Here is a 224,854-nt window from a genome sequence, read left to right on the forward strand (position 1 = left end):
CGGAGACCCGCACCACCCTGGCGCCCTTGCCGGCCTTGCCTGACGGCTCCTTGTGGCTGGCCGGCTCGCTGCGCTCGGCCCGCTCGGCGCGGTCCGCGCGTTCGGCCCGCGCCGCGCGCACGGCGCCGGCGCCGCGCACCGGCACCATCAGCACCAGGCTCTGCCCGGCCACCAGCTTGGTGCCGGAGAGCTTGTTCCACGACTGCACCTGCCCCGCCGAGACGCCATAGCGCCGCGCCACGGTTGCCACGGTATCGCGCCGGCTGGCGCGCACCACCACGCGGCGCGCATCCGGCAGGTCGGGCTCCATCGCCAGCATGGCGCTGTCGGCCAGGGTGGCGCTGATGTCCTGGTCATGCCGGCCCGAGCGCGGGATCATCACGGTCGAACCCGCCTTCAGGCGCATGCCCTTGGGGATGCTGTTGATCTCGCGCAGCGTGTCGGCATCGACATTCAGGCGCGCCGCCAGTGACTCGACACGCTCGCGGCTGTCCACCGTCACCGCGGCCCAGCTCGAGAGCCCGCCGCGATAAGTGTTCAGGTTGTACTGGAAGCGCTCGGCGTTATCGAACGGCAGCAGGATCTGCGGGTTCGACGCGCCCAGGATCACCGGCCGGTTGAACGACGGGTTCAGTGCCTTGAATTCCTCCACCGACATGTCCGCCAGCTTGGCCGCGAGGTTCACGTCGATGTCGCGCGAGGTGGTCACCGTGACGAAGTACGGGTGGTCCGGGATCTCGGGCAGCTTGACGCCGTACGCGGCCGGGTTGGCGATGATGTTCTTGACCGCCTGCAGCTTGGGCACGTAGTAGCGCGTCTCGTTGGGCATCGGCAGGCTGGCATAGTCGGTCGGCAGCCCGCGCGCCTGGTTGCGCGCAATCGCCCGCGACACCGCGCCCTCGCCCCAGTTGTACGCCGCCAGCGCCAGGTGCCAGTCGCCGAACATGTCGTAGAGCCGCGCCAGGTAGTCGAGCGCGGCGTCGGTCGAGGCCAGCACGTCGCGGCGCTCGTCGCGGAACATGTTCTGCTTCAGGTTGTACGACTTGCCGGTGCTCGGGATGAACTGCCACATCCCGGCCGCCTTGGCGGTGGACTGCGCCTGCGGGTTGAACGCGCTCTCGACGAACGGCAGCAGCGCCAGCTCGGTCGGCATCTTGCGCTGTTCCAGCTCCTCTACGATGTGATAGAGGTAGCGGCTCGAGCGCCCGACCATCCGTTCCATGTACTCCGGCCGCTGCGCATACCACTGGGTGCGGTCGTCGACCAGCGTGCCCTCCAGGTCCGTCATGGCAAAGCCGCGCCGGATGCGGTCCCAGATATCGTTGGACGGGCCGCGCAGCCAGTCCAGTCCGCCCTGGTCGACATTGATGGTGGAAGTGGAAGAGAGCGCGGACTTGTCGCTGAGGGTGTTGAGCGGGTCCTGGCGCCTGGCAGTCTGGGCGGTCGCGGCACCGTCGGCGCCTTCAGGCGGCGTGGGGGTGCTGGCGCACGCTGCAAGCAGCGCGGCGCACGCGACCACCGCCAGTAATCGACCAATTTTCATTAAGTTCTCAAATCGTGACGCTAAAAGGTTGCGTGATGCTAAAAAAAACCGCGTATCGCGTCAATCAGATTTTCCACATAAGCAGTATCCGGCCGCCGCCTGCGATGCCTTGTGGCGCAAGCCATGGCGGCCCCGTCATGGCTCAGCGGAAATTGTCCTTCCAGCCGCGCAGCGCGCCGAACGCCTGCGCATCGCCCGCGGTGGTGCTGCCGTGCGCCGACACCGCGGCGCGTACCGCCGGCTCGCGCGAGCGCAGGAACGGGTTGACCTGGCGCTCGTGGGCGATGGTGGTCGGCAGCGTCGGCTGGTCCGCGGCGCGCAGCGCCTCGACGCGCCGCTCCCATGCCTCGAGCGCGGCGTTGCCGGGCTCCACCGCGCGCGCGAAGCGCACATTGCTGCGCGTGTATTCGTGCGCGCAATAGACGCGGGTGTCGCCGGGCAGCGCCGCCAGCTTGTCGAGCGAGGCCAGCATCTGCGCCGGCGTGCCCTCGAACAGGCGCCCGCAGCCGCTGGCGAACAGCGTATCGCCGCAGAACACCGCCGGGCCGGCTGCGCCGAGGTCAGCGACGTAAGCGATATGGCCGGCGGTGTGGCCGGGCACGTCCAGCACGCGCAGCGTCAGTGCCGGCGCCTCGAGCGTGGCCACGTCGCCCTCGCGCAGCGCCTGGGTGCGCCCGCCGATACGCTCGCCGGCTGGCCCCAGCACCGGCAGCGGTTCGCCCGAAGGTGCGCGCGGATGCGCCGCCAGCAGCTCGGCCACGCCGCCCTGGTGATCGCCGTGGTGATGGGTGATTACAATAGCGCCCAGAGCCAGACCACTTTGCGCCAGGAAGCGCTCCACCGGCGCGGCCTCGCCAGGATCGACCACGGCGGCGCAGTGCCCGTCATGGATGGCCCAGATATAGTTATCCTGGAACGCCGGGATCGGCTCAACCTTCAACATGCGCATGCTCCTATGTCCAATCGTCCCAATCACCCGATTGTAAGCTGGGAAGACTGGCTGGCCTCGCCGCCCGGCGAGTACATGCTGCGCTGGGAGGCGCAGCATTACGACCGGACCGTGGCCGACATCTTCGGTTATCACGCGGTCCAGCTGGGACTGCCCTATGTCGATACCCTGCGCGAGAACCGGATGCCGTTCTCGGCGCTGGCACTGGACCCGTCCAGCGGCCCGCACGGGCCTCGGGCCGCACATCCGGATGCGCGCCAGCTGCTGTGCCGTTTCGACGAGCTGCCGTTCGACACCCAGAGCATCGACCTGGTCACCCTGCCCCACATCCTGGAGTTCGCCGAAGACCCGCATGAAGTGCTGCGCGAAGTCTCGCGGGTGCTGATGCCCGAGGGCCGCGTGGTGGTCACCTGCTTCAACCCGATGAGCCTGTGGGGGGCACGCCAGAGCATGAACCGGCTCGGCGCCACGCCATTCCTGCCGACCGACGCCCAGCAGATCGGCTTCGTGCGCATCAAGGACTGGCTCAAGCTGCTCGGCTTCGATATCATCCGCGGCCGCTTCGGCTGCTATTGCCCGCCCTACCGCACCGACCGCTGGCTGCAGCGCGCCGCCTTCATGGAAAAGGCCGGCGACCGCTGGTGGCCGATCTTCGGCGCGGTCTATATGATTTCGGCGATCAAGCGCGTGCGCAATATCCGGCTGGTCGGTCCCGCCTGGAAGAGCAAGCCGGCGCTGGCGCCGGTGTCGGCACCGGTGGCCACGCCCACCGGCACGCACGGCAAGGCTCCGGGTAAATAGCACTGACGAAGTCAGGCCGCGCGCTTTATCCGCCCCCTCAATGCGCCGCCCACCGCGGGCGGTCACCACGGAATCACATGCAAGAAGTCACGATCTACTCCGACGGCGCCTGCAAGGGCAATCCCGGCCGCGGCGGCTGGGGCGCAGTGCTGGTCGCCGGCACCAGCGAAAAAGAGCTGTTCGGCGGCGAGCCGAACACCACCAACAACCGCATGGAAATGACCGCCGTGATCGAAGCGCTGCGCGCGCTCAAGCGGCCTTGCGTGGTGCGCGTCTATACCGATTCCCAGTACGTGCAGAAGGGCATCAGCGAATGGCTGCCCGGCTGGAAGGCGCGCGGCTGGAAGACCGCCGACAAGAAGCCGGTCAAGAACGCCGACCTGTGGCAGGCGCTCGACACCCTGGCGCAACCGCACCAGATCTCGTGGCACTGGGTGCGCGGCCACAACGGCCACCCCGGCAACGAGCGCGCCGACGCGCTGGCCAACCGCGGCGTCGAATCGATCGGCCGCTGACCGGATCCCCTCGCCAACAACAAGTGCGGACCGCCCGCCCCGCTCCGCTAGAATGCCCGCCATGCGACAAATCGTTCTCGATACCGAAACCACCGGCCTGAATGCCGCCACCGGCGACCGCCTGATCGAAATCGGCTGCGTCGAGCTGATGAACCGCCGCCTGACGGGACGCCACCTGCACTTCTACGTCAACCCTGAGCGCGATATCGACGAGGGTGCAATCGCGGTCCACGGCATTACCGTCGAGTTCCTCGCCGACAAGCCGCGCTTCGCCGAGGTCGTCCACGATATCCGCGAGTTCGTGCAGGACGCCGAGCTGATCATCCACAACGCGCAGTTCGACCTGGGCTTCCTCGACATGGAATTCCAGCTGCTGGGCCTGCCGCCGTTCCGCCAGCATGTCGGCAGCGTGATCGATACCTTGCGCGAAGCCCGCCAGATGTTCCCGGGCAAGCGCAACTCGCTGGATGCGCTGTGTGAACGCCTCGGCGTCAGCAACGCCCACCGCACGCTGCACGGCGCGCTGCTGGATGCCGAACTGCTGGCCGAGGTCTACCTGGCGATGACGCGCGGCCAGGACTCGCTGGTGATCGACACGCTCGACACTGCCGGCGGCCAGGGCGGCGTGGTCGCCAGCGCCGACCTGTCCCGGCTGGCCCTGCCGGTGCTGCGCGCCACCGACGACGAGCAGCAGGCCCATCTGGCCCTGCTGAAGGGACTGGACAAGGCCAGCGGCGGCAAGACGGTATGGCAGGAAGCCCCTGCCGAAGCGCCCGGAACGCTGGCCGCGTAAGAAAATTCGCAAAAAGGGCTTTACAAGATACAAGAACCTCTGCATAATCTCATTTCTCTGCTGCACGACGGCAACGACGACGCAGACAGGGGTGGTTAGCTCAGCGGTAGAGCACTGCCTTCACACGGCAGGGGTCACAGGTTCAATCCCTGTACCACCCACCAGATTCAGGAAAGCCAGCCTCGCGCTGGCTTTTTTCATTGCCGCGCGGTCGGCCCGCCAACACAAGGCTGTTCGCGCGACCGTGCGCGAAACCGTTCCGCTCTCTGGAACAAGGGTCGCCTCATTTCGGACCACGAGCACGCCCGGCACCCTGAAGCTCCGACCACCGCCGGAGCGCGACTTGCCACTCCCCCGCCCTGCGCCAGCCAGGCTGGAGCCCGTCCTGCCCTGGACCGGCCGCAGCCCGGCCAACCCGGGCTGGTTCGAATTCGCGGGCGCTTTATCGCGCTGGCGCGGCGTGCCGACTGCGCCGGGGCTGGCCTTGCGCCCGTGCGGCCACGCCGTGCCGTGCGTGCGCACATGGCCGGTCGCCGGTTAGCGCCGCCAGGCGCCTGCGTCGGCGACCACCGTGGCGAAGCGGTCGTTCAGCGCGGCCAGCGTGCTGCGGTGCAGTTCCGCCGCGGGCACGGCAGCCCCACCCAGGGGATCGGGCAGGTCGCGCGTGGCGCAGGCTGCGGCAACGACCGTGCTGCGCAACCCGTGGTCGAGCGCCGCACGCACCGTGGCACTGACGCACATATGGGTCTGGAAGCCAGCAACGATCAATTCCTTGCGCCCAAGCCGGGACAACTCATCGGCCAGCGTGGTGCCGGCAAAGCTGTTGGGCAAGCCCTTGGTAACGGTGATTTCTCCGGCCTGCGGTCCCAGCCCTTCGATGAAGGCGGCATAGGGACCGGCCGGATCGAAGGCCAGGCTGCCCGGCCGGCCATGGTGCGCCACGTGGATCACCGGCGTGCCATGGAGGCGCGCCAGCGCCAGCAGTTCCGCGCAGGCTGCCACCGCAGCCGGCATACCCGCCAGTGGCAGGCGGCCATCGACATATTCCCGTTGATGGTCGATCAGGATCAGGACGGAGGACTCCCAGGCGGAGGGGATGCGGCTGGCTCCGGCGAGGTCGAGCAGTGTAGTAGGGGTCGTCATGGGCGTTGGGCCTTGTTGACAGTGGATTCGGCCCGCCTGAAAGCGAGAATGGGGCGGGGCCAGCGAGCATGCTAACGGCTGCCGGGAGTGCGTGCATGTGCAGTGTTGGGCGACCGACCCGAGCGCAGGTGCGCAAACTGCCGCCCCGGTAGCTCAGCCTTCCGTTTTGTTGCAAACAGTTTCGAAGTAAGGCTTGACATCTGCTAACCTTCTTAACACGCCACGGCTTGCGAATACCAGGCCAGCGGACGGGAAAACGGGTCAGTGCGCCATAATAAAGAAGTCAATCATGCAGCACTCTTTGAAGTATCGGATGGCGCTGGCCACGGCGGGAGTGGTGACGCTGATCATCGTGCTGCGCGCGCTCTACGCCCAGTATCACGCCTATGACAGCCTGAAGAACCTGCTGCAGACGCAGCAGGACACGCTGGTCAAGATGGTCGCCGAGCAGCTCGATGAAAAACTGCAGGGGCGCACCGCCGTGCTGCACCGGCTGTCGCGCCAGTTTTCCGTCCTCCATGCCGCCAGGCCGGCGGACTTGCGCCGGGCTGCGGAGGGGCTGGTGGAAATCCCCGAAACCTTCAATGCCGTCTTCCTCGCTGCGCCTGATGGCGAGCTGACGTTCAGCACCGCCGTGCCGGATGGCGTGCGCCTGCGCGTCAGCGACCGCGATTATTTCCGCGATGTGCTGCAGGGCCAGTCGTTCGCGGTGTCGGACCTGATCCAGGGCAAGCAGACCAACGCACCGGGCGTGGTGCTGGCGGTGCCGATGCTGGGGCCCGCCGGCGAACTGCGCGGCGTGGTCGGCGGCGTGCTGAACCTGGCGGACAGCAACTTCCTGCGCGAGCTGTCGCACAGCCGGGTCGGCACCACCGGCAGCTTCTGCCTGGTGTCTGCCGGCGCCAACCCCCGCTATGCGATGCATGCCGACGTGTCGCGCGTGCTGGCGCCGGCGCGCGCCATCGGCGAGGCCTGCGGCGCCGAACAGCCGCCGGCGCTGCTGGAAGCCCTGACGCCGACCCAGCCGATCATCTCCCGCTACCTGCTGGCCGCCAACGGCTGGGAGGTGGTCGCGGTGCTGCCCGCGGCCGAAGCCTATGCGCCGCTGATCACGGTGCGCAAGCGCACCCTGGTGATGGGGGCGATCACCATGGTGATCGCGGCCGGGCTGATGTGGCTGGTGATGTGGCGCCTGCTGGCGCCACTGCAGCGGCTGCATCGCGCGGTGCGCCAGCTCGGCACCAACCCGGCAGCGGTGGCGGACCTGCCGGTCGACCGCGCCGACGAGATCGGCGAGCTGGCGTCGAGCTTCGCCGAGGTCGTGGCCCAGCTGTCGGAGCGCGAGGCCGCGCTGCAGGCCGCCAAGGATCGTGCCGCCGCCAGCGAGAAGCGCATCGAGGCAATTGCCAACCATGTGCCGGACTTTATCTCGTTCATCGACATGCAGCAGCGCTACGTCTTCGTCAACGAGGCGTATGCACGGCGCTACGGCTTGCCGGCGCAGCAGATCGTGGGCCTGTCGCTGCGCGAACTGTGGGGCACGCAGGAATACCTGGCCTGCCAGCCCTACCTCCAGCAAGTCGGCAGCGGCCAGGCCGTGACCTTTACCCGCGAAAGCGGGGACGGCACCGAGTGCATCGAGATTACCTGCCAGCCGGCGTGGAACGATGCCCAGGACACCGTGGTCGGCCTGCACATGTTCGGGCGCAACGTCACGCATGAGCGCGAGAAGCTGCGCAGCCTGGAGGCACAGACCGTCTCCGACTACCTGACCGGGCTGCTCAACCGCAAGGGCTTCGACCGGCGCCTGGCCGAAGCCATGGCACGCACCGGCGCCAGCGCGTGCCCGCTGGCGCTGCTGCTGGTGGACCTGGACGACTTCAAGGCGGTCAACGACAACCATGGCCACCCCATCGGCGACCAGCTGCTGGTGGCGTTTGCGCAGCGCCTGCGCGCCTGCGTGCGCAAGGGCGATGCGGTCGCGCGCATCGGTGGCGACGAATTCGCGGTGATTCTTGACGGCATTGCCGACCGCCATGCCATGGCGTCGGTGGCCAACACCATCGTGCAGGCCGCGCGCATGCCCTTCGTGATCGATGGCCATACGCTGGCGGCGTCGGCCAGCGTCGGCGCGGCGCTGCGCGATGCGCGGCACGCCATGACCGTGAGCGAGCTGTTCCTGCACGCCGACATGGCGCTGTATGAAGCCAAGCGGCATGGCAAGGCGCGCTATGCCTCGCGGGCGGAGGCGGCGCCGGCGCCCGAAAGCTCCGGCGTCGCGACCTAGGATCGGAGCGGGCGCTGGGAGCGTACCGACCCAGCCGGCACGCCCGCAGCGCCTAGGTGCTCAGCGCACCTGCCCCTCCTTCCATGCCTGCAGCAGCTTGTCGTACGGAATGGTCTCGCCCCTGGGCTTCTCGTTGGCCAGCTTCTTCCACGGCGCGTGGTCGGCGGACAGCCACTTGCCCGGGTCGCCCTTGGGATTGAGCTTGGGCGCGCATTGGCTCATGCCGGCGCGCTGCAGCCGCGCCATGACCTGGTCCATCTCTTCGGCCAGCGTGTCCATCGCGGCTTGCGGCGTCTTCTCGCCGGTCACCGCGGTGGCCACGTTCTTCCACCACAGCTGGGCCAGCTTCGGATAATCCGGCACGTTGGTGCCGGTCGGGGTCCACGCCACGCGCGCGGGGCTGCGGTAGAACTCGACCAGGCCGCCATACTTGGCCGCGTTCCTGGTCAGGTAGTCGTGATGGATGTCGCTGTCGCGGATAAAGGTCAGGCCGGTCAGCGACTTTTTCAGCGATACCGTCTTGGAGGTCACGAACTGCGCGTACAGCCAGGCACCGGCCAGCTTGTTGGGATCGGTGTTCTTGAAGAAGGTCCACGACCCCACGTCCTGGTAGCCGTTCTGCATGCCCTGCTTCCAGTACGGGCCATACGGCGACGGCGCCATGCGCCACTTGGGCGAGCCGTCGGCGTTGACGACCGGCAGGCCCTTCTTGGTCATGTCGGCGGTAAAGGCCGTGTACCAGAAGATCTGCTGGGCCACCTGGCCCTGCGCGGGCACCGGGCCGGCTTCGGAGAAGGTCATGCCCATCGCCTGCGGCGGGGCGTACTTCTTCATCCAGTCGATGTACTTGGTCAGCGCGTAGACCGCCGCCGGACTGTTGGTGGCGCCGCCGCGCGCCACCGAGGCGCCGACCGGCGTGCACTTGTCCTCGGCCACGCGGATACCCCACTCGTCCACCGGCATGCCGTTGGGCAGGCCCTTGTCGGCGGTGCCGGCCATCGACAGCCAGGCGTCGGTGAAGCGCCAGCCCAGCGACGGGTCCTTCTTGCCGTAGTCCATGTGGCCGTAGACCTTCTTGCCGTCGATCTCCTTCACGTCATTGGTAAAGAAGCTGGCGATGTCCTCGTAGGCGGACCAGTTGGTCGGCACGCCCAGGTCGTAGCCGTACTTGGCCTTGAACTTGTCCTGCAGGTCCTTGCGCGCGAACCAGTCGGCGCGGAACCAGTACAGGTTGGCGAACTGCTGGTCGGGAAGCTGGTACAGCTTGCCATCCGGCGCGGTGGTGAACTTGGTGCCGATGAAGTCCTTCACATCCAGCCCGGGATTGGTCCACTCCTTGCCGGCGCCGTTCATGTAGTCGGTCAGCGGCAGGATCGAGCCATAGCGGTAGTGCGTGCCGATCAGGTCGGAGTCGGAGATCCAGCCGTCGTAGATCGACTTGCCGGACTGCATCGAGGTCTGCAGCTTCTCGACCACATCGCCTTCCTGGATCAGGTCATGGTTGACCTTGATGCCGGTGATTTCCTCGAACGCCTTGGCCAGGGTCTTGGATTCGTACTCGTGCGTGGTGATGGTCTCGGACACCACGTTGATCTGCGTGACGCCCTTGGCCTTCAGTCTGGCAGCGGCGTCGATGAACCACTGCATTTCCGCCGCCTGCTTGTCCTTGGACAGCGACGAGGGCTGGAACTCGTTGTCGATCCACTTCTTCGCTTCCGCTGCGCCCGCCCAGGCGGACCCGCAAGCCAGCGCGGCCGCGCAGGCAAGGGCTGACATCCCCAACGTCACGTGCACTTTCATCGGTGTCTCCTCAAGAATCCCCTGCCCCGGTCTTGGTCTGGGTGGCGGCCCCGGGGTGGGGACAAGCCGCGTTTCCCGTTGTTGCTGGCAAATGCCCGCTGGCGGTGCGCTAGCCCTTGCGCAGGATCAGCGCCAGCACCAGCATCGATGCCACGAAGCTGATCCACACCGAGGGCTCTTCCGGCAGCGCCAGCCATGCGGCGATCTTCCCGCCCAGCCCGATCCACGCCAGGTTGATCCACGCCGCGCACATCAGCCCGATGAAGAGCCGGTCGCCGCGGGTGGTGGCGATCGGCAGGAAGCCCTTGCGCAGCACCGACGGCGAGCGGATTTCCAGGATCGTCATGCCGATCAGCATCACCACGATGCAGCCAAAGAACACCGCCACCGGTGTGGTCCATACCATCCAGTTCAGCATTGGCGCCGTCTCCTTGCGCAGGCCTGCGTTAAACCCGGCCCATCGCGAAGCCCTTCGCGATGTAGTGCCGCACGAACCAGATCACGATGCCGCCGGGCACGATGGTAAGCACGCCGGCCGCCGCCAGCACGCCCCAGTCCATGCCCGATGCCGACACCGTGCGCGTCATGGTGGCGACGATGGGCTTGGCATTGACCGAGGTCAGCGTGCGCGCCAGCAGCAGCTCGACCCAGCTGAACATGAAGCAGAAGAAGGCGGCCACGCCCACCCCGGCCTTGATCAGCGGCAGGAAGATGGTCAGGAAGAAGCGCGGGAACGAGTAGCCGTCGACATAGGCGGTCTCGTCGATCTCGCGCGGCACGCCCGACATGAAGCCCTCCAGGATCCACACCGCCAGCGGCACGTTGAAGACCAGGTGCGCCAGCGCCACGCCCAGGTGCGTATCCATCAGCCCGATGGTGCTGTAGAGCTGGAAGAACGGCAGCAGGAACACCGCCGGCGGCGTCATGCGGTTGGTCAGCAGCCAGAAGAACACGTGCTTGTCGCCGATGAACTGGTAGCGCGAAAAGGCGTAGGCGGCCGGCAGCGCCACGCCGATCGAGATCACCGTGTTCATCGCCACGTAGATCATCGAGTTGAGGTAGCCCGAATACCACGACGGATCGGTGAAGATGGTCTGGTAGTGCTCGAGCGTGAACTGGCCCGGCCACAGCGACAGCGTCGAGACGATCTCCTCGTTGGTCTTGAACGACATGTTGACCATCCAGTAGATCGGCACGATCGCGAACACCAGGTAGGCCAGCAGGAAGCCGGCGCGCCACCAGGCGGCGCGTCTGGCCTGCGCGGGGATCGCGGCGGGGACCACCGCAGGGACTGCCGAAGATATCTCAGCCATGGGGCATGTCCTCGCTGCCGGCGGTGCCCGCGCGCTGCATCCAGTTGTAGAGGACGAAACACATGAGCAGGATGATCAGGAAGTAGACGATGGAAAACGCCGCCGCCGGACCCAGGTCGAACTGGCCGACCGCCTTCTGCGTCAGGTATTGCGACAGGAAGGTGGTGGCGTTGCCCGGTCCGCCGCCGGTCAGCACAAACGGCTCGGTGTAGATCATGAAGCTGTCCATGAAGCGCAGCAGCACCGCGATCATCAGCACGCCGCGCAGCTTGGGCAGCTGGATATAGCGGAACACCGCCAGGCGCGAGGCGCCGTCGATCTGCGCGGCCTGGTAGTAGGCGTCGGGAATCGCGCGCAGGCCGGCGTAGCACAGCAGCGCCACCAGAGGCGTCCAGTGCCAGACGTCCATCACCAGCACCGTGATCCAGGCGTCGAAGGCGCTGCCGGTGTAGTTGTAGTCGAAGCCGAGCCCCGCCAGCGCGGCGCCGAGCAGGCCGATGTCGGTGCGCCCGAAGATCTGCCAGATGGTGCCGACCACGTTCCACGGGATCAGCAGCGACAGCGCGATGATCACCAGCACCGCCGACGCCTTCCAGCCCCGGTCCGGCATCGACAGCGCCAGCAGGATGCCGAGCGGGATCTCCACCAGCAGCACCGCCAGCGAGAAGCCGAGCTGGCGCAGCAGCGCGTCGTGCAGCTCGCCGTCGCGCAGCACGGTGCGGAACCATTCGGTGCCGACGAACACGCGCCGCTCGGGCGAGATGATGTCCTGGACCGAGTAGTTGACGATGGTCATCAGCGGCAGGATGGCGGAGAACGCCACGCACGCCACCACCGGCAGCACCAGCAGCCAGGCCTTCTGGTTAACGGGTTTCAGGGGCTTCATGACACCAGCTCCTCGTTGACGTAGTAGCAGGTATGCCGGTTGAACACCGACAGCCACGCGGTGTCGCCCGCGCGCAGGCCGGTGGCCTCGGCGCCCAGCCGCGCGCGCAGCGTGCCGGCCTGCGCGCCCGCTTCCTGCACCGCGCCGGTCAGCAGCCAGTAGGTGCCGATGTCCTGCGCGCGCTGCACCTGCACCGGCACCGCCTGCGTGTCGCGCTCGGGCGCCAGTTGCAGGTATTCGGGGCGCACCCCGATGCGGAAGCTGCCGGCCTGCCGCAGCGCCGCTTCCACCGGCGGCGACAGCGGCGGCAGATAGCGCCGCCCGGCCACGTCGATGGCGCCGTCGCGCCATTGCCCGGACAGGAAATTCATGCCCGGCGAGCCGATAAAGTGGCCGACGAAGGTGTGCGCGGGCCGCTCGAACAGCGCATCGGCCGGCCCCACCTGCACCGCCTTGCCGCGCGACATCACCACCACCTGATCGGCGAAGGTCAGCGCCTCGGTCTGGTCGTGGGTGACGTAGATCAGCGTCAGGCGGAATTCGTGGTGGATCTCCTTGAGCTTGCGCCGCAGCTGCCATTTCAGCTGCGGGTCGATCACCGTGAGCGGCTCGTCGAACAGGATCGCCGACACGTCCTGCCGCACCAGCCCGCGCCCGAGCGAGATCTTCTGCTTGGCATCGGCGGCCAGGCCGCTGGCGCGGCGCCCGAGCGTCGCCGACAGGTCCAGCATCTCGGCGACGCGCCCGACCCGCTCGCGTACCTGCGCCTCCGGCACGCCGCGGTTGCGCAGCGGGAAGGCCAGGTTTTCGCCGACGGTCATGGTGTCGTAGATCACCGGGAACTGGAACACCTGGGCGATATTGCGCGCCTGCGGCGTGGCGCCGGTGACGTCGCGGCCGTCGAAGGCGATGGTGCCGTGCGACGGGCGCAGCAGCCCGGAAATGCAGTTCAGCAGCGTGGTCTTGCCGCAGCCGGAGGGGCCCAGCAGCGCATAGGCGCCGCCGTCCTCGAAGGTGAAGCGCAGCGGCAGCAGCGCGTAGTCCTCGTCGGTGCGCGGCTGCGGCACGTACGAGTGCGCCAGGTCCAGGTCGATGCGCGCCATCTCAGCCTCCTGCCGCTGGCGTCGGCGCGCCGCCCGGCACCCCGGCCCCGAGCCCGCCGGGCCGGCGCGGCGCATGGATGCGGCGCCCGTCCGCGTCGAACAGGTAGAGCTGCCCGGGCAGCAGGTGCAGCGTTACCGGCGCGCCCAGCTGCAGGTCGAGCACGCCCGCGAACTGCGCCACCAGGTTGCCGACCGCGGTATCGGCGTGCACGAAGGTGTCCGAGCCCGACAACTCGGCCAGCGCCACGCGGCCCGGCACCGCGACCGCGCCGGCCTCGCCGGCCAGGCGCAGGGCCGAGGCGCGCACGCCCAGCGTTACCGGCCCGTCGTGCGCCGCCACGCCGGGCACCGGCACTTCGATCGCTCCCGGCAGCGCCACTTTGCCGCCCTCAAGCCTGCCCTCGACCAGGTTCATCGGCGGATCGTTGAAGGCGCGCGCCACGCGCAGCGAATCGGGATAGTGGAACACCTGCGGCGTCGGGCCGTACTGCAGCAGCTCGCCCGCATCGAGCACCGCGGTGTGCCCGCCGAGCAGCAGCGCCTCGCCGGGCTCGGTGGTGGCGTAGATCACGGTGGCGTCGCCGTGCGCGAACAACTGGGTCAGCTCTTCGCGCAGCTCCTCGCGCAGCTTGTAGTCCAGGTTGACCAGCGGCTCGTCGAGCAGCATCAGCGGGGCCTCCTTGGCCAGCGCGCGGGCCAGCGCCACGCGCTGTTGCTGGCCGCCGGAGAGCTCGGCCGGATAGCGCTCCAGCAGGTGGTCGATATGCAGCCGCGCCGCCAGCTCGCGCACGCGCGCGGCGATCTCGCCGGCCGCCGCCCTGCGCCGCAGCCGCAGCGGCGAAGCGATGTTGTCGAAGACCCGGAGCGACGGGTAGTTGATGAACTGCTGGTAGACCATCGACACATTGCGCTCGCGCACCGGCATGCCGGTGACGTCGTCGCCGTCGACCAGCACCCGGCCGGCGCTGGGCCGGTCCAGCCCCGCCATGACCCGCATCAGCGAAGTCTTGCCTGCCTGCGTCGCGCCCAGCAGGATGGTGACCGCGCCGGAAACCGGGGCCAGCGTCATCGGATAGAGACACGCCTGCGAACCTGCCTGCTGTGCGACGCCTTCCAAACGTAGCTGCATCCGGTCTCCATGTTCGATATGCTGCCGGCATCACCGCTTGCGTTCGATGCAGGCGCACCAATCTTGGCTTCACGCTCGTTTTAGCAACAAAACGAACATAAAACAATAGTGCATCGCATCATTTTGTTTTCGTTTGTGTTTGAACTAGAATCCCCGCATGACCCTCAATCCCCGCCAGACCGCCCTGCTCGAAGAAGTCCGCACCCAGGGCTTTGCCTCCATCGACGAACTTGCGCGCAAGTTCGGCGTCACGCTCCAGACGGTGCGCCGCGATGTCAACATGCTGGCCGAGAACGGCATGCTGGCGCGCTTCCATGGCGGGGTGCGGGTGGAAGACTCCACCACCGAGAACATCGCCTACCGGCAGCGGCAGGTGCTCAATGCCGAGGGCAAGGCGCGCATCGCGCGCGCGGTGGCGGCGGCCGTGCCCGAGGGCTGCTCGCTGATCCTGAACATCGGCACCACGGTGGAAGAGATCGCGCGCGGGCTGGTGCACCATCGCGGCCTGCGCGTGATCACCAACAACCTGAACGTGGCCAATATCCTGGCCGACAACCCCGATTGCGAAGTCATCGTCGCCGGCGGCGTGCTGCGTTCGCGCGACCGCGGCATCGTCGGCGAGGCCACGGTGGAGTTCATCCGCCAGTTCAAGGTCGATATCGGGCTGATCGGCATCTCCGGCATCGAGGCCGACGGCACGCTGCGCGACTATGACTTCCGCGAGGTCAAGGTGGCGCGGACCATCATCGAGCACGCACGCGAGGTCTGGCTGGCGGCTGACGCCAGCAAGTTCAATCGCCAGGCCATGGTCGAGCTGGCGCATGTGTCGCAGGTGGACCGGCTGTTTACCGACGCGCCGCTGGCAGCGCCGTTCGACCAGATCCTGGCCGACAGTGGGGTGAAGTGTGTGGTGGCGGAGCGGGAGTGAGCGCGCCGGCGATGCGGCCGCTGCTTCTGCACTGGCGGGAGCGGGAGTGGTGTTGATGGCGGGTGGCGGGGCGGTGCCTGCCGCCGCGGCTGCGCGACCGGCCTGCCCTCTCCGCCGGCCCCTCGCCCGCGCGCGGGAGAGGGGAGCAAACCTTCGGGAAATCGAAGGCTTACTTGAAGACGACGGTCTTGTGGCCGTTCAGCAGGATGCGGTGTTCGGCATGCCACTTGACCGCGCGCGCCAGCGCCACGCATTCGACGTCGCGGCCGACGGCGGTGAGCTGATCGGGGTCCATGCTGTGGTCCACGCGCTCGATCTCCTGCTCGATGATCGGGCCTTCGTCCAGGTCGGCGGTGACGTAGTGCGCGGTGGCGCCGATCAGCTTCACGCCGCGGTCGTGCGCCTGGTAGTACGGCTTGGCGCCCTTGAAGCTGGGCAGGAACGAATGGTGGATATTGATCGCGCGGCCGGCCAGCTTGCGGCACAGGTCGTCGGACAGCACCTGCATGTAGCGCGCCAGCACCACCAGGTCGATCTTCTGCTCCTGCACCACGTCGAACACGCGCGCTTCCTGCGCGGCCTTCTGCTCCGCCGACGCGTTCATCAGCGGCAGATGGAAGAACGGCACGTCGTACGACGCCGCCAGCTGGTAGAAGTCGCGGTGGTTCGACACGATGGCCGCGATCTCCACCGGCAGCCCGCCCGCCTTGGCGCGGAACAGCAGGTCGTTCAGGCAATGGCCGATCTTCGACACCATGATCATCACGCGCGGCTTCACCGTGGCATCGTTCAGCTCCCACTGCATGCCGAACTGCCCGCCCACCGGCGCGAACGCGGCCTTCAGCGTGGCGAGGTCGGGACCACCGGCGGCCGGGGTGAAATGCACGCGCATGAAGAAGCGGCCGGCGAACTCGTCCCCGTACTGGTCGGAATCGACGATATTGCAGCCGTGCTGGAACAGCAGGCCCGAGACAGCGTGGACGATGCCCGGCTGGTCAGGGCACGAGAGGGTCAGGATGAATCCGGTGTTGCTCATGGTGTGTGGTTCTGTCGGGGTGGCGCGGCGCAGGGCCGGGGAAGCCAGGGTGGCTCGGTCAGGACCGGCGACGCTGGATCACGCGGCGGCTCAGTCGCGATCGCCGGCATCAAGCCAGCCCCGCCGTCCAAGGGCATCCAGCGTCACCAGTGTCGCATCGACCGTCATGGCGCCGGCCGACATGATAGCAAGCAATGGCGCCACCTCGACGCGCCGGTGCTCGCTGACCTCGCCGTCCTGGTTGTGCGGCATGAAGTCCGGCGGCAGCAGCAGGTCGTAGACGTAGACCTGCTCCCACTGCACGCCTTCGGGCAGGTCGCGCAGCACCTCGATCATGCCGTGCGCCTGCACGCGCCGCGCCAGGCCCGGCGGGATGCCGGACTCTTCCTCGCACTCGCGCACCAGCGTCGCCAGCGGATCGCTGCCGTGGGGCATGCCGCCGGCCACCAGGTTGTCCCACATGCCGGGATCGACGGCCTTGGCCGGGCTGCGGCGCGAGATCCACAGGGCCGGCCGGTCGTCCACAGCGCCATCGACGATGCCGTTCATGTGCGAGGCAAAGGTCAGCAGGCCCAGGAAGCGCGCCGCGGCGCGCTCCACCACCGCGACCGCGGGCGCGTCCAGCGCGGCGGTGACGGCGAACAGCTCGTCGCGCCAGCCGCGCACATGGCCGGCGTCGGCCAGCTGGCGGGCCAGCACCCGCAGCGCGGCACTGCGCGCGTCGAAATCGTCGCAGCCGGGCAGCAAGGCCACCGCCGCGGAGCCGTCGGCCAGCGGCCGCTCCGGGCCCAGCACGGCGCCGATGCCGCGCAGGATGCCGGCATGCGTGCGCGGCAGCCAGCCGACCTGCCGGCCGTCCGCCATCAGCCGCAGCCTGGTGGCGGCGTCGAAGCCGCTGCGCACCGCCAGCGAGGCGGCGATCCGCGCCGTGGCATCGGCCCCGAATCCGGCAGATCCGGCGCCGGGTCCGCCAGCGGAACCTGCGTCCGCATCGGCTGCCGTAAGGAAAGACACTTCGGCCATCACTCATCCATGCACCGGCCGCGCCGGCGCGCCTTGTCATTGTCAGGATCGAACGCATGAACCAGCCAGCCGCGCAGGCGCAGCGCCCTGCCACGTCCCAGCTTCCCACGGAGCCGCAATACGTGCTGGCGCTCGACCAGGGCACCAGCAGCTCGCGCGCCATCCTGTTCGACCATGCCGGCAACGTGGTGCGCCTGGCACAGCGCGAGTTCCGCCAATATTACCCACATCCCGGCCATGTCGAGCACGATCCCTACGAGATCTGGCAGTCGCAGCTGGCGGTGGCGCACACGGTGCTGGCCGACGCCGGCATCGGCGCCTCGCAGGTGCGCGCCATCGGCATCACCAACCAGCGCGAGACCTCCGTGCTGTGGGACCGCAAGACCGGCGAGCCGGTCGGCCGCGCGCTGGTCTGGCAGGACCGCCGCACCGCGCCGATGTGCGAGGCGCTGCAGGCCGCCGGCCACGGCGAGCTGTTCCGCGACAAGACCGGCCTGGTCATCGACGCCTATTTTTCCGGCACCAAGCTGCGCTGGATGCTCGACAACACCGACGGCGCGCGGGCGCGCGCGCAGCGCGGCGAGCTTGCCTTCGGCACCGTCGACAGCTGGCTGATCTGGCAGCTGACCGATGGCGCGCGCCATGTCACCGACGTCTCCAACGCCTCGCGCACGATGCTGTTCAACATCCACAGCTTCGAGTGGGACGACGCGCTGCTGGCGCTGCTCGACATCCCGCACGCGCTGCTGCCCGAGGTGGTGCCCTCCAGCGGCGAGGTCGCGCGCACCTCGGCGCGGCTGTTCGGCATGCCGATCCCGATCGCCGGCATCGCCGGCGACCAGCAGGCCGCCACCTTCGGCCAGGCCTGCCTGGTGCCCGGCATGGCCAAGAACACCTACGGCACCGGCTGTTTCCTGCTGATGAATACCGGGGCGCAGCCGGTCACGTCGCGCAACCGGCTGCTGACCACCATCGGCTGGCAGTACCGCGGCCAGACCCAGTATTGCCTGGAGGGCGGCGTGTTCATGGGCGGCGCCACCATCCAGTGGCTGCGCGATGGCCTCAAGATCATCCAGAGCGCGCCCGAGGCCGAGGCGCTGGCGCGCCAGTGCGACGACAGCGGCGGCGTGGTGCTGGTGCCGGCCTTTGCCGGGCTGGGCGCGCCGCACTGGGACGCCTTTGCGCGCGGCACGCTGGTCGGCATGACGCGCGGCACCGGCCGCCCGCAGATCGCACGGGCGGCGCTGGAATCGATCGCGCTGCAATGCGTGGACGTGCTCGAGGCCATGCAGAAGGACGCCGGCATCGCGCTGGCCGAGTTGCGCGTGGACGGCGGCGCCTCGCGCAGCGACCTGCTGATGCAGATGCAGGCCGACCTGCTCGGCACCCCGGTGGTACGGCCGCGCGTGACCGAGACCACCGCGCTGGGCGCCGCCTACCTGGCGGGCCTGGCCACCGGCTACTGGAGCGACCCCGTGCAGATCGCGCAGCAATGGCAGGTGGAGCGGCGCTTCGAGCCCAACCTGTCGGCCGACGAGCGCGGCCACCGGCTCGCGCGCTGGCGCCGGGCGGTCGGGCGCGCGCGCGACTGGGCGCGCGAGGACGACGCCGGCGGCCACGGCTGAGCGTCGGTCAGACCCGTCCAGCACCACCTCCGGACCACCCGAACATCTTAGCCAGCACCCACCACACACCAGCGTCATGCACAGCCTTCCCACCCCGATCCAGCCCCCCGGCCGCGCCGCCCTGCTCGCCACCCTGGAGCGCGAGCCGCGCTGGGACGTGATCGTCATCGGCGGCGGCGCCACCGGCCTGGGCACCGCGGTCGATGCCGCCTCGCGCGGCTACCGCACGCTGCTGGTCGAAGCCGCCGACTTTGCCAAGGGCACCTCGAGCAAGGCCACCAAGCTGGTGCACGGCGGCGTGCGCTACCTGGCGCAGGGCAATATCAGCCTGGTGCGCGAGGCGCTGCACGAGCGCGGCCTGCTGACGCGCAACGCGCCACACCTGGTGTGGCCGCTGGGCTTCGTGGTACCGGCCTACCAGATGTTCGACCAGCCCTTCTACGGCATCGGCCTCAAGCTCTATGACATGCTGGCCGGCAGCCTCAACCTGTCCGGCAGCCGCTGGCTGAACCACCGCGAAGTGCTGGCCGCCGCGCCCAACCTGGCCGAACACGTCGGCGGGCGACCGCTGCGCGGCGGCAACCTTTACTTCGACGGCCAGTTCGACGATGCGCGGCTGGCGGTGGCGCTGATGCGGACGCTGTTCGATGTCGGCGGCACCGCGCTCAACTACATGCGCGCGACCGGGCTGAGCCAGCAAGGCGGCGTGATCAGCGGCGTGACGGTACAGGACGTGCTCGGTGGCGCCACCTTCCGGCTGCGCGCCGACTGCGTGATCAACGCCACCGGCGTGTGGGTCGATGCCATCCGCCAGATGGAAGACGGGCATGCCCGCACCATGGTCGCGCCCAGCCAGGGCGTGCATCTGACGCTGCCGCGCAGCTTCCTGCCGGGCGACCGCGCCATCCTGATTCCCAAGACCGACGATGGCCGGGTGCTGTTCGTGGTGCCCTGGAACGGCCACACCATCGTCGGCACCACCGACACGCCGCGCCGCGACCTGCCGCTGGAGCCCGACGCCGGCGCCGACGATGTCGATTTCATCCTGGAAACGGCGTCGCGCTACCTGGCCAAGGACCCGACCCGCGCCGACGTCACCAGCGTCTGGGCCGGCCTGCGGCCGCTGGTGCGGGCCACCGGCGAAGCCTCCACCGCGTCGCTGTCTCGCGAGCATACGATCCTGGTGTCCAGGGCCGGGCTGATCACCGTCACCGGGGGCAAATGGACCACCTACCGCAAGATGGCCGAAGACGTGATCGAGACCGCGATCCAGCGCCAGATGGTGCGCGCGGCGCCCTGCGTCACCGCGGAGCTGCCGCTGCATGGCGCCGCCGGGCTGCCGGCCGACCTGCCGCCGCCGGATTCGGGTTCGCCGGACCGCTACTACGGCAACGAGCTGGGCCTGCTGCGCGCGCTGCCGGGACACGAGCGGATGCTCGCCGGGGTATCGGGCCTGACCGAGGCCCATGTGCGCTTTGCCGCCCGGCATGAGCTGGCGCGCCGGGTCGAGGACGTGCTGGCGCGCCGCAACCGCGCGCTGTTCCTGGACGCCCGCGCCGCCGTCGCGGCGGCACCGGCGGTGGCAGCGATCCTGGCCGAAGAGCTCGCCGAGGATGAAGCCTGGCAAGCCCATGAGGTGGAGAGCTTCCGCGCGCTCGCCGCCGGCTACATGCTCGGCTGATCGCCTGGCGCAGCGGCGCTGCCTCGATCCGGCCCCATCCACCCGAACCCCAGGTTTCTAACCGACCACGCCATGTCCAGTCACTTGATCCTGTCGCGGACCCGCACCGTTGCCCTGCTGGCCTTCGTCTGCGCCAGCGCCGCCGCCCACGCCGCCCGCGCGCCGGGCATCGACGGCGTGCGCTTTGCCGAGGTGCGCACCCTGCGCTACCAGTGCGACGGCGGCAAGACGCTGACGGTGCGCTATTTCAACAGCCCGGACAACCAGGCCGCGGTGTTGCGCATCGAAGGCAAGCCGGTGCTGGCGGTCAGCACGGTGGCGGCGTCCGGCGCGCGCTATGTCGGCGGCCGCTACGAATGGTGGACCAAGGGAGAGTCAGGCACGCTGCGCGACCTGATGCAGGCGGAAGGCGCCGCGCCCATGCTGGCCAACTGCCACGCCGCGCCATAACGGGCACAGCCGCGGCACGGCCGCGCCGCGCCACCTTTTGAAGCCGCGGCGTTCCGGGCGATAATGCGGGGATTGAATCAGGAGAACACCATGGACGAGATTGAAGATCTGTCCGATCTGCCGATGCCCCGCTTTATCTGGGGCTTCGCCGTGATCGCGGGCAAGGGCGGCGAGATCATGCACGACGAATTCGAGTACCTGACCCACACCCGCAGCCCGCGCTTCACCTGCCGCGTGGTCGAGCTGGAGGACATGCCGGCCGAGAGCGAAGAAGATGCCATCGACGGCCGCATCGTGCACGATGACGACCCCGGCCGCATGTTCTACATCACCGATGCCGGCATGGCGCTGGTCAATTTCCAGCTGTTCGACAAGATGCCGGACAAGCAGAAGTTCAAGCGCATCTGCGACGAAGCCATCGCCAACTGGATGCTGCGCCGCGAGTTCCTCGACGACGAGGAAGAGGACTGACCCACCCGGGCCAGCGGCGCCCGCGCGCCCCGCGCGGCCGTCAGGCCTGGCCCGGATCCTGCGACAGCGCGCGCGGCAGGACTTCATTGAGCAGCCCGGTCATGCCGCCCGGGTGGTCGGCGGCCAGCGCCTGCAGGCGTTTTACCAGCGCGCCATCCAGTTTGCACGCGAACGGCACCAGGCCCTGCTCCTGGTCCAGCCGGCGCTGCTCGCGCCGGTCCGGGCGCGGCGCGGCGCCAGGAATGCCGCCCCGCCCCGCCGCGGCCTGCTTCAGGCTGTTGGCAATCTTCAGGCCCTTGTTTTTTTCCAGGTCCGTTTTCTTCACGGCAATATCCGAAAGTCTGTAGAGGGCGGTATTGTACGCACCCGCAGCCCCGGCCCGGCCGGCGCTGCGGTGGCGATGCCGGTTGCGGCTTTATGCGTCGCTTATTCGTCCCTTATTCGTCGCTGACTTCGATCAGCTCGGCCGCCACCCGCTGGATTTCCGCATAGACCGCGATCGCGTCCATCGGGCCGGTGCAGCCCACTGCGGTGGCCTGGCTGGCATCGGCGCCAGGCGGCAGGAACACAAAAGCCATGCCCGGCTGCCAGCCGGGATGCTTGCGCAGGCTGTCGTTGAGGATGTCGAGATACTGCGCGCGCGTGAAGACGTGCCTTGCCATCGCTACCTCCGGAATCCGCTGCCGATGCGCCGCGCGGGCGCGTTGTCATGGCGGGGATCGTAGCATGGCAGGGGCGCCCGGCGTCAGCGTGCCACGCCGGGCGGCGGGCTGGTCAGCACTCGCCCTTCTTGGCATGGCCGGGCGGGCAATGGTAGCCCTTGTCCTTGTGGCCCTTGTTCTTGTACCCGCCCTGGTCCCAGCGGCCGGGCACCAGCACCCAGCCGTCGCGCGACTGGATCCAGCGCGGCGACTCATAGACATAGCCAGGGCGCTCACGCTCCCAGCGGCCCTTCTTCCAGGCGTGCTTGCGGTGATGATCGTCCCAGTCCCAGTAACCCGGCATCCAGACGTAGCCGGCGCGCGGCGCGGGCACGACCTCGTAGATCGGGGCGGGCGGCGGCACGCCAATGGCGATGTTGACCGATACCTGGGCCATCGAGGGCGCAGCGAGGGCCAGGCCCGAACCGAGCAACGCGGCCAGCAACAGGGCCCTGGCCGGGCGGAACGCGTGATCCGTCATGGGAGTCCTTTCTTGTGGAGGAACATGCCCATAGTCTAGTGTGCCGTGGCACGCCGGCAAGACAAGAATCGGATCTCGGCGGGCCCCGGATGCCGGCGCGCAACACGCCAGTGCAAGCCCCGCTTGCACTCACGCGTGGCTAGTGATCCTCGGCCATCGCCTTAAGCTGGGCTTCGCCGGCAACGCGCGCGGCATCGGCGGTGGTGAAGGTATCGTCCGACACGATCGCGCGCCTGACCTGCTGCGCGCTGAAATCCACCAGCGCGATGACCCACACATAGCGCCCCGACTGGGGAGCCGTCTGCACGAACGCCTTCAGGTTGTGGCGCGATTCGGTTGCCATGATCCATCTCCGGTTGAGACGTGCCGCAGCACAGGGGTCAGGCAACTCTAGCACAAGGCCGGCAAGCTCACCGGCCGGCGGCCTCGGTAGCGAAAGCGCGCAATTCGCGCACGCGCGCGGCGGTCATCTCCAGCACGCAGGCCGCCCCGGCCACGCGCGCCGCGCTGCCGCCGGCCGGATTGGCGACATAGGCGCAATGAGTTTGGCGGTACTCGAGCCAGGCCCGCTGCGCCACCCGCAACTGCCCGGTGCGCGGCGCCTCCAGCCGCCGCAGCAGCGACTGGTAAGCGTTGTTCAACGCCATATCCTGGACCCGCGACTCCAGCGCGGCGCAGTTGAGCATGTCAGCGGTCGATACGGCCTTGCCCATGCAGCGCTCATAGTCGGCGCTCAAGCCGCCATTTTTTGGCCCCCCATTTTCCGCGGCGGCGGCGGGGATGACCGCCACGGCCAGGCCGACGACGGCAACACATGCGAGGACGCGCATAGCAGGTCTCCGTTTGCGTGGTTGTGACAAGACGAGCCGGCGCGGATCCGCTCAGGCAAGCCAGCGGCCCAACGTCGCCACGGCGATATTGGCCAGCCCCAGCACGAGGTTGGTCCCTACCGCCTGCCGGATGCGGTTCAGGGCGGCGCCTGCGGCTGGCCAGTCCTGCGCATCCACGGCCCGGCCCAGCACGCGGTAGGGGCCGAACCACACGTAGCAGAAGATGCCGGCCATGACGACGCCGATGCCCAGCATCAGGTGCCAGTTGCGTGGTGCGCCTGCCATGCCGGTTGCGGCCATCATCGCGCCACCGCTCAGCACGATCGCCACCACCGACGCCCACACCCACGGGAAGAACCGGGCAAACACGCCGCGCCACAGGCGCAGCCGCGGCGGCGGCTCGAGCAGGCTGCCAGCCACCGGCCGCAGGCACAGGTAGGCGAAGAACATGCCGCCGACCCAGACGGCGACGCCGGTCAGGTGCAGCAAGCGGAGAAGCGGATCGGCAATCATGGCAGCAGGGCGCGAGTTTGGGACGAGTCGGGGCGATGGCCACATTCTAAGTGTTGTGTCCGCCACGGCGAAGCCCTGGCAGGACCCCACAGTTGGCCCGAGGACTTCAGAAAAGCAACACCGCGCCGATAAACATTTTCGTAGCACGCCGCACGCGGAGCCGGTAGTCGCGGAATCCCGTTCGGGGCACCGGTTTTCGCCCGATCCACCGCAAGCCGGCCGCTTGACCGCCCGGAAACCAGCCCCAGACAATAACCCGCGGCCAGACCACAACACCGCGACCGGCCGCTCCGCCCCCTTCGTTCCAGACCATGGCGCCTGCTCCAGCCAGCCCCCCGCCGACCCCGACCGCCGCCCGCGCACGACCGCTGCTGCGCCGCGGCCTGAGAGCGCTGCTGCTGGGCGTAACGCTGGCGGTGCTGCCAGCCATGCTGCCACCGGCGGTCACCGCGCAGCCCGCGCCGCAGCGGGCCGACCTGGTGGCGCGGGTGGTCATCAGCCTGCTCGGGTACGCGCGCTGGCCGGTGGAGCGCGATCCCGTGCGGCTGTGCGTGGATCACGCCAGCCGCTATGCGCCCCGGCTGAAGGAAGGCGGTACGCTCGCCAATGGCCGCACCGTGCAGACCCGCCAGGTCGACGTGCTGGCCGACATGCTGCACCCGGCGTGCGATGCGCTGTACGTGGGCACCATGAACGAACCGCGCCGCAAGCGCCTGTCGGCCGAACTGACCGGCCGCCCGGTGCTGGTAATCGCCGAAGAAGACTTCGAGTGCGAGGTGGGCAGCATGTTCTGCCTCAACATCCGCGACAACCAGGTTTCGTTCCGCGTCAACCTCGATACCCTCGCCCGCAGCGGCGTGCATATGCATCCCGGCGTGCTGCAGCTCGGCCGCCGCAAGGGAGCACCGTCATGAGCCAGCGTCAGCCGCTGCGCGGGCATGGCACGCGCCCCACCCTCTACAGCGTGCTGCGCCGCATCCACCTGGGGGCGTGGCGCTGATCGCGGTATGCACGGCCGGCCTGGCGCTGACCGCGATCGGCGTGACCGCGCTGCGCGTCTATGCCGACCACAACGTGCGGCTGGTGGCGCGCTCGATCGCCTACACGCTGGAAGCGCCGGTGGTGTTCCGCGACCAGGTGGCCACCGCGGAGACGCTGGCCGCGATCGCGGCCTCGGAAGACATTGCCCGCGCCACCGTCTATGACCGCGACCACCACGTGCTGGCGGTATGGCAGCGCTCCGGCCAGGCGCCGCTGACCGGCCTGCGCCACGCGCTGGTCGAATGGCTGGGCACCGATGCCGTCGAGCAGCCGATCCTGCACCAGGCTCAGCCAGTGGGCCTGCTGCGCGTCAGCGGCGATCCGCGCAACCTGCTGCACTTCCTGCTGCAGGGCGCGCTGGGGCTGCTGGCCTGCCTGCTGCTGACCGCGGTCGGCGCGCACTACCTGGCCAGCCGGCTGCTGGTGCAGATCATCGAGCCGCTGCGCAACCTGATGCGGGTGGCGCACGCGGTGCGTTCGCAGCGAGATTTCGCGCAGCGCACGCCGCCGGCCGGCATCGCCGAGCTCAATGCCCTGAGCGAGGACTTCAACGGCCTGCTCGACGAGCTGCAGACCTGGCAGAACCAGATGCAGCACGAAAACCGCTCGCTCGCCCACCGCGCCAACCACGATGCCCTGACCGGGCTGCTGAACCGCGCCGCCTTCGTCGAAGCGCTGGAGCACGCGGTGCGCCACGCCGCCGCCAACGACGAGTATGCCGCGGTGCTGTATCTGGACAGCGACGATTTCAAGCACGTCAACGACCGCCACGGCCATGCCGCCGGCGACGCGGTGCTGATCGCGGTGGCCCAGCGCATCCGCGCCAGCCTGCGCGGCCGCGACACCGTGGCGCGCATCGGCGGCGACGAATTCGCGGTGCTGGCCACCGCGCTGCGCGCGCCGGCCGATGCGATCCGGATCGCCGAGCACATCCTGCAAGCCATGGCCCGCCCCATCGACCTGCCCGACGGCAGCCCGGTGCAAGCCTCGCTCAGCATCGGGCTGGCGGTGTTTCCGGTCCACGCGCAAGGCAGCCAGGCCCTGCTGCACGCCGCCGACGCCGCCATGTACGGCGCCAAGCGGCGCTCCGGCGGCATCTGGCAAAGCGCCGAGCCGCGCCTCGACGTCACGCAGTGAGAACCATCGTCGTTTCGGTGGACTAGCGTGCCCGCTCAGTCGCCGAAGGGATTGGGCGTGCGGTTCTCCAGCGCCTCGTTCAGGTCGAACTCGTCGCGCACCTTGTCGACCACCGCGCGCACACTGGCGGCATAGCCGTGCAGATTGTCGAAGGCCATGTCCCAGTTGCGGCCGCGCGCGTCGCGCGCATGGGGCTGGGGTGCCGGCACCCGGATCCGGGCACCGTCTTCGCCGATTTCATCGATCTGCTGGATACGCCGGCCGACCTCGTCCTGCAAGGCACGCCGGCCGCGCTCACGCTTGGCCATGACTGGACTCCTGGCTGAATCCCAATGCATCCTAGCACGCGTCGACGCAGCCTTGCCGGCACTTACAACGCCGCCTTGGCCGCCTGGTAAGCCGCGTACAGGCGCGCGAACACCGGCCCCGGCACGCCCCTGCCGATAGGGCGGCCATCGATGCTGATCACCGGCAGCAACTCCTTGCTGGCCGACGACAGCAGCACCTCGTCGGCGGCAAATACCTCGTCCCTGCGGATCCGGCGCGACTCCAGTGCAATCCCCATGGCGTCACAGATCTCTTCCATGAAGCCGTAGCGGATGCCCTCCAGGATCAGGTTGTCCTTGGGCGGCGCCGCCACGCGGCCATCGCGCACCACCCATACATTGGACGCCGACGCCTCGGTCAGCCAGCCATCGCGGAACTGGATCGCCTCGGTCACCCCCTGCTCCACCGCGTGCTGCGCCGCCAGCACGTTGCCGAGCAGCGAGGTCGACTTGATCTGGCAATTCAGCCAGCGCCGGTCCTCCATGGTCACGCACGCGACCCCCTGCTCGACCATCTGCGCCGACGGCAGCGCCATCGGGTTGGTCATGATCAGCACTGTCGGCACCACCTCCTGCGGGAACGCATGCGTGCGCCGGGCCACGCCACGGGTCACCTGGATATAGACCAGCTGATCCGACAGGCCATTGGCCTTGACCACCTCGTCAACCCGCTCCAGCCACTGCGCGGCGCTGTACGGGTCGGGAATGCCGATGCCCTCCAGGCTCCGGTGCAGGCGCGCGAGGTGCTGCGCGCCGCGGAACGGCTTGCCGTGGTAGTACGGGATCACCTCATAGATGCCGTCGCCGAAGATAAAGCCGCGGTCCAGCACCGGGATGCGGGCCTCGGAAAGCGGAGTCAGGGTGCCGTTGAGGTGGACGATGGGTTCGGACATGGGATGCATGGGGACAGTTCGAAAGAGATGCCCGATTCTTTCACGGCTGCCCCGGCAAGGTCATGCAATCTACGCATGAATACGGCAGAGCGCCCGTCGCCTGCGCTCAGGCTGGCGCCAGCGCTTTAGACAGCAGCACCGTGGTAAAGCCGCTATCCCAGCTTTCATCGGGATAGAAATCGACCTCCGCATAACCCTGGCGCCGATAGAACGCGCGGCTCTGCTGGTTGAACGTGTCGGTCTCCAGCCTTGCCTCGCGATGCCCGGCACGGGTGATTTCGGCTTCCGCATGCGCCAGCAGCGCCCCGCCCAGTCCCATCCGCTCCCATGCCCGGCCGACATGCAGCGCCCAGATGAAGTTGTTTTCCCAGTCCACCATCGCGGCCGGCACACCGTCCACGCAGGCGACGCGGAATTCCTGCAAACGTGCTGCAACGTAGCTGCGGGTCTTGCCTTGCTGCTCGAAGGCGGCTGCAGCTGCCGGAGTCAACTGCGGCTTCCACGTGCCCAGGTAGGTGTCGGTGAGGATGGCTTCCACGGCTTGCGCGTCAGAGGGCAAGGCGGGGCGGATTTCGAAACGGGTGGTGAGTTTGGTCATGGCGCGAAAGCATAACCGCGACGGATATGAATCGTCAGCCCTTGCCAGACTCGCTCGAAACCGGCTTACCGCAGTTTTCCAGCATTAGTCGCTATGGCTTTTTGCACACAAAGCCAGATGCGTGAGCGCAATTCATTCGGGCGCGACCGTGTGACGTCAAGGGGCTGGGCAGCGGTTTCTTGTTCGGAGCATGCATACCAGTGCGCTCGGACAACTAGACTGGCATATGAAACTGAGGAGCCAATCATGCCGCGCAAGCATGTGCATGTCGTATCCGCCGGGGACCGCTGGGCCGTTGTGGCCGACGGTGGGCACGGCCGCGAAACGTTCCTGACCCTTGAAGACGCTATCACCGACGGAGCCAAGAAGGCGCAGCAAAGGCACGTGGAACTATTGATCCACGGCCGCGACGGCCATATCCGCAAGCGCAGCTCGTTCGGCAGCGATCCACGCAACATCAAGGGGTAACTTCACGCCGACGCGAGCGCTCCAGCCGCTGCGGCGGTTCAATCATCGGCTGGCAAGGTCGCTAGCCGTATCTGGATCAGGTGACGGTGTTCACGCTCGACAGCGACGGAGTCGCGCAGCAGCGCTAGCAGGCGGACCGCCTGCGCAGTGTCGTGCCCGCTAGCGCGCAGGTCGCGCAGCAACGCGACCTGGCGACGGATACGCGCGCGGCCTGCGTCGAGATGTTCGTCGGCCATAGACAGCGCCTGCTGTTCGCGCTCGCGTTGCAGAACGTTCCACTCCCTGTCCCTTGGCATGCCTCACCTTCAACAAGACTTCTTCGACACGCTTCCATACTAGGTCGGTTTTTGAAGCGAAATTCCTGATAAGGATGGGTCACTTGTCGCCTGACTTGACCGTCCGATAGTGAAATCCTGGGGCCATGATCTGTTGCTCGAAGGAGGAACACATGGGAGAGGATCAGGCGCCATATTCAAGCTTCACGATTGATAGCTCGCTGGAGCACTGGGCCAACATTCTCCAGTCAACCAGGGTCACCTTTAGCGCGCATCAAGCTGCTTTTGTCAGCGCATGCCTGCTTGAGCGAATCGGACAATTTGGACCCACTCTAGCTCGGGAAAACGACAGGGTCGGCCAACGGAACCATGACGCCATCGCTGGCCGAGATTCGCCCGATGCAACGTGCAGACGTTGTCGCGCTCCCATTGAGGAACATTGATGGCATCCAGCCGCCCTCTACGATTTTTCCAACATGGACAATGACATCCTGCCTGGACCAACAGAAACCGCAGGGACGACAGCCCGCCGAAAAAGCAAAAACAAGGGATTAAAAACAAAAAAGCCGTCCCATTGGACGGCTTCGGATTGCTTTGGACGGTGTTCTGGCGGAGAGAGGGGGATTCGAACCCCCGATGGGCTATTAACCCATACACGCTTTCCAGGCGTGCGACTTAAACCACTCATCCATCTCTCCGGGAAGTCCGCGATTATAGCAGAGTTGCCCGTCGAATCCAGTACCTTGTCACCGCCCTAGCCCTACCCCTTGCGCAGGTAGGTCACCAGCCGGTCGATCACCGGCGCGTTGCGCGGCGTCAGCAGGCTGACCACGATCGCCACCGCGAAGCCGGCGGGGACGCCGAAGGCGCCGGAGGCGATGGGGTCGACGCCGAACCAGCGGTTGCCGAAGATGCCGGTCATGCGGGTGAAAAAGGGATAGTTGACGAAGATGTAGTACACCGCCACGCCCAGCCCGGCGACCATGCCGGCGACGGCGCCGGCGGCGGTGGTGCGGCGCCAGAAGATGCCGAGGATCAGGACCGGGAAGAAGCTGGAGGCCGCCAGCGAGAAGGCGGCGCCGACCAGGAAGAGGATATTGCCGGGGCGCAGGGATGTGACGTAGGAGGCGAACAGCGCCACCGCCAGCAGCACGATCTTGGCGGTGGTGACGCGCCGCTGGTGGCTCGCCTGGCGGTCGACCATATGATAGAAGACGTCGTGCGAAAGCGCGTTGGCGATGGTCAGCAGCAGCCCGTCGGCGGTCGACAGCGCGGCCGCCAGCGCGCCGGCGGCGATCAGCCCGGAGATGACGTAAGGCAGGCCGGCAATTTCCGGGGCGGCCAGCACGATCATGTCGGGCTGCAGCAGGATTTCGGCCCATTGCACGATGCCATCGCCGTTGACATCGCGGATGCCGAACACCGGTGGATCGACCTTGCGCCATTGCACCACCCACTGCGGCAGTTCGGCATACGGGGTGCCGACCAGGTGCTCGAAGAACTCGTATTTGACCAGCGCCGCGAGCGTGGGTGCCGACACATAAAGCAAGGCGATGCAGAACACGGCCCAGGCCACGGAATTGCGCGTCTCCCGGACCGAAGGCGTGGTGTAGAGCCGCGTCAGGATGTGCGGCAGGCTGGCGGTGCCTACCATCAGGCAGAACACCAGCAGCACGAAATTGAGCCGCTTGGTCTTGCGCTCCTGTTCGGATGCCGCGGGATAAGGTTCGGTGGACGACATCGAATGGCGGCTGCGGGCCAGCGCGTCTTCGCGTTGCTGGTGCCAGTGCTGTTGCGCGGCAGCGGCATCGCGCGGGAATTCGAGTCGTTCGCGCTCGAGCGCCTTGATCTCGCGCAGCGGCGCATTGCGGGTGCGCAGGTCCTGCAGGCGGGCATCCAGCGCGTCGCGCTCCTGCGCGAAGGACTCGGGCAGCCGGGCGATGCGTTCCTGCAGCAGGATGGCCTGCTGCCGGTAGTAGTCGCGCACCGCCTGTTCGGCCGGCTCGCGCTCCAGCTGCCGTTCGCGCGCGTCCAGTTGCGTCAGCAACGTGCCGTAGCTCAGCTGCGGCAGCGGTTCCTGGTGATGTTTCCACGCGATCATCGACACGGTGACCAGGAACGCGACGATCATCATGATGTACTGCGCCACCTGCGTCCACGTGACCGCGCGCATGCCGCCCAGGAAGGAGCAGACCAGGATGCCGGCCAGCCCGAAAAAGATGCCGACGGCAAACTCGACGCCGATGAAGCGCGTCACCACCAGCCCCACGCCCTGGATCTGCGCCACCAGGTAGACGAACGAGCAAAGCGAGGCGGCCAGCACCGCGATCGCACGCACCGGCAGGTTGCCGCCGGGCTTGCCATTGCCGTAGCGCGCGGCGAGGAAGTCGGGGATGGTGTAGCCGCCGTACTTGCGCAGGTATGGCGCGAGCAGGAAGGCCACCAGGCAATAGCCGCCGGTCCACCCCATGACATAGGCCAGCCCTTCGTAGCCCGAGGAAAACAGGATGCCGGCCAGGCCGATGAACGATGCCGCGCTCATCCAGTCGGCGGCAATCGCCATGCCATTGAACATCGCCGGCACGCGCCGCGACGCGACGTAGTATTCGTTGAGGTCCGAGGTGCGGCAGATCAGCCCGATGCAGGCGTAGATCGCGATGGTGATGAACAGGAAGACGTAGCCCAGCCACAGCGCATCGGCATTGGAGCGTTCCAGCAATCCCATCATCCCCACAAAGCCGAACAGCCCCAGCGTGAACAGGCCGTAGTAGAGCAGCAAGCGCCGGCGAAAGCGCGACTGGGCTTCGGGCATGACGGGACAGTCCGTGTCGGTGGGAAGCTATCGTAACAAACCCGCCGGCGCGCGGGTGCGCGGCGGCGGGTTCAGGTTTCGGCTCGGGCTTGCCGGATCCCCGGCGGATTACTGCGCCTGCTTGAGCTGCTCGAGGATCGCCGGGTTCTCCAGCGTCGAGGTGTCCTGCGTAATCTCTTCACCCTTGGCGAGCGACCGCAGCAGGCGCCGCATGATCTTGCCCGAGCGCGTCTTGGGCAGGTTGTCGCCAAAGCGGATGTCCCTGGGCTTGGCGATCGGGCCGATCTCCTTGCCGACCCAGTTGCGCAACTCGGTGGCGAGCTTGACAGCCTCGTCGCCGCTCGGGCGCGCGCGCTTGAGCACGACGAAGGCGCAGATCGCCTCGCCGGTCATGTCGTCGGGGCGCCCCACCACCGCGGCCTCGGCCACCAGCGGGTTGGCCACCAGCGCCGACTCGATCTCCATCGTGCCCATGCGGTGGCCCGACACGTTCAGCACGTCGTCGATGCGGCCCATGATGGTGAAGTAGCCGGTGTCCTTGTCGCGGATCGAGCCATCGCCAGCCAGGTAGAGCTTGCCGCCCAGTTCCTCGGGGAAATAACTCTTTTTAAAGCGCTCCGGATCGCCCCAGATGGTGCGGATCATCGCCGGCCATGGGCGCTTGACCACCAGGATGCCGCCGTTGCCGTTGGGCACGTCATGGCCGGTCTCGTCGACGATGGCGGCCATGATGCCCGGCAGCGGCAGCGTGCACGAGCCCGGCACCAGCGGCGTCGCGCCCGGCAGCGGCGTGATCATGTGGCCGCCGGTCTCGGTCTGCCAGAAGGTGTCGACGATCGGGCAGTTCTCATTGCCGACGTTCTTGTAGTACCACATCCACGCCTCCGGGTTGATCGGCTCGCCCACGGTGCCGAGCAGGCGCAGGCTGGACAGGTCGTACTGCTTCGGATGGATCTTCTCGTCGGCCTCGGCCGCCTTGATCAGCGAGCGGATCGCGGTCGGCGCGGTGTAGAAGATGCTGACCTGGTGGCGCGCGATCATGTCCCAGAAGCGGCCGGCGTTCGGGTAGGTCGGCACGCCCTCGAATACCACCTGGGTGGCGCCGGCGGCCAGCGGGCCGTAGGCGATATAGGTGTGGCCGGTGACCCAGCCGATGTCGGCGGTACACCAGAACAGGTCGTCGGGCTTGATGTCGAAGGTCCACTTCATCGTCATCAGCGCCCACAGCAGGTAGCCGCCGGTGCTGTGCTGCACGCCCTTGGGCTTGCCGGTGGAGCCGGAGGTATAGAGCACGAACAGCGGGTGCTCGGCGCCGACCGGCTCGGCCTCGCAGGTATCGGGCTGGTTGGCGCAGACCTCGTCGAGCCAGAGGTCGCGGCCCTCGGTCCAGCCGACATTGCCGCCGGTGCGGCGGTAGACGATCACGTTCCTGACGGCCTCGCAGCCGCCCAGCGCCAGCGCGTCATCGGCGATGGCCTTCAGCGGCAGCGCCTTGCCGCCGCGCATCTGCTCGTCGGCGGTGATCAGCGCCACCGCGCCCACGTCGACCAGCCGCTCCTGCAGCGACTTGGCCGAGAAGCCGCCGAACACCACCGAGTGCGTGGCGCCCAGGCGCGCGCAGGCCTGCATCGCGACCACGCCCTCGACCGACATCGGCATGTAGATCACCACGCGGTCGCCCTTCTTGATGCCGAGCGTCTTCAGGCCGTTGGCCAGGCGACACACTTTCGCATGCAGCTCGCGGTAGGTAATGCGCGTCACGGTGCCGTCGTCGGCCTCGAACACGATCGCGACCTTGTCGGCGTTGCCGTTTTCAAGGTTGCGGTCCAGGCAATTGTAGGAGGCGTTGAGCTGGCCGTCCTCGAACCACTTGTAGAACGGCGCGTTGCTCTCGTCCAGCACCTTGGTGAAAGGCTTGTTCCAGTGCAGCAGCTCGCGGGCGTGGCGGGCCCAGAAGCCCTCGTAGTCGCGCTCGGCTTCGTCGCACAGGGCGCGGTAGGCGTCCATGCTGGGAATGGCGGCCTGGCTGGCAAAGGCCTCGGGCGGGTTGAACACGCGATGCTCCTGCATCACCGATTCGATGGCGGACATGGACTTGGTCTCCTGATTTTGGACTGGCTTTGGCTGCCACGTTACGCCCGACGGCTTACTTAAACCTGACGATAAATCCCTGCAGCCGGCAGGATCAGGCGCTGCAACGTGTTGCATTGCAGCGGGAAGAACCGGGGGGCGCGCCGCGAAAGTGCAGCCTTCTCCATTAGGCTAGCACAGCTATAATGCCGCGAGCCTGATACCTGAATGCGACGCCGGCCCTTGCCGCGCGGCGCCCACCGGCCAGCCGGACCCTTGCCCCGGGGCACCGTCGGCGTGTCGACCGGAACATCCCAAGGCAAGTTACCCGTGCCCGCCAACGCTCCTGTCTTCGCTCCCGTCTACGTGCTGTGCCTGATCGCCTCGATGGCGCTGGTCGGCAGCAACGTCGGACTCGGCAAGTCCATCATCGCCCATGTGCCGGTGCTGCTGTTCGCGCTGCTGCGCTTTGCCATCGCCGTCGCCTGCCTGGCACCGTGGTACCGGCCCGCGCGCATGCGCCGGGTCTCGCGCGGCGAATGGCTGAACCTGTCCCTGCAGGCGTTCTTCGGCACCTTCCTGTTTACGCTGCTGATGCTCAACGGCGTGCGCCTGACCAGCGCCATGGCGGCCGGCGTGATCACCAGCACCATCCCCGCCACCGTGGCCCTGCTGTCCTGGCTGCTGCTGCGCGAACGGCTGGCGCGGCGCACGCTGGTGTCGGTGCTGCTGGCGGTGGCCGGCATCGCCGTGCTCAACATCGCGCGCGGCGATTCCCACGGCGCCGGAGCAGGCAACCAGGCCTGGCTGGGCAACCTGATGATCATGGGCGCGGTGGTGTGCGAATCGATCTACGTGATCCTGTCGCGCCGGCTGACGCAGACGCTGGCCGCGATCGAGATCTGCGCCTATACGCATCTGATCGGCGGACTGCTGATGCTGCCACTGGGACTGGTGCCGCTGCTGAACCTCGACGCCGCCGCGGTGCCGGCCCAGATCTGGCTGATGGTGCTGTGGTATGCGCTGTCGGCCAGCGTGTTCTCGTTCTGGCTGTGGATGAAGGGCATCCGGCATGTGCCGGCGCAACTGGCGGGGGTCTTCACCTCGGTGCTGCCGGTGGCCGCGGCCACCTACGGCATCGTCTTCCTGGGCGAGCAGCCGGGCTGGCCGCATGGCGTGGCGCTGGCGTGCGTGCTGGCGGGGATCGTGCTGGCCAGCTGGCCGGGCCGGATGGCGCGCGGCGCGTGGCGCGGCAAGGCGGCGGGCAACGAACCGGGCGCGCGGGCCTGAGCGGCCCGGCGTGGCCGCGGTTACCGCTGGTAACACAGCGTTGCCATGGTCGCTTGGTACAATCCCCGCCGATTTTCAACTCCGCCGACCGCCCCGCCATGGCTTCCAACCCGATTCCCGAGCAGCAGCCCCAAACCCTGCGGCCGATCCCAAGCATCATCTTCGCGTCGCGCTGGCTGCAGCTGCCGCTGTACCTGGGCCTGATCGTGGCCCAGGGTGTCTACGTCTACCATTTCCTGATCGAAGTCTGGCATCTGCTCGCCCACGTGACCGAGTTCGACGAGAACAAGATCATGCTGGTGGTGCTGGGGCTGATCGACGTGGTGATGATCTCCAACCTGCTGATCATGGTGATCGTCGGCGGCTACGAGACCTTCGTCTCGCGGCTTGGCATCGACAACCATCCCGACGAGCCGGAGTGGCTCGACCACGTCAATGCGGGCGTGCTGAAGGTCAAATTGTCGATGGCGCTGATCGGGATCTCGTCGATCCACCTGCTCAAGACCTTTATCGACGCCGAGCAGCGCACCACCCATACCATCATGTGGCAGGTGGCGATCCACCTGGCGTTCCTGCTGTCGGCAGTGGCGATGGCGTGGGTCGACCGCATGGTCACCCACCCTGCCGGCGGGCACGCCAGGCATTGATCGCGGCACGCAGGGCCGACCTGCTTGCTTCGTACCGACCGCGGCCATGTGCCGCGGTTTTTGCTTTTGGGCCGGCGCGGTCGCCGGCAGCGGCGTTTGCCGCACATTACCAGCTGTAGACGGCTGTATGCAGACGGGCGGAGCGCCGCCGCTCAGTGTATGATTTCAGGCTGTGTTTCACCGCTGCCCACCCCACAAAATGACCGTCATCAAGCAAGAAGACCTCATCCAGAGCGTCGCCGACTCCCTGCAGTACATCAGCTACTACCACCCGATGGACTACATCACCAGCCTGGGCCGCGCCTATGAGCTGGAGCAGAGCCCGGCGGCCAAGGACGCGATCGCGCAGATCCTGACCAACAGCCGCATGTGCGCGGAAGGCAAGCGCCCGATCTGCCAGGACACCGGCATCGTCACGGTCTTCGTCAAGGTTGGCATGGACGTGCGCTGGGACGGCGCCACCATGGGCCTGACCGACATGATCAACGAGGGTGTGCGCCGCGGTTACACGCACCCGGACAACGTGCTGCGCGCCTCGATCGTCAGCCCGCCCGAAGGCGGCCGCAAGAACACCAAGGACAACACCCCGGCCGTGATCCACTACGAAGTGGTGCCGGGCAACACCGTCGACATCCAGGTCGCGGCCAAGGGCGGCGGCTCGGAGAACAAGTCCAAGTTCGTGATGCTGAACCCGTCGGACTCGATCGTCGACTGGGTGCTGAAGACCGTGCCGACCATGGGCGCCGGCTGGTGCCCGCCGGGCATGCTGGGCATCGGCATCGGCGGCACCGCCGAGAAGGCGATGGTGATGGCCAAGGAATCGCTGATGGAGTCCATCGACATCCAGGACATCATCGCGCGCGGCCCGAAGGACTGGGTCGAGGAGCTGCGCGTCGAGCTGTACGAGAAGGTTAACGCGCTCGGCATCGGCGCACAGGGCCTGGGCGGCCTGGCCACCGTGCTCGACGTCAAGATCATGGCCTGCCCGACGCACGCCGCGTCCAAGCCGGTGGCGATGATCCCCAACTGCGCCGCCACCCGCCACGTGCACTTCACGCTGGACGGCAGCGGTCCGGCCAAGCTGGAAGCGCCGGACCTGTCGCAATGGCCGAAGGTCGAGTGGGCACCCAACACCGAGACCTCCAAGCGCGTCGACCTGGACACGCTGACGCCGGAAGAAGTCGCCTCGTGGAAGCCGGGCCAGACCCTGCTGCTCAACGGCAAGATGCTGACCGGCCGCGACGCCGCGCACAAGCGCATCGCCGACATGCTGGCCAAGGGCGAGAAGCTGCCGGTGGACTTCAAAAATCGCGTGATCTACTACGTCGGGCCGGTCGATCCGGTGCGCGACGAGGCGGTCGGCCCGGCCGGCCCCACCACCGCCACGCGCATGGACAAGTTCACCGAGATGATGCTGGCCGAGACCGGCCTGATCTCGATGATCGGCAAGGCCGAGCGCGGCCCGGCGGCGATCGAGGCGATCAAGAAGCACAAGTCGGCCTACCTGATGGCCGTGGGCGGCGCCGCCTACCTTGTGGCCAAGGCGATCAAGGAAGCCAGGGTGGTCGGCTTCGAAGACCTGGGCATGGAAGCCATCTACGAGTTCGAGGTCAAGGACATGCCGGTGACGGTCGCCGTGGACAGCGAAGGCACCTCGGTGCACAAGACCGGCCCGGCGGAATGGCAGGCCAAGATCGGCAAGATTCCGGTCGCCGCGCTGTAACCGACCGCATTCCCCGACCACAGGCAAGACTCCCCTCTCCCGCTTGCGGGAGAGGGTTGGGGGAGAGGGCAGGCGCGCGGCAAGCACCGTGACGCCTCACTTCGTGGGAACTCCCGCCCTCTCCCCCCTCCCCCTCTCCCATAAATGGGAGAGGGGAGAAAACCATCCCTTCATCCCGCCCAGTGAACCCCGCACCCATCGGCGTCTTCGATTCCGGCCTTGGCGGCCTGTCAGTGCTGCGCGAGATCCGCGCGCTGCTGCCGCACGAGCCGCTGCTGTACCTTGCCGACTCGAAGTACGCGCCCTACGGCGAAAAGCCCGAACGTTTTGTCGAAGCGCGGACGCTGCAGGCCTGCGAGTGGATGATCGGCCAGGGCTGCAAGGCTCTGGTGATCGCCTGCAATACCGCCACGGGCCATGCCGTGGCGTTGCTGCGCGAGCGGCTGCCGGTGCCGATCATCGGCGTCGAGCCCGGCCTGAAGCCCGCCGCCGCGGCCAGCCGCAGCAAGGTGGTCGGCGTGCTGGCGACCGCCAATACGCTCAAGAGCGCGAAATTCGCGCGGCTGCTGGCATCGCTGGACGGCGAAAGCCGCTTCCTGTGCCAGGCCGGGCTGGGGCTGGTGACGCTCATCGAGCAGGGCCAGACCGACGGGCCGGCCGTGCGCGAGCGCCTGCAGGCCTACCTCACGCCGATGCTGGAAGCCGGCGCCGATACCCTGGTGCTGGGCTGCACCCACTACCCCTTCCTGGAAGCTGCGATCCGCGCCGTCGCCGGCGATCGGCTGGCGCTGGTCGATACCGGCAGCGCGGTCGCGCGCCAGCTGGCGCGCAAGCTCGACGAGCATGCGCTGGCCGCGCCGCCCGCTGCCGCGGGGCATGACCGCTTTCTCTCCACCAGGGATGCCGCGCACCTGCGCGCGATGGTGGCCGCGCTGCTGCAGCTGCAAGCCGATGCGCAGACCGTGGTGATCGAGCCGGCGCCGGCGTTCTGACCGGCGCCTGCCATCAGCGCAGGAAGCCCAGCGGGCGGTGCTCGCGCACCTCGGGCTTGATCGCATGTTCCTGGCGCAGCTGCGCCAGGAATTCGTCGGGCGTCAGCGCCTCGCCCAGCAGCACGCACTGGCGCTTGACCGTGGCAAAGTCGCCGGGCGTCAGGCAATCCATCGCATCCAGGTCAGCGCGCATGGCGTCGGTGAGGCCGGCGGCGTTGCCGTCGAGCGCCTCGTCGACGAACATCGCCACGCGCTGCGCGGGCTTGAGCGCCAGGAAGCGGATCTTGAACGAGAAGCGGCGCAGCGCGGCCTCGTCGATGCGGTCGAACAGATTGGTGGTGCAGATGAAGATCCCGTTGAAGCGCTCCATGCCCTGCAGCATCTCGTTGACCTCGGAGATCTCATAGTTGCGCACCGCCTGCTGGCGGCTCTGCATGAAGCTGTCGGCCTCGTCCAGCAGCAGCACCGCGCCATCCTCTTCCGCGCGCGCGAACATCGCTGCGATCTGCTGCTCGGTCTCGCCCACGTACTTGCTCATCAGGTCCGAGGCGCGACGGATCATCAGCGGCAGGTCCAGCTCGGCCGCGATATGCTCTGCCAGGGCGGTCTTGCCGGTACCGGGCGGGCCATAGAAGCACAGCGTGCCGCGCTGGCGCACGCGCAGCGCGTCGACGATCTTGACCACGTCGTAGCGGGTCTCGAGGTGCAGGTTCTCGAGCCGGTAGTGCGTCACCACCGGGCGCGCCTCGGCCTCGGGGCGCAGGCCCATGGCACGGTCGGCGTGTTCGAGCTGGCGCAGGATCAGCGCCTCCACCGGCTCTTCCACGTTCGGCCGCGCCAGCTCGACAAAGCGCGCCGCCGATTGCACCTGCGCCGGCGTCAGGGTCTTGCGCGCGGCCAGGCCGGCGATAAAGGCATCGCTGACATCGAGCCCGCCCAGGTGCTTGCGGATGATGTTCTCGCGCACCAGCGGGGGCGGGATCTTCAGCTCGAGGTGGAACTGGAAGCGGCGCAGGTAGGCCGGGTCGATCTGCCGGATCGAATTGGAAATCCAGATCACCGGCACGGGATTCTGCTCCAGCGTCTGGTTGACCCAGGCCTTGCCGTTGACCGACGCGCGCGTGTCCTCCTGGCCGAACAGGCTCATCAGCTCGCGCGCGCTGCCCGGGAACACGTCTTCGACCTCATCGAACAGCAGCGCGGTATGGGCCCGTCCGCGCAGGAAAGCCTGTGACACCTGCAGCGAGCGGTAGCGGTCCTTGCCCGACAGGCTGTTGCCGTCGCGATCCAGGCAATCGACCTCATACAGCTCGCAACCGGCTTCGCGCGCCAGCAGCCGCGCGAATTCGGTCTTGCCGGTGCCGGGCGGGCCGTAGATCAGCACGTTGACGCCGCTGGCGTGCTGGCGCGTGGCATTGGCCAGCATCGCGCGCAGGTAGCGCGCGTCGGTCTCCACATGCGGATAGTCGGCGGTGGTCAGCGTGGGCGGCGCGGCCGGACGGGTGAAGACCGCCATCATCTCGGCCTCGTTGGCGTAGTTGCCGAGCAGCACGTGCAGCAGCCGGTCCGACAGCCGCATCAGGTCGCCCAGGTCGGTCACGCTGTTTTCGGGCAGCGGCTGCTCGATCAGGTTCAGCGTCTCCAGCCGCGAGCCGGGCCGCAGCGACGCCGCCACGTCGGCCGCGCCGGCGCCGGTCAGGCCGGCCAGGATCTGGAACGCCTCCTGGCTGTGCGCCACCTTGCAGTCGACCATCACCGCGCGCAGGTCGCGCTTGTACTTGGCCAGCGCGGCATACAGCAGCAGCTTGCGCTCGTGGTCGGGCAGGTCCAGCACGTGGCTGAGCATGTCGATATTGCGCACCAGCAGCACGCGCTCGCCCTCGAGCCGTTGGGCGATTGCCGCGGCCGACGCGTCGAACACGGCGAACATGTCCTTGGCGTGGTGCTTGACGTATTCGTCGAGGTAATAGAACAGCGCGCTTTCGTCGAAGGCGCTGTTCCACTGGCCGTGGCGGTCGAGGAATTCTTCCGGGGTCAGGCGCGCGGCGCCCTTCCAGGCGGGCATGTCGGCGCAGCGCGCGGCCAGGAAGCGCTGCACGCGCAGCACCACGCCGTAGGGCCACACCATCTCCTGGGCGCTGACGGTCAGGACATCGTTGATATTGCTGCGCAGGTTGAAGCGCGGTCCCAGCGCGCAGACCACGCGCAAGGCAAACTGCGCGCACATCCAGTCCAGCGCAGAGCTGGACGATGCGCCCGTCATGGAGCGCAGCAGCGTCGATCGGTCATCTTCAGCAAAACGTGTGAAGTCCATGAACGGGTCCCCGAGCGCGCGATGCGCAATGGCGGGCCGCGACAGGCGCACCGCCACGTCTGCAGTGTCTTTCTATGCTAGCGCGCTTTACCGCCCCGCGGGCGCGCCCGTGCGCGGCCGGCGCCGGCCATGGTGGCCTGGGGCACCGAAGCGCGGCGCGGTGCGGTGGCGTGCCAGCGCGCATTGACTCAACCGTATTGCCCCCCTTTCTCCCGATTTGCCGCCGGGACTTGCCGGTATAACGCGCGCCGGCGGAAAATTCCAGTTGCGACGCACAAATCACAACAAATAAGAATCATTATCGTTTATACTCAGCAGCTGACACGCTGCCCCAGAGTGGCGCTCCCCGGCAACCCAGTTGAAGGAGCGTTTATCATGGAATTGCTGCTTAGCCTGCTGGTCGGTTGCGGCATCTCGCTGATCCTGTTCTCCCGCAAGTGACGGCGCACGGCCGCCGCAGTGTCGCCGCCGGCAGACTTTTGTTGTTGACACATGTTCGACCAACGCTTCCTAAAGATTACGCTCGCCGTCCTGCTGTTCCACGCCGGCCTGCTTTACCTGATCCAGAGCGGCCTGGCCCGCAAGCTCACCGAGGCCGTGATCGCGCCGGAAATCATCGCGCGCATCATTCCGCTCGAGCCGCCCAAGCAGGAGGCCCCGCCCGAACCGCCCAAGCCGAAGCCCAAGCAGGAAACCCCGCCCAAGCAGGTCAAGGTGACCACGCCCAAGCCGACCCCGCCGCAGCCCAAGCCGGCGCCGCAGCCGGTCGCCGACCTGCCGCCGACGCCTTCGGCGCCTGAAGCGCCGCCCGCACCGCCGGCGCCTCCGGCACCGCCCGAACCCGCCCCGGCACCGGTGTCGGCCGCGCCGCGTGCCGTCGGCATCGGCGAAATCCAGTGCACGCCGCCGCAACCGAAGTATCCTTCCCAGTCGCGCCGCATGGGCGAGACCGGCAAGACCGTGGTGCGGCTGACCACCGATGAAAGCGGCAAGGTCGTGAAGACTTCCGTGGTGTCGTCGAGCGGCTCGTCGCGGCTCGACCAGGCCGCGGTGGAAGCCGTGCAGGCCATGCGCTGCAAGCCTTATCTGGACAATGGCCGCGCCGTCGCCGTCACCGCGCAGCAGCCGATCGGCTTCGAACTGAACTGACCGCCCCCGATTTCCGATCTCTGATCAGACCTAAACCAAGCGAACTCACCAGGAAACCAACACATGCAGGACCTCGGACTCACCCACCTCTGGTCGCAAGGCGACTTCGTCATGCGTGCGACCGCCATCATTCTGCTGATCATGTCGCTCGCCTCATGGATCGTGATCCTGACCAAGGCGTGGGATCTGGTGCGCCTGAAGAAGATGGCGCAAGGCGCGGAAAAGCGCTTCTGGCACTCGGACGATTTCGACCACGCGCTGGAAACCCTGGGCGCCGGCGACGCCAACCCGTTCCGCACGCTCGCCATCGCCGGCAAGGAAGCCGCCCAGCACCACCGCGCCAGCCAGCCGCAGTTGCACGACGTGATGGATATCTCCGACTGGCTGACGCGCTCGCTGAAGAGCTCCATCGATGAATCGGTGGCGCGCATGCAGTCGGGCCTGGCCGTGCTGGCCTCGGTGGGCTCGACCGCGCCGTTCGTCGGCCTGTTCGGTACCGTGTGGGGCATCTACCACGCGCTGATCGGCATCGGCGCCTCGGGCGTGCCGACCATCGACAAGGTTGCCGGCCCGGTGGGCGAGGCGCTGATCATGACGGCCTTCGGCCTGGCCGTGGCCATCCCGGCCGTGCTGGGCTATAACGCCCTCACCCGCGGCAACAAGTCGGTGATCTCGAAGCTCAACCGCTTTGCCCACGACCTGCACGCCTACTTCGTCACCGGCGCGCGCGTGCGACCCACCGGCGCCCGCGCCGAGGACGGCACCGTGCGCCTGGCCACGGCACAGCGCTAAACCGCTAGCAAGGAAGTCATCATGGCATTCGGCACTCTCGAAGGGGACGACGACGAGGTGATGAGCGAAATCAACATGACGCCGCTGGTCGACGTCATGCTGGTGCTGCTGATCATCTTCATCATCACCATCCCCGTGATCAACCACGCGGTGAAGATCGACCTGCCGCGCGCCACCAACTCGCCGAACGACCCCAAGCCGCAGAACATCAACGTCTCGATCGATGCTAGCGGCAAGGTCTTCTGGAACCAGGTGGAAGTGGACCAGGCCACGCTGGAAAGCAATATCGCGCTGGCCGCGCAGCAGCAGCCGCAGCCCGAGCTGCACCTGCGCGCGGACCGCGAGGTGCGCTACGAGCGCGTGGCCGAGGTCATGGCCGCCGCGCAGCATGGCGGCCTGGGCAAGATCGGCTTCATCACCGAACCCAAGCAGTAAGCCGGCGCCTGCGCGCGCCTTCGAACGACAAAAGGGCACCTTCGGGTGCCCTTTTGTCATTGTGCCGCCAGCTTGGGCATACGTACCCTCTCTCGCGCCAGCAGCGCCGTAGTCGTTGCCTGTACCTTAGCGAGAGGCTATTGTAATGATAACAATTCTCATTTAATATCATTCCATTGACTGCGCCAGGCGCGGCATGGCCGCCCCGGATTGCACTCCCCTTACTCCCCTATCGCAGAACGGAGCCAGATGATGAGCACACTTTCCCTGCCGCTGTCGCAACCCCGTGAGGTCACCCGCCGCCGCCTGTCGCTGCGTCGCGTCGACGTGGCCGCGCAGCCGCGCCGGGATGCCGGCGCGAAGGCCGCCCCGTCGGCAATCGCCTCGGTCAAGTCCGCCGTGGCCGCCCTGCCCGCGCGCCTCGAAGCGCTGGTGCGCGACAGCCTGGGCTCGGCGCCTGCCGGCGAGCCGGTGGCGCTGGACGCGATCATGCGCGGTGCCAACACGCTGCCGATCCTGCACAACGGCGAGGTCTACACGCTGCGCGTGACCCGCTACGGCAAGCTGATCCTGACCAAATGACGCGGCCCCGCGCCGATTGCGCAGGCCGGCAGCCAGCGGGAAGCTATTCGAATTCCGCGCCAGGCGCGGACGCCACGAACGTGGCAGCAAAGACTTTTGTGGGGACCACCTCGGAACGAGGTGTTGGGCAGTAGCCATGTATGCGTGCCGCGGGCGGGAGTCAGACCCCACGCCAGGCCGGCCGTACCCAGCCATGCCCTCTTTTATGCCGCCCCGCAGGCCTGGCCTGCGGGGCTTTTTCATGCACCGGCGCCAGCGCCAGCGCGATCGCCTTACAGGCCCAGCGCGGCGATGCCGGCACGCGCGACCTGCGCGTCCTCGGTCGACTTCACGCCCGACACGCCGACGGCGCCAACCACCTGCTCGTTGCAGACGATGGGCACGCCGCCCTCCAGCATGCCCTGCAGCACGGGCGCCGTCATGAACGAGTAGCGGCCGTTGTTGATCATGTCTTCATAGACCTTCGACTCACGGCGGCCCAGCGCCGAGGTACGGGCCTTCTCGCCGGCGATATAGGCCGAGATCGGCGCGGCGCCGTCCAGGCGTTGCATGGCCAGCAAATGGCCGCCATCGTCGACCACGACGATCGACACGGCCCAGTGATGGTTCTTTGCCTCGGTTTCCGCTGCGGCCATGATCTTCTTCACATCGTCTGCCGTCAGAACCGTCTTTTGCTGCATGCCACTCTCCTGGTCATTGATTTGGATAGAGGCCGAAGTATAGCGCCGCACCTGCGCCACCGTCATGGCAGGCGGGCTGCCGAGTCCTGCCCACTGGGCTCACCACGGCAAAACGGCCCGCGAGCGGGCCATTGGTCATGCGACGGCTGCGGCGGTGCGATCAGGCGCCGTCGGTGAACGCGTCGGGCTTGCCCACCCGGGCGCCGTCGGTATACGGGTCGGTCTTGCCGACACGCGCGCCGTCGGTGAACGGATCCGGCTTGCCGACCTTGGCGCCATCGGTGTACGGGTCGACCGCTCCGATCCTGGCGCCGTCGAGATACGGGTCGACCTTGCCGACGGCGGCGAACGAGGCGGTGGACACAGTGCCCAGGACGGCCAGCGCGGCGGCGGCAATCACGGCTTGTTTGATCTTCATGAGATTCCCCTTGCTTCTTGGTTGGTCACGGCATCGCACGCCAGATGAACCAGCGTCATCGCGATGTCACACAAGCAGTTTAGGGAAAACCCTTATCCGGGTGCAGGTGATGCTTTGAGCAGTCTGTTCAAATATTTTGACCTCGATCAAATTGCGCCACGCAGCCCGGAACCAGCCTGGCGCTGTTATGTCCCTCGCAGCGCCAAAACGAAGGGGCCCGCAATGGGGCCCCTTCAACGGAAAGCTGTATCGAGGACGCGCTCAGTCGCGCCATTTGCCGTGGCCGTGGCCATGTCCATGGCCACGGTGATAGCCCGGGGGGCCGTAGTAGCCGCGATGGCCGCCGTAATACCGCGGCGGGCCGTAATAGCCGGGACCATAGTAAACCGGGCGCGGGCGAACCACCACCGCCGGCGGGCCGTAGTACACCGGAGCCGGCGCCACTACGACCGGCGGCGGGCCATAGTAGGCCGGAGCGGGCGGATAATACGCCGGCGCACCGATCACCACGCCCGGAACGCCGACGGAGACACCGACACTCACATGGGCCATGGCTGCGCCAGACGCCAACCCGGCGGCAATACCGAATGCTGCAAGCCACCAACGTTTCATATCCGCCTCTCAAAGTGGGATGTCTCGTAACCCATATTGTAGGGGTTCGGAATTTTCCAGGTGCAACGGCGCACACGACATTGTTACCAGCCGTAACAGTGTCGTCACTTTTCGCTTGAGACGGGCCTGAGGGTGTCGGCGCGCGCCCTCCCCTTCCGTCTCAGTAGCAGCTTGCATCCGGGATGCGGAGCCACCACAATATCGGGCTTGCCGCGCGCTGCAGCAACCTTGCCTGGTATGTTCCCGGCCGGGAACAGGCAGCGCTCGCGCCCGAGTGGTGAAATCGGTAGACACAAGGGACTTGAACAATTTGAGCCTTCGGGGGGAAACGCCCGAAGTGACGCCCGTCAAATTCGGCGAACGCCCTGGATGCATGGCATCCGAGCCAACGCCGAGCCAAGCCCATCCGCATGGTTGGGAAGGTGTAGAGAGCAGACGGCGGGCACCTACGGCCGCGAGGCTATGGTGAAGGCGTGCTCCAGCCCACGAACAGCGTCCGCGCTGGCGGCGAAAGCCGAAGCGGGAAGAAAATCCCTCGCCGCAAGGCGTGCCGGTTCGATTCCGGCCTCGGGCACCAATCCGCACTTGCCACCCTTTGCATGGCGGCGACACGGGCCGCTGGTCACTGCTGGCGGCGGCCAGAATTACGGCAATACAAAAAGGGGGCCATCGCCCCCCTTTTTTTGCCTGGCTCCGGACCGCGCCGGTCACGCCATCACATAGCACATCAGCGCCCCCACCCCCATCAGGAACACAAACAGCACCCCGGCCAATGCCAGCGGCTTGCGGCCGGCGCGCACCAGGTCGCCGATGCGGGTGTGCAGGCCGATCGCCAGCATCGCGCAGGCCAGCAGCCAGTTGTCGAACGCAATCAGCGGCGCCTTCCAGTCAGCGGGCACGGCACCCGCCGAGTTGACCGCCATCACCGCGACAAAGCCCACCGCGAACCACGGCACCGACTTCATGATGCCGCGCAGGCGGCCAGCACCGGCGCCGGACTGGGCTTGCTGCGAGCCGCCCTGCGGCCACAGCGCCATCACCAGCAGCAGCGGGCCCAGGGCCAGCACGCGCACCATCTTGGCCACCACGGCGGCGTCGGCGGTCGGCTCGCTGATCATCTTGCCGGCCGCGATCACTTGGGCCACCTCGTGCAGCGTCGCGCCGGTGAAGATGCCGAACATGCGCTCGCTCACGGCCCAGTGCCAGTGGCCGGTGGCCAGTTCGTACAGGTAGGGATAGAGCAGCATGCCGACGGTACCGAACAGCACCACCGTCGCCACCGCCACGGCGGTCTGCTTGTCGTCGGTGCGCACCACCGACGACACCGCGATGGCCGCGGCCGCGCCGCAGATGGCACTGCCGGAGCTGACCAGGATCGCCTCGCGGCGGCTCAGGCCGAACCAGGCCGTGCCCACCCAGGTGCCAAACAGCAGCGTGGCGGCCAGCATGGTCAGGGGCACCGCGATACCCGGCAGGCCCAGCGCCACGATCGAGGCGAAGGTTAGGCGCAGGCCGTACAGCGCCACGCCCAGCCGCAGCAGGTGGTGTCGCGCCACCTGCATGCCGGGGGCCAGCGGCGCCAGCCAGTGACGCGGCAGCGTATTGGCCGCGACCATGCCGGCGCACATGGCCAGCGTCAGCGCGCTGAGACCATAGCGCGATACCGCCGGGTGCTCGGCCAGCGCAATCGCCAGCCACGCGATGCCGCCCAGCGGGAGCAGCGTGAGCAAGCGCTGCGACCAGGGCGGCGGCAAGGCCGGCGCGGCGGTTGGAGTGGTGCGGGGGCTTGAGACGGAAGACATGGCAGGCTCGGGTTGTGGGCTCTAGTGGCTCAAGCGTAATGGCCCCCATCTAACCCGTAAAACGGGTAATATCGTTATGCGTTATTGATATTTTCGATATGGACCTTCACTCCAACCCGCCAGCCGCGCCGCGGCCGGAGCAGCGCCCGCTGCGACTGACGCTGCGCCAGTTGTCCGTCTTTGTGGCGGTGGCCCAGCATGGCAGCACCATGGCGGCGGCGCAGGCGCTGGCGATGTCGCAGTCCGCGGTCAGCGCGTCGCTGGCGGAGCTGGAGCGCGCGCTGGACAGCCCGCTGTTCGACCGCATCGCGCGCCGCCTCAGCATCAATGAGACCGGTCGACAATTTTTTCCGCGCGCGCTGTCGCTGCTGGACCAGGCGCAGGAACTGGAGCGTTTTGCCGGCCAGGCCGGGGTCCAGCTGCGCATCGCCGCCAGCAATACCATCGGCAGCTACATGCTGCCGCCGCTGCTGGCCGGCTTCCGCCATTCGCGCAGCGGCCCGTGCACGCTGGACCTGCGCATCGGCAATACCCGCGAGGTGCTGCAGTCGCTGCTTCAGTTCGAGGCCGACATCGGCCTAGTCGAAGGCGCCAGCCACGAACGCGACCTGCGCAGCGTACGCTGGTGCGACGACGAGATGGTGGTGATCGTCGGTCCCTCCCATCCGCTGGCTGCGGCCCCCCAAGACCTGGTGGCACTGCGCGATGCCGAGTGGATCGTGCGCGAGCCCGGCTCGGGCACGCGCGAGGTGATCGAGGAGCGGCTGGTGCCGCTGCTGGGCGAACTGCGCTTTGCGCTGGAACTGGGCAACGCCGAGGCCATCAAGCGGGCGGTGATGAGCGGCTTCGGCGTCAGCTGCCTGTCCCTGCATGTGGTGCGCGACGAACTGGAGCGCGGCACGCTGGTGGCGATCCGCGACGGCCTGCCGCGCATCGTGCGGCCCCTGCAACTGGTGGTGCACCAGGACAAGTTCCCGACCCAGGGGCTGCTGGCGTTCACTGAATACCTGCGCACCATGGCGCCGCGCATCGGCGCCTGAAGCAAGCCGGTCAGGCCGGTTGGGGATCCGCGCCGCGGCTGCGGCGCGCCGTGTACAGGTCGAGCATGTGGAACAGCACGGGATTGAGCATGATCGACAGCAGCGCGCCGGCCAGGATCAGTGCCTGGCCGCGCTCGGGCAGGATCTTCAGATAGACGCCCAGGCTGGCGAGGATGAACGAGAACTCGCCGATCTGCGCCAGGCTGACGGCAATGGTCATGCCGGTCTGCCCCGAATGCCCGAAGGCGCGCACGATGCCCAGCGCCGCCAGCGACTTGCCGACCACGATGATAAACACCGTGGCCAGCACGCCCCAGGGGTCGTTCACCAGCACCATCGGGTCGAACAGCATGCCCACGGAGACGAAGAACAGCACGGCAAAGGCGTCGCGCAGCGGCAGCGATTCCTCGGCCGCGCGATGGCTGAATTCGGATTCGGCCAGCACCATGCCCGCGAAGAATGCGCCCAGCGCGAACGACACGCCGAACAGCGCATAGGCGCCATAGGCCACGCCCAGCGCCGTTGCCAGAACGCCCAGCCGGAACATCTCGCGGTTGCCGGTCCAGACGATGCGCTCGAGCATCCACGGGATAAAGCGGCGACCGATCACCAGCATCACCGCAACGAACGCCGCGACCTTGCCCAGCGTGGCGAAAATCGCCAGCACCACCTCGCCCGTGCCCGGGCCGGCATCGCCGGCAGCCGCGCCCGTGCCGGCGAGCAGGCCCGCCAGCGCCGGCAGCAGCACCAGCGCCAACACCATCGCCAGGTCTTCGACGATGAGCCAGCCGACGGCGATGCGTCCCTGCGGCGATTCCACCAGGTTGCGCTCCTGCAAGGCCTTGAGCAGCACCACGGTGCTGGCCACCGACAGCGCCAGCCCGTACACCAGTCCCTGCCCCCACGACCAGCCGAAGCCCCACGCCACCAGCATGCCCATCAGCGTGGCGATGCCGATCTGCACCACCGCGCCCGGAATGGCGATGCGCTTGACCGCCATCAGGTCCTTGATCGAGAAATGCAGGCCCACGCCGAACATCAGCAGGATCACGCCCAACTCGGCCAGTTCGGGCGCCAGCGCCTGGTCGGCGGTGTAGCCGGGGGTATGCGGCCCCACCACGATGCCCGCGCAGAGGTAGCCGATCAACGGCGGCAGGCGCAGCCGGCTGGCGACCGCGCCAAGGATAAAGGCCAGGACGATACCGCCGACGATGGTGCTGATAAGCGGGGTGGCGTGATGCATGCGTGCGGGATTCCTCGTGTCAGGGGCTGAACGGCTAACCCGCTCCCTTGCCCTGGCAAGTGGCACAGCGCATCCCGCGCGCACCAGCGGTCAGCGCGGGACAGTCGCCGCAACCATCGGCAGCAGCATCGGAACGGGGAAGAAACGGGAAATGCCGCAGCGGCCCCGGACACGCTGGCGGCGCGTCACGGATCGGGGATGGCGATTGACATGCTGCCCCGCGAGCCAAGCCGCGGAGCCCCCCGAAAAGCGTACGACAGGAGTAATGTAACATGCCCGCCACGTCCGGGCGGTTGCAAGCGGTCCGGGAAAACAAAAACGGCGCCAAAAGGCGCCGTTCTGCTTGCAACTGGAGGCGGAGGTCGGAATCGAACCGGCGTACACGGCTTTGCAGGCCGCTGCATAACCACTCTGCCACCCCGCCAGGTGACGTGCTGCTGGATTGTATCCGCAATCAGCCGAGGCTGCCGCAGCGCTTCGACGCGGCATGCCGCTGTGCGGCGATTCAACCCAAACAAAAAGGGAAGCGTTGCTTCCCTCTGGGGATTGGAGCGGGAGACGAGTCTCGAACTCGCGACCTCAACCTTGGCAAGGTTGCGCTCTACCAACTGAGCTACTCCCGCATACAACTTTGACTGCCAGCCCCGCATCGCGATGACCGCGACGCCGGACCTGATTTGACCTGGAGCGGGAGACGAGTCTCGAACTCGCGACCTCAACCTTGGCAAGGTTGCGCTCTACCAACTGAGCTACTCCCGCAGGGCACTACTGAAATCCGATGAAGGTGTTTTATGCTGCAACACGCCGATATCTCACAACATCTTGCGCCAAACCCACCTTATCTCGCTGCTTTCGTTTGCGTCGTCAGCAACGAGAATGAGATTATGCAAAGAACCGCCCTCCCCGTCAACCACTTTTTCGAATTTCTTTTCATTTCGGCGCGCCTGCGCGCGCCACCACGTTGCTGCGTTCGCGGATCTGCGGCCACGCCAGCTTCATGTAGTAGATCATCGACCACAGCGTCAGCACCGCCGCCACGTAGATCATCCAGGTGCCGAGCCGGTGGGCATCGAAGCCGAACAGGCGGTCGCCGAACAGCAGCAGCGGAATCGCAACCATCTGCACGGTGGTCTTGAGCTTGCCGAGGAAATTCACCGCGACACTCTTGGAGGCGCCGATCTGCGCCATCCACTCGCGCAGCGCCGAAATCGTGATTTCGCGCCCGATGATGACCAGCGCGATCAGGTCGGTGACCCGGTCCAGCGCCAGCAGCGACAGCAGTGCCGCGGTCACCATCAGCTTGTCGGCGACCGGGTCCAGGAACGCGCCGAACGACGAAGTCTGGTTCCACCGCCGCGCGAGGAAGCCGTCCAGCCAGTCGGTCACCGCGGCGATGATGAAGAACGCCGCCGCAGTCAGGTTCTTGGTGTGCATCGGCAGCCAAGCGTCGGGCAGGTAGAAGACGCCTACCACCAGTGGAATCATGGCGACGCGAAGCCAGGTCAGCAGGATCGGGATATTGAAGGGCATGGAACTCGGACGGCGGGGGACGGTAACCAATCCTGCGATTGTCGCCGATTTCGGGGCCAATCGAGCATTTCCGGCGACCAGCGTGCCGGCCGCCGCCGGCCGCCGCCGGTCGCGGCGGACGCGGGTCAGTGCAACTGCCGGTAGATTTCCTCGGCAAGCCCGCGCGAAATGCCCTCGACGCTCGCCAGTTCGTCGATGCTCGCGGCCATCACGCCGCGCAGGCCGCCGAAGCGGGTCAACAGCTTCTGGCGCCGGCGCGCGCCGATGCCCTCGATCTCTTCCAGCCGCGAGGTGTTGCGTGTCTTGGCGCGGCGCGCGCGCATGCCGGTGATGGCGAAGCGGTGCGCCTCGTCACGGATCTGCGCCACCAGCATCAGCGCGGCACTGCCCTGGCCCAGTTCCAGCGCCGGGCGGCCATCGGCGAACACCAGCGTTTCCAGGCCGACCTTCCGGCCCTCCCCCTTGGCGACGCCGACCAGCAGGCCGATATCCAGCCCCAGCTCCTCGAACACCTGCCGCGCCACCTCGACCTGGCCCTTGCCGCCATCGATCAGCACGATCTGCGGCACCAGGGCCGCGGCCTCGCTGCCTTCGATGCCGCCGTCTTCCTGGATCTGCTCGACCAGCTTCTGGTAGCGCCGCGTCAGCACCTGCCGCATCGCCGCATAGTCATCACCCGGGATGATGTCCTGGATGTTATAGCGGCGGTATTCGCTGTTCTGCATGTCGTGGTGGTGGTACACCACGCACGACGCCTGCGTGGCCTCGCCGGCGGTATGGCTGATGTCGAAGCACTCGACACGCAGCAGCGCCAGGTCTTCCAGGTCCAGCCCGATGGTTTCCGCCAGCGCGCGCGTGCGCGCTTCCTGGCTGCCCTGCTCGGCCAGGCGGCGCGACAGCGCCAGCGCCGCGCCCTGCTGCGCCATCTCCAGCCAGATCTTGCGCTGGCCCTGCGGCTGGCGCACCAGCGTGACCTTGCGTCCGGCATGCAGCGCCAGCGCCTCGAGCACCGCGCCATCGTCCGGCACATGGCTGACCACGACGATGGGCGGCGCCGGCTGCTCCAGGTAGTGCTGCACCATGAACGCCGACAGCACGCGCGTGGCGATGCGGTCGACGGTCAGCGGCAGCGCCGCGTCCGCGCCGGCGGCCCCGTCGCTGCCATCCTCGGCACGCTCGTCGGCGTCCTCGACGATCATCGCCGCCTCGTCCGCATGCGCCGGGAAGTAGGCCTTGTCGCCCAGGTGGCGCCCGCCGCGCACCATCGCCAGGTTGACGCAGGCGCGGCCACCTTCGACCGCCACGGCCAGCACGTCGATGTCGCGCGCCTGGCCGCCCACCTCTTCCACCGCCTGGCGCTTGAGCACGGTCGACAGCGCCGCGATCTGGTCGCGCACCGCCGCTGCCTGCTCGAATTCAAGGCGCTCGGCGTGCTGCTCCATCTTGCCCTGGAGGCCTTCCAGCACCTCGCTCTGGCGGCCTTGCAGGAAGCGCGCCGCGTTGGCGACATCGCGCGCGTAATCGTCTTCGCTGATGGCGTTGACGCAAGGCCCGGTGCAGCGGTGGATCTGGTGCAGCAGGCACGGTCGCGTGCGGTTGTTGAAGACAGTGTCCTCACAGGTGCGCAGCTGGAACACCTTCTGCAGGATCTGCATGCTCTCGCGCACCGCGTAGGCGCTCGGGAACGGGCCGAAGTACTGGTGCTTGCGGTCGGTGGCACCGCGGTAGTACGCCATGCGCGGAAAGCGGTGCCCGGTCAGCTTCAGGAACGGGTACGACTTGTCGTCGCGGAACAGGATGTTGTAGCGCGGCGCCAGCGCCTTGATCAGGTTGTTCTCGAGCAGCAGCGCCTCGGCCTCGGTGCGCACCACCGTGGTCTCGATGCGCGCGATGCGCGACACCATCATCGCAATGCGCGGCGACAGCTGGGTCTTGTTGAAGTAGCTCGCCACCCGCTTCTTCAGGTCGCGCGCCTTGCCCACGTACAGCACGTTGCCGTTCGCGTCGAAATAGCGGTAGACGCCCGGCAGGCCGGGCAGGCGCGAGATGACCGGGCGGGCATCGAAGGGCTCGGCCGGAGCCTCGGCTGGAGTGCCGGCCGGCGCTTCAGCCGGCGCTTCAGCCGGCGCTTCAGCCGGCGTTTCGGCTGGCGCTTCAGCCGGCGTTTCGGCTGGCGTTTCAGCTGGCGTTGCAGCTGCCATTTCGGCTGGCGCAGCGGAAGGCATCTCGGCGTGCGTCGCGGCCGGTACCTCGCCGGCGGGCTTCTTGGAATCGGGTTGCTGGTCTGACATTTGGGGACGGTGACCGCGGCGGGCCGAGTGCGCGTCAGCGTCGCGCGGCCTCTAAAATCGCAAGTTTAGAGCAATTCAACCGGGCGCCCCGCCAACACATCTCTCATGCCTATCCGTTCCTGGGACATCTTCTGCACCGTGATCGACAACTTCGGCGACATCGGCGTCTGCTGGCGGCTGGCGCGCCAGCTGGCGCAGGAGCACGGACACGCGGTGCGGCTGTGGGTCGATGACCTGGCCAGCTTCGCCCGGCTGGCGCCGGAGCTGGACAGCGCGGCCGCGGTCCAGCACCTCGCCGGCGTGGAAATCCGCCCGTGGCATCCGTCTGCCGCGGCCGGCGAAGCCGACGGCACCGCCGGCGCCATGCCGCACGATGCCGTCATCGAAGCCTTCGCCTGCCACCTGCCGCCGGCGTTCCTCGACCGCATGGCGGCGCGCGCGCCCAAACCCGCGTGGATCAACCTGGAGTACCTGAGCGCCGAAGCGTGGGTGCGCGAGCATCATGCGATGCCGTCGCCCCACCCGCGCCTGCCGCTGGTCAAGCACTTCTTCTTTCCCGGCTTCGAGCCTGGCACGGGCGGCCTGCTGCGCGAGTCGATGCTGGGCGCGCAGCGCGCCTCCTTCCTCGACGGCGCGGCGGCGCAGGCGTCACTGTGGCACCGGCTGGGCGTGACGCCGCTGACCGACGCCCTGCGCGTGAGCCTGTTCGCCTACCGCAACCCCGCGCTGCCGGCGCTGCTGGAGCAATGGCGCGACGGCGCCGAGGCGGTCCATTGCCTGGCGCCCGCCGGCCTGGCGGCCAGCCAGGTGGCGGAGTGGCTCGGCGCACCGCTGGAGCCGGGCCGGCCGCTCGCACGGGGCAGCCTGTGCGTGCAGGCCATTCCGTTCGTGCGCCAGGAACACTATGACGAATTGCTGTGGGCCTGCGACCTCAATTTCGTGCGCGGCGAGGATTCGTTCGTGCGCGCGCAGTGGGCGGCGCGGCCGCTGGTCTGGCACATCTACCCGCAGGACGACGAAGCTCACCGGGTCAAGCTCGATGCCTGGCTGGAACGCTTCGCGCAGAGCGGCGTGGCGCCGGAAGCGGCCGCCGCGCTGGCCGATTTCTGGCACGCCTGGAACGGCTACGGCAACGCCCCCGACTGGCCGCGCCTGCGGGCGCAGTTGCCGGCACTTGCGGCGATGGCGCCGCGCTGGGAGCGGCGCTTGCAGCATCCCGGCGACCTCGCCGCCAACCTGGTGGCGTTTTGCGAAAATCAGGTAAAATAACGGGTTGATCCAAATGGCGACCGGGCCGGAGAACCAGGGTCTTGCCGGGCGTGGGCCACCACGCGATGGCAATGGCCTAAAGCAAGCTGGGCACGGGGTCGCGAGCGCGTGGATCCCGGCTCTCGCGGGCTTACCGCGGGCACGCCGGCAGCGCGCCTTCGCCATTCCAAATTCCTAGACTTTATTTTTCAGGAAATCAGTTCAGATGAAAATCGCACAGGAACTCCGCGTCGGTAACGTGTTCATGATCGGCGGCGATCCGATGGTCGTGCAGAAGGCCGAGTACAACAAGTCGGGCCGCAACGCCGCTGTGGTCAAGATGAAGTACAAGAACCTGCTGACGGAAGCACCGGGCGAGTCAGTGTTCAAGGCCGACGACAAGTTCGAAGTGGTGGTGCTCGAGCGCCGCGAATGCACCTACTCGTACTTCGCTGACCCGATGTACGTGTTCATGGACGCCGACTACAACCAGTACGAAGTCGAGAAGGACAGCATGGGTGACTCGCTGAACTACCTCGAGGACGGCATGAACGTTGAAGTCGTGTTCTACAACGACAAGGCCATCTCGGTCGAAATGCCGACCACGCTGGTCCGCGAGATCGTCTACACCGAGCCGGCCGTCAAGGGCGACACCTCGTCGGGCAAGGTGCTCAAGGGCGCCAAGATCAACACCGGCTTCGAGCTGCAGGTGCCGCTGTTCTGCAACATCGGCGACAAGATCGAAATCGACACCCGCACCGGCGAATACCGCAGCCGCGCCAACTAAGGCGCTGGCTTGCCCCGCGGCAGCGGGGCGATCAACAAGAAATGGCAGCCTTGGCTGCCATTTCTGTTTTGCAGACCCGGTGTCGTTCAGGCGATCAGGTCGTGTTCCTTCAGCGTGCGCAGCGCGGCGCGGTACTCGCCCTCCTGCTGCAGCTTGTTCCAGTCCTGCGGCTTGCGGCGCGCGAACAGCTTGCGGATGCGGCGCTGCGAGGCCTTGTCGATGCCCACATCGAGTTCGTCCAGCAACTGGTCGGCGCGGTCAGGATGGTTGCAGATCAGCACCATGTCGCAGCCCGCGCCAAGCGCGGCGCGCGCGGCCTCGGTGACGGTGCCGGCGACGCTGGCGCCTTCCATGCTCAGGTCGTCGCTGAAGATCACGCCCTCGAAGCCCAGCTGCGCGCGCAGCACGTCCTGCAGCCAGTAGCGCGAGAAGCCGGCGGGGCTGGGATCGACCTTGGGGTAGATCACGTGCGCCGGCATCACCGACGACAGCGACAGGCCCAGCCATTCATACGGGCGCGCGTCCTGTCCCAGGATCTGGTCCGGCGTGCGCTCGTCGACCGGGATCGCCACGTGCGAATCCGCCTCGACGTAGCCGTGGCCGGGAAAGTGCTTGCCGCAGTTGCTCATGCCGGCCAGCAGCAGGCCGTGGTTCAGGTGGCCCGCCAGCATCGACACCACGCGCGGGTCGGGGTGGAAGGCGCGGTCGCCGATCACGGCGCTGCGGCCGTAGTCGAGGTCCAGCACCGGGGTGAAGCTCAGGTCGATATCGCAGGCGCGCAGCTCCGCCGCCAGCACGTAGCCGCAGGCGACCGCCGCCTTGGTCGCGGCCAGCACGTCGCGTTCCCACAGTTGGCCCAGGCGGTGCATCGCCGGCAGGTGGGTAAAGCCGTCGGTCTTGCAGCGCTGCACGCGCCCGCCTTCATGGTCGATGCAGATCAGCACGTCGTCGCGCACCGCGCGGATCGCGCGCGTCAGCGCCAGGAGCTGCGCGCGCGACTCGAAATTGCGCGCGAACAGGATCACGCCGCCGGTGAGCGGATGCGCGATGCGGCGCGCGTCTTCCGCGTCGAGCTGCTTGCCGACGACATCGAGGACCACCGGGCCCGGCCGCTTGCCGGAGTTCTTCTTGGACATTTAAGGGGTTGGATTCACAAGGCTGTAGGTTGAGACGTTGCCGCGCCGCTGCGCTCGGCAATGGCGAAGGCGACTGCGTAATCATGTTCGTCACTGACACTGACCCGCACGACCAGCCCGCGTTCCGCCAGCCACGCAGCCAGTTCGCCATGGCACACCGCGGTGGGCTCGCCGGACGGCAGGTTCATCAGTTCCATCGCGCGCCACGTCATCGGCCAGCGCATGCCCAGGCCGATCGCCTTGGAGAACGCCTCCTTGGCGGCGAAGCGCGTCGCCAGAAACGCCAGGCCACGCTTTTCCGAACGCGCCTTGCGGGCATGGTACTTGGCCAGTTCGTCGGGGCCCAGCACCTTTTCGGCGAAACGGCCGTTGGTGCGCGTCATCACGCCCTGCACGCGGGCGATCTGGATGATGTCGGTGCCGATGCCGAAAATCACGCCGGGGTGCTCGCGACAGGATACTGCGTGCCCAGGCGCGCGGCCACCATGATCGCCTTCATCTCGCGCACCGCGTTCTCCCAGCCTGCGAAGACCGCGTGCGCGACGATGGCGTGGCCGATGTTCAGCTCCTTGATGCCCGGCAGCGCGGCAATCGGCTGCACGTTGGTGTAGTGCAGGCCGTGGCCGGCGTTGACCACGAGTCCGTGTCTCTGGCCGGCATCCGCACCATCAGCGATGCGGCGGAACTCGATCGCCTGCTCGTCAGGCGTATGCGCGTCGGCATAGCGGCCGGTATGCAGCTCGACCACGGGCGCGCCGCAAGCCGCGGCCGCGGCAATCTGGTCGGCGTCCGGATCGATGAACAGCGACACGCGGATGCCCGCACCGGCCAGCTGCGCGCATGCGGCCCTGACCTGCTCGAAGCGGCCGGCCACGTCCAGCCCGCCTTCGGTGGTCACCTCTTCGCGGCGCTCCGGCACCAGGCACACGTCCTGCGGGCGGATCTCGCAGGCGATGTCGAGCATCTCCTGCGTGATCGCGCATTCCAGGTTCATGCGCGTGGCCAGTTGCGAGCGCAGCGCGCGCACGTCGGCATCGCGGATATGGCGGCGGTCTTCGCGCAGGTGCAGCGTGATCAGGTCGGCGCCGGCCTGCTCCGCCAGCAGCGCGGCGCGAATGGGATCTGGGTACACCGTGCCGCGCGCGTTGCGCAGCGTGGCCACGTGGTCGATGTTGACGCCAAGGTCGATGACGCCCGGATTTGCGTGGAAGATCATGCGAGCAGGTGCAGGAGTAAGTCGGTTATTGTCGGTCACAGATACTGCAGGTCGATCAGTATCTGGCGGGTCTTCAGCGGCGCGCCTTGCAGATAATAATGCAGCAAGAAACGCATCAGCGTGCGGCTTTGCGCGGCGGTCTGTGCGCGGCTGTAGTCGTCCTGCGCCATGTCCAGCAGGGTCTGGCCCGACACCACCGGCCACGTCGACGGATCGCTCGCCTGGGCCCGGCGCACGCCGCGCTCGGGCTGGTAGACATAGTCGAGTCCCGGCAGCACCCGTTCGCCGGTGCTCAGGCACTGGTCGAACGCCACCGCGAAACCGGTTTCCTGCAGCAGCACGCGCTCGAAGCTGCGCAGCACCAGGCCGGCCGGCTCGCCATGCGCCAGCCGCGTCAGCGTCGACAGGTAATGTCGGAACAGCACCGGATGCGCGTCCTCGCGCGGGCAGAAGCGCATCAGCAGTTCGTTCAGGTAGAACGCCGACAACAGCGCATCGCCGGCCAGCGGCGGCATGCCGCCCACCCACTCGGCCTTGGTCAGGGTCTTGACCTCGCCGCGGCCGCTCCATGACACCGAGACCGGATGGAAGTGCTGCAGCACCGCGCGCAGCGCCGAATGCGGCCGCTTGGCGCCCTTGGCCACCATCGAGATGCGGCCGTAGTCGCGCGTGAACACGTCCAGGATCAGGCTGGTCTCGCGGTAGGGCCAGGCGTGCAGCACGAAGCCGGGCTGCTCGGCCACGCGCGACTCGGGCCGCGCCGGCACGATGCGCATGGCACGATCCATCATCGCGCGCGCGGCGGCGTCGGCCATGCCGGGCAGCGCGCCGCTGTCGAGCAGTTCGGCGGCCTCGTCGACCACGGGGTCGGCGCGCCGGGCCTTGGGTGCCGGCGCGCGCGCGATGTCAGCGGTCTTGCTCACGGGGCGCTCGCTGGGGGCTCGCTGTCGGATTGGGTGTGGGGATCGTTGCCCGGCTCACTCGTAGCCGTATGCGCGCAGGCCGGCTTCGTTGTCGGCCCAGCCGCTCTTCACCTTGATCCACATTTCCAGGTAGACCTTGCCGTCGAACAGCTTTTCCATGTCCAGGCGCGCCTCGGTCGAGATCTGCTTGAGCTTGCTGCCCTTGTTACCGATGATCATGGCCTTGTGCGCATCGCGCTCGACCAGGATGGTGGCGAAGACGCGGCGCAGGCGGCCTTCGGTCTCGAACTTGTCGATGATCACGGTGCTGGTGTACGGCAGCTCGTCGCCGGTCCAGCGGAACACCTTCTCGCGGATGATTTCCGAAGCCAGGAAGCGCTCGCTGCGGTCGGTCATGGCGTCGGCGTCGTACATCGGCTCGCCTTCCGGCAGGTAAGGCCGGATGATGTCGAACAGCCGCGCGATATGGTCGCGGGTCTTGGCCGACATCGGCACCACTTCGCGGAACGGGAACAGCTGCCCCATCTTTTCCAGGAAGGGCATCATCACTTCCGAGCGATTCTCGCCGATACGGTCGAGCTTGTTGGCCACCAGCAGCACCGGCGTGTTCTTCGGCAACAGCGACAGCACCTTCTCGTCGTCGGCGCCGTAGTAGCCGGCCTCGACCACGAACAGCACCAGGTCCACCGACGACAGCGTCGAGGTGACGGCGCGGTTCAGCGAACGGTTCAGCGCACTGGCGTGGCGGGTCTGGAAGCCCGGCGTGTCGACGAACACATACTGCGCATCATCGGTGGTCTGGATGCCGACGATGCGATGCCGCGTGGTCTGCGCCTTGCGCGAGGTGATGCTGATCTTCTGTCCGACCAGCGCGTTCATCAGCGTGGACTTGCCCACGTTGGGGCGGCCGACGATGGCCACGGTGCCGCAGCGGAACGCCGCGGCCGGGGTATCCGCCGCGTCTTGCTGCGGATGGGTAGATTCGGTCATTCCTTCAACCTGAGAGACAGCTGCGGGTCCTGCGGCTGGGGTTGCTTGCGGGTCTTGCCGGTACGCTCGGCGCGGCTGCGCTTGAGCAGCTGCGGCACCAGCTTCTGGACTTCATCGAGCGCCAGCTTGGCGGCGGCCTGCTCGGCGGCGCGCCGCGACGCGCCGGTGCCGAACACCCGGACTTCCAGTTTAGGCACGGTGCACTCGACTTCAAACTGCTGGCTGTGCGCGGCACCGTGTGTGGCTATTACGTTATATTGCGGCAGGGCGATCTTGTGGCCCTGCAGGTATTCCTGCAGCAGGGTCTTGGCGTCCTTGCCCAGCGTGCGCGGATCGACCTGCTCCAGGATCGGGATATAGAGCTTGCGGATCAGCGCCCGCGCGGCATCGAAGCCGGCGTCGAGGAACACCGCGCCGACGATGGCTTCGAGCGCATCGGCCAGGATCGACGGGCGGCGGAAGCCGCCGCTCTTCAGTTCGCCCTCGCCCAGGCGCAAGGTCTCGGACAATTGCAGCATCTGGGCAATTTCATAGAGCGCCTGCTGCTTGACCAGGTTGGCCCGCACCCGCGACAGGTCGCCCTCGTCGAGCTTGCCGAACATGCCATAGAGCATGTCGGCCACGGCGCAGTTGAGCACCGAGTCGCCGAGGAATTCGAGGCGTTCGTTGTGCTGGGCGCTGTGGCTGCGGTGCGTCAGCGCCTGTTGCAGCAATTCGGGCTTGCTGAATCGGTAGCCGAGTCGTTGCTGCAAGGCGTCGAGGTTCATATCAGTGCTGCGTTCCTGAATAGGTAATCAACAGGCTCAGGGGTCCGTAGACAGGCACCTCGGTGCGGTACGAGAAATCGACCGACCGGATGGTGCCGTTATCGTCTTCCCGGATCAGCAGGTCTTCGCCCTTGACCGCGGTAATCCGGTCGATGGCGGCCTGCTTTTCGAAGAATTCGACCACTTCACGCTTGTTGGCGGCACGCTGCTTGGCATAGCCAGCGGCGCGCTTGACCGAAAAATATTCCACCAGGCTCGGGATCGCACGGAGCGCGGGCAAGGCCACGCCGACCACGAACACCACGATCACCAGCAGCGTCCACACGGAAAATCCGCCGGCACCGCCCCGGCGCCCTGCCGGATGGTTTGCTGCCCCCACCTTCCCAAATCGACCCATCGCGCCTGCCCTCGTTTTGTTGAGTGTTCTTGCGCCGCGGAGATGCTCATTTAAACGATCCCACGCGTCCGAAATTGCCCAGGTTCATCCAGATCACGAACGCCTTGCCGACGATGTTCTGGTCCGGCACGAATCCCCAGTAACGGGAATCGAGGCTGTTGTCGCGGTTGTCACCCATGACGAAATAGTGACCTGCAGGTACCTTGCAAGTCACACCTTGTTGATTGTAGGTGCAGTTGTCCCGGTACGGAAAATCCGGATCCGCGCCGGCCACAAAAGCCGGCCGGTCGGCGTCGTTCAGGATGCCATGATCGACACCATCCGGGAGCTTTTCGCGGAAATGCCGCGAGTAGGCCAGGCGCTCCTCGTCGAGGAAGTCCGGCAGCGCGGTGTACTCGGCCGGCTTGCCGTTGATGGTCAAGCGCTTGTTGGCGTACCGCACCACATCGCCGGGCACGCCGATGACGCGCTTGATGTAGTCGAGCGACGGGTCCTTCGGGTAGCGGAACACCATCACGTCGCCTCGCTGCGGCTCGCCCATGTCCATGATCTTCTTGTTCACCACCGGCAGGCGGATGCCGTACTCGTACTTGTTGACGAGGATGAAGTCGCCGATCAGCAAGGTCGGGATCATCGAGCCGGACGGGATCTTGAACGGCTCGACCACGAACGAGCGCAGCACGAACACCGCCAGGATCACCGGGAAGAAACTGGCCGAATACTCCAGCCACCACGGTTGGCGCAGTTTTTCCTCGGCCAGGCGCTTGCGCGTGGCGTCGGCATCGGCCGTGCCGAAGCTGCCCTGCAGGCGGCCCTGCTGCGAATCGAACTCGGCCAGCGCGAGCCGCGCCGAAGAGCGGCGTTGCCGCTCGAACACGAGCTTGTCGGCCACCCACGCCACGCCCGTGATCACCACCAGCACAAAAAGGATCAGTGCAAAATTCATGACGGCTTCTGGTTCTTGGAAATCCTGGTACAGCCTGTTCTGTCACCACGCCGGCAAGGCTGCCGGGCGTGGCCCTGCCACTGCCCTGCCCGCGGCAATTACTTGTCGTCGACCTGCAGGATGGCCAGGAAGGCCTCTTGCGGAATCTCGACGGTGCCGACCTGCTTCATGCGCTTCTTGCCCGCCTTCTGCTTTTCCAGCAGCTTCTTCTTGCGCGAGATATCGCCGCCGTAGCACTTGGCCAGCACGTTCTTGCGCAGCGCCTTGACGTTTTCGCGGGCGATGATGTTGGAGCCGATCGCGGCCTGGATCGCCACGTCGTACATCTGGCGCGGAATGATCTCGCGCATCTTGGCCGCGACTTCGCGCCCGCGATATTGCGAATTGGATCGGTGCACGATCACCGACAGCGCATCGACCTTGTCGCTGTTGATCAGGATATCGACCTTGACCACGTCGGACGGGCGATATTCCTTGAACTCGTAGTCCATCGACGCGTAGCCGCGCGAGACCGACTTCAGGCGGTCGAAGAAATCGAGCACGATTTCCGCCATCGGGATTTCGTAGGTCAGCTGCACCTGCTTGCCGTGGTAGCTCATGTTGATCTGCGTGCCGCGCTTCTGCGTGCACAGCGTGATCACCGAGCCGACATATTCCTGCGGCATGTACAGGTTGACGGTGACGATCGGCTCCAGGATGGCGTCGATCTTGCTCGGGTCCGGCATCTTGGCCGGATTTTCCACGGTGACGGTGGAGCCGTCGCGCATCTGCACCTGGTAGACCACCGTCGGCGCGGTGGTGATCAGGTCCATGTCGAACTCGCGCTCCAGGCGCTCCTGCACGATCTCCATGTGCAGCAGGCCCAGGAAGCCGCAGCGGAAGCCGAAGCCCAGCGCCTGCGACACTTCGGGCTCGAACATCAGCGAGGCATCGTTGAGACGCAGCTTTTCCAGCGACTCGCGCAGTGCCTCGTACTGATTGGCTTCCACCGGATACAGGCCGGCGAACACCTGCGGCTTGACTTCCTTGAAGCCCGGCAGCGGCGCTTCGGCCTTGCGCTGCACGGTGGTGAGGGTATCGCCAACCTTGGCGGCCTTCAGTTCCTTGATGCCGGCAATGACAAAGCCCACCTGCCCAGCGGTCAGCGCGTCGCGCTGGATCGACTTGGGCGTGAACACGCCCACCTGCTCGACCAGGTGCTGCGCGCCGGTGGCCATCAGCAGCACCTTGTCCTTGGTGCGCAGCGTGCCGTTGACCACGCGCACCAGCATCACCACGCCGACGTAGCTGTCGAACCACGAGTCGATGATCAGCGCCTGCAGCGGTGCATCGGCATCGCCCTTGGGCGGAGGCACCTTGGCGATCAGCGCCTCGATCACGTCCTGCACGCCCTGGCCGGTCTTGGCCGAGCATGGCGTGGCATCCTGCGCGTCGATGCCGATGACATCCTCGATCTCCTGGATCGCGCTGTCCGGGTCCGCCTGCGGCAGGTCGATCTTGTTCAGCACCGGCACCACTTCCACGCCCAGCTCGATCGCGGTGTAGCAGTTGGCCACGGTCTGGGCCTCGACGCCCTGCGAGGCATCGACCACCAGCAGCGCGCCTTCGCAGGCGGACAGCGAGCGGCTGACTTCATAGCTGAAGTCGACGTGTCCGGGGGTGTCGATCAGGTTCAGGTTATAGACCTGGCCGTCGCGCGCCTTGTAGCTCAGCGCGGCGGTCTGCGCCTTGATGGTGATGCCGCGCTCTTTTTCGATATCCATCGAATCGAGAACCTGCGCTTCCATCTCCCGATCCGACAGCCCTCCACAAAGCTGAATGATCCGGTCGGCCAGGGTGGACTTCCCATGGTCGATGTGGGCAATGATCGAGAAATTACGGATATGGTCCATCTAGTGTTCAGGGAAGCGCCGGCTGAAAGCCCGGGCGGCAACAAGCAGTAAAGCGGCCCGTCGCCGCGCGCCGCAAGGCGGGCGCGGGCGTACCGCGGGTTCGGGGGTGCAATTTTTGCGCCAATCCGCAATTTTACCGGATTTTCAACGACTTCCGGGTCGTCATATGGTGGCGTGGCGCGCAGGCCGGCGGCGCTCAGCGGGCGGTGCGCGCCGCGCCATGTGCGGCAAGCCATACCCTCGTCCCCGCTTCATCAAGAAAATAGTGGCAAAGGGGCGCGGCCCCGGCCGGCAAGCCCGCCGGCGTGCCGGGCATCAGCACCGGGACCAGTTCGCCAAAGCGCGCCTCCAGCGCGGCATCGGCGTCGACATCGACTTCATGCAGGGTGAAAGAAAAATCGCGCCGGAGCGGCTCCAGCGCGACTTTCATGTCTTCGCAAAGGTGGCAGTACGCCCGGCCGTACAGCGTCAGCGCGGGCGTGGCGGCCATGGCGGATCAGCGCGCCGAGACGGCGCCCGGTCGCAGCGTCAGCACCTGGGTGGCATCGCCGCGCCGGACGAACACCGCGGCGATCCGGCTCTTGTCCAGGCCTCGCACCAGCTCGTTGAACTGGCGCGCGTTGGTCACGTCGGTGTCGCCCAGGCGCAGGATGATGTCGCCCGGACGAATGCCGGCACGCAACGCCGGGCCGTCGGCCACTTCGACCTCGACGCCGGACTTGAGCTTGAGCTCTTTCAGGCGCGCCTCGGGCAGGTCGCTGACCACCAGGCCCAGCGCATTGGGCTTGCCGGCCTGCGGCGCGCTGTCGTCCTTCGGCGTCGCGCCGCTGCGGGCGCGGGCCTTGCCGTCCGGCTCCAGCTCGGTGACGGTGATGCTGACCTCGCGGGTCGAGCCCTTGCGCCATAGCTGCAGCGGCACACGCGTGCCGGGCTTGGTCTCGCCGACCATGCGCGGCAGGTCCGAGGCGCGCTCGATGTCGCGGCCGTTGAACTTCAGGATGATGTCGCCCGCCTCGATGCCGGCCTTTTCGGCAGGACCACCCGGCTCGACGCTGCCGACCAGCGCACCGCGCGCACGGCCCAGGCCCAGTGAATCGGCGACTTCCTTGGTGACATCGCCGATCGCCACGGCAATGCGGCCGCGCGTCACGCGCCCGGAGGACTTGAGCTGCTCCGACACGCGCATGGCCTCGTCGATCGGGATCGCGAACGAGATCCCCATGTAGCCGCCGCTGCGGCTGTAGATCTGCGAGTTGATGCCGATCACTTCGCCGCGCAGGTTGATCAGAGGCCCGCCGGAGTTGCCCGGGTTGACCGCGACGTCGGTCTGGATGAACGGCAGGTAGTCGCCGGTATCGCGGCCCTTGGCCGAGACGATGCCGGCGGTCACGCTGTTGTCCAGCCCGAACGGCGAGCCGATCGCCAGCACCCACTCACCGGCGCGGACCTTGTTGGAATCACCCAGCGGCAGGCGCGGCAGCCCGCTGGCCTCGACCTTGAGCAGCGCCACGTCGGTGCGCTTGTCGGAGCCGATCAGCTTGGCCTTGAATTCGCGCTTGTCCGGCAGCGTCACGTAGATGGCCTCGGCGTCGGCGACCACGTGCGCGTTGGTCATCACATAGCCGTCCTGGCTGATGATGAAGCCCGAACCCACGCCGCGGCTCTGCTCTTCCTGCTGCGGCGGCTGACCGCGGCGCGGCGGGGTGCCGGGCGCCGGGGCGCCGGGCATCGGCACGCCGAAGAAGCGGCGGAAGAACTCGGCCATCTCGTCGTCGCCGCCCGGCCCGCCGCGCTGGCGCACCAGTTCGGTGGTGCGGATATTGACCACGGCGGGGCTGGCCTTCTCCACCAGGTCAGTGAAGTCGGGCAGGTTGTAATTGGAGGCAGCGGCCTGGGCGTGGCTGACTTCGGCAACGGTCGGGCCGAGCAGCATCATGGCAGCCATGACCACGGCCCGCGCCAGGGCTGGAGATCTGAACATCATCGACAACTCCCGGGATTCAGCGAAAAGAAGAAAAACCGACTGGACGTGATCCCGTGGCGGGGACCCCCTGCGCAGGTTTCATGGAGCCAGCCCCGGACGAAATCCGGGCGCCGGCTGCACCGGCTCACGCTCAGTGTACCGTCTTGGGCGGACGGTATTCTACGGCCGTCGCAAACTGGCGCACGGTGCTCGCCGGCACCTCGCCCACCACGGTGATCCAGAAATCGGCAACCCGGCGCACCACAACCTGGGTCGCGCCGAGCGCGGCCACGCCTTCGCGGCGCACACGTTGCTCGGAAACCGGCTCAATGAAGACCGACAGGCCGGTCAGCCCGTCGCTGTAGACGACCTGCAGCACTTCGAACACCTGCCCGCGGGCATTGCCCGGGGGAGGCGCGCGCAGCTCGCCGAGCGGGCGGCGAACTTCGCGGATCTTCTGAAAGCCCTTGAGCGGCACCGCGATCGACCAGCCCTCGTCGGCGATGTTGGTGGGCTGGTAGGTCACCTCATAGTGGTTCCAGTTGCTGGAATTCTTGATCGCGCCAAGGATGCGCTGCTTCTCGGACGGCACGCCGATCTGCACCTGGGAGAACGCCACCTGCTCCAGCACCTTGCCGCCGTCGCCGATGGTCTGCGCGCGCATCAGCAGGCCGGAGTTCTTCTCCGCCCACAGGCGTACCGCGTAGCGCGCGGCATCATGCGGCTCCAGCGCAAAGACCTCGCACTCCATGCCGGCCACGCGCTCGGCGGACATCTTGCGCATGTCGTACAGGTCCAGCACATCGTTCTTGTTGGTGGCTAGCAGCGCCGGGAAGCGGTCCTTGGCTTCCTGCTTCTCCACCACCACCAGCTTGGCTTCGGGAATCAGGCTGTGCACCACGTCGTTCTGCCGCAGCACTTCGCGCGGCTTGCCGTCGAGGGTTTCCAGCCGCTCGTATTCGTTGTGGACGAGATCGCTGTAATGCTGGATCCGCGAGGCGTGCATGACGCTGCCGCGCTGATAGATCAGCGTGCCGACATAGTTCTCGCGCTGGGCGGCTTTGTGGATCTTGTTGAGCCAGACAGTGGCGTCGCGTCGGTTCAGCGTATTGTCCGCGGGCTGAGCGGTGGCCGCTGCAGCGCTCAGACACAAGGCCAGAAAAAAGGACCTACGCAGGGCCCTAATTCTCTGCGCGCCCGCTACATGGGCGGACGAACCTCCTTTATGCATGTCCGGCATTATTCCTGCGTATTTTCCTGAGTGAAGTTTGCACCGTTGGCAACCGTGCGCATGGTCGGCACGAAAGCATCCGTTGCCACTGAAGTGCGATGCGCACGCAGGTATTCGTCCAGGCGCGGGTCGCGGATCATCTGCGGCGCGTCCGCGGCCACCGTGACGATGCCGGCGGCCTGGCCGGCGGCCGGCTGCTCGGCCCGGGCTACCACGGCGTCAGGCGCTCCGACCGTGGCCGGGCCGCGCATCTGCGGCACCACCACCCAGCTGACCGCGGCCACGGCCGCGGCGATCGCGGTGCCCGGCATCACGCGGCGCACCCACGACGGCCTGACCAGCAGGCGATGGCGGGCGCTGGCCTGCGCCACCGCCGGCACCAGCACGTGCGGCTCGGCTTCCAGGCGCGCGGAGAAACGCGAGAGGAAATCGGCGGTTGAGCCCGCCTGCGTCAGGTCTTCGGAACGCAGCGAGTCACCGATCAACTGGTAGGTGGTCCAGTCGGAAATGCCGGCCTGGCTTTTCGCGAGATCCAGCACGGCATCGACTTCGTGCGGCGCCAGTTCGCCATCCATCAATACGGAGATCTGCTCCGCTGCTTCCACTACATGAACCGACTGCTTATGAGCCTGACCCATTTCCCACCCCAAGACATTCCATTGAACACCGATAATCCCGTTACTGCTGTCGCTTATCGATGCAGGAATAGGCTGCAACGCTGGCCGCACGACATTCTTCTCTACCACCTGGACCGCCACTCACCACCGCTTGCCCTCTGCCGTTCCCAGCAGCGGACGCAACTTCTCGGCAATCGCCTCACGCGCGCGGAAGATCCGCGAGCGCACCGTGCCGATCGGGCATCCCATCGCTTCGGCGATTTCCTCATAGCTGAGGCCCTCGATCTCGCGCAGCGTGATGGCGGTCCGCAATTCTTCCGGAAGTGCTTCCATGGCGCGGTTCACCGTCTCGGCGACTTGCCGCGTGTGAAGCATCGACTCCGGCGTATTGATATCCCTTAGTTGCTCACCGTCCGCAAAAGTTTCAGCCTCTTCCGCATCGATGTCACTGGACGCTTCCGGGCGCCGGCCCTGGGTGGCCAGGTAGTTCTTGGCGGTGTTGACGGCGATCCGGTACAGCCACGTGTAGAAGGCCGACTCCCCGCGGAACTGGGGCAAGGCGCGATATGCCTTGATGAAGGCATCCTGCGCCACATCCTCGACTTCGGCGGGATCCCTGACCAGGCGCGAAATCAGGCGAATGATCTTCCGATGGTATTTGGTCACCAGAAGTTCAAAGGCCCGCTTGTCGCCCTGCTGGACGCGTTCAACTAGGAGCTGATCGGCTTCGCGTTCGCTCACGTATGGCTCACCTGCAGTGTATCTCTTGGTTCGGTCGTCACGACAAACGTTGTATTTTACCTACGATTCTCAGCCCGCCCGGTGAAGCAACGCGCATCCTGTGACCGCAAGCTAACAAAATCGTTCCCTATGCTGGTATCAGGTTGCACCCGAAGTGCAACTCGCGCGGACCGTTGCAGCCATCGCGCCAGTTCGGCACCGGCTGCCTGCCAGGGGAGAAGAATGACGCCGGGCATCGCACGGCCAGCGGGAGCAAGGCACACCACCGTGGCGCCTCCGATCTGCCAGCACTGCTGCACGATAGCCTCGAGCCGCGCACCACCTGGCGCTTCCAGCCAGATACGCGGGGGTCCGTCGGCGTCGGCGTCCTGCACGGCCGTACAGGTCCAGCGCAGGCCCCGCCACCATGCCGGCCATGCCCGGAGTGTCGCCCCGGCGGCCAGCGCGAGGCCAATGCCCGCGGCGAGGTGCCACCACAGGAATCCGGCCTGGCTGCCCGCGATGGCGTCGGCCAGCGTCCGCGCCAGCAGCGCGAGCGCCAGCAATTCGCCGGCACAAAACACGAACAGGGCCCACCCCAGAGGGCGGACCCTGCCATGGCGCAGCCCGATGAGGGCCCGCCTCAACCACGGATCAGGCGCGGCGGAAAACAAGCGTGCCGTTGGTGCCGCCGAAACCGAAGTTGTTCTTCACCGCTACGTCGATCTTCATCTCGCGCGCCGTGTTGGCTACGTAGTCCAGGTCGCACTCGGGATCCTGGTTGTCGAGGTTGATCGTCGGCGGCGAGACCTGGTGGTGCAGCGCCAGCACGGTGAAGACCGATTCCAGGCCACCGGCGCCGCCCAGCAGGTGGCCGGTCATCGACTTGGTCGAGTTCACCACCATCTTGTACGCCTGGTCGCCAAATGCGGCCTTGATCGCATCGGACTCGTTCTTGTCGCCCAGCGGCGTGGAGGTGCCGTGCGCGTTCAGGTAGTGCACCTGGTCAGTATTGATGCCGGCATCCTTGAGCGCATTGACCATGCAGCGGCGCGGGCCGTCCATGTTCGGTGCGGTCATGTGGTAGGCGTCGCCGCTCATGCCGAAGCCGATCAGCTCGGCATAGATGCGGGCACCGCGCGCCTTGGCCGACTCGTACTCTTCCAGCATCATCACGCCGGAGCCCTCGCCCAGCACGAAGCCGTCGCGGTCCTTGTCCCACGGGCGCGAGGCCGCTGCGGGATCATCGTTGCGCGTCGACAGAGCGCGCGCCGCCGCGAAGCCACCGATGCCCAGCGGCGACACGGTCGATTCGGCGCCGCCCGCCAGCATGGCGTCGGCATCGCCGGCCTGGATCAGGCGGGCAGCCAGGCCAATGCTGTGCAGGCCGGTGGTGCACGCCGTCACGGCCGCAAGGTTCGGGCCCTTGATGCCGTGGATGATCGACAGGTGGCCGGCGATCATGTTGATGATCGAGCCAGGCACGAAGAACGGCGAAATCCGGCGGGGACCACGCTCGCTCAGCACAGCATGGGTGTCCTCGATCATCGGCAGGCCGCCGATGCCCGAGCCGACCAGCACGCCGATGCGCTCGGCATTGGCCTCGGTCACTTCGAGGCCGCTGTCCTTGAGCGCTTGCGTCCCGGCCGCGATGCCGTAATGGATAAACGTATCCATGTTGCGGGCTTCCTTGGCCGGGATGTAGTCCTCGGCATTGAAACCCTTGACCTCGCCGGCGAAGTGCACGGACAGCGCGGAGTGATCGAATTTGGTGATGGTGGCGATGCCGGACTTGCCGGCTACCAGGTTGGCCCAGCCTTCGGCAACCGTGTTTCCGACCGGAGACACAAGGCCAAGCCCAGTGACGACGACGCGACGACGGCTCACTATGTTTTCCTACGGGTGCGTGAAACGGGAACGGAACGCGGAGTTAGCCGCCGCCGGGCCCAGCGGGCCGCGCGGCGAAGCTCATTCCATTCTGCTTCTTCGAACAGACGAAAGCCACAGAAAACAGCAAGGCGCAGCCGCAACGGCCCGCCCACCTGCCTTCTGTGGCTCGGAATGCAGAGACGACGGGCTTAGGCCTTGACGTGCGCGGTGGCGTAGTCGATAGCCTGTTGCACGGTCGTGATCTTTTCGGCTTCCTCATCAGGAATTTCCATGCCGAATTCATCTTCCAACGCCATCACGAGTTCAACCGTGTCCAGCGAGTCCGCACCGAGATCGTTCACGAACGAAGATTCGTTCTTGATGTCTGCCTCGGCCACGCCAAGCTGTTCTGCCACGATTTTCTTGACGCGTTGTTCGATATTGTCCATGTAACCCTCCAGGGAAGTTCGACAAAAAGTGGGCGCATTTTAGCAGGTTTGGCACAACAGAAATGCTGCCTGCCAAGCTTTGCAAGAATCGCGCCCGATTGGCTCGGAAAACTACGACTTCCGGCAGCTTCTTCCGGCTTCTTGGCCGAAAAATCACGCCGGACAACCATTAATTCATGTACATCCCGCCGTTCACATGCAGGGTGGTGCCGGTGATGTAGGCGGCTTGCGGACCGGCCAGGAAAGCGACCGCATTGGCGATATCCTCGGGCTGCCCCAGGCGGCCCAGCGGGATCTGCGTCTTGAGCGAAGCATGCTGCTCTTCCGACAGCGCCTTGGTCATGTCGGTATCGATAAATCCCGGCGCGACACAGTTGACGGTCACGTTGCGGCTGCCGATCTCGGCGGCCAGCGAGCGGGTCATGCCGGCCACGCCTGCCTTGGCCGCGGAGTAGTTCATCTGGCCGGGATTGCCGACCGAGCCCACCACCGAGGTGATGTTGATGATGCGGCCCTGGCGCGCCTTCATCATGGGGCGCAGTACCGCGCGCGACAGGCGGAACACCGAAGTCAGGTTGGTCTGGATCACCGCCAGCCAGTCCTCGTCCTTCATGCGCATCGCCAGCTGGTCCTGCGTGATGCCGGCATTGTTGACCAGCACGCCGATGCCGCCATGGCTCTTGACGATCTCGTCGATGAGCGCGTCGCAGGCAGCGGCGTCGTTGACGTTGAGCACGGCACCCCTGCCCTTCAGGCCTTCGGCGCCGAGGTAGTCGGTGATGCCGGCCGCGCCGGCTTCGCTGGTGGCGGTGCCGATCACGGTGGCGCCCTGCCGGGCCAGTTCCAGCGCGATGGCGCGGCCGATGCCACGCGAGGCGCCGGTGACCAGCGCAACCTGGTTGTCGAGAAGTTTGGTCATGCGGTTGTCCTGTTGCTTACTTGAGCAAAGCCAGCGTGTCCTGCAGCGAGGCCGGATCGAAGATCGCGCCGCCGCTCAGGTTGCCGTCGATGCGCTTGGTCATGCCGGCCAGCACCTTGCCCGGACCGCATTCGATCACGTGGGTGATGCCCTCGGCGGCCATCTTCTGCACGCACTCGACCCACCTCACCGGCGCGGCGGCCTGGCGCACCAGCGCATCCTTGATCGACTCCGGATCGTTGACGATGGCGACGTCGACGTTGTTCACCAGCGGAATCGACGGCGCCGCAAAAGCCAGGGCGGCCATGCGCTCGCGCAGGCGGTCGGAAGCCGGCTTGAGCAGCGACGAGTGAAACGGCGCCGACACCGGCAGCGGCAGCGCGCGCTTGGCGCCCTTGGCCTTGGCGATCTCGCAGGCCTTTTCGACCGCGCCCTTGTGGCCGGCGATCACTACCTGCGACGGGGCATTGAAGTTGACGGCCTCGACCACACCCGCGGCCGACGCTTCAGCGCATGCGTCGCGCACGTCGTCATCCGACAGGCCCAGGATCGCGGCCATGCCGCCCTCGCCCACCGGCACGGCTTCCTGCATGGCCTGCGCGCGGAAACGCACCAGCGGCACGGCGTCGGCAAACGGGATCACGCCGGCGGCCACCAGCGCGGAATACTCGCCCAGGCTATGGCCGGCCACCAGCGCCGGCGCCGGGCCACCGGCATCGAGCCAGGCACGGTAGATCGCCACGGCGGCGGTCAGCATCACCGGCTGCGTATTGGTGGTCAGGTTCAGCTCTTCGGCAGGGCCTTCGGCGATCAGGCGACCGAGATCCTGGCCGAGCGCGGCCGAGGCTTCGGCCACGGTGGCGCGCACCACGGCGTTGTCGGCGAAGGCATTGAGCATGCCGACCGACTGTGAACCCTGGCCGGGAAATACGAAAGCGAATTTCATCGGATGGAAACCCTAACAAGAAATCGGGGGGCCGGCGCCGCGGCAGGTCGTGCCTGCGCGGCACGCCGGGGCACCGGCCGCTTATCACATGCGCAGCAGCACCGCGCCCCAGGTGAAGCCGCCGCCCACGCCTTCCATCAGCACGGTGTGGCCCGGGCGGATGCGGCCGTCGCGCACGGCGACGTCGAGCGCCAGCGGGATCGAGGCGGCCGAGGTGTTGCCGTGCTCGTGCACGGTGGCGACCATGCGCTCGGCCGGCAGGCCCAGCTTCTTCGCCGTGCCCTGCATGATGCGGATATTGGCCTGGTGCGGAATCAGCCAGTCGACCTGATCGGGCGATACGCTGGCGCTTTCCATGGCTTCGCGCGCCACCTTGTCCAGCACGTTCACGGCGAGCTTGAACACCGCCTGGCCGTCCATGTGCAGGAAGGGATTGCCAGTGATGTTCCCGCCGGCGACGTTGCCCGGCACGCACAGGATGTCGACTTGGCTGCCGTCCGAGTGCATGGCGCTGGACAGGATGCCCGGCTCGTCGGACGCCGACAGCACCACCGCCCCGGCGCCGTCGCCGAACAGCACGCAGGTGGTGCGGTCGTTGAAGTCGAGGATGCGCGAGAACACTTCGGTGCCGATCACCAGCACATTGCGGTGCGAGCCGCTGCGGATGAACTTGTCGGCGGTGGCCAGCGCGTACACGAAGCCCGAGCACACCGCCTGCAGGTCGAAGGCCGGGCAATGGTTGGTGATGCCGAGCTTTTCCTGCACGATGCAGGCGGTGCTGGGGAACACGAAGTCCGGCGTCGAGGTGGCGACGATGATCAGGTCGATGTCCTGGCGGTCGATGCCGGCGGCCGCGATGGCCTGCTCGGCGGCCTTGACCGCCAGCGTGCTGCTGGTCACATCGGGCTCGGCCCAGTGGCGCGCCGAGATGCCGCTGCGCGAGACGATCCACTCGTCGCTGGTCTCGATGCCCTTCTCGGCAAGCTGCGCGGCCAGCTCGTGGTTGGTCACGCGCCGCGGAGGCAGATAGCTCCCGGTACCGATGATTTTTGCGTACTTGGTCATGTATTGTCGGATCGTATGGCCCGCCGGCACTCTCGACCGGCGCGCGTGGCGCTCAGGCGACGTGGGTGCTGGGATGCGCGCCAGGCGGCGCTGTCTCCGGGGCGGGCTGGGCACCGCCTGCGGCGCTGGATTTATCGGCAAAGGCCCGGGTGATGCGGGCGATCACGCCATTCTTGGCGGCATCATACCCGCGTTTGATGGCCCACTCAAAGGAATGGGCATCGGCCGAGCCGTGGCTCTTGATCACCAGCCCGCGCAGGCCCAGCAGCGACGCGCCGTTGTAGCGCGCCGGGTCGAGCCGCTTGGCCAGGCGCGACAGCACCGGCATGGCGACCGCGGCCAGCAGCTTGGTAAACCACGAGCGGGTGAATTCTTCCTTGATCATGCTGCCGATCATCTTGGCCAGGCCCTCGGTGCTCTTGAGCGCCACATTGCCGACGAAGCCGTCGCAGACCACGATGTCGGTGGTGCCCTTGAAGATGTCGTTGCCTTCCACGTTGCCGTAGAAATTCAGCTCCGAGGCGCGCAGCAGCTCGCCGGCACGCTTGACCACCTCGTTGCCCTTGATGACCTCCTCGCCGATGTTCAGCAGGCCCACCGTGGGGTGTTCCTTGTGATCGACGACGGCCACCATGGCCTCGGCCATGCGCGCAAACTGCAGCAGGTGCTCCGGCTCGCAGTCGGCGTTGGCGCCTAGGTCCAGCACCGTGGTGCCCCAGCCCTGTTGGTTGGGAATGGTGGTGGCGATGGCGGGCCGCTCGATGCCTTCGAGCGTCTTCAGCACGTAGCGCGATACCGCCATCAGCGCGCCGGTGTTGCCAGCGGAGATGCAGGCGCCGGCCAGGCCTTGCTTGACCTGGGTGACGGCGACGCGCATCGAGGAGTCGCGCTTCTTACGCAGTGCCACCTCGACCGGGTCATCCATGGTGATGACCTCGGTGGCCTCGACGATGCTGACGCGCGGATGGTCCAGCGCGTGCAGCTTCTTCAGCTGCACCCGGATGGCGTCGGGCAAGCCGACCAGCACCATCTCGGCATCGTCGTGGCGGGAAAGAAAACTGATCGCCGCGGGCACCGTCACGGACACGCCGTGATCGCCGCCCATGCAGTCGATAGCGATTTTGATCGTCATTGTTCCTGGTACGGATAGCGCGGCGGCGCACGCCACGCCCGGCGGGAATCCCGAGCGCCCAACAAAAAAGCGGCAACGATCTTGCCGCTTTTTTGTGTCTGACCGATTATTGTCCGACCCACAGGCATGCGCGAGCGAGACGCAACGTCACGCCTAGCGAAGCTATCAGTCGTTCTTGGTCTTGATGACCTTGCGGCCACGGTAGTAGCCGTTCGGGCTCACGTGGTGGCGCAGGTGGGTTTCGCCGGTGGTCGGCTCGACTGCCAGCGGCGCGGCCGACAGGTGGTCGTGCGAACGGTGCATGCCGCGCTTGGACGGCGACTTCTTGTTCTGTTGAACAGCCATGATGACTCCTTCGAGAATTTTGCAATATTAACACACGCATCCCGCCCAAGGCGTAGCCGGGGCCCGGCCGGATGCTTCAGATTCACCTGCAAGACCCTGCAGGCCGCGCGCTGGCGGCTTCAGTGCCGGGTCTTCAGGCCGGCCAGCGCCGCGAAGGGCGAAGGCCGCTTTTCTTCCTCAGGCTCAGCTTCAGGCTGGGCCTCGCCGTCCGTTCCGGTCACGAGGCTTTCGTGCACGGTCGGGCAGACGTCATGCTCGGGCGCCACCGGCAACGCCAGCAGCACTTCATCTTCTATCAGTTCCAGCAGCGAGAACCGCTTCGAGCCGGCGATCACGTCGACTTCGTCATCGTCCATCGGCGCGGCATCGGCCGCTTCCTCGCTTTCCACCACCTCGAAACGCGTCGCCGTGTCGATCGGCTGGGCATAGGGCACCAGGCAGCGCTGGCAATCCAGCCACATCCGGCCCCGCACCGTCACGTCGAGGAACAGCCGCTGCGCCACCGGGGCGCCGGGCTCGGCCGCCTCTTCGCGCACGAAGCCGGTAGCCGTATAGGCGAAGTTCTCATCGGGTGCCGAGGCTGGCGCTTGCGCGGCGGTCTCGGCTAAGATGCGCGGCAAATCCCGCACCGCCACGTCGCCGGCCAGGCTTTCACCCTTTCGGCACATGGCGAAGAGGTCAAGCGCGCGCAGGTCGATCGGCTGGGTCATGTGCGTGGCTCCTGTCGCAAATCAATGACGGATTCGCTACATTCCTCACCCGACGGGTTGCGTGGACTACCGGCCGCGCACATTGGCGGCACTGCGCCCGGGTGCGGATGCGGCTAAACGCGCGATTATACAGTGTAAACCTTCCTGAGGTCAAAGGCCTTGCTCCGGAAGCCACACGGCTTCCTGCCCCGATTCTATTACTCATGTCTCCAGACTCCCGCCCCCCGCTGATCCTCGGCTCCGGCTCGCCCTACCGCCGCGAACTGCTCGAGCGGCTGCGCATTCCGTTCCAAGTCGCGGTGCCGGACATCGACGAAACCCCGCTGGCCGGCGAAGCGCCCGAGGCCACGGCGCTGCGGCTGTCGCAGTGCAAGGCCGAGGCCATCGGTGCCCGCCACCCCGGCGCGCTGGTGATCGGCTCCGACCAGGTGCTGACGCTGGACGGCGCCCAGATGGGCAAGCCGGGCACACACGCCAACGCCGTGGCGCAACTGCGCCGCATGCGCGGGCGCACCGCCACCTTCCACTCGGCACTGTGCCTGCTTGACTCCCGCACCGGCACCGCGCAACTGGCCGACGTGCAGACCCGCGTGACCTTGCGCGACCTGACCGACGCCGAAATCGAAACCTACCTGCAGCTTGAGCGTCCCTACGACGTGGCTGGAAGCGCCAAATCCGAGGGACTCGGCATCACGCTGCTGGCGCGGGTCGAATCCGACGATCCCACCGCGCTGGTTGGCCTGCCGCTGATCGTGCTGACCGGCATGCTGCGTCAGGCCGGCTACCCCGTCCTTTCCGCATGAACCGCATCCACCGCACCCACCCACGATGAGCGGCACTCTCTACCTGATCCCCAATACCCTCGGCAAGCGCGACGAAGCCGACCCGCTGGCCGACGTGATCCCGGCCGGCGTGCAGCAGGTCGCGGCCGGGCTGGACTACCTCGTCGCCGAGAACGCCAAGACTGCGCGCGCCTTCCTGAAAAAGCTGGGTGAAGCCACGCCGCTCGCGCGCCCGATCCAGCAGATCGAGATCCAGGAACTGAACGTCAATACGCGCGCCGACGCCCTGGCGGCGCTGCTGGCGCCGCTGCAGTCCGGCCGCGACGGCGGCCTGCTGTCGGAGGCCGGCGTGCCGGCGGTGGCCGACCCGGGCGCCGACCTGGTGCGGCTGGCGCATGCGCGCGGCATCCGCGTGCGGCCCCTGGTGGGACCCAGCTCGATCCTGCTGGCGGTGATGGGCTCGGGCCTGAACGGCCAGAGCTTTGCCTTCAACGGCTACCTGCCGGTCGATGCCAACGAGCGCGCGCAGCGGCTGCGCGAACTGGAACAGCGCTCGCGCAAGGCCAGCCAGACCCAGGTCTTCATCGAAACGCCGTACCGCAACGGCGCGCTGCTGGAAGCCATGCGCCAGCACTGTGCCGGCACCACGCTGCTGTCCGTGGCGGTGGACCTGACCCTGCCCGGCGAGACCATCGTCACGCTGCCGCTGTCGGACTGGCGCCCGGAGCGGATCGCGCTGCACAAGCGTCCGGCGATCTTCTCGCTGCTCGCCCTCTAACCCGAAGCGGCGCGACGGAAAACGGCAAAGGGGGCGCTGGCGCCCCCTTTGTCCGATTGGCTGCCGCGGCAGGCTTCAGCGCATGCCCTGCATGCCGGTGCTCCACAGCATGGTCTTCATCGCCGCGGCGCCCACCGCCGCGCCAAAGCGCTTGGCCACGCGTTCGGCGATGTTCTCCTTGACCGTGTAGTCGACGATGTCCTCGGCCTTGAACAGGTCGCGCGCCACGTACTCGGCACTGCCCAGCCCGTCGGCCAGCCCCAGCGCGACGCTGCGCTCGCCCGACCAGAACAGGCCGGAGAACAGCTCCGGGTCGTCCTTGAGCCGGTCGCCGCGGCCTTCCTTGACCACGTCGATGAACTGCTGGTGGATCTGCTTGAGCATCGCTTCGGCAAAGGCCTTCTGCTTCGGCACCTGCGGCGAGAACGGGTCGAGCATGCCCTTGTTGGCGCCCGAGGTGTAGAGCCGGCGCTCGACGCCCAGCTTGTCCATCAGCCCGGTAAAGCCAAAGCCGTCCATCAGCACGCCGATCGAGCCGACGATGCTGGCCTTGTCGACATAGATCTTGTCGGCCGCGGCGGCCACGTAATAGCCTCCGGACGCACAGATTTCCTCGACCACCACATACAGCGGCTTGGACGGGTAGAGGCCGCGCAGGCGGTGGATCTCGTCGTTGATGATGCCCGCCTGCACCGGCGAACCGCCCGGCGAATTGATCTTCAGGATCACGCCGGCGGCATTGCTGTCGGCAAAGGCCGCCTGCAGCGAGGCGTTGATCGCTTCGGCGCTTGCCGGCGTGCCGGTGGCGATTTCTCCTTCCAGCGTGACCATCGCGGTGTGGCGGCCCGAGGCGCTGATGGCGCCGTCACCCTTGAAGTCGAACACCGCGAACAGGATCAGCGCCAGCAGGCCGAGGGTCACCAGGCGGAAAAAAATTCGCCAGCGCCGGGCGGCGCGCTGCTCGCGCAGCGAGGCGGTCAGCACTTTTTCCAGAACATCGCGCTCCCAGCCGCCGCCCACCTGCCCGCCGCTGGTGGCACCGGCCAGGCGCGCCTTGCGCTCGCGTGCTTCGCGCCGCGCGGCGTCATCGCCCGCGCGGAGTTCGTCTTCCAGCGGGAAATCGGCACGCGGCGCCGTCACCAGCCGCTCGGACTCGGGCAGGGGGGCCGGCCCGCCCTCTCCGGCGGGCTTGCGCTGGTCCGACTGCCCCGATTCGTTGGGCTCGTCCGCAGGCGGTTTCTGTTGTTCTGTCATGCAAATCGCTCGTGGAAATCCATTCAGGCGTCGCCGGAAGGCTCCGGTGCGCGGTACGGGGCGCGCGGCAGCCAGTAGACCTGGCCATCGCGTTCTTCGACCTGCAGCTTGGCCAGCGCAGCCCCGCGGCAGGGACCGCCAACGCACTCGCCGCTATCCGGCGCGTACACCGCGCCATGAGTGGCGCACATCAAGTATAGGCCCGAGGCATCGAAGAACCGGCCCTCCTGCCAGTCAAGCTCCATGGGCACGTGCGCGCACTGGTTCAGGTAGGCATGCGCAACGCCATCGAAGCGCACCACGAAAGCGCCGATCTCGCGCCGCTCGAGCGCCACCGAGAAGCGCACGCCGAGTCCGCCCTCCTGCAATGCATCGGCGGCGCACAGCCGCACCGGCGCCTGGCCGGAGGCGGCCTCAGGCATGGGCCAGCAGCCACTCGGTCAGGTCCGCGATCGAACAGGCGCAGTGCACCGGCGCCATGGCGCGCAGCGACTCGGCGGGATGCGCCCCGTAACAGACCCCCAGGCCCTTGGCGCCGGCGTTGGCTGCCATCTGCAGGTCATGGGTGGTGTCGCCGATCATCACCGTGCGCTCCACGTCCTGGCCCAGTTCGCGCGTCAGCTCGTGCAACATGGCCGGATGCGGCTTGGAGAAGGTCTCGTCGGCACAGCGGGTGGCGTCAAAGAGCGCGGTCAGGCCGCTGGCCGCCAGCGAGCGCTGCAGGCCGACGCGGGTCTTGCCGGTAGCAACGCCAAGAAAATAGTGTTCCGCGCGCAGGGTTTCGAGCATTTCGCGCACGCCGTCGAACAGCACCAGATCGGCGTCGCGGGTCAGGAAATGGTAGCGGTAGCGCTCCGCCAGCCGCGGGTAGTCGACGGGATCCAGCGTCGGCACCGCATACGACAGCGCATCCTTCAGCCCCAGCCCGATCACGTGGCTGGCGGCGCTGTCGTCCGGCACCGGCAGGCCCAGGTCCCGGCTGGCGAGCTGGATGCACTTGGCGATGGTCGGGGTCGAGTCCATCAGGGTCCCGTCCCAGTCGAAAACGATCAGGTCAAACTGTTGCCTGGCCATGGAAGTCCTTGTGGCGTTTGAGGCACTACCCTACTCCGGGGCGTGCAATTCACGCAATTGTTGCAGGAATCCGACGCAGTCGTCGGGCAGGGGCGCTTCCACGGACAGCGGCTCGCCGGTGGCCGGGTGGATAAACACCAGCCGGTGCGCATGGAGGAACATGCGCCTGATGCCCGGCTTGGCCCCGGAACGCGCCAGTGACTTGTTCAGCGTGAAATCGCCGTATTTTTCGTCGCCGACGATCGGAAAGCCCGAGTGCGCCAGATGGACGCGGATCTGGTGCGTGCGGCCGGTCTTCAGTTCGGCCTCCAGCAGCGTAAAGCCCGGGAAGGCCTCGACCCGGTTGAACACGGTATGCGAGGCCAGCCCGTCGGCCTGTACCCGCACCCGGCGCTCGCCGTCCGGGGTGCTGTACTTATATAGCGGCAGCTTCACATGCTGGCGGGCGTTGAGAAATTCGCCGGCGACGCAGGCGAAATAACGCTTGTCCATGGCGTTGCCGCGGATCTGCTCATGGAGATGGACCAGCGCCGAGCGCTTCTTTGCCAGCACCAGGATGCCCGACGTCTCGCGGTCCAGCCGGTGCACCAGTTCGAGGAACCTGGCCTCTGGCCGCGACCGGCGCAACTGCTCGATCACCCCGAACGCGACGCCCGAGCCGCCATGCACGGCGACGCCGGCCGGCTTGTTGATGACCAGCAGGTGGGCGTCCTCGAACAACACCGGGAATTCCCCCGCAGGCACCGGCGCCCCGCCAGACTGCGACGCACTCGCCATCCGCATCGGCGGAATGCGCACCACATCGCCCGCCTGGAGTCGATAAGTGGCGTCGATACGTCCTTTGTTGACCCGAACCTCGCCCGACCGGAGCACGCGGTAAATATGGCTCTTCGGGACCCCCTTGGCCACCTTCAGCAGGAAGTTGTCGATGCGCTGGCCTTCAGAGCCTTCGTCAATCGTGACATACGCCACCTGTGGGCTGGCCGGCGCAGCTTCGGCAGCCTTTTCAATTTGATGGCGTAACTCATTCATTTTCAATATAATTTCCTCGCTGTTCCGGCTCGTGGCCGGCAGCGCAAGACCTGTGTAAGCGATGGATCTTCGAGTTTCATTCGATTTTTCGCATTCTACACTTGGGGTTGCCGCCGACCCCGCCCGTCTCCCGCAATTCGCGTTACGCCAAGCGCCAGACGGGCAAATGGCAGCAAAAAGCAGCACGCACGGTGCCGCCGGCATGCAGGAAGTCGCCCAAAGGTGGCTTCGGCACGGGCAGGCGGTGACGTGGGAACTGAGTGTTCAGGTAAAACAGAATTTAAAGGCGGATGCCGCAGCCGGCATCCGCTTCGGTGAGAGAAGTCCCGCCCGCACCGGGAACCGGTGCCGGCCGGCAGGTTGACCTGCCGCCTGACTGGAAGTTACCGGCGCCCGGTCGCAGAACTCCAAGAAGTAGTAGGTGCGCCCGCCAGGAGAAGTCAGGCTGCAACGGCAACGTTGCCGTGTCCGAAAAATTTGCTCTTTGACGCGTCTAGGCCTTCCGCGGCCGGCCGCGATGCCGCCGGCGCTGGTTGCGCCGGCGCCCAGCATCGCCTCCGGCACGGGAAAGCGCCGGAGGTCTGCGCAAGAGCAGCCTCCGGCGTTCTCTCCTGCCCTGCGGTCGTTACCCCGACGTCATCGCTCTCTTTCACCCGCGCCCAGCCGCTCGCATGTCTTGCGCAGCGGCGCTTTCCGGCAATTCTCGCGCCTCGCTCGCTCCCTCGCGTGCTCCATGGATCGCCGCGGACACCGCCCAGACGGTGCCACCCGCGACACTGGAGTGAGGTATTGCGATGAAACGCATGCTGTTCAACGCGACGCAACAGGAGGAATTGCGCGTCGCCATCGTCGACGGTCAGAAGCTGATCGATATCGACATCGAGACTGCCGGGCGCGAACAGCGCAAGGGCAACATCTACAAGGGTGTCATCACACGCATCGAACCCTCGCTGGAAGCCTGCTTCGTCAATTACGGCGAAGAGCGCCACGGCTTCCTGCCGTTCAAGGAAGTCGCGCGCGCCTTCTTCAAGGAAGGCATCGATGTGCGCAACGCGCGCATCCAGGATGCCCTGCATGAAGGCCAGGAACTGATCGTCCAGGTCGAGAAGGAAGAGCGTGGCAACAAGGGCGCGGCCCTGACCACCTTCATCTCGCTGGCCGGCCGGTACCTGGTGCTGATGCCGAACAACCCGCGCGGCGGCGGCGTGTCGCGCCGCATCGAGGGCGAGGACCGCCAGGAGCTGCGCGAAACCATGTCGCAGCTGACCGTGCCGGAAGGCATGAGCATCATCGCGCGTACCGCTGGCATCGGCCGCTCGGCCGAGGAGCTGCAGTGGGACCTGAACTACCTGCTGCAGCTGTGGAAGGCCATCGACGGCGCCGCCGGCGACAACAAGGCCCCGCTGCTGATCTACCTGGAATCGAGCCTGGTCATTCGCGCCATCCGCGACTACTTCCAGCCGGATATCGGCGAGATCCTGATCGACACCGACGAGATCTACGAACAGGCCCGCGCCTTCATGAGCGTGGTGATGCCTGACAACATGAACCGCGTGAAGAAGTACCGGGACGACGTGCCGTTGTTCTCGCGCTTCCAGATCGAACACCAGATCGAGTCGGCCTACTCGCGCATGGTGATGCTGCCGTCGGGCGGCGCCATCGTGATCGACCATACCGAGGCTCTGGTCTCCGTCGACGTGAACTCGGCCCGCGCCACCAAGGGCGCCGACATCGAGGAAACCGCGCTGCGCACCAACCTCGAGGCCGCCGATGAAATCGCCCGCCAGCTGCGCCTGCGCGACCTGGGCGGCCTGATCGTGATCGACTTCATCGACATGGAGTCGGGCAAGGCCCAGAAGGACGTGGAAACGCGCCTGAAGGACGCGCTGCGCCACGACCGCGCCCGCGTGCAGATGGGCAAGATCAGCCGCTTCGGCCTGATGGAGCTGTCGCGCCAGCGCCTGCGCCCGTCGCTGTCCGAGGGCTCGCACATCACCTGCCCGCGCTGCAACGGCACCGGCCATATCCGCGATACCGAATCGTCCGCCCTGCAGGTGCTGCGCATCATCCAGGAAGAGGCGATGAAGGAAAACACCGCCGCCATCCACTGCCAGGTGCCGGTGGAGGTTGCCGCCTTCCTGCTGAACGAGAAGCGCCAGGAAATCAACCTGATCGAGCTGCGCTTCAAGGTCAACGTGCTGCTGATCCCGAACAAGCACCTGGAAACGCCGCACTACAAGCTGGAGCGCCTGCGCCACGACGACCCGCGCCTGGAAGACAGCACCGCCAGCTACAAGATGGCGGAGGCCGCCGCCAAGGAACTGGAAGCCGACACCAGCTACAGCAGCCGCCGCAAGGAAGAAGCCAAGCCGCGCCAGGAAGCCGCGGTCAAGGGCATCACGCCCGAGCAGCCGGCCCCGGTCTCGGTGCCGCGCCCCGAGCGCGCCCCGCGTCCGGAAGCCGCGCCGGTGGCACCGCCCGTGCCGGCCACCAAGCCGGTGGAAGCCGGCGGCTTCATCGCCTGGCTGAAGGGCCTGTTCGGGGCCCGTCCGGCCACCCCGCCGGTGGTCGAGCCCGCCAAGCCCGCGGCCGCCGCGGAAGCCCGCAGCGCCGATGGCCGTCGTGAGCGCGGTCCGCGTGGCGAAGGCCGCGGCCAGCGTGGCGAACGCGCCGAACGCGGCGAGCGCACCGAGCGCGGCGAACGGGGCGAGCGCCCGGGCCGCGGCCAGCGCGGTGAACGTGGCGAGCGTGGCGAGCGCGGCGACCGTGGTGAACGCGCCGAGCGTGGCGAACGCCAGGCCGGCGAGCGTGGCGAACAGCGCGAAGGCCGTGGCGAACGCCAGGGCCGCCAGCCGCGCCAGCAAGGTGAAGGCCAGGCGACGCCGGCCGTGGCGCGCCAGGCCGAGGCGGTTCCCGGCGAACGCGCCGAGCGTGCCCAGGGCGAACGCGCCGAGGCGCGCCAGGAAGGCCGCCGCGACCGCAACCAGGAACGCCGCGAGCGCCAGCGCGAACGCCAGCGCGAGCGCGGCGAACTGCGCGAAGCCGAAGCCGGTGAAGCGCCGCAGCCGGAAGCCATTGCTGCCGCCCAGGCCCTGGGCGTACTGCCCCAGGCCTTGACCGAAGACACCCAGGCCCGTGTTGAACTGCCGGAAGGCGCCGAAGGTGTCGCCGAGACCGCGGACACGGCCGAGGGCGAGGAACGCCGCCGCCGCAACCGCCGTGGCCGCAACCGCTATCGCCGCGAACGCGACGAGTCGGTGCAAGGCGTGGCAGATGAAGGCGAAGGCGCCGCCGCCGAAGGCCTTGCCCCGGCCAGCGCCGAAGCCGGCGCGCCGGTCGAGCCCGCGCCGCAGGCGGCCGTGGCCGCGCAGGCCGCGCCCGAACCCGTGGAAGCCATCCGCATCGCGGTGCCGGCGGAGGTGACGCCGGCCCCGGCGGCCGAGCCGGTGGCGCCAGCTGCCGAAGCTGCCGAGACTGCCACGCCGGTGGCCGTGGCGGTAACCGAGGCGGTTGCCGCCGAAGCCGTCGCCGAGCCTGCCATCAGTGCGGCGGTGCAGGCTGCTGCGCCGGTCATCCCGGCCGCTGCCCCGGCCCCGGCATCCGCACCGGAACCCGTGCTGGCGCCGGTCGCGGAAACCGCTGCGGCGGCCGCGCCGGTAGCCCCGGCCCCGGTTCCGACCCAGGTCGCCGCCGCAGCGCCGGCGTCACTGGAAAACCTGGAGCCGATGCTGGCCACCGCTGGCCTGCAATGGGTCCATACCGACAGCGACAAGCTGCGCTCGGCCCAGGAAGCCGCCGCCCGCATCGTGCCCGCCCCGCGCGTGCCGCGCGAGCGCAAGCCGCTGCCGCCGCTGCCCCAGGGTCCGATGATCCTGGTGGAAACCGGCAGCCGCGAAGTGCAGATGGCATCGCAGCAGTAAGCGACGCCGCTGCGCTGCAGCCAACGCATCAAGGGGACGGCCTGACCGTCCCCTTTTTTCATGGGCGGCGCGCCAGGTGAATCCCCGTCATCACCGCGGGATGCGGATGCCCCGCCCCCGCCTCGGCTAGAATGGCAGCAGAATGCATCCGGCCCCCGAGCGCCCGCGCCACATCGCTTTTTGCGTTGCCGTCCTGCTCCCCGGACGCCATGCCACCCACAGGCCATGACCGAATCCGTCATCCCGATTTTCGACCTGCGCGACCATCGCTACCGCTCGATGACGCCCAGCATTCCCGGCAACCTGGTTGCGCCGACCGGCCTGGTGGCCGACCGCCGCGGCCGGCCGCTGCACGACCTGCGCATCTCGGTGACGGACCGCTGCAACTTCCGCTGCGTCTACTGCATGCCGAAGGAAGTGTTCGACAAGGACTACACCTTCCTGCCGCATTCCGAACTGCTCAGCTTCGAGGAGATCGAGCGCACCGCGCGCCTGTTCGTGGCCCACGGCGTCGAGAAAGTCCGCCTGACCGGCGGCGAGCCGCTGCTGCGCAAGAACATCGAGCACCTGGTCGAGATGCTGGCAAAGATCGAGACCGTGTCGGGCAAGCCGCTGGACCTGACGCTCACCACCAATGCCTCGCTGCTGGCGCGCAAGGCGCGTGCGCTGCGCGACGCCGGCCTGACGCGGGTCAGCGTCAGCCTGGACGCGATCGACGATGTCACCTTCCGCCGCATGAATGACGTCGACTTCGCCGTCGCCGACGTGCTGCGCGGCATCGAGACCGCGCAGGCGGTTGGCCTGGCGCCGATCAAGGTCAACATGGTGGTCAAGCGCGGCACCAACGACCAGGAAATCGTGCCGATGGCGCGCCACTTCCGCCACAGCGGCATCATCCTGCGCTTCATCGAGTTCATGGACGTCGGCGCCAGCAATCACTGGCAGATGGACGAGGTACTGCCGTCGGCCGAAGTGGTGCGGCGCATCGACGCCGAATTCCCGCTCGAGCCGGTGCAGGCCAACTATGCGGGCGAAACCGCCGAACGCTGGCGCTACCGCGACGGCGCCGGCGAGATCGGCGTGATCTCCAGCGTCACCCACGCCTTCTGCGGCGACTGCAGCCGCATCCGGCTCTCAACCGAAGGCCGGCTCTACCTGTGCCTGTTCGCCACCGAGGGCTTCGACCTGCGCGCGCTGCTGCGCGGCGGCTACAGCGACCTGGAAATCTCCAACGCGATCGCGCAGGTCTGGCAGGGCCGCACAGATAACTATTCCGAGCAGCGCAGCGACCCGTCTGTGCGCGCGAAGCGCGCCGAGCGCAAGATCGAGATGTCCTATATCGGCGGCTGACCCCGCCGCACACTCCATCCATGATTGCACGCGACGACATCACCGGCCTGATCCTCGCAGGCGGCAGGGGCAGCCGCATGGGCGGCACCGACAAGGGCCTGCAGCCGCTGCAGGGCACGCCGATGGCCATGCACACGATGATGCGGCTGACACCCCAGGTGGGCGCGCTGATGATCAACGCCAACCGCAACCTGGCCGCCTATGAGTCGTTCGGCGTGCCGGTCTATACCGACAGCGTGCCCGACTTCGCCGGCCCGCTGGCCGGGATGCTGGCCGGCCTGGAACAATGCGCAACCCCATGGATGGTGACAGCGCCCTGCGATTCGCCGTTCCTGCCGAGCGACCTGGTGGCGCGCCTGGCACAGGCGATCGAAGCCGAGGGCGCCGAGCTGGCGATGCCGGTGACGCTGGACCAGGACGGGCGGCGCCAGACCCAGCCGGTGTTCTGCCTGATGCCGGTCAGTGCGCTCGACAGCCTGGTGGCTTATCTTTCCGGTGGCGGCCGCAAGATTGAGACCTGGGCCGCCTCGCACCGGCTGGCCGAAGTGCTGTTCGACGACGCCGCGGCCTTTGCCAATATCAACACGCTGGACGAACTGCGCGCGCACGAAGCGCGCTGAATTCCTGCCCCAGCCACCGCCGACCACCGAGCCGCCATGCCATCCCTGCAATCCGTCATTTCCTGCCTGTCCGACTACGATCCCGCCGCGCTGCCGGTGGACCACGCCAACCGCATCATCGGCGAGGTGGTCGAGCCGGTGCGCGGCATCGAGCAGTTGCCGATCCGCAGTGCGCTGGACCGGGTGCTGGCCGAGGACATCGTCTCGGCCATCGACGTGCCGGCGCACGACAATTCGGCGATGGACGGCTATGCCTTCCAGGGCGCGGCCCTGGCCGCGGCGCAGACCGCCACGGTCGAGCTCGAGGTCATCGGCAGCGCCCTGGCCGGAGGCGCCGGCGCACTGGCTCCCACCGCCGTGCAGGCGGTGCGCATCATGACCGGCGCGGTGATGCCGGCCGGCTGCGATACGGTGGTGCCGCAGGAGTTCGTCGAAACCGTTGCCGACGGCGCGCGCATCCGCTTTGCCGCGGACTGCGTCCGCATCGGCGACAACCGGCGCCTGCGCGGCGAGGACCTGGCCCGCGGCCAGGCCGCGCTGCAGGCCGGGCGCATCCTGCAGCCGGCCGACCTGGGCCTGCTGGCGTCGCTGGGCGTGGCCGAGGTGCGCGTGCGCAGGCGCCTGCGCGTGGCGTTCTTCTCCACCGGCGACGAGCTGCGCTCGATCGGCGAGCCGCTCGATCCCGGCTGCGTCTACGACTCCAACCGCTACACGCTGCACGGCATGCTGCGCCGGATGAATGTGGACCTGCTCGACATGGGCGTGGTGCGCGACCATCCCGAAGCGCTCGAAGCCGCTTTCCGCACCGCCTGCGAGAGCGCCGACGCGGTCATCACCTCGGGCGGGGTCTCGGTCGGCGAAGCCGACTACACCAAGCAGATCATGGCGCGCCTGGGCGATGTCACATTCTGGAAGATCGCCATGCGCCCGGGCCGGCCGATGGCCTTCGGGCGCATCCAGGCCGACGGCGCAGGCGCGCACTCGGCCCTGCTGTTCGGCCTGCCCGGCAATCCGGTGGCGGTGATGGTCACCTTCTACCATTTCGTGCGCGCGGCGCTGCACCGGCTGATGGGCGCCAGCGTGCCGCCGCTGCCGCTGCTGCGCGTGCGCAGCGCGCAGGCGATCCGCAAGAAGCCGGGGCGCACCGAGTACCAGCGCGGCATCCTGGCCCGCGCCGGCGACAGCGAGTGGGAGGTGCGCGTTACCGGGCAGCAGGGCTCGGGCGTGCTGCGCTCCATGAGCGAGGCCAACTGCTTTATCGTGCTCGGCCACGAGCAGGATTCGGTCAAGGCGGGCGACGCGGTCGAAGTGATGCTGTTCGACGGGCTGGTCTGACCGGCACAGCGCGGCCTGCGCGCAACCATTCGCTACACGCGCGTAGCAATGTGTCGTTTTTGTGCTGCACATTTGCCGCCGCCGGGCCGTGGCCGCCGGGCTTTCGGCTGCCCCGCGGCCGCCGGGCTATGCTTGGCATCGGCCAATCGCTACACTTGGCGCACGATTCAGAAACATTTGAGTATCCCCCGTCATGAATCAGGAGATTGCGTACCTCCACCCCGTCAAGACCGCCCGCGCGCTGGTGCTGGTCTACCTGTGTTTTTCCCTGCCGATCGTGTCGCTGGGCCTGTTCGTCACCTTCATCCGCTATGGTGACCTGCCGGCCATCACGGTCTTCAGCGCGATCATCCTCAATGCGCTGATCGGCTTCGGCCTGCTGTGGCTGGCCTGCAAGGCCTATAACTGGGTGGCTGCCCGTTTCGGCGGCATCGAGGTCCACGTGCGCGAGCTGTCCCCCGAAGAAGATCGCTGAACGGCGTACTGCCAGTCCTGGCCGGGCGCCACGCCGGCCGCCCTTCCACCTTCCCCCACCTGCCCTGTCGCGCCTTCAGGCCTTGCTGTTTTCCGCGTGATTGGTCTTTTCGGCCGCGCCATCCGCCGCGGTTTCCAGACCGAGGCCAAGCAGCTGCTGCGCGGCTTCGCCCGGTAGCGCTTCCACCGTGCGCAGCTTGCGCGCCATCTGCCGCGTGCGCACTTCCGCCTGCTCGATATTGCGCGCCGCGCGCTCGAGCGTATCGCGGGTCTTGGCCAGCACGTCGCCGAACTTGCCGAATTCGGTCTTGACCGCGCCCAGCACTTCCCACACCTCGCTCGAGCGCTTTTCCAGCGCCAGCGTGCGGAACCCCATCTGCAGGCTGTTCAGCAGCGCGGTCAGCGTGGTCGGCCCGGCCACGGTCACGCGATAGTCGCGCTGCAGCTGGTCGGTCAGGCCGGGACGGCGCAGCACTTCGGCATAAAGCCCTTCGGTGGGCAGGAACAGGATGGCAAAGTCCGTGGTCTGCGGCGGCGCCAGGTATTTTTCGGCGATGGTCTGGGCCTCGCGCCGCAGTGCCTGTTCCAGTTCGCGGCCGAACGCGAGCACGCCGTCCGGATCGCCGCGCTCCTGTGCGTCCACCAGGCGTTCGTACTGTTCCTTGGGAAACTTGGCGTCGACCGGCAGCCAGACCGGCGCATGGTCCACGCCCGCCGCCTTGCCGGGCAGGCGGATGGCAAACTCCACGCGCGCGCCCGAGTTGCGCACGGTCTCGACATTCTTGCCGTACTGCTCCGGCGTCAGCATCTGCTCCAGCAGCATCTCCAGCTGCACCTCGCCCCAGGTGCCGCGCGACTTCACGTTGGTCAGCACCTTCTTCAGGTCGCCCACGCCCTGCGCCAGCACCTGCATTTCCCCCAGGCCGCGATGCACCTGCTCGAGGCGGTCCGAGACCAGCCGGAACGATTCGCCCAGGCGCTGCTCCAGCGTCGCGTGCAGCTTCTCGTCGACGGTGCGGCGCATTTCCTCGAGCTTGGCGGCGTTGTTGGCCTCGATGTCCTGCAGCTTCTGCTCCAGCGTGGCGCGGACCTCGGCCAGGCGCCGCTCGTTGGCCTCGGACAGTTGCGCCAGCTGCTGCTGCAGGCCGTCGCCGAAGCGGCGCAGCGTGCCGGCCTGCTCGTCGCGCGCCTGCTGGGATTGCAGCATCAGGTGCTGGCGCACCTGCTCCAGTTGCTGGGTGTTAGTCTCGGTCAGCTTGGCCAGTTGCTGCGCGAAGGTGTCGATCTGGTTGTTCTGCAGCGTGGCGATGCCGGTCAACTGCGACGACAGCGCCTGCTGGAAGCGCAGCATCTGCTGCGCCGACTCGCCACGGCTGCCACGCGCGGCCTCGGCCACCTCGGTGCGCAATTCGCGCTCCAGCCGTTCCATGCCGCGTGCCTGCTCCAGCTGCATCGCGTCGAGCTGGCGCGCCATGCCGGCGCCGGACGACCCGGCCTGCTGGCGCAGCAATACGATGACTACCAGCACCACCGCGAGCAGCGCCGCGGCCAGGGTCAGCAACGGAATCAGGGTCATGCGGAAACCTCAGCGGCGATGCGGCATCACATCGGGGTTGATCACGGTGGGCGGATGGCCGGCCTGCGGGCCCTGGTCGAGCGCCGCGATCAGGTTGTCGGCGGCGAGCATGGCCATGGCGCGGCGGGTCTTCTCCGAGGCGCTGGCGATATGCGGCGTCAGCACGACGTTGGGCACCGTCAGCAGGTCCGGATGGACGGCCGGCTCGCCTTCGAACACGTCCAGTCCGGCGCCGAAGATGCGCTTGTCGCGCAGCGCCTGCGCCAGCGCGGCGTCGTCGACGATGCCGCCGCGCGCCAGGTTCACCAGCGTCGCGGTGGGCTTCATCAGCGCCAGCTCGGCGGCGCCGATGGCGTGGTGGCTTTGCGGGCCATAGGGCAACACCAGCAGCAAGTGGTCGGACTGGCGCAGCAGCGCTTCCTTGCTGACATAGCTGGCGTTGAGCGCGCGCTCGGTATCCGCCGGCAGCTGGCTGCGATTGTGGTACAGCACGTTCATGCCAAACCCGGCCGCACGCCGCGCCAGCGCCTGGCCGATGCGGCCCATGCCGAGGATGCCCAGCGTGCTGCCGTACAGGTCCATGCCGACCAGCATGTCGTAGCTCCAGCGCTGCCACTTGCCGGCGCGCAGGTAGTGCTCGGCCTCGGTGACGCGACGCGCGGTCGCCATCAGCAGGGCCCAGCCGAAGTCGGCGGTGGTTTCCGTCAGCACGTCCGGCGTATTGGTGGCGACGATGCCCGCGGCGGTCAGCGCCGGCAGGTCCAGGTTGTTGTAGCCGACCGCCATATTGCACACCGCGCGCAGCGCCGGCAGCCCGGCGATGACGCCGGCGTCGATGCGGTCGGCGGCATTGGCCAGCACGCCGGCCTTGCCCGCCAGCCGCGCCTTCAGCGCCGCGGCGTCGAGTACCGCGTCCTGCTGGTTGTCGTCGACTTCGAAATACTGCGCCAGGTGCGCGATGACTTCGGGATAGATGGCGCGGGTGACCAGGACGGACGGCTTCATGGCATCAGATATGGAAGAAGAGGAAGGTCATGATGACAAACAGCGGCATCAGGAAAATGCCCGAATACAGCATGTAGCCGAAGAAGCTCGGCATGCGCACGCCGCGGTTTTCGGCGATGGCCTTGACCATCAGGTTGGGCGCATTGCCAATATAGGTGTTGGCGCCCATGAACACCGCGCCGGCCGAGATCGCGGCCAGCGTCGAGGCATCGCGCGTCATCAGCGTGGCGGGATCGCCACCGGCGGTATTGAAGAACACCAGGTAGGTTGGCGCGTTGTCCAGGAAGGACGACAGCACGCCGGTCGCCCAGAAATACATGCCGTCGACCGGCTGGCCGTTGGCGTCGCTGACCGCGCGGATCACCCCCGAGAAGGCGCCGTCGGCACCGGCCTTGAGCATGGCGATGACCGGGATGATGGTCAGGAAGATGCCGGCGAACAGCTTGCCGACCTCGAGGATGGGCTCCCAGTTGAATTCATTGCCCACGCGCGCCGCCCGCGGCGTGACCAGCAGCGACACCACCGCCACCACCACCAGCAAGGCGTCGCGCACCGCGGCCTGCAGCGGCACCTCGGTGCCCATGATATCGAACGAGATGCCCGGCTTCCACAGCCCGCTCATCAGCACCAGGCTGACCACGGCCAGCAGCAGCACGAAGTTGAACTTGCCTTCGATGGCGATGCCGCCCGAATCCGGAGTGGGATCACTCGCCAGTTGCTCTTCCTTGTTGTGGTAGTAGTGCCGGTCGACGAGGTAGAACACCAGCAGCAGCGCCGCGCAGACAAAGAGCGTTTCGGGGAAGATGTTGCGCAGGGTCCAGAAGAAATCGACGCCCTTCAGGAAGCCCAGGAACAGCGGCGGGTCGCCCAGCGGCGTCAGCGAACCACCGGCGTTGGCTACCAGGAAGATAAAGAACACCACCACGTGCGCCACATGGCGGCGGTTGTCATTGGCGCGCAACAGCGGCCGGATCAGCAGCATGGCCGCGCCGGTGGTGCCCATTAAGCTGGCCAGCAACGTGCCCAGCGCCAGGATGCCGGTATTGAGCCCCGGCGTGCCGTGCAGGTTGCCGCGCACGCAGATGCCGCCGGCCACGATATAGAGCGTGGTGATCAGCGCGATGAACGGAAGGTACTCGGCCAGCAGCGCGTGCACGGTGCTGACGGCAGCGGCGTGCGCGCCGAACACGAACGCGAACGGCAGCAGGAACAGCAGCCCCCAGCCGGCGGCGATCTTGCCGTAATGGTGGTGCCAGAACTTGGGCCCCAGCAGCGGCCACAGCGCAATCGACAGCAGGATGCCGGCAAAGGGCAGCCCCCACAGCGGCGACAGCGACGCCCCGTCGAGGTCGGCGGCATGGCCTGCGGCGGGAAAGGCGGCCAGCATGGCCAGCAGTGGCAACAGCACGGTGGCACGTCGCATCAGGCAGGATCTCCTCGAAAAATGCAGCGCTCATGGGCGCGCGCGGCGCGATGGCAAGGCATCGCGGGCAAGCCTGCAAGTGTAATGCAAGCCCCTGCCCGCGCTAGCCTTGCGCCGTGCATTTTCGGATGGCGGCGCGCCGGGTTCGCGCCGCGAAGATCAGGCCGCGTCGACCAGGATCACATGCACGCGGTACGGGCCGTGCGCGCCCAGCACGATGGTCTGCTCGATATCGCCGGTGCGCGACGGCCCGCTGATGATGTTGGTGGCGCGCGGCAGCTGGCCGCGCTCGCTGCGCACCAGCGCAAACGCATCTTCCAGGCCGGCGACGATGCGCGAGCGCGGCACCACCGCGACATGGGTCTCGGGCAGCAACGCGGCCGACGCGAAGGTCGCGGGGCCGGACAGCAGCATCAGCGAGCCGGTCTCGGCAATCGAGCAGAAGCAGCCGGTGATGCCGACCAGGTCGCCATGCTCGCGATCGGCCGCGGCGTCGCGCACCGGTGGGCGGCATTCCACCGCCAGTCCGGCGGCCTGCCACGGCAACGGGCCGAATTCATCCCAGGCGACCGCGCGGCGCACCAGGGCCAGGCTGTCCAGATAGCGCACCGTGGCGGCGGGCACGTCGGCCAGGGTCGCAACGCGGTCGACGGTCGAGGCCATGCGCTGCGCCTGCGCCAGGAAAGCTTCGGCCAGGTCGGGCGCGGCGGCCGGACGCGGGCCCTGCGGATGGCGGGCCAGATAATCCGCAACGGCGCCGCGCTCGCCCGCGCTCGGCCGGGCCGGCCTGCCCTGGGCGGCACGGATGCGGGCAAAGATGCGGTCGCGGGCGTCGTTGGTTTCCATGGGGCCTGGGTGGGATGGCAATGCGCAAAGGCGCGATGCGGCGATTATAGGGGCGATAAGGCGGCGCGCTGTGCCGAGGCCTGCTACGCGGGCTGCACCGAATACACCTGGCGCAGGTAGGCCAGGTAGCCGGGATCGTCGCACATGGTCTTCTCCGGCGTATCGGACAGCTTGGCCACCGGCTGCCCGTTACAGCGCACCATCTTCAGCACGATCTGCAGCGGCGTGTAGCCGAGGTCGTTGGTCAGGTTGGTGCCGACGCCAAACGCCAGCCGGCAGCGGCCATGGAAGCGCTGGTACAGCTCGATCACGCGCGGGATGTCGAGGCTGTCGCTGAAGATCAGCGTCTTGCTGCGCGGGTCGACGCGGTTGGCGGCGTAGTGGGCCACCATGCGCTCGCCCCACAGCACCGGATCGCCGGAATCGTGGCGCACGCCGTCGAAGAGCTTGCAGAAATACAGGTCGAAGTCGCGCAGGAAGGCGTCGAAGCCATAGGTGTCCGACAGCGCGATGCCGAGGTCGCCACGGTACTCGCGCGCCCAGCGCTCCAGCGCAAACACCTGCGAATCGCGCAGCCGCGGACCCAGCGCCTGGCAGGCCTGCAGGTATTCATGCGCCATGGTGCCCAGCGGCACCATATTGTGCAGGCGCGCGAAATGGACGTTGCTGGTGCCGGCCAGTTGCGGGCCCAGCAGGCGCCGCATGGTCAGCAACACCTCTTCCTGCCAGTCGCGCGAGAAACGACGGCGCGTGCCGTAGTCGGCGATCACGCAGGCGCTCAGCGCGGGCGTCTTCAGCAGCGCCAGCTTGGTTTCCAGCCGGCGGCGGCCTTCGGCCAGGTCGGGCCGCGGCTGGGTGCGGCGGAAGTAGACTTCATTGACGATGGCCAGCACCGGCACTTCGAACAGGATGGTGTGCAGCCACGGGCCGATAATGGAAATCTCGATCTCGCCATTGCCCTGCGGGGACGGCCGCACCGAGACATATTTTTCGTTGAGGTGGAACAGTCCGAGAAAATCGACGAAATCGCTCTTGATGAAGCGCAGGCCGCGCAGGTAGGTCAGCTCATCCTCGGTGAAGCGCAGCTGGCACAGGTGCGCCACCTCGGCGCGGATCTCGTCGATATACGGGGTGAGATCGATGCCCGGGTTGCGGCACTTGAAGCGGTATTCCACTTGCGCCTGCGGGAACTGATGCAGCACCACCTGCATCATCGTGAATTTGTACAGGTCGGTGTCGAGCAGGGACTGGATGATCATAGCGGGCCAGACGGCGATGCCGGGTCAGATCGCCATGCTACCTGAAGCCGGCCCCTGCCGGCTGGCCGGGTGCTGCCACGCAGCATGCCGGCGAACAGACAAAGCCGCCGGCCGGCCACCATGCGTTAAATCAAAAGTACATAAAGAAATAAGAAAACTATCTGATCCAGCTATATAGAGCCGCTATCCTTGCCAGAAGGCTCGGCTACAATACCGGTTTCCGAAAGGCCTCGGCCGGCGCTCGCCCCGCCCATGCTGCCCTGCGGCACTAGGGCACCCCCCATGTGATGGATGCGGCGGGTCCCGCCGGCAAGAAGCGGCCCTACAGTTTCCCATTAAAAGCCGACCCGTTTTCCTGGAACCGAAATGACTCACGTTGTCACCGAATCCTGCATCCGTTGCCGCTACACAGACTGCGTTGACGTGTGTCCGGTCGATTGTTTCCGCGAGGGCCCCAACTTCCTGGCGATCGACCCGGATGAGTGCATCGACTGCGCCGTGTGCGTGGCCGAGTGCCCGGTGAACGCCATTTACGCCGAGGAAGACGTGCCGGGCGACCAGCAGCAGTTCATTGAGCTGAACGCCGAACTGGCGCGCGCGTGGCCTTCCATCACCAAGACCAAGGCCCCGCTGGCCGAGGCCGAGGAATGGAAGGACGCCACCGACAAGCTGCAGTACCTGGAGCGCTGAGCGCACCGGGCAGCAAAGAAAGCCGTCCCCACGCGCTTTCCGCAATGCCGGGCACCCGCGTGCCCAACCAACGTATCAGGACGAATATGGACTTGAGCATTCCAAATCCCGTTGCCGACACGACCAAGCAGGTCGAGGGCGGCAGCCCCGCAGGCGGCCAGCCGCTGGAAATCGACGCGCTGATCGTCGGTGCCGGTCCGGTCGGTCTGTTCCAGGTATTCGAACTGGGCCTGCTCGAGATCAAGGCCCACGTCATCGATTCCCTGAAGGTCGTTGGCGGCCAGTGCGTGGAGCTGTATCCGGACAAGCCCATCTACGACATCCCGGCCGTGCCCAGCTGCACCGGCCAGGAACTGACCGACAACCTGCTCAAGCAGATCGAGCCGTTCGAGCCCACCTTCCACCTGGGCCAGGAAGTGTCAGTGGTCGAGCGCCGTGACGACGGCCGCTTCTTCGTCGAGACCTCGCTCGGCACGCGCTTCATCACCAAGACCATCTTCATCGCCGCCGGCGTGGGCTCGTTCCAGCCGCGCACGCTCAAGGTCGACGGCATCGACAAGTTCGACGGCAAGCAGCTGTTCTACCGCGTCAAGGATCCGAGCCGCTTCCACGGCCGCAACCTGGTGATCGTCGGCGGCGGCGACTCGGCGCTGGACTGGACCCTGGACCTGGTCGGCAAGGCCGAGTCGGTGGTGATGATCCACCGCCGCGACGGCTTCCGCGCCGCGCCCGCGTCGGTCGCCAAGATGAAGGAACTGTGCGAGCAGATGGAAATGCAGTTCCTGGTCGGCCAGATCAGCGGCTATGAAGAGAAGGACGGCGTGCTCACCGAGATCAAGGTGTCGGGCGCCGACGGCGTGACCCGCCGCCTGCCGCTCGACGACCTGCTGGTGTTCTTCGGGCTGTCGCCCAAGCTGGGCCCGATCGCCGAATGGGGCCTGGACCTGGAGCGCAAGCAGATCAAGGTGGACACGGAAAAATTCCAGACCAATATCCCCGGCATCTTCGCGGTCGGCGATATCAACACCTATCCTGGCAAGAAGAAGCTGATCCTGTCTGGCTTCCACGAGGCCGCGCTGGCCGCGTTCGGTGCAGCGCCGTATATCTTCCCCGAGAAGAAGATCCACATGCAGTACACCACCACCTCGCCGAAGCTGCACAAGGTGCTGGGCGTGGAATCGCCGGTGTTCGACTGACCTCCCCGCAGGTCCGCAGAAAAAACCGCCGCGAGGCGGTTTTTTCTGGCACAAAGCCGGAACCGTCGCTATAATGCGGCCTCGCTGTTCCGCGCCCATGGTTCCGAAGCCGGCATCCGGCCCTCTGGATCGCACGCCAGACAGCAAGCCAGCCTTCCCTGCACCCCGCGACGAGAACTAAATGTCCAAAGGGTGTTGACGAAGAAAAGAGAAACTGGCTATAATTTCTTTCTCAGCTGTTCCCCGATAGCTCAGTCGGTAGAGCGACGGACTGTTAATCCGCAGGTCCCTGGTTCGAGCCCAGGTCGGGGAGCCAACCGATACGGAAGCCCGGTGCAAACGCACCGGGCTTTTTCGTTTTGCCGCTTTGCTGTTTTCCGCTTGCGCGTGGGTTCGCTTGTCAGTCCGACGCGGAACGCCACGGCGCATCCGGCCGCAACGCCCCCCCCCTTCCCCGCTCTCGCTACCCTTGCAACGACGGTGCCGCGGCCTCCAGCGCCGCGACGATGCCCTGCGTATTGAGTTCCACCCGGTGCAGCGGCCCCGCCACCGACAGGCCATAGGTTGCGCCGCCGATTGTCACAGGCACGGCGATGGCGCCGAGGTCGGGAAACGACTCGCCGAAATTCGGATACCAGCCCTGCTTCTGCCAGCCTTGCATCGCCGCCTCCAGCGCCTGCGCCGAGCCGATGGTGCGCGGCGTGCGCGTGGCAAAGGACACCCCCGACAACAGCTCGGCGCGTGCGCCGGCCGTCAGCGTGCCGAGGATGGCGCGCCCGATCGAATTGACATGCGCGTCGCGCAACTCGCCCGGCGCGGCGATATAGCGTACCGGGTTAGGGGATTCGCGCACTTCCAGATACAGCACGCGGCCGTCGTCCTGCAGCTTGCCGAACACCACGGTCTCGCCGGTGGTGTCGCGCAGCGACTCCAGCACCGGCTGCACGCGCTCCAGCAGCGGGTCGTTGCGGGTGATGCGCTGCGCGATCTCGAGCAGCCGGCGCGTCGGGTAGTAGCCCTGGCGGCGCCCGGTTTCGTAGAGATAGCCCAGCGAAGCCAGAGTGCGGATCAGCCCCAGGCAGCTCGACATCGGCGCGCACAGCAGCTTGGCCAGCTCGGTCAGCGTCAGCGAGCGCCCTTCGCGCGCATAGATTTCCATGATCTCGATCACGCGCAGCGCCGTCTTGACGCTGCCGTAACCGGACTTCTCCGCCGCTTCGTTTGCTGCCATCGTTTGGCTTCCTCGACTTCAATATCCGTGGGCCGGATTGTACGCGGCGGCGGCGCGGGTCAGTCCTCCTGACGCGTGGCGTGCGGCAGGACCTGCGGCCAGCTGCGGATATTGCCGGGCGTGCGCGAGAAGCGCGTGGGTATGCCCACCCCGCGCAAGCGCCCTTCGCTCGGATGCTCGTACTCGAACATCATGCCGGTGGCGCGCAGGTGCGGGTCGTCGGCAAGGCTGTCGAAGTGCGGCACCTCGCTGTGCGGGATGTCGGCATCGCGCAGCAGCGCCAGCCATGCGGCGGTGGTGCGCTGCGCGACGATCTCGGCCAGCGTGGCATAGAGCGCGTCGATATTGGCGCTGCGCGCGGCCGGCGTGGCATAGCGCGGATCGCTCGCCAGCGGTGCGTGGCCGGAGACATCGAAGAAGCGCTGCCATTGCGCGCTGGTGTACGGCAGCAGCGCGATATGCCCGTCGCGGGTGCGATACGGCTTGCGGTGCAGCGACATCACGCGGGGATAGCCGGCCGGCCCGAGCGGCGGCACGAAGGTCTGCCCGGCCAATTGCTCGGTCGCCAGGAATGACACCAGCGTCTCGAACATCGGCACCTCGATGGCCTGGCCCCGGCCGGAACGCTCGCGCTCGTACAGCGCCATCGGAATCGCATAGGCCACGGTCAGCCCGGCGACCTTGTCGGCGAGGATGGTGTTGACGTACTGCGGCCCTTCGTTCGAGTTGGCGCCCTGGAACTGCGCCATGCCGCTGCGCGCCTGGATGATGTCGTCGAAGGCCGGCGCGCCCGCGTACGGCCCCGACTCCGAATAGCCATAGGCGCCGCAGTAAATCAGCCGCGGATGGTCGGCGCACAGCGAGGCATAGTCGAGCCCGAGCTTGCGCAGCGACTGCGGTCGCACGTTCGAGACAAAGACGTCGGCGCCGGCGATCAGCGCCTTCAGCGCCGCCAGGTCGGCGGGCTGCTTCACGTCCAGCACCACGAACTGCTTGTTGCGGTTCAGGTTGAGGAAGCTGGCGCCCATGGCGGCGTGCCGCGCCGGCTCGGCGTGGCGGAACACGTCGCCGGCGGGCGGCTCGACCTTGATCACTTCGGCGCCCATGTCGCCGAGGATCTGCGTGGCATACGGCCCCATCGCCACCGAGGTCATGTCGATCACGCGGATCCCGGCCAGCGGCCCGGTCGGCGCACTGCCCTGCAATGGCTTGTCTGGCATCGCCCGCTCCCGCTCAGTACGACTTGGGCAAGCCCAGCACGCGCTCGGCGATAAAGCACAGGATCAGCTGCGGGCTGACCGGCGCGATGCGCGGGATATACGATTCGCGCAGCAGCCGCTCGACCCGGTACTCGCGCGAATAGCCCATGCCGCCCAGCGTCAGGATCGCGGTCTGGCAGGCATTGTGGCCGGCCTCGGCGGCGAGGTACTTGGCGGCATTGGCCTCGGCCCCGCACGACTGGCCCGCGTCGTAGCGCGCCGCGGCCTTGAGCATCATCAGGTTGGCCGACTCTAGCTGCATCCAGGCCTGCGCCAGCGGATGCTGCACGCCCTGGTTCATGCCGATCGGGCGGCCGAACACCACGCGTTCCCGGGCGTACTGGGTGGCGATGGCCAGCGCCGCGCGTCCCAGCCCGATGGCCTCGGCCGCGATCAGGATGCGCTCGGGGTTGAGCCCGTGCAGGATGTACTCGAAGCCCTTGCCCTCTTCGCCGATGCGGTCTTCGTCGGGGATGAACAGGTCGTCGATGAACAGCATGTTGGTGTCGACGGCGGCGCGACCCATCTTGTCGATCTCGCGGATCTCGATCTTGCTGCGGTCGACCCGGGTATAGAACAGCGACAGCCCCTCGGTCGACTTCTTCACCGACTCCAGCGGTGTGGTGCGCGCCAGCAGCAGCATGCGGTCGGCCACCTGCGCGGTCGAGATCCAGATCTTGCGCCCGCTCACCGAATAGCCGCCCGGCACCTTGCGCGCAAAGGTCTTGAGCTTGGTGGTGTCGAGCCCGGCGTCGGGCTCGGTCACGCCGAAGCAGGCCTTCTCCTGCCCGGCGATCAGCGGCGGCAGGAAGCGGCCCTTCTGCGCGTCGGTGCCGAACACCACCACCGGGTTCAGGCCGAACACGTTCATGTGCACCGCCGACGCGCCGGTCATGCCCGCGCCCGACTGCGAGATGGTCTGCATCACCAGCGCCGCTTCCAGGATGCCCAGCCCCGCGCCGCCGAAGGCCTCGGGCATGGCCACGCCGAGCCAGCCGCCTTCGCACAGCGTCTTGTAGAACTCGTGCGGATAGGTGCCGGACTTGTCGAGGCGGTCCCAGTATTCCATGTCGAATTGCGCGCAGACCTGCTGCACCGCCTCCACGATGGAGGCCTGTTCTTCGGAGAGATCGAAATTCATCGCGTTACCTGCTTGATATCGTTGCCTGGTTCGATGCCGCTTTGCCGCTTATTCCGGCTGGATGCCTGCGTCCTTCACCAGCCGCGCCCACTTCTGCAACTCGGACACGACAAACTGGTTCAGCTCCGCCGGCGTGCTGCCGAACGGCTCGAACCCCAGCGCGTGGAACTGCGCGGCGTGCTGCTTGCTGGTGGCGATCGCCACCAGCTCGCGGTTCAGGCGCTCGACCACCGGGGCCGGCACCCCGGCCGGCGCGAATACGCCGTTCCACGAGGTCACGTCGAAGCCCTTCAGCTCCGGCACGCTCGCCAGCGGCGGCAGGTCCGGCAGCAGCGCGCTGCGCTGAGCGGTGGTCACCGCCAGCGCGCGCAGCTTGCCGGCGCGCACGTTGGCGATGCCGGCGGCGAAGTCGACGAACATCGCCTGCACCTGGCCGCCCATCACGTCGGTCATCGCCGGCGGCGTGCTCTTGTACGGCACGTGCAGCATCTTCAGCCCCGCCATCTTCGACAGCGTCGCGCTCGAAACGATGCCGGTGCTGTTGCCGCTGGCATAGGTCAGGCCCGGATGCGCCTTGGCGTAGTCGATGAACTCGCGCAGCGTCTTGACCGGCAGCGCCGGGTTGACCACCAGCATGAACGGCAGGTTGCCCATGCGCGAGATCGGCGTGAAGTCCTTGACCGGGTCATAGCGCAACTGCTTCATCAGCGACGGATTGGCCGAATGCGTGGTGTTGGTGGTCATGAACAGCGTGTAGCCGTCAGCGGGCGCCTTGGCCACGAACTCGGCGGCGATGGTGCCGTTGGCGCCGGGCTTGTTGTCCACCACCACCGGCTGCTGCAGCGACTCGCCCAGGTACTTCGCGGTCAGGCGCGCCACCGCATCGGTGCCGCTGCCGGCGGCAAACGGCACCACCAGGCGCAGTGGCTTGGCGGGGAATTCATCGGCGGCCAGCGCCGGGGTGGCCGCCAGCGCCGCGCCGCATGCCAGCGCCAGGCCGGCGCAAACGTTCTTGATGGACTTCACGGTACTTGTCTCCTGTGGTTTTATGTCCTGCCCGTGACCGGCCGCCCTCAGGCGGGCCGTATCACGCGGTCAGGGGATTCCTCGTAAGGCGGGGAATAGATCACCAGAATCTTCGCGGGCTCGTCGCTGACCACCGTGAAGACGTGCATCTGGTCCGGCGGGAAGAAGCAGCAATCGCCCGGACCCAGCTCCCGACGCTGGCCGCCGACCTCGGCCACGGCGCGCCCTTCCAGCACATAGCAGACCTGCTCGATGCCCGGGTGCGCGTGCGGAAGCGCGCCCTTGCCCTTCTCGATGGTGCCGTGGATCACTTCCAGGTGGCGCGAGCCGACCGTCGCGGGCGCAATCAGCCGGCGATTGAGCGTGCCGACATGGTTGGCGGGGTGGTAACCCTCGACCTCGGCGGTCGAGATGAAATACACGGGTTGGTCCGGCATGCGGGTCTCCTGCCTGAATTCATATTGATGAATATTAGTTTATACCCATGAATTTGCCCGTCAACCGATTTCGACGCGTGTGCGGGTTTACCGGGAGCGGCCGGCAGGCACGAGCGCCGGCCTCACGTGCCGCGTGATCGCTTGGAAAAAATGCAGGAAAGGAGGATATGAACGCCTGGCGGCTTAGCCGGCGAAACGGTAGCCGACGCCGACCTCGGTCAGCAGCCACGCCGGCTGGGCCGGATCTGCCTCCAGCTTGTGGCGCAGGTGGCCCATGTAGACCCGCAGGTAGTGGCTGCTGTCGGCATGAGACGGTCCCCACACTTCGCGCAGCAGCTCGCGGTGCGTCATGACCTTGCCGCGGTGCGCCAGCAGCACCGCCAGCAGGCGGTATTCGATCGGGGTCAGGTGCACCGCCTCGCCCGCGCGCGTGACCTGCCGGCTGGCGAGGTCGACGGCGACCTCGCCGAACGCCACCTGCGCGCGCCCCTGCGCGCCGGCGCGCGCATGCCGCCGCAACAGCACACGCAGCCGCGCCACCAGCTCGCCCACGCCGAAGGGCTTGGTCAGGTAGTCGTCGGCGCCAGCGTCGAGCGCGCGGATCTTCTCGGTCTCGTCGGTGCGCGCCGACAGCACCAGCACCGGCACTTCGGTCCAGGTGCGCAGCTCGCCGATCATCGAGACGCCGTCGCCGTCGGGCAGGCCCAGGTCCAGGATCACCAGGTCGGGCTGGCGCGTGCCGGCCTCGATCAGGCCGCGCTGCAGCGTATCGGCCTCATGCACGGTGCAGCCCTCGTCCTGCAGCGTCGCGCGCACGAAGCGGCGGATGTGAGGCTCGTCTTCCACCAGCAGCACCGTGGGCGAAAACTCGAATGGCATGACGCGTAGCTTCCTTGAAAAGATGGCGGAGTCAGGCCGGCAAGCCGGCCGCTTCGGGCTCCAGCACGGGCGGGGTGCCGCGCGGCAGCGTAACCACGAAGCGCGCGCCGGTCCCACCGCGCGCCCCGGCCTGCGCCGGACGCACCGGCTCGACCCGGATGCTGCCGCCGTGCGCCTGCACGATCGCCTCGCACACGGCCAGCCCGAGGCCGACGCCGCTGGTGGCCGATTCGCGCTCGCCGCGGGTGAATTTCTCGAACACCTGGCGCGCCATCGCGGCCGGCACGCCGGGGCCGTCGTCCTCGACGATCAGGTGCACCGAGGCTTCGGTCAGCTCGCCGCGCAACCGGATCTCGGTGCCCGGCGCGGTGTACTTGGCGGCGTTCTCGAGCAGGTTGCACAGCACGCGTTCGATCAGCACGCCGTCGCACTCCACGAGCGGCAACGCCGACAGGTCGGCGACCGCCACGCGGTGCCGCGCCAGTGCGTCGCGCAGCGACGCCAGCGCCGCCCCGGCCAGCTCTTCGAAGGACTGCCAGGTCTTGCGCAGCGCCACGTTGTGGCTTTGCAACCGTGCCATGTCGAGCAGGTTGGCCACCATCGCATGCATGCGCCGCGCCTGGTCGCGCATGGCGCCGACGGTTTCGGCCACGCCCGGCGCCAGCGGCGGCGTGCCGCGCTGCAGGGTCTCGGCCATGCCGATCAGGCTGGTCAGCGGCGTGCGCAGGTCGTGCGACACCGCGGCCAGCAGCGAGCTGCGCAGGCGCTCGGACTCCATCGTCAGCAAGGCCTGCTGCGCGACCTCGACGTAATGCAGCCGCTCCAGCGCGATCGCGATCAGCGTGGCGAAGGCATCGGCCTGGCGCCGCAGCGCCGGCTGCGCAAAGGCATGCCACGCGCGCGGCTCGACCGCGAGCACGCCGCGCACCTGCATCGGCGCTTTCAGCGGCAGGTACAGCACGGTGCCGGCCGGCAGCGTGTCGGTGCCGGTGCCGGCCGGCTGGCCATGGTCGAACACCCATTGCGCCAGCACATGGTCGATGGCGTCGCTTTGCGCCGCGACGCCGGCTTGCGCATCGCCCTCTGCATCGGTAGCGGCAGGCAGCAGCCGCCCTTGCGGGCCGGCCAGGAAGAATGCCGCCCGCGCGTCGAACGCCGCCCGCAGGAAGCGGCTGCCGATGGCGACGATCTGGGCATCGGTCAGCGCCGCCGACAGTTCGCGCGCCAGCTCGTACAGCGTGCGCGCATCGGTCTCGCGCTGGACCGACACACGCGCCTGCTCGCGCAGCCCGGCGGTGAGCTGGCCGATCACCAGCCCCACCGCCAGCATCACCAGGAAGGTCACCAGGTACTGCACGTCGCTGACCGCGAACGACAGCCGCGGCGGCACGAAGAAAAAGTCGAACGCCCCCACCGCCACCAGCGCGGCGAAAGCGCCGGCGGTGCGCCCGTGGCGCAGCGCCACGCCCGCCACCGCCAGCAGGAACAGCATGGCGATATTGACCAGGTCGAACCATGGCCGCGCCAGCGCCGACAGCGCGGTGGCGCCGGCGCACCAGGCCAGCGCCCACAGCAGGCCGGGCCACTGCGCCGGACCGGCCTCGTCACCTTGCGCCTCGATGCCACGCGCGCCGCGGGGGGCGTCGGGCACGTCATGCCGGACGCCGTCGGCAGCGACGCGGATCACGTCGACCTCCGGGCACGCGGCCGCCAGCGCATCGGCAAAGCTGCTGCGCCCGAACAGCCAGGCGCGCGCGCCCAGCCACGGCGCCAGCAGCTGCGCCAGCCACCCGTGCAGGCGGCCCGGCAGCGAACCGCCGCGGTCACGCCAGCGCGCCGGGGTGCGGCCGATCAATACCTTGGTCAGGTTGTGCCGCCGCACGTAGCCCGCCACCGCCGCCACCATGTCGCTGCCGGCCAGGGTCTCGGTGCGCGCGCCGAGCGATTCGGCCAGCCGCATCGCCTCGTCGAGCTGCGCGCGCAGCGCGTCCGGCACCGGCGCCAGCCGCGGCACCGACACCGTCACCACATGGCAATCGCAATCCAGCTGCGCCGCCAGCCGGCGCGCGCTGCGCACCACCTGCGCGGCATCGCTGCCGTGGCCGATGCAGGCCAGCACCGCTTCGCGGGTGCGCCACACCGGCTCGATCGACGCTTGCTGGCGGTAAGCGCGCACATCGTCGTCGACGCGCTCGGCGGTGCGCCGCAGCGCCAGCTCGCGCAACGCGATCAGGTTGCCCTTGCGGAAGAAGTGCTGCACCGCGTGGCGGGCCTGTTCGGGCACGTACACCCGGCCCTCGCGCAGCCGGCGCAGCAGCTCGTCGACTGGCAGGTCGACCAGCACCACTTCGTCGGCTTCGTCGAAGACCGCGTCGGGCACGGTCTCGCGCACGCGGATGCCGGTGATGCCGGCCACCGCCTGGTTCAGGCTGTCGAGGTGCTGGACGTTGACGGTGGTCCAGACCTCGATGCCGGCCGAGCGCAGCTCGGCGATGTCCTGCCAGCGCTTGGGATGGCGGCTGCCGGGCGCGTTGCTGTGGGCCAGTTCGTCCACCAGCACCAGCGCCGGCCGGCGCGCCAGCGCCGCGTCGAGATCGAATTCCCGCAGCGCGCGGCCGCGGTGGTCGAGCACGCGCCGCGGCAGCTGCTCGAGGCCTTCGGCCAGCGCCTCGGTCTCGGCGCGGCCATGGCTTTCGACCACGCCCACCACGACATCGCCGCCCCGCTCGTGCAGCGCGCGTGCCGCCGCCAGCATGGCAAAGGTCTTGCCGACGCCGGCCGAGGCGCCGAAGTAGATGCGCAGGCGTCCACGCGCGGCGCGCTCGCCATCGGCCTGCAGGCGTTGCAGCAGGTGGTCGGGATCGGGTCGGAGGCGGTCGGCTGGGCGCGCAGGCATGGTGGGCGTGCTCACGTTGCGGCAGCGTGAGCGCTGCCAGATTGTGCCATGCAGGCCGGCACCTGGCGCGCCGCCTGACCCGCCGCCTGACCCGCCACCTCAGCGCGCCGGCAGCGCATCCAGCGCCAGGTTCAGCCTCAGCACGTTGACGCCGGCCTCGCCCAGCACCGGCAACAGCGGCTGGTCGGTATGCGCGGCGATCAGCGCGCGCACCTGCGCGAGCGGCAGGCCCCGCGCCCGGGCCACGCGCGCGGCCTGGTATTCGGCTGCGGCCACGCTGATATGCGGATCCAGGCCGCTGCCGGAGGCAGTGACCAGGTCCACCGGCACCGGCGCGAGGTTGCCGGGTTCGGCCGCGCGCAGCGCGTCGATGCGCGCGCGTGCCGCGTCGGCCAGCGCCGGGTTCGAGGGTCCCAGGTTGGAGCCGCCGGAAGCCGCGCCGTTATAAGGCATCGGCGCGGTCGCCGAGAGCCGGCCCCAGAAGTCGCCGGGCGCGGAGAACGGCTGGCCGATCAGCTCGGATCCCAGCACCTTGCCGTCGCGCACGATCAGCGAGCCGGCCGCCTGGTGCGGAAAGGCCGCGCCGGCAATCATCGTGATCGCCGCGGGGTACAGCAGGCCGGTCAGCAGCGACAGCGCCAGCAGGATGACCAGCGCCGGGCGCACCAGGCCGCCCTGCTCTTTGGTTTGCGCATTGCGCGCCGAAGCGGGAGTGATGGAAAGGGACATGGCAGTTCCGAAAGTGGTTTGTGTCGATCAGGCCCAGCCCATCGCGGCCAGTCCCATGTCGATCAGCTTGATGCCGGCGAACGGCACCGCGATGCCGCCCAGTCCGTACACCAGCAGGTTGCGGCGCAGCAGCGCGGCGGCGCCGAGGGCGCGGTAGCGCACGCCACGCAGCGCCAGCGGGATCAGCACCACGATGATCAGCGCGTTGAAGATCACCGCCGACAGGATCGCCGACGCCGGCGTCGCCAGGCCCATCACGTTGAGCAGGCCGAGCTGCGGATAGGTGGTGGCAAAGGCCGCGGGGATGATCGCGAAATACTTGGCCAGGTCGTTGGCCACGCTGAAGGTGGTCAGCGCGCCGCGGGTCATCAGCATCTGCTTGCCGATGCCGACGATCTCGATCAGCTTGGTCGGGTTGCTGTCGAGGTCGACCATGTTGCCGGCCTCGCGCGCGGCCTGCGTGCCGCTGTTCATGGCGACCGCGACGTCGGCCTGCGCCAGCGCCGGGGCGTCGTTGGTGCCGTCGCCGGTCATCGCCACCAGCCGCCCTTCGGCCTGGTACTGGCGGATCAGCGCCAGCTTGGCTTCGGGCGTGGCCTCGGCGAGGAAATCGTCGACGCCCGCCTCGGCGGCGATGGCGGCGGCGGTCAGCCGGTTGTCGCCGGTGATCATCACGGTGCGGATGCCCATGCGGCGCAGTTCGCCGAAGCGCTCGCGGATGCCGCGCTTGACCGTGTCCTTCAGCTCCACCACGCCCAGCACGCGCACCTCGGCCCGGGCCAGCTCGGCCACCACCAGCGGCGTGCTGCCGGCCCGCGCCACGTCCTCGACCGCGTGCGTGACCACGTCCGGGAATTTGCCCGCATGCTGGGCCACGTAGCGGCGCACGGCATCGGCCGCGCCCTTGCGCACGCTGCGCCGCGACGCACCCTCGTCGAGGTCGACGCCGCTCATGCGCGTCTGCGCGCTGAACGGCACGAACACCTGCCGCGCCGCGCCCAAGCCGGGCGCCTCGGCGCCGGCGTGCTGGCGCGCCAGCGCCACGATGCTGCGGCCCTCCGGGGTTTCATCGGCGAGCGACGACAGCCACGCGGCGGCCGCCAGCTGGCGTTCGCTCACCCCCGGTGCCGGCAGCATCCGCGCGGCCTGGCGGTTGCCCAGCGTGATCGTGCCGGTCTTGTCGAGCAGCAGCACGTCGACGTCGCCGGCGGCTTCCACCGCGCGGCCCGAGGTGGCGATCACGTTGGCCGCCATCATGCGGCTCATGCCGGCCACGCCGATCGCCGACAGCAGCCCGCCGATGGTGGTCGGGATCAGGCATACCAGCAGCGCCACCAGCACGGTCACGGTGACCGGCAGCCCCGCGCCCGTCGCCAGCACGCCGTAGGCGGAGAATGGCAGCAGCGTGGCCGTGGCCAGCAGCAGCACCATGGACAGCCCGACCAGCAGGATGGTCAGCGCCAGCTCGTTGGGCGTCTTCTGGCGCCGCGCCCCTTCGACCATCGAGATCATCCGGTCGATAAAGCTCTCGCCGGGATTGGTGGTGATGCGCACCACGATCCGGTCGGACAGCACGCGGGTGCCGCCGGTGACGGACGAGAAATCGCCGCCGGACTCGCGGATCACCGGAGCCGACTCGCCCGTGATGGCGCTTTCGTCGACCGAGGCCACGCCTTCGATGACCTCGCCGTCGCCGGGGATCATGTCGCCGGCCTCGGCCAGCACCACGTCGCCGCGGCGCAGCGTGGTGGCCGGGCGCAACTGGATGGCGCCGTCGCGGCGGCCGTCGGCCAGCACGCGCGCTGTCGCGGTACGCTTCAGCCCGCGCAGCGATGCGGCCTGCTGGCGGCTGCGCCCTTCGGCGAGCGCCTCGGCAAAGTTGGCAAACAGCACGGTGACCCACAGCCAGAGCGTGACCGCGACGATAAAGCCGGCGCTTTCGGTGGCATGCGGCAGCGGCGACACCATCGCGCGCACGGCCAGCAGCGTGGTCAGGATGGCGCCGGCATAGACCACGAACATCACCGGGTTGCGCAGCTGCGCGCGCGGCGACAGCTTGCGCAGCGCCGCGAGCAGCGCCGGGCGCACCAGTTCGGGCGACAGCAGCCGGCGCTGCGCGCGCGCGGGATCGTGGGCGAGCTCATGGTGGCGCTCACGGGCAAGGTCAGGGACGGCGCCGCCGTCGGCGCGCTCCGGGGCGGCCTCGGGCCGCGTGTTCAGGGTATCGGGTTGCATCATGGAGCCAGGTTCGCGATTGGCGATTCGTCAGGACAGGCGATCAGCGCGCGGCGCCGGCCAGCATGCCCTGCAGGTGTTCGGCAACGGGGCCCAGCGCCAGCGCCGGGACATAGGTCAGCGCGCCCACCATCAGCACGGACCCCGCCAACAGCACCACGAACAGCGCGCCGTGCGTCGGCATGGTGCCGCCGGTGGCCGGCAGCTTCGGCTTGGCCGCCAGCGAGCCCGCCAGCGCCAGCACCGGGACCACGATCCAGAAGCGGCCGAACCACATCGCCGCGGCCAGCAGCGTGTTGTAGAACGGGGTGTTGGCCGACAGGCCCGCGAACGCGCTGCCGTTGTTGTTGGCCGCCGACGACAGCGCGTAGAGGATCTCGGAAAAACCGTGCGTGCCGGGGTTGAGCACGCCCGCGCGGCCCGCGCCCGCCATCACCGCCACCGCCGTGCCCAGCAGCACCAGCAGCGGCGTCACCAGGATCACGATCACGGTCATCTTCATCTCGAAGGCCTCGATCTTCTTGCCGAGGTATTCCGGGGTGCGGCCGATCATCAGGCCGGCGATGAACACCGCCAGCACCGCGTAGACCAGCATGCCGTACAGGCCGGAGCCAACCCCGCCGAACACCACCTCGCCCAGCTGCATCAGCAGCATCGGCACCATGCCGCCCAACGCGGTGAAGGAATCGTGCATGGCATTGACCGCGCCGCACGACGCCGCCGTGGTGATCGCCGCGAACAGCGCGGAGGCGGCCCCGCCGAAGCGCGTTTCCTTGCCTTCCATATTGCCGCCCGCCTGCAGCGCGGCGCCCGCGTGATCCAGCGGCAGCGCGGACAATACCGGGCCGGCATGCTGCTCGGCCAGCGCGGCCAGGCCGGCCATGGCCACGAACAGCAGGGTCATCGCCGCCAGCACCGCCACGCCCTGGCGGCGGTCCTGCACCATCTCGCCGAAGCTGAAGCACAGCGCGGCGGGGACCAGGAAGATCGCCAGCATTTCGATCAGGTTGGACAGCGCGGTCGGGTTCTCGTACGGATGCGCGGAGTTGGCGTTGAAGAAGCCGCCGCCGTTGGTGCCCAGCATCTTGATCGCCTCCTGCGAGGCCACCGGCCCCATCGGCAGCGTCTGCGTGCGCGCCGTGGCCGCACGGGTCAGCGCCTGGCCCTGGGCATCGGCGACCGGATTGCCGGCGGCGTCGATGACCGGCTGGCTGTAGGCCATCGGACGCAGCAGCGCTGCGTCGCGGTAGCCGCTGAAGTTCTGGATCACGCCCTGGCTGGCCAGCGCCAGCGCAATCGCCGAAGCCAGCGGCACCAGCACGTACAGCGTGATGCGCGTCAGGTCGACCCAGAAGTTGCCGATGCCGTCCGCGCGCTGGCGCGCAAACCCGCGCATCAGCGCGAACACCACCGCGATGCCGGTGGCCGCGGAGACAAAGTTCTGCACCGTCAGCGCCAGCATCTGCGTCAGGTAGCTCATGGTCGATTCGCCGCCATAGCCCTGCCAGTTGGTATTGGTGACAAAGCTGACGGCGGTGTTGAAGGCCGAGTCCGGCGATATCGCGCCGAAGCCCTGCGGGTTCAGCGGCAGCCAGCCCTGCAGGCGCTGCAGCGCGTAGACCGCGACCGCGCCGAGCAGGTTGAAGGCGAGCACGGCCAGCGCATAGCGCCGCCAGCCCATCTGCGCGCCAGGCTGCACGCCGGCGAGCCGGTACAGCGCGCGCTCGAGCGGCCGGCCCCAGCCGGTCAGGCGGTAGCCGTCGTCTTCGACCGCGCGGCGCAGATGGCGGCCCAGCCACGGCGCCAGCGCCAGCAGGATGGCCAGGTACAGGGCCAGCAGGCCCGGGAAATCGGTCGGCATCAGAACTTCTCCGGACGGCACAGCGCAATCAGCAGGTAGAGGAAGATGGCCAAGGCAAGCACGCCGGCCAGCAGTTCGGTCCAGTCCATCAGCGCTCTCCCACGGTGGTGGCGTGCGGCTGAGGCTGGTCCGCGGCAGCTGCAGGCCGCACCGGGCCGCTCAGCCATGCGCACAGCGCGACCAGGGCGGCGCTGGCGGCGCCGAAGGCAATCAGAATGAGCAGGAACATCGCATCCATGACGGGCAGAATCGTGAGTGGCAGACGTCACCCAGATTAGGGATGCGCGGATAAAAACGGGGTAGAAAGGCCCGCCGCGGCCATAAAAACGGTATAAAGACGGCTCGCGGTCCGGCGCGTAGCCGCGGTGCGCTCGAAGTAGCCCGGAATTCACTTTCAGGCCCGGCCACCACGCCTACGTTGCACTGCATTCTTGACAGCGCCGTCGTATACATGCCATAGTTACGGGCGTATAGCATTCATGGAAACCGGTACTGTCAGGCTCCAGTTATATTCGGACCTGGCGCTATCACCCCTGACACTGGTTGCACGGACTGAAACGTCCACATCTTTCAGGTTCGCGGGGGCGCACCAGGGCATCGGCCCGGCGTGCAATACCAGTCGCTCCGGCGACCGCAGTTTCCCCCCGTGTGAACCAGCCGCCCCGGCGGCAATCCCCTAAAGGACTGAATTGACTAAGATCGTCTTGAAACCCGGTGAGCCCGTTGAAGTTGCAATGCGGCGTTTCCGTCGTGCCATTCTGCAGACTGGCCTGATCGTTGAACTCAAGAGCCGTACCGCTTACGAGAAGCCGACGACCGAGCGCAAGCGCAAGAAGAAGGCCGCCGAAGCACGCCTGCGCAAGCGCCTGCGCATGCAGATGCTGCCGAAGAAGATGTACTGATTCCGGTAGCTTCGCTGCCCGGCTTCGCCGGGCAAGAAAAACCGCCAGTTCGCTGGCGGTTTTTTTATATCCGCGCCTGCTGCAACGCGCCAACCGAGGCTGGCGTGGATGACCGGCATAATGGCGGATATCGCGCCTTGCGGCGCCACACCGGACCCTGCCTTGACTGCCATCCTCGAGTTGCGCAAGGTGCGCAAGCAATACGGCGACACGGTCGTGGTCGACGACCTCGATCTCCAGGTTTTCCGCGGCCAGTGCTTCGGCCTGCTGGGCCCTAACGGCGCCGGCAAGACCACCACGCTGCGGTTGCTGCTGGGCCTGACCACGCCGCTGGCGGGCACGCTGACGCTGTGCGGCGAGCCCATCCCGCAGCGCGCCCCGCAGGCGCGCATGCGCGTGGGCGTGGTGCCGCAGTTCGACAATCTCGACCCCGACTTCTCGGTGATCGAGAACCTGCGCATCTTTGGCCGCTACTTCGGGCTGTCGTCGGCCGAGATAGAGCGGCGCGTGCCCCGGCTGCTGGAGTTCGCGCGGCTGGAAAACCGCGCCGACGCGCAGGTGCGCGATCTCTCCGGCGGCATGCGCCGGCGCCTGACCGTGGCGCGCGCGCTGATCAACGACCCCGACCTGCTGGTGATGGACGAGCCCACCACCGGCCTCGACCCGCAGGCGCGCCACCTGATCTGGGAGCGGCTGAAGTCGCTGATGGCCAGTGGCAAGACCATCCTGCTGACCACGCACTTCATGGAAGAAGCCGAACGGCTGTGCAACTACCTGTGCGTGATCGACGGCGGCCGCAAGATTGCCGAAGGCAAGCCGCACGAGCTGATCGACAGCCAGATCGGCTGCGACGTGGTCGAGGTCTATGGCGATGAACTGGACACGCTGCGTGGCACGCTGACGCCGCTGGCACAGCGCACCGAAATGAGCGGCGAGACGCTGTTCTGCTACGTGCGCGAGCCCGCCCCGCTGCTGGCGGCGCTGCACGGCAGGAGCGGCGTGCGCTACCTGCACCGTCCGGCCAACCTCGAGGACGTGTTCCTCAAGCTGACCGGCCGTGAGATGCGGGACTGAACCAAGGGACGACATGAGCGAACAGGACCCCCTCGCGGACGCCACCGATGCCGCCCCCGCCGCCGCCATGACGGCGCGCCAGACCTATCCGCAGCCGCTGCTGCCGCGCAACCTGCGCAACTGGATGATGGTCTGGTACCGCAACTACATGGTGTGGAAGAAGCTGGCGATTCCATCGATGATCGGCAACCTCGCCGACCCGATGATCTACCTGTTCGGCCTCGGCCTCGGGCTCGGGCTGATGGTCGGCCAGGTCGACGGCGTGTCGTATATCGCCTTCCTGGCCGCCGGCACCACTGCGTCCAGCGTGATGATGTCGGCCAGCTTCGAGTCGATGTATTCGGCGTTCTCGCGCATGCACGTGCAGCGCACCTGGGAGGCCATCATGCATGCGCCGCTGACGCTGGGCGACGTGGTGCTGGGCGAGATTGCCTGGGCGGCGAGCAAGGCGGTGCTGTCGGGGCTGGCCATCATGCTGGTGGCGGGCGCGCTCGGCTACGCGCAGATGCCGGGGGCGCTGCTGGCGCTGCCGGTGATCGTGCTGGCCGGGATTGCCTTCGCCGCGCTGGCCATGATTGTCACCGCGCTGGCGCCCAGCTACGACTTCTTCATGTTCTACCAGACCCTGGTGATGACGCCGATGCTGCTGCTGTCGGGCGTGTTCTTCCCGCTGGAGCAACTGCCCGAAGGCGTGCAGGCCGCCACCGAGGTGCTGCCGCTGGCGCACGCGGTGGCGCTGATCCGGCCGCTGATGCTGGGCCGCCCGATCGACGGCGCGGGCCTGCACCTGACGGTGCTGGCCGCCTATGCGGTGGCGGCGCTGGTGGTGTGCCTGGTGCTGCTGCGCCGCCGGCTGCTGCGCTGACCCCGCCCCATGCCAAACTTAACCACTACCATCAGTTCCATGCAGTCTTTATTGCCCCGCCTGCGTCGCAAGCGGCGCGACGAAAGCGAAACCTCCGTCTCGCTGCCGCGCATCGCCCTGCCGCGCATCACCTTGATGCTGGCGGCCGCCTGCGCCACGGCGACGCTGTCCGGATGCATGGTGGTCGGCGCCACCGTTGCGGTCGGCAGCGCCGCGGTGTCGACGGTGGCGACGGTAGGCTCGGCCGCGGTCAGCGTGGCCTCGACCGCGGTCGGCGCCACCTACGACGTCACCGCCGCCGGCGTGAAGGCGATGGCCGGCAGCGATGAGCCCGCGCCGCAAGCGCCGGCAGCGCCAGGGCCGACCCTGCAAGAACCGGCCCCGGTAGTCGCGGCGGCAGAGTAGCGCCTCAGCCGCCCAGCCCGCGCAGCAGGTCGGCCTTCAGGTCCTCGACCGACTCCAGCCCCACCGCCAGGCGGATCAGCCCTTCGCCGACGCCCGCGGCCGCCTTGGCCTCGGGGCTCACGCGCGCATGCGTGGTGGTGTACGGGTGCGTGATGGTGGTGCGGGTATCGCCCAGGTTGCCGGTGATCGAGCACAGCCGGGTGTTGTCGATCACGCGCCAGGCATTGGCGCGCTGCTGCTCGGGCGTCGCGCCCTTGAGCTCGAACGACACGATTGCGCCGCCGCCGCTTTGCTGGCGCATGGCGATCTGGTGCTGCGGGTGCGACGCCAGCGCCGGGTGGAACACGCGTGCCACGGCCGGGTGCGATTCCAGGAACCGCGCCAGTGCCAGCGCGCTGGCCGAATGGCGCTCCATGCGGATCGCCAGCGTCTCCATGCCCTTGAGCAGCACCCACGCATTGAACGCCGACAGCGTCGGCCCGGCGGTGCGCACGAACGGGAACACCTTGCCCATGATGAAGTCGTGCGAGCCCAGCACCGCGCCGCCCAGCACGCGCCCCTGGCCGTCGATATGCTTGGTGGCCGAGTGCACCACGATGTCGGCGCCGAACTTCATCGGCTGCTGCAGCGCGGGCGAGCAGAAGCAGTTGTCGACCACCAGCAGCGCATTGGCGTTATGGGCGATGTCCGCCACCGCGGCAATGTCGGCGACCTCGGTCAGCGGGTTCGACGGCGTTTCCAGGAAGAACAGTTTGGTGTTCGGCCGCACCGCGGCGCGCCATGCTTCCAGGTCGGTCGGATCGACGAAGGTGGTCTCGACGCCGAACTTGCCGAAGATATTGTTGAACAGCGTCATGGTGGAGCCGAAGATCGCCCGCGAGCTGACCAGGTGGTCGCCGGCCTGCATCGACGACAGCACCACCGACAGGATCGCGCTCATGCCCGAGGCGGTCGCCATGCAGGCCTGCGCCCCTTCCAGCGCGGCCAGCCGTGACTGGAACATCGACACGGTCGGGTTGGTAAAGCGCGAATAGGTGTAGCCCTCTTCCGAGTTGGCAAAGCGCTCGGCGGCCTCGGCGGCGCTGTTGAAGCAGAAGCTCGAGGTCAGGTACATGGCCTCGGAGTGCTCCATGAACTCGCTGCGCAGCGTGCCGGCGCGCACGCCGAGGGTATCGATGCCAAGCGATTCGGGATTGAGCGGTTGGTTCATGCTGGTGGCGCGGTCGTACCCGCGCGAATGCGATGGTTTCGACAAGCCGGGCGCCGGTCCGGTGGACGGCGCGCGGCCATGAAAAAAGCCCGTGCGATCGGATGGTCGGATCGACGGGCTTGCTGTCCTGCGAATGGCCTTGGGCTTCAGGCTGTGGCGGCCGGCTTCCGGGCTTCGCCGCGCCGGCAAGGCGCTGCGCAGCGGGAATCGTTGCTGGCCACCATCTCTTTAGCTGTTTCGGGCTGTACCCGCGTCCGCAAGCTGACTGTCAAATCGACGCCCGGCCATGTTAAGGCGGGGCATCGCATTCGTCAACGCGGCGCGGCTTACTCGTTGCCGCCGGAGCGCTGCAGGTGCAGTTGCGAGCGCTCGGTGTCGCCACCGGTGCCGTCGCGATCAGCCTGGCTGCGCGCGGTTTCCAGGCGGTCCAGGTAGGCCTCGTCGATATCGCCGGTGATGTAGCGGCCGTCGAAGCACGAGGCGTCGAAGTCCTTCAGCGCGGGGTTGATGTCGCGCACCGCCTGCTTCATCGCTTCCACGTCCTGGTACACCAGCTTGTCCGCGCCGATGATCCTTGCGATCTCTTCGTGCGTGCGGCCGTGCGCCACCAGTTCGCTGCGGGTCGGCATGTCGATGCCGTACACGTTCGGGTACTTCACCGGCGGCGCCGCCGAGGCGAAGATCACCTTGTTGGCGCCGGCGTCGCGCGCCATCTGCACGATCTCGAACGAGGTGGTGCCGCGCACGATCGAGTCGTCGACGATCAGCACGTTCTTGCCCTTGAACTCCACGCCCATGGCGTTGAGCTTCTGGCGCACCGACTTCTTGCGCACCGCCTGGCCCGGCATGATGAAGGTGCGGCCGACGTAGCGGTTCTTGAAGAAGCCTTCGCGGTAATTGACGCCCAGGCGGTTGGCCACCTGCATCGCGGCCGGCCGGCTGCTATCCGGGATCGGCATGACCACGTCGATATCGCCGGCCGACACTTCCTGGCGGATCTTCTCGGCCAGGTAGTCGCCCATGCGCAGGCGCGCGTCGTAGACCGGCACGCCGTCGATGCACGAATCCGGGCGGGCCAGGTAGACGTACTCGAAGATGCAAGGCGTGAGCACCGGGTTGTCGGCGCACTGCCTGCTGTAGAGCTTGCCGTCGAGGTCGATGAAGATGGCCTCGCCCGCCGCCACGTCGCGCTCGAACTTGTAGCCGATGCCTTCCAGCGCCACGGACTCCGACGCCACCATCCATTCCTTGCCGGTCGGGGTCTCGACGCTGCCCAGGCACAGCGGGCGGATGCCGAACGGGTCGCGCACCGCCAGCATGCCGTAGCCGGCGATCTGCGCCGCGATCGCGTACGAGCCGCGCACGCGCCGGTGCATCCCCGCCACCGCCTTGAAGATCATTTCCGGATCGAGCGCCATGCCGTTGCTGGCGCGCTGCATCTCGTCGGCCAGCACGTTCAGCAGCACTTCGGTATCCGAATGCGTGTTGATGTGGCGGCGGTCGCGGCGGAACATTTCCTCGCGCAGCTGCTGCCAGTTGGTCAGGTTGCCGTTATGCGCCAGGATGATGCCGTAGGGGGCGTTGACGTAGAACGGCTGCGCCTCTTCCTCGCTCGACGCCGAGCCGGCGGTCGGGTAGCGCACCTGGCCGATGCCGGCGGTGCCCGGCAGGCCGCGCATGTTGCGGGTGCGGAAGACATCGCGCACCAGGCCGTTGGCCTTGTGCATGTGGAAAGTACTGCCGTTGGCGGTGGCGATGCCGGCAGCATCCTGTCCGCGGTGTTGCAACAACAGCAGGCTGTCGTAAATCAGTTGGTTGACGGGCGTGGATGACACCACACCGACGATACCGCACATGCCAAGCTCCCAGGAAAGGCTTTGATTCAGGGGGCGCAGCCCGGCCCGGCATATCCACCGGGCCCGAAGGCCTGCGTTACTACCAGCCGCGCAACGTGCCCGGCCTTATGTCTTCACGTACTTCGCCAGCTCCGGCGGCAGCCATGGCTTGATCGATTCCATGGCCTGCATCACGTAGGGGCGGCTCACCGCATCGCGCCAGAACGGTTCTTCCGGCAATTTCGTCAGGCTGGCCAGCGTCACCATCACCATCACCAGCAGCACGCCGCGCAACAGGCCGAACACCAGTCCCAGGCCGCGGTCGGCGGGCTTGAGGCCGGTGCTCTCCAGCAATTGCCCGACCACCATGCCGGCCAGCGAGGCTCCCAGCACGGTGCCGATCAGCAGCACCACGAAGCCCAGAGCATGGCGGGCCAGCTCGCCGCCCGGCAAGGACTCGGGCATCCAGCCCGCGGCCACCGCGCCGTAGCGGAACGCCACCCAGAACGCCACCACCCAGCCGATCAGCGACAGCACCTCGCGCACCAGTCCGCGCAGCACGCCCAGCAGGCCCGAGGCCAGCAGGATAAAGACCACGGCGTAGTCGAAGAAAGTCGGCTGCATCGTTGCTGGCGGCCGCGCACGCGCGCCGGCCGCGGCGCCCCTTACTGTTCCACGACCTTCGAGGTCAGCCCCACGGCCCGCACGCGCTTGTCGGCGGCGTCGGCGGCGTCGCGGTCGTTGAAGGGACCGGCACGCAGCAGGATGCGCTCGCCATCGGCCAGCACTTTCTTTTCGACATAGGCCGGCACCTTGCTCGCCTTGAGCTTGGCCAGCCAGCCCTTGGCGCGCTCTTCCGAAGAAAACGCGCCGATCAGGATCAGGTACTTGCCGCTGCCGGTCCTGGCTTCGGCCCTGGTTTCAGGCTTCGGCTCGGGCTTGGCTTCGGTGCGCTGCGCGGGCTTGTCGGCGGCCGCCGCCGAAGGCTTGGGCGCGTTGACGATTTCCTCGCCGGCATCCAGCGCCGCGGCATCGTTGCGCGACGCCGGCGAGGCCGGCGCGGGCGGCAGCGGATCGGCCTTGCGCGGCTCGACGCGCGGCTTCTGCGAACTGGTGACACCGTTGGCGACCTTGACCGAGACATCGTCGGACACCGGCCGCGGCTTGGTTTCGAACACGATCGGCAGCACGATCACGGCGGCCACCATCAGCACCACGGCGCCGATCAGCCGGCGGCGCGCGCGCTGCTTCTGCGGAAATTCAGGGTCCAGCGTGTCGTCGGCATACTCGTCGGCGAGGCGGCGGGACGAGGCGATGCCCGCACCCGTATCGGCGCGCTGGCGCCGGGCACGCTCGGGTGCCGGGTCGTTGCCCTTGCGGGAGGAAAACAGCGAAAGCAGGCCCATAGATTGGTTCGGTGATACGGCCCGGTGGGCCGCTCGTTGCGTTTGCCGCTCAGTGATCGGCCAGGTCCGCCGGCTTTGCCGGCTCGGCGCGCGCCGGGACGCCCGCTTCAGTTAGCCTGCGTGGCACGGTAGGCCATCACGCCGGCGACGGTATAGAACGATCCGAAGACCAGAATTCTATCATTCTCGGTCGCTCTCTCCATGGCGTCGCGGAATGCCGCCTCGGGGCTGGAAAAGCAGGCCGCGGTGGCATCCGGGCCGGGGCGGAAGCCGCCCGCTTCCAGCCTTTCGAGCAGGTCCGTGGCGCTGGCCGCGCGTTCGGTGGGCAGGTCGCACAGGCACCAGTGGTCGACCTTGTCGGCCACATGCTGCAGCACGCCGGCGATGTCCTTGTCCTGCATCGCGCCGAACACCGCATACGTGTAGCGGAAGAAGCCCATGTTCTCGAGGTTCTGCCCCAGCGTCGCCGCCGCATGCGGATTGTGCGCCACGTCGAGGATTACGGCCGGACGGCCTGGCAGCACCTGGAAGCGGCCCGGCAGATCGACGAAGGCCAGGCCATTGCGCACTTCCTGCGCGCTCACCGGCAGGCGCTCGCGCAGCGCCTGCAGCGCCGCCAGCGCGGCCGATGCGTTGAGCAGCTGGTTGGCGCCGCGCAATGCCGGATAGCCCAGGCCGTTGAGCTTGCGTCCGCCGCCGCTCCAGTCCCATTGCTGGCGCTCCTGGCCCTTGGCGGCCTGGAAGTGGTAGTCGCGCCCCACCAGCCACAGCTCGGCGCCGACCGCTTCGGCATGCGCCAGCAGCGACTTGGGCGGCACCGGGTCGCCGCAGATCGCCGGCACCCCCGGACGGAAGATGCCGGCCTTCTCGAAGCCGATTTCCTCGCGGGTGTTGCCCAGGTACTGGGTATGGTCGATGTCGACGCTGGTGATGATGGCGCAGTCGGTATCGATCACATTGGTCGCATCGAGGCGGCCGCCCAGTCCCACTTCGAGGACGATCGCGTCGAGGCCGGCCGCGGCGAAGAAATGGAGGATCGCCAGCGTGGTGAACTCGAAGTAGGTCAGGCTGACCGGGTTGGCAAAGCTGTTGCGCGCATGCTCGACCGCCTCGAAGTGCGGCAGCAGCTGCGCGTCGGTGGCGATCTCGCCGTTCAGGCGCGCGCGCTCGTTGAACGAGATCAGGTGCGGCGAGGTATGGCAGCCCACCTTGTAGCCGGCTTCCAGCAGGATGCGCTCGAGCATGGCGCAGGTCGAGCCCTTGCCGTTGGTGCCGCCCACGGTAAAGACCGCGGCATCGATGCGCAGCCCGAGGGCTTCCTTCACGCGCGTGATGCGCGTCAGGCCCATGTCGATGCCCACGGGATGAGCGGTTTCGAGATGGGCGAGCCATTCGGGAAGCGTGTGGAAGACAGGCATTTCAGTTGTGCGAGGATGCGTTGGAAGCGTTTGCTACCAGATTCGGGCAGACGCGCGCAAAGTCAAGGGCGCGCTCCGGCGGGCGTCCAGAAAAGGCGAAAGGCGCGTCAACCACCCGCGCCTTCGGTACCGCGATACTGGCGGCGTTATGCCACCGCGTCGGCCGGCTGCTTCTGCAGCAGCGCCAGCAGCTGCGCCAGTTCGGCGCGCATCTTGCGGCGGTCGACGATCATGTCGACGGCGCCCTTGGTCAGCAGGAACTCCGAGCGCTGGAAGCCTTCGGGCAGCTTCTCGCGCACGGTCTGCTCGATCACGCGTGGACCGGCAAAGCCGATCAGCGCCTTGGGCTCGGCGATCACCACGTCGCCCAGGAAGGCGAACGACGCCGACACGCCGCCCATGGTCGGGTCGGTCAGCACGCTGATGAACGGCAGCCTGGCCGCGCTCAGCTGGTTCAGCATCGCGGTGGTCTTGGCCATCTGCAGCAGCGACAGCAGGCTTTCCTGCATGCGCGCGCCGCCGGTCGCGGTAAAGCAGATGAACGGCACCTTCTGCTCCAGCGCGGCCTGCGCGCCGCGCACGAAGCGCTCGCCCACCACCGAGCCCATCGAGCCGCCCATGAACTCGAACTCGAAGCAGCTCGCCACCACCGGGATGGTGTGGATGGCACCGCCCATCACCACCATGGCATCGGTCTCGCCGGTGTCGTCCATGGCGGCCTTGATGCGGTCCGGGTACTTCTTGGAGTCCTTGAACTTGAGCGCGTCGACCGGCACGATCTCCTGGCCGATCTCATAACGGCCTTCGGCGTCGAGCAGCGCATCCAGGCGCGCGCGCGCGCTGATGCGCATATGGTGGTCGCACTTGGGGCAGACGTGCAGGTTGGCCTCGACATCGGTCCGGTACAGGGTGGACTCGCACGACGGGCACTTGACCCACAACCCCTCGGGGATGCCCTTGCGGGTGCTGGGGTCGGTCTGTTGAATCTTGGGGGGCAGGAGTTTATCCAACCAGCTCATGAAAGCTCCTTTCGGATGACTGCGGTCCGCCGGCAGGCCCATGGTCGGGGCGCCGGTTGGCGGAAGGCAGGGAATCAACCCGCGAATTTACCATGCCGGCCCGGTGAGCCCGAAGCGCAACGCGCGAATTGCGCACGATAACGCACTGCACGCAGTATTCCGGGACGGCAAAGGATCACTTCAGGCATCCAGCGCCTGCCGAATTTCGGCGATAAACGATTGCAGCGCCGCCACGGCCTGCTCGCGCGGCGTGTCTTCCAGCAACTGCACCAGGCGGCTGCCGATCACCACGGCATCGGCCACGCTGCCGATCGCGCGCGCGGTCTGCGCATCGCGGATGCCGAAGCCCACCCCCACCGGCAGGTTGGCGTGCTGCTTGATCAGCGGCAGGCGCGCCGCCACGCTGTCGAGGTCGATCGCGGCCGAGCCGGTCACGCCCTTGAGCGAGACGTAGTAGAGGTAGCCGCTGGCCACGCGCGCGACCGCCTCGATGCGCGCATCGGTCGAGGTCGGCGCCAGCAGGAAGATCGGGTCCATGCCGTGGTCGCGCATCAGCCCGGCGAACGACTCGCACTCCTCGGGCGGATAGTCGACCACCAGCACGCCGTCGACGCCGGCCGCACTGGCGGCCCTGGCGAAGGCTTCCTCGCCCATGCGCTCGATCGGGTTGGCGTAGCCCATCAACACCACCGGCGTGTCGGCATTGGCCTGGCGGAACTCGCGCACCCACTGCAGCACCTGCGTCAGCGACACCCCCTGCGCCAGCGCGCGCTCGGAGGCGCGCTGGATCACCGGGCCGTCGGCCATCGGGTCGGAGAACGGCACGCCCAGCTCGATCACGTCGGCGCCGCCCGCCACCAGCGCGTGCATCAGCGCCACGGTCAGGCCGGGCTCGGGATCGCCGGCGGTGATGAACGGAATCAGGCCCTTCTTCTGCTGCGCGGCCAGCGCCGCGAACGTCTTCTGGATACGGGACATATCAGGGAATCAGGTGAGGCCGCGGCGCCGGCGAGACATCGTCGTTGGCGGCGGCCAGGGTTGGGGTCGCATCGGGCTCGATCGCGGGCATGGCTTCTGCAGCAGCGGCCACGCGCCCGCACGCCACCTGCACGTACTCGGGGTTGATCTCGTAGCCGACAAAGCGCCGGCCGTGGCGCAGGCAGGCTACCGCGGTGGTGCCGCTGCCGGCGAACGGATCCAGCACCAGGCCGCCCGGCGGGCAGCTCGACAGCACCATGCGCTCGACGATCTCCAGCGGCTTCTGCGTCGGGTGGTTGGCACGCTCGGGGTCCTGGCGATGGATGCGCGAGATGCTCCACAGGTCCTTGGGGTTGTAGCCCACCTCCAGCCACTTCTTGCCTTCGAAACGCGGCCGGCTGCGCGCCTTCTTGGTCTCGGGGTCGTACGGGATGCGCACCGGGTCGAGGTCGAAGTAGTAGTCGCGCGCCCTGGCAAAGAAGCCGATGTTGTCGTGCACCGACGAGAACTTGCGCGTGGTGCCGCCCATGCTGGGCACGCGGCGGTCCCAGATGATCTCGTTGATCATGGTCAGGCGCCGCTTCAGCATCACGAACAGCTCGGGCGAGTACTGCCAGGTGCAGAACAGGTAGAGCGTGCCCCTGGGCGCGAGCTTGGGCACGACCGCGTCCATCCAGCGCTCGGACCAGTCCAGGTAGGCCTGGCCCGACAGCAGGTCGGAATCGTTGCCGTAGTCCTTGCCCAGCCCGTACGGCGGATCGGCGACGATCAGGTCGACCGAGCCGTCCGGCAGGCGCGCAATGCCTTCGAACATGTCTTCCTGGAACAGGCGCAGCTGGGCGGAGTCGGGAGCGCCGGCAGCATCCGGCGCGCCGGCGCCGCCCACGGCAAGTCCGGTCGGAGGCAGCGCGCGCATCAGAGCTTGAGCCCCGCGCGCTCGGCCACGGTATGCATGTCCTTGTCGCCGCGGCCGGACAGGTTCACCAGCAGCAGCTTGTCCTTGGGCAGCGTCGGCGCCAGCTTGCAGGCGTAGGCGATGGCATGGCTGGACTCCAGCGCCGGGATGATGCCCTCGATGCGGCAGCAGTCGTGGAAGGCCTTGAGCGCTTCCTCGTCGGTGACCGGCACATACTGCGCGCGGCCGCTGTCCTTGAGCCAGGCATGCTCGGGACCGACGCCGGGGTAGTCCAGGCCGGCCGACACCGAATGGGTCTCGATGATCTGGCCGTTGTCGTCCTGCAGCAGGTAGGTGCGGTTGCCGTGCAGCACGCCCGGCGTGCCGCCGGTCAGCGAGGCCGCGTGGCGGCCGGTGTCGAGGCCGTCGCCGGCGGCTTCGACGCCGATCAGCTGCACCTCCTGGTGCTCGATATACGGATAGAAGATGCCCATGGCATTGGAGCCGCCGCCGACGCAGGCGATCACCGCGTCCGGCTGGCGCCCGGTCATTTCGGGCATCTGCACCTTGGCTTCCTCGCCGATCACGCACTGGAAGTCGCGCACCATCATCGGATACGGGTGCGGCCCAGCCACGGTGCCGATGATGTAGAAGGTGTTCTCGACGTTGGTGACCCAGTCGCGCATGGCCTCGTTGAGCGCATCCTTGAGCGTGCGCGAGCCGCTTTCCACCGGCACCACGGTCGCGCCCAGCAGCTTCATGCGGTAGACGTTGGCGGCCTGGCGCTTGACGTCCTCGGCGCCCATGTAGACCACGCATTCCATGCCGAAGCGCGCGGCGATGGTGGCCGTGGCCACGCCGTGCTGCCCTGCCCCGGTCTCGGCGATCACGCGCGGCTTGCCCATGCGCTTGGCCAGCAGCGCCTGGCCGATGACGTTGTTGATCTTGTGCGCGCCGGTGTGGTTCAGGTCTTCGCGCTTGAAGTAGATCTGCGCGCCGCCGAGCGTCTCGCTCCAGCGCTGCGCGTGGTAGATCGGCGACGGGCGGCCGACGAAGTGCTTCAGCTCGCGGCGGAATTCGGCGTCGAACTCGGGATCCTTCTGGTAGTGCGCATAGGCGTCGCGCAGCTCATCGAGCGCGTGCACCAGCGTTTCGGACACGAAGGTGCCGCCATAGGGGCCGAAATGGCCGCGGGAATCGGGCAGGTCGTACATGTCTAGACTCTTCGGAACAGCGGCCCTGCCTCGCTCGGCAGGGCTCGCCTGGTTGACTGGGTGCGCGATGCCCGCTATGGCACGGCGGGCGCGGTATGCGGAGGGGATCTGTCTTGGATCCGGCTCATCCGGCCTCGGCGCTGCGGACAGCGCGCACGAATTCGGCAATGCGGGCGTGGTCCTTCACGCCCCTGGCGGCCTCTACCCCGCTGCTGACATCGACGGCGTAGGGGCGCACGCGTTCAATCGCGCCAGCGACGTTTTGCGCGTTCAACCCACCACTCAAAACGATGCGAGGAGCGCCGCTTGCGTTCGGGTTGCCGGTTGCCATGACCGGGGGATCGGGCGGAAGCCATGCCGTAGGAATCAGGGTCCAGTCGAAGACGTGGCCGCCACCGCCATAGCCTTCGACGAAGGCATCGAGCAGCAAGGCAGCGGCATCACGGTATTGATCGGCGAATTCTACCAAATCGAGCCCCGCGCGGACACGGGCGGCGCGCAGGAACGGCAACGCGCAGCGCTGGGCGGCCTGGGTGCAGAACTGCGGGGTTTCGTCGCCATGCAGCTGCAGCAGCGTCAGCGGCACACGCTCGGCGACGTGGGCGATGTCTTCGAGGTCGGCGTTGACAAACAGGCCCGTCACCGTGACGAACGGCCCGGCGGCCTCGGCCAGCGCCGCGGCCTGCGCCACCTCGACGTAGCGCGGGCTCTTCGGGTAGAACACCAGCCCGATCGCGTCCGCGCCGGCATCAACCGCCGCGCGCACGTCGTCCTCGCGGGTCAGGCCGCAGATCTTGATGCGGGTGCGCTGCGGCAGGTGCGCCGCACTGCCCTCAGGTTGCGTCATCGAACACTCCATGGAACAGGCTCGCGGATGGGTCGGCCGCGGGAATCGGGTAAGCATCAGGATACTTGACCCCGACCAGGTAGAGGCCGTCCGGCATGAAGGTCGGCGCCGCCAGCTTGCGGTCGCGCCCGGCCAGCACCTGCGCCAGCCATTGCGGCGGGTAGCGCCCGCGCCCCACCGCCACCAGGCAGCCCATCAGGTTGCGCACCATGTGGTGCAGGAAGGCGCTGGCGCGGAAACGCAGGAACACCCAGTTGCCGTCGTCGCGGATGGTGACGTCGTACATGGTCTTGAGCGGGGATTTCGCCTGGCACTCGGCGGCGCGGAACGCGGAAAAATCGTGCTCGCCGATCAGGTGCGCCGCGGCTGCGCGCATGGCATCCACGTCGAGCCGTTGCCCGGGCGGCAGCATCTGGTAGCCGGCGCGGCCATGCACCAGCGGCACGCGGTGCGGACCGGTGTAGAGCGCGTAGTAATACATGCGCTCGTACGCCAGGAAGCGGGCATGGAAGCCATCGTCCACCGGCAGCGCCCACTGCAGCGCGATCGACGGCGGCAGGAAGGCGTTGACGCCCCGCACCCAGGAAAAGGGCTCGCGCTCCAGCTCGGTATCCAGGTGGATCACCTGGCCCAGCGCATGCACGCCGGTATCGGTGCGCCCCGCCACCGTGGTCAGCAGGCGCACCCCGGCAAAGCGCTCGATCGCGTCTTCGAGGTGGTCCTGGACGGTATTGCGGTGCGGCTGCGACTGCCACCCGGAAAAGGCGGCGCCGTCGTAGTGCAGGCCAAGGGCGATGCGGTTCATGTCAGGGGAAAAGGCATGGCGGCACGCAGGCTATGCGCGCCGGAAAAGCAAATGCGCCGGAAGGGACGCTCCCGGCGCATCGCTTCGGACCGCGGCAGCGCGTGCCGCGGCCGGACCGCCAATGATAGCTCAGGCCACTTCGAGCAGCAGCGAGCGGGCCTCGGCCTGCAGCGGATCCTGCGACTGCTCGACCACTTCCTGCAGCAGCTCGCGCGCGCCCTCCTTGTCGCCGATCTCGATATAGGCGCGCGCCAGGTCCAGCTTGATCTGCATGTCGCGCCCGCCGTCCATGCCGTCGGTCGACAGCGTGCTCGGCGACACGCTTTGACCCAGGCTGCCTGCGGTGTCGGGCGCCACGCGCGACAGGTCGATCGGCTCGGCCAGCTTGCCGTCGCGCAGCATGGTGGTGGCGGGAAGCGGCATCGAGGCCTCGTCGAGCGCGGCGGCGGCTGCATTGCCTTGCGGCGCGCTGCCCAGGTCCAGCGACAGCCCGGACATGTCGAATTCCAGCGGGCGGCCGCGGGTCGGCGTGTCGAGCGTCGGCACGTCGTCATCCGCGAGCGGATCGGCGCCCGGCAGACCCATGTCGAGGCGCACCGCCTCGCCCGGCTGCGGCACCTCGGCGCCGAACACCATCGCCGCCGACGCCGGCGCGATGATCGGGTCGCCGGCGGCCGGCGCCGGGAAGGCATCCAGCGGCAGCGACAGGTCGCCCAGCGACGGCTCCAGCCGCGCGATCGAGGCCGGATTCTGCGACGGATCCTGCGTGCGCCACTGGTCGGTTGCCGGCGATGCCGTATCGGGGCCGGCAGCCTCGGGCGTCACTACCATGAACAGCGCATTGCCGGGTTCCAGCGCCCGCCCCATATCCGCGGCCTTCAGCCATTCCGCTCCGTGCCCGCCGGTCTGGGCGAACATTTCTTCTGCAATCACGCGGAACCCTTCCACATCCTGTCTGTTGCTGTAAATCTCCAGGAGCTTGAGCCGTACCGGCTGCTGCTCCGGGTGTTTCTCCAGGGCTTCGCGCAGGATTTCCTCTGCCTGCACATCGCGCCCGTAGGCGATGTAGACCTCGGCCTCGGCGATCGGGTCGACCTCGTTGGCTTCCGGCGTGTTGTTGCCGATGCGGAAGTCGGCGCCGAACACGCTGTGCTGCGAGGTGTCGACGCTCTGCCCGCCGGCGGCGCCGAACAGCGAGTTGGCGCCCGCCATGACCGTGCTTTCCTGCGACAGGATGCTATCGCCGAAGCCTGTGGCCTCGCTGTCCTTCTGCTTCTGGCGGCGGCGATAGATCGCGTACACGCCCAGCAGCGCCACCACCAGGCCGCCGCCCGGCAGCAGCATGGGATTGGCCAGCAGGCCATCGAGGAACGACGGTTCGGGCACCGGCGCGGGCTGCGCCACGACCGCCGGCACCGGCTTGGCCGCGGGAGTCGATGCGGCACCTGGCGCCGCGTTGGCTGCCGCGTCCGCGGCAGGCTGCGAGGCGGGGGCGGCGGCCACGGCGGAGGCTGCCGCGGGCGCCACCGCAGCCGCGGCACTGGCGCCGGCCGCTGGCACGACAGGCGCGCTTGCCGCATTCGCCGCAGCGGCCGCGGTTGCGCCGGCCGTTGTGCTGGCCGCCACGGCGTCGGCCTTCGGCGGCTCGGCCGGCACCACGGCGGGCGCGGCGGCTGCCGCCCGGGCGGCGGCGTCAGCCTTTTCCTTGCCGGCCAGCGCGGCCTGGTTGGCCTGGCTCAGCTTGGCGATCTCGGCGTTCTTCAGCTCGAGCAGCTTCTGCATGTCGCCGACATTCTTTTCCAGTTGCGCCAGGCGGGCCTCGGCTTCCTTCAGCTGGCGCTCGCGCGCGACGCCGGCTTCGGCCTTGGCCGCGGCGTCGGCCTGCGCGCCACGCGCGGCCTTGCTGAGCTTGAGTTCATCGCGCGGGCCGTCGCCCGGCGCCGCCTGCTCCTGCACGCGCGCGGTCACGTTGCCGGACTGCTGGCGGCCGCTGTCGGGCTCGACCGACTTGGCCGCGGCGGCGCTGGCCAGCCGGCTGCGGTAGGCTTCGAAGCCCTGCGTGCGCGCCACCACTTCGCGGCGCGCCGCCCTGGGCGTGACCGCCTGCGCCTGCTGCTGGGTCGGCACCTGCAGCACCGCGCCGCTGCGCAGGCGGTTCATGTTTCCGCCGATAAAGGCGTTGGGATTGTTGCGATAGAGCGCCACCAGCATCTGGTCCAGCGAGACCGATTCCTGGCCCTGCACTGCCTCGCCGGCAATGCCATAGAGCGTGTCGCCGCGCTGCACGGTATAGCCGCCGCCGGGGGCCATGTCGGTGGCTGTGGCCGGTGTCGCGGCGCGCCTGGCGCCCGGGCGCGCCGGACGGACCGGTGCGGCGGGCCGGGCCGGCTCGGCCTCGGCGGCGGCCTGCTGCGCCGGCGCAGGTGGCGCGGCGGCAGGTGCCGGCGCGGCCGGGGCGTCGGGCGTGGCGGCCTGCACCACCGGTGCCGGCGAGAAAGTCTGGTTGGAAGCCCGGGCCCCGGCGGGGTCGAGCAGGAAAGTGTAGGCGCGCGAGACCTTGCCGCTGGCCCAGCTCATGTCGACCAGGATATCGACGAAGGGCTCGCTGATCGGCTGGCTGGAGCGGACCCGTGCCACATAGCTGCCGTTGGCGCGGCGCTCCACCTCCAGCCGCAGGCTGCCCACGGCTGGCAGATAGGTCAAGCCGGCCGACGCATAGGCGCCTGGCGGCGCCAGCTTGACGCTGAGCCCCGCGGCCTCCTCGGCGGTGACCCCGCTGATGTCGATCTCAGCCTGAAGCGGCTGCCCCAGATTCGACTGAACCCGCAATTGCCCGAACCCCGCGGCATACGCGGCCGGCTGCGCAAGCAGCAGGCCCAGTGCCGTGACGGCCAGCGTTGACCAGCGCTGACGGGCAGTAGGCGCATCTTTCCGGCGATGTTGGCTCACACTCACCTTGTGCTCCGTTATGTTTTAGTAGCGATATGAATCGACAAACCGACCCCATAAACCAGGTCCGCCCGGCCGGCGGAGCATTCTGAACGGCCCCTTTGCCAACCCGCGCGCAGGCGCCCGTCCCTGCGGGCGCGTGGCGCATGCCGGCGTATTGTGACGCATCGCCCAGGAAAATAGGCGCCCGGATACAACAACGCCGCGCATGGGCGCGGCGTCGTAAGCAAAGCGCTGCATTCTGTTGCCTGGCTGCAACGCAAGCAACCAGGCCACGGCAGCGGCCTGCGAGCAGGACTCGATCAGGACTCGATCAGGATACGCAGCATGCGGCGCAGCGGCTCGGCCGCGCCCCACAGCAGCTGGTCGCCGACCGTGAAGGCCGACAGGTACTCGCCGCCCATCTGCATCTTGCGCAGGCGGCCGACCGGGATGGTCAGCGTGCCGGTCACGGCCGCCGGGGTCAGGTCGGTCATGCTGGCTTCGCGCGTATTCGGCACCACCTTGGCCCACGGGTTGTGCGCGGCCAGCATGCCTTCGATCTCGTCCAGCGGCACGTCCTTGCGCAGCTTGATGGTCAGCGCCTGCGAGTGGCAGCGCATCGCGCCGATGCGCACGCACAACCCATCGACGGCGATCGGCGTGGCGCCGGTCGCGCCCAGGAAGCCTTCGCCACGGCCCAGGATCTTGTTGGTCTCGGCGCCGCCCTTCCATTCCTCCTTGGACTGGCCGTTGCCCAGGTCCTTGTCGATCCAGGGAATCAGGTTGCCGGCCAGCGGCACGCCGAACTGCTTGGTTTCCTCGGCGGACAGACCATGCTGCGTTGCCAGGATCTGGCGGTCGATTTCCAGGATGGCCGATGCCGGGTTGTCCAGCAGCGGCTTGACCGACGCATTCAGCGTGCCGAACTGCGTCAGCAGTTCGCGCATGTGCTGGGCGCCGCCTCCGGAAGCGGCCTGGTAGGTCATCGAGGTCATCCATTCGACCATGTCGGCCTGGAACAGGCCACCCAGGCCGATCAGCATGCAGCTGACCGTGCAGTTGCCGCCGATGAAATTCTTGACGCCCTTGGACAGCGCGTCCTTGATCACGCCCTGGTTGACCGGATCGAGCACGATGATGGCATCGTCCTTCATCCGCAGCGACGAGGCCGCGTCGATCCAGTAGCCCTTCCAGCCCGCCCCGCGCAGCTTGGGGAAGACCTCGTTGGTGTAGTCGCCGCCCTGGGCGGTCAGCACCACGTCGCACTTCTTCAGTGCCTCGATGTCGTTGGCATCCTTGAGCGTGGTTTCGTTCTTGGCCATGGCGGGCGCCTTGCCGCCGGCGTTGGACGTGCTGAAGAAGACGGGCTCGATGTGGTCGAAATCACGCTCTTCCTGCATGCGCTGCATCAGGACGCTGCCGACCATTCCCCGCCAACCGACGAGACCTACAATCATGATTTACCTCGGATGTGATTTTTACTTCCCCGCCATTTTCCTCGCCCGGCGTGGCTGCGCGGGGAAGACGGGCAGGCACGACGAACGGATCTAGGCGATCGCGGTTTTGATAATGGTTTTAATCGTCGTTGCGGTCTGGCCGAGCGAAATCGTGCCGACCGGGCCGCGGGTGGCGGTCAGGGCGACAACAGCAGTCAGGGTGGACTGGGAAAATCGGGCCATCGGCAGAGTCTACACGATTTTGCGGCGCTGCCGCAGCGTGGAAATCGGGGACAAATAAAACAAAGGGCACCGCCGCAGCGGTGCCCTTTTGCGGTTGCGGCTTACAGTGCCGCCAACACCGCTTCACCCATTTCGCGGGTGCCGACCTGCTTGCAGCCCGGCGTCAGGATGTCGCCAGTGCGGTAGCCCTGTGCCAGCACCTTCTTGACGGCATTCTCGATGCGATCGGCCTGCTCGGCCTTGTTCAGCGAGTAGCGCAGCATCATCGCCGCCGACAGGATGGTGGCCAGCGGATTGGCCACGCCCTTGCCGGCGATGTCCGGCGCCGAGCCGTGCGACGGCTCGTACAGGCCCTTGTTGTTCGCATCCAGCGAGGCCGACGGCAGCATGCCGATCGAGCCGGTCAGCATCGCCGCCTCGTCCGACAGGATGTCGCCGAACATATTGCCGGTGACGATCACGTCGAAGCTCTTGGGCGCCTTGACCAGCTGCATCGCCGCGTTGTCGACGTACATGTGCGACAGCTCGACTTCCGGATATTCCTTGCTGACGTCGATCACGATGTCCTTCCAGAACTGGAAGGTCTCGAGCACGTTGGCCTTGTCGACGCTGCACAGCTTCTTGCCGCGCTTGGCCGCGGCCTGGAACGCCACATGCGCGATGCGGCGGATTTCCGGCTCGCTGTAGCGCATGGTGTCGAAGGCCTCGCGCTCGCCCTTGAACAAGCCGTCCGGCGCTTCGCGCAGGCCGCGCGGCTGGCCGAAGTAGATGTCGCCGTTCAGTTCGCGCACGATCAGGATGTCAAGGCCGGCCACCAGCTCGGGCTTCAGGCTCGAGGCGCCGGTCAACTCCGGATAGCAGATCGCCGGGCGGAAATTGGCGAACAGCTGCAGGTGCTTGCGCAGGCCCAGGATGGCCTGTTCGGGGCGCAGCGCGCGCTCCAGGCTGTCGTACTTCCAGTCGCCGACGGCGCCGAACAGGATGGCGTCGGCTTCCTTGGCCAGCTTGAGCGTGTTCTCCGGCAGCGGATGGCCCTCGGCCTCGTAGCCGGCCCCGCCCACCGGCGCGGTTTCCAGTTCGAACTTCTCGTCGAGCGCGTTCAGGACCTTGACGGCCTCCGCAACGATTTCGGGACCGATGCCGTCACCCGGCAGGACTGCGATCTTCATTGTTGTCTTTCCTCGTAGAGCCTTATCCGACCAGGCGGTTATTCAGCCACGGCATCTTCGCCACGCGCTCGGCCTCGAAGGCCTTGATCTTGTCGGCATGGCGCAGGGTCAGGCCGATATCGTCGAAGCCGTTCAGCATGCAGTATTTGCGGAACGGGGCGATGTCGAACTCGTAGCCCTGCCCCGACGGCGTCAGCACCACCTGCTTGTCGAGGTCGATGGTGAGCTGGTAGCCGTTGAACGCGTTGGTCTCGTTGAACAGGTGGTCGACCTGCTGCTCGCTCAGCACCACCGGCAGCAAGCCGTTCTTGTAGCAGTTGTTGAAGAAGATGTCGGCAAAGCTGGGCGCGATCACGGCGCGGAAGCCGTATTGCGTCAGCGCCCACGGCGCGTGCTCGCGCGAGCTGCCGCAGCCGAAGTTGCGGCGCGCCAGCAGGATCGACGCACCCTGGTAGCGCGGCTGGTTCAGCACGAAGTCCGGGTTCAGCGGACGCTTGCTGTTGTCCATGCCGGGCTCGCCCACATCCTTGTAGCGCCACTCGTCGAACAGGTTGGGACCGAAGCCGGTGCGCTTGATGGACTTCAGGAACTGCTTCGGGATGATGGCGTCGGTATCGACGTTCTCACGGTCGAGCGGCGCGACCAGGCCGCTGTGTACGGTGAACTTTTCCATGATGCTCTGTCCTTGCTTGTTCAGCCCAGCTTGCGGATATCGACGAAATGGCCCTCGATGGCGGCGGCCGCGGCCATCGCCGGGCTCACCAGGTGGGTGCGCCCGCCCGCGCCCTGGCGGCCTTCGAAGTTGCGGTTCGAGGTCGAGGCGCAGCGCTCGCCGGCATCGAGGCGGTCGGCATTCATCGCCAGGCACATCGAGCAGCCCGGCTCGCGCCATTCAAAGCCGGCGGCCTTGAAGATCTGGTCGAGGCCTTCGCGCTCGGCCTGCTCCTTGACCAGGCCCGAGCCCGGCACCACCATCGCCAGCTTCACGTTCGACGCAATCTTGCGGCCCAGCTTCTGCACCACCCAGGCGGCGGCGCGCATGTCTTCGATGCGGCTGTTGGTGCACGAGCCGATGAAGACCTTGTCGATGCTGATGCTCTCGACCGGCACGTTGGGCTGCAGGCCCATGTATTCCAGCGCGCGCTCCATCGCGTTGCGCTTGTTCGGATCCTTTTCCTTCTCCGGGTCCGGCACGCGGTCTTCGATGCTGATCACCATTTCCGGCGAGGTGCCCCAGGTCACCTGCGGACGCACCTCTTCCGCGCGCAGCTCGACCACCTGGTCGAACTTTGCGCCGGCATCCGAATGCAGCGTGCGCCAGTAGGCCACGGCCTGCTCCCACTCCACGCCCTGCGGCGCGTACGGGCGGCCCTTGACGTATTCCAGCGTGACGTCGTCCACCGCCACCAGGCCGGCGCGCGCGCCCGCCTCGATCGCCATGTTGCAGACCGTCATGCGGCCTTCCATGGTCAGGTCGCGGATGGCGGAGCCGGCAAACTCGATGGTGTAGCCGGTGCCGCCGGCGGTGCCGATCTTGCCGATCACGGCCAGCACGATGTCCTTGGCGGTGCAGCCGCGCGGCAGCTTGCCTTCCACCTGGACCAGCATGTTCTTGGCCTTCTTGCCCAGCAGCGTCTGCGTGGCCAGCACGTGCTCGACTTCAGAGGTGCCGATGCCGTGCGCCAGCGCGCCGAAGGCGCCGTGCGTGCTGGTATGCGAGTCGCCGCACACCACGGTCATGCCCGGCAGCGTCGCGCCCTGCTCCGGCCCGATCACGTGCACAATGCCCTGGCGGTGGTCGTTCATCTTGAACTGGGTGATGCCGTAGCTGTCGCAGTTGGCATCGAGCGTATCGACCTGCAGCTTCGACACCGGGTCGGCGATGCCCTGGCTGCGGTCCGTGGTCGGCACGTTGTGGTCCGACACCGCCAGGTTGGCGCTGATGCGCCACACCGGACGCTCGGCCAGCTTCAGGCCCTCGAACGCCTGCGGGCTGGTCACTTCATGCAGCAGGTGGCGATCGATATAGAGCAGCGTGGTGCCGTCTTCCTCGACGTGGACGGTGTGGTCATCCCAGAGTTTGTCGTAGAGCGTCTTGGCCATGATGCGATGGCGGGACCGATGACCGCGCCTTGGCAGGCCGGACCGCGGGGACCGCGCAGTAGTTTGCAGGGGTAGTTGTCCGCTTCGTCGCGGCAGGCGAACCGGTTGAAAAACCGCTAAAAGCCGCCGGAAGCCGCCGAAATGCGGGCGTATCTCAAGCGTTGCCGCAATGCTTGACTTGGCAATCGATTATGCCACAGGGGGTATGGGGAACCGCGCCCGGCCTGGCCCGTCAGGCGCCCGCCATGTAATGTGATTGGCGAAAGGGGGATTTCGCGGATGGCGAAAACGCAGAGAAGAGAAGAAAGCGGCCGCCGCGGCGAGCGGCGGCCGGCCGGCATCAGCCGCCGAGGTAGGCGGCCTTGATCCGGTCGTTGGCCAGCAGGTTGGCGCCGGTGTCCGCCAGCACCACCTTGCCGGTCTCCAGCACATAGCCCCGGTCCGCCACCTGCAGCGCCTTGTTGGCGTTCTGCTCGACCAGGAACACGGTGACGCCCTCGTCACGAATGGTGCGGATGATGTCGAAGATCTGCGCGATGATCAGCGGCGCCAGGCCGAGCGTGGGCTCGTCCAGCAACAGCAGGCGCGGCCGGCTCATCAGCGCGCGGCCGATCGCCAGCATCTGCTGCTCGCCACCCGACATGGTGCCGGCACGCTGGCTGGCGCGCTGATTCAGGCGCGGGAACAGCTTGAAGACATGCTCGATACCAGCCTCGATCTCGTCGCGTTTGGCAAAGAAGCCACCCATCTTCAGGTTTTCCAGCACCGTCAGGCTCGGGAACACGCGCCGGCCCTCGGGCGAGATCGCCATGCCCAGCCGCATGATCTCGTGCGTCGAGCGGTTGGTGATGTCCTTGCCCTCGAACAGCACGCGCCCGCTCGAGGCTCTCGGCGTGCCGCACACGGTCATCATCAGCGTCGTCTTGCCGGCGCCGTTGCTGCCGATCAGGGTGACGATCTCCCCTTTCTTGACTTCGATCGATACGCCCGACAGCGCCTCGATGGCGCCGTAATGGGTATGGACCTGTTCCAGCTTCAGCATCAGTCCTCTCCCAGGTAGGCCTTGATCACGCGCGGGTCGTTGCGCACTTCGTCGGGCTTGGCCGTAACGATCGGCTTGCCGTGCTCCATCACCAGGATGCGGTCGGACACGCCCATCACCAGGCTCATGTCGTGTTCGATCAGCAGCACGGCAATGCCGAACTCGCGCCGCAGCTGGTCGATCAGCTGCTGCAGCTCGATCTTTTCCTGCGGGTTGAGGCCGGCGGCGGGCTCGTCCAGCATCAGCAGGCGCGGCTGGGTGATCATGCAGCGTGCGATCTCGAGCCGGCGCTGGTGGCCGTAGGAGAGCGTGCCGGCCTCGCGGTTGGCGACGCCGGTCAGGCCCATGCGCTCCAGCCACTGCGCGGCGCGCTGCAGCGCCTCGCGTTCGGCGCGGCGGTAGGCCGGGGTCGCAAACAGGCCGCGCAGGATGCCGGATTGCACCTGCAGGTGTTGCGCCACCATCAGGTTCTCGACCACGGTCAGGTTCTTGAACAGGCGGATGTTCTGGAACGTGCGCACCAGGCCCTTGCGCGCCACCATGTGGCTCGGCAGGCCGGCGATGGCGTGCCCGTCGAGCGTGACCTCGCCCGCGGTCGGCTTGTAGAAGCCGCCGACGCAGTTGAACACCGTGGTCTTGCCGGCGCCGTTCGGGCCAATGATGGCGAAGACCTCGTCCTTGCGCACATCGAAATCGATGCCGTCGACGGCCAGCAGGCCGCCGAAGCGCATCTGCAGGCCCGACACCCTGAGCAGTTCTGCCGTTGTATTGATCGGCGCACTCATTGCTGCATTCATCGGGGAAGCTCCACGTGCGGGCGGCTCGCGGGCAGCAGGCCCTGCGGACGCCACATCATCATCAGCACCATCACCAGGCCGAAGATCAGCATGCGATATTCGGCAAAGCCGCGCGCCACTTCGGGCAGCACGGTCAGCAAGATCGCCGCCAGGATCACGCCCAGCTGCGAGCCCATGCCGCCCAGCACCACCACGGCCAGCACCAGCGCCGATTCGATGAAGGTGAACGATTCCGGATTGACCAGGCCCTGGCGCGCGGCGAAGAACGCGCCGCCGAGGCCGGCGAACGAGGCTCCCAGCGTGAACGCCGACAGCTTGATGCGGGTCGGGTTCAGGCCGAGCGAGCGGCAGGCGATCTCATCTTCGCGCAGCGCTTCCCAGGCGCGGCCCATCGGCATGCGGATCAGCCGGCTGGTGACGAACAGCGTGAAGCCGACCAGCAGCAGCGCGATCAGGTAGAGGAAGATCACCATGTGCTGGCTGGCATAGTCCAGGCCGATCAGCTCGTGGAAGGTACGCGTGCCCTCGACGCTGGCGCTGCGCGCCATCTCGACGCCGAACACGCTCGGCTTGGGAATGCCCGAGACGCCGTCCGGACCGCCGGTGAGGCTGGTCAGGTTGTTCAGCAGCAGGCGGATGATCTCGCCGAAGCCGAGCGTGACGATGGCCAGGTAGTCGCCGCGCAGGCGCAGCACCGGGAATCCGAGCAGGAAACCGAAACCCGCCGACAGCGCCGCCGCGATCGGCAGGCATTCCCAGAAGCTCAGGCCGAAGTACTGGTTCAGCAGCGCGTAGGTATAGCCGCCCACGGCATAGAACCCGACATAGCCCAGGTCGAGCAGGCCGGCATAGCCGACCACGATGTTCAGGCCGAGGCCCAGGATCACGTAGATCAGCGCCAGCGTGGCCACGTCGACCGCGCCGCGCGAGCCGAAGAACGGCCACACCAGCCCCACCGCCAGCAGCACCCATACCGCCACGCGCTGCCGCTGCGCGCCCAGCGCCGGCAGTGCCGGCAGGCGCACCGCGCTGCCGGCGCGCGACAGCACCGGCTTGAACAGCTGGAACAGGAACACCGCCGCCACGGCCAGCCATACCGGCCGCCAGTGCGGTTCCAGCACCACCTTGTAGCCTTCCAGCTTGAGTTGCAAGCCCAGAATCGGGATGGTCAGGATGGCGGTCATCACCGCCGCCGTGATCGCGTTCTTCAGCGACTGGCCCGGCGTGGCGCCGCGCACGGCTTGTGCGGCGGACATCGCAGAAACTTGGTTGGTCATGTGTCGCCTCCCTCAGACCTTTTCGACATCGGGCTTGCCCAGCAGCCCGGTCGGACGGAACAGCAGCACCAGCACCAGCAGGCTGAACGCGACCACGTCCTTGTATTCGGCCGGCATGTAGCCCGAGGCGAAGGTTTCCGCCAGGCCCAGCAGCACGCCGCCGAGCATCGCGCCCGGGATGCTGCCGATGCCGCCCAGCACCGCCGCGGTAAAGGCCTTGATGCCGGCAATGAAGCCGATGAAGGGGTTGAGCTTGCCGATGGTCAGCCCGATCAGCACGCCGCCCACTGCCGCCAGCATCGCGCCCAGCACGAAGGTGAACGAGATCACCTTGTTGGTGTCGATGCCGAGCAGGTTGGCCATGCGCATGTCCTCGGCGCAGGCGCGGCAGGCGCGGCCCATGCGCGAGCGGCCGATGAACAGCGTCAGCGCCACCATCAGCGCCAGCGTCACGCCGACGATCAGCAGCCGCGAGTACGGCACCGTGACGGTGAAGTCGCCACCCATCTGGAACTCGATGGCGCCCGAGATCAGCACCGGCACCGAGACATCGCGCGCGCCCTGCCCGATCTGGACATAGTTCTGCAGGAAGATCGACATGCCGATGGCCGAGATCAGCGGCACCAGCCGCGGCCCGCCGCGCAAGGGGCGGTATGCCACCCGCTCGACCGCATAGCCGTAGACGCCGGTGACCAGCACCGACACCAGCAAGGCGGCACCGAGCACCAGCGGCAGGGGGTAACCCGCCTGGGCGCCGATGGCGGTGAGCGTGACCAGGCCGACATAGGCACCGATCATGTAAATCTCGCCGTGCGCGAAATTGATCATGCCGATGATGCCGTAGACCATTGTGTAGCCGATGGCGATCAACGCATAGATCGCACCCAGCGTCAGGCCGTTGACCAGCTGCTGGGTGAACTGTGGAAGGAATTCATTCATTGGGGAGAACCTCGAAGCCGCCAGAACTGGCCGCAGCAGGGATGCACCAAAACCATTCGAACTTGCCAAAGCAAGGTGTTCTCCCTCTCCCCGCATGGGGAGAGGGCCGGGGTGAGGAGTGGTTTAGCGAGGAGCCACATCAAGCGGGGCCAACGGTTTGAACCCACAGGCCTCAGCCTTGGACCCGCCTGCCCTCACCCCTGGCCCCTCTCCCGCAAGCGGGAGAGGGGAGCACCCGTCCGGATACGAATGCCTCAGTTTGTGGCGGTCTTGCTGGCATCCTTGTGCCAGGTGTAGACCACGAACTTGAAGGACTTCAGGTCGCCCTTGGCGTCGTACTCGACCTTGCCGATCGGCGTGGTGAAGGCGTTCTTGTGCATGTACGCCGCGACCTTGGTGGGGTCGGTGCTCTTGGCGCCGGCGATGGCGTCGCCGATGATCTTGACGGCGGCGTAGGCCGGCATCTGGAACGGACCGTTGGCGTCACGCTTCTTGTCGGCAAAGGCCTTGACCAGGCCGGCGTTGGCCGGGTCGGCCGAGAAGTCGGCCGGCAGCGTCACCAGCATGCCTTCCGACGACGGCCCGGCGATCGCGGTCACGTCCTTGTTGCCGACGCCCTCGGGGCCCATGAAGGCGGCCTTCACGCCCTGCTCGCGCGCCTGGCGCAGCAGCAGGCCCATTTCCGGGTGGTAGCCGCCGAAGTAGACGAAGTCCACGCCCTGCGACTTGAGCTTGGTGATCACGGCCGAGTAGTCCGAGTCGCCGGCGTTGATGCCTTCGAACACGGCCACCGGGATCTTGGCGGCTTCCAGGTCCTTCTTCACCGAGCTGGCGATGCCCTGGCCGTACGACTGCTTGTCGTGCAGCACCGCGACCTTCTTCGGCTTGATCTTGCCGATGATGTACTGGGCCGCTGCCGGGCCCTGCTGGTCGTCGCGGCCGATGGTGCGGAAGATGAAGTTGCGCTTCTTGGTCTCGGTCAGCTGCGGCGCGGTGGCCGACGGCGTCACCATCACGATGCCTTCGTTCTCGTAGATGTCCGAGGCCGGGATGGTCGAGCCCGAGCACACGTGGCCGATCACGTACTTGATGTTCTGGCTGACGATCTTGTTGGCCACCGCCACGGCCTGCTTCGGCTCGCAGGCGTCGTCCATCAGCACCACCTCGAACTTGTTGCCGCCGGCGCCGCCGGCGGCGTTGATCTGTTCGATGGCGGTCAGCGCACCGGCCTTGACCATGTCGCCATACTGCGCCACCGAGCCGCTCATCGGGCCGGCAATGGCGATCTTCACGGTTTCGGCGTTGGCGGCGGCGCCAAAGGTCGCCAGCATGGCAGCCAGCGAAATGGTGGAAAGACGGGACAGCGTCATCAGGAGCTCCTCGATTTATGTTTGGGTCATCCGGGCAGAAACGGTATGACCTGCGCAATCGAACAACACCCGCGGACGACTGGGATCGGGATTCGCGGCAAGCGCCACCCGAGACGCGGAAGTCGGGCCTGCAAGGAAGAGACAGCGTATGCGGGGCCCGGCAAGTGTCAGTCCCGCTGAGGTATGGGGACCAAGGTTCGGAAAGACAACGTTTGATGCGTTCTCTATTGCGCAAGCGATTCGCCTGCCCCGTTTGCCGCACCACATGCCGGAAGGGTGGCCCGGCTGCCGTCGGCAAAGCAGCCCGCATTATAGGGTCAAATTTCCTGCCGCACGCGACTATCGCACAATTTATGCGGAACGGATTTGGGAAAACGCGACACAATCATCCACGAATTGCGCCCCGGACCATTCAAGGTGCAATTTCCTGCCCTTCTTCGCGCCGCAGCGCACAAGCCCGCCCCGCCCACAAAGACAAACGCCCCGGCAGGGCCGGGGCGTCTGGATTTGCTGCGCTGCGCAGCGGCGGGCCAGTTAGCGCTTGGCCACGTCCGGCACTTCGCGGGTGGCGGCGCCGACGAACAGCTGGCGCGGACGGCCGATCTTGTATTCCGGATCGGTGATCATTTCTTCCCACTGCGAGATCCAGCCCGGGGTGCGGGCCAGCGCGAAGATGCAGGTGAACAGCGAGGTCGGGATGCCCAGCGCGCGCTGCACGATGCCCGAGTAGAAGTCGACGTTCGGGTACAGCTTGCGGCTGACGAAGTACTCGTCTTCCAGCGCGATCTTTTCCAGTTCCATGGCGAGCTTGAACAGCGGGTCGTTGTGCAGGCCCAGTTCGTTCAGCACTTCATGGCAGGTTTCGCGCATCAGCTTGGCGCGCGGATCGTAGTTCTTGTACACGCGGTGGCCGAAGCCCATCAGGCGCACGCCCGAGTTCTTGTCCTTGACCTGCTTGATGAACTCGGGGATGTTGTCGACGCTGCCGATTTCTTCCAGCATCTTCAGCGCGGCTTCGTTGGCGCCGCCGTGGGCCGGGCCCCACAGGCAGGCCACGCCGGCGGCGATCGCTGCGAACGGGTTCGTGCCTGACGAACCGGCCAGGCGCACGGTCGAGGTCGACGCGTTCTGCTCGTGGTCGGCGTGCAGGATGAAGATGCGGTCCAGTGCACGCTCCAGCACCGGGTTGACGGTGTAAGGGGCGCACGGCGTCGCGAACAGCATGCGCAGGAAGTTGCCCGAGTAGGACAGGTCGTTCTGCGGATAGATGTACGGCTGGCCGATGTTGTACTTGTACGCCATGGCGACCATGGTCGGCATCTTGGCGATCAGGCGGATGGCCGAGATCTCGCGCTGATGCGGATCATCGATGTCCATCGCGTCATGGTAGAACGCGCTCATGGCACCCACCAGGCCGGTCAGCACGGCCATCGGGTGGGCATCGCGGCGGAAACCGCGCATGAAGAACTGCAGCTGCTCGTGAACCATGGTGTGGTTCATCACGTGGCCGACGAATTCTTCCTTCTGCTTGGCGTTGGGCAGTTCGCCCTTGAGCAGCAGGTAGCAGGTCTCGAGGTGGTCGCACTTCTGCGCCAGTTGCTCGATCGGGTAGCCGCGGTACAGCAGCTCGCCCTTGTCGCCGTCGATGTAGGTGATCTTCGAATTGCACGAAGCCGTCGACATGAAACCGGGGTCGTAGGTGAACTTACCGGTTTGTCCGTACAGCTTGCGAATGTCGATCACGTCCGGGCCAACGGTGCCCTTGTAGATCGGCAGCTCAACGCTGGGGGAACCATCGGAGAACGATAGCGTGGCTTTCACATCGGACGGCGTCATGTCGGATCCTTCAAATGCTGTGAATAATAATGTTGACCAAAACTCAGACCGTACGCAGCAGGTTCACTACGCGCTGCATCGGGGGCGTGTCGAGCTCACCGTCCAGTTCCTTGCGGGCAAGGAGCAGGTCCATCAACTCGTTGTCGCTGAGCTCGAACAGCTGGCTCAGCGCAGCCACATCCTCGTCGGACAGGCTCTCCTCGTAACGGTTGAAGAAACGTTCGACGATGATGTCGTTCTCCAGGAGGCCGCGGCGGGCACGCCAGCGCAAACGGGCGCGCTTGTGCGGATCGGCCTGATGGGAGAAGGTGGTGGCAGGACTTTCGGTCATGGCTTCCTACTTTCGGCGCGCCCGCCAGATATAGCCGCTCTGGCTGACGCGCCGCTTACTGCTTAGACGGCCGCAGGATCACACCGCGCGGCGGACCATCAGCTCCTTGATCTTGCCGATGGCCTTGGTCGGGTTCAGACCCTTCGGGCACACGTCGACGCAGTTCATGATGCTGTGGCAGCGGAACAGGCGGTACGGGTCGTTCAGGTTGTCCAGACGCTCATTGGTGGCCTGGTCGCGGCTGTCCGCGATGAAGCGGTAAGCCTGCAGCAGGCCGGCGGGGCCGACGAACTTGTCCGGGTTCCACCAGAACGACGGGCACGAGGTCGAGCAGCTCGCGCACAGAATGCACTCGTACAGGCCATCCAGCTCGTCACGCTCTTCCGGCGACTGCAGGCGCTCTTTCTCGGGCGGCGGCTCGTCGTTGATCAGGAACGGCTTGATCGAGTTGTACTGCTTGAAGAAGTTCGTCATGTCGACGATCAGGTCGCGCACCACCGGCAGGCCGGGCAGCGGACGCAGCACGATGCGGTCCGGCAGCTCGCGCATGTTGGTCAGGCAGGCCAGGCCGTTCTTGCCGTTGATGTTCATCGCGTCCGAGCCGCACACGCCTTCGCGGCACGAGCGGCGGAACGAGATGGTTTCGTCCAGCTTCTTCAGCTTGACCAGCGCGTCCAGCAGCATGCGCTCGTGGCCGTCCAGCTCGACCTCGTAGGTCTGCATGCGCGGCGCCGCATCCTTGTCCGGATCGTAGCGGTAGACTTCGAAAATACGCTTCATTTCTGTGGGTCCTGTTGTCTCTACGATGCGATGCTCAGAAGGTACGGGCCTTCGGCGGCACGCTTTCCACCGTCAGCGGTTCCATCTTCACCGGCTTGTAGTCGAGACGGTTGCCTTCGCTGTAGAACAGCGTGTGCTTGAGCCAGTTATCGTCGTCGCGGTTCGGGAAGTCGCTGTGTGCGTGGGCACCGCGCGATTCCTTGCGGGCGGCCGCCGAGATCATGGTGGCCTTGGCCACTTCCACCAGGTTGGCCACTTCCAGGGCTTCCACCAGTGCGGTGTTGAAGACCTTGGACTTGTCCTTCAGGTGGATGTTGTCGGCGCGCTCCGCAACTTCCAGGATGCGCTCGACGCCCTCGTCCATCAGCTTCTGCGTACGGAACACGCCGGCATGCGACTGCATGTTCTTGCGGATGTCGTTGGCGACGTCCTGCGTGTATTCGCCCGATGACGTTGCCTGCAGCTTGGCCAAGCGCGACATCGCCAGGTCGGCGGCATCGGCCGGCAGCGGCTTGTGTTCCTTCTGCTTCAGGTTCTGCGCGATGATGTGGTTGCCGGCGGCACGGCCGAACACCACCAGGTCGAGCAGCGAGTTGGTGCCCAGGCGGTTGGCGCCATGCACCGACACGCACGAGCATTCGCCGATCGCGTAGAAACCGTTCAGGACTTCGTTCGGGTTGCCGTTCTTCGGCACCACGACCTGGCCGTGATAGTTGGTCGGGATACCGCCCATCTGGTAGTGGATGGTCGGAACCACCGGGATCGGTTCCTTGATCGCGTCGACGTTGGCAAACTTCATGCCGATTTCGCGGATCGACGGCAGGCGCTTCATGATGGTCTCGGCGCCGACGTGGGTCAGGTCGAGCAGCACGTAGTCGCCGTTCGGGCCGCAGCCGCGGCCTTCCTTGATTTCCTGGTCCATCGAGCGCGAGACGAAGTCACGCGGCGCCAGGTCCTTCAGCGTCGGCGCATAGCGCTCCATGAAGCGCTCGCCGTCCTTGTTGCGCAGGATGCCGCCTTCGCCACGCACGCCTTCGGTGATCAGCACGCCCGCGCCGGCCACGCCGGTCGGGTGGAACTGCCAGAACTCCATGTCTTCCAGCGGCACTCCCGCGCGCGCGGCCATGCCCAGGCCGTCACCGGTGTTGATGAAGGCGTTGGTGGAAGCGGCGTAGATGCGGCCGGCACCGCCGGTCGCGAACAGCGTGGTCTTGGCTTCGAGGATGTAGACCTCGCCGGTTTCCATTTCCAGCGCGGTCACGCCCAGCACGTCGCCGTCCTGGTCGCGGATCAGGTCCAGCGCCATCCACTCGACGAAGAAGTGGGTCTTGGCGCGCACGTTGCGCTGGTACAGCGTGTGCAGCAACGCGTGGCCGGTACGGTCGGCCGCGGCGCAGGCACGCTGCACCGGCTTCTCGCCGTAGTTGGCGGTATGGCCGCCGAACGGGCGCTGGTAGATGGTGCCGTCGGGGTTGCGGTCGAACGGCATGCCGAAGTGCTCGAGCTCGTACACGACCTTCGGCGCTTCGCGGCACATGAACTCGATCGCGTCCTGGTCACCCAGCCAGTCCGAGCCCTTGATGGTGTCGTAGAAGTGATAGTGCCAGTTGTCCTCGCTCATGTTGCCCAGCGAGGCACCGATGCCGCCCTGCGCCGCCACGGTGTGCGAGCGAGTCGGGAACACCTTGGACAGCACGGCCACGTTCAGGCCGGCTTCCGCGAGCTGGAGGGATGCGCGCATCCCGGCGCCGCCAGCACCGACGATGACCACGTCAAAGCGGCGACGCGGCAATCCAGTCTTGACTGCGACCATTTATTACACCCTCCAGAGAATCTGAGCAGCGTAGCCCGCGCAACCGACGAGCCACAGAATCGTAAGAACTTGCAGCACCAGGCGCACCGCCATCGGCTTGACATAGTCCATCCAGATATCGCGCACGCCGATCCAGGCGTGATACAGCAGCGACAGGATGGTCAGGAACGTGATGATCTTCATCCACTGGTTGGCGAAGAGCCCTGCCCACGCCTCATACGAAGCGCCGTTCGACAGCAGGAAGGCAATCGCCAGGATCACGGTGAAGACCACCATGACCACGGCGGTGACGCGTTGCGCGAGCCAGTCTTTCAGACCGTAGTGCGCACCGACGACAAGACGCTTGGGACCGATATTGTTATTTGCCACCTTGATTCTCCTCAGAACAGGCCGAACAGCTTCAGGCCGAAAATCAGGGTAAGCAGCAGGCTCACAACCAGCACGCTGATGGCAGACTTGGCCGAGGCGGGCTTGGAGACACCAACGTGCACGTCCAGCAGCAGGAAGCGGATCCCGGCGCAGAAATGATGCAGATAACCCCAGATCAGGGCCAGCACAACCAGCTTGACAAAGCCGCCGGACAGAAGGGCCGAGAACTTTGCGAAGCTCAGTTCGGAGGTGATGCTCTGCTCAAACAGATACAGGACGAAGGGAAGGAGGAGGAACATCAGCGCACCGCTCACGCGATGCAGGATGGATACCTTGCCGGCCCAGGGCAACCGGTATTTCGCGATCTGCGAAATACCGATATTCCGGAACTCCGGCCTGGCTTGTTTGACGGCTTCAGCCATGCGAGACCCCATTAGCGGTAAACAAAGAAACGAAACTGCCATTGCCTGCATGCAACGGGATGCATTAGGGCAAATCCATGAGATTTTAGCGCCTTTGTTGCGCGCTGCACCAATAATTTTCTGCTATCACGGCCCGACAAGCGCCGCCCGACAATCGCACACTCCGCACATCCGGCGCGCCACTTCCCGCGACCACCAGCGCGTCGCGCAACAGCTGGCATTACCTGGGCCAACCACGATAATCGGCGCGCACAGCCGTGGCGCGGCGCCGCCAGGTCAGCTCAGGTCGTTCTGGTAATAGTGCCGGGTGGTGACGTAGAGCCCACGGCGCACTTCCACGGGGCGGTCGCCATAGGTGTAGGACACGCGCTCGACCGACAGCAGGGGCGCGCCCACCGGCACCGACAGCAACTCGGCGGCGGTTTCGTCGGCGGGGACGGCGCGGATCTTTTCCGAGGCGCGGATCATGCGCGTACCGAATTCGGCCTCGAACAATGCATACATGGGCCCTTTCCACTCGGTCAGCTTTTCCGCGGTCAGGCCCTTGAAGTTGGCGCCGAGCAGCCAGATTTCGTCCAGCACGGTCGACTCGCCCGAGAACGTCAGCACGCGGCGGATCTGCACCACGCTGTCGCCGGTGCGGATATCGAGCAGCCGCGCGATTTCGGCTGGGGCGCGCAGACGCTTGCATTCCAGCACGCGGCTGGCGCCATAATGGGGTTCGCCCTCGTCCGGGACGAGGCGCAGGAAGCGGAACTTGACCACGTCTTCATGGTGCGTGGTCACGAAGGTGCCCTTGCCCTGGCGGCGCGCCACCAGGTTCTCGGCCGCGAGTTCGTCGATGGCCTTGCGCACCGTGCCCTGGCTGACCTTGTAGCGCGATGCCAGCTCCATTTCGCTGGGAATCATCTCGCCCGGCTTCCATTCGCCGGATTGCAGGCTGCGCGTGATCAGCGCCTTGATCTGCTGGTAAAGCGGGCTGAACGTGGGCGATGGCACTGACTGCAAACCAGGAGCGGGACCGGAAGCGGAACCAGGTGGCGGGACGGCCTGCGGCGCGGCGGCCGGCGCGGACGCCGGCGGCGAAAGCGGCTGCGTCCCGGCGCCAGGCGTGGCGGCGCCAGATTCCTGCGCGCCGGGTGTGGCTGCGCCGGTCAGGGACGTAGGCAGGGAGGACATAGCGCGATTTCACCACAAAAGGGCAAGCAACGTCCAGCCTTACGTTAATTGTCTTATGTCTTATATAAGACATATGAATTGACAGGATAGAGAGGCCGGGCCTACACTCGCGCTGGTCCACGCCCGCGATCGCCCGCCTCCAGGCCCGCCCGTGCCGCCCGAAGGCGGAAATGTACCGCGCCCGCGGCGGCACGGTCTGGAAATGGCGCCTCGCTTCGCAGTAGACTAACGCTTCGTTGCATCACCATGACCCGTTGTGGCTCTCCCCCACCGGCCCCGCCACCTGGCTCCGGCGGACGGCCGCTCCCCGCTGTGGCGACAACCAGCACCCGGTGACACATCGCGCGCCTCTGCCTGGCGCCGGCGCGCCACCAACCGGCATTCCCCCTTCTATCGTTTGGAGATTTACTCATGGCTAAAGCCCCAATGCGCGTCGCAGTGACCGGCGCCGCTGGCCAGATCGGCTATTCCCTGCTGTTCCGCATCGCCAATGGCGACATGCTGGGCAAAGACCAGCCGGTCATCCTCCAACTGCTCGACCTGCCCCAGGCCCAGGCGGCCGTCAAGGGCGTGGTGATGGAACTGGAAGACTGCGCCTTCCCGCTGCTGGCCGGCGTGGTGATCACCGATGACCCGAAGGTCGCGTTCAAGGACGCCGACGTCGCCCTGCTGGTGGGCGCCCGTCCGCGCAGCAAGGGCATGGAGCGCAAGGACCTGCTCGAAGCCAACGCCCAGATCTTCACGGTGCAGGGCAAGGCACTGGACGAAGTCGCCAGCCGCAATGTCAAGGTGCTGGTGGTCGGCAACCCGGCCAACACCAACGCCTACATCGCCATGAAGTCGGCACCGAACCTGCCGCGCGAAAACTTCACCGCCATGCTGCGCCTGGACCACAACCGCGCGCTGTCGCAGATCGCCGCCAAGACCGGCAAGCCGGTGTCGTCGATCGAGAGGATGTTCGTGTGGGGCAACCACAGCCCGACCATGTACGCCGACTACCGCTACGCCACCGTCGACGGCCAGAGCGTCAAGGACATGATCAACGACCCGGTGTGGAACAACGACGTGTTCCTGCCGACCGTCGGCAAGCGCGGCGCCGCCATCATCGAGGCCCGTGGCCTGTCGTCGGCCGCTTCGGCTGCCAACGCCGCCATCGACCATGTGCATGACTGGGTGCTGGGCACCAACGGCAAGGTCGTCACCATGGGCATCCCGTCGAACGGCGAATACGGCATCCCGGCCGACACCATGTTCGGCTACCCCGTGACGTGCGCCAACGGCAAGTACGAAATCGTCAAGGGCCTGGAGATCGACGCCTACAGCCAGGAAAAGATCAACATCACCCTGAACGAACTGGAAGAAGAAAAGGCCGGCGTGCAGCATCTGCTGGGCTGATCTTCCGAACGCTCGAAAAAAGGACCGGGGTTCCGCAACGATTCAAGAATCGGCGCGGACCCCGGTTTTTTCATAGGCAGCGGCCAGGCGCCCTGCCTTGTCCGCCAACTTCAACTTCCCGAATCCACGTGCATCCTTCCGAGGTCTTGTTCCAGGGCGAAGCCATCCCGGTCCAGTTGCCGGTGTGTGACCATTACGCGGGCAGCGAAAAGCTGATGCGCAAATCGCTGGCACTGCAACAAGAGCTTGGCCCCGTCTTCGACATCACCTTCGACTGCGAGGACGGCGCCGCCGTGGGCCACGAGCGCGAGCACGCCGAGCTGTGCGCGCAACTGGTCAACGGCCCGCTCAATGCCCACAACCGCGTGGGCGTGCGTATCCATGACCCGGCCCACCCCAGCTGGCGCCAGGACGTCGACATGCTGGTGCGCGCCGCCGGGACGCGGCTGGCCTATGTGGTGGTGCCCAAGGTCACCGACGTGGTCGAGGTCGCGCGCGTGACCGACCAAGTCAACCAGGTCGCGCGCAGCGCCGGCATTGCCCGCCATATCCCGATCCATGTGTTGATCGAAACCCATGCCGCGCTGGAGCAGGTCTTCGATATCGCCGCGCTGGTGCAGGTGGAATGCCTGAGCTTCGGCCTGATGGACTTCGTCTCGGCCCACCATGGGGCGATTCCCGGCGAGGCGATGCGCTCGCCGCAGCAGTTCGAGCATCCGCTGGTGCGCCGCGCCATGCTGGAAATCTCGGCCGCCTGCCACCGCCACGGCAAGGTGCCGTCACACAACGTCAGCACCGACGTGCAGGCGCCGCAGCGCGCCGGCGACGATGCGCTGCGCGCGCGCTGCGAATTCGGCTACCTGCGCAAGTGGAGCATCCATCCCGGCCAGATCGCGCCGATCGTGGCGGCGTTCCGCCCCGGCGCGGAAGAAATCGGCGCGGCCAGCCAGATCCTGCTGGCCGCGCACGAGAACAACTGGGCGCCGATCCGCCATGAAGGGCAGCTGCACGACCGCGCCAGCTACCGCTATTACTGGTCGCTGCTGCAGCGCGCGCAGGCCACCGGCACGCCGCTGCCGGCCAACGTCGAGGCGCTGTTCTTCGGCTGAAGCCGATACCAATACCAGGAACCATCCGGGCAGCGCCCGAGGAGACAAGGATGTCCGCTTTGAAGTCCGCACCCGCCGTCGTCCCCGAGGCCCCTGGCGGCGAACCTGCCGCGCCGCGGGTCAAGAAATCCGTCGCGCTGTCCGGCGTGACCGCCGGCAATACCGCGCTGTGCACCGTCGGCCGTACCGGCAACGACCTGCACTACCGCGGCTATGACATCCTCGATATCGCCGAGACCTGCGAGTTCGAAGAAATCGCCCACCTGCTGGTGCACGGCAAGCTGCCGACCAAGTCCGAGCTGGCCGCCTACAAGGCCAGGTTGAAGTCGCTGCGCGGCCTGCCCGCCAACGTCAAGGCGGCGCTGGAATGGGTGCCCGCCAGCGCCCACCCGATGGACGTGATGCGCACCGGCGTGTCGGTGCTCGGCACCGTGCTGCCCGAGAAGGAAGACCACAACACCCCGGGCGCACGCGACATCGCCGACCGGCTGATGGCCAGCCTGGGCTCGATGCTGCTGTACTGGTACCACTACAGCCACAACGGCAAGCGTATCGAGGTGGAAACCGACGATGACTCGATCGGCGGCCACTTCCTGCACCTGCTGCACGGCGAGAAGCCATCGGCGCTGTGGGAAAGCGCCATGAACACGTCGCTCAACCTGTACGCCGAGCACGAGTTCAACGCCTCGACCTTTACCGCCCGCGTGATCGCCGGCACCGGCTCGGACATGTACTCGTCGATCGCCGGCGCGATCGGCGCGCTGCGCGGCCCCAAGCATGGCGGCGCCAACGAAGTCGCCTTTGAAATCCAGAAGCGCTACGACAACGCGGACGAGGCCCAGGCCGACATCACCCGCCGCGTCGAGAACAAGGAAGTCGTGATCGGCTTCGGCCACCCGGTGTACACCATCAGCGACCCGCGCAACCAGGTGATCAAGGAAGTGGCGAAGAAGCTGTCGAAGGATGCCGGCTCGATGAAGATGTTCGACATCGCCGAGCGCCTGGAGACGGTCATGTGGGACATCAAGAAGATGTTCCCGAACCTGGACTGGTTCAGCGCGGTCAGCTACCACATGATGGGCGTGCCCACCGCGATGTTCACGCCGCTGTTCGTGATCGCGCGCACCTCGGGCTGGGCCGCGCACATCATCGAGCAGCGCATCGACAACAAGATCATCCGCCCCAGCGCCAACTACACCGGGCCGGAGAACCTGAAGTTCGTGCCGATCGGCAAGCGCAAGTGAAGCCGGCCCAACAGCGGCGCCGATTATGTAACCAAAGCCCAGAGCACTACGCCGCCCCCGCCAAATCGTAGAGAATAGCGGCGGCAATGATCCCAACGCCGCCTGCCTGCCGGCGGCACATGACCATAAATCGATTTCAGTATCCGAAAGGCACTCACAAAATGAAACATCTTGTCCTTGCCGCCTGCATCGGCGCCTTCAGCCTGACCACCGCCACCGCCGTGATGGCGCAGGAGCCGGCCAAGAAGACCACCACCCAGAAGAAGTCGTCGACCAAGAAGAAGGCCGCCGCCGGCGCGGCCGCCGCGGCCGGCACCGCCGCAGCGGTGGCACCGAGCGGCGAGAAGTGGCAGTGCGAGCTGGGCAACAGCCTGTATATCGCCGGCGACATGCTGCGCGACGAGATCCTGACCGTGCACTGGCAAGGCCGCGACTACAAGCTGCCGCGCCAGCCCACCGTGACCGGCGCCGACCGCTACTACGACGCCCGCACTGGCCTGGACCTGGTGGTGATCCCGAGCAAGGCCATGCTGTTCAACAAGAACCTGGGCCAGCGCCTTGCCGACGACTGCCAGAGCGCCGCCATGCAGGCCGGCGCCGCGGCCCCGACCCAGGCCGGCGGCCTGCGCGCCCCGGCGACCACGCCGCTGCTGGTCACGCCTCCGGGCGGCCCGACCCAGGTCCCGGGCGGCCCGCTGCTGCAGACCGAAGGCGGCCAGCAGCCCGCCGCGCCCAAGCAGTAAGTCCTTGACGGGGGCGCTGGCGGCCGCAGTGGTGGCCGCCAGCGCCCTTTTTGCCTTGCCGGGCAGGTTTTTCCCGGCCGGGCAGGCGGTTGCGCCGGGGGTGGTTTGACCGGCTGCTTGCCGCGCCGGGTGGCGGCGACGCCGCGCGGCGGTTACAGTATGCAGTTGCAGTGCGCTGCCGGCCTCGGACCGCGGTCATCACCGCGGCAGCGCATCGGGGTCCCGAGTCAGGTCCGAGCCAAATGCATCGCATCACCCTTCGATCGGAGTACGGCAATGCCCCACAACCTCAAGAACACGCTAAAAGAATTCAGCATCGGCTCTTCCGGCAAGGGCCAGTATTACTCCCTGCCCCAGCTGGGCGAGGCACTGGACCTGGACATCGGCCGCCTGCCGGTGTCGATCCGCGTGGTGCTGGAATCGGTGCTGCGCAACTGCGACGGCAAGAAGGTCACCGAGGAACACGTCCGCCAGCTGGCCAGCTGGAAGCCCAACGCCGAGCGCGTCGACGAGATCCCGTTCGTGGTGGCGCGCGTGGTCTTGCAGGATTTCACCGGGGTGCCGCTGCTGGCCGACCTGGCGGCGATGCGCAACGTCGCCGAGAAGATGGGCAAGAACCCCAAGCAGATCGAGCCGCTGGTTCCGGTCGACCTGGTGGTCGACCACTCGGTGCAGATCGACCACTTCCGCGAGAAGAAGGCGCTGGACCTGAACATGCAGCTGGAATTCCAGCGCAACAACGAGCGCTACCAGTTCATGAAGTGGGGCATGCAGGCCTTCGACACCTTCGGCGTGGTGCAGCCGGGCTTCGGCATCGTGCACCAGGTCAACCTGGAATACCTGGCGCGCGGCGTGCACCGGAAGGACGGGGTCTACTACCCTGACACGCTGGTCGGCACCGATTCGCACACCACCATGATCAACGGCATCGGCGTGGTCGGCTGGGGCGTCGGCGGCATCGAGGCCGAGGCCGGCATGCTGGGCCAGCCGGTGTACTTCCTGACGCCGGACGTGGTCGGCGTGGAACTCAAGGGCCGCCTGCGCGAAGGCGTGACCGCCACCGACCTGGTGCTGACCATCACCGAGATGCTGCGCAAGGAGAAGGTGGTGGGCAAGTTCGTCGAGTTCTTCGGCGAAGGCACCGCCAGCCTGGCCCTGCCCGACCGCGCCACCATCGGCAACATGGCGCCCGAGTACGGCGCCACCATGGGCTTCTTCCCGGTGGACGAGAAGACCATCGAATACTTCCGCGGCACCGGCCGCACCGACGAGGAAATCGCCGCGTTCGAGGGCTATTTCCGCGCGCAGGACATGTTCGGCATCCCGGGGGCCGGCGAAATCGACTACAGCAAGGTGGTGACGCTGGACCTGGGCACCGTGGCGCCGTCGCTGGCGGGGCCGAAGCGCCCGCAGGACCGCATCGAGATCGGCAACGTCAAGAGCACCTTTGCCTCGCTGTTCAGCAAGCCGGTGGCCGAGAACGGCTTCAACAAGGACGCCGCCGAGCTGGGCCGCAGCTACAGCACCGCCGACGGCATCGAAGTGCGCAACGGCGACGTGCTGATCGCCGCCATCACCTCCTGCACCAACACCTCCAACCCCAGCGTGCTGCTCGGCGCCGGCCTGCTGGCCAAGAAGGCGGTCGAAGCCGGCCTGAGCGTGGCGCCGCATATCAAGACTTCGCTGGCGCCGGGCAGCCGCGTGGTCACCGAATACCTGAAGGCCGCGGGCCTGCTGCCCTACCTGGAAAAGCTCGGTTTCGGCGTGACCGCCTATGGCTGCACCACCTGCATCGGCAATGCCGGCGACCTGTCGCCCGAACTGAACGACGCCATCACCAGCAACGACCTGGTCGCGGCCGCGGTGCTGTCGGGCAATCGCAATTTCGAGGCTCGCATCCACCCCAACATCCGCGCCAACTTCCTGGCCTCGCCGCCGCTGGTGGTGGCCTACGCCATCGCCGGCAACGTCACGCGCGACCTGATGACCGAGCCGGTCGGCAAGGGCAAGGACGGCCGCGACATCTGGCTGGGCGACATCTGGCCGAGCTCGGACGAGATCCACGCACTGATGAAGTACGCGATGGATGCCAAGACCTTCAAGGGCAACTACGAAGAGGTCAAGAAGCCGAGCAAGCTGTGGGGCGCGATCCAGGGCACCAAGGGCCAGGTCTACGACTGGCCCCGCTCCACCTATATCGCCGAGCCGCCGTTCTTCCAGGACTTCAGCATGGAGCCGTCGGCGGCCTCGGCGAGCGTGCGCGGCGCGCGCGCGCTGGGCATCTTCGGCGATTCGGTGACCACCGATCACATCTCGCCGGCCGGCTCGATCAAGGACACCTCGCCGGCGGGCAAGTACCTGCTGTCGCATGGCGTGCTCAAGGCCGACTTCAACAGCTACGGCTCGCGCCGCGGCAACCATGAGGTGATGATGCGCGGCACCTTCGCCAACGTGCGCATCAAGAACCTGATGATCCCGCCGACGGCGGACGGGGCGCGCGTGGAAGGCGGCATCACCATCCACCAGCCCACCGGCGAGCAGATGTCGATCTATGACGCGGCGATGAAGTATGTCGCCGAGGGCACGCCCACGGTGGTGTTCGGCGGCGAAGAGTACGGCACCGGCTCGTCGCGCGACTGGGCCGCCAAGGGCACGCAGCTGCTGGGCGTGAAGGCCGTGATCGCGCGCAGCTTCGAGCGCATCCACCGCTCCAACCTGGTCGGAATGGGCGTGCTGCCGCTGCAGTTCAAGGGCGCCGACAGCGCCCAGACGCTCGGCATCACCGGCAACGAGACCTTCGACATCGAAGGCATCGAGGGCGACCTGAAGCCGCAGCAGGACGTGGTGCTGGTGATCAAGCGCGCCAACGGCGACGTGCAGCGCGTGCCGGTGCTGCTGCGCATCGATACGCCGATCGAGGTCGACTACTACAACCACGGCGGCATCCTGCCATTCGTGCTGCGCCAGCTGCTGGCCGCCTGAGCGCCATCCGCGCCATCGACGCCGCCTGCCTGCCCTGTTCCAGGGGCATGGCAAGCGGCGTTTTTTTATTGGCGCCTGCGCCCCGGGCATCACCTGCAGCGTCGCGCGGCGCGTGTAAGTTTGGCGCAAGCCATGGCTGCCAAACTGTGTCGCACAAGAACGCGGTCGAACCACCGCAAGCCGGACCCCGGCATCACCCAGAACCAGGAGACACCATGGTCAAGATCCTCATCGCATTCATCGTGGTCGCCGGCGCGGCCCTCTACCTGCTGACCAAAGGCGGCAGCGACGTTTCCATTTCCGGCGAGTCGCACAGCGTCGAGAGCCATGCGCCCGCGGCCCCCGCGGCGTCGGCCCCGGCCGCGAAATAATCGCTCGCAGGCAGCAGCGTCCACGTCGAGCGGACGCATATAGCGGTCTCCCTGTCAACGCAACGAGTAGAATACCGTTTTACGCAAAAAACGGACGGTTTCTTTCTATGGCAGGTTTTCGCCCCAAGGCTTCCCCGCGACTCTCTCCCGACGCCGAGCGTCTGGTGGCCGATGCGCTCGCCCTCGACGCATCGGGCAGCCGCATGGAGGACGGATACTGGGAGCGGCGGCTGTCGCAGCGCCTTGGCCGCCTGCTGAAGAACGGTAGCCAGACCGCGCTCGATGCGGCGCTGGAGCATCTGTTCAAGCACAATGCCGACGCCTCCGACGTGCTCGCCGAGCAGGCCGAGACGCTCGCCGAATCGGCCTCGATCGAGGTCGACGGCCAGCACTATGACGCACTGCTGATCGCCGCGCCGATCCTGGCGCACACCCGCTACGCCATCCCGTCCGGCGCGCTCAAGCCGGAACTGGCGCAGACGCTGGCTGTGCATCTGCAGGCACACGTGCTCGCCACCGGCACCAAGGTGTCGCTGTCGCCCTACCTGTACAGCATCGACCAGTTGCCGCGCACCCACAGCGACACCTTCGCGCTGACGCACAAGCTGGCCGCGGCGGCGCTGGCCGGCGCGGTGCCCAAGGTCGACCTGCGCGACCTGCCCGAGACCGCGCCGATCCTGGCCGACCCGCGCTACCTGCTGGCGGTGGTGGTGGCGCCGCGCGAACAGGCGCTGTTCCGCTGGCAGGAAGACGCCAAGGATCACCACGCCGAGCGCTCGACCTGCCTGGAACAATGGCGCAGCCAGGTGCAGCCGTCGGTGGCGCTGCTGCTGCCGGGCTGCGAGTTCGAGCTGCTGCTGCCGGACGCGTTCTTCCTGTCGTGCCGCGAGTCCGACAAGAGCATCCGCCCGCTGACCGTGCGCGCCGCCGTCAACTACCTGTGCGGCACGCTGGACATCTCCGCCGGGCAGCTGGCCGCGGTGGTGGCTGCCTTCGGCGAGGAAGTGGTCGAGGAATACCGCGTCGGCTTCACCATGCGCGGCGAGAAGGATGTGATCTACGGCATCGTCTGGCCGGTCTACGGCCGCGAAGCCGGCGAGATCGACGCCGACGAGAAAGGCAACCCGCTCGAGCAGATCTGCGAGGAACTGCGCAATGCCGGGGTCGAGGACATCTTCCGCCACGCCGCGCTGTTCGATCCGGAATACTGCGAAGACTGCGGCACGCCGCTGTACGCGGACCGCAATGGCGAGATCGTGCACGCCGAGCTGCCCGAAGACGCGCCCACGCAGCAGCCGCTGTTCCACTGAGGCGTGCTGGCCGCGCCAGACGACGAAACGGCCCGCGCTGCGGGCCGTTCTCTTTGGGCGTTCAGCCGGGCCGGCGCGCGCTGACGCAGCGCCACAAGCCGTGGCCCGAGGCCGCGTACTTGCGCTCGAACGGCGTCATCGGCTGCGCCGGCGCCCAGGCCTCGACCCGCGCCGGCCGTCCCGCCAGTTCCAGCGCCTGCGCGAATTCGTCGATATAGACGCGCCAGTTGCTGCGGCACTCGAGGTAGTCGCCGCACGCCGCCAGCGCCGGGAACACCGCGTGCCCCTGCCAGCGCCGCCCCAGGTGGCCGATCTTGGGCCACGGATTGGGGTACAGCACGTATTGGCGCGCCACCGGCACCGCATCCGCCTGCAGCAGCCGCCAGACATCGACCAGGTCGGCGCGGGCCCAGCAGAAGTTGGCCGGCATCGGCGCATCGCCCCACCAGTCCTTGCCGGCGCCGAGGCGCTTTTCGGACTGGTCGACGCCGATGACGAAATGGTCGGGGAACCGCGTGGCCAGGCGCAGCGTGCTTTCGCCGACGCCGCAGCCGGCGTCGAGGATCAGCGGCGCGCCGCCGGCCTGCTGCCAGCGCTGCAGCGCCGCGCCCAGTTCGCGCCGGCTGGGTTCGCCGACGGGCTTGCGGAACGGCTCGGCCAGATGGCGCGCGACGCGCGCGGCGAGGTGCTGATGAACCTCGGACTGCGCCGAGACGATGGTGCGGGAATTGGCGAACATGGACGCTATTTTACCGGGCAGCCCCGCCGGCAAGGCTGCAACCATGCCACTTTAGCGGCACAATGCGGGACAAACCCGTCCGAGAACCCGTCCGCGCCGGCGCGGACCCGTACCAGGAGCCTGCCGATGACTATGATCCACGCCTTGCCGCCGCCACGTCCGTCGCGCCGCCCGGCCCGCCGCGCGGTGCTCCGTGCCGTCGCGGCGCTCGTCTTCGGCAGCGCCGCCTTCGCCCTGCTGCCGGCCGGCGCCGCGCATGCCGAAGACCTGCGCATCGGGCTGGCGGCCGACGTCACGTCGATGGATCCGCACTGGAACAATGCCGGCCCCAACAACGCCATCGCCCTGCATGTGTTCGAATCGCTGGTGTTCATGGACAAGAACGCCCGCTACATCCCCGGCCTGGCGCTGTCGTGGAAGCCGGTCAACGCCATCACCTGGGAAATCAAGCTGCGCCCCAACGTGAAGTGGCACGACGGCTCGCCCTTTACCAGCGAAGACGTCAAGGCCTCGCTGGAGCGACCGGAGAGGCTGGTCAACAGCCCGGGCTCGTTCACCAGCTACACCAAGCCGATCGCCCGCATCGACACGCCCGACCCGCTCACCGTGCGCCTGACCATGAGCGTGCCCAACTACGCCAACCTGGCCAACGACCTGAACAGCGTGCCGATCATGCCGAAGAAGATCGCCGCCACGCTGAGCCAGACCGAGTTCGATTCGGGCAAGGCCATGATCGGCACCGGCCCGTTCAGGTTCGTGCGCTTTGCGCGCGGCCAGGAAATCGTGATGGCGCGCAATCCCGACTACTGGGGCCCCAAGCCCGAGTGGGACCGCGCGGTGTTCCGCATCATCACCGACAACGGCGCGCGCAGCGCCGCGCTGCTGGCTGGGGATGTCGACGTAATCGAGAGCGTGCCGTCGGCCGATGTCGCCAAGCTCAGGCAGAACCCGAAATACAAGATCGAACAGCAGGTCTCGTGGCGCACGGTGTTCTGGCAGATGGACCAGTCGCGCGATAACCCGCCCTTTGTCACCGACAAGGCCGGCAAGCCGCTGGGCAAGAATCCCTTCAAGGATGCGCGCGTGCGCGCCGCGGTCAGCAAGGCGCTGAACCGCGACGCCATCGTCAGCCGCATCATGGAAGGCCTGGCGGTGCCGGCGTCGTCGATCGTGTCGCCGCAGATCTTCGGGCATCCCGGCACCAAACCCGAAGCCTATGACCCGGAAGGCGCGAAGAAGCTGCTGGCCGAGGCGGGCTACCCCGACGGGTTCGGCCTGACGCTGCACGCGACCAACAACCGCTACCTGAACGACGCCGCGGTGGCACAGGCCACCGCCAGCATGCTGACCCGCATCGGCATCCAGACCAGGGTGGAAACCATGCCGGTGGCCGCCTACTTCACGCGCGCGCGCCAGGGCGAGTTTGCCTTCCAGATGCTGGGCTGGGGCTCGGCCGCGGCCGACGTGGCCCTGCGCTCGATCACCGGCACGCCCAACCCGAAGACCGGCTACGGCACCTGGAACTGGGGCAAGTACAGCAACCCGCAGCTGGACCAGCTGATCGAGAAGTCGCTGACCACGGTCAGCAGCGACAAGGCGCGCGAGGAAAACGCCCGCGCCGCGGCAAAATTCGCGCTGGCCGATCACGCAATCATTCCGTCGCACAGCCAGCTGGCGATGTGGGCGATGAAGAAAGGGCTGAAGTACGAGGCGCGCACCGACGAGTGGTCGCTGGCGCAGTTCTTCCACAAGGAGTGAGGACGTCCGCCTGCTGGCGGTTTGCTCCCGTCTCCCGCTTGCGGGAGAGGGGCCGGGGGTGAGGGCAGGAATGTCAAAGGCTGACTCCGTGGGTTTAATCCGTTGGCCTGGCTTGTTGTGATGCCTTGCTAGACCACCCCTCACCCCAACCTTCTCCCCTGAGGGGAGAGGGAGAACACCTTGCTTAGGCGAGTTCGGGCGGCTTGAGCGCACCCAACCGCTCTCCCCTTTTGCGTTTTCGCTCAGATCCTCAACCGCTCTTCCTGCCGCGCATTGGCCGCGCGCAGTTTCTGCACCCAGTCCCGCGCCGGCAAGCCGGTGGTGTCCTCGACCACGTCGGCGCGCGCTTCCAGCACCTGCCACGACACATCGATTTCCGGCCCGTTGAAGGCCAGCGCGATGATGTTGCCGTCATGCACTTCCGGGAACACCAGCACGCGGTTGTCGAAGGCATCGCAGATGCGCTCGATGTTCTTCGGAAAGCTGTCGTGGTCGCCGAACAGGTTGATCGTCATCACCCCGGGCACCCTCAGCGTGCGGCGGCAGGCGCGGTAGAACGCGGTGGTGTCCAGCACCGGGCCGCGCGCGGTGGCGTCGTACAGGTCGACCTGCAGCACGTCGATGGCGCCGGCGTGGGCGCCGTCCATGACGTAGTCCCAGGCGTCCTGCTCGCGCACGGTCAGGCGCGCGTCGTCCTCGCGCAGGCCGAACATGCTGCGCCCCGCGACGATCACGGCGGGGTTCAGCTCGACCGCGGTCACGCGCGCACGGCTGAACTGGCGATGGCAGAACTTGGTCAGCGCCGCGGCGCCCAGGCCCAGCTGCACCACATGGAATTCATCGACCGACGGCGACAGGAACAGCAGCCAGGCCATCATCTGCTGCGCGTACTCCAGCTCGATCGCGTCCGGCTTGCGCAGCCGCATCGCGCCCTGCACCCACTCGGTGCCGAAATGCAGGTAGCGCACCCCTTCCATTTCCGAGAACGTCACCGGCGCGAAGCGCGGCGTCATGCGTTTTTCTTCACGGGCCGGCGCCTCGCCTCGGGTGCGGGTGCCGCGTGCCGGACGGCGCGAGGCCACGGCTTCAATCGATTTGCGTTTCAGTAGGGTCATGTCGTCGAGAAAGGCGTTCGCCGCGCGCGCCAGCCGGCGGCGCCAACGAACGCGGATTTACTTGCCCAGCGCCGCCTGCGCCCGCTGCAGCCAGGCGCGGTTGTGGTCGCGCGCGTGGCGCGGCCAGTGGCGCGCGTCGTGGACGATATCGGCATAGAGCTGCTGTGCGCGCTCGCCGTCGGCCGGGTCGGGCTGGGCCGCCAGCCAGTCGGCGAACAGGCAGCGCGGCGCGGCGTCGCTGGCGCTGGTCAGCGCCTGCTCGAAGGCGGCGCGCGTGCCGGCCGCGCCGGTGGTGGCCAGCGCTTGCGCGTACAGCAGGGCCGGCTCCGGTTGCTGGCGCGCGTGCGGATGGGCCGCGAACAGCTTCTCCAGCGTCGCCAGCGCGCCGGGCGCATCGCTGGTGGCGAACTGCGCCTGCGCCAGGCCCTGCAGCAGCGCGGGATCGGTCGCGAACGGGCCGTTGGCGGCCGCCTGGTAGTGCTGCAGCGCCTCGCCCGGCTCGCCGGCGGCCAGCAGCGCCGCGCCCAGGCGCATGCGGTGCGCCACCGTCGGGGCACGATCGAAATCCGAGCGGGCCTCGCGCACGGCGCGGTTGGGATCGACCAGCTGCGTGAGGGCGCGCGTCGCCGCGCGCGCCCCGCGCGACTGGCGCAGCTCGGGCAGGTAGATCGCAAAGAAATAGACCACGCTGCCCAGGCCGGGGAACAGGAACAGGATCAGCAGCCAGTACATGTTCTGGTGCGTGCGCACCGCGTGCACGGCAAAGAACAGTGCGACGATGATATGGATGCTGATGCCGAAGATACGCATAGGGAGATCACCTTTGAAGCCATGGCGGGCGCGCCAGCCGCCGGCATTGTGACAGAAAGACGTGGCGGCGGGCCCGGCACCGGGGCGGACAGGGCCGCGCACAGGCCGTCAGGATGCCAGAAGCGCCTGACCACGGCAAAAATGCGGCCCCGGCAGCGCCGGTGTCGCAACCGGTGCCCGCCGGGGCCCTGCTGGATTGCCGCGGTGGCAGTGCTAGCGATAGACCAGCACCGGAATCTTGCTGTGCGTCAGCACCTTCAGCGTCTCGCTGCCGATCAGCATGCCCTGGATGCCGCGCCGCCCGTGCGACGCCATCACGATCAGGTCGCAGCCCTTGTCCTCGGCGGTCTTGATGATGGCTTCGTAGGGGTGGTCGTTGACGGCGTAGGCGGTTTCGCACGGCACGCCCGCCGCGCTGGCTTCCTCCGCGCGCTCGCGCAGGTACTGCGAGGCGCCCGCCGCGGCTTCCTTGACGTAGGTTTCGCGGGTGTCCTCCAGCATCTCGACCTGGTAAGTCAGCACGTGGTAGTTCGGACAGACGCGCACCGCGGTGGTACGCGCCCCCATGTCCCGCGCCAGCGTCAGCGCCTTGCGGAACGCCGCTTCAGACAGGTCGGAGCCATCGACCGCCAGCAGGAGATGCTTGAACATGATTGCCTCCTTGCCTGCATAGTTGCCGGCTCAGGCACTCACTCACTTCCCGATGCATTCGCGCCATGCGTCAGAAAGTGCGAGCCCGCAAGGCGCACAAGGAGCGGCCGATACTCCCGGTCTGGAATCATGGGCCTGCCCGATTCCAGTATAGGTGCGCGATGGCCCACGGCAATCCGGAAGGCGTCACTTCCGGGCAGGAGGATTCGATACATCCAAGCGGTCGCCAGCGGCTTCAGGCCAGCAGGGCGCGCCACAGCGCCAGCTTCTGCTCGAAGCTGCGCGCGGCATGCGCCGGGCTGGACGATGGCAGCACCACGGTCTCGTAGCCCTGCGCGGCAAACTGGGGCGCAAAGCGGCCGGAGGTGCCGCCGTTGAAGCCGATGCGCCGCAGCGCCGGCGCCAGTGCGCGCAGGCGCGTGAAATCGTTGGCCTGGGGATAGCGGATATTGCTGTCCAGGCTGCCTTCGCGCCGGCACGCGCCCAGCACGTCCCACACGCCGATGCGATGCGCCAGCAGCCGCACCAGCCGTTCGGCATAGGGCAGCTCCGGCAGTGGCTCGCCGGTCAGCGCGCCCAGCAGCGGCCAGAACTGGTTGCGCGGGTGGGCGTAATACTGGCGCGCCGACAGCGACGCGGCTCCGGGAAAGCTGCCGAGCACCAGCACGCGGGTGTGGGCATCGATGACGGGGGGCAGGCCCTGGTGCAGATCGGGTCGAGGCGGTGAGGTGTCGGGCATGGCAAGAACGCAGGCCGAACAAAACTGCGCTTGTGGTCTCCCCTGTCCCATTTACGGAAGAGGGTCGAAGGAAAGGGCCGGCGTCTGCGCGGCGTGCAGCGTCACGCTGCTTGCCATGCGCCTGCCCTCTCCCCCGGCCCCTCTCCCGCAAGCGGGAGAGGGGCGCAAACCAGCGGTGTGCAAGGTCGAACCGCAGCCTTCAGGCCAGCAGCTTGTTGACGCGCTGCACGTAGGCCGCCGGATCTTCCAGCATGCCGCCTTCGGCCAGCAGCGCCTGGTCGAACAGCACCTGCAGGCGGTCGCTGAAGGCGTCGCCTTCCGGAAGATCGCGCAGCTTCCGGACCAGCGCGTGCTCCGGGTTCAGTTCCAGGATCGGCTGGGCGTCGGGCGCCTTCTGGCCGGCCTGCTTGAGCAGGCGCTGCAGGTAGCCGCTCATGTCGCCCTCGTCCGAGACCAGGCACGATGCCGATTCGGTCAGGCGCAGCGTCACGCGCACGTCCTTGGCCTTGCCGGCCAGCACGGTCTTGGCGCGCTCGACCACGTCCTTCCACTCGGCCTCGGCCTTCTCCTGCTCGGCCTTCTCGGCCTCGTCGGCCAGCTTGCCCAGGTCGAGGTCGCCGCGCGCCACCGACACCAGCTCCTTGCCGTCGAACTCGCGCAGGAACGACAGCATCCACTCGTCGACGCGGTCGGTCAGCAGCAGCACCTCGATGCCCTTCTTGCGGAACACTTCCAGGTGCGGGCTGTTCTTGCCTGCGGACCAGGTATCGGCCGTGACGTAGTAGATCTTGTCCTGGCCTTCCTTCATGCGGCCGACATAGGCGGCCAGCGACACGTTTTGCTCGGCGGTGTCGTTGTGGGTCGACGCGAAGCGCAGCAATTTGGCCACACGCTCCTGGTTGGCCTGATCCTCGCCGGCGCCTTCCTTCAGCGCCTGGCCGAACTGCTGCCAGAAGGTGTCGTACTTGGCGCGCTCGGCTTCCTCCTCGCTGTCGGCCAGCGCTTCGAGCATCGACAGCACGCGCTTGGTGCAGCCCTCGCGGATCGCCTTGACGTCGCGGCTTTCCTGCAGCAATTCGCGCGACACGTTCAGCGGCAGGTCGGCGGAATCGACCACGCCCTTGACCCAGCGCAGGTAGCCCGGCAGCAGCTGCTCGGCGTCGTCCATGATGAAGACGCGCTTGACGTACAGCTTGAGCCCGGCCTTGTGGTTACGGTCCCACAGGTCGAACGGCGCGCGCGCCGGGATGTACAGCAGCTGGGTGTATTCGCTGCGGCCTTCGACGCGGTTGTGGGTCCACGCCAGCGGCGCCTCGTTGTCGTGGGCGATGTGCTGGTAGAAGGCGGTGTACTGCTCGTCGGTGATGTCGGACTTGGCGCGGGTCCACAGCGCGCTGGCCTGGTTCACGCTTTCCCACTCGTCGGTGCGCTTGTAGCTGCTGGCCTCGGCGTCCCACACTTCCTTGGGCATGCGGATCGGCAGCGAGATATGGTCCGAGTATTTCTGGATGATGCTCTTCAGGCGCCAGGCCGAGAGGAAATCGTCCTCGCCCTCGCGCAGGTGCAGCGTGATGGTGGTGCCGCGCTCGGCGCGCGCGATCGCGTCGACGCTGAACTCGCCGTCGCCGGTGCTTTCCCAGCGCACCGCTTCCTCGGCGCCCAGGCCGGCGCGGCGCGTTTCCACGGTGACCTTGTCGGCGACGATGAAGGCCGAATAGAAGCCCACGCCGAACTGGCCGATCAGCGCGGCGTCCTTCTGCTGGTCGCCGGACAGCTGCTGGAAGAATTCCTTCGTGCCCGAGCGCGCGATGGTGCCGAGATTGCGGATGGCCTCGTCGCGGCTCATGCCGATGCCGTTGTCGGTGATCTTCAGCGTGCGCGCCTGCGCATCGGCCTCGATGCGGATCGCCAGGTCGGCGTCGTTCTCGAGCAGGGACGGATTCGCGATCGCCTCGAAGCGCAGCTTGTCAGTGGCGTCGGAAGCATTCGAAACCAGCTCGCGCAGGAAGATTTCCTTGTTGCTGTACAGCGAGTGGATCATCAGGTGCAGCAGCTGCTTCACTTCCGCCTGGAAGCTCATCGTCTCGTGCGGTGCGGTCATGGTTCTCCTCTTGGAAACGGGCGAATCTGGATGGGTTGGGTGGCCGCCAGGGCCGTGCCGGCAAAAATAGGGACGCCCGGGCCATTTTCAAGACCCCGGGGCGCAGCGGCCGCCCTGGCTACAGGCGTTCGAGCTGCCGCGCCAGGAAGCGCAGCATGTCGGGGTCGCCGCTGCTGGCAACGTTGAAGCGCATCCAGCCGGACGGCATCTGCGACGGCGAAAACAGGCTGCCGGGGGCGAACAGATAGCCTTCTTCATGGCCGGCGGTGGTAATGGCGTTGGAATCGCGGCCGGTGTCGGCCCACAGGTACATGCCGGCATGCTGGCCGGGGAACAGGCGCAGGCCCAGCCGCTCCAGCGCGCGCCGGGTGTCGTCGCGGGCGCGGTCAAGGCGGGTGCGCACGCGCTCGACGTGCTTGCGGTAATGCCCTTCGGTCAGCACCTTGTACAGCACCCGCTCATTGATCTCGGGCGTTGCCAGCCCGGCCAGCAGCTTGCTGTCGGTCAGCGCCGCGGCGGTCTCCGGGTGCGCCGCGACAAAGCCGACGCGCAGGTTGGCCGCCAGCGTCTTGGAGAAGCTGCCGAGGTAGATCACCCGGCGCAGCTGGTCCAGGCTGGCCAGCCGGGTGGCGGCGTGGCCGGGCGGACACAGGTCGCAGTAGATGTCGTCCTCGACGATCAGGAAGTCGTACTGCTCGGCCATGCGCAGCAACTGGAACGCCTTGGCCGCCGACAGCGAGGTGCCGGTCGGGTTGTGCAGCACCGAGTTGATCACGAACAGCTTCGGGCGGCGCGCCTGCACGATGCGCTCCAGCGCCTCCAGGTCCGGCCCTTCGCCGGTGTAGGGCACGCCGATCACCTGCGCGCCCTGCGCGGCAAAGCGGCCGAACATCACGAACCACGCCGGGTCGCCCACCAGCACCGCGTCGCCGGGCTGCAAGTAAAGCCGGGCGATCAGGTCGAGCGCCTGGGTGATGCCCGAGGTCAGCACGATCTGCTCGGCGCCGGCGCGGATCTCCAGCTCTTCCAGCCGGGTGCGCAGCTGCTGGCGCAGCGGCAGGAAGCCCTGCGGCGTGCCGCTGGCGAGGAAGTGGTTGCCGGGCTGGCGGCCCAGCCCCCGCAGCGCGCTGGCGATCAGCTCGCCGTCGAGCCAGTCGTTGGGCAGGAAGCCCAGCCCCGGCGCCTTGTGCGCCTCGGCGGTATGGAACATGCTGCGCAGCAGCCAGGTCACGTCGATCTTGCGCGCCGCCGGCGCGTCGCGCGAGACCGGCGCCGCCGGCGCGGCCGGGGCCCGCTCGCGCACGTAGAAGCCCGAGCCCCGGCGCGAGTCCAGGTAGCCCAGCGCCACCAGGCGCTCGTAGGCCTCGACCACGGTGAAGCGCGAAATGCCCTTCTCCTGCGCCAGCTGCCGGATCGACGGCATGCGCATGCCGGCGCGGAAGACGCGCTCGTCGATGCGCATGCGCGCCCATTCGGTCAGCTGCTCGACCAGCGTCATCTGCGCCGACGGTACCGGGTCGGGCAGCCGTGCCGTGGACGGCAACACCAGTTGCAGCGTGCGCGCCGGCGCGGCGCCGGCATCGGCTGGTGCGCCGCCTCGGCTATCCTTCTGGCGGGCCCCGGCGGCGCTGTCGCCGCCGGCGTCGCCCTTGCTGGTATGGGCATCCATGTGCTGCTCCTGCAACTGTACTGAAGACGATCCGCTCAACTGTACCGGTACTGTACCGAGTACCTTGTCTACCATCAAGCCAAGATGAAGCTAGCCCTCGATCACCTCGTTGTTGCCGCCCCCGACCTCGACACCGGCACCGACTACGTTGCCGGCGCCCTGGGCCTTGCGCCCCGGGGCGGCGGCGCGCATGCGGCCATGGGCACGCACAACCGCGTGCTGGGCCTGTTCGGCGGCATCTACCTGGAAGTGATCGCGATCGATCCGGCCGCGCCCGCGCCGGCGCGGCCGCGCTGGTTCGGCCTGGACACCGAAGCGGTGCGGCAGCGCCTGCGCGACGGCCCGTTCCTGCTGCACTGGGCCGCGCGCGTGGACCGGCCCGCCGACCTGAGCCGCTGGCAGGCGCAGTATCCCGAACGCATCGCCCCGGTCATCCCCATGAGCCGCGGCAGCCTGCACTGGCGCATCACCGTACCGGCCGACGGCAGCCTGCCGGCCTGGCCCGGCGAAGCCGGCAGCGCCGGCGACGGCGCGCTGCCCAGCCTGATCCAGTGGGACGTGGCCGCTTCCCCCGCCGCCAGCCTGCCGCGCCAGGACCTGGCGCTGCGCCGGCTGCGCGCGCGCCATCCGCGCGCCGAGCTGCTGCGGCAGGGGCTGGCCTGGCTCGGCGCCGACCACCTGCTCGCGGTGGAGCAGGACGACGGCCCGCCCGAGCTGAGTGCCGAGATCGAAACCGCTCAGGGCCTCCGCATCCTGCGCTAGCCATCCCATAACAAGCCCAAGGAGCCGCCGATGTCCGCCACCCGCAAGCGTTTCGACGAAGACCCGTACCTCGACCACTGCGCCGCCACCGTGGTGGCCGCCAGCGCCGAAGGGATCGAGCTAGACGAGACCGTGTGCTACGCGCGCAGCGGCGGCCAGGCCGGCGACACCGCCACGCTGACGCTGGCCGACGGGCGCACCGTGGCCATCGCCGACACGGTCTACGCCGACGACCGCCGCCGCATCCTGCACCTCCCGGCCGCCGAGGCGCCGCTGCCGCGCGTCGGCGAGCGCGTCACCGTGGCCATCGACTGGGACCGCCGCCACCGGCTGATGCGCCTGCACACCTGCCTGCACCTGCTGGGCTCGCTGATCCCGGTGCCGGTGACCGGCTGCGGCATTTCGCCGGACAGCGCGCGCATCGACTTCGACCTGCCCGAAGCCACGCTCGACAAGGCCGACCTGAGCGAGCGCCTGAACGCGCTGATCCGCGCCAACACCGCGGTGCGCACCACCCTGATCACGCCGCAGGAACTGGCCGCGCAACCCGACCTGGTGCGCACCATCGGCGCCGCGCCGCCGGCGGGCACGGCCAGCATCCGCATCATCGAGATCCCCGGCGTCGACCGCCAGCCGTGCGGCGGCACGCACGTGGCCAACACCGGCGAGATCGGCGCGGTGGTGGTGACCAGGATCGAAAAGAAGAGCCGCACCAACCGGCGCGTGGCGGTGGCGTTCGCATGAGTACGTCCGCACTGCTCACGAACCTGCTCACCGGCCTGAGCGCGGCGCAGTTCGCGGCGCTGCTGACGCTGCTGACGGTCGGGCTGTTCACGCCGGGACCCAACACCACCATCGCCGCCGTGAGCGGAGCCAACTTCGGCCTGCGCGCCACGCTGCCGCACTGCGTCGGCGTCGCCTTCGGCTTTGCCAGCATCCTGGCGCTGTGCGCGCTGGGCGTGGGCGCGCTGGTGCTGGGCCAGCCGGCGCTGGCCGGCGCGGTACACGCGGCCGGCGTCGCCTACCTGCTGTGGCTGGCGTGGAAGATCGCGTGCAGCACGGCGCTGGCCGAAAAGCAGGTGCTGCGCCCGCTCAGTGTGTGGCAGTCGGCGGCGCTGCAGTACGCCAATATCAAGGCGTGGATGCTGGCACTGGCGGTGGCGGCGTCGTACCTGGCGGGCGCAGCCTCGCCGGTGCAGCGCGTGTTGCTGGTGTGCGGCGTGTTCGGCGTGCTGGGCTTCGTCAGCAACGGCGTCTATGGCGCGGTGGGCGCGTCGCTGCGGCAATGGCTGCAGCAGGGCCAGCGCGTGCGCTGGTTCAACCGCGCCATGGGCGCGGCGCTGGCGCTGACGGCGCTGTGGATTGCGCTCGGGGCCCGGCCCGGCGTGCCCGCGGCAGCCTGACCACGCGCTCGACATCCCCTGACGATACCGAGTCCAACCATGCCCGCCAGCCGCCCCGCTTCGCAAACGCCCGGCGCATCGACGACACCTCCGGCTCCCGCAGCGCCGGCCTCCGGCGGCATGCTGCTGGGCCTGACCGGGGTGGCGATCTTCAGCCAGACCCTGCCGTTCACGCGCATGGCGGTGGCCGAACTCGACCCGATCTTCGTCGCGCTGGCGCGGGCCGTGCTGGCCGCGCTGCTGGCGCTGGCGCTGCTGGCCTGGCGCGGCGCGCTGCGCGCCGGCCGGCGCCCGCGCGGCGGGCAATGGGCGCGGCTGGCCGTGACCGCGCTGGGCGTGGTGGCGGGCTTTCCGCTGTTTTCTTCGCTGGCCATGCGCGAGGTGCCGGCCAGCCACGGCGCCATCGTGATCGGCCTGCTGCCGCTGGCGACCGCGGTGTTCGCCGCGTGGTTCGGGCGCGAGCGGCCGTCGCCGGCGTTCTGGCTGTCGGCGCTGGCCGGCAGCGCGCTGGTGGTCGGCTTCGCCGTATGGCAGGGTGCCGGCGGCCTGCAGCATGCCGACTGGTTCCTGTTCGGCGCGGTGCTGCTGGGCGCGCTCGGCTATGCCGAGGGCGGCAAGCTGTCGCGCGAGCTGGGCGGGCTCGAAACCATCAGCTGGGCGCTGGTGGTATCGCTGCCGGTACTGGTGCCGGTGGTGGCATGGCTGACGCTGCGCGACCTGCCGGCGATCGCCGCGGCGTCGCCGCGGGCCTGGGGCGGCATGGCCTATGTTGCGGTGTTCTCGATGTTCGTCGGCTTCCTTTTCTGGTACGCCGGCCTGGCAAAAGGCGGCGTGGCCCGCGTCGGCCAGATACAATTGCTGCAGCCGTTCCTGACGCTGGCGGGCGGCGCGCTGATCCTGTCAGAGCCGCTCGACGCTGCCACCATCGGCTTCGCGGTGGCGGTGATTGCCGTCGTGGCCCTGGGCCGCCGCGCCGCCGTGCAGCAATCGGCACCCGCCCCGCCGCGAAACCCCCACCGATCCTTCCCGGACGCATTCACTGACTGGAGCCTACATGTCCCAAACCTCGGTCTACGATACCCTCGCCCGCCTCGGCATCGAACTGCCGGCCGTCAGCGCCCCCGCCGCCGCCTACGTGATGGCCGCGCAGACCGGCAACACCGTGTTCCTGTCCGGCCATATCGCGCGCAAGGACGGCAAGGTATGGAGCGGCAAGCTGGGCCAGGACATCGACACCGAAACCGGCAAGGCCGCCGCCCGCGCCGTCGCCATCGACCTGCTGGCGACGCTGCACGCGCATGTCGGCGACCTGAACCGCGTTACCCGCATCGTCAAGGTGATGAGCCTGGTCAATTCGACCACCGACTTCACCGAGCAGCACCTGGTCACCAACGGCGCCTCCGAGCTGCTGGCCGAGGTCTTCGGCGACAAGGGCAAGCACGCGCGCAGCGCGTTCGGCGTGGCGCAGGTGCCGCTGGGCGCCTGCGTCGAGATCGAGCTGATCGCCGAAGTGCAGGGCTGAATCCTTATCGTTGACCGAGCGGCCGGCCGTGGCCGCTCTCCCCAGAATTACCGCAGACCACTAGAGACACATCATGAAATGGGCCATTTCCCGCCGGGCGCAGCAACTCACCAGCTCGGCCATCCGCGAAATCCTGAAGGTAACCGAGCGTCCGGAAGTCATTTCGTTCGCCGGTGGCCTGCCGTCGCCGGCCTCGTTCCCGGTAGCGGCGATGGAAGCCGCGACGGCCCGCGTCTTCGCCGACAACCCGCAGGCGGCGCTGCAATACGCCGCCACCGAAGGCTACCTGCCGCTGCGCGAGTTCGTCGCCAAGCGCCATGACGTGGCAGTCGAGCGCGTGCTGATCACCACCGGCTCGCAGCAGGCGCTGGACCTGATCGCCAAGGTGATGATCGACCCGGGCAGCAAGGTGATGGTGGAAACCCCCAGCTACCTCGGCGCGCTGCAGGCGTTCTCGCTGTTCGAACCGGAATTCGTCTCGATCCCCAGCGACGACAAGGGCCTGCTGCCCGACGCGCTGACGCCCGAGCTGACCGCGGGCGCGCGCTTCCTGTACGCCCTGCCCAACTTCCAGAACCCGACCGGGCGCCGCCTGCCGCTCGAGCGCCGCCAGGCGCTGGTGGCGCGCGCGCAGGAACTGGGCGTGCTGCTGGTCGAGGACGATCCGTACGGCGCACTCAGCTACACCGGCGACCAGCTGCCCAGCCTGCTGTCGATGAACCCCGACGGCGTGATCTACATGGGCTCGTTCTCCAAGGTCCTGGCCCCCGGCATGCGCCTGGGCTATGTGATCGCCCCGCCCGAGCTGCATTTCAAGCTGTGCCAGGCCAAGCAGGCGTCTGACCTGCACACGCCCACCTTCACCCAGCGCGTGGCCTACGAGACCGTGCGCGACGGCCTGCTCGACACCCACATTCCCACCATCCGCGAGCTCTACGGCAAGCAGTGTCAGACCATGCTGGATGCGCTCAGGCGCCACATGCCCGAGGGCGTCAGCTGGAACACGCCCGAAGGCGGCATGTTCATCTGGATGGAGCTGCCCGAAGGCCTGGACAGCATGGCGATCCTGGAGGAAGCGGTGAAGCGCAACGTCGCCTACGTGCCGGGCGCGCCGTTCTACGCCAACAACCCGAAGCGCAACGCGCTGCGCCTGGCCTTTGTCACGGTGCCGGCGGAGCGCATCGAGCAGGGTGTGGCGATCCTCGGCGAGCTGTTCCGCGAAGCCATCGCCGCGGCGCGGCAGCCGCGCGCGGCCTGACGCCACGGCAAACGGGCGCACTTCACTTGGGAGACGACATGTTGCGTATCTGGGGCCGGCTTTCCTCCATCAACGTGCAAAAGGTGGTCTGGTGCGCGCGCGAGCTGCACCTGGACCATGAGCGCGTCGATATTGGCGTGACCAAGGGCGACCTCGACACCGAGGCCTACGTGCGCCTGAACCCCAACCGCCAGATCCCCGTGATCGAGGATTTCCGCGGCACCGATGTCGGCGGCGAGCCCTTCGTGCTGTGGGAATCCAATGCGATCGTGCGCTACCTGTGCGCGCGCTACGGCGAGGGCACGCTGTGGCCCGAGGACGTCAAGGCACGCGCCTCGGCCGACCGCTGGATGGACTGGCAGACCACCGCCTTCAGCCCGGCGATGGTGACGGCGTTCCTGAACCTGGTGCGCAAGCCCGTCGCCGAGCGCGACCAGGCCGCCATCGAGGCCTCGTGCGAGCGCACCGAGCCGCTGGCCGCGCTGCTGGACCGGGCGCTGGCCGGGCGCGAGTTTATCGGCGGCGAGCGCTTCACCATGGCCGACATCTCGCTGGCCTGCGCCGCGCACCGCTGGATGGGATTGCCGCGCCAGCACCAGCCGCGCCCCGAACTGGAACGCTGGCTCAATGCCATGCGCGCCCGCCCCGCCGCGGGCGGCATCCTGGAACTGCCGCTGCGCTGAGCCGCGGCATTTTTTTCCGCCCGGCCTACTTCGGCGCGCGCGAGCCCGACGCCGCCGTGAACACCCCCAGCCCGATAAAGGCCGCGCCGGTCAGGTAGCGGCCCAGCGCACGCGCCCGGCCGGCGCGGCGCAGTGCCGGCATCACCGCGGCGGCCGCCATCACGTAGCATGCGTCGGTGGTCGCCGCGATCAGCACGAAGGCCACGCCCAGGGCCAGGCTCTGCGCCAGCGCCGAGCCCGCCGGGTTCATGAACTGCGGCAGGAAGGCGGCGAAGAAGATCGCGGTCTTGGGGTTGAGCAGCGCCACCACGAAGCCGTCGCGCACCACCTGGCGCAGGCTGCGCGGCGCCACTTCCGGGGCGCCGCCGGCGGCGCCGGTGCCGGCGCCGCGCAGCGCGCGCAGGCCCAGCCAGATCAGGTAGGCCGCGCCGGCGTACTTGACCATCGTGAAGGCCAGCGCCGAGACCGAGAACAGCACCGCCAGCCCCAGCGAGGCACCGATGGCATTGCCCAGGTTGCCCAGCGCCACCGCGCCGATCGAAGCCAGGCCGGCCTGCCGTCCCTGCGCCAGCGTGCGCGTGACGATATAGACCACGGCCGGGCCCGGGGTGATCGCCAGCGCCAGGCTGGCCACCACGAAGGCCGTCAGCAGCGGCCACGGCGGAAGGAATTCAGTCATCGGAACCTCGCCTCGAAGTGGGATGGCGCCGACGATGCGCCGGCGCGCTGTCCGCCAGTATGGCGCCATGGCCGCGCCCGCGCCAGCCGGCAGAATCGTCGCCATGGCCGGTCATGCTGGCGCGCGGCTGGCTTGCATACTTTTGCAACGGACGCCGTTTAGAGTACTCTGGCCGGTGTGCCGCAAGGGCCCCATGTGCGCCGCCGTGCTCTCCGGGCAAACCCTGATCCCTGAATGTGGCTCAACGCGATCATGACGCGATATACGGCGGCCGCCTGCGGGCCCTTTTTTAAAATCCTTGTTCTTTGCCGGCGCGGCGGATGCCGCGCGCCAGTGCAAAGCCGCATGCGGGAGTTTCCAGGGCACGCAGATCGCCCGGGCGCCCGAGCCAAACCAGAGGAGGATTTCGATCGTGTGGAGTCAAGTCTATGACCCGCTAGGCAATATGGCGCTGTCGACCATTGCCGCGGGCATTCCCGTCGCCGTGCTGCTGGCAGCGCTGGCTTTCTTTCATATGCAGGCGCACCTGGCGGCCGGCCTGGCGCTGCTCATCGGCATCGTGGTTGCCTCCACTGTGTTCGGCATGCCGGCGGCAATGGCGGGCAAGGCCGCGGGGCTGGGCATCGTCTCGGGGCTGTTCCCGATCGGCTGGATCGTGCTGAACATCATCTTCCTGCACCGGCTCACCACGCTGAACGGATCCTTCAAGGTCTTGCAGAACTCGATCTCCGGCATCACCGAAGACCGGCGCCTGCAGCTGCTGCTGGTGGCGTTCAGCTTCGGCGCCTTCTTCGAGGGCGCGGCCGGCTTCGGCACGCCGGTGGCCGTGACCGGCGCGATCCTGATCGGGCTGGGCTTCTCGCCGCTGGCGGCCTCGGGCCTGGCGCTGATCGCCAACACCGCGCCGGTGGCGTACGGCGCGCTGGGCGCGCCGATCATCGGACTGGCCTCGGTGACCGGGCTGGACCTGCTCGACCTGTCGGCCATGATCGGCCGCCAGCTGCCGTTCTTCTCGGTGATCGTGCCGTTCTGGCTGATCTGGGCCTTTGCCGGCTTCCGCGGCATGCTGGCGATCTGGCCGGCGATCCTGGTGGCGGGCGTGAGCTTCGCCGTTCCGCAGTTCCTGGTGTCGAACTTCCACGGCCCGTGGCTGGTGGACGTGATCGCCGCGCTGGTGTCGATGGGCGCGCTGACGCTGTTCCTGAAGGTCTGGCATCCGAAGGAAATCTGGACTTCGACCAAGATCCTCGGCCGCCACGACGACTCCAAGGTCGACCACCCCGAGGCGCTCGAAGCCGACGCCCGCGCCAGCGCCGCCTCGGCCGGCATCTCGGTGGCCAGGGCCTGGATGCCGTGGGTGATCCTGACGGTGTTCGTGTTCGTGTGGGGCATCCCCGAATTCAAGAAGCTGATGGATAGCCTGTGGGCCTGGAAATTCCCGGTGCCGGGCCTGGACAAGGCCATCGTCAAGGTGCCGCCGGTGGTGCCGAAGGAAGTCATCGAAGGCGCGGTGTTCAACTTCAACGTGCTGTCGATGGCCGGCACCGGCATCTTCGTCTCGGCCATCGCCGGCGGCCTGCTGATGGGCTACTCGGTGCCGCGGCTGTTCAAGGAGTACTGGGAAACCATCAAGCTGGTGCGCTACTCGCTGCTGACCATCTGCGCCATGTTCGGGGTCGGCTACCTGACCCGCTATTCGGGCCTCGATGCCACGCTGGGCCTGGCCTTCGCCCACACCGGCGTGTTCTACCCGCTGTTCGGCACCATGCTGGGCTGGCTGGGGGTGGCACTGACCGGCTCGGACACGGCCTCTAACGTCCTGTTCGGCGGCCTGCAGAAGACCACCGCCGAGCAGCTGGGGCTGTCGCCGGTGCTGATGGCGTCGGCCAACAGCTCGGGCGGCGTGATGGGCAAGATGATCGACGCGCAGTCGATCGTGGTCGCCTCGACCGCGACCAAGTGGTACGGCCACGAGGGCGACATCCTGCGCTACGTGTTCTTCCACTCGATCGTGCTGGCGATCCTGGTAGGCCTGTTCGTGACGCTGCAGGCCTACGTGCCGCCGTTCACGCAGATGGTGATCCACCACCCCTGACGCGCTTGCACGCCCTGCCGCTGCAGGGGTTTCGGCATGGCATTTCAGACCAGGCCCCGCCCCCGGCGGGGCTTTTCCGTTGGGCAAGGCGCGTATCATGTTGCGTCTGATCCGCCGCAAGCGCCCGTCATCCCACCAGGACGAGCGGGGCGTGCCGTGGCACACAACGGGAACCCTGCCATGTTGCGTCGCCTGGAAAGACTGATCGACCCCTTCCGCCATATGCCCGACCGCGAGCCGCCGGGCCAGGTGCTGCGCTTCTACACCTGGTACCTGCGCGAGGTCTGGGGCGTGTTCGTGCTGCTGTTGCTGGTGGGCCTGGTTGGCGCGCTGATCGAGGTGGCGCTGTTCAGCTTCCTCGGCCGGCTGGTCGACATGGCGCAGACCACGCCCGGCGCCGAGTTCTTCAGCCGGCACCGCAACGAGCTGGTGTGGATGGCGGTGGTGGCGGTGCTGCTGCGCCCCATCTTCTTCGGCCTGCACGACGTGCTGGTGCACCAGGTGATCAGCCCCAGCCTGTCCAACCTGATCCGCTGGCAGAACCACCGCTACGTGCTCAAGCAAAGCCTGTCGTTCTTCCAGAACGATTTTGCCGGGCGCATCGCCCAGCGCATCATGCAGACCGGCTTTTCGCTGCGCGACTCCGCGGTGCAGGCGGTGGACGCGCTGTGGCACGTGGTGATCTACGCGGTCAGTTCGCTGGTGCTGTTCGCGCAGGCCGACTGGCGCCTGATGATCCCGCTGCTGCTGTGGATCGTCTGCTACGTGGCCGCGCTGCTGTACTTCGTGCCGCGCGTGAAGCACCGTTCGGTGGTCGCCACCGAGTCGCGCTCGCAGCTGATGGGGCGCATCGTCGACGGCTACACCAATATCACCACGCTCAAGCTGTTCGCCCATACCCGCCAGGAAGAGGACTACGCACGCGACGCCATGGCCGAGCAGACCGAGAAGACGCGGCAGGCCGGGCGCATGGTCAGCGGCATGGACGTCACCATCACCGCGATGAACGGCGCGCTGATCGCCGGCACCACCGGGCTGGCGGTGTGGCTGTGGAGCACCGGCCATGTCACCACCGGCGCGATCGCGCTGACCACCGGGCTGGTGATCCGCATCAACAATATGTCGGGCTGGATCATGTGGGTGGTCAACGGCATCTTCGAGAACGTCGGGCAAGTGCAGGACGGCATGAAGACCATCGCCGTGCCGCGCCAGGTCACCGACCGCGCCAACGCGCAGCCGCTGCTGGTCACGCATGGCGAAGTCCGCTTCGAGCAGGTGGGGTTCCACTACGGCAAGGGCTCGGGCGTGATCGAAGGCGTCAACCTGACCGTGCGGCCGGGCGAGAAGATCGGCCTGGTCGGCCCTTCGGGGGCCGGCAAATCGACCCTGGTCAACCTGCTGCTGCGGCTCTACGACGTCGAGCGCGGCCGCATCCTGATCGACGGCCAGGACATCGCCACGGTCACGCAGGAAAGCCTGCGCGCGCAGATCGGCATGGTCACGCAGGACACCTCGCTGCTGCACCGCTCGATCCGCGAGAACCTGCTCTACGGCAAGCCCTCCAGCACGGAAGCCGAGCTGGCTGCGGCGCTGCACCGCGCCCGCGCCGACGAGTTCATTCCCAACCTGATCGATGCCCACGGCAACACCGGGCTGGAAGCGCAGGTCGGCGAACGCGGCGTGAAGCTGTCAGGCGGACAGCGCCAGCGCATCGCGATCGCGCGGGTGTTGCTGAAGAACGCGCCGATCCTGATCCTCGACGAAGCGACCTCGGCGCTCGATTCCGAAGTGGAAGCCGCGATCCAGGAAAGCCTGGAAACGCTGATGCAGGGCAAGACGGTGATTGCCATCGCGCACCGGCTCTCGACCATCGCACGGATGGACCGGCTAGTGGTGCTGGACCGCGGGCATATCGTGGAAAGCGGCACGCATGCGGAATTGCTCGCGCATGGGGGGCTGTATGCGCGGCTGTGGGCGCATCAGACGGGGGGGTTCGTGGGGGTGGATTGAGCGATTGTTTTCTCCCCTCTCCCGCTTGCGGGAGAGGGGCCGGGGGAGAGGGCAGGACTTCGGCAAGCATGAAAGCGCGTCCCTGCGTGGACACGCCGGCCCTCTCCCCCGCCCCTCTCCCATAAATGGGAGAGGGGCGACAACACTCGCTCCGGCAAAATTCAGTTGCCGTTGCCCGGCGCCTCCACGCGCACCGGATCGATCCTCGGCTCCTTCAGCTTCGCCTCGATCTGCTTGCCCTTGCGCGCGCGCTTGCCCACATACGGCAGCAGCGACTGCCCGGCCAGCTTCTGCGACGACGGCTTGCCGCCGCGGCCCGTGCCGGACAGCACCAGCCCCGGCGCGCCCACGGCGACCGCCTGCAGCAGCTTCTCCCTGGGCTCCAGCTCCATCAGGATCACGCCGCGGCCACCGGCCGACAGCACCTTCACTTCGTCCAGCGCCACCAGCAGCAGGCGGCCGTTGCCGGACAGGCAGGCCGCATGCGTGGCCTCGTCGCCGATCGGCGCCGGCGGCAGCGGGGCGTCGCCGTCGTCCAGCGTCAGGAACGACTTGCCGCCCTTCTGCCGGCCGGTCATGTCGCCCACCGTGGTCTGGAAGCCGTTGCCGCTCGCGGTGGCGACCAGCACGCGCTGGCTGGCGCTGCCGGCAAAGGTGTGCGCCACCTGGCTGCCGGGCTGCAGTTCGATCAGCGTGGTGATGGGCACCCCGTCGCCGCGCCCGCCCGGCAGGCTGGAGACCGGCACCGAATAGACCCGGCCGTTGGTGCCGAACACCAGCAGCACGTCGACGGTGCGGCAGTCGAAGGTGTTGTAGAGCGCATCGCCGGCCTTGAAGGTGAACTGCTGCGGGTCGTGGCCATGGCCCTGGCGCGTGCGCACCCAGCCCTTCTGCGACATCACCACCGTCACCGGCTCGTCGATCACGCGCACCTCGGCGGCGGCGCGGCGCTGTTCCTGGATCAGCGTGCGGCGCGGGTCCTTGTCTTCCGGGCTGTACTGCCTGGCGTCGGTCTCGATCTCCTTGATGATGCGACGGCGCATCATGGTCTCGGACTTGAGCAGCACGTCGAGTTCGGCCTGCTCTTCGCGCAGCGCTTTCAGTTCCTTCTCGATGCGGATCGCTTCCAGGCGCGCCAGCTGGCGCAGCCGGATTTCCAGGATGTCCTCGGCCTGGCGGTCGCTCAGGCCGAAGGCCTCGATCAGCGCGGGCTTGGGCTCGTCGCTCTCGCGGATGATGCGGATCACCTCGTCGATATTGAGCAGCACCAGCATCCGGCCTTCGAGGATGTGGATGCGATCCTCGACCTTGCCCAGGCGATGGCGCGTGCGGCGCGTGACGGTATCGAAGCGGAACGCAATCCACTCGCCCAGGATCTCGCGCAGGCCCTTCTGGCGCGGACGGCCGTCGGTGCCGATCATCACCAGGTTGATCGGCGCGCCGGATTCCAGGCTGGTATGCGCCAGCAGCGTCTGGATGAACTCCTGCTGGTCGATGTTCTTGCTCTTGGGCTCGAACACCAGTCGCACCGGCGCGTCCTTGCCGGACTCGTCGCGCACCGCGTCGAGCACCGCCAGCACGGTGGCCTTGAGCTGCTGCTGGTCCTGCGTCAGCGCCTTCTTGCCGGTCTTGATCTTGGGGTTGGTGATTTCCTCGATCTCTTCCAGCACCTTCTGCGCCGAGGTATTCGGCGGCAGTTCGGTCACCACCAGCTGCCACTGGCCACGCGCCAGCTCTTCGATGGTCCAGCGCGCGCGCACCTTCAGGCTGCCACGGCCGTTTTCGTAGATCTGGGCAATGTCGGATGCCGGCGAGATGATCTGGCCGCCACCCGGATAGTCCGGCCCCGGCATCAGCGCCAGCAGCTCGGCCAGCGAGATGTTCGGGTTGCGGATCATCGCCACGGTGGCCGCGGCGACCTCGCGCAGGTTGTGCGGCGGGATCTCGGTGGCCATGCCCACCGCGATGCCCGAGGCGCCGTTGAGCAGCACGAACGGCAGCCGCGCCGGCAGCAGCTTGGGCTCCTGCATCGAGCCGTCGTAGTTGGGGATGAAATCGACCGTGCCTTCGTCGATCTCGTCGAGCAGCAGCCGCGAGATCGGCGTCAGGCGCGCTTCGGTGTAGCGCATCGCCGCGGCGCCGTCGCCGTCGCGCGAGCCGAAGTTGCCCTGGCCGTCGATCAGCGGGTAGCGCAGCGAAAAATCCTGCGCCAGCCGCACCAGCGCGTCATAGGCGGACTGGTCGCCGTGCGGATGGAACTTGCCCAGCACGTCGCCGACCACGCGCGCGGACTTGACCGGCTTGGCGTCGGCACGCAGGCCCATCTCGTGCATCGCGAACAGGATGCGCCGCTGCACCGGCTTCTGGCCGTCGGCCACCTCGGGCAGCGCGCGGCCCTTGACCACGCTGACGGCGTAGTCCAGATAGGCGCGCTCGGCGTAGCGGGCCAGCGTCAGCGAATCGGCCGGCTCTTCAGGTTGAAACGTGATGTCTTGTTGTTCCATGGATAGGCAAGGATTCGGCGCGCCACGCGTCGGACCTCGACGGCCGGCGCACCGGTTGCTTGTGATTCTTGGGTGTCGCTCAGGGCATGGGCCGGCGCGCGCCGATCACCATCTTCACGCGCGGGCCGCTGCCATCGCCCGGGCCGGCGCCGGCGCGCCTGAGCACCACGCCCTGCTGCGGCTGATACAGCCGGTAGAACTGCAGCACGGTGCTGACATACTGCCGCGTCTCGGGATAGGGCGGGATGCGGTTGTTGTAGCGCTGCACCGCGCCCTCGCCGGCGTTGTACGCCGCCAGCACCAGCTCGAGGTTGTCGGGGAACTGCTGCATCAGCCAGCTCAGGTAGCGCACCCCGGCGGTGATGTTGGTGCGCGGATCGGCCAGCTTCTGCTCGATGGTGCGGCGCGCATCGGCGCTGACACCAAAGCGCGCGCCGGTGTCGGGAATCACCTGCATCAGGCCGATCGCGCCCTTGGGCGACACCGCCGCCGGGTTGAAGCCGGACTCCACCGCCATCACCGCCTTGACCAGCGCGGGATCGACATCCTGCCTGCCGGCGATCTGGTGGATCAGCGGCTCGACGGTCTTGATGTTGGGATGGTTGACGACGTAGCGGTACAGCTTGTGCTGCTCCAGGTCGATGTCGAGGTCGATGTCACCGCGCGCCGCCTGCGCCTGCCGTGCGGCCAGGCGGCCGGTGTCGAGCTTGCCGCCGTCCTTCATGAACAGCTTGTAGCGCGCGTCGAGCTTCTGGTCGGCGAAGTGCGCCACGCCGTCGGCATCGATAAAGCCCCACAGCTCGGCATGCGCCGCCGGCACGCAGGCGAGCCCGGCCAGCGCCAGCAGGACCGCGGTTGCCTTGCGCCAGGAGTTGCCGGGGGTTCTCGTCGTCATCGTGCGTTCCAGAGTGGGCGGACCGGAGCGGGCATTATGCGCCAATCGCGCCGGGCTGGCAGCGGAGCGGCAGAGCCCGCGGCGCGGCGCCCGGCTCAGATGTCGGCCTCGACCTCGTTGCCCTTCTCTTCCAGCCAGCTGCGGCGCTGGGCGGCCTCGCCCTTGCCCATCAGCATGTTCATCATCTCGACGGTCTGCGGCAGGTCGTATTCGCCCAGCATCACGGGCAGCAAGCGCCGCGTGTCGGGGTTCATGGTGGTTTCCCACAGCTGCTCTGCGCTCATTTCGCCCAGGCCCTTGAAGCGCGAGATCTGCCACGAGTTTTCCTTGACGCCGTCCTTGAGCAGCTTGTCCTGTATGGCTTCAAGCTCGCCCTCGTCCAGCGCGTACAGCTTCTGCGCCGGCTTCTTGCCGCGCGCGGGCGCATCGACGCGGAACAGCGGCGGGCGCGCCACATAGACGTTGCCGGTCTCGATCAGCTTCGGGAAATGCCGGAAGAACAGCGTCAGCAGCAGCACCTGGATATGCGCGCCGTCCACGTCCGCGTCGGACAGGATGCAGATCTTGCCGTAGCGCAGGTTGGACAGGTCGGGCTCGTCGCTGGCGCCGTGCGGGTCCACGCCGATGGCCACGGCAATGTCGTGCACCTCGTTGTTGGCGAACAGGCGGTCGCGCTCGGTCTCCCAGGTGTTCAGCACCTTGCCGCGCAGCGGCAGGATGGCCTGGAATTCCTTGTCACGGCCCATCTTGGCCGAGCCGCCGGCGGAGTCGCCCTCGACCAGGAACAGCTCGTTGCGGGTCACGTCGGTGGATTCGCAGTCGGTCAGCTTGCCGGGCAGCACGGCCACGCCCGAGCCCTTCTTCTTCTCGACCTTCTGCGCCGCGCGCGTGCGCGCCTGGGCCTGGCGGATCACCAGCTCGGCCAGCTTCTTGCCGTACTCGACATGGTGGTTCAGCCACAGCTCCAGCGCCGGGCGGCTGAAGGTGGACACCAGCCGCACCGCGTCGCGGCTGTTCAGGCGCTCCTTGATCTGGCCCTGGAACTGCGGGTCCAGCACCTTGGCCGACAGCACGAACGAGGCGCGCGCGAACACGTCCTCGCTCATCAGCTTGACGCCCTTGGGCTGCAGCGCATGCATCTCGATAAAGCTCTTGACCGCCTGGAACAGTCCTTCGCGCAGGCCGGACTCGTGCGTGCCGCCGGCCGGCGTGGGGATCAGGTTGACGTAGGACTCGCGCACCGGCGCGCCGTCCTCGGTCCAGGCCACCACCCACGAGGCCCCCTCGCCGTCGGCAAAGCCTTCCTCGCCGGGGTTGGCGTCGGGGTCGGCAAAGTGCTCGCCTTCGAACATCGGGATCACCAGCTCGCGATCTGGCCCCTGAGCGCTGCCCTGCGCCAGCGCCTCCACCAGGTAGCCCTTCAGGCCCTGGTCGTACTGCCAGGTCTGGCGCTCGCCGGTTTTCTCGGTCACTAGCGTGACCTTGACGCCCGGCAGCAGCACCGCCTTGCTGCGCAGCAGGCGCTGCAGCTCGGCCAGCGGGATCGCGGCCGAATCGAAATACTTCGCGTCCGGCCATACCTGCACGCGCGTGCCGTTCTTCTTTTCGCCGCGCTCGAGCTTGCGCGAAGCCAGCGGCACCGTCACGTCGCCGCCGGAGAAGGTCAGCGTCGAGCACATGCCGTCGCGCCACACGGTCACGTCCAGTTGCGTCGACAGGGCATTGGTCACCGAGACGCCGACGCCATGCAGGCCGCCGGAAAAGGCATAGGCGCCGCCCTTGCCCTTGTCGAACTTGCCGCCGGCATGCAGGCGGGTGAACACGATCTCGACCACGGGCACGCCCTCTTCCGGGTGGATGCCCGCCGGGATGCCGCGGCCGTCGTCTTCCACGCTGAGGCTGCCGTCGCGATGCAGGGTCACCAGGATCTCGGTGCCATGGCCGCCGAGGGCCTCGTCCGAGGCATTGTCGATCACCTCCTGCACGATATGCAGGGGGTTGTCGGTCCGGGTGTACATGCCGGGGCGCTGCTTGACCGGCTCCAGGCCCTTCAGGACCCGGATGGAAGATTCGCTGTACTGACTGGTTTTGCTCGCCATGGAGTCGCTACGAAAGTGATGGTCCCGGCTGCCGCGAGGCGCACAACTGTGCACGCGCCGGGGCACCGGGCACTGCATTGTAATGGAAGCGCGCGACGCCATTCCCGCGGAAAAACGCCCGCCCTTGCAGCCTGCGCCGGCCCGGCTTGCCGGGCCGCCGGCACTTGTTGCCGGGGCGCCGCCGATGCGGGCGGCGCCGTACGCGTTTTCCCGGGGCGGAGTAAACTCCCCACCACCCGGCCCCCGGCAAGCCCGATTGCCGTTTCGGCGCGGTAAGACAACAAGCACAGACAATCCTGTCGGCGCCGCCCCCACCCGGCGCGGCCGCCGCACACCGAGCCAAGACATGCAGAACCGACAACTCTCCCTGACCACCGTGCTGGTGTGCGGTGGCCTGCTGGTCACGCTTTCGATGGGCATCCGGCACGGCTTCGGCCTGTTCAACCTGCCGATCACGCAGTCCCACGGCTGGAACCGCGAGACCTTCGCCTTTGCGCTGGCGCTGCAGAACCTGATGTGGGGCGCCAGCCAGCCCTTCGCCGGCGCCCTGGCCGACAAGTTCGGCGCGCTGCGCATCATGCTGGCGGGCGTGGCGCTGTACGTCGCCGGCCTGGTGGTGATGGCGCTGGCGACCAGCGGCACCGCCTTCGCCACCGGCGCCGGAGTGATGATCGGCATCGCCCAGTCCGGCACCACCTACAGCATCGTCTACGGCGTGATCGGCCGCGTGGCCAGCCCGGAAAAGCGGATCTGGGCCATGGGCATCGCCGCGGCGGCGGGCTCGTTCGGCCAGTTCCTGATGATCCCGGTGGAACAGGGGCTGATCTCCGGCCTGGGCTGGCAGAACGCGCTGTACGTGATGGCGCTGATGGCCTGCGTGATGCTGCCGCTGGCGCTGACCCTGCGCGAGCCGCGCGAGGCCGCCCACACCGGCGGCCACCACCAGACCATCGGCCAGGCCATCCATGAAGCCTTCGGCAACCGCAACTTCCAGCTGCTGACACTGGGCTACTTCGTGTGCGGCTTCCAGGTGGTCTTTATCGGCGTGCACCTGGCGCCGTACCTGAAAGACCAGGGGCTGACGGATCCGAAGGTGGCCGTGGTGGCACTGGCGCTGATCGGGCTGTTCAACGTGTTCGGCACCTATACCGCCGGCGCCATGGGCCAGCGCCTGCCCAAGCGCTACCTGCTCGCTTTCATCTACCTCGCGCGTGCGGTGGTGATCGCCGGCTATCTGCTGTTGCCGCTGACGGTGGCCAGCACCTGGGTATTCGCGGCGCTGATGGGGTTCCTGTGGCTGTCGACGGTGCCGCTGACCAACGGCATCATCGCGCAGGTGTTCGGGGTGAAATACCTGTCGATGCTGTCGGGGGTGGTGTTTTTCTCGCACCAGATCGGCAGTTTCCTGGGCGCGTGGCTGGGGGGCTATCTCTATGACCGCACCGGGGGATACAACACGGTGTGGCTGCTCGCGATCGCGCTGGGGGTGGTGGCTGCGCTGGTCAACCTGCCGATTCGCGAGCAGGCGCTGGTGCGGGCGCAGCCGGCGGCGGCGTGATGGCCATGGTTCGCGCACGCGTGGCGAAGGCGGCCGGGCTGGCGGGGCTGGCCGGGCTGCTGGCGGCGGGATTCGTGGGGTACCTGCGGCCGTCGTTCGTGGTGGACCTTACGAATATGGTGTTGGCGTGGTGTGGGTAAGAGCCGGACTGAGGCGCTTCGACCATGCCGACTGTGTGCCCCCTCTCCCGCTTGCGGGAGAGGGTTGGCGAAGTGAGGCGCTGACATGCTTGCCACGCGCCTGCCCTCACCCCCGGCCCCTCTCCCGCAGGCGGGAGAGGGGAGCAAACCAACTGCGTGCCAGACGCTCTCAGGACCTTACGCCCACTCGCCCTTTGACTTCGCCTCCAGCACTTCCCAGCGCTCCAGCGCTTCCAGCAGTTCCATCTCGATCTCGTCGTGCCGCGTCGCCAGCAGCGCGGCCTTGGCCGCATCGCTGACGTAGAGCGAGCCATCCGCCAGTTGCGCCGAGATCGTCTTCTGCTCGGTCTCCAGCGACGCAATCCGCTCAGGCAGCCCATCCAGCTCGCGCTGCTCCTTGTACGACAGCTTGACGGTCCGATTGGCCCCGCGCGCCTCGCGCGTATCCTTGCCCCTGGCCGGCTCGGCCAGCTTCTGCTCAGCCGGCTTGCGCGCCGCCTGCAGCGCGGCGCTGCGCGCTGACTGCTCGACCCAGTCGGAATACCCCCCGACCGACTCGCGCCAGACCCCATCGCCTTCGGCGGCCAGCGTCGAGGTCACCACGTTGTCGAGGAAGGCGCGATCGTGCGACACCAGGAACACGGTGCCGCCGTAGTCCTGCAGCAGCTCCTCCAGCAACTCCAGCGTGTCGATGTCGAGATCGTTGGTGGGCTCGTCCAGCACCAGCACATTGGCCGGCCGCGCGAACAGCCGCGCCAGCAGCAGCCGGTTGCGCTCCCCGCCCGACAGCGACTTGACCGGCGAGCGTGCGCGCTCCGGCGCGAACAGGAAGTCGCCCAGGTAGCTCATCACGTGCTTGCGCTGGCCGTTGACCTCGACCCAGTCGCTGCCCGGGCTGATGGTGTCGGCCAGCGACTTCTCCAGGTCCAGCGCGGTGCGCATCTGGTCGAAATACGCCACCTGCAGGTTGCTGCCGTTGCGCACGGTGCCGCTGTCGGGTGCCAGCTCGCCCAGGATCAGGCGCAGCAGCGTGGTCTTGCCGGCGCCGTTGGGGCCGATCAGGCCGACCTTGTCGCCACGCATGATGGTGGCGGTGAAATCGCGCACCACCACCTTGTCGCCATAGGCCTTGTTCACATCGACCAGCTCGGCCACGATCTTGCCGGAGCGGTCGGCCTGCGACACCTCCAGCCTGACATTGCCCTGCACCTCGCGGCGCGCGGCGCGCTCGTTGCGCATCGCCACCAGCCGCTGGATGCGCGACACGCTGCGCGTGCGGCGCGCTTCCACGCCCTTGCGGATCCACACCTCTTCCTGCGCCAGCAGCTTGTCGAACTTGGCCTGCTCGACCTGCTCGGCGGCCAGCATCTCGGCCTTGCGCGCCTGGTAGGCGGCGAAGTTGCCGGGAAAGGACACCAGCCGGCCGCGGTCGAGCTCGACGATGCGCGTGGCGACGCGGTCGAGGAAGGCGCGGTCGTGGGTGATCAGCAGCACGCTGCCGCGGAACTGCAGCAGCAGGTCTTCCAGCCAGCGGATCGCCTCCACGTCGAGGTGGTTGGTGGGTTCGTCCAGCAGCAGGATGTCGGGCTCGGCCACCAGCGCCTGCGCCAGCGCCACGCGCTTCTGCAGCCCGCCCGAGAGCGCGTCGACACGCGTGTGCGAATCCAGCCCCAGCCGGGCCAGCGTGGTTTCCACGCGGGTGCGCAACTGCCAGGCGCCGGCGGCGTCGAGCTCGGACTGCAGCCGGTGCAGTTCGGCCAGCGCCGCTTCGTCGTCGTGGTGCTCGGCAACGCGGTCGGCGGCGGCCTCGTAGCGGACCAGCAGGTCGTGCGCATCGCCCATGCCCTGCGATACCGCGTCGAACACGGTGATGCCGGGCGCGAACTGCGGCTCCTGCGGCACGTAGGCACTGGTCACGCCGCTCTGGCGGGCGATCAGCCCGTCGTCCGGCGCCGACAGCCCCGCCACGATCTTCAGCAGCGAGGACTTGCCCGAACCGTTGCGTCCGATCAGCCCGACGCGCTCGCCGGCCTCCAGCGAAAAGTCGGTGTGGTCGAGCAGGGCCACGTGCCCGAAGGCAAGCTGGGCATCGGTAATGGAAAACAGGGCCATGGGAAGGAAGGCGAGACCGCGAGGAAAGATGGGACGGGCCGGCGGCGCGGGCGCGCCCGGCGGCAGCCCGCATTGTAGACGACCGGCAGCCTGACCCGGCACGGGCAAAAAAGAAGGGCCCGCGCACTGCGGGCCCAAGAGTCTCTCCTCGGTGCCCTGCTCGCAAGGCACGGAACCAGCATAACAACGGTCCACGGCCCGCTCCAGTCGGACAAGTCCGTAAGGGAAAGCCCCGTCTAGCGGGGGCGCCGCGCCGCGGCCGCGCCGATCCGGGCCGAATTGGTACGGCCAAGGCACTCATGCGAAGATGGCGGCCGTACCCAAGTGCCTGCTGCCCGCCCCATGACCACCGCTTCGCTGAAATTTTCCGACCTGTCCGTGTCGGCGCTTGTCGCCGGGCTGGTCGCCACGCTCACCGGCTACACCAGTTCGCTGGTGCTGATGATCCAGGCGGGACACGCGGCCCACCTGAGCGACGCGCAGATCTCGTCGTGGATCTGGGCGCTGTCGATCGGCATGGGGATCACCACCATCGGCCTGTCGCTGGCGTTGCGCGTGCCCATCGTGGTGGCATGGTCCACGCCCGGCGCGGCACTGCTGATCGCCAGCCTGCCGGGCGTGCCCTATGCCGAGGCCATCGGCGCCTTCCTGCTGGCCGCCTTGCTGATGACCGCGGCCGGCATGACCGGCTGGTTCGACAAGCTGATGCGCGCCCTGCCGGCGAGCATCGCCTCGGCGCTGCTGGCCGGCATCCTGTTCCGCATCAGCGTCGACGTGTTCGTGCAGGCGCAGCACCAGACCGTGCTGCTGCTGGCGATGTTCGCCGCTTTCCTGCTGGGGCGGCGGCTGTGGCCGGCCTATGCGGTGCCGGGGGTGCTGCTGGCCGGCGTGGTGGTGGCCGGGGTGCTCGGCCAACTCGATTTCGCCGGCGTGCGGCTGGAACTGGCCGTGCCGGTGTGGACCACGCCGGCGTTCTCGATGCCGGCCTTCATCAGCCTGGCGATCCCCTTGTTCATCGTCGCGCTGGCGTCGCAGAACATTCCCGGGCTGGCCGTGCTGCAGGCCGATGGCTACCACGTGCCGGCGTCGCGCCTGATCACCATCACCGGGCTGGCCTCGGCCGCGCTGGCACCGTTCGGCTCGCACGGCATCAACCTGGCGGCGATTACCGCGGCAATCTGCACCGGCCCGCAGGCCGACCCCGACCGCCACCGCCGCTATACCGCGGCGGTGGTCTGCGGCGTCGGCTACCTGGTCGCGGGCACGCTCGCCGCCAGCATCGCCGCGCTGTTCGCCGCCTTTCCGCAGGCGCTGGTGGTGGGCGTGACCGCATTCGCGCTGATGGGCTCGATCGCCAACGGCCTGACCGTCGCCATGCAAGCCCCGGCCGAGCGCGAAGCCGCCCTGCTGACCTTCATGATCACGGCCTCGGGCATGACCCTCGCGGGCATCGGCTCGGCATTCTGGGGCGTGGTGGGCGGCATGCTCGCCTATCACGCGCTGCGCCGCCGGGGAGCCTGACGGCAGGCCCGGCGCGGGGCTACAGCAGCAGGAAAGCCAGGTCGGACAGGCCGATTTCCTCCGGCAGCACGCCCTTGCGCCGCTGGAACAGGATGTGCTGCAGCACGCGGTCGCGGTCCCCGGCAAAGGCCTGCGGATCCAGCCGCAGCGCCACGCGCGCGTAGTGCTCGGCCAGCAGCCGGTAGACCCGGTGCCGCACCCGCAGCATCTCGGTGTCGGCTTGCAGCCGGCTCATCGCACTGGTGTTCTCTTCCTCCAGCTTGCGCATGCCCATCACCACGCGGGCATGCATGCCGCGGTAGCGGTCGATCTCCGCATGGGCCTTGCGCAGTTCTTCACGCAGCGCGCGCACCTCCTGCAGCAGCTTCAGGTTGTGCTGCACGCCGCGCTGGATGCGCGCGGCCTCTTCCAGCGCCTGGTCCGCCGCCGCAATGGTGTCGTGCCATGGATTCGCGTCCGGCGCGCTGGAAGGGTCCCCTGACCCCGATGTCGACGATGATGCCGACGATGGCGGGACAGCCACGCCGCCGATGCCTGTGTGCTGCATACCGCTCCCCTAATCCCCATGCCCGCCGCCGGCATCGTCATGTGTTCTCGATTTCGTGCCGGCCTGGTCAGGCAAAATTACCGCGACTGCCTGGATGCCCCTCTTGCCGCGGGCCAGCGTGCACCCGCTTGTTATGGTTCTGCCCGTCACATTCAACCCGCCCTTGCCGCCTCGCACAACCACCGCGAGGGAGGGAGCGGCTTTGGCGCAACATGCGCGGAGCGCTAAGATGCCGGCTCAGGCCCATGCCGGCCAGCCTCTTCTGCATGCCATGAACGGATATTTGCTGCTCGCCTTCGCCATCGTCGCCGAAGTCATCGCCACCAGCAGCCTGAAGGCCTCGCAAGGCTTTACGCGGCTCCTGCCCAGCGTGCTGGTGGTCACCGGCTACGTCGCCGCCTTCTATCTGCTGATGCTGGTGATGCGCACGGTCCCGGTCGGCATCGCTTATGCGATCTGGAGTGGCGCCGGCATCGTGCTGGTGTCGCTGATCGCCGTGGTGTTGTACCGGCAGGTGCCGGACCTGGCCGCCTGTGTCGGGATCGGGCTGATCATTGCCGGGGTGGCGGTGATCCAGCTGTTTTCGAAGACGAGCGCGCATTGACCAGCATCGAGCGCCGGTTCTCCCCCTCCTTGCCAAAGGAAATGCGCCTTCCGATACGGCCATCGCGCGTGTGCACGACCAGGTCGACACACTTTTCCTCCGCTTTCGCCGTGCCGGCCGCGATGGCCGCCTCCCGGCTGGGAAAGAATAGACGGCCCTCGCCGCCGCACGCGCTCTCCACGACCCACTGAAGTCCCTCGATCCGTAAAACGTGAACGTGTCCGTCCGACATGGCTGCTCCAAAGCTGACGGGAGTGAGTATCTGTAGTCGGCCCGAGCGCGGGTATCGGCTTTTGTCCGACAAGGCAACACTTGACAGGGACGGGTCATGGCTGCGGCGTCTATCGCCGGACGCTACGGGGCCCGCAGCGGAACGCGGCGCGCGACGGTTGCGCTGAATGCTTTGAAGCGCGGGGAAAGCGAGGGCTGGCAGGCAATGCCGGGCATCTATGGTCCCGCCGACAGGAATCGAACCTGTATCTAGCGCTTAGGAGGCGCTCGTTCTATCCATTGAACTACGGCGAGGGACAGGACTGCCAGGACGGCAAGCCGCTGGCGCGGTGATCCTGGAGACGGGCGGGAGTATATCAAAATCCGCACGCCCGCGGCCCGTCGCCGGCGCGGTGGTGGGTGTCGCCCGACACCGGCATGCCAGGTGTCGGCGTGCATCCAACGCGGCGGCGCCAGCCGCAATTGGCAACTGGTCCCCGACCGGCCCGGAATCGGCGCCACACCACCGCTTCCGGCCTGCGCCGGTCCCGTTGCCCCCGGTGGCACGCTGCTTGCTCGATCAGCCGTACCGCCCCCGGCGCATCGACGCCTTTCACCGGAGACCACATATGGCCACCCTCTCGATCAATGACCTTGCCAGCTGCCGCGAACTTGCCCCCGCCGCCATGGCGCGCGTACGCGGCGCGGGGGGACAGTGGGTGTTCGGCTGGATCCGGCCGTTCGTGCCGTCGTCGCCGGCGCCGCTCGGCACCGTGATCAACTTTTACGAGATCAACTACAGCTTCTATGCTGATCAGATAAACAACCAGTTCCAGAACATCGATATCCGCAACAACGCGCCAAACGCCAACATCAATGTCCGGGGCGACCAGGGTGCCAGGAACGACGGCCGGCTAGTCTGATCCGGCCTTGCCCGGACCCCCGCGGGCGCTGGCGTGGATCGTTGCGGATCGCAGCGGAGACCAGCTTGGGTTTCGACTCGCATTTCCAGTGGACCTCGGCGGCGTGCACGGACGTCGGGCGCGTGCGCGAGCGCAATGAGGACGCCTGCCTCGACCTGCCCGGACAGGAATTGTGGGCCGTGGCCGACGGCATGGGCGGCCATGCCGTGGGAGATTTCGCCAGCCAGGCGGTGGTGCGGGCGCTGGCGGCGCTGCCGCCGCAGGCGCGCCTGGAGGACCGGATCGACGCCACGCGCGCGGCCTTGCAGGGCGTGAACCTGGCGCTGGTCGACGAAGCCGCGCGCCTCGGCGTGCGCTGCATCGGCAGCACGGTGGTGGTCCTGCTGGCCGGCGACAGCCGCTGTGCCTGCCTGTGGGCCGGGGACAGCCGCCTGTACCGGCTGCGCGGCGGCCAGCTGGCGCGCCTCACGCGCGACCATAACCAGGTCGAGCGCCTGCTTGCGCGCGGCCTGATCACGCCGGAGCAGGCGCGCCACCATCCCGCGCAGAACACCATCACGCGCGCCGTCGGCGCGGCCCCGACGCTGGCGCCGGAACAGTTGCTGACCGACGTGGCCGACGGCGACGTCTACCTGTTGTGCAGCGACGGGCTGAGCAACGAGGTCGACGATGACGCGATCGCCGCGGTGCTGGCCCAGCAGGACGTGGCGCAGGCCGCGCTGACACTGGTGCAGAAGGCGCTCGATGCGGGCGGCCGCGACAACATCTCGGTAGTGGTGCTGCGCGCGGCCGACCCGTGTGGCCCGGATCGCACCCTGGTCAACCCCGAGCTCGACGCCTGACGCCCGCCGCGCCCTACCCCTTGCCGGCTTCGGCCTGGCGGCTGGCGCGGAAGTCCTTCGAGTGGATGCCGTGCTTCTTCAGCAGCATCTGCAGGTGCGAGCGGTTCATGTCGAAGCGCCGGGCCAGCTCGGCGACGGTGCCGCCCACCTCCTGCAGTCCGCGCTCCAGGAAGGCGCGCTCGGCCTCGTCGCTGGCAGCGCGCTTGGCTTCGCTGAGCGAGGTTGCCATGGCGATGTCGGCGCCGGCCGCGCCGGCGCCGACCACCGCCAGCGCGGCAGGCTTCGGCCGGATGTCCTGCGGCAGGTGCGGCAGGTCGGCGGTATCCCCGGCCAGGCAGCTCAGCCGGTACAGCAGGTTGCGCAGCTCGCGGATATTGCCGGGGTAGTCGTAGTGCAGCAGGAAGTCACGCAGCCGCGGCGTCAGCCTGACCGGCGCGCGCCTGAGCATGCCGGCGGCCTCGTCGCTGAAGTACGACACCAGCAGCGGGATCTCGTCGCGCCGCTCCCGCAGCGCCGGCAGGCTGACGTGGATCACGCTCAGCCGATAGAACAGGTCTTCGCGGAAGGTGCCGGCCTGGCTCATCCGGCGCAGGTCCTTGTTGGTCGCCGCGACGATGCGCGCATCGACCGAGATGATCTCGTCGGAGCCGACCCGCTGGATCTCGTGCGCCTCCAGCACGCGCAGCAGCTTGACCTGCCCGGTCAGCGGCAGTTCGCCGATCTCGTCGAGGAAGATGGTGCCGGTATGCGCGCTCTCGAACTTGCCGCGCCGGTCGTTGCTGGCGCCGGTGAAGGCGCCCTTCTTGTGCCCGAACAGCTCGGATTCGAGCAGGCTGTCTGGAATGGCCCCACAGTTGACCGAGATGAACGGCTTGTCGGTGCGCGCGCCGTTGGCGTGGATCACCTTGGCCATCAGTTCCTTGCCGGTGCCGCTTTCGCCGTCGATCAGCACCGGCAGGTCGGTGGGCGCGGCCTTCTCGGCGATTTCCAGCGCTTCGAGCAGCCGGGGGTTGTCGCCGAAGGTGCCTTCGAAGATAAAGCTGCGCTCCATCAGCGCCTGACGCCGCTCGCGCGGCAGCCGTTCGACCTCCGGCGGCGGCGGCGCGGCCGCGGCCGCGCTTGCGGCCGCGGCGGCGGCGTCGGCGGACGATGCCGCCTGCACGAAGCGCTCCTTGTGCGACAGGCCCATCACCTCGTCGCGCAGCGTGGTGGCCTGCTTGAGCAGTTTCTCGATTTCGGGCCGGTCCAGCTTCGACGCCCAGCGCAGCGTCGAGCGCAGGATCTCGATCTTTTCGATCAGCCCGGCGAACGACACCGGCGAAGTCACCGAGACGGGGGTGGCGCCCTGGTTGTATAGCTTCATGCTGCGCTCAGTTGCTTCTGCACCAGTTGGAAATACATGCCCTTGCGCTCCAGCAGCTCTTCGTGCCGGCCCTGCTCGACGATCGCGCCTTCATACAGCACCAGGATCTTGTCGGCCTGCATGATGGTGCTGAGCCGGTGCGCGATGATGACCGCGGTGCGCCCGCGCAGGATTTCCTGCATATTGGCCAGGATGTTGCTCTCGGACTGCGTGTCCAGCGCCGAGGTGGCTTCGTCGAACACCAGCAGGCGCGGGTCGTGGTACAGCGCGCGCGCAATGCACAGCCGCTGGATCTGCCCGCCCGAGAGGCCGATGCCCCGTTCGCCGACGACCTGCTCGTAGCCCAGCGGCAGCTTGCTGATAAAGGCATGGGCGTCGGCCATGCGCGCCACCTCCTCGATGCGGCGCCGGTCCGGGCTGTCGTCGCCGCAGGCGATGTTCTCGGCGATGGTGCCGGAGAACAGCAGGTTGGACTGCATCACGTAGCCCACCTGCGCGCGGTAGAAGGCCGCGTCGATCACGTTGAGGTCGTAGCCGTCGACCGTCATCGAACCCTCGGTGGGCTTGTAGAAGCCCACCAGCAGCTTGGCCAGCGTGGTCTTGCCCGAGCCGCTGCGGCCGACGATCGCGACCATCTCGCCGGGGCGGATCGCGAAGCTGATGTTCTCCAGCACGTAAGGCGTGTCCTCGCCGCCGTAGCGGAAGTACAGGTCCTTCATCACGATCTCGCCCTGCAGGTCAGGCAGCATCACGCGCGACAGCACGTCCTGCGGCTTCTGCTCCGGTTCGAGGTCGAGCACGTCGCCAAGCCGCTCCATCGCCACGCCGGCGTCGTTGAGCTGGCCCCACAGCGCCACCAGACCCATCAGCGGCGCCAGCACGCTGCCCATGAAGGCGTTGAAGGCAATCAGCTGGCCGATGGTCAGCTCGCGCTCCAGCACCAGCGTCGCGCCCACCCACAGCACCGCGATGGTGGTGGCGGCATTGAGCAACTGGCTCGCCAGCCCCACCAGGATATGGAACTGCTGCGCCTTGTACTGCGCCTCCAGCGCCTTGGTGTACTTGCGCTCCCAGCGCAGCCGCACCGGCCGCTCGATGCCCATGCCCTTGACCGTCTCGGCGCCGCCCAGCGTCTCCATCAGGTAGGCCTTGGCATCGGTCGACGCCGCGAATACGTCGCGCGCATAGGCCTTGACCCGCGGCGTCACCACCACCGTCAGCGCGGCGATCGGGATCACGAAGGCGATCAGCAGCAGCGTCAGCTTGACGTTATACAGAAACATGATGGTGAAGTAGATAAACACCATCAGCAGGTTCAGCGCCGTGGTCACCGTCGATTCGGTCAGGAAGGCGCGGATGGTCTGGTTCTCCTGGAAGCGCGCGAAGATGTCGCCGGTCTTGCGCTTGGCGAAGAACGACAGCGGCAGCGACAGCGTGTGCCGGAAGAAGTGCGACATCATGGCGAAATCCATGTTGCGCACCATGAAGTTGGCCAGGTAGGCGCGGATCGTCGACATCAGCTGCGAGAACACGCTCGAGATGATCAGCCCCGCGATCAGCAGGTGCAGCAGCCCGACGTTCTGGTGCACCACCACCCCGTCCAGGATGTTCTGGATGATCAGCGGCGGCACCACCCCCAGCATCTGGATCACGAAGGTCGCCAGGAACAGGTGCGCCAGGATCTTCTTGTATGGCGCCAGGTAGCCGATGAAGCGCAGCCATGGCGAGCGCTGCACCGACAGCTGCGTCATGCTTTCGCCGGGCGCGAACAGCAGGCAGGTGCCGCTCCAGCCGCGCTCGAATTCCTCGGCGCTCATCTTGCGAAAGCCGATGGCGGGATCGGCCACCCACACCCAGCGCGACGAGATGCCATACACCACTACATAGTGGTAGCCCTCCCAATGGACGATGAACGGCAGCTCGAAGCCCAGCAGCGAATCACGCGTGCATTGCACCCCGCGCGTGGTGAAGCCCAGCGATTCCCCCGCCCGCGCCAGGCTGTCGAGGGTGGCGCCCTGGGTGGTGACGTTGGCCAGCTCGCGCAGCTTGCCGAGCGTCATCGGGATGCCGTAGTGCCGGCAGATCATCGCCAGGCAGGCCGCGCCGCAGTCCATCTCCTCGGCCTGCTCGACCAGCGCGAAGCGGCGGATCAGCTTCTCGCCCAGCTCCGGCTTCGAGGCCAGGTCCAGCAGCACCGGGCGCCGGCGCCGCTCGGCCAGCTTCTTCTGCCGGTGCAGCTCGCGGTCCAGCACCCGGATGCGCTCCTCCAGCACCTCGCGCAGGCGCGGGTTGCGCTCCAGGATCAGCTGCACGGTCTTCTCGGGGATCACCAGCAGGCGCACGTCGGTCTCGGCAATCGCCGCGGCCAGCTGCTCCTGCCGCATCACGCAGGCGCGCTCGCCAAAGATATCGCCCTGGCCCAGCGTCGCCAGCGGAAACTCGCCGCCCTCTTCGCTGCGCACGATGCGCACCGTACCCTGGCGCACCACATACAGGCGCCGGTCGTCGCGTCCGTCCTGCTTCAGGATTTCCCGGCCGGCCGCGACGCGCTTCACGCCGACGCTGCGCACCGCGTCCTCCAGCTCCTGCTTGTCGAGCTTGCCGCGCAGGTCGAACAGCCGCGCGACAAAGCCGCCGGCCGAGCTGATCGCGACATAGCTGGTGATAAAGGCCAGCGCGGCGGGGTTGCCGGCCACCAGGGGCTCGCTGACGCTGCGCGGAATCATCAGCAGCTCGGTCTTGCCCGAGGCCCGCACCGACGACTCGTGCCGGTATTCGCGCAGCAGCGCGAGATCGGCAAAGACCTCGCCGGTCTTGCGCACTCCCATGCTGATTTCCTTGCCGTGCTCCTCGTTGAACACGCGCACCGAGCCGGACTTGACGATAAACAGGCCCGGCGCGGTTTCGCCGGCATTGCAGACGGTGTCACCGAAGCCGAAGCTCAGCACCTGCGCGGCGTCGGCCAGGCGCGCCAGCTCCTCCGGCGTCAGCACCGACAGGATCTCGACGCCAGCCAGGAAAGCGGCCAGCGCCGAACCCGCCGCCGGCTCCTGCGGGGCGGCCGTGGCGGCGCCGTCGGCGGCCGGCGCGGCCTCGCTAGCGGGCTTCGATGACATGTTCCTGCGCCCTGGCCATCAGCCAGTCCTCGCGCAGCAGCCGGCGCACTTCGACCGCCACCTCGCCGTCGAGCGTGGCCGGGTGCTTGGCGCGCACCAGGAAGACCTCGAAGAACGAGCGGTCGGCGGCCGGGAACGGCCCCAGCAGGTCGCCCGGCTCGGCGTTGAAGACCTTGGCCTCGATCTCGGTCTTGAGCGAGCCGCGCAGCACCTTGCCGATTTCGCCGCCGCGCTCGCGCGTGTCGGCGATGGAGTGCTCGCGCGCCATCTCGGCAAAGGCCCCGGGATCGTCCTGCAGGTAGGAGATCAGTTCCTTCGCCTTGCCTTCGCTGTCGACCACGATATGGCTGACCTCGATGCTGTCGAAGCGCGGCGAATTCAACGCAAAGTACTCCTGCACCGCGGCATCGCTGCACACCTGTTCCATCATCCGCTCCTGATACAGGTTGTCGGTGATGAAGGCCTCGAACTCGTCCAGGCTGACATTGAGCGCATCCAGGTAGTGATTCATGTCAGCGGCGCGGTGCAGGCCCTGCACGCGGCGGAACTGGTCGGCGCGTTCCTGGATCTCTTCGGGCGTGACCACCAGCCCCTCCCGCCTGGCGGCGTGCACGGTCAGCTTGTCGCGCACGATCTGCTCGACCAGCCCTTCGAATTGCCCGGTCAGCTTGAGCAGGCGCACGAATTCCTCGACCCCGAGCACCTCGTCGTCGATACGCACGATGCCAGTCATTTTTCCCACTCCTTTGGCGGCCTTGCGCGGCTTGCGCGCCCGGCCGGCCAGATGCTGTTGCTGGTGCCGCCGCGGCGCTAGCCCGCCACCTCGCGGAACGGGTCGAGCCCGAGATCGATCAGGCGCCGCTCGCGCACCACGATCTCCGCGGTGGCGGTCATGCCATAGCGCAGCGGATACTTGTTGTCGGCCACGGTGTAATAGTCGCGCGCCAGGCGCACGCGGCCCTCGTAGACCGGCTGCTTGTCAGGCCCGCCCGGCTTGGTCGCGGGCGAGATGAACTCGAGCGTGCCGTCGATGATCCCGTAGCGCTGGTACGGGAACGCATTGAACTTGAGCTTGACCGGCAGCCCTTCGCGCAGGAAGGCGCGGTCGCGCTCGGCGATCACGATCTTCACCACCGGGCGCGCATCCTTGGGCGCGATGCCGCCCAGCGGCGTATTGGCCTGCACCTTGTCGCCGCGCTGGGTCGAGGTGACATCGGTGATCACGCCGGACACCGGCGCCAGGATCAGCAGGAAGTTGTCCTTGTCGATGTTCTCGAAGCGGATGCGCGCGGCGGCGTCCGCCACCAGGCGCGCGGTCTGCACCTGCAGGCGCAGCTTGTCCTCGGTGTTGGCGATCTCGCGCAGCGCCGCGTCATACTGCACGCGCAGGCCGGCGAGGTCCTGGCCGCTGCTTTCGAGCTCGGAGCTGGCCTGGGTCAGTTCGCGGCCCAGGCGCGCCTCCAGCTCGGCCAGCCGTGACTGCGCCACGCGCAGATTGTTCTCCGCGTCCTGCGCCGCGGCACGCTTGGCGTCGACCTGCGATTGCGAAACCCCGCCGCCGCCGGGCAGCGCCAGCAGGCGCGCATAGCGGTCCTGCTCCTGGCGGGCGAACTCGCGCGCGCGCCGCGCGTTGTCGAGATTGCTGCGCGCTTCCTGCACCTGGGCGCGCTGCTGCTCGGCCAGCCGCGTGGTGCCTTCGGCGATGCGGGTCTCGTGCTGGCGCGTGGCCACGTCGATCTGCTGCTTGAGCGCCGCCGCGCGGCGCTCCATCAGCGCCTTCTTGTCGGGGAACTGCTTCCACTCGCGCTCGGAGTCTTCCAGCTTGAGCTGCGCCTCCAGCGCGTTGGCGGCGGCCTCGATCGCGCCGCGCGCGTTCAGGCGCGCCAGCACGTCGTCCTTGGACACGGGCTGCCCTTCGGCCACGTAGAGGTCGGCAAGCTCGCCGTCCACCGGCGCATAGAAGCGCCGCACCTCGGACTCCGGTGCCAGCGTGCCCTGCGCGGTGACGATGACGTCGGCATGGCCGACGAAGGACCACACCAGCCCGCACAGCACCAGTGCAAAGGTGGTGACGATGGTCAGCAGGCCCAGGCGCGACGGCTCGGCGCTGAGCAGGCCGATGCCTTCGGCGCCGTGGTCTTCCAGCGCCTCGGCAAGTGGTTTCAGGCCGGCGTGACGGGCATCGTCCTTCATGGCTTCCCCACTGACGCCGGCGGCGGGGCCGGCGCCGGAACCGGGGCCACGGCGGCGACCGGTTCCGGCGCCTTGCCGGTGTCCTCGCCGCCGATCAGCCCGAGCTTGGCCTTGAGCACGGCGGGATCCAGCACCGTGCCCAGTTCGCGCAGCGCGTGCCGCTGCTGCTCGGCCTCGGCGCGGATCTCCTGCTCGACCTTGGCCAGCTGCGCCAGGTCGGCGCTTTCGCCGGCACGCAGCTGCGTGAAGATGCGCATGCCCTGGCGCGCGTCGTCCTGCGCCTGCGACAGCAGCCGTGCCTGCGCGCGGAACTTCGGCGAGATGCCGGGCTCGAGCCGCTGCTCGCCGCCGATCACGCCGTTGGCGCGATACTGCTTCCACGCCGCGAGCGCGCTCGCCATCAGCTCGCGCGCGCGACGCAGGGCACTGTCGCGCACGCCGTTGACGTCGGCCTCGACCGCCCTGGCGAAATAGCGGTCCTCGTCCGCATCGAGCAAGGCGTAGAAATCCAGCAGGCGGTCCTCGTAGCCACGGCTGCCGCGCGCGGCCTGCAACGCGGCGTACTGCGCCGCGACCTTCTGCTTGTGCCCCAGGTCGCGCGCCAGGTCGTCGGCCCACGCTCCGCCGCGGATCTGCCCGAGCGCGGCCAGCGCGGCGCTGCTGTCGCCCTGCTGCCACGCCCTGGCCGCACTGGCATACTCGCGCGCCAGCTGCGGCGGCGGCAGGCGCGCGCCCAGGCTGGCCAGCTGCGCCTGGAACGGCGGCGTGGCAAAGCGGCTGTCGGCCAGCCGCGCCACCAGCGGCCCCGGCCGGCGCGCGCGCAGTGCCTGGATCAGGCCGGTGTAGCGCTCCAGGTCCGCCTGCAGCCGCTCCAGGCCAGACAGGCGCGGATACTTGTCGCGGTATTCGGCCAGCACCGGCACCAAGGCTTCCGGGCGGTCGCGGCCCAGTTCGGCGGCGATGGTGGCATTGAGCCGGTCGATCGCCGCCAGATAGACCGAGGCGTCGTTCTGCAGCCGGCGCACATCGCTGAGCGCATCGGCATACAGGTCGCGGAACGCCGGCACGTCGCCCGCGATGCGTCCGAGCGCGCGCTGGTGCGCGGCGGTGTCCTGGTTCCAGTACGCCAGCAGCTGGCGCATCGGCGTTTCGTCGGTATAGAGCCGGATCGGCGCATCGGCGCCGCGCGGCGCGGTGAAGCGCTCGAGCCTGCCGATCCAGTCGAGCTCGGCCACCAGCGGCCGCGCCTGCGCGTTGTGCGTGCTGAGCTGGCGCAGGCGCGCCAGCACCGCATCGGCGCCGGCCACGTCGCCGGCCTTGAGCCTGGCGGCAAAGTCGGGCACGTAGGCACGCAACAGCGCTTCGGCACCGACGGCCTGGACCTCGATATCGCCCGGATCTCGCGCCAGGTAGCTGTCGGCCGCCTGCGCCGCGCCCGCGTGGTCGCCGGCGGCAAAGCGCGACTGCACCGCGCGCTCCGGCGCGCCACGCCAGTAGACCGCGGCGCCGGCCACCAGCCCGAGCAGCAGCAAGGCCCCGCCCCAGCGCGCCGTGCGCCGCGCGCGCCCCGGCTGGTCCAGTCCGAACAGCCGGGCCGCTTCCGCCAGCAGCAGCGCGGCACGGCCACGCGGGCGCCGCGCGCCGTCGCTGGCGGCGGTAGCCGCCGCGGCCTGGGCTTCGGCCTCGGTGTTGACCTCGTCCTCCTGGTGGGCGGCATAGTCGACGCAGAAGATGTCGAGGAAGGAATCGGGCGCGCCGACAAAGGTGGTGCGGTCGCCGTCGTCGCGGGCGGGCGGCGTGGCGGGGGTGGCAGCCGCGGCGGCGGACGATGCGGGCGTGCCGGCCGTGCCGGGTGGGCCAGGCGTGTCAGGCGTCCCTGGAAGCTGCAGCAGCGAACGCGTCGCCGTGGCATCGTCGGCGCCGTCGTACCGCACCTGCGCCTGGTAGACAAAGTGGTTGCCGCCAAACGCGATCAGGTCGCCATCGTCGAGCGGCACGCCGTGGTCGGCCAGGCGCCTGCCGTTGACGAAGGTGCCATTGGTGCTGCCGAGATCCTCGACGAAGGGGATGCCGCCCTTGAGGTAGACATGGGCATGGCGCCGCGACAGGTAGTTGACCTGGTGCGGATAGCTGTCGCGAAAGCGCGCGAAGGCATCGTCGCCCTTGCTGATCAGGTACGGGAACTGCTCCACATGCAGCGGCTGCAGCCCGACGTCATGGCGTTCCGGCACCAGCGTCAGCGTTACGCGCGGCGGCCCGGGCTGCGGCGCGCGCGGCGACAGCCGCACCCGGAACGACAGCGCCGGCCCGAACGCGACTTCATCGCCATCGCTGAGCCGCGCCGGCTGGCGCGCCACTGGCGCGCCGTTCACGCGCGTGCCGTTCTTGCTGCCGAGGTCGGCCACATAGACCACGCCATGCTCGGCAAAAATGCGCGCATGGCGCCGCGACAGCGATGCGGCCAGTGCTTCCGGGTAGGCGGCAAACGGCAACTCGCTGCGGCCGACCGCGAACAGCGCTTCATCGATGCGGATTTCGCCGATTTCGGGGCGCGCCACCGGCGTCAGGAATACATCGAATTCCTGCGCCAGATCCTGCGCCGCATCCTGCGCCACTTCGTGCGCCGCATGCGGCGCGAGTTCCCGTGCGGATCCCTGGGCCATTTTCACCGGCATTTCCATGATCAGTGCTTCGTCAGGAGCCATGTTTCCAGCGAGCCAACTGCGCGGGCCGCGGCGGCGGGCCAGGGGGGATGAAGCGACTAAGAACATAGTAGGCGACGGCCTAGGCTAGTCAATCGGCCACGGCGGGCGTGGTTGGGACGGCAGCGGCATCGTCGCGACGCCCGCGGCCGGCCCGGCGCGACACGCTGTTCAGGCATTGCGCAACGCGTTGCTTGCGCCGGCATCACCTGGGCGCGGGGCAGCATCGCCGGCACCACTTACTGCGGCGGATTCAGGGCGGTGTTGCGCACATCCGCCTCGGGCCAGCCACCGCCCAGCGCCTTGTAGAGCGTGATGGTGTCGCCCAGGATTTGTTGGTGGACCGCCAACAACTGCAGTTGCGCGGCCAGCAGCGAGCGCTCGGTTTCGAACACTTCGAGCTGCGAGACCACGCCTTCCTTGAGCTGCGCCTCGACCTGCGCGGAGACCACGCGCAGCTGCTCGACCTGCTGCTGCAGCTCGACGCGCTGCTTCTTGTGGGCGTCGACGTTGACCAGCGCGGTCTCGACTTCCTCGAACGCGGTCATCACGGTGCGGCCATATTCGTTTTCCGCCACGCCCACCTGCGCCTCGGTGGTCTTCACGCGCGCCCGCACGTTGGGATCGAGCATGGGCAGGTTGATGCTCGGCATGAAGCCGAAGGTGAAGGACTTGAGCAGGTCGCTCAAGGCGAAGCTGGCGGTGCCGCCGCGCGCGGTCAGGCTGATGCTGGGCAGCTGCGCCAGGCGCGCCTGGCCGACGATGTTGTAGGCGGCCAGCACGCGATACTCCGCCGCCACCACGTCCGGGCGCCGCGCCAGCAGCTGCGACGGCAGCCCGGCCGGCACCGCGGGCGGCTGCACGCGGTCCTGCAGCCGCCCTGCCGGCACCTTGAGATTGCCGGCGGGCACGCCCACCAGCGTCGCCAGCGCGTTCTCCGCCACGTCGCGCGAGCGGCGCAGCTCGAGCAGGTCCTTGTTCAGCCGGTTGATTTCGGCCTGCTGCTGCATCACGCGGATCTTCGGCACCAGCCCGTTCTGGTACATGGCCTGGTAGGTGGACAGGATCTGCCCGTTCTTGGCCACGGTGCGCGCCTGCTGCTCGATCTGTTCGTCGAACTGCAGGATCTGGAAGTAGGTGGTGGAGACATTGGCCACCAGTGTCAGGTAGCCGGCGCGCCAGTCCGCCTCGGTGGCGCGGAACTCGGCGGCCTGCGCCTGCACGCCCTTCTCGACCTTGCCCCAGATATCGATGTCCCAGTTCAGCTGGGCGCCGGCGCTATAGGTCCAGGTGGACTTCTGCCCGGTGCTCTTTTCGAAGCTTGCACCGGCGCCGACGTCGATCACCGGCAGCCCGCCCGCGCGGGCTTCGCCGATCTGCGCATTGGCGACGCGGATGCGCGCCGCCAGCACCTTGATATCGTAGTTGCCGGCCAGCGCGCGTTCGACCAGCTGGTTCAGGTATGGGTCCTGGAACCCCAGCCACCAGTTGGGCTGCACCGCTTCGGCCGGCGACACCGTGATCGAGTCCTGGCGCGACCATTCCGCCTTGGCAGGGGTTTCGGGGCGCTGGTACACCGGCGGGCGGAAGTCTGCGCAACCCGCCAGCAGGGCCGCGCCGGCCGCCAGCGCGGCCAGCCAGGCAGCACGGCGCGGCGCGCGGATCACCGCAGGCACGGACGGGACTGGGGGAAATGCGGGCACGATGTCTTTCCTGCGTGCGACGGCGGCGGTCGGCGGGACGGAACCGGTTCGCCGGTCCAGCGCGGCCGCCGCGTCTGTCTGTATTGTGGTGCGCGCCGGCGCGCGCTCCAACCCCGATCGGCACGGGGCCGGCAAAAGCGCCGCGGGGACGCCCCCGCGGCGCGGCGCCATCTCAACCATCCTCTCAACGATAGATATTGTTGCTGGCGTTCTGGTTGGTATCCACATGCGAGCGGACATGGTCGAGGAAGGCCGAGCCGTTGCCGTTCAGGTTGGTCACGGACTGCAGTTGCGCGATCTCCTGCCGCGCGTTGATGCTGCCGTCGAAGGCAAGCTTGACCGGTGCATACACCGCGGCGAAGGGCAGGTACGAGGTGCCGCCGCGCACGGCGTGCATGCGCTTGCGGTCGAGGGTTTCAGCGGCGGACAGGTCCTGGATGGTCAGCGTGGTCATGATGGTCTCCGGTATCGGTGGTCAGTGTCTGGATTTGGCGGGCGCGGCGGCTCAGCCGTAGATGTTGTTGGTGGCGTTCTGGTTGGTGTGCACGTTCGACTTGACGTGGTCCAGGAAGGCCGAGCCGTTGCCGTTCATGTTGGTCACGGACTGCATCTGCGCGATCTCCTGCACGGCGGTAATGCTCTTGTCGAACGACAGGTTCAGCGGCTGGAACACGGCCACGAACGGCATCAGCGCGCGGCCGCCGCGCACGGCGTGCATGCCCTTGCGGTCCAGGGTTTCGACGGTGGTCAGGTCGGTGAGGGTCAGCTTGGTCATGATGGTCTCCAGTAGAGGAAGGTATTGCCTTGGGCTTGGGTTCGAGCATCGGGTTGGTGTCGCGCTCGGGAGGGACAAACGCAGGGACTGTGCCAGCGCGCCTGCGAAACCGGTCTGGATGACGGAAGTGCCTGTAAACACGGGGGTTTTCGCCTCCGGCGCGTAGCCGGGAGACACCCGCTGGCGGGATCAGGGCGAGGTGCGGTGGCGGGCTGCCACCAACAGATCGGAGGATGCGTGTTGGGAGCCGGCCAACTGGCAGTCCAACTGCCGGGCCCGCTCCCCTGACGGGCCGCGGGGCCGCGCGCTGCGGAGCTACTTCACGTAGATCGTGATCCGCTTCGAATACACCGGCGGGTTGGTCGGTATGTGCTTGTCATCGCCCATCAGCAGCTGCAGGGTGTGCTTGCCCGGCGCCAGCTCGACCATGGTCTCGGTCTCGCCCGCGCCGAAATGCAGGTGGTTGCGGTCGTTGGGAATCTCCTTGTCCATCGGCGGCAGGTCCACGTCGATCAGCAGGTGATGGTGCCCGGTATTGGGAAACTTCACGTCCTTGGGGGCCACCCCCATGTTGCGCAGCCCGAACCACACCTTGAACGGCTTGCCGGCGGGCAAGGTCTGCCCGTCATTGGGCCAGCCGATGTACAGATAGGCATTGGGCGGCGCCGCCGTGGGGCCGCCCTGCACCCACGCGGACAGCATCAGGCTGACGGCGAAGACAGCCGCGGCAAGTAGTCGGGACATGGCGCCCTCCCTGTATGTTGATCGGCCTGCGCCGGCGCGCGCGGCGCATGCTGCGTCGCTATTTCACCGTGATCGTGATCTTCTTCGAATAGATCGGCGGCTCGAACGGAACGTGCCTGGCGTCGCCCATCAGCAATTGCAGCGTGTGCTTGCCTGGCGGCAGTTCGATGCGCGCATCGGTCTCGCCCGCGCCGAAGTGCAGGTGGTTCTTGTCCGAGGGGATTTCCTTGTCGAGCGGCGGCAGCTCGGTATCGATCAGCAGGTGATGGTGACCGCAGCGCGGCGATTCGACGCCCTTGGGGCAGACGCCCATATTGCGCAGGCCCATGCGCACCCAGAACTTGCCGCCGCCGATGACAGCGCCGTCGTACGGCCAGATGATATAAACCTCGGCATTGGGCGGGGCTGCCGTCGGCAACGACAGCGACGGCGCGACGGCCAGCGTGGCGGCCGCCAGCAGGCGGAGCAGGAATCGTCTGGACATACGCGTCGCCTCCCCGAGATCTATCCCGAAACCCGATCACGTTGTCCCGAAAGCCCCTTGTTGTTGCTTGTTGGTCAGCGCTCGGCGATTCGTCATTCAGGTTAGGACGCAAGCGCGGAAAAGGCGACCCCGGCGTGCGGCGGCGACGTGGCAATGCTTCGCCGCATCCACACGCGCTGTGCTATCTTGAAGCAAGCCGGTCGACGTCCTGGCCACACCGCAATGTGCCCGGCGCATGCCGGCGGCTACGGCATGCAATGCAATCGCGGCGGCTCCAGCGAGGTGTGAAGATGTGGCGCAACCTACCAGTCTTACGCGTGGCTGCGATGATCCCGATGGCCGCCACGGCGGCGCTGCTGGCCACGGCAATGCCCGCGGCTGGCGCATCGGCGCAAGCCCAGCCACTGCTCGCCGGCATCATGCCGAAGAACACCGACGAGCAATATGAGCTGAGCTTCTGGGAATCGATCAAGAACAGCAACTACGCCGCCGACTACGAAGCCTACCTGAAGCAGTACCCCAACGGCCGCTTCGCCGGACTCGCCAGGGCCCGGCTCGAGCGCCTGGCGGGCAGCGCGCCCGCGCCCAAGACTCAGGCGCCCGCGCCACCGCCACGCGCGGGCGCCACGGCCAGCGGACCAGCCTCGCGGCCCGCGGCGCCTGCCGCGGCTTCGGCGCCCCCGGCCAAGGCGGCGCCGCCCGCGCCCGCGGCCGCGCGTCCGTCAGCCCCAGCACCAGCGGCCGCGGCGCCGCGCGCCGGCAGCGCGGGCGACGGCGTGGTCAGCACCACGCTGCGCACCGGCGAGATCCGCGATTGTCCGGCCTGCCCGACGCTGGTCACGCTGCCGGCCGGCAGCTTCACCATGGGCAGCAACGCCAGCGACCCGGCCGAGAAGCCGCCGCATCATGTCGCCATCGCCCAGCCCTTCGCCATCGGCCGCTATGAAGTCACGGTCGAGCAATGGAACGCCTGTGCCGACGCCGGCGGCTGCCAGCGCATTGCCACCGTCGCCGACAGCGCGAAGAACGCACCGGTGCGCGACGTCAGCTGGGACGACGCGCAGCAGTACGTGGCCTGGCTCAGCAAGACCACCGGCAAGAGCTACCGGCTGCCCACCGAGGCGGAATGGGAATACGCGGCGCGCGGCGGCAGTGCCAGCACTTACTGGTGGGGCGACCAGATGCGCAAGGGCAATGCCAACTGCAAGGACTGCGGCGATCCGTGGAGCCAGGATGGGCCGGCGCCGGTGGGCTCGTTCGCTGCCAACCCCTACGGCCTGCATGACGTCAACGGCAGCGTGTGGGAATGGGTGGCCGATTGCTGGCACAGCTCCTACAAGGGCGCGCCCGCCGACGGGCGCGCATGGAACGAGAGCGCCTGCGGGGCGCGCGTCATCCGCGGCGGCTCGTGGCGCGAAGGCGCCAGCTACATGGTGTCGTCGACGCGCTTCAAGTACAGCCCGAGCGTGCGGCAGTCGCAGAACGGCTTCCGCGTGGCGCGCGACATGAAATAGGAAGCCGCTGCGGCGGGCAGCGCAAGCCCGTGGACCGTGGTCAGCGCGGTCAGCGTGCGCGCGTGGAAATCTGCACCAGGTCCGCGCTGATGCGGTCGCGCCCATAAGTGCGCGCCATCTGCGCCAGCGGCTTTTCCAGCGCGCGCAAATACTCCTGGCGCGACTCCACCTCGGCCCGGCGCGCCGCGAACAGCGGCGCCGGCGTGGTCAGCAGCACCACCAGTTCGTTGCCGAAGGGCGCCGAGACGATCCAGTCGCCGCTGTCGCCGATGGTGGCGTGATAGGCCGGCGGCGCCTGGTGCGCCGGTATGCGCTGGCTCGGCACCATATGCGCCACCTTGCCGTCTGCGGCGAAGTAGTCGACATAGACATAGGAATCCTGCGCCGGCGTGCGCAGGTCGAGCACCATCGGCGCGCCTTCGGTCAGCTGCGTGCCCTTGCCGCGCAACTGCAGCGACGACGCCGTCGCGCCCTGCCGGTTGCCCGACCAGTACGGCGCGATCATGCTGGCCACTTCGCATTTGTCGGCGGCCAGCGGCTGGGCCTCGACCACCACCTCGCGCAGCGCCTTGGCGCCGGGCAGGCCACTGAGCTGTTCGCGCAGGCGCGCGGCACCCACGCTCTCGGCCAGGTAGCCGCGCACGTGCAGGGTCTGGTCCTGGCGCGCGCCGGCAAGCAGCGAGCACGGCACCGCCGCCAGCAGCTTGCCGACCTCGGCCATCGACAGCTCCGCCGCAGCGGCTGCCACGGGCGCTGGTGGCACCGGCGCTGGCGGCGCAGGCGCCGGCGCGGCTGGCGCCTCCGTGGCCGGCGCGGCGGCGCTCACCGGCGCTGCCGCGCCGGCATCGCCGCTCGGGGCCTCGGCCTGGCGCTGCGACTGCCAGGCGTAGTAGCCGAGTGCCGCCACGCCGACCAGCGCGGTCACCACGCCGCCCGCCACCAGCGGCCCGGAGCGGCGCGCCGGACCGATGATGGTGGCCGGCGCCGCGCTCATGCCCTGCAGGAAGCGCGCGACCGTCGGCGTGCGCGTCTCGCGGTCGAGCGAAAGGGCTTCGCGCAGGGTCTTCCATTGCGTGCGACCCAGCTGCGGCAGCGGCGCCGGCTTGAGCCCGGCCTCGCGCGCCTGGTTGGCCGAGAGCCGCTGGTAGGGATGCTTGCCGCTCAGCAGCTCGTAGGTCACGCAGGCCAGCGCGTAAATATCGTCACGGGGATCGGGCTCGCGATGCTCGAACATCTCGGGGCTGGCATAGGCGGGCGTCATGCCGCCCAGCGAACCGGGATCGAAGACGGTGCGGTCGGATTCGTCGGCCGGCGGCAGGAAGCCGCGCGCGATGCCGAAGTCGATCACCTTGACCTCGCCGTTGGCGGTCAGGAAGACATTGGCGGGCTTGAAGTCGCAGTGCACGAAGCCGCGCTCGTGCGCATACGCCAGCGCGTTGCCCATGCCCTGGATGATCGGCATGGCGCGCGCCATCGGCATGCCGGCAAAGCCGGGGGCCTTGAGCACATGGTTGAGCGACGAGCCCGACAGGTACTCCATGGTAAGGAAGACCACCGGCCCGTCGCGGTCGAAGTCATAGACCGTGACGATGTTCCGGTGCGCCAGCGTCTGCGCCTTGCGCGCCTCGCGCTGCAGCGCCATCAGCGACTTGGGATGGCCGCTGAATTGCAGGTTCAGCACCTTGATCGCGATGTAGGGCCGGCGGTCCGAGGCCTCCAGCTTGCGCAGGTCGAGCGCCTTGTAGACCGTGCCCATGCCGCCGACGCCCAGGCATTCCTCCAGCACGAAGCGGCCGTTGAGCGTATCGCCCACGCCCTTGGTGGCCGGCGTCTGCGGCAGCGTGCCGGGTTCGGGCGAGGCCGCATACATCGAGCCGGTTTCCGTGCCGGCCAGGCGCGTGGCGTCGGTGGCGCCATCGTATTGGGTGGCGCCGCGGCGCTCGATGCGCCGCATGACTTCGGCATAGACCGCGGGCGGGAACGGAAAGCGCGTGTTTTCCTCGATCACCACCCGTGCCGCCTGGCTCGGGGTGGTGGGGTCCTGCGCCAGGGCCGTTTCGAATGACGCGACGAACTCGTCGTCGGAGAGACCACCGTTCTGGAACTTGCGGATCAGGTCTTTGAGACTGGCCACGGGATGCCCTGACATGGTTGCTGGCAGGGCCTGTCCCACCCAGCGGATATGCCCTCTCCTCGCTGGATACTAGTGCGCACCCAAGGCATGCGCAAACCATGCGAGGGCGGCATGCCGCGGCACCCTGGCGCGCTTGGCATGCGCCCTTGCCGGGCGCGCGCGGCTCTGTCGCATCGGCACCAACACCTGCGCCGCCGATGTTGGCCGCGGCCCGTCACAGCGGACCCGCCCACGCGCGGCGCCGGCCCCGGTCGCGAGCCGGCATCTGCGGCGAATTCCCTTTGTTTTCAGGCTCTTGCGCGTGCCCAGCGCGAGCGCCCGGGGCCTTGGCACGGTCCCTGCGTTTGTCCCTCCCGAGCGCGACACCAACCCGATGCTCGAACCCAAACCCAAGGCAATACCTTCCTCTACTGGAGACCATCATGACCACGCTGACCATCAAGGACCTGTCCTCCGCCGCAACTCTCGACAGCAAGCGCATGCACGCCGTGCGCGGCGGCATCGCCTACATGCCGTTCGCCGCCGTCTACAGCCCGGTAAAGCTGTCGCTCGACAAGAGCATCACCGCCGTGCAGGAGATCGCGCAGATGCAGTCCGTGACCAACCTGAACGGCAACGGCTCGGCCTTCCTGGACCACGTCAAGTCGAACGTGCACACCGATCAGAACGCCAGCAACAACATCTACGGCTGAGCCGCCGCGCCCGCCAGATCCAGACACTGACCACCGATACCGGAGACCATCATGACCACGCTGACCATCCAGGACCTGTCCGCCGCTGAAACCCTCGACCGCAAGCGCATGCACGCCGTGCGCGGCGGCACCTCTTACCTGCCCTTCGCCGCCGTCTACATGCCGATCAAGGCGTCGGTCGACAAGAGCATCAGCGCCGTGCAGAGCATCGCGCAGATGCAGTCCGTGACCAACCTGAACGGCAATGGCTCGGCCTTCCTGGACCACGTCAAGTCCGACGTGCACACCAACCAGAACGCCACCAACAACATCTTCGGCTGAAAGCCGATGCGCAACGCGCGCGGAGCGCCTGCCTGAGCGCAGCAAGCTCCGCGCCAACCGCCCCAACACCGATGCAAAGGAGCACCATCATGTCAACCATCCTCGTCCGCGACCTCGCCCTGAGCAAGGAACTCGACCGTGCCTCGCTGTGCGCCGTACGCGGCGGCAGCTCGTGGCTCAGCCGCGGTGTCGGCGATGTCGGCCCGCTCGCCAATGTCACCGTCAACGTCAACCAGAACATCGCGCAACTGCAAAGCATCAACGTCAACACGCTCAACAACAGCTTCGTCGGCCCCGGCGTCGGCCCGGTGCGGGTCAACGTCAACCCGTCGCAATGGGCCGGCAACTTTGCCGCAGTCTGAGCGCCCCGCATGGCGGGCCCGCGCAGGAGCGCGGGGCCGCCTTGCCTATACTGAAGCGGTCCCGCGGCCGCGACGCCGCGGCCCCGCTTGACCGGAGACCGCCATGGCAGTGATCGTCATCAAGGATTTGCCCGACAGCATGGATCTCGACCGGCAGGCCATGACCACCATCCTCGGTGGCGGACGCACCGCCGGGGGCCAGGCATGGCATGGCTTGCGGCGCCAGGGCACGGCGCGCATCGTCGACTACCCGGGCGGCTTGCCCGGCAACCGTCACGTGATGCCGCGCGAGGCACCGCTGGGCCGGCTGCCGCGCCGGGCCGCCGGGGACTGAGGGCAGCCGCGGCCCAAATGAAAAGCCCGCCATCTCTGGCGGGCTTTGGATGCGGACGGGCCCGGACCGACTGGGTCACGCGGTCAGCAGTTCGGTCATTCTGTATCCATGCAGGCTTCCCATGATTCCGCCCATGACGCGGACGCCCATCCGGACCACCCGGAGAGTCGCAGGAAGACTGGCGCCTGGAGTCAATGACCGCAGTGCTTGCCGCGAACAGCGGCGCAATGCCGCTGCAGGAGGTCAAGCGGGAGCGTTTTCGTCCGCCCCGTGCGGGCATCCTGTGTGCTCGCGCCTCCAGTATAGGCGGGGCTTTCCCGCTTTCAACCAGCGCCGCGGGGGCCGGCCCGGAGGTGACGCAGCGCTGACATATCCGGTTACGTTATCGCAGTGCAACAAAATTCTGGCACTCTGCTATAATCCGCGCCGTGAGTTTCGCAACTGTGAGATCCGCCAACGCCCGGCTTAGCTGCCGCGGCGAATCCGCTGCCCTCCCAAGCTCTGTTTCCTCGCTGCCGGACGCCTAGTCATCACCATATGGCCCCAGCCGCCCAGCAGAACGCACCGCTCACCTGACGTCGCCTCGTCTCCGATCCTGTTGAACAGCCTGAACTGAGCTGTTTGCCTGCCAGGGACATGGCCGGACCGCCCCGCGGTAACCAGCCACCACCCTGCCTGCCGCCGTACTGCCAGCTGTGTCTGTCGTAACGGCCTCACCGATTGGCGCCGAAGCCTTTTTAAGACTTTGCACTGCGCCCACCCCATTCTGCGTTCCGGGGTGCCATGCATTTATTAGACCTTTCGACATGACCCAGCACGACATTCGTGCGGAGCAAGCTATTGCCTCCGCGACCGACGCTTCGATCACTTCCGACGCTGCCCAGAGCCCGCTCGACAAGCTCGACGCCCTGCTCAACCCCAGCCCGGCAGGGGAAGCCCCGGCCGTGGAAAGCGGTTTCGCCACGCTTGGCCTCGACCCGGCCATCCTGCGCGCCCTCTCCGAACTGAACTACAACACGCCTACGCCGGTGCAGGCGCAGGCCATCCCGGCTTTCCTGGCCGGCCGCGACCTGCTGGTCTCGAGCCAGACCGGCTCGGGCAAGACCGCCGCATTCATGCTGCCCGCGATCCAGCGCATCAGCGAGATGCCCGCGCCGCAGCGCCCCACCGAGCCCGCCAAGCGCATGAAGGGCAAGCGTCCGCGCCCGTCGCCGGCCCAGCCCGCGCTGCTGGTGCTGACCCCGACGCGCGAACTGGCGCTGCAGGTGACCGAGGCCGCCGCCAAATACGGCCGCAACCTGCGCCGCATCGTCTGCGCCAGCATCCTGGGCGGCATGCCCTATCCGAAGCAGCTGGCCGCGCTGGCCAAGATGCCCGACATCCTGGTGGCGACGCCGGGCCGCCTGCTCGACCATATCGACGCCGGCCGCATCGACCTGTCCGCCCTGCAGATGCTGGTGTTCGACGAGGCCGACCGCATGCTGGACATGGGCTTTGCCGACGACATCGACGCCATCGTCAACGCCACCCCGGCTTCCCGCCAGACGCTGATGTTCTCGGCCACGCTGGATGCGCGCATCGCACAGCTGGCCTCGCGCCAGCTGAAGGATCCGCAACGCATCGAGATCGCCGCGGCCCGCGCCGACCAGAGCCATATCGAGCAGCGCCTGCACTTCACCGACGACATGTCGCACAAGGAGCGCCTGCTCGACCACCTGCTGCGCGACGCCGCACTCAAGCAAGCGATCGTCTTCACCGCGACCAAGCGCGATGCCGATTCGCTGGCCGAGCGCCTGTCCGACACCGGCTTTGCCGCCGGCGCGCTGCACGGCGACATGACCCAGGGCGCGCGCAACCGCACTCTGACCGCACTGCGCCGCGGCAACCTGCGCATCCTGGTAGCCACCGACGTGGCCGCGCGCGGCATCGACGTGCCCGACATCACCCACGTGGTGAACTTCGACCTGCCCAAGCAGGCCGAGGACTATGTGCACCGCATCGGCCGCACCGGCCGCGCCGGCCGCTCGGGCATTGCCATCAACCTGGTCAACCACAACGACATGTTCCAGTGGCGCCGGATCGAGCGCTTTACCAACCAGCGCGTCGACGCCTCGGTGATCGAGGGCCTGGAGCCGCGCCGCGCGCCCAAGCCGCGCTCGAACTTCGGCGGCAAGCCGGGTGGCGGCCGCGGTGACTTCCGTGGCAACGGCGGCGGCTACCGCGGCGGCGAGCGCAGCTTCGGCGAGCGCAAGTTCGGCGGCGACAACCGCACCGGCTTCGGCGAGCGCAAGTTCGGCGGCGAGAGCCGTGGCTTCGGCAACCGCGCGGAAGGCGCGCGCCCGTTCGGCGACGACAACCGTGGCGGCTTCGGCAACCGTGAAGGCGGCTACCGCGGCCAGGGCGGCGGCTACCGCGGCGCCGGCGACGGCGCCCGCAGCTTCGGCAACCGTGACGGCGGCCGTCCGTTCGGCGACGATCCGCGCGGCGGCTTCGGCAACCGTGACGGCAACCGCGGCTTCGGCGAGGGCCGTGGCAACGGCGGCGGCTACCGTGGCAATGGCGAAGGCCGCAGCTTCGGCAACCGCGACGGCAACCGCGGCTTTGGCGGCGGCTTCGGCGGCAACGGCGGCGGCAACGGCGGCAACCGCAACAGCCGCTCGCGCTACGAGCGTTGAACGCGCGGTGCGCCAGGCGCACCTGCCGCATGAAAAAACAGGGCACCCTCGGGTGCCCTGTTTTTTTGTTGCCGGCGCCGTGCTACAGCGCGCAGCTGCGGAAGCCGATGAAGGACAGGTCGTCCTCGGGCAGCCGCGCCCAGCGCGCGCGCACATGGCGCAGCCGCGCGGGACTGGCGAACGACACCCCGCGCACCGCCTGGTGCGTGCCGAAGCGCCCCACCATGTCGCCGTCGGACGGCGCGGCGACAAAGCCGGCATACGGCTCATACGGCGTGGCGGTCCACTCGCGCAGCGCGCCCCACTGCAGGCCGCGGTTCTGCGTCGCGGCGAGCTCCCATTCCGATTCCGCCGGCAGGCGCCGCCCGGCCCAGACGCACCACGCCTGCGCCTCGTACAGCGTGACATGGCGCACCGCCTCGTCCGGATTGAGCGTGCGCAGCGTGCCGAAGCGTTCCAGCATCCACGCGCGCGACTCCGGGTGGCGCGACCAGTAGCGCGGCGCAGAGCGTTCCTGCGTCATCAGCCATTGCCGTCCCGCCGACGACCACCAGGCCGGATGCTCGTAGCCGCGGTCCTCGACGAATTCCAGGAACTGCGCGTTGCTGACCAGCGCCATGTCGATTTCGACCGCGGGCACGTAGGTCGGCTGGGGCGGCAACTCGTCGGGCCAGGCAAAGCCGTCGGCATCGCTCCAGCCCAGGGTGAAGCGCCCGCCCGGAAAATGCAGCGTGCCGCCATGTCCGGCGGGCAGCGCGGGCGCCGCGCCGGCGGCCTCGGCGGGGGCCATGCCAAGCGCCTGCAGCAGCGCGGCCACGCCTTCGCCGTGCGCGTCTTCATGCAGCAGCGCACGACGGTACGGGTACAGGGTCAGGTCAGTGTCGTCGGGCAGCAGCGCGATCCGGCGCAGCACGCCGTCCAGCACCTCGGCGGCATAGCGCTTGACCACCGCGACGTCGGGCAGTGCGATCTCCCAGCGCTGGTCGGGCCCGATGCGGTCCGGATCGAACCATTCGTCGGCGCCGTCCAGCAGCGACGGCTCCGACGCCACCGGCACCGGCACCCCGCCGCGATCGACCTGGCGCACGCCGCGCAGGCACCACCACTCCGCATGCCAGGCCACGTGGCCGAGCGTCCACAGCGGCGGGTCGGCATCGTACTGGCGCGGCACGTCCCAGGCGCGCCGGGTCTGCCCGAACGGCGCCAGCCACGCCAGCGTGCGGCTGCGCGTGTCCACCAGTGCCTGCGCCAGCCCTTCGCGCGGCAGCCGGCGCGGGTCCGACCAGGTGGCCTTGCCGCCGGTGAAGTAGAGATCGGGAAGCATGGGAAAGCCGCTCATCGGGGAAGTCCGCGCAGGGATGGAGGTGGAGAGGCAGCGGCCGGGACAGCCGGGACAGCCGGGGTAAGCGGGGCCGCCGCGCGCTGGCCTCGGCCCGGACGCGGCTCGCCGCGCCGGGCTGCGGCCATTATGACACCACCCGCCCGGCGGGCCGGTCAGCCGCGCGCGTGGAATACCGCGAACCAGCCGCGCGGGTCAGACCAGTACACCGGGTCGTCGAAACCGGCGGCTTCGAGCAGCAGCGCGAAGTCCTCCGGGCGGTACTTGTACGAATCCTCGGTATGGATGCGCTCGCCGGCGGCAAACTCGCGCGCGCCGCCGTCCCATTGCACGCGCACCTCGCGGCATGCCCGCAGGTGCATCTGGATGCGCGAGGCGTCGCGGTCGAAGCTGGCCTGGTGGCGCCAGTCGTCCAGCGCGAAATCGGTGCCGACGATGCGGTTCACGTTGCGCAGCAGGTTGCGGTTGAAGGCCGCGGTGACGCCCAGCGCATCGTCATAGGCCGATACCAGCGTGGTCTCGTCCTTGTGCAGGTCCACGCCGATCAGCACGCCGTCGCCGCGCCCGGCCGCGCCGCGCAGGCGCTGCAGCAGCGCCAGCGCCTCGACCGGTGCGAAATTGCCGATGCTCGAGCCCGGATAGAAGAACAGGCGCCTGCCGCGCCTGACCTGGGCCGGCAGGTCGAACGGGGCGCACAGGTCGGCGCCGAGCCCGAGCATCGGGATCTCGGGGTGCTGCTGCTGCAGCGACGACAGCGTCGCGCGCAGGAACTCGACCGAGATATCCACCGCCACATACTGCGCCGGGCGCAGGCTGCCGAACAGCCGCGCCGCCTTCTCGCAGTTGCCCGCGCCCAGGTCCACCAGCACGCAGCCGCTGCCCGCGCGCGCCGCGATGGCGGGCGCCGCGCTGGCAAAGATCGCGGCCTCGGTGCGGGTCGGGTAGTACTCGGGCAGGTCGGTGATGGCTTCGAACAGGCGCGAACCCAGCACGTCGTAGAAGAACTTGGGACTGATGGCCGCCTGCGCGGCGCGCAGGCCGGACAGGATCTGCTCGCGCAGCGCGCCGCTGTCTTCGCGGTACTGCTGCACGAACTCCGGCCGCGGCGGGCGCTGCGCACGGCCATTGGCCAGCGCCACCAGCGCGGGCGGCGCCACGGCATGGCCGTTATGGTGGTTCAGGGGCGGGACGGGGGTCTGCGGGGCTTTGTGGTGCGCGGGCGGGTTGGGCGGGTTCGGGACAACCGGCATGTCGTTTCCTTGTGTGGTCGCAAATGGGCACTGCTTCACTGCGTATTCCCCAAGGCCGCGCTGTGCATGTCGTGCGCGCCGGTCTCCGCAATGCGCGCCTGTGCTGTCCGGGGCGCATCGGTCGGAGCCGAACCTCAAGGATAGGCCGATCCGGCCGATCGCGCAGCTTCCACCGCGTACCGATGCGAAATCGCCGGCCGCACCCCGGGCAAAGCGATCCGGGCAGGGCGAGCTGGTGCGCCGGTTACTGCATCCCAACGAACTTGAGTCAGTATCTTTCCTAGGGCGGCAGATGCCGCGGAGTTCGTTTATAATCTCGCCCAGCGCGGCCCCCAAGGGTCGCGTCCCTCAAAGGGGAGTAGCTCCGGGGCCCATGCCCTTAGCACAATCGTCATTCCGGGACCCGTGTCCCCGGTTGTGCTGACCACCGGTGCGCATACCGCGCCAGTGGTCGAGCAAGACCTTTGCAACCTGGTTTCCATGGTTTGCAAAGGCGGCCCCACCCTCCCGTGCTCCAGGAATCCAGGCGAACCCAACGCGCCCCGCGCTGTTTCGTACCCTGAGGAGAGTTCATGGAGTGGTTTACCGATCTGTTCACGATGCAGTTCCTGACGGCACTGCTGTCCATCGTCGTCATTGACCTGGTGCTGGCCGGCGACAATGCCATCGTGATCGCGCTGGCGGCGCGCAACCTGCCCGCCCACCTGCAGAAAAAGGCCATTGTCTGGGGTACCGTGGGTGCCGTGGTGGTCCGCTCGGCCATGACGATCGGCGTGGTCTGGCTGCTCAAGATTCCGGGCCTGATGCTGGTGGGCGGCCTGGCGCTGGTGTGGATTGCCTACAAGCTGCTGTCCGACGAAGGCGACGGCGACGAGCATGGCAGCGGGGCCTCGACCCTGTGGGGCGCGATGAAGACCATCATCATCGCCGACGCGGTGATGGGCGTCGACAACGTGCTGGCGGTGGCCGGTGCCGCGCACGGCAGCTTCCTGCTGGTGGTGCTGGGCCTGCTGATCAGCATCCCCATCGTGGTGTGGGGCTCGAGCCTGGTGCTCAAGCTGATGGCCCGCTTCCCCGTCATCATTTACCTGGGCGCCGGCGTGCTGGCCTTCACGGCGGTCAAGATGATCGTGCACGAGCCGATGGTCAAGGCGTTCTTCGAAGCCAACCCGGTGGTCAACTGGGGCCTGTACGTGCTGATCGTCGGTGGCGTGCTGGGCGCCGGCTACCTGGTGCAGAAGCGCCGCGAGCAGCAGCAGGAGCCGGCCGGCAGCCACTGAGGCTGCCCCGGCGCCAGGGCCATGGGCCCTGGTCCTGACGCAAAGGACGGGCTGCCCGGAGGGGCGGCCCGTCTTGCTTTAAAATGCCGGTTTCGCGGGCCGAGGCGCCCGCGCCACCTCTTCCATCCCGCCCCGCGCCGATGAAACAGTACCTCGACTTCATGCGCCATGTTTACGAGCATGGCACCGACAAGGCCGACCGCACCGGCACCGGCACGCGCTCGGTGTTCGGCTACCAGATGCGCTTCGACCTGCGCGAAGGCTTCCCGGTGGTGACCACCAAGAAGCTGCACCTGAAGTCGATCATCTATGAACTGCTGTGGTTCCTGCAGGGCTCGACCAACGTGCGCTGGCTGCAGGAGCACGGCGTCACCATCTGGGACGAGTGGGCCGACGAGCACGGCGAACTGGGCCCGGTCTACGGCTCGCAATGGCGCTCCTGGCCGGCGCCGGACGGCCGCCATATCGACCAGATCTCCGAGCTGGTGGCGCAGATCCGCGCCAACCCGGATTCGCGCCGGCTGATCGTGTCGGCCTGGAACGTGGCCGACATCCCGCGCATGAAGCTGCCGCCCTGCCATGCGTTCTTCCAGTTTTACGTGGCCGACGGCCGGCTCTCGTGCCAGCTGTACCAGCGCAGTGCCGACATCTTCCTGGGCGTGCCGTTCAATATCGCCAGCTATGCGCTGCTGACCCACATGATGGCGCAGCAGACCGGGCTGGAAGTGGGCGACTTCATCTGGACCGGCGGCGACTGCCACCTGTACAACAACCATTTCGAGCAGGTGCAGACCCAGCTGGCGCGCGCGCCCATGGCACTGCCGCAGCTGAAGATCCTGCGCCAGCCCGACAGCATCTTCGACTACCGCTACGAAGACTTCGAACTGGCCGGCTACCAGTCGCATCCCGCGATCAAGGCGCCGGTGGCCGTATGACGCTGCTGACACTGGTTGTAGCCCGCGCCCGCAACGGCACCATCGGCCGCGACAACACGCTGCCGTGGCGCCTGCCGGAAGACCTGGCGCACTTCAAGCGCACCACCATGGGCGCACCCGTGATCATGGGGCGCAAGACCTGGGACTCGATCGGCCGCCCGCTGCCGGGCCGGCGCAATATCGTGGTCAGCCGCAATCCGGACTTGCGCATCGAAGGCGCGGAGGTGGCGTCGTCGCTGGAAGACGCGCAGCGGCTGTGCGTGGGCGCCGACCAGATCTTTTTGATCGGCGGCGCGCAGCTTTATGCGGAAGCCATGCCGAGCGCCGACCGGCTGGTGGTGACCGAGATCGACGCCGATGTGGAAGGCGATGCCTTTTTCCCCGAGATCGATCGCACCCAATGGATCGAAACCGCGCGCGAGAGCCATCATTCGGCAGCGAACGGCTTCGACTATGCCTTCGTCACTTACGAGCGGCCGCCGTCGAACGAGTCCTAAACCAGGTTAAGCCCGCAGTTTCTGCGCACCTGATTGAGTGCTCCCTCTCCCGCGTGCTGTATGGACCGGGGACATAGGTAACAGGTGTGCCAGGACATGGGTAACACTTTTCCCGCTTAGTCAGCGGGAGGAAAACGTTGCCCTGGAGCCAAACCACCGTGAAGCAGCAAAGAGAAGAGTTCGTCCGCCTGGCACGCCAGGCGGACGCCAATATTGCGGAGCTTTGCCGCCGCTTCTGCATCAGCCGCAAGACCGGCTACAAGTGGTTGAACCGAGAGGATCTGGACGACCGAACTCGGCGGCCACATAGCTCTCCCGGCCGAACTCCAGCTGCCATCGAAGAGAGCGTGCTAGCGATACGAGCCGAACATTCGGCCTGGGGCGCCCGCAAGATCGCACGCGTGCTGGAGCGCGACCACCGCATCCAAATCGCCCCGAGCACAGTCAATTGGGTGCTGCGCCGCCATGGCTTGATCGATCCGGCCGCCAGCGCGGCCGCTACAGCATGGCAGCGCTTCGAGCACGACCGGCCCAATGCACTATGGCAAATTGACTTCAAAGGCCACTTCGCTACCGACACGCAGAGGTGCCACCCGCTCACGGTCTTGGACGATCACTCCCGGTTCAATGTGCTGCTCAAGGCCTTGGGCAACGAACAGTTTGAATCCGTACAGGAAGCGTTAGAGATGGCTTTTGCGCGCTATGGGCTGCCCGAACGGATCAATGCAGACAACGGCCCGCCCTGGGGTTCCCCAGTGCCCCGAGCATTAACCACGCTGGGCGCGTGGCTGATTCGCCTGGGCGTGCGGCTCAGTCATAGCCGACCTGGCCATCCTCAGACCAACGGTAAGGACGAGCGCTTCCATCGAACCATGCAGGCTGAGCTGTTGGCCAACCAGCGTTTCCGGGATCTGGACGATGCCCAGCAGCACTTCAGCCATTGGCGCCACGTGTACAACTTCAAGCGCCCCCACCACGCGCTGGATATGGAGACCCCCGCAAGCCGCTATGCGCCTAGCCCACGGGCGATGCCGCGCGAACTCCCGCCCATCGAGTACGGCAGCAATGACATCGTGCGAAAGGTAGGCGACGGCGGGCGCATCTGCTTCCGAGGAAAGACGTTCCGGGTCGGACGAGCCTTGGTCGGAACGCCCGTAGCGCTGCGCCCTCGCGTGGATCTGGACGGCACCTTTGACGTCTACTTCTGCCATCAAAAGGTCGCCACAATAGACCTACAGCAGGCCGATTAAACTGGAGACTGGACTGTTACCCATGTCCTGGCACATGTGTTACCCATGTCCCCGGTCCATACAGCGTGCGGGAGAGGGGAGAAAACCTTCAGTTGCCGGCAATCGTCATCTGCTCGAGCAGGATCGAGCCGGTTTCCTTGGTGCCGCGTACCAGCGCGTCGGCGCCGATCGCGACGATCTGCCGGAACATCTCGGCCATGTTGCCGGCGATGGTGATTTCCTCGACCGGATACTGGATCACGCCATTCTCGACCCAATAGCCCGACGCGCCGCGCGAATAGTCGCCGGTGACGTAGTTGACGCCCTGCCCCATCAGCTCGGTCACCAGCAGGCCGGTGCCGAGCTTGCGCAGCATGGCGGGAAAGTCGTCGCCGGGCTGGGTCAGGCTGCTCGACAGCGTCAGGTTGTGCGAGCCACCGGCATTGCCGGTGGTCTGCATGCCGAGCTTGCGCGCCGAATAGGTCGACAGGAAATAGCCCTGCACCACCCCGTCGCGGACCACGTCGCGCTCGCGGGTGCGCACGCCTTCCTCGTCGAACGGAGCGCTGCCCATGGCGCCGGGGGTATGCGGCTGCTCATGGATCTGGATATGCGGGGCGAACACGGACTGTCCCAGCGAATCGCACAGGAAGGTGGACTTGCGGTACAGCGCGCCGCCCGACACCGCCTGCACGAAGGCGCCGAGCAGGCCCGCTGCCAGCGGCGCCTCGAACAGCACCGGGCAGCGCCGCGTCGACAGCTTGCGCGCCTGCAGCCGCGCCAGCGCGCGCTCGGCGGCGTAGCGGCCGATGTCCTCGGGCGCGGCCAGTGCCAGCGGCGAGCGCTTGGACGAATACCAGTCGTCGCGCTGCATGCCGCTGCCGCTGCCGGCGATCGGCGCGCATGAAATGAAGTGGCGAGAATACGGATAGCCGCCGGTAAAGCCGCGCGTGGTTGCCAGCACGAACTGCGAATGCTGGGCCGAGACGCTGGCGCCGTCGCTGTTGCGGATGCGCGGCGAGACCGCGAAGGCCGCGGCCTCGGCGCGGGTGGCGATGTCGATCGCGGCTTCGGCATCGAGCGCCCACGGGTGGAACAGGTCCAGGTCCTGCGGCGCGCGCTCGAGCAATTCCTCTTCGGCGAGGCCGGCGCAGTCGTCCTCGGCGGTGAAGCGGGCGATGTTGTAGGCCGCCTCGGCGGTGGCGCGCAGCGCCGCCGGCGAGAAGTCGGAGGTGCTGGCGTTGCCGCGGCGCTTGCCGATCATCACCGTGACTCCGACCACCTTGTCGCGGTTCTGCTCGATGGTCTCCACCTGGCCCTTGCGCACCGAAACCGACAGGCCGCTGCCTTCCGAGATCTCGGTGGCGGCGTCGGTCGCCCCCAGTTCGCGTGCCACCCGCAGCACATCGGCGGCCATCTCGCTGAGCTGGGCCTGGGTGTAGGTGAAATGCGCGGTCTGTTCGGCGATCGGGTCCATGCTGGGCGGGTGTCATCAAAAGTCCAAGCGGCAATCATAGCAAGATAAAATGCCGGGCATGACGCGAAATTCCCGTAACTCCCAAGGCGCGCGCTTTCCCGGAGGCTTTGCCCCCGAGCCGGAAGACGACGAACCGAAAAGCAAGTCGCAGCGCAAGCGCGACATGACCGCCCTGCAGGACCTTGGCGCCGAGCTCGAGGCGCTGGCCAAGGACCGCCTGGCGCGCGTGCCGATGCCCGAGGCGCTCGCCGACGCCATCCACGAGGCGCGCCGCATCAACAGCCACGAAGGCAAGCGCCGCCAGATGCAGTACGTCGGCAAGATCATGCGCGGCCTCGAGGACGACGAGGTCGAGGTGATCCGGCAAGCGCTGGAGGGCTTCAAGGGCACCAGCAAGGCCGAAACCGCCCGCATGCATCTGATCGAGCGCTGGCGCGAGCTGCTGCTGGCCGACGACGCGGCGCTGACGCGCTTCCTCGCCGAGCATCCCGGCATCGACGTGCAGGCGCTGCGCAACACCATCCGCAACGCGCGCAAGGAAAAGGAACTGGGCAAGCCGCCGCGCTATTTCCGCGAGCTGTTCCAGGCGATCAAGACGGCGCTGGACCTGAAGGACGGCAAGGGCCGCGCCGCCGAGGAACCCACCCCCGACCATCCGGAGCCCGAGGCATGACCCAGACCACCCAGCCGGTTGTCCGCCACCATCCCGACGAACTCGTCGTCGGCTTCGTCTCGATCTCGGACCGCGCCTCGGCCGGCACCTACCAGGACGAGGGCATCCCGGCGCTGCGCGAGTGGTTCGGGCGCACGCTGACCTCGCCCTGGCAGGCGATGGAGCGCCTGATCCCGGACGAGCAGGCGCAGATCTCGCGCACGCTGATCGAGCTGGTCGACGTGGCCGGCTGCGACCTGGTGCTGACCACCGGCGGCACCGGCCCGGCGCGCCGCGACGTCACGCCCGAGGCCACGCTGGCGGTCGCCACCAAGGAAATGCCGGGCTTCGGCGAGCAGATGCGCCAGGTCAGCCTGCATTTCGTGCCGACCGCGATCCTGTCGCGCCAGGTCGCGGTGATCCGCGAGACCGCCAGCCGCGCGGCGCTGATCATCAACCTGCCCGGCCAGCCGCGCGCGATCCGCGAAACCCTGGAAGGCCTGCGCGACGCCGACGGCAAGCCGGTGGTGCAAGGCATCTTTGCCGCGGTGCCGTACTGCATCGACCTGATCGGCGGGCCCTACATGGAAACCGACGAGGCCATCGTCAAGGCCTGGCGCCCCAAGAACGCCGTGCGCGCCAAGCCCGCGGCCTGACGCGGACGGCCCGCCCGCCGACACGCGCCGCGCGGGCATGCCGCCTCAGCGCAGGCCCAGGTACAGCCCGACCGGCACGAACACCACCGCGGCGATATTGCCGAGCAGCACGATCGACGCGACCTGGTCCGGCTCCTGCCGGAAGTGGTCCGCCACCAGGAAATTCAGCACCGCCGGCGGCAACGCCGCAAACACGAACAGCAGGCCGCGCTGCAGTTCGGACAGCGGCACCCACTGCGCCAGCGCCAGCGCCACCGCGATGCCGGTCAGCGGACACACCGCCGCGCCGACCAGTCCCATGCCCCAGTTGCGCAGGCTCACATCCTTCATGCGCACGCCCAGCGCGAACAGCATCAGCGGCACGGTGGCATCGCCCAGCAGCTTGACCGACTGGTAGACCGGATCCGGCAGCGTGAACCACGGCCGCGCCAGTGCCAGCGCAATGCCAGCGACCGTGGCCAGCACCATCGGGTTGCGCGCGATCTGCGCCACCGACGCATGCCGGTTGACGATCTTCATGCCGAGGGTGAAGTGCATCAGGTTCGACGCCGCGAACAGCGCCACCGCCGGCGCCAGCCCGGCCGGGCCGAAGGCGAAAACGGACAGCGGCAAGCCCATGTTGCCGCAGTTGTTGAACATCATCGGCGGCACGAAGGTGCGCGGATCGACCTTCATCCAGCGCGCCAGCCCCCACGCCAGCACCCCCGAGCCCAGCACCACCGCCACCGCGCAACCCAGCAGCACCAGCTGGTCGGCCAGCACGAAGTCCTTGCTGACGAAGGCCGACACCACCAGCAGCGGCGCGATTACGTCGAGCGTGGCGCGGTTGATCCCCGCCATGTCCGGATGGGCGCGGCGCCCGTACAGCCACCCGACCAGGATGATCAGGATGACCGGCGTGATGATGGAGACGATGCGCTCGAACATGGGCAGGCGGACGGGCAACGCGCCGCCCGCACGGGTGGGCGCGCCGTAAATGGTGATGGGCCGGCGGAGCCGCGCTCCGCTTACTGCGCCGGCGTGCCGGCGGCCGGTGCTTCGCCGGCAGGCGCCGCGCCAGGCGCGGCGTGGCGGATAAAGTGGGTGCGGTAGTAGCGCAGCTCTTCCACCGACTCCAGGATGTCGGCCAGCGCGGTGTGCAGCTGGCGCTTGACGAAACCCTTGTGGACGGCCGGCTCCCAGCGCTTGCACAGCTCCTTGAGCGTCGACACGTCCAGGTTGCGGTAGTGGAAGAAGGCTTCCAGCCTGGGCATGTAGCGCGCCATGAAGCGGCGGTCCTGGCAGATCGAGTTGCCGCACATCGGCGACTTGCCGGCCGGCACCCAGCGCTTGAGGAAGGCCAGCAACTCGGCCTCGGCCTGCTCTTCGGTCAGGGTCGAGGCCTTGACCTTGTCGATCAGGCCCGAGCGGCCGTGGGTGCCCTTGTTCCAGTTGTCCATGCCGTCGAGCACGGCATCGCTCTGGTGGATCACCAGCACCGGGCCTTCGGCCAGGATATTGAGCTCGGAGTCGGTAATCACCACCGCCACTTCGATGATGCGGTCGGTATCCGGCTGCAGGCCGGTCATTTCCATGTCCAGCCAGATCAGGTTGTTTTCGCTTTTGACGGATTTGGCGGCGGCTTGGCTTGTCATCGGGACTGCGGGAGATAGGGATTGGAGTGGAGCGGCCGCGGCGGGGCCGGGCGCGAACAATTTATAATTCTCGCATATCCGTCCGGGACGGCTGCCCGCGCACCAGCGCGGCGCCGTTTTCGGAATTCCCGGACCGCCGCCTGCCCCACCCCGCGGCGCGGTCCCCACGGGCACCCGTCGAACGCCGGGCGCCCGCACCCACAAGGCACTTGCCGATGTTCACCATTGTCTTTCTCGCCGCCCTGGTGCTGATGGTGCTGACCAAGCTGTGGCTGGCCGCGCGCCAGGTGCGCCATGTCGCGCAGCACCGCCATGCCGTGCCGGCGCGCTTTGCCGACACCATCAGCCTGGCCTCGCACCAGAAGGCCGCGGACTACACCATCGCCCGCACCCGGCTGTCGATGCTCGAAGTGCTGGCCGGCGCCGCGGTGCTGATCGCCTTCACCATGCTGGGCGGACTGCAGTGGCTCAACCAGTTCTGGCTGTCGGCCTTCGGCCCTGGCTATGCCTACGGCGTGGCGCTGGTGGCCAGCGTGGCGCTGATCGGCGGCCTGGTCGACCTGCCGTTCTCGCTGTACGGCCAGTTCGGCATCGAGCAGCGCTTCGGCTTCAACAAGATGACCTTCGGGCTGTGGCTGGCCGACATGGTCAAGATGCTGCTGGTGGCCAGCGCGCTGGGCCTGCCGCTGCTGCTGGCGGTGCTGTGGCTGATGGATCGCGCCGGTTCGCTGTGGTGGGTGTGGACCTGGCTGGTGTGGATGGCCTTCAACCTGTTCCTGCTGGTGGTGTTCCCGACCTTTATCGCGCCCCTGTTCAACAAGTTCGAGCCGCTCGACGACGAGTCGCTGCGCCAGCGCATCGAGAGCCTGATGCAGCGCTGCGGCTTTGCCAGCAAGGGGCTGTTCGTGATGGACGGCAGCAAGCGCAGCGCGCACGGCAATGCCTACTTCACCGGCTTCGGCGCGGCCAAGCGCATCGTCTTCTTCGATACGCTGCTGTCGCGCCTGTCGGGCGACGAGATCGAGGCGGTGCTGGCGCACGAGCTGGGCCACTTCAAGCGCCGCCACGTGGCCAAGCGCATCGCCGTCACCTTCGCGCTGAGCCTGGTGTTCCTGGCGCTGCTGGGCTGGCTGGCGACGCGCAGCTGGTTCTACACCGGGCTGGGGGTGGCACCCAACCTGGGCGTGTCCAACAGCGCGCTGGCGCTGGTGCTGTTCTTCCTGACGCTGCCGGTCTTCACCTTCCTGCTCGGGCCGCTGTCGAGCCAGTCGTCGCGCCGCCATGAATTCGAGGCCGATGCCTTTGCCGCCGGCCAGACCAACGCCAGCCACCTGGTATCGGCGCTGGTGAAGCTGTACAAGGACAACGCCTCGACGCTGACGCCCGACCCGCTCTACAGCGCCTTCTACTACTCGCATCCGCCCGCGGCGCAGCGGATCGACCGCCTGCTGGCGCACGCATGAGCCGCGCCACGCGTCACCGCAACGCCGGCGGCGGCACCCATGCCGGCACCACGACCGAATCCGCGCTGATCATCGCCGCCCATGGCCGCCATTACGTGGTGGAGCTGGCGGACGGCGCGCGCATGCACGCCTTCCCGCGCGGCAAGAAAAGCGACTGCGCGGTGGGCGACCACGTCAGCGTCGAACGCGCCGCCGCCGACCAGTGCGTGATCACCGGAGTCGCGCCGCGCAAGAACCTGCTGCACCGCTCGGACCAGTTCAAGTCCAAGCTGCTGGCGGCCAATATCGACCAGGTCATCATCGTGCTGGCCACCGAGCCGGGCTTCTCCGAAGACCTGCTCGGGCGCGCGCTGGTCTCGGCCGAGGCGCTCGGGATCCGGCCGCTGATCGTGCTCAACAAGACCGACCTGCCCGAGCGCCTGCAAGACGCGCGCGGCCGCCTGGCGCTGTACCGCGGGCTGGGCTACGACACGCTCGAGCTGTCGGTGCGCGCCGATCCGGCCCAGGCGCTGGCCGCGTTGCGGCCGCGCGTGGCCGGGCTGGCCAGCATCCTGATCGGGCAATCGGGCATGGGCAAGTCGTCGCTGCTGAACCTGCTGATCCCGGGCGTCGACGCGCAGACCCGCGAGATCTCGGCCAAGCTCGATTCGGGCAAGCACACCACCACCTTTACCCGGCTCTACCACCTGCCCGAGGACTGGGGTAGCGTCGATGGGCGCCAGGGGGCGCTGATCGATTCGCCGGGCTTCCAGGAATTCGGCCTCTACCATCTCAGCGAGGGCATGCTGGAACGCGCCTTCCCCGAGTTCCGCCCGCTGCTGACCGCGTGCCGCTTCTACAACTGCCACCACGTCAACGAGCCCGGCTGCGGCGTGCTGGCCGCGGTGGCCGCCGGCGACATCTCGGCACGCCGGCACCAGCTCTACACGCAGCTGCTGCACGAATCCAGCCAGCAGAAACCGTGGTGAAGCCGTGGTAAGGTAAGCGCACCTGGGTTCCCGGTGCGCTGCCATGAAACTGCTGCTGTCCGCCACGTCCCTCGTCCACGCGGCCCATTGCCAAAACGTCCTGCGTGCGGCCGGCATCCGCGCGGAACTGCGCAATACCTGGCTGGCCGGCGCGACCGGCGAGATCCCGTTCCGCGAGAGCGCGCCGCAGGTGTGGCTGGTCGACGACGAGATGGAGGCGCAGGCGTGGGCGGTGCTCAATGCCGCGGCCAACCCGGTGCCAGGGCCGAGCTGGCAATGCGACCGTTGCGGCGAATGGCACGAGGCGCAGTTCGGCGCGTGCTGGCGCTGCGGCGCGGCGCGGGACTAGCCAGTGCCAGGCGGCCGGCCGCAACCGGCCGGCCCGACCTTCAGAACGCCGCTCAGCCCACCCACAGCGCCAGCGACAGCATCGCCAGCAGCAGCATCCACAACACCACCGCGCGCCACACCAGCCCCACCGCCGACTGCAGCGTGCGCACGCCGGGCTCGGTGCCGAACTCGGGCGGCGCCGGCTCCGGGCCGCCGTTGGCGCCGTCGGCGTCTTCCATGCCGGGCGCGTAGTCCACCGCCGGGCCGGCCACGCTGGTGCGCAGCACCACGGTGGAATCGTCCTCGGCCAGCGGCGTGCCCAGGCGCACGCCCAGCGCGCCGCCGCCGCTCGCCAGCAGGATGCCGTTGACGGCATCGTTCCATTTGCGCGCATGGTTGCGCCAGGCGTAGACCGCGTCCTCGAAGTTGCCGACGATGGCAAAGCCGATCGAGGTCAGCCGCGACGGGAGCCAGTCCAGCAGGTAGAAGGCGCGCGCGGCGAAGCGGCCCAGCGCCGGGCTGCGCTCGGTCGACGGCAGGTTCCAGTGGCGGCCCAGGTATTCGGCGGTGCGGTACAGCACCACGCCGCCGGGTCCCACCGGCACCAGGAACCAGAAGAACACGCCGAACACGTGCCGGTGCACGGCGATGATCGCCGCCTCCAGCGTATGCCGCACGATTTCGGACACCGGCATCTCGACGGTGTCGAGCCCGGTCCACTCGTGCAGCAGCGCGCGCGCGGTATGGAGGTCGTCGCGGTTGAGCGCCTCGTGGATGTCGGTGAAATAGTGGCTGAACTGGCGGAAGCCGAGCGTCATGTACAGCACCAGCACGTTCCACGCGAGCGTCAGCGCTACGCTGATCGACGCCAGCAGGTAGTGCACCACGATCACCGCCAGCGTCAGCGGCAGCACCACGGTCAGCCACGCCAGCGCGGCGTCGCGCGGACGGCCGGTGTCGAAGGCGTGCTCGGCGCGGTCTGCGAGCGCGCGCACGATCTCGTAGATCGGGTTGTTGCGGCCCAGGGCGCGGAACTGCTCGGCAATCAGCGCCAGGAGAATGGAAACAAAGGTCATCTTGGTACGGGGTGCTCCCAGGGCACGCCGGCCCGTTCGGGCCGGCCGGCGCGACCGGCCAGCGATGTGCCGGCGCAGGCGCAATGCATAGCGAGAAGATAGCACAGCGCTACGCGCGGGCACCCCGCTGCGCCGCGCGAAAGCAAAAGCCCGCCATGGGGCGGGCTCGTGCGGGGCCGCCAACGGTGTCAGGGCAGGTCGAACACCAGCACCTCGGCGCCATCGCCGTCCGACAGCGCGATCTCGGCCACGTCTTCCAGCCTGGCCGCGTCGCCGGCCTCGAGCGCCTTGCCGTTGACCGCGATGCGGCCGCGCGCCACGTGCACATAGGCGCGGCGGCCCGGTGCCAGCGCCAGGGTGGCGGCTTCGTCGCCGTCGAACAGGCCGGCGTAGAGCCGGATGTCCTGGTGCACCAGCACCGAGCCATCGGCACCGTCGGCGCTGGCCACCAGGCGCAGCTTGCCGCGCTTGTCGGCCGCGTCGAAGTGCTTTTCCTCGTAGCCGGGTTCGATGCCGTTCTCGGCCGGAACGATCCAGATCTGCAGGAAATGCGTGGTGTCGTGCGCTGCGTGGTTGTATTCCGAATGGCGCACGCCGGTGCCGGCGCTCATGCGCTGCACGTCGCCCGGGCGGATCACGCTGCCGTTGCCCATGCTGTCCTTGTGCGCCAGCTCGCCTTCGAGCACGTAGCTGATGATTTCCATGTCGCGGTGGCCATGGGTGCCGAAGCCCATGCCCGGCGCGACGCGGTCTTCATTGATCACGCGCAGCGGCCCGAACTGCACATGTTGCGGGTCGTAATAGTCGGCGAATGAGAACGAATGATAGGACTTCAGCCAGCCGTGATCGGCGTAACCACGCTCTGCGGACTTTCTGATTTCAATCATTTTGATGGCCCTCCTTGAGCCTTTTCGCCGACAGCACCGTGTGGATAACCGTGTTGTGGCATACGTTTTCGCTTTGGATGCTAGGCAGTTTAGGCCTTCAGGCGTATATTTACGGGGATCGACTTAGAAGCAGTCATTCAGAATTTCTGAACATGGCCCTCTCACTAGAATCCCTCGAAGTCCTCGACGCCATCGAACGCAAGGGCAGCTTTGCCGCGGCCGCCCACGAGATGGGCAAGGTCCCGTCCGCGCTGACCTACGTGGTGCGCAAGCTGGAAGAAGACCTGGACGTGCTGCTGTTCGACCGCCGCCGCCATCG

209 protein-coding genes, 7 tRNA genes and 2 pseudogenes (2 of these 218 running past the window's edge) are annotated in these 224,854 nt (G+C 67.8%); 77 read left to right on the forward strand and 141 right to left on the reverse strand.

The window, feature by feature from the left end; all coding sequences use genetic code 11:
• Both CBM2586_RS10270 and gloB read right to left on the reverse strand, forming a co-directional pair.
• Nucleotides 1–1,543 carry the 5' portion of a transglycosylase SLT domain-containing protein gene (locus CBM2586_RS10270; protein ID WP_115687413.1) on the reverse strand. It extends 137 nt beyond the left edge of the window, so only the first 1,543 of its 1,680 coding nucleotides appear in the window; its start codon is at nt 1,541–1,543; its stop codon lies beyond the left edge, outside the window.
• Nucleotides 1,544–1,685: 142 nt separating this feature from the next.
• A complete protein-coding gene (gloB, locus tag CBM2586_RS10275) occupies nt 1,686–2,486 on the reverse strand; it encodes a hydroxyacylglutathione hydrolase (RefSeq protein ID WP_115687415.1) in 801 nt (266 codons plus the stop codon).
• Nucleotides 2,487–2,498: 12 nt separating this feature from the next.
• Between gloB and CBM2586_RS10280 the strand changes: the two genes are divergently transcribed.
• From CBM2586_RS10280 to CBM2586_RS10295, 4 genes are all read left to right on the forward strand, one after another.
• Nucleotides 2,499–3,293, forward strand: coding sequence for a methyltransferase domain-containing protein (locus CBM2586_RS10280; protein WP_115661734.1), 795 nt, complete (start codon nt 2,499–2,501; stop codon nt 3,291–3,293).
• A gap of 77 nt (nt 3,294–3,370) precedes the next feature.
• Complete coding sequence (gene rnhA / locus CBM2586_RS10285; protein ID WP_018007845.1) at nt 3,371–3,808, forward strand: ribonuclease HI; 438 nt, start codon at nt 3,371–3,373, stop codon at nt 3,806–3,808.
• A gap of 52 nt (nt 3,809–3,860) precedes the next feature.
• Nucleotides 3,861–4,601: a DNA polymerase III subunit epsilon gene (dnaQ, locus tag CBM2586_RS10290; protein WP_115687417.1), complete on the forward strand. Its 741-nt coding sequence runs from the start codon at nt 3,861–3,863 to the stop codon at nt 4,599–4,601.
• 89 nt (nt 4,602–4,690) lie between these two features.
• Nucleotides 4,691–4,765: transfer RNA gene (locus tag CBM2586_RS10295), tRNA-Val, on the forward strand.
• 373 nt (nt 4,766–5,138) lie between these two features.
• On the opposite strand, the gene CBM2586_RS10300 is transcribed toward CBM2586_RS10295, so the two are convergent.
• Nucleotides 5,139–5,744 carry a cysteine hydrolase family protein gene (locus CBM2586_RS10300; RefSeq protein ID WP_115687419.1) on the reverse strand — a complete coding sequence of 202 codons (606 nt, stop codon included), beginning with the start codon at nt 5,742–5,744 and terminating at the stop codon, nt 5,139–5,141.
• Between the two features lie 289 nt (nt 5,745–6,033).
• Between CBM2586_RS10300 and CBM2586_RS10305 the strand changes: the two genes are divergently transcribed.
• Entirely contained in the window at nt 6,034–8,031 is a 1,998-nt protein-coding gene (locus CBM2586_RS10305) for a diguanylate cyclase domain-containing protein (protein WP_240987911.1), read from the forward strand.
• A 60-nt stretch (nt 8,032–8,091) separates the two neighbouring features.
• On the opposite strand, the gene CBM2586_RS10310 is transcribed toward CBM2586_RS10305, so the two are convergent.
• From CBM2586_RS10310 to CBM2586_RS10335, 6 genes are all read right to left on the reverse strand, one after another.
• On the reverse strand, nt 8,092–9,831 hold the full coding sequence (locus CBM2586_RS10310) for an ABC transporter substrate-binding protein (RefSeq protein ID WP_373424202.1): 1,740 nt from the start codon (nt 9,829–9,831) through the stop codon (nt 8,092–8,094).
• Nucleotides 9,832–9,940: 109 nt separating this feature from the next.
• On the reverse strand, nt 9,941–10,249 hold the full coding sequence (locus CBM2586_RS10315) for a DUF2160 domain-containing protein (protein WP_115687423.1): 309 nt from the start codon (nt 10,247–10,249) through the stop codon (nt 9,941–9,943).
• A gap of 28 nt (nt 10,250–10,277) precedes the next feature.
• Entirely contained in the window at nt 10,278–11,144 is an 867-nt protein-coding gene (locus CBM2586_RS10320) for a carbohydrate ABC transporter permease (protein WP_240987912.1), read from the reverse strand.
• Entirely contained in the window at nt 11,137–12,030 is an 894-nt protein-coding gene (locus tag CBM2586_RS10325) for a carbohydrate ABC transporter permease (RefSeq protein ID WP_373424203.1), read from the reverse strand. The genes CBM2586_RS10320 and CBM2586_RS10325 overlap by 8 nt, the downstream gene beginning before the upstream one ends.
• A complete protein-coding gene (locus CBM2586_RS10330) occupies nt 12,027–13,133 on the reverse strand; it encodes an ABC transporter ATP-binding protein (RefSeq protein ID WP_115661729.1) in 1,107 nt (368 codons plus the stop codon). Before CBM2586_RS10330 ends, CBM2586_RS10325 begins: the two co-directional genes overlap by 4 nt.
• Before the next feature lies 1 nt (nt 13,134).
• Entirely contained in the window at nt 13,135–14,262 is a 1,128-nt protein-coding gene (locus tag CBM2586_RS10335) for an ABC transporter ATP-binding protein (RefSeq protein ID WP_115687425.1), read from the reverse strand.
• A 157-nt stretch (nt 14,263–14,419) separates the two neighbouring features.
• On the opposite strand from CBM2586_RS10335, the gene CBM2586_RS10340 reads away from it, so the two are divergent.
• Nucleotides 14,420–15,190, forward strand: a complete 771-nt coding sequence (locus CBM2586_RS10340; RefSeq protein ID WP_115661727.1) for a DeoR/GlpR family DNA-binding transcription regulator — start codon at nt 14,420–14,422, stop codon at nt 15,188–15,190.
• A 169-nt stretch (nt 15,191–15,359) separates the two neighbouring features.
• Here the strand turns inward: CBM2586_RS10340 and purU are convergent, their stop codons facing one another.
• Both purU and CBM2586_RS10350 read right to left on the reverse strand, forming a co-directional pair.
• On the reverse strand, nt 15,360–16,226 hold the full coding sequence (gene purU / locus CBM2586_RS10345; protein ID WP_115661726.1) for a formyltetrahydrofolate deformylase: 867 nt from the start codon (nt 16,224–16,226) through the stop codon (nt 15,360–15,362).
• 90 nt (nt 16,227–16,316) lie between these two features.
• On the reverse strand, nt 16,317–17,249 hold the full coding sequence (locus CBM2586_RS10350) for an NUDIX hydrolase (RefSeq protein WP_115687427.1): 933 nt from the start codon (nt 17,247–17,249) through the stop codon (nt 16,317–16,319).
• Nucleotides 17,250–17,305: 56 nt separating this feature from the next.
• Here CBM2586_RS10350 and glpK point away from each other — a divergent pair, with 56 nt between their 5' ends.
• The 4 genes from glpK to CBM2586_RS10370 all read left to right on the forward strand — a co-directional run bounded on the left by glpK (nt 17,306) and on the right by CBM2586_RS10370 (nt 21,476).
• On the forward strand, nt 17,306–18,874 hold the full coding sequence (gene glpK / locus CBM2586_RS10355) for a glycerol kinase GlpK (RefSeq protein WP_115687429.1): 1,569 nt from the start codon (nt 17,306–17,308) through the stop codon (nt 18,872–18,874).
• Between the two features lie 76 nt (nt 18,875–18,950).
• On the forward strand, nt 18,951–20,555 hold the full coding sequence (locus CBM2586_RS10360) for a glycerol-3-phosphate dehydrogenase/oxidase (RefSeq protein WP_115661723.1): 1,605 nt from the start codon (nt 18,951–18,953) through the stop codon (nt 20,553–20,555).
• Between the two features lie 72 nt (nt 20,556–20,627).
• Nucleotides 20,628–21,005, forward strand: a complete 378-nt coding sequence (locus tag CBM2586_RS10365) for an MliC family protein (protein WP_115661722.1) — start codon at nt 20,628–20,630, stop codon at nt 21,003–21,005.
• A 90-nt stretch (nt 21,006–21,095) separates the two neighbouring features.
• The gene (locus CBM2586_RS10370) at nt 21,096–21,476 is read left to right on the forward strand and encodes a hypothetical protein (protein ID WP_115661721.1); all 381 of its coding nucleotides are present in this window, start codon (nt 21,096–21,098) and stop codon (nt 21,474–21,476) included.
• 40 nt (nt 21,477–21,516) lie between these two features.
• On the opposite strand, the gene CBM2586_RS10375 is transcribed toward CBM2586_RS10370, so the two are convergent.
• The 6 genes from CBM2586_RS10375 to CBM2586_RS10400 form a co-directional block, all read right to left on the reverse strand.
• Entirely contained in the window at nt 21,517–21,807 is a 291-nt protein-coding gene (locus CBM2586_RS10375; RefSeq protein WP_172583304.1) for a hypothetical protein, read from the reverse strand.
• Nucleotides 21,808–21,913: 106 nt separating this feature from the next.
• On the reverse strand, nt 21,914–22,138 hold the full coding sequence (locus CBM2586_RS10380; RefSeq protein WP_115661719.1) for a hypothetical protein: 225 nt from the start codon (nt 22,136–22,138) through the stop codon (nt 21,914–21,916).
• A gap of 112 nt (nt 22,139–22,250) precedes the next feature.
• On the reverse strand, nt 22,251–22,658 hold the full coding sequence (locus CBM2586_RS10385) for a YXWGXW repeat-containing protein (protein WP_115661718.1): 408 nt from the start codon (nt 22,656–22,658) through the stop codon (nt 22,251–22,253).
• Nucleotides 22,659–22,797: 139 nt separating this feature from the next.
• Nucleotides 22,798–23,001, reverse strand: a complete 204-nt coding sequence (locus tag CBM2586_RS10390) for a hypothetical protein (RefSeq protein ID WP_115661717.1) — start codon at nt 22,999–23,001, stop codon at nt 22,798–22,800.
• 67 nt (nt 23,002–23,068) lie between these two features.
• A complete protein-coding gene (locus tag CBM2586_RS10395; protein WP_115661716.1) occupies nt 23,069–23,488 on the reverse strand; it encodes a lysozyme inhibitor LprI family protein in 420 nt (139 codons plus the stop codon).
• 51 nt (nt 23,489–23,539) lie between these two features.
• Nucleotides 23,540–24,001, reverse strand: a complete 462-nt coding sequence (locus CBM2586_RS10400) for a CopD family protein (protein ID WP_172583249.1) — start codon at nt 23,999–24,001, stop codon at nt 23,540–23,542.
• Nucleotides 24,002–24,312: 311 nt separating this feature from the next.
• Here CBM2586_RS10400 and CBM2586_RS10405 point away from each other — a divergent pair, with 311 nt between their 5' ends.
• Both CBM2586_RS10405 and CBM2586_RS10410 read left to right on the forward strand, forming a co-directional pair.
• Nucleotides 24,313–24,915, forward strand: a complete 603-nt coding sequence (locus tag CBM2586_RS10405) for a YfiR family protein (RefSeq protein ID WP_115687431.1) — start codon at nt 24,313–24,315, stop codon at nt 24,913–24,915.
• Nucleotides 24,912–26,179: pseudogene (locus tag CBM2586_RS10410) on the forward strand (diguanylate cyclase domain-containing protein). The gene CBM2586_RS10405 and the pseudogene CBM2586_RS10410 overlap by 4 nt, the downstream one beginning before the upstream one ends.
• A gap of 35 nt (nt 26,180–26,214) precedes the next feature.
• On the opposite strand, the gene CBM2586_RS10415 reads toward CBM2586_RS10410, so the two are convergent.
• The 3 genes from CBM2586_RS10415 to CBM2586_RS10425 all read right to left on the reverse strand — a co-directional run bounded on the left by CBM2586_RS10415 (nt 26,215) and on the right by CBM2586_RS10425 (nt 27,996).
• A complete protein-coding gene (locus CBM2586_RS10415; protein ID WP_115661712.1) occupies nt 26,215–26,487 on the reverse strand; it encodes a hypothetical protein in 273 nt (90 codons plus the stop codon).
• 62 nt (nt 26,488–26,549) lie between these two features.
• Nucleotides 26,550–27,398: a D-amino acid aminotransferase gene (locus CBM2586_RS10420; protein ID WP_115688728.1), complete on the reverse strand. Its 849-nt coding sequence runs from the start codon at nt 27,396–27,398 to the stop codon at nt 26,550–26,552.
• Between the two features lie 106 nt (nt 27,399–27,504).
• Nucleotides 27,505–27,996 carry a GNAT family N-acetyltransferase gene (locus tag CBM2586_RS10425; RefSeq protein WP_115687433.1) on the reverse strand — a complete coding sequence of 164 codons (492 nt, stop codon included), beginning with the start codon at nt 27,994–27,996 and terminating at the stop codon, nt 27,505–27,507.
• Nucleotides 27,997–28,242: 246 nt separating this feature from the next.
• Between CBM2586_RS10425 and CBM2586_RS10430 the strand changes: the two genes are divergently transcribed.
• The gene (locus CBM2586_RS10430) at nt 28,243–28,464 is read left to right on the forward strand and encodes a DUF2188 domain-containing protein (RefSeq protein ID WP_115661709.1); all 222 of its coding nucleotides are present in this window, start codon (nt 28,243–28,245) and stop codon (nt 28,462–28,464) included.
• Nucleotides 28,465–28,502: 38 nt separating this feature from the next.
• Here the strand turns inward: CBM2586_RS10430 and CBM2586_RS10435 are convergent, their stop codons facing one another.
• The 4 genes from CBM2586_RS10435 to acs all read right to left on the reverse strand — a co-directional run bounded on the left by CBM2586_RS10435 (nt 28,503) and on the right by acs (nt 33,642).
• Nucleotides 28,503–28,760, reverse strand: coding sequence for a hypothetical protein (locus CBM2586_RS10435; RefSeq protein ID WP_115661708.1), 258 nt, complete (start codon nt 28,758–28,760; stop codon nt 28,503–28,505).
• A 586-nt stretch (nt 28,761–29,346) separates the two neighbouring features.
• Nucleotides 29,347–29,437, reverse strand: a tRNA-Ser gene (locus CBM2586_RS10440).
• A 62-nt stretch (nt 29,438–29,499) separates the two neighbouring features.
• Nucleotides 29,500–31,551 (reverse strand): sodium:solute symporter family protein, encoded by a 2,052-nt coding sequence (locus CBM2586_RS10445; protein WP_115661707.1) that lies wholly within the window; start codon nt 31,549–31,551, stop codon nt 29,500–29,502.
• Between the two features lie 108 nt (nt 31,552–31,659).
• Nucleotides 31,660–33,642 carry an acetate--CoA ligase gene (gene acs, locus CBM2586_RS10450; RefSeq protein WP_115687435.1) on the reverse strand — a complete coding sequence of 661 codons (1,983 nt, stop codon included), beginning with the start codon at nt 33,640–33,642 and terminating at the stop codon, nt 31,660–31,662.
• 309 nt (nt 33,643–33,951) lie between these two features.
• Here acs and CBM2586_RS10455 point away from each other — a divergent pair, with 309 nt between their 5' ends.
• The 4 genes from CBM2586_RS10455 to murI all read left to right on the forward strand — a co-directional run bounded on the left by CBM2586_RS10455 (nt 33,952) and on the right by murI (nt 38,273).
• On the forward strand, nt 33,952–34,911 hold the full coding sequence (locus CBM2586_RS10455) for a DMT family transporter (protein WP_115687437.1): 960 nt from the start codon (nt 33,952–33,954) through the stop codon (nt 34,909–34,911).
• A gap of 98 nt (nt 34,912–35,009) precedes the next feature.
• Nucleotides 35,010–35,558 carry a TIGR00645 family protein gene (locus CBM2586_RS10460; protein WP_115661704.1) on the forward strand — a complete coding sequence of 183 codons (549 nt, stop codon included), beginning with the start codon at nt 35,010–35,012 and terminating at the stop codon, nt 35,556–35,558.
• Nucleotides 35,559–35,757: 199 nt separating this feature from the next.
• Nucleotides 35,758–37,281, forward strand: coding sequence for a fumarate hydratase (locus CBM2586_RS10465; RefSeq protein WP_115661703.1), 1,524 nt, complete (start codon nt 35,758–35,760; stop codon nt 37,279–37,281).
• Between the two features lie 182 nt (nt 37,282–37,463).
• Entirely contained in the window at nt 37,464–38,273 is an 810-nt protein-coding gene (murI, locus tag CBM2586_RS10470; RefSeq protein ID WP_115687439.1) for a glutamate racemase, read from the forward strand.
• A 13-nt stretch (nt 38,274–38,286) separates the two neighbouring features.
• On the opposite strand, the gene CBM2586_RS10475 is transcribed toward murI, so the two are convergent.
• Complete coding sequence (locus tag CBM2586_RS10475) at nt 38,287–40,587, reverse strand: AAA family ATPase (protein ID WP_115663713.1); 2,301 nt, start codon at nt 40,585–40,587, stop codon at nt 38,287–38,289.
• A 129-nt stretch (nt 40,588–40,716) separates the two neighbouring features.
• Between CBM2586_RS10475 and CBM2586_RS10480 the strand changes: the two genes are divergently transcribed.
• The 5 genes from CBM2586_RS10480 to CBM2586_RS10500 all read left to right on the forward strand — a co-directional run bounded on the left by CBM2586_RS10480 (nt 40,717) and on the right by CBM2586_RS10500 (nt 43,545).
• Nucleotides 40,717–41,028, forward strand: coding sequence for a hypothetical protein (locus CBM2586_RS10480; RefSeq protein WP_145987396.1), 312 nt, complete (start codon nt 40,717–40,719; stop codon nt 41,026–41,028).
• A 51-nt stretch (nt 41,029–41,079) separates the two neighbouring features.
• Nucleotides 41,080–41,736: an energy transducer TonB gene (locus CBM2586_RS10485; protein ID WP_115661701.1), complete on the forward strand. Its 657-nt coding sequence runs from the start codon at nt 41,080–41,082 to the stop codon at nt 41,734–41,736.
• A gap of 63 nt (nt 41,737–41,799) precedes the next feature.
• Nucleotides 41,800–42,528, forward strand: a complete 729-nt coding sequence (locus CBM2586_RS10490) for a MotA/TolQ/ExbB proton channel family protein (protein ID WP_018005132.1) — start codon at nt 41,800–41,802, stop codon at nt 42,526–42,528.
• Nucleotides 42,529–42,549: 21 nt separating this feature from the next.
• Nucleotides 42,550–42,963 (forward strand): ExbD/TolR family protein, encoded by a 414-nt coding sequence (locus CBM2586_RS10495; RefSeq protein WP_112773983.1) that lies wholly within the window; start codon nt 42,550–42,552, stop codon nt 42,961–42,963.
• A 252-nt stretch (nt 42,964–43,215) separates the two neighbouring features.
• Nucleotides 43,216–43,545, forward strand: coding sequence for a hemin uptake protein HemP (locus CBM2586_RS10500; RefSeq protein ID WP_115661700.1), 330 nt, complete (start codon nt 43,216–43,218; stop codon nt 43,543–43,545).
• Between the two features lie 272 nt (nt 43,546–43,817).
• Here CBM2586_RS10500 and CBM2586_RS10505 read toward each other — a convergent pair whose 3' ends face one another.
• From CBM2586_RS10505 to CBM2586_RS10520, 4 genes are all read right to left on the reverse strand, one after another.
• Nucleotides 43,818–44,225, reverse strand: a complete 408-nt coding sequence (locus tag CBM2586_RS10505) for a heme-binding protein (protein WP_026164070.1) — start codon at nt 44,223–44,225, stop codon at nt 43,818–43,820.
• 160 nt (nt 44,226–44,385) lie between these two features.
• Nucleotides 44,386–44,643, reverse strand: coding sequence for a hypothetical protein (locus tag CBM2586_RS10510; protein ID WP_115687441.1), 258 nt, complete (start codon nt 44,641–44,643; stop codon nt 44,386–44,388).
• Nucleotides 44,644–44,904: 261 nt separating this feature from the next.
• Nucleotides 44,905–45,255, reverse strand: coding sequence for a hypothetical protein (locus CBM2586_RS10515; RefSeq protein WP_115687443.1), 351 nt, complete (start codon nt 45,253–45,255; stop codon nt 44,905–44,907).
• A gap of 707 nt (nt 45,256–45,962) precedes the next feature.
• Nucleotides 45,963–47,057, reverse strand: a complete 1,095-nt coding sequence (locus CBM2586_RS10520; RefSeq protein WP_115661697.1) for a YeiH family protein — start codon at nt 47,055–47,057, stop codon at nt 45,963–45,965.
• Nucleotides 47,058–47,155: 98 nt separating this feature from the next.
• On the opposite strand from CBM2586_RS10520, the gene CBM2586_RS10525 reads away from it, so the two are divergent.
• Complete coding sequence (locus tag CBM2586_RS10525) at nt 47,156–48,097, forward strand: LysR family transcriptional regulator (RefSeq protein WP_115687445.1); 942 nt, start codon at nt 47,156–47,158, stop codon at nt 48,095–48,097.
• A 10-nt stretch (nt 48,098–48,107) separates the two neighbouring features.
• On the opposite strand, the gene CBM2586_RS10530 is transcribed toward CBM2586_RS10525, so the two are convergent.
• From CBM2586_RS10530 to uvrC, 6 genes are all read right to left on the reverse strand, one after another.
• Nucleotides 48,108–49,340 (reverse strand): cation:proton antiporter, encoded by a 1,233-nt coding sequence (locus tag CBM2586_RS10530; RefSeq protein WP_115661695.1) that lies wholly within the window; start codon nt 49,338–49,340, stop codon nt 48,108–48,110.
• A gap of 350 nt (nt 49,341–49,690) precedes the next feature.
• Nucleotides 49,691–49,764, reverse strand: a tRNA-Cys gene (locus CBM2586_RS10535).
• Nucleotides 49,765–49,887: 123 nt separating this feature from the next.
• Nucleotides 49,888–49,963: transfer RNA gene (locus CBM2586_RS10540), tRNA-Gly, on the reverse strand.
• 60 nt (nt 49,964–50,023) lie between these two features.
• Nucleotides 50,024–50,099, reverse strand: a tRNA-Gly gene (locus CBM2586_RS10545).
• A 171-nt stretch (nt 50,100–50,270) separates the two neighbouring features.
• Nucleotides 50,271–50,870, reverse strand: a complete 600-nt coding sequence (gene pgsA, locus CBM2586_RS10550) for a CDP-diacylglycerol--glycerol-3-phosphate 3-phosphatidyltransferase (protein ID WP_115661694.1) — start codon at nt 50,868–50,870, stop codon at nt 50,271–50,273.
• A gap of 125 nt (nt 50,871–50,995) precedes the next feature.
• Nucleotides 50,996–53,161, reverse strand: coding sequence for an excinuclease ABC subunit UvrC (gene uvrC / locus CBM2586_RS10555; protein ID WP_373424204.1), 2,166 nt, complete (start codon nt 53,159–53,161; stop codon nt 50,996–50,998).
• 105 nt (nt 53,162–53,266) lie between these two features.
• Here uvrC and earP point away from each other — a divergent pair, with 105 nt between their 5' ends.
• A complete protein-coding gene (earP, locus tag CBM2586_RS10560; RefSeq protein WP_115661693.1) occupies nt 53,267–54,430 on the forward strand; it encodes an elongation factor P maturation arginine rhamnosyltransferase EarP in 1,164 nt (387 codons plus the stop codon).
• 205 nt (nt 54,431–54,635) lie between these two features.
• A complete protein-coding gene (gene efp / locus CBM2586_RS10565; protein WP_013957355.1) occupies nt 54,636–55,196 on the forward strand; it encodes an elongation factor P in 561 nt (186 codons plus the stop codon).
• 86 nt (nt 55,197–55,282) lie between these two features.
• Here efp and nagZ read toward each other — a convergent pair whose 3' ends face one another.
• The 23 genes from nagZ to CBM2586_RS10680 form a co-directional block, all read right to left on the reverse strand.
• Nucleotides 55,283–56,332, reverse strand: coding sequence for a beta-N-acetylhexosaminidase (gene nagZ / locus CBM2586_RS10570; protein ID WP_115687447.1), 1,050 nt, complete (start codon nt 56,330–56,332; stop codon nt 55,283–55,285).
• Between the two features lie 14 nt (nt 56,333–56,346).
• Complete coding sequence (gene acpS, locus CBM2586_RS10575) at nt 56,347–56,769, reverse strand: holo-ACP synthase (RefSeq protein WP_115661691.1); 423 nt, start codon at nt 56,767–56,769, stop codon at nt 56,347–56,349.
• Nucleotides 56,766–57,548, reverse strand: coding sequence for a pyridoxine 5'-phosphate synthase (gene pdxJ / locus CBM2586_RS10580; protein ID WP_115687449.1), 783 nt, complete (start codon nt 57,546–57,548; stop codon nt 56,766–56,768). The genes acpS and pdxJ overlap by 4 nt, the downstream gene beginning before the upstream one ends.
• A gap of 35 nt (nt 57,549–57,583) precedes the next feature.
• The gene (gene recO / locus CBM2586_RS10585; protein WP_115661689.1) at nt 57,584–58,471 is read right to left on the reverse strand and encodes a DNA repair protein RecO; all 888 of its coding nucleotides are present in this window, start codon (nt 58,469–58,471) and stop codon (nt 57,584–57,586) included.
• A gap of 54 nt (nt 58,472–58,525) precedes the next feature.
• A complete protein-coding gene (gene era, locus CBM2586_RS10590; RefSeq protein WP_092309591.1) occupies nt 58,526–59,461 on the reverse strand; it encodes a GTPase Era in 936 nt (311 codons plus the stop codon).
• Nucleotides 59,458–60,228, reverse strand: a complete 771-nt coding sequence (gene rnc, locus CBM2586_RS10595; protein ID WP_115661688.1) for a ribonuclease III — start codon at nt 60,226–60,228, stop codon at nt 59,458–59,460. Before rnc ends, era begins: the two co-directional genes overlap by 4 nt.
• A gap of 1 nt (nt 60,229) precedes the next feature.
• Nucleotides 60,230–60,625: a DUF4845 domain-containing protein gene (locus CBM2586_RS10600; protein ID WP_115661687.1), complete on the reverse strand. Its 396-nt coding sequence runs from the start codon at nt 60,623–60,625 to the stop codon at nt 60,230–60,232.
• A 46-nt stretch (nt 60,626–60,671) separates the two neighbouring features.
• Nucleotides 60,672–61,571, reverse strand: coding sequence for a signal peptidase I (gene lepB, locus CBM2586_RS10605; RefSeq protein ID WP_115661686.1), 900 nt, complete (start codon nt 61,569–61,571; stop codon nt 60,672–60,674).
• 98 nt (nt 61,572–61,669) lie between these two features.
• Nucleotides 61,670–63,463, reverse strand: a complete 1,794-nt coding sequence (gene lepA, locus CBM2586_RS10610; RefSeq protein ID WP_115687451.1) for a translation elongation factor 4 — start codon at nt 63,461–63,463, stop codon at nt 61,670–61,672.
• Between the two features lie 196 nt (nt 63,464–63,659).
• Nucleotides 63,660–63,953, reverse strand: a complete 294-nt coding sequence (locus CBM2586_RS10615; RefSeq protein ID WP_115687453.1) for a glutaredoxin family protein — start codon at nt 63,951–63,953, stop codon at nt 63,660–63,662.
• Between the two features lie 6 nt (nt 63,954–63,959).
• Nucleotides 63,960–65,447 carry a DegQ family serine endoprotease gene (locus CBM2586_RS10620; RefSeq protein WP_115687455.1) on the reverse strand — a complete coding sequence of 496 codons (1,488 nt, stop codon included), beginning with the start codon at nt 65,445–65,447 and terminating at the stop codon, nt 63,960–63,962.
• Nucleotides 65,448–65,577: 130 nt separating this feature from the next.
• A complete protein-coding gene (locus CBM2586_RS10625; RefSeq protein ID WP_115688732.1) occupies nt 65,578–66,657 on the reverse strand; it encodes a MucB/RseB C-terminal domain-containing protein in 1,080 nt (359 codons plus the stop codon).
• A gap of 8 nt (nt 66,658–66,665) precedes the next feature.
• Nucleotides 66,666–67,295 (reverse strand): sigma-E factor negative regulatory protein, encoded by a 630-nt coding sequence (locus CBM2586_RS10630; RefSeq protein WP_115661683.1) that lies wholly within the window; start codon nt 67,293–67,295, stop codon nt 66,666–66,668.
• Nucleotides 67,296–67,415: 120 nt separating this feature from the next.
• Nucleotides 67,416–68,015: an RNA polymerase sigma factor RpoE gene (gene rpoE / locus CBM2586_RS10635; protein ID WP_010814682.1), complete on the reverse strand. Its 600-nt coding sequence runs from the start codon at nt 68,013–68,015 to the stop codon at nt 67,416–67,418.
• Between the two features lie 56 nt (nt 68,016–68,071).
• Entirely contained in the window at nt 68,072–68,668 is a 597-nt protein-coding gene (locus tag CBM2586_RS10640) for a hypothetical protein (protein ID WP_240987914.1), read from the reverse strand.
• Entirely contained in the window at nt 68,649–69,881 is a 1,233-nt protein-coding gene (fabF, locus tag CBM2586_RS10645) for a beta-ketoacyl-ACP synthase II (protein ID WP_115661682.1), read from the reverse strand. The genes CBM2586_RS10640 and fabF overlap by 20 nt, the downstream gene beginning before the upstream one ends.
• A gap of 191 nt (nt 69,882–70,072) precedes the next feature.
• Nucleotides 70,073–70,312: an acyl carrier protein gene (acpP, locus tag CBM2586_RS10650; protein ID WP_008644813.1), complete on the reverse strand. Its 240-nt coding sequence runs from the start codon at nt 70,310–70,312 to the stop codon at nt 70,073–70,075.
• A gap of 169 nt (nt 70,313–70,481) precedes the next feature.
• The gene (fabG, locus tag CBM2586_RS10655; RefSeq protein WP_115661681.1) at nt 70,482–71,231 is read right to left on the reverse strand and encodes a 3-oxoacyl-ACP reductase FabG; all 750 of its coding nucleotides are present in this window, start codon (nt 71,229–71,231) and stop codon (nt 70,482–70,484) included.
• 16 nt (nt 71,232–71,247) lie between these two features.
• Nucleotides 71,248–72,177, reverse strand: a complete 930-nt coding sequence (fabD, locus tag CBM2586_RS10660) for an ACP S-malonyltransferase (protein WP_115661680.1) — start codon at nt 72,175–72,177, stop codon at nt 71,248–71,250.
• A gap of 84 nt (nt 72,178–72,261) precedes the next feature.
• Entirely contained in the window at nt 72,262–73,242 is a 981-nt protein-coding gene (locus tag CBM2586_RS10665; RefSeq protein ID WP_115661679.1) for a beta-ketoacyl-ACP synthase III, read from the reverse strand.
• A gap of 52 nt (nt 73,243–73,294) precedes the next feature.
• Nucleotides 73,295–74,374, reverse strand: coding sequence for a phosphate acyltransferase PlsX (plsX, locus tag CBM2586_RS10670; RefSeq protein ID WP_115661678.1), 1,080 nt, complete (start codon nt 74,372–74,374; stop codon nt 73,295–73,297).
• Nucleotides 74,375–74,539: 165 nt separating this feature from the next.
• Nucleotides 74,540–74,719, reverse strand: coding sequence for a 50S ribosomal protein L32 (rpmF, locus tag CBM2586_RS10675; RefSeq protein WP_010814675.1), 180 nt, complete (start codon nt 74,717–74,719; stop codon nt 74,540–74,542).
• A 119-nt stretch (nt 74,720–74,838) separates the two neighbouring features.
• Nucleotides 74,839–75,429: a DUF177 domain-containing protein gene (locus tag CBM2586_RS10680; RefSeq protein ID WP_115687457.1), complete on the reverse strand. Its 591-nt coding sequence runs from the start codon at nt 75,427–75,429 to the stop codon at nt 74,839–74,841.
• Nucleotides 75,430–75,632: 203 nt separating this feature from the next.
• Here CBM2586_RS10680 and CBM2586_RS10685 point away from each other — a divergent pair, with 203 nt between their 5' ends.
• Both CBM2586_RS10685 and CBM2586_RS10690 read left to right on the forward strand, forming a co-directional pair.
• Nucleotides 75,633–76,232, forward strand: coding sequence for a Maf-like protein (locus tag CBM2586_RS10685; protein WP_115687459.1), 600 nt, complete (start codon nt 75,633–75,635; stop codon nt 76,230–76,232).
• 25 nt (nt 76,233–76,257) lie between these two features.
• Nucleotides 76,258–76,989 (forward strand): SAM-dependent methyltransferase, encoded by a 732-nt coding sequence (locus tag CBM2586_RS10690; protein ID WP_115687461.1) that lies wholly within the window; start codon nt 76,258–76,260, stop codon nt 76,987–76,989.
• Nucleotides 76,990–77,064: 75 nt separating this feature from the next.
• Here CBM2586_RS10690 and CBM2586_RS10695 read toward each other — a convergent pair whose 3' ends face one another.
• Genes CBM2586_RS10695 through CBM2586_RS10710 form a run of 4 tightly spaced genes read right to left on the reverse strand, consistent with a single transcriptional unit; the run spans nt 77,065 to nt 80,349 of the window.
• Complete coding sequence (locus CBM2586_RS10695; RefSeq protein WP_115687463.1) at nt 77,065–78,243, reverse strand: S49 family peptidase; 1,179 nt, start codon at nt 78,241–78,243, stop codon at nt 77,065–77,067.
• Nucleotides 78,244–78,266: 23 nt separating this feature from the next.
• Nucleotides 78,267–78,665 carry a Rieske (2Fe-2S) protein gene (locus CBM2586_RS10700; protein ID WP_115687465.1) on the reverse strand — a complete coding sequence of 133 codons (399 nt, stop codon included), beginning with the start codon at nt 78,663–78,665 and terminating at the stop codon, nt 78,267–78,269.
• Nucleotides 78,658–79,317 carry an HAD-IA family hydrolase gene (locus CBM2586_RS10705; protein ID WP_115687467.1) on the reverse strand — a complete coding sequence of 220 codons (660 nt, stop codon included), beginning with the start codon at nt 79,315–79,317 and terminating at the stop codon, nt 78,658–78,660. The genes CBM2586_RS10700 and CBM2586_RS10705 overlap by 8 nt, the downstream gene beginning before the upstream one ends.
• 30 nt (nt 79,318–79,347) lie before the next feature.
• Nucleotides 79,348–80,349 carry an RluA family pseudouridine synthase gene (locus CBM2586_RS10710; protein ID WP_115687469.1) on the reverse strand — a complete coding sequence of 334 codons (1,002 nt, stop codon included), beginning with the start codon at nt 80,347–80,349 and terminating at the stop codon, nt 79,348–79,350.
• Nucleotides 80,350–81,143: 794 nt separating this feature from the next.
• Here CBM2586_RS10710 and CBM2586_RS10715 point away from each other — a divergent pair.
• From CBM2586_RS10715 to CBM2586_RS10735, 5 genes are all read left to right on the forward strand, one after another.
• Nucleotides 81,144–84,269: an Rne/Rng family ribonuclease gene (locus CBM2586_RS10715; protein ID WP_115687471.1), complete on the forward strand. Its 3,126-nt coding sequence runs from the start codon at nt 81,144–81,146 to the stop codon at nt 84,267–84,269.
• Between the two features lie 225 nt (nt 84,270–84,494).
• Complete coding sequence (gene moaA, locus CBM2586_RS10720; RefSeq protein ID WP_115661670.1) at nt 84,495–85,619, forward strand: GTP 3',8-cyclase MoaA; 1,125 nt, start codon at nt 84,495–84,497, stop codon at nt 85,617–85,619.
• Between the two features lie 20 nt (nt 85,620–85,639).
• A complete protein-coding gene (mobA, locus tag CBM2586_RS10725; protein ID WP_115661669.1) occupies nt 85,640–86,239 on the forward strand; it encodes a molybdenum cofactor guanylyltransferase MobA in 600 nt (199 codons plus the stop codon).
• A gap of 36 nt (nt 86,240–86,275) precedes the next feature.
• Nucleotides 86,276–87,574, forward strand: a complete 1,299-nt coding sequence (gene moeA, locus CBM2586_RS10730; protein WP_115687473.1) for a molybdopterin molybdotransferase MoeA — start codon at nt 86,276–86,278, stop codon at nt 87,572–87,574.
• 193 nt (nt 87,575–87,767) lie between these two features.
• Entirely contained in the window at nt 87,768–88,049 is a 282-nt protein-coding gene (locus tag CBM2586_RS10735; protein WP_115661667.1) for a hypothetical protein, read from the forward strand.
• A 75-nt stretch (nt 88,050–88,124) separates the two neighbouring features.
• Here the strand turns inward: CBM2586_RS10735 and rmuC are convergent, their stop codons facing one another.
• From rmuC to pncB, 5 genes are all read right to left on the reverse strand, one after another.
• Complete coding sequence (gene rmuC, locus CBM2586_RS10740; protein WP_115687475.1) at nt 88,125–89,624, reverse strand: DNA recombination protein RmuC; 1,500 nt, start codon at nt 89,622–89,624, stop codon at nt 88,125–88,127.
• Nucleotides 89,625–89,633: 9 nt separating this feature from the next.
• Entirely contained in the window at nt 89,634–90,629 is a 996-nt protein-coding gene (locus CBM2586_RS10745; RefSeq protein ID WP_115661665.1) for a 2-hydroxyacid dehydrogenase, read from the reverse strand.
• 4 nt (nt 90,630–90,633) lie between these two features.
• A complete protein-coding gene (locus CBM2586_RS10750; RefSeq protein WP_115661664.1) occupies nt 90,634–92,052 on the reverse strand; it encodes a sodium:proton antiporter in 1,419 nt (472 codons plus the stop codon).
• A gap of 159 nt (nt 92,053–92,211) precedes the next feature.
• Nucleotides 92,212–92,898 (reverse strand): LutC/YkgG family protein, encoded by a 687-nt coding sequence (locus tag CBM2586_RS10755; RefSeq protein WP_115687477.1) that lies wholly within the window; start codon nt 92,896–92,898, stop codon nt 92,212–92,214.
• Nucleotides 92,899–92,981: 83 nt separating this feature from the next.
• Nucleotides 92,982–94,157, reverse strand: a complete 1,176-nt coding sequence (pncB, locus tag CBM2586_RS10760; RefSeq protein WP_115687479.1) for a nicotinate phosphoribosyltransferase — start codon at nt 94,155–94,157, stop codon at nt 92,982–92,984.
• Nucleotides 94,158–94,523: 366 nt separating this feature from the next.
• On the opposite strand from pncB, the gene fdxA reads away from it, so the two are divergent.
• The 3 genes from fdxA (at nt 94,524) to CBM2586_RS10775 (ending at nt 96,359) form a co-directional block, all read left to right on the forward strand.
• Entirely contained in the window at nt 94,524–94,847 is a 324-nt protein-coding gene (gene fdxA / locus CBM2586_RS10765; protein WP_012353337.1) for a ferredoxin FdxA, read from the forward strand.
• Between the two features lie 86 nt (nt 94,848–94,933).
• Nucleotides 94,934–96,043, forward strand: a complete 1,110-nt coding sequence (locus tag CBM2586_RS10770; RefSeq protein WP_231942431.1) for an NAD(P)/FAD-dependent oxidoreductase — start codon at nt 94,934–94,936, stop codon at nt 96,041–96,043.
• Nucleotides 96,044–96,283: 240 nt separating this feature from the next.
• Nucleotides 96,284–96,359: transfer RNA gene (locus tag CBM2586_RS10775), tRNA-Asn, on the forward strand.
• 147 nt (nt 96,360–96,506) lie between these two features.
• Here the strand turns inward: CBM2586_RS10775 and CBM2586_RS10780 are convergent.
• The 12 genes from CBM2586_RS10780 to CBM2586_RS10835 all read right to left on the reverse strand — a co-directional run bounded on the left by CBM2586_RS10780 (nt 96,507) and on the right by CBM2586_RS10835 (nt 109,975).
• Complete coding sequence (locus tag CBM2586_RS10780; RefSeq protein WP_115687481.1) at nt 96,507–97,274, reverse strand: IclR family transcriptional regulator; 768 nt, start codon at nt 97,272–97,274, stop codon at nt 96,507–96,509.
• A gap of 59 nt (nt 97,275–97,333) precedes the next feature.
• Nucleotides 97,334–98,494, reverse strand: coding sequence for a CaiB/BaiF CoA transferase family protein (locus tag CBM2586_RS10785; protein WP_115687483.1), 1,161 nt, complete (start codon nt 98,492–98,494; stop codon nt 97,334–97,336).
• Between the two features lie 13 nt (nt 98,495–98,507).
• Nucleotides 98,508–99,674 (reverse strand): acyl-CoA dehydrogenase family protein, encoded by a 1,167-nt coding sequence (locus tag CBM2586_RS10790; RefSeq protein WP_115661658.1) that lies wholly within the window; start codon nt 99,672–99,674, stop codon nt 98,508–98,510.
• Between the two features lie 48 nt (nt 99,675–99,722).
• Complete coding sequence (locus CBM2586_RS10795; protein WP_115687485.1) at nt 99,723–100,700, reverse strand: Bug family tripartite tricarboxylate transporter substrate binding protein; 978 nt, start codon at nt 100,698–100,700, stop codon at nt 99,723–99,725.
• A 47-nt stretch (nt 100,701–100,747) separates the two neighbouring features.
• Nucleotides 100,748–101,137 (reverse strand): cupin domain-containing protein, encoded by a 390-nt coding sequence (locus CBM2586_RS10800; RefSeq protein ID WP_115661656.1) that lies wholly within the window; start codon nt 101,135–101,137, stop codon nt 100,748–100,750.
• 183 nt (nt 101,138–101,320) lie between these two features.
• Nucleotides 101,321–102,016 (reverse strand): two-component system response regulator KdpE, encoded by a 696-nt coding sequence (gene kdpE, locus CBM2586_RS10805; protein ID WP_115661655.1) that lies wholly within the window; start codon nt 102,014–102,016, stop codon nt 101,321–101,323.
• Nucleotides 102,017–102,047: 31 nt separating this feature from the next.
• On the reverse strand, nt 102,048–104,912 hold the full coding sequence (locus CBM2586_RS10810) for a sensor histidine kinase (RefSeq protein WP_115687487.1): 2,865 nt from the start codon (nt 104,910–104,912) through the stop codon (nt 102,048–102,050).
• Between the two features lie 99 nt (nt 104,913–105,011).
• On the reverse strand, nt 105,012–105,641 hold the full coding sequence (kdpC, locus tag CBM2586_RS10815) for a potassium-transporting ATPase subunit KdpC (protein WP_115661653.1): 630 nt from the start codon (nt 105,639–105,641) through the stop codon (nt 105,012–105,014).
• A gap of 27 nt (nt 105,642–105,668) precedes the next feature.
• Complete coding sequence (gene kdpB, locus CBM2586_RS10820; protein WP_115687489.1) at nt 105,669–107,879, reverse strand: potassium-transporting ATPase subunit KdpB; 2,211 nt, start codon at nt 107,877–107,879, stop codon at nt 105,669–105,671.
• A 40-nt stretch (nt 107,880–107,919) separates the two neighbouring features.
• Entirely contained in the window at nt 107,920–109,737 is a 1,818-nt protein-coding gene (gene kdpA / locus CBM2586_RS10825) for a potassium-transporting ATPase subunit KdpA (protein ID WP_115687491.1), read from the reverse strand.
• On the reverse strand, nt 109,737–109,826 hold the full coding sequence (locus tag CBM2586_RS10830) for a potassium-transporting ATPase subunit F (RefSeq protein ID WP_115661650.1): 90 nt from the start codon (nt 109,824–109,826) through the stop codon (nt 109,737–109,739). Before CBM2586_RS10830 ends, kdpA begins: the two co-directional genes overlap by 1 nt.
• Nucleotides 109,826–109,975 (reverse strand): hypothetical protein, encoded by a 150-nt coding sequence (locus tag CBM2586_RS10835; RefSeq protein WP_172583248.1) that lies wholly within the window; start codon nt 109,973–109,975, stop codon nt 109,826–109,828. Before CBM2586_RS10835 ends, CBM2586_RS10830 begins: the two co-directional genes overlap by 1 nt.
• A gap of 451 nt (nt 109,976–110,426) precedes the next feature.
• Between CBM2586_RS10835 and rpsU the strand changes: the two genes are divergently transcribed.
• The 4 genes from rpsU (at nt 110,427) to CBM2586_RS10855 (ending at nt 112,983) form a co-directional block, all read left to right on the forward strand.
• The gene (rpsU, locus tag CBM2586_RS10840) at nt 110,427–110,639 is read left to right on the forward strand and encodes a 30S ribosomal protein S21 (RefSeq protein WP_010814647.1); all 213 of its coding nucleotides are present in this window, start codon (nt 110,427–110,429) and stop codon (nt 110,637–110,639) included.
• A gap of 162 nt (nt 110,640–110,801) precedes the next feature.
• A complete protein-coding gene (nodI, locus tag CBM2586_RS10845; RefSeq protein WP_373424205.1) occupies nt 110,802–111,713 on the forward strand; it encodes a nodulation factor ABC transporter ATP-binding protein NodI in 912 nt (303 codons plus the stop codon).
• A gap of 13 nt (nt 111,714–111,726) precedes the next feature.
• Nucleotides 111,727–112,578, forward strand: a complete 852-nt coding sequence (locus CBM2586_RS10850) for an ABC transporter permease (protein WP_115661648.1) — start codon at nt 111,727–111,729, stop codon at nt 112,576–112,578.
• Between the two features lie 51 nt (nt 112,579–112,629).
• A complete protein-coding gene (locus CBM2586_RS10855; protein ID WP_231942428.1) occupies nt 112,630–112,983 on the forward strand; it encodes a hypothetical protein in 354 nt (117 codons plus the stop codon).
• 4 nt (nt 112,984–112,987) lie between these two features.
• Here CBM2586_RS10855 and CBM2586_RS10860 read toward each other — a convergent pair whose 3' ends face one another.
• From CBM2586_RS10860 to CBM2586_RS10995, 29 genes are all read right to left on the reverse strand, one after another.
• Complete coding sequence (locus CBM2586_RS10860; protein ID WP_115661646.1) at nt 112,988–114,193, reverse strand: O-succinylhomoserine sulfhydrylase; 1,206 nt, start codon at nt 114,191–114,193, stop codon at nt 112,988–112,990.
• Between the two features lie 326 nt (nt 114,194–114,519).
• A complete protein-coding gene (gene purF, locus CBM2586_RS10865; RefSeq protein WP_115661645.1) occupies nt 114,520–116,049 on the reverse strand; it encodes an amidophosphoribosyltransferase in 1,530 nt (509 codons plus the stop codon).
• Nucleotides 116,050–116,154: 105 nt separating this feature from the next.
• The gene (locus tag CBM2586_RS10870; RefSeq protein WP_025585719.1) at nt 116,155–116,652 is read right to left on the reverse strand and encodes a CvpA family protein; all 498 of its coding nucleotides are present in this window, start codon (nt 116,650–116,652) and stop codon (nt 116,155–116,157) included.
• 41 nt (nt 116,653–116,693) lie between these two features.
• Nucleotides 116,694–117,434, reverse strand: coding sequence for an SPOR domain-containing protein (locus tag CBM2586_RS10875; protein WP_115661644.1), 741 nt, complete (start codon nt 117,432–117,434; stop codon nt 116,694–116,696).
• Between the two features lie 107 nt (nt 117,435–117,541).
• Nucleotides 117,542–118,852, reverse strand: a complete 1,311-nt coding sequence (gene folC, locus CBM2586_RS10880; RefSeq protein ID WP_115687493.1) for a bifunctional tetrahydrofolate synthase/dihydrofolate synthase — start codon at nt 118,850–118,852, stop codon at nt 117,542–117,544.
• A gap of 146 nt (nt 118,853–118,998) precedes the next feature.
• Entirely contained in the window at nt 118,999–119,871 is an 873-nt protein-coding gene (accD, locus tag CBM2586_RS10885; protein WP_115661642.1) for an acetyl-CoA carboxylase, carboxyltransferase subunit beta, read from the reverse strand.
• 180 nt (nt 119,872–120,051) lie between these two features.
• Nucleotides 120,052–120,849 carry a tryptophan synthase subunit alpha gene (gene trpA / locus CBM2586_RS10890; protein ID WP_115661641.1) on the reverse strand — a complete coding sequence of 266 codons (798 nt, stop codon included), beginning with the start codon at nt 120,847–120,849 and terminating at the stop codon, nt 120,052–120,054.
• 1 nt (nt 120,850) lies between these two features.
• Nucleotides 120,851–121,765, reverse strand: coding sequence for a DNA-methyltransferase (locus CBM2586_RS10895; protein ID WP_115661640.1), 915 nt, complete (start codon nt 121,763–121,765; stop codon nt 120,851–120,853).
• Complete coding sequence (trpB, locus tag CBM2586_RS10900; RefSeq protein WP_115661639.1) at nt 121,765–122,958, reverse strand: tryptophan synthase subunit beta; 1,194 nt, start codon at nt 122,956–122,958, stop codon at nt 121,765–121,767. The genes CBM2586_RS10895 and trpB overlap by 1 nt, the downstream gene beginning before the upstream one ends.
• A 124-nt stretch (nt 122,959–123,082) precedes the next feature.
• The gene (locus CBM2586_RS10905) at nt 123,083–123,805 is read right to left on the reverse strand and encodes a phosphoribosylanthranilate isomerase (RefSeq protein WP_115687495.1); all 723 of its coding nucleotides are present in this window, start codon (nt 123,803–123,805) and stop codon (nt 123,083–123,085) included.
• The gene (gene truA / locus CBM2586_RS10910; RefSeq protein WP_115687497.1) at nt 123,792–124,610 is read right to left on the reverse strand and encodes a tRNA pseudouridine(38-40) synthase TruA; all 819 of its coding nucleotides are present in this window, start codon (nt 124,608–124,610) and stop codon (nt 123,792–123,794) included. Before truA ends, CBM2586_RS10905 begins: the two co-directional genes overlap by 14 nt.
• A 129-nt stretch (nt 124,611–124,739) precedes the next feature.
• Nucleotides 124,740–127,565: a FimV/HubP family polar landmark protein gene (locus tag CBM2586_RS10915; RefSeq protein ID WP_115687499.1), complete on the reverse strand. Its 2,826-nt coding sequence runs from the start codon at nt 127,563–127,565 to the stop codon at nt 124,740–124,742.
• Between the two features lie 296 nt (nt 127,566–127,861).
• On the reverse strand, nt 127,862–128,998 hold the full coding sequence (gene asd / locus CBM2586_RS10920) for an aspartate-semialdehyde dehydrogenase (RefSeq protein ID WP_115687501.1): 1,137 nt from the start codon (nt 128,996–128,998) through the stop codon (nt 127,862–127,864).
• Nucleotides 128,999–129,088: 90 nt separating this feature from the next.
• Nucleotides 129,089–129,220 carry a hypothetical protein gene (locus CBM2586_RS32420; protein ID WP_012353360.1) on the reverse strand — a complete coding sequence of 44 codons (132 nt, stop codon included), beginning with the start codon at nt 129,218–129,220 and terminating at the stop codon, nt 129,089–129,091.
• 101 nt (nt 129,221–129,321) lie between these two features.
• Nucleotides 129,322–130,389 carry a 3-isopropylmalate dehydrogenase gene (gene leuB / locus CBM2586_RS10925; protein WP_029050120.1) on the reverse strand — a complete coding sequence of 356 codons (1,068 nt, stop codon included), beginning with the start codon at nt 130,387–130,389 and terminating at the stop codon, nt 129,322–129,324.
• Between the two features lie 22 nt (nt 130,390–130,411).
• Nucleotides 130,412–131,062, reverse strand: a complete 651-nt coding sequence (gene leuD / locus CBM2586_RS10930; RefSeq protein WP_012353362.1) for a 3-isopropylmalate dehydratase small subunit — start codon at nt 131,060–131,062, stop codon at nt 130,412–130,414.
• Between the two features lie 20 nt (nt 131,063–131,082).
• On the reverse strand, nt 131,083–132,492 hold the full coding sequence (gene leuC / locus CBM2586_RS10935) for a 3-isopropylmalate dehydratase large subunit (RefSeq protein ID WP_115661634.1): 1,410 nt from the start codon (nt 132,490–132,492) through the stop codon (nt 131,083–131,085).
• Between the two features lie 340 nt (nt 132,493–132,832).
• The gene (locus CBM2586_RS10940; RefSeq protein WP_115661633.1) at nt 132,833–133,534 is read right to left on the reverse strand and encodes an ABC transporter ATP-binding protein; all 702 of its coding nucleotides are present in this window, start codon (nt 133,532–133,534) and stop codon (nt 132,833–132,835) included.
• A complete protein-coding gene (livG, locus tag CBM2586_RS10945) occupies nt 133,534–134,307 on the reverse strand; it encodes a high-affinity branched-chain amino acid ABC transporter ATP-binding protein LivG (RefSeq protein ID WP_115663709.1) in 774 nt (257 codons plus the stop codon). Before livG ends, CBM2586_RS10940 begins: the two co-directional genes overlap by 1 nt.
• A gap of 20 nt (nt 134,308–134,327) precedes the next feature.
• The gene (locus CBM2586_RS10950) at nt 134,328–135,587 is read right to left on the reverse strand and encodes a high-affinity branched-chain amino acid ABC transporter permease LivM (RefSeq protein WP_373424217.1); all 1,260 of its coding nucleotides are present in this window, start codon (nt 135,585–135,587) and stop codon (nt 134,328–134,330) included.
• A gap of 33 nt (nt 135,588–135,620) precedes the next feature.
• Entirely contained in the window at nt 135,621–136,547 is a 927-nt protein-coding gene (gene livH, locus CBM2586_RS10955; RefSeq protein ID WP_018005204.1) for a high-affinity branched-chain amino acid ABC transporter permease LivH, read from the reverse strand.
• A 254-nt stretch (nt 136,548–136,801) separates the two neighbouring features.
• The gene (locus CBM2586_RS10960; protein WP_115661631.1) at nt 136,802–137,917 is read right to left on the reverse strand and encodes a branched-chain amino acid ABC transporter substrate-binding protein; all 1,116 of its coding nucleotides are present in this window, start codon (nt 137,915–137,917) and stop codon (nt 136,802–136,804) included.
• A gap of 534 nt (nt 137,918–138,451) precedes the next feature.
• A complete protein-coding gene (gene gltA, locus CBM2586_RS10965) occupies nt 138,452–139,753 on the reverse strand; it encodes a citrate synthase (protein WP_115661630.1) in 1,302 nt (433 codons plus the stop codon).
• Between the two features lie 43 nt (nt 139,754–139,796).
• A complete protein-coding gene (locus CBM2586_RS10970) occupies nt 139,797–140,084 on the reverse strand; it encodes a succinate dehydrogenase assembly factor 2 (RefSeq protein WP_115661629.1) in 288 nt (95 codons plus the stop codon).
• Nucleotides 140,085–140,162: 78 nt separating this feature from the next.
• The gene (locus CBM2586_RS10975) at nt 140,163–140,864 is read right to left on the reverse strand and encodes a succinate dehydrogenase iron-sulfur subunit (protein WP_010814619.1); all 702 of its coding nucleotides are present in this window, start codon (nt 140,862–140,864) and stop codon (nt 140,163–140,165) included.
• Nucleotides 140,865–140,898: 34 nt separating this feature from the next.
• Complete coding sequence (sdhA, locus tag CBM2586_RS10980; protein ID WP_115661628.1) at nt 140,899–142,677, reverse strand: succinate dehydrogenase flavoprotein subunit; 1,779 nt, start codon at nt 142,675–142,677, stop codon at nt 140,899–140,901.
• Nucleotides 142,678–142,680: 3 nt separating this feature from the next.
• Nucleotides 142,681–143,046 carry a succinate dehydrogenase, hydrophobic membrane anchor protein gene (gene sdhD / locus CBM2586_RS10985; RefSeq protein WP_012353372.1) on the reverse strand — a complete coding sequence of 122 codons (366 nt, stop codon included), beginning with the start codon at nt 143,044–143,046 and terminating at the stop codon, nt 142,681–142,683.
• An 11-nt stretch (nt 143,047–143,057) separates the two neighbouring features.
• Entirely contained in the window at nt 143,058–143,468 is a 411-nt protein-coding gene (gene sdhC, locus CBM2586_RS10990) for a succinate dehydrogenase, cytochrome b556 subunit (RefSeq protein WP_012353373.1), read from the reverse strand.
• Nucleotides 143,469–143,744: 276 nt separating this feature from the next.
• The gene (locus CBM2586_RS10995; protein WP_115661627.1) at nt 143,745–144,647 is read right to left on the reverse strand and encodes a GntR family transcriptional regulator; all 903 of its coding nucleotides are present in this window, start codon (nt 144,645–144,647) and stop codon (nt 143,745–143,747) included.
• A 411-nt stretch (nt 144,648–145,058) separates the two neighbouring features.
• On the opposite strand from CBM2586_RS10995, the gene CBM2586_RS11000 reads away from it, so the two are divergent.
• From CBM2586_RS11000 to CBM2586_RS11030, 7 genes are all read left to right on the forward strand, one after another.
• The gene (locus tag CBM2586_RS11000; protein ID WP_115687503.1) at nt 145,059–146,042 is read left to right on the forward strand and encodes a malate dehydrogenase; all 984 of its coding nucleotides are present in this window, start codon (nt 145,059–145,061) and stop codon (nt 146,040–146,042) included.
• Between the two features lie 128 nt (nt 146,043–146,170).
• Nucleotides 146,171–147,151, forward strand: coding sequence for an HpcH/HpaI aldolase/citrate lyase family protein (locus CBM2586_RS11005; protein WP_115661626.1), 981 nt, complete (start codon nt 146,171–146,173; stop codon nt 147,149–147,151).
• Nucleotides 147,152–147,201: 50 nt separating this feature from the next.
• On the forward strand, nt 147,202–148,395 hold the full coding sequence (prpC, locus tag CBM2586_RS11010; protein WP_115687505.1) for a bifunctional 2-methylcitrate synthase/citrate synthase: 1,194 nt from the start codon (nt 147,202–147,204) through the stop codon (nt 148,393–148,395).
• 161 nt (nt 148,396–148,556) lie between these two features.
• Nucleotides 148,557–149,138, forward strand: a complete 582-nt coding sequence (locus CBM2586_RS11015) for a hypothetical protein (RefSeq protein ID WP_115661624.1) — start codon at nt 148,557–148,559, stop codon at nt 149,136–149,138.
• A 276-nt stretch (nt 149,139–149,414) separates the two neighbouring features.
• The gene (gene acnA, locus CBM2586_RS11020; protein ID WP_115661623.1) at nt 149,415–152,120 is read left to right on the forward strand and encodes an aconitate hydratase AcnA; all 2,706 of its coding nucleotides are present in this window, start codon (nt 149,415–149,417) and stop codon (nt 152,118–152,120) included.
• 215 nt (nt 152,121–152,335) lie between these two features.
• Nucleotides 152,336–152,491, forward strand: a complete 156-nt coding sequence (locus tag CBM2586_RS11025) for a hypothetical protein (protein WP_172583247.1) — start codon at nt 152,336–152,338, stop codon at nt 152,489–152,491.
• Nucleotides 152,492–152,598: 107 nt separating this feature from the next.
• Nucleotides 152,599–153,801, forward strand: coding sequence for a DUF2863 family protein (locus CBM2586_RS11030; protein ID WP_115687507.1), 1,203 nt, complete (start codon nt 152,599–152,601; stop codon nt 153,799–153,801).
• A 61-nt stretch (nt 153,802–153,862) separates the two neighbouring features.
• Here CBM2586_RS11030 and trmB read toward each other — a convergent pair whose 3' ends face one another.
• Nucleotides 153,863–154,540 (reverse strand): tRNA (guanine(46)-N(7))-methyltransferase TrmB, encoded by a 678-nt coding sequence (gene trmB / locus CBM2586_RS11035; RefSeq protein WP_172587069.1) that lies wholly within the window; start codon nt 154,538–154,540, stop codon nt 153,863–153,865.
• Nucleotides 154,541–154,666: 126 nt separating this feature from the next.
• On the opposite strand from trmB, the gene CBM2586_RS11040 reads away from it, so the two are divergent.
• Complete coding sequence (locus tag CBM2586_RS11040; protein ID WP_115687509.1) at nt 154,667–156,298, forward strand: ABC transporter substrate-binding protein; 1,632 nt, start codon at nt 154,667–154,669, stop codon at nt 156,296–156,298.
• A 242-nt stretch (nt 156,299–156,540) separates the two neighbouring features.
• Here the strand turns inward: CBM2586_RS11040 and CBM2586_RS11045 are convergent, their stop codons facing one another.
• The 6 genes from CBM2586_RS11045 to CBM2586_RS11070 form a co-directional block, all read right to left on the reverse strand.
• Complete coding sequence (locus CBM2586_RS11045; RefSeq protein WP_115687511.1) at nt 156,541–157,413, reverse strand: spermidine synthase; 873 nt, start codon at nt 157,411–157,413, stop codon at nt 156,541–156,543.
• Between the two features lie 57 nt (nt 157,414–157,470).
• Complete coding sequence (locus CBM2586_RS11050; RefSeq protein WP_115687513.1) at nt 157,471–158,223, reverse strand: hypothetical protein; 753 nt, start codon at nt 158,221–158,223, stop codon at nt 157,471–157,473.
• Between the two features lie 213 nt (nt 158,224–158,436).
• Nucleotides 158,437–158,874, reverse strand: coding sequence for a universal stress protein (locus CBM2586_RS11055; protein ID WP_115687515.1), 438 nt, complete (start codon nt 158,872–158,874; stop codon nt 158,437–158,439).
• Between the two features lie 235 nt (nt 158,875–159,109).
• Nucleotides 159,110–159,613 (reverse strand): DNA-deoxyinosine glycosylase, encoded by a 504-nt coding sequence (locus tag CBM2586_RS11060; RefSeq protein ID WP_115687517.1) that lies wholly within the window; start codon nt 159,611–159,613, stop codon nt 159,110–159,112.
• A 199-nt stretch (nt 159,614–159,812) separates the two neighbouring features.
• Nucleotides 159,813–161,714: a molecular chaperone HtpG gene (htpG, locus tag CBM2586_RS11065; RefSeq protein WP_115661615.1), complete on the reverse strand. Its 1,902-nt coding sequence runs from the start codon at nt 161,712–161,714 to the stop codon at nt 159,813–159,815.
• Between the two features lie 118 nt (nt 161,715–161,832).
• On the reverse strand, nt 161,833–163,383 hold the full coding sequence (locus CBM2586_RS11070) for a PLP-dependent aminotransferase family protein (protein ID WP_115661614.1): 1,551 nt from the start codon (nt 163,381–163,383) through the stop codon (nt 161,833–161,835).
• A gap of 84 nt (nt 163,384–163,467) precedes the next feature.
• On the opposite strand from CBM2586_RS11070, the gene CBM2586_RS11075 reads away from it, so the two are divergent.
• The 7 genes and pseudogenes from CBM2586_RS11075 (at nt 163,468) to CBM2586_RS11105 (ending at nt 169,011) form a co-directional block, all read left to right on the forward strand.
• Complete coding sequence (locus CBM2586_RS11075) at nt 163,468–164,145, forward strand: VOC family protein (protein WP_115687519.1); 678 nt, start codon at nt 163,468–163,470, stop codon at nt 164,143–164,145.
• 30 nt (nt 164,146–164,175) lie between these two features.
• Nucleotides 164,176–164,889, forward strand: coding sequence for an alanyl-tRNA editing protein (locus CBM2586_RS11080; RefSeq protein WP_115661612.1), 714 nt, complete (start codon nt 164,176–164,178; stop codon nt 164,887–164,889).
• Entirely contained in the window at nt 164,886–165,548 is a 663-nt protein-coding gene (locus tag CBM2586_RS11085) for a LysE family translocator (protein ID WP_115661611.1), read from the forward strand. The genes CBM2586_RS11080 and CBM2586_RS11085 overlap by 4 nt, the downstream gene beginning before the upstream one ends.
• A gap of 39 nt (nt 165,549–165,587) precedes the next feature.
• Nucleotides 165,588–166,591: pseudogene (locus CBM2586_RS11090) on the forward strand (DMT family transporter).
• Nucleotides 166,592–166,602: 11 nt separating this feature from the next.
• Nucleotides 166,603–167,070, forward strand: coding sequence for a RidA family protein (locus tag CBM2586_RS11095; protein ID WP_115661609.1), 468 nt, complete (start codon nt 166,603–166,605; stop codon nt 167,068–167,070).
• A gap of 73 nt (nt 167,071–167,143) precedes the next feature.
• Entirely contained in the window at nt 167,144–168,328 is a 1,185-nt protein-coding gene (locus tag CBM2586_RS11100; protein WP_115687521.1) for a PLP-dependent aminotransferase family protein, read from the forward strand.
• A 38-nt stretch (nt 168,329–168,366) separates the two neighbouring features.
• On the forward strand, nt 168,367–169,011 hold the full coding sequence (locus CBM2586_RS11105; RefSeq protein WP_115661607.1) for a glutathione S-transferase family protein: 645 nt from the start codon (nt 168,367–168,369) through the stop codon (nt 169,009–169,011).
• A 25-nt stretch (nt 169,012–169,036) separates the two neighbouring features.
• Here CBM2586_RS11105 and CBM2586_RS11110 read toward each other — a convergent pair whose 3' ends face one another.
• Nucleotides 169,037–169,690, reverse strand: a complete 654-nt coding sequence (locus CBM2586_RS11110) for a LysE family translocator (protein ID WP_115661606.1) — start codon at nt 169,688–169,690, stop codon at nt 169,037–169,039.
• Nucleotides 169,691–170,102: 412 nt separating this feature from the next.
• Between CBM2586_RS11110 and CBM2586_RS11115 the strand changes: the two genes are divergently transcribed.
• Complete coding sequence (locus CBM2586_RS11115; RefSeq protein WP_115663707.1) at nt 170,103–171,785, forward strand: L-lactate permease; 1,683 nt, start codon at nt 170,103–170,105, stop codon at nt 171,783–171,785.
• Nucleotides 171,786–171,965: 180 nt separating this feature from the next.
• Nucleotides 171,966–173,795: an ABC transporter ATP-binding protein gene (locus tag CBM2586_RS11120; RefSeq protein WP_115687523.1), complete on the forward strand. Its 1,830-nt coding sequence runs from the start codon at nt 171,966–171,968 to the stop codon at nt 173,793–173,795.
• A gap of 161 nt (nt 173,796–173,956) precedes the next feature.
• Here the strand turns inward: CBM2586_RS11120 and parC are convergent, their stop codons facing one another.
• From parC to CBM2586_RS11135, 3 genes are all read right to left on the reverse strand, one after another.
• Entirely contained in the window at nt 173,957–176,299 is a 2,343-nt protein-coding gene (gene parC / locus CBM2586_RS11125) for a DNA topoisomerase IV subunit A (RefSeq protein ID WP_115687525.1), read from the reverse strand.
• Between the two features lie 79 nt (nt 176,300–176,378).
• On the reverse strand, nt 176,379–177,194 hold the full coding sequence (locus CBM2586_RS11130) for a lytic transglycosylase domain-containing protein (protein ID WP_115687527.1): 816 nt from the start codon (nt 177,192–177,194) through the stop codon (nt 176,379–176,381).
• 95 nt (nt 177,195–177,289) lie between these two features.
• Nucleotides 177,290–179,293, reverse strand: coding sequence for a DNA topoisomerase IV subunit B (locus tag CBM2586_RS11135; protein ID WP_115687529.1), 2,004 nt, complete (start codon nt 179,291–179,293; stop codon nt 177,290–177,292).
• 346 nt (nt 179,294–179,639) lie between these two features.
• On the opposite strand from CBM2586_RS11135, the gene CBM2586_RS11140 reads away from it, so the two are divergent.
• Complete coding sequence (locus CBM2586_RS11140) at nt 179,640–180,851, forward strand: MFS transporter (protein ID WP_115661602.1); 1,212 nt, start codon at nt 179,640–179,642, stop codon at nt 180,849–180,851.
• 317 nt (nt 180,852–181,168) lie between these two features.
• Here CBM2586_RS11140 and CBM2586_RS11145 read toward each other — a convergent pair whose 3' ends face one another.
• Nucleotides 181,169–183,103: an ATP-binding cassette domain-containing protein gene (locus CBM2586_RS11145; RefSeq protein ID WP_115687531.1), complete on the reverse strand. Its 1,935-nt coding sequence runs from the start codon at nt 183,101–183,103 to the stop codon at nt 181,169–181,171.
• 342 nt (nt 183,104–183,445) lie between these two features.
• Here CBM2586_RS11145 and CBM2586_RS11150 point away from each other — a divergent pair, with 342 nt between their 5' ends.
• Entirely contained in the window at nt 183,446–184,624 is a 1,179-nt protein-coding gene (locus CBM2586_RS11150; RefSeq protein WP_115687533.1) for a benzoate/H(+) symporter BenE family transporter, read from the forward strand.
• A 19-nt stretch (nt 184,625–184,643) separates the two neighbouring features.
• On the opposite strand, the gene CBM2586_RS11155 is transcribed toward CBM2586_RS11150, so the two are convergent.
• Nucleotides 184,644–185,171, reverse strand: a complete 528-nt coding sequence (locus tag CBM2586_RS11155; protein ID WP_115687535.1) for a hypothetical protein — start codon at nt 185,169–185,171, stop codon at nt 184,644–184,646.
• 271 nt (nt 185,172–185,442) lie between these two features.
• Between CBM2586_RS11155 and CBM2586_RS11160 the strand changes: the two genes are divergently transcribed.
• Nucleotides 185,443–185,775, forward strand: coding sequence for a DMT family transporter (locus CBM2586_RS11160; RefSeq protein ID WP_115663705.1), 333 nt, complete (start codon nt 185,443–185,445; stop codon nt 185,773–185,775).
• Here the strand turns inward: CBM2586_RS11160 and CBM2586_RS11165 are convergent.
• Together CBM2586_RS11165 and CBM2586_RS11170 are read right to left on the reverse strand one after the other, a co-directional pair.
• A complete protein-coding gene (locus tag CBM2586_RS11165; protein WP_115687537.1) occupies nt 185,723–186,007 on the reverse strand; it encodes a DUF2188 domain-containing protein in 285 nt (94 codons plus the stop codon). The two genes, CBM2586_RS11160 and CBM2586_RS11165, sit on opposite strands and share 53 nt — an antisense overlap.
• A 218-nt stretch (nt 186,008–186,225) precedes the next feature.
• Nucleotides 186,226–186,300 (reverse strand) — tRNA-Arg (locus tag CBM2586_RS11170).
• A 314-nt stretch (nt 186,301–186,614) separates the two neighbouring features.
• Between CBM2586_RS11170 and CBM2586_RS11175 the strand changes: the two genes are divergently transcribed.
• On the forward strand, nt 186,615–186,908 hold the full coding sequence (locus CBM2586_RS11175; protein WP_115661595.1) for a hypothetical protein: 294 nt from the start codon (nt 186,615–186,617) through the stop codon (nt 186,906–186,908).
• 65 nt (nt 186,909–186,973) lie between these two features.
• A complete protein-coding gene (locus CBM2586_RS11180; protein ID WP_115663704.1) occupies nt 186,974–187,750 on the forward strand; it encodes a PP2C family protein-serine/threonine phosphatase in 777 nt (258 codons plus the stop codon).
• A gap of 13 nt (nt 187,751–187,763) precedes the next feature.
• Here the strand turns inward: CBM2586_RS11180 and CBM2586_RS11185 are convergent, their stop codons facing one another.
• From CBM2586_RS11185 to CBM2586_RS11230, 10 genes are all read right to left on the reverse strand, one after another.
• On the reverse strand, nt 187,764–189,113 hold the full coding sequence (locus CBM2586_RS11185; protein ID WP_115687539.1) for a sigma-54 interaction domain-containing protein: 1,350 nt from the start codon (nt 189,111–189,113) through the stop codon (nt 187,764–187,766).
• The gene (locus tag CBM2586_RS11190; protein WP_240987917.1) at nt 189,110–192,229 is read right to left on the reverse strand and encodes a peptidase domain-containing ABC transporter; all 3,120 of its coding nucleotides are present in this window, start codon (nt 192,227–192,229) and stop codon (nt 189,110–189,112) included. The genes CBM2586_RS11185 and CBM2586_RS11190 overlap by 4 nt, the downstream gene beginning before the upstream one ends.
• Complete coding sequence (locus CBM2586_RS11195; protein ID WP_115687541.1) at nt 192,210–192,962, reverse strand: peptidylprolyl isomerase; 753 nt, start codon at nt 192,960–192,962, stop codon at nt 192,210–192,212. The genes CBM2586_RS11190 and CBM2586_RS11195 overlap by 20 nt, the downstream gene beginning before the upstream one ends.
• A gap of 77 nt (nt 192,963–193,039) precedes the next feature.
• Nucleotides 193,040–194,422 (reverse strand): HlyD family efflux transporter periplasmic adaptor subunit, encoded by a 1,383-nt coding sequence (locus tag CBM2586_RS11200; protein WP_115661591.1) that lies wholly within the window; start codon nt 194,420–194,422, stop codon nt 193,040–193,042.
• A complete protein-coding gene (locus CBM2586_RS11205) occupies nt 194,419–197,127 on the reverse strand; it encodes an FHA domain-containing protein (RefSeq protein ID WP_115687543.1) in 2,709 nt (902 codons plus the stop codon). Before CBM2586_RS11205 ends, CBM2586_RS11200 begins: the two co-directional genes overlap by 4 nt.
• 236 nt (nt 197,128–197,363) lie before the next feature.
• Nucleotides 197,364–198,827 carry an efflux transporter outer membrane subunit gene (locus CBM2586_RS11210; protein ID WP_115687545.1) on the reverse strand — a complete coding sequence of 488 codons (1,464 nt, stop codon included), beginning with the start codon at nt 198,825–198,827 and terminating at the stop codon, nt 197,364–197,366.
• 184 nt (nt 198,828–199,011) lie between these two features.
• A complete protein-coding gene (locus CBM2586_RS11215) occupies nt 199,012–199,281 on the reverse strand; it encodes a hypothetical protein (RefSeq protein ID WP_115661588.1) in 270 nt (89 codons plus the stop codon).
• Between the two features lie 51 nt (nt 199,282–199,332).
• Nucleotides 199,333–199,602 (reverse strand): hypothetical protein, encoded by a 270-nt coding sequence (locus CBM2586_RS11220; RefSeq protein ID WP_115687547.1) that lies wholly within the window; start codon nt 199,600–199,602, stop codon nt 199,333–199,335.
• Between the two features lie 315 nt (nt 199,603–199,917).
• The gene (locus CBM2586_RS11225; protein ID WP_115661586.1) at nt 199,918–200,346 is read right to left on the reverse strand and encodes a DUF4399 domain-containing protein; all 429 of its coding nucleotides are present in this window, start codon (nt 200,344–200,346) and stop codon (nt 199,918–199,920) included.
• A 58-nt stretch (nt 200,347–200,404) separates the two neighbouring features.
• Complete coding sequence (locus CBM2586_RS11230) at nt 200,405–200,830, reverse strand: DUF4399 domain-containing protein (RefSeq protein WP_115687549.1); 426 nt, start codon at nt 200,828–200,830, stop codon at nt 200,405–200,407.
• A gap of 419 nt (nt 200,831–201,249) precedes the next feature.
• Between CBM2586_RS11230 and CBM2586_RS11235 the strand changes: the two genes are divergently transcribed.
• On the forward strand, nt 201,250–202,344 hold the full coding sequence (locus CBM2586_RS11235) for a formylglycine-generating enzyme family protein (RefSeq protein ID WP_373424218.1): 1,095 nt from the start codon (nt 201,250–201,252) through the stop codon (nt 202,342–202,344).
• 49 nt (nt 202,345–202,393) lie between these two features.
• Here the strand turns inward: CBM2586_RS11235 and CBM2586_RS11240 are convergent, their stop codons facing one another.
• On the reverse strand, nt 202,394–204,493 hold the full coding sequence (locus CBM2586_RS11240; RefSeq protein WP_115687553.1) for a serine/threonine protein kinase: 2,100 nt from the start codon (nt 204,491–204,493) through the stop codon (nt 202,394–202,396).
• A gap of 407 nt (nt 204,494–204,900) precedes the next feature.
• Here CBM2586_RS11240 and CBM2586_RS11245 point away from each other — a divergent pair, with 407 nt between their 5' ends.
• From CBM2586_RS11245 to CBM2586_RS11265, 5 genes are all read left to right on the forward strand, one after another.
• The gene (locus tag CBM2586_RS11245; protein WP_115661583.1) at nt 204,901–205,170 is read left to right on the forward strand and encodes a hypothetical protein; all 270 of its coding nucleotides are present in this window, start codon (nt 204,901–204,903) and stop codon (nt 205,168–205,170) included.
• A 51-nt stretch (nt 205,171–205,221) separates the two neighbouring features.
• Nucleotides 205,222–205,491 (forward strand): hypothetical protein, encoded by a 270-nt coding sequence (locus CBM2586_RS11250; RefSeq protein WP_115661582.1) that lies wholly within the window; start codon nt 205,222–205,224, stop codon nt 205,489–205,491.
• A gap of 89 nt (nt 205,492–205,580) precedes the next feature.
• Nucleotides 205,581–205,853, forward strand: a complete 273-nt coding sequence (locus tag CBM2586_RS11255; RefSeq protein WP_115661581.1) for a hypothetical protein — start codon at nt 205,581–205,583, stop codon at nt 205,851–205,853.
• A gap of 103 nt (nt 205,854–205,956) precedes the next feature.
• On the forward strand, nt 205,957–206,187 hold the full coding sequence (locus tag CBM2586_RS11260; RefSeq protein WP_115687555.1) for a hypothetical protein: 231 nt from the start codon (nt 205,957–205,959) through the stop codon (nt 206,185–206,187).
• Between the two features lie 806 nt (nt 206,188–206,993).
• Entirely contained in the window at nt 206,994–208,862 is a 1,869-nt protein-coding gene (locus tag CBM2586_RS11265) for a DEAD/DEAH box helicase (RefSeq protein ID WP_115687557.1), read from the forward strand.
• Nucleotides 208,863–208,944: 82 nt separating this feature from the next.
• Here the strand turns inward: CBM2586_RS11265 and CBM2586_RS11270 are convergent, their stop codons facing one another.
• Nucleotides 208,945–210,201, reverse strand: a complete 1,257-nt coding sequence (locus CBM2586_RS11270) for an SUMF1/EgtB/PvdO family nonheme iron enzyme (protein ID WP_115687559.1) — start codon at nt 210,199–210,201, stop codon at nt 208,945–208,947.
• Between the two features lie 155 nt (nt 210,202–210,356).
• Complete coding sequence (gene egtD, locus CBM2586_RS11275; protein WP_115661577.1) at nt 210,357–211,451, reverse strand: L-histidine N(alpha)-methyltransferase; 1,095 nt, start codon at nt 211,449–211,451, stop codon at nt 210,357–210,359.
• 572 nt (nt 211,452–212,023) lie between these two features.
• Here egtD and CBM2586_RS11280 point away from each other — a divergent pair.
• The 4 genes from CBM2586_RS11280 to CBM2586_RS11295 all read left to right on the forward strand — a co-directional run bounded on the left by CBM2586_RS11280 (nt 212,024) and on the right by CBM2586_RS11295 (nt 215,413).
• A complete protein-coding gene (locus tag CBM2586_RS11280) occupies nt 212,024–212,731 on the forward strand; it encodes a TerC family protein (protein WP_115661576.1) in 708 nt (235 codons plus the stop codon).
• A gap of 140 nt (nt 212,732–212,871) precedes the next feature.
• Complete coding sequence (locus CBM2586_RS11285) at nt 212,872–213,666, forward strand: thymidylate synthase (protein ID WP_115661575.1); 795 nt, start codon at nt 212,872–212,874, stop codon at nt 213,664–213,666.
• Nucleotides 213,663–214,163 carry a dihydrofolate reductase gene (locus tag CBM2586_RS11290; RefSeq protein ID WP_115661574.1) on the forward strand — a complete coding sequence of 167 codons (501 nt, stop codon included), beginning with the start codon at nt 213,663–213,665 and terminating at the stop codon, nt 214,161–214,163. Before CBM2586_RS11285 ends, CBM2586_RS11290 begins: the two co-directional genes overlap by 4 nt.
• A gap of 137 nt (nt 214,164–214,300) precedes the next feature.
• Complete coding sequence (locus CBM2586_RS11295) at nt 214,301–215,413, forward strand: IS481 family transposase (protein ID WP_115687561.1); 1,113 nt, start codon at nt 214,301–214,303, stop codon at nt 215,411–215,413.
• 88 nt (nt 215,414–215,501) lie between these two features.
• Here the strand turns inward: CBM2586_RS11295 and pmbA are convergent, their stop codons facing one another.
• Nucleotides 215,502–216,869 (reverse strand): metalloprotease PmbA, encoded by a 1,368-nt coding sequence (pmbA, locus tag CBM2586_RS11300; protein WP_115661573.1) that lies wholly within the window; start codon nt 216,867–216,869, stop codon nt 215,502–215,504.
• 58 nt (nt 216,870–216,927) lie between these two features.
• On the opposite strand from pmbA, the gene yjgA reads away from it, so the two are divergent.
• Nucleotides 216,928–217,542 (forward strand): ribosome biogenesis factor YjgA, encoded by a 615-nt coding sequence (gene yjgA, locus CBM2586_RS11305; RefSeq protein ID WP_277349498.1) that lies wholly within the window; start codon nt 216,928–216,930, stop codon nt 217,540–217,542.
• On the forward strand, nt 217,539–218,177 hold the full coding sequence (gene mog / locus CBM2586_RS11310) for a molybdopterin adenylyltransferase (protein ID WP_115687563.1): 639 nt from the start codon (nt 217,539–217,541) through the stop codon (nt 218,175–218,177). Before yjgA ends, mog begins: the two co-directional genes overlap by 4 nt.
• A gap of 45 nt (nt 218,178–218,222) precedes the next feature.
• Here the strand turns inward: mog and CBM2586_RS11315 are convergent, their stop codons facing one another.
• Complete coding sequence (locus tag CBM2586_RS11315; RefSeq protein ID WP_115687565.1) at nt 218,223–219,104, reverse strand: AEC family transporter; 882 nt, start codon at nt 219,102–219,104, stop codon at nt 218,223–218,225.
• An 80-nt stretch (nt 219,105–219,184) separates the two neighbouring features.
• Entirely contained in the window at nt 219,185–219,811 is a 627-nt protein-coding gene (gene orn, locus CBM2586_RS11320; RefSeq protein WP_115687567.1) for an oligoribonuclease, read from the reverse strand.
• Between the two features lie 215 nt (nt 219,812–220,026).
• On the opposite strand from orn, the gene CBM2586_RS11325 reads away from it, so the two are divergent.
• From CBM2586_RS11325 to CBM2586_RS11335, 3 genes are read left to right on the forward strand one after another with little or no spacing between them, the layout of a single operon-like run.
• Nucleotides 220,027–221,274 (forward strand): M48 family metallopeptidase, encoded by a 1,248-nt coding sequence (locus CBM2586_RS11325; protein WP_115661568.1) that lies wholly within the window; start codon nt 220,027–220,029, stop codon nt 221,272–221,274.
• Complete coding sequence (gene rsgA, locus CBM2586_RS11330) at nt 221,271–222,242, forward strand: ribosome small subunit-dependent GTPase A (RefSeq protein WP_115661567.1); 972 nt, start codon at nt 221,271–221,273, stop codon at nt 222,240–222,242. Before CBM2586_RS11325 ends, rsgA begins: the two co-directional genes overlap by 4 nt.
• A gap of 43 nt (nt 222,243–222,285) precedes the next feature.
• The gene (locus CBM2586_RS11335) at nt 222,286–222,591 is read left to right on the forward strand and encodes a putative signal transducing protein (protein WP_115661566.1); all 306 of its coding nucleotides are present in this window, start codon (nt 222,286–222,288) and stop codon (nt 222,589–222,591) included.
• Nucleotides 222,592–222,643: 52 nt separating this feature from the next.
• Here the strand turns inward: CBM2586_RS11335 and CBM2586_RS11340 are convergent, their stop codons facing one another.
• Together CBM2586_RS11340 and CBM2586_RS11345 are read right to left on the reverse strand one after the other, a co-directional pair.
• Nucleotides 222,644–223,648, reverse strand: coding sequence for a CobD/CbiB family protein (locus tag CBM2586_RS11340; RefSeq protein WP_115661565.1), 1,005 nt, complete (start codon nt 223,646–223,648; stop codon nt 222,644–222,646).
• 188 nt (nt 223,649–223,836) lie between these two features.
• Nucleotides 223,837–224,535, reverse strand: a complete 699-nt coding sequence (locus CBM2586_RS11345) for a pirin family protein (protein ID WP_115687569.1) — start codon at nt 224,533–224,535, stop codon at nt 223,837–223,839.
• A gap of 152 nt (nt 224,536–224,687) precedes the next feature.
• On the opposite strand from CBM2586_RS11345, the gene CBM2586_RS11350 reads away from it, so the two are divergent.
• A protein-coding gene (locus CBM2586_RS11350; RefSeq protein ID WP_112774555.1) for a LysR family transcriptional regulator crosses the window boundary here: on the forward strand, nt 224,688–224,854 show its 5' portion. Its footprint extends 754 nt past the window's final position; 167 of the gene's 921 nt are visible here — the first part of the coding sequence; its start codon is at nt 224,688–224,690; its stop codon lies off the right edge, out of view.

This window comes from Cupriavidus taiwanensis (assembly GCF_900250115.1).
Taxonomy (GTDB): Bacteria; Pseudomonadota; Gammaproteobacteria; order Burkholderiales; family Burkholderiaceae; genus Cupriavidus; species Cupriavidus taiwanensis_B.

Coding starts and splice junctions, on each gene's coding strand:
- gloB (WP_115687415.1), bottom strand. CDS start 2,486: ATGTTGAAGGTTGAGCCGATCCCGGCGTTCCAGGATAACTATATCTGG.
- CBM2586_RS10280 (WP_115661734.1), top strand. CDS start 2,499: ATGTCCAATCGTCCCAATCACCCGATTGTAAGCTGGGAAGACTGGCTG.
- rnhA (WP_018007845.1), top strand. CDS start 3,371: ATGCAAGAAGTCACGATCTACTCCGACGGCGCCTGCAAGGGCAATCCC.
- dnaQ (WP_115687417.1), top strand. CDS start 3,861: ATGCCCGCCATGCGACAAATCGTTCTCGATACCGAAACCACCGGCCTG.
- CBM2586_RS10300 (WP_115687419.1), bottom strand. CDS start 5,744: ATGACGACCCCTACTACACTGCTCGACCTCGCCGGAGCCAGCCGCATC.
- CBM2586_RS10305 (WP_240987911.1), top strand. CDS start 6,034: ATGCAGCACTCTTTGAAGTATCGGATGGCGCTGGCCACGGCGGGAGTG.
- CBM2586_RS10310 (WP_373424202.1), bottom strand. CDS start 9,831: ATGAAAGTGCACGTGACGTTGGGGATGTCAGCCCTTGCCTGCGCGGCC.
- CBM2586_RS10315 (WP_115687423.1), bottom strand. CDS start 10,249: ATGCTGAACTGGATGGTATGGACCACACCGGTGGCGGTGTTCTTTGGC.
- CBM2586_RS10320 (WP_240987912.1), bottom strand. CDS start 11,144: ATGGCTGAGATATCTTCGGCAGTCCCTGCGGTGGTCCCCGCCGCGATC.
- CBM2586_RS10325 (WP_373424203.1), bottom strand. CDS start 12,030: ATGAAGCCCCTGAAACCCGTTAACCAGAAGGCCTGGCTGCTGGTGCTG.
- CBM2586_RS10330 (WP_115661729.1), bottom strand. CDS start 13,133: ATGGCGCGCATCGACCTGGACCTGGCGCACTCGTACGTGCCGCAGCCG.
- CBM2586_RS10335 (WP_115687425.1), bottom strand. CDS start 14,262: ATGCAGCTACGTTTGGAAGGCGTCGCACAGCAGGCAGGTTCGCAGGCG.
- CBM2586_RS10340 (WP_115661727.1), top strand. CDS start 14,420: ATGACCCTCAATCCCCGCCAGACCGCCCTGCTCGAAGAAGTCCGCACC.
- purU (WP_115661726.1), bottom strand. CDS start 16,226: ATGAGCAACACCGGATTCATCCTGACCCTCTCGTGCCCTGACCAGCCG.
- CBM2586_RS10350 (WP_115687427.1), bottom strand. CDS start 17,249: ATGGCCGAAGTGTCTTTCCTTACGGCAGCCGATGCGGACGCAGGTTCC.
- glpK (WP_115687429.1), top strand. CDS start 17,306: ATGAACCAGCCAGCCGCGCAGGCGCAGCGCCCTGCCACGTCCCAGCTT.
- CBM2586_RS10360 (WP_115661723.1), top strand. CDS start 18,951: ATGCACAGCCTTCCCACCCCGATCCAGCCCCCCGGCCGCGCCGCCCTG.
- CBM2586_RS10365 (WP_115661722.1), top strand. CDS start 20,628: ATGTCCAGTCACTTGATCCTGTCGCGGACCCGCACCGTTGCCCTGCTG.
- CBM2586_RS10370 (WP_115661721.1), top strand. CDS start 21,096: ATGGACGAGATTGAAGATCTGTCCGATCTGCCGATGCCCCGCTTTATC.
- CBM2586_RS10380 (WP_115661719.1), bottom strand. CDS start 22,138: ATGGCAAGGCACGTCTTCACGCGCGCGCAGTATCTCGACATCCTCAAC.
- CBM2586_RS10385 (WP_115661718.1), bottom strand. CDS start 22,658: ATGACGGATCACGCGTTCCGCCCGGCCAGGGCCCTGTTGCTGGCCGCG.
- CBM2586_RS10390 (WP_115661717.1), bottom strand. CDS start 23,001: ATGGCAACCGAATCGCGCCACAACCTGAAGGCGTTCGTGCAGACGGCT.
- CBM2586_RS10395 (WP_115661716.1), bottom strand. CDS start 23,488: ATGCGCGTCCTCGCATGTGTTGCCGTCGTCGGCCTGGCCGTGGCGGTC.
- CBM2586_RS10400 (WP_172583249.1), bottom strand. CDS start 24,001: ATGATTGCCGATCCGCTTCTCCGCTTGCTGCACCTGACCGGCGTCGCC.
- CBM2586_RS10405 (WP_115687431.1), top strand. CDS start 24,313: ATGGCGCCTGCTCCAGCCAGCCCCCCGCCGACCCCGACCGCCGCCCGC.
- CBM2586_RS10415 (WP_115661712.1), bottom strand. CDS start 26,487: ATGGCCAAGCGTGAGCGCGGCCGGCGTGCCTTGCAGGACGAGGTCGGC.
- CBM2586_RS10420 (WP_115688728.1), bottom strand. CDS start 27,398: ATGTCCGAACCCATCGTCCACCTCAACGGCACCCTGACTCCGCTTTCC.
- CBM2586_RS10425 (WP_115687433.1), bottom strand. CDS start 27,996: ATGACCAAACTCACCACCCGTTTCGAAATCCGCCCCGCCTTGCCCTCT.
- CBM2586_RS10430 (WP_115661709.1), top strand. CDS start 28,243: ATGCCGCGCAAGCATGTGCATGTCGTATCCGCCGGGGACCGCTGGGCC.
- CBM2586_RS10435 (WP_115661708.1), bottom strand. CDS start 28,760: ATGCCAAGGGACAGGGAGTGGAACGTTCTGCAACGCGAGCGCGAACAG.
- CBM2586_RS10445 (WP_115661707.1), bottom strand. CDS start 31,551: ATGCCCGAAGCCCAGTCGCGCTTTCGCCGGCGCTTGCTGCTCTACTAC.
- acs (WP_115687435.1), bottom strand. CDS start 33,642: ATGTCCGCCATCGAATCGGTGATGCAGGAGCATCGCGTGTTCAACCCG.
- CBM2586_RS10460 (WP_115661704.1), top strand. CDS start 35,010: ATGGCTTCCAACCCGATTCCCGAGCAGCAGCCCCAAACCCTGCGGCCG.
- CBM2586_RS10465 (WP_115661703.1), top strand. CDS start 35,758: ATGACCGTCATCAAGCAAGAAGACCTCATCCAGAGCGTCGCCGACTCC.
- CBM2586_RS10475 (WP_115663713.1), bottom strand. CDS start 40,587: ATGGACTTCACACGTTTTGCTGAAGATGACCGATCGACGCTGCTGCGC.
- CBM2586_RS10480 (WP_145987396.1), top strand. CDS start 40,717: ATGGTGGCCTGGGGCACCGAAGCGCGGCGCGGTGCGGTGGCGTGCCAG.
- CBM2586_RS10485 (WP_115661701.1), top strand. CDS start 41,080: ATGTTCGACCAACGCTTCCTAAAGATTACGCTCGCCGTCCTGCTGTTC.
- CBM2586_RS10490 (WP_018005132.1), top strand. CDS start 41,800: ATGCAGGACCTCGGACTCACCCACCTCTGGTCGCAAGGCGACTTCGTC.
- CBM2586_RS10495 (WP_112773983.1), top strand. CDS start 42,550: ATGGCATTCGGCACTCTCGAAGGGGACGACGACGAGGTGATGAGCGAA.
- CBM2586_RS10500 (WP_115661700.1), top strand. CDS start 43,216: ATGAGCACACTTTCCCTGCCGCTGTCGCAACCCCGTGAGGTCACCCGC.
- CBM2586_RS10505 (WP_026164070.1), bottom strand. CDS start 44,225: ATGCAGCAAAAGACGGTTCTGACGGCAGACGATGTGAAGAAGATCATG.
- CBM2586_RS10510 (WP_115687441.1), bottom strand. CDS start 44,643: ATGAAGATCAAACAAGCCGTGATTGCCGCCGCCGCGCTGGCCGTCCTG.
- CBM2586_RS10515 (WP_115687443.1), bottom strand. CDS start 45,255: ATGAAACGTTGGTGGCTTGCAGCATTCGGTATTGCCGCCGGGTTGGCG.
- CBM2586_RS10520 (WP_115661697.1), bottom strand. CDS start 47,057: ATGTCTTCCGTCTCAAGCCCCCGCACCACTCCAACCGCCGCGCCGGCC.
- CBM2586_RS10525 (WP_115687445.1), top strand. CDS start 47,156: ATGGACCTTCACTCCAACCCGCCAGCCGCGCCGCGGCCGGAGCAGCGC.
- CBM2586_RS10530 (WP_115661695.1), bottom strand. CDS start 49,340: ATGCATCACGCCACCCCGCTTATCAGCACCATCGTCGGCGGTATCGTC.
- pgsA (WP_115661694.1), bottom strand. CDS start 50,870: ATGCCCTTCAATATCCCGATCCTGCTGACCTGGCTTCGCGTCGCCATG.
- uvrC (WP_373424204.1), bottom strand. CDS start 53,161: ATGTCAGACCAGCAACCCGATTCCAAGAAGCCCGCCGGCGAGGTACCG.
- earP (WP_115661693.1), top strand. CDS start 53,267: ATGCCTATCCGTTCCTGGGACATCTTCTGCACCGTGATCGACAACTTC.
- efp (WP_013957355.1), top strand. CDS start 54,636: ATGAAAATCGCACAGGAACTCCGCGTCGGTAACGTGTTCATGATCGGC.
- nagZ (WP_115687447.1), bottom strand. CDS start 56,332: ATGTCCAAGAAGAACTCCGGCAAGCGGCCGGGCCCGGTGGTCCTCGAT.
- pdxJ (WP_115687449.1), bottom strand. CDS start 57,548: ATGATCTTCCACGCAAATCCGGGCGTCATCGACCTTGGCGTCAACATC.
- era (WP_092309591.1), bottom strand. CDS start 59,461: ATGACCGAATCTACCCATCCGCAGCAAGACGCGGCGGATACCCCGGCC.
- rnc (WP_115661688.1), bottom strand. CDS start 60,228: ATGAACCTCGACGCCTTGCAGCAACGACTCGGCTACCGATTCAGCAAG.
- CBM2586_RS10600 (WP_115661687.1), bottom strand. CDS start 60,625: ATGGGTCGATTTGGGAAGGTGGGGGCAGCAAACCATCCGGCAGGGCGC.
- lepB (WP_115661686.1), bottom strand. CDS start 61,571: ATGAATTTTGCACTGATCCTTTTTGTGCTGGTGGTGATCACGGGCGTG.
- lepA (WP_115687451.1), bottom strand. CDS start 63,463: ATGGACCATATCCGTAATTTCTCGATCATTGCCCACATCGACCATGGG.
- CBM2586_RS10615 (WP_115687453.1), bottom strand. CDS start 63,953: ATGGCCGCCACGCCCGCGCTGACGCTGTACGGCCGGGCGTACTGCCAC.
- CBM2586_RS10620 (WP_115687455.1), bottom strand. CDS start 65,447: ATGATGTTCAGATCTCCAGCCCTGGCGCGGGCCGTGGTCATGGCTGCC.
- CBM2586_RS10625 (WP_115688732.1), bottom strand. CDS start 66,657: ATGCATAAAGGAGGTTCGTCCGCCCATGTAGCGGGCGCGCAGAGAATT.
- CBM2586_RS10630 (WP_115661683.1), bottom strand. CDS start 67,295: ATGGGTCAGGCTCATAAGCAGTCGGTTCATGTAGTGGAAGCAGCGGAG.
- acpP (WP_008644813.1), bottom strand. CDS start 70,312: ATGGACAATATCGAACAACGCGTCAAGAAAATCGTGGCAGAACAGCTT.
- fabG (WP_115661681.1), bottom strand. CDS start 71,231: ATGACCAAACTTCTCGACAACCAGGTTGCGCTGGTCACCGGCGCCTCG.
- fabD (WP_115661680.1), bottom strand. CDS start 72,177: ATGAAATTCGCTTTCGTATTTCCCGGCCAGGGTTCACAGTCGGTCGGC.
- CBM2586_RS10665 (WP_115661679.1), bottom strand. CDS start 73,242: ATGACCAAGTACGCAAAAATCATCGGTACCGGGAGCTATCTGCCTCCG.
- plsX (WP_115661678.1), bottom strand. CDS start 74,374: ATGACGATCAAAATCGCTATCGACTGCATGGGCGGCGATCACGGCGTG.
- rpmF (WP_010814675.1), bottom strand. CDS start 74,719: ATGGCTGTTCAACAGAACAAGAAGTCGCCGTCCAAGCGCGGCATGCAC.
- CBM2586_RS10680 (WP_115687457.1), bottom strand. CDS start 75,429: ATGACCCAGCCGATCGACCTGCGCGCGCTTGACCTCTTCGCCATGTGC.
- CBM2586_RS10685 (WP_115687459.1), top strand. CDS start 75,633: ATGTCTCCAGACTCCCGCCCCCCGCTGATCCTCGGCTCCGGCTCGCCC.
- CBM2586_RS10690 (WP_115687461.1), top strand. CDS start 76,258: ATGAGCGGCACTCTCTACCTGATCCCCAATACCCTCGGCAAGCGCGAC.
- CBM2586_RS10695 (WP_115687463.1), bottom strand. CDS start 78,243: ATGACAGAACAACAGAAACCGCCTGCGGACGAGCCCAACGAATCGGGG.
- CBM2586_RS10700 (WP_115687465.1), bottom strand. CDS start 78,665: ATGCCTGAGGCCGCCTCCGGCCAGGCGCCGGTGCGGCTGTGCGCCGCC.
- CBM2586_RS10705 (WP_115687467.1), bottom strand. CDS start 79,317: ATGGCCAGGCAACAGTTTGACCTGATCGTTTTCGACTGGGACGGGACC.
- CBM2586_RS10710 (WP_115687469.1), bottom strand. CDS start 80,349: ATGAATGAGTTACGCCATCAAATTGAAAAGGCTGCCGAAGCTGCGCCG.
- CBM2586_RS10715 (WP_115687471.1), top strand. CDS start 81,144: ATGAAACGCATGCTGTTCAACGCGACGCAACAGGAGGAATTGCGCGTC.
- moaA (WP_115661670.1), top strand. CDS start 84,495: ATGACCGAATCCGTCATCCCGATTTTCGACCTGCGCGACCATCGCTAC.
- mobA (WP_115661669.1), top strand. CDS start 85,640: ATGATTGCACGCGACGACATCACCGGCCTGATCCTCGCAGGCGGCAGG.
- moeA (WP_115687473.1), top strand. CDS start 86,276: ATGCCATCCCTGCAATCCGTCATTTCCTGCCTGTCCGACTACGATCCC.
- CBM2586_RS10735 (WP_115661667.1), top strand. CDS start 87,768: ATGAATCAGGAGATTGCGTACCTCCACCCCGTCAAGACCGCCCGCGCG.
- rmuC (WP_115687475.1), bottom strand. CDS start 89,624: ATGACCCTGATTCCGTTGCTGACCCTGGCCGCGGCGCTGCTCGCGGTG.
- CBM2586_RS10745 (WP_115661665.1), bottom strand. CDS start 90,629: ATGAAGCCGTCCGTCCTGGTCACCCGCGCCATCTATCCCGAAGTCATC.
- CBM2586_RS10750 (WP_115661664.1), bottom strand. CDS start 92,052: ATGCGACGTGCCACCGTGCTGTTGCCACTGCTGGCCATGCTGGCCGCC.
- CBM2586_RS10755 (WP_115687477.1), bottom strand. CDS start 92,898: ATGGAAACCAACGACGCCCGCGACCGCATCTTTGCCCGCATCCGTGCC.
- pncB (WP_115687479.1), bottom strand. CDS start 94,157: ATGATCATCCAGTCCCTGCTCGACACCGACCTGTACAAATTCACGATG.
- fdxA (WP_012353337.1), top strand. CDS start 94,524: ATGACTCACGTTGTCACCGAATCCTGCATCCGTTGCCGCTACACAGAC.
- CBM2586_RS10770 (WP_231942431.1), top strand. CDS start 94,934: ATGGACTTGAGCATTCCAAATCCCGTTGCCGACACGACCAAGCAGGTC.
- CBM2586_RS10780 (WP_115687481.1), bottom strand. CDS start 97,274: ATGGCAGCAAACGAAGCGGCGGAGAAGTCCGGTTACGGCAGCGTCAAG.
- CBM2586_RS10785 (WP_115687483.1), bottom strand. CDS start 98,494: ATGCCAGACAAGCCATTGCAGGGCAGTGCGCCGACCGGGCCGCTGGCC.
- CBM2586_RS10790 (WP_115661658.1), bottom strand. CDS start 99,674: ATGAATTTCGATCTCTCCGAAGAACAGGCCTCCATCGTGGAGGCGGTG.
- CBM2586_RS10800 (WP_115661656.1), bottom strand. CDS start 101,137: ATGCCGGACCAACCCGTGTATTTCATCTCGACCGCCGAGGTCGAGGGT.
- kdpE (WP_115661655.1), bottom strand. CDS start 102,016: ATGCCATTCGAGTTTTCGCCCACGGTGCTGCTGGTGGAAGACGAGCCT.
- CBM2586_RS10810 (WP_115687487.1), bottom strand. CDS start 104,912: ATGCCTGCGCGCCCAGCCGACCGCCTCCGACCCGATCCCGACCACCTG.
- kdpC (WP_115661653.1), bottom strand. CDS start 105,641: ATGTCCCTTTCCATCACTCCCGCTTCGGCGCGCAATGCGCAAACCAAA.
- kdpB (WP_115687489.1), bottom strand. CDS start 107,879: ATGATGCAACCCGATACCCTGAACACGCGGCCCGAGGCCGCCCCGGAG.
- kdpA (WP_115687491.1), bottom strand. CDS start 109,737: ATGCCGACCGATTTCCCGGGCCTGCTGGCCCTGTACCTGGCCATCCTG.
- CBM2586_RS10830 (WP_115661650.1), bottom strand. CDS start 109,826: ATGGACTGGACCGAACTGCTGGCCGGCGTGCTTGCCTTGGCCATCTTC.
- CBM2586_RS10835 (WP_172583248.1), bottom strand. CDS start 109,975: ATGGATGCGATGTTCCTGCTCATTCTGATTGCCTTCGGCGCCGCCAGC.
- CBM2586_RS10850 (WP_115661648.1), top strand. CDS start 111,727: ATGAGCGAACAGGACCCCCTCGCGGACGCCACCGATGCCGCCCCCGCC.
- CBM2586_RS10860 (WP_115661646.1), bottom strand. CDS start 114,193: ATGAACCAACCGCTCAATCCCGAATCGCTTGGCATCGATACCCTCGGC.
- purF (WP_115661645.1), bottom strand. CDS start 116,049: ATGTGCGGTATCGTCGGTGTGGTGTCATCCACGCCCGTCAACCAACTG.
- CBM2586_RS10870 (WP_025585719.1), bottom strand. CDS start 116,652: ATGCAGCCGACTTTCTTCGACTACGCCGTGGTCTTTATCCTGCTGGCC.
- CBM2586_RS10875 (WP_115661644.1), bottom strand. CDS start 117,434: ATGGGCCTGCTTTCGCTGTTTTCCTCCCGCAAGGGCAACGACCCGGCA.
- folC (WP_115687493.1), bottom strand. CDS start 118,852: ATGCCTGTCTTCCACACGCTTCCCGAATGGCTCGCCCATCTCGAAACC.
- accD (WP_115661642.1), bottom strand. CDS start 119,871: ATGAGCTGGTTGGATAAACTCCTGCCCCCCAAGATTCAACAGACCGAC.
- trpA (WP_115661641.1), bottom strand. CDS start 120,849: ATGTCCCGTATCCAGAAGACGTTCGCGGCGCTGGCCGCGCAGCAGAAG.
- CBM2586_RS10895 (WP_115661640.1), bottom strand. CDS start 121,765: ATGCGCGCGCTGCCTCCGACCGGACTTGCCGTGGGCGGCGCCGGCGCG.
- trpB (WP_115661639.1), bottom strand. CDS start 122,958: ATGTACGACCTGCCCGATTCCCGCGGCCATTTCGGCCCCTATGGCGGC.
- CBM2586_RS10905 (WP_115687495.1), bottom strand. CDS start 123,805: ATGACGCAACCTGAGGGCAGTGCGGCGCACCTGCCGCAGCGCACCCGC.
- truA (WP_115687497.1), bottom strand. CDS start 124,610: ATGAACCGCATCGCCCTTGGCCTGCACTACGACGGCGCCGCCTTTTCC.
- asd (WP_115687501.1), bottom strand. CDS start 128,998: ATGATTGTAGGTCTCGTCGGTTGGCGGGGAATGGTCGGCAGCGTCCTG.
- CBM2586_RS32420 (WP_012353360.1), bottom strand. CDS start 129,220: ATGGCCCGATTTTCCCAGTCCACCCTGACTGCTGTTGTCGCCCTGACC.
- leuB (WP_029050120.1), bottom strand. CDS start 130,389: ATGAAGATCGCAGTCCTGCCGGGTGACGGCATCGGTCCCGAAATCGTT.
- leuD (WP_012353362.1), bottom strand. CDS start 131,062: ATGGAAAAGTTCACCGTACACAGCGGCCTGGTCGCGCCGCTCGACCGT.
- leuC (WP_115661634.1), bottom strand. CDS start 132,492: ATGGCCAAGACGCTCTACGACAAACTCTGGGATGACCACACCGTCCAC.
- CBM2586_RS10940 (WP_115661633.1), bottom strand. CDS start 133,534: ATGCTGAAGCTGGAACAGGTCCATACCCATTACGGCGCCATCGAGGCG.
- CBM2586_RS10950 (WP_373424217.1), bottom strand. CDS start 135,587: ATGTCCGCCGCACAAGCCGTGCGCGGCGCCACGCCGGGCCAGTCGCTG.
- livH (WP_018005204.1), bottom strand. CDS start 136,547: ATGAATGAATTCCTTCCACAGTTCACCCAGCAGCTGGTCAACGGCCTG.
- CBM2586_RS10960 (WP_115661631.1), bottom strand. CDS start 137,917: ATGACGCTGTCCCGTCTTTCCACCATTTCGCTGGCTGCCATGCTGGCG.
- gltA (WP_115661630.1), bottom strand. CDS start 139,753: ATGACGCCGTCCGATGTGAAAGCCACGCTATCGTTCTCCGATGGTTCC.
- CBM2586_RS10970 (WP_115661629.1), bottom strand. CDS start 140,084: ATGACCGAAAGTCCTGCCACCACCTTCTCCCATCAGGCCGATCCGCAC.
- CBM2586_RS10975 (WP_010814619.1), bottom strand. CDS start 140,864: ATGAAGCGTATTTTCGAAGTCTACCGCTACGATCCGGACAAGGATGCG.
- sdhA (WP_115661628.1), bottom strand. CDS start 142,677: ATGGTCGCAGTCAAGACTGGATTGCCGCGTCGCCGCTTTGACGTGGTC.
- sdhC (WP_012353373.1), bottom strand. CDS start 143,468: ATGGCTGAAGCCGTCAAACAAGCCAGGCCGGAGTTCCGGAATATCGGT.
- CBM2586_RS10995 (WP_115661627.1), bottom strand. CDS start 144,647: ATGTCCTCCCTGCCTACGTCCCTGACCGGCGCAGCCACACCCGGCGCG.
- CBM2586_RS11000 (WP_115687503.1), top strand. CDS start 145,059: ATGGCTAAAGCCCCAATGCGCGTCGCAGTGACCGGCGCCGCTGGCCAG.
- prpC (WP_115687505.1), top strand. CDS start 147,202: ATGTCCGCTTTGAAGTCCGCACCCGCCGTCGTCCCCGAGGCCCCTGGC.
- CBM2586_RS11015 (WP_115661624.1), top strand. CDS start 148,557: ATGAAACATCTTGTCCTTGCCGCCTGCATCGGCGCCTTCAGCCTGACC.
- acnA (WP_115661623.1), top strand. CDS start 149,415: ATGCCCCACAACCTCAAGAACACGCTAAAAGAATTCAGCATCGGCTCT.
- CBM2586_RS11025 (WP_172583247.1), top strand. CDS start 152,336: ATGGTCAAGATCCTCATCGCATTCATCGTGGTCGCCGGCGCGGCCCTC.
- CBM2586_RS11030 (WP_115687507.1), top strand. CDS start 152,599: ATGGCAGGTTTTCGCCCCAAGGCTTCCCCGCGACTCTCTCCCGACGCC.
- trmB (WP_172587069.1), bottom strand. CDS start 154,540: ATGTTCGCCAATTCCCGCACCATCGTCTCGGCGCAGTCCGAGGTTCAT.
- CBM2586_RS11040 (WP_115687509.1), top strand. CDS start 154,667: ATGACTATGATCCACGCCTTGCCGCCGCCACGTCCGTCGCGCCGCCCG.
- CBM2586_RS11045 (WP_115687511.1), bottom strand. CDS start 157,413: ATGACCCTACTGAAACGCAAATCGATTGAAGCCGTGGCCTCGCGCCGT.
- CBM2586_RS11050 (WP_115687513.1), bottom strand. CDS start 158,223: ATGCGTATCTTCGGCATCAGCATCCATATCATCGTCGCACTGTTCTTT.
- CBM2586_RS11055 (WP_115687515.1), bottom strand. CDS start 158,874: ATGTTCAAGCATCTCCTGCTGGCGGTCGATGGCTCCGACCTGTCTGAA.
- CBM2586_RS11060 (WP_115687517.1), bottom strand. CDS start 159,613: ATGCCCGACACCTCACCGCCTCGACCCGATCTGCACCAGGGCCTGCCC.
- htpG (WP_115661615.1), bottom strand. CDS start 161,714: ATGACCGCACCGCACGAGACGATGAGCTTCCAGGCGGAAGTGAAGCAG.
- CBM2586_RS11070 (WP_115661614.1), bottom strand. CDS start 163,383: ATGGATGCCCATACCAGCAAGGGCGACGCCGGCGGCGACAGCGCCGCC.
- CBM2586_RS11075 (WP_115687519.1), top strand. CDS start 163,468: ATGAAGCTAGCCCTCGATCACCTCGTTGTTGCCGCCCCCGACCTCGAC.
- CBM2586_RS11080 (WP_115661612.1), top strand. CDS start 164,176: ATGTCCGCCACCCGCAAGCGTTTCGACGAAGACCCGTACCTCGACCAC.
- CBM2586_RS11085 (WP_115661611.1), top strand. CDS start 164,886: ATGAGTACGTCCGCACTGCTCACGAACCTGCTCACCGGCCTGAGCGCG.
- CBM2586_RS11095 (WP_115661609.1), top strand. CDS start 166,603: ATGTCCCAAACCTCGGTCTACGATACCCTCGCCCGCCTCGGCATCGAA.
- CBM2586_RS11100 (WP_115687521.1), top strand. CDS start 167,144: ATGAAATGGGCCATTTCCCGCCGGGCGCAGCAACTCACCAGCTCGGCC.
- CBM2586_RS11105 (WP_115661607.1), top strand. CDS start 168,367: ATGTTGCGTATCTGGGGCCGGCTTTCCTCCATCAACGTGCAAAAGGTG.
- CBM2586_RS11110 (WP_115661606.1), bottom strand. CDS start 169,690: ATGACTGAATTCCTTCCGCCGTGGCCGCTGCTGACGGCCTTCGTGGTG.
- CBM2586_RS11120 (WP_115687523.1), top strand. CDS start 171,966: ATGTTGCGTCGCCTGGAAAGACTGATCGACCCCTTCCGCCATATGCCC.
- parC (WP_115687525.1), bottom strand. CDS start 176,299: ATGGAACAACAAGACATCACGTTTCAACCTGAAGAGCCGGCCGATTCG.
- CBM2586_RS11130 (WP_115687527.1), bottom strand. CDS start 177,194: ATGACGACGAGAACCCCCGGCAACTCCTGGCGCAAGGCAACCGCGGTC.
- CBM2586_RS11135 (WP_115687529.1), bottom strand. CDS start 179,293: ATGGCGAGCAAAACCAGTCAGTACAGCGAATCTTCCATCCGGGTCCTG.
- CBM2586_RS11140 (WP_115661602.1), top strand. CDS start 179,640: ATGCAGAACCGACAACTCTCCCTGACCACCGTGCTGGTGTGCGGTGGC.
- CBM2586_RS11145 (WP_115687531.1), bottom strand. CDS start 183,103: ATGGCCCTGTTTTCCATTACCGATGCCCAGCTTGCCTTCGGGCACGTG.
- CBM2586_RS11150 (WP_115687533.1), top strand. CDS start 183,446: ATGACCACCGCTTCGCTGAAATTTTCCGACCTGTCCGTGTCGGCGCTT.
- CBM2586_RS11155 (WP_115687535.1), bottom strand. CDS start 185,171: ATGCAGCACACAGGCATCGGCGGCGTGGCTGTCCCGCCATCGTCGGCA.
- CBM2586_RS11160 (WP_115663705.1), top strand. CDS start 185,443: ATGAACGGATATTTGCTGCTCGCCTTCGCCATCGTCGCCGAAGTCATC.
- CBM2586_RS11165 (WP_115687537.1), bottom strand. CDS start 186,007: ATGTCGGACGGACACGTTCACGTTTTACGGATCGAGGGACTTCAGTGG.
- CBM2586_RS11175 (WP_115661595.1), top strand. CDS start 186,615: ATGGCCACCCTCTCGATCAATGACCTTGCCAGCTGCCGCGAACTTGCC.
- CBM2586_RS11185 (WP_115687539.1), bottom strand. CDS start 189,113: ATGAAGCTATACAACCAGGGCGCCACCCCCGTCTCGGTGACTTCGCCG.
- CBM2586_RS11190 (WP_240987917.1), bottom strand. CDS start 192,229: ATGTCATCGAAGCCCGCTAGCGAGGCCGCGCCGGCCGCCGACGGCGCC.
- CBM2586_RS11195 (WP_115687541.1), bottom strand. CDS start 192,962: ATGACTGGCATCGTGCGTATCGACGACGAGGTGCTCGGGGTCGAGGAA.
- CBM2586_RS11200 (WP_115661591.1), bottom strand. CDS start 194,422: ATGAAGGACGATGCCCGTCACGCCGGCCTGAAACCACTTGCCGAGGCG.
- CBM2586_RS11205 (WP_115687543.1), bottom strand. CDS start 197,127: ATGGCTCCTGACGAAGCACTGATCATGGAAATGCCGGTGAAAATGGCC.
- CBM2586_RS11215 (WP_115661588.1), bottom strand. CDS start 199,281: ATGACCACGCTGACCATCCAGGACCTGTCCGCCGCTGAAACCCTCGAC.
- CBM2586_RS11220 (WP_115687547.1), bottom strand. CDS start 199,602: ATGACCAAGCTGACCCTCACCGACCTGACCACCGTCGAAACCCTGGAC.
- CBM2586_RS11225 (WP_115661586.1), bottom strand. CDS start 200,346: ATGTCCCGACTACTTGCCGCGGCTGTCTTCGCCGTCAGCCTGATGCTG.
- CBM2586_RS11230 (WP_115687549.1), bottom strand. CDS start 200,830: ATGTCCAGACGATTCCTGCTCCGCCTGCTGGCGGCCGCCACGCTGGCC.
- CBM2586_RS11235 (WP_373424218.1), top strand. CDS start 201,250: ATGCCGAAGAACACCGACGAGCAATATGAGCTGAGCTTCTGGGAATCG.
- CBM2586_RS11240 (WP_115687553.1), bottom strand. CDS start 204,493: ATGTCAGGGCATCCCGTGGCCAGTCTCAAAGACCTGATCCGCAAGTTC.
- CBM2586_RS11245 (WP_115661583.1), top strand. CDS start 204,901: ATGACCACGCTGACCATCAAGGACCTGTCCTCCGCCGCAACTCTCGAC.
- CBM2586_RS11250 (WP_115661582.1), top strand. CDS start 205,222: ATGACCACGCTGACCATCCAGGACCTGTCCGCCGCTGAAACCCTCGAC.
- CBM2586_RS11255 (WP_115661581.1), top strand. CDS start 205,581: ATGTCAACCATCCTCGTCCGCGACCTCGCCCTGAGCAAGGAACTCGAC.
- CBM2586_RS11260 (WP_115687555.1), top strand. CDS start 205,957: ATGGCAGTGATCGTCATCAAGGATTTGCCCGACAGCATGGATCTCGAC.
- CBM2586_RS11265 (WP_115687557.1), top strand. CDS start 206,994: ATGACCCAGCACGACATTCGTGCGGAGCAAGCTATTGCCTCCGCGACC.
- CBM2586_RS11270 (WP_115687559.1), bottom strand. CDS start 210,201: ATGAGCGGCTTTCCCATGCTTCCCGATCTCTACTTCACCGGCGGCAAG.
- egtD (WP_115661577.1), bottom strand. CDS start 211,451: ATGCCGGTTGTCCCGAACCCGCCCAACCCGCCCGCGCACCACAAAGCC.
- CBM2586_RS11280 (WP_115661576.1), top strand. CDS start 212,024: ATGGAGTGGTTTACCGATCTGTTCACGATGCAGTTCCTGACGGCACTG.
- CBM2586_RS11285 (WP_115661575.1), top strand. CDS start 212,872: ATGAAACAGTACCTCGACTTCATGCGCCATGTTTACGAGCATGGCACC.
- CBM2586_RS11290 (WP_115661574.1), top strand. CDS start 213,663: ATGACGCTGCTGACACTGGTTGTAGCCCGCGCCCGCAACGGCACCATC.
- pmbA (WP_115661573.1), bottom strand. CDS start 216,869: ATGGACCCGATCGCCGAACAGACCGCGCATTTCACCTACACCCAGGCC.
- yjgA (WP_277349498.1), top strand. CDS start 216,928: ATGACGCGAAATTCCCGTAACTCCCAAGGCGCGCGCTTTCCCGGAGGC.
- mog (WP_115687563.1), top strand. CDS start 217,539: ATGACCCAGACCACCCAGCCGGTTGTCCGCCACCATCCCGACGAACTC.
- CBM2586_RS11315 (WP_115687565.1), bottom strand. CDS start 219,104: ATGTTCGAGCGCATCGTCTCCATCATCACGCCGGTCATCCTGATCATC.
- orn (WP_115687567.1), bottom strand. CDS start 219,811: ATGACAAGCCAAGCCGCCGCCAAATCCGTCAAAAGCGAAAACAACCTG.
- CBM2586_RS11325 (WP_115661568.1), top strand. CDS start 220,027: ATGTTCACCATTGTCTTTCTCGCCGCCCTGGTGCTGATGGTGCTGACC.
- rsgA (WP_115661567.1), top strand. CDS start 221,271: ATGAGCCGCGCCACGCGTCACCGCAACGCCGGCGGCGGCACCCATGCC.
- CBM2586_RS11335 (WP_115661566.1), top strand. CDS start 222,286: ATGAAACTGCTGCTGTCCGCCACGTCCCTCGTCCACGCGGCCCATTGC.
- CBM2586_RS11340 (WP_115661565.1), bottom strand. CDS start 223,648: ATGACCTTTGTTTCCATTCTCCTGGCGCTGATTGCCGAGCAGTTCCGC.
- CBM2586_RS11345 (WP_115687569.1), bottom strand. CDS start 224,535: ATGATTGAAATCAGAAAGTCCGCAGAGCGTGGTTACGCCGATCACGGC.